Consider the following 229,125-nt stretch of genomic DNA (forward strand, 5'->3'; position numbering starts at 1 on the left):
GTTCCAAGCTTCGCCAGAGCGATAGGCCAGACCAAGGATCTGTGTATCCAACGGACGGTGGTTCCAGTTGGTGGAGCTGAACGGATACTTCGTCCAGTCGTTCCAGAATGTGGAGCCAGGAATGATTGTCCGCTTCACATTAAAGCCAGCGTCACGCAGCTGAGCTGCAACGGCGTCAGTGGTGTTGCGGCGCCAATCGTCGTCAATGGATGTGATCTCAAATTCGAAGTCGGCCATGCCTTCTTCGGTGATCATCTCCAGAGCTTTGGCTGGATCATATGGAAGTGCAGGAACATCTGCCCAAGCAGGGTGCATCGGGCCAACGTGCTGGTTGCGCGCAACCTCACCTTGGTTCGCATATCCAAGCTCCAAGCAAACAGCGTTGTTACAAGCCATCGCGATAGCCTGACGCACTTTCTTGTTTGCATAAGGCTGCATACCGTTAACTTCTGCTACTTGGTTCGGGCGGATAACGATCGTTGCAGCTGAAGCAACTGCGCTTTCTTCCCAGCCGATGCCATTGAAGACTTCGACAAAGTCGCCAACAGTTTCGTAGATCATGTCGATCTCGTCAGCCGCAGCTGCCGCCACCCATGCAGATGGATCTGTGCCATAATCGATGTATTCGATACGATCTAGGAAGCCGCCTTTGCCGGCAGCATAGCCCCACCAATCGTGGCCTTCATTCCGAACCAGAACGGACTTGACGCCAACTTCGTGAGATTCGCTCAGGTAAGGACCTGTACCGACTTGGTCGTTCAGTGGGTTTTCCCCGTCAAAGCCACTATGGTAGATTGCAGCCGGGTAGTCCGCCATGCCGGCAATCAAGGTGATGTCGGATGCTGGCAGGTTGAGCTGTACTGTGTGAGTGTCGACAACTTGAATTGCGCCATCGATCGCTTTTTCAGTGGCTGGGTCGATAAGAACCGCAAAGCGACCGGCCATTGAGTTACCTTCAGCGGATTTATCACACCAGTCGGTGATAACGCGCGCCACATCGTCAGCTGTAAAGTCATCGCCGTTGTTCCACTTCACGCCTTGGCGCAATTTCAGTGTGTAGACAGTCGCGTCGTCGTTCACATCCCAGCTTTCAAGAAGCATCGGGTTGAATGAGCCATCAGAGTTGTATTCGACAAGATATTCGAGCCAACCAGCATAGACAAACGCCATCTGCGTCCAGTCTGTTGCCCGGATGTCTTTCAGCGCCCGAACCTCCATTTGCATCCGCATGGTTCCGCCTTGCTGGGCGTGTCCGCCGGCGTGCGCCGGAGCGTCAAGACCGATCAGCCCGTATGCTGCCGCGGATGTAAGGCCTAACGCTGTTGTACGTGCGAGGAACTCGCGCCGGCTAAGTTTGCCGGTTTTTTCGTCTTCCGCATAGGTAAGTGCTGCCGGATGAATCCGGCTTTGAGTTTCTGGTGTCATGCTTATCTCCCTGTGACATATTCACTATTTTATTCATGCTATTGGACCGGTTCGGAGTGGTGATCTTACCAGTCTCAGCAAATATTGCAGACCATTGCGCAATATTTCTGTTGCTACGTCAACGGTTGGTTCGAGAAATCATGTCACATTTGCGACATGTCAATCTGCCAATTGCGACATTGCCGCTGTCCAGTACTTTGAATGAAAAGAACCTTTTAGGTCAGGTTTTTTGACCCAAACCTGCGAAATTGCGAAGGGGAGCGGCCTGCTCGGCTTTGGAATGCGCGACTAAAATATGCCGCAGAGCTGAATCCGAGATCTTCCGAGATCGACTGAATTGTTTGCTTGGATTCTCTAAGCAAAATGCAGGCTTCGTAGTGCTTGCGATCGTTTAAGAGAGCCAAGGCGGAGCGTCCACAAGTGACCTTGCAGCATCGCGTCAGGTGCGTAGGCGTGACGCCGAGCGCGTGGGCAAAGTCAGCCACGCCGAGATCGCGTCGGTAGTCGCGTTCGATCAGATCAGTATAGGCGGCCACAACACGAGCAGAAGACGTCTCTGCGTTTGCATCTGCTGGTGCGTTTTCAAAGCCGGCCAATTGCCTTTCAAAGAATACTGAAATTAGACCCAAACGGTAGTGCGCTGCGCGCTGATTAGATTCAAGATCCGAACTGAGTTCCCGTTCTAATCCGTCGATAAGCGCCAAGAAGTCCTTTTGCGCTGCCACGTCACGTAAACGAAGATGAACTGGCTCGTCTGGCCATTCGGGGGCCATCGCTGTTGGAATGTTTAACATTTGGCCAAACACAGTTGGGCCAATTTCATAGCCGTACATCGTATGTGCCGGAATGAAGATCAGGTTATTTGCTCCGTATCCACGGGTAAGGCCAGCTATCGTGATCCGACCTTGCCCTTTCGCTATGTACAGAAGCCGCGGCGTTGCATGAGATCTCATTGCTTCTGTGCGCCATTTCCCAACATGTGGGTTTCTGGCGATCGGCGCCAATGCGAGCAACGCGTCTTGGTGTTCAGTAGCGGGGATCATGGCAGCGTCCTCGTGAATGATGCGCGATATTGCAGTGACCCTAGGTCAAATTGCAACCGCTGAATCGGCGCTAAACTACGATGCCTGTGGACAAATCTGTGGATGAAAGATCGATCTGAGCCCAATCCGTCATTCGCTTGCGGAACCAGGTCCGCTGGCGCTTGGCGTATTGACGCGTTCCTATAATGACAGCCTCTCGGGCTTCGTCCAAAGATATGCGGCCGTTGACATGGTCAATCAGTTCTTGTGCGCCGATGGCTTTAGACGAAGGATGCGAAGTATCCCAATTCAATGACATCTCCCGAGCTTCCTCCAAAACGCCCTGTTCAAGCATCATGTCAAAGCGTTGTTCGATGCGGGGTGTGAGCCACTCCTTCGGTGCATTTAGGAGGATTGGTGTGCAGGATTGGAGAGGCAGGAGCGGGGCAGGTGTTTCGCTTTGCCAATCAACCAAGCTGCGTCCAGTTGTTTGAAGAACTTCCCAAGCTCTCTGCACGCGGGCTCGGTTGGCTATATCTACGTGATCTTTTGTTGCTTCATCGATCTCGCTCAATAAAGTTTCGATCACCATCCCATCCGCAGTCGCTCGAATGTGGGTCGGCGTTTCCGGTATATTGGCCAATCCTTCCGTCAACGCGGAAAAATAGAGACCCGTGCCGCCAACAATAATGAGCCTTTCACCCAGCAGGCCTTTAACATCTCGCAGCCAATCGCCAACAGAATAGCTGACGTCGTATGGGAGATGGCCATAAAACTGATGCGCAGCGCGCTGTTCGTCTTCCAGGCTGGGACGCGCAGTCAGGATCCGCCAACCATCATAGACCTGCAAAGCATCGGCATTCACGATCAAACCGCCTTGAGCCTCAGCAATCATAAGAGCCAAACTGGATTTACCCGAGGCCGTTGGACCGGCGATCAGAACGGTTTTGTTTGGGTCAATGCGCAGAGTCACGGCTTTTCACCTAAGCCGGAAAGCAAGAGGCCAATCATTGGAAATAACTCGCCGAAAAGTAGATGACAGCCATTGAACATGACCGCCTTTTCCGACATTTTGCTTATCGAAGAAAGCAAATACCGGGGGAAAGCATGAGTGCAACGTCTGACACGACTTACAACCGGGTGATGCTCAAGATTTCTGGCGAGGCTCTGATGGGCGACGCTGGCTTCGGACTTCATCCTCCCACCGTGGAACGGATCGCAAAAGAAGTAAAATCTGTACACGACATGGGTGTCGAAATTTGCATGGTCATCGGCGGTGGCAATATCTTCCGTGGGCTCCAGGGTAGCGCACAGGGGATGGAGCGAACCACGGCAGATTACATGGGTATGCTTGCGACTGTGATGAATGCTTTGGCGATGCAATCGGCCCTCGAAGGTTTGGGCATTCACACGCGGGTCATTTCGGCGATCCCAATGGACCAAGTGTGCGAGCCCTATATTCGCAGGCGAGCTGTGCGCCACCTCGAAAAGAAGCGGGTCTGCATCTTTGCCGCAGGAACGGGCAACCCATATTTTACGACTGATACGGCGGCGACGCTTCGTGCCAATGAAATGCGGTGCGAGGCGATTTTCAAAGGAACAAAGGTCGATGGTGTCTATGACAAAGACCCAGCCAAACACAGCGATGCGCAGCGCTATGACAAAATCAGCTATGATGAGGTTCTACAAAAACACCTCGGCGTGATGGACGCGTCGGCAATCGCACTGGCCAGAGACAATCATCTGCCGATCGTTGTGTTCAGCTTAGATGAACCCGGTGGGTTTAGAGGGATCTTGGCCGGCGACGGAACGCACACAATCGTGCATGACTAAGAGATTTTGCGCTGCATTTGTGCCATATGCGAAAAAACTGCTGCATAACTCGGCACCTGCTGCGCTATACAACGCCTAACTTTTGTCCTAAAGAACTGCAAATAAGCAAAAAGAAGACCAACGATAGAGCAGACGCATGTCAGACGATTTTGAACTCGACACAGATGATCTTACCCGCCGCATGGAAGGCGCGATCAGCAACCTGAGAACGGAACTGGCATCCTTGCGGACCGGCCGTGCGTCTGGATCGATGTTGGAACCAATCATGGTCGATGCTTACGGTAGCATGACACCGATCAATCAGGTTGGCACCGTCAACGTTCCAGAGCCGCGGATGGTGACAGTAAACGTTTGGGATAAGGGTCTCGTTGGTAAGGTTGAAAAAGCTATTCGTGAGAGTGGTTTAGGGATCAATCCTCAACTAAACGGCACCATCATTATGTTGCCCATTCCGGAGTTGAACGAGGAACGTCGTAGAGAACTCGGCAAGGTAGCCGCTCAATATGCAGAATCTGCCCGCGTATCGATCCGGAACTTACGTAAAGATGGCATGGATCAAATCAAAAAAGCGAAAGCTGACGGGTTGTCAGAAGACGATCAGAAATTCTGGGAAGGCGCGGTGCAAGACATGACGGATGAACACATTAAGGTCGTCGATCAAACACTTGATACTAAACAAGAAGAAATAATGCAGGTCTAACCTGCCCATATTGAAAGGTCACTTATGACCAAGATGGATAAAATCGGGCCAAACCACGTCGCTATTATTATGGACGGGAACGGTCGATGGGCACAACAACGCGGCAAACCGCGCCTATTCGGGCACCATGCAGGTGCGCGCCGGGTGCGCGAGATTGTGCAGGCCTGTCCCGACTACGGGGTGAAGTACCTCACGATTTTTGCCTTTTCGACCGAGAACTGGAAAAGGACTCAGGTTGAGGTCGCTGGTTTGATGCGCCTTTTCCGCCGTTATATCGAAAAAGAAGCCCGCGCGCTTCTCGAAGACGGTGTTCGGGTACGGTTCATTGGGGATCGCATCAAGTTGGACGAAAAGCTGGTGTCTTTGATGGACAATCTTGAGCTTCTCACCGCCAACAATGACAAAGTTCACCTGACAATTGCCTTGAACTATGGTGGCCGCGACGAAGTCACTCGTGCTGCGAAGCGGCTGGCTTATGAAGTTGAGCAGGGGCGTTTGTCTCACAAAGACGTCGACGCAGAGACGCTTTCCAAATTTTTGGACACGCATGTTCTGCCCGACCCTGATCTTGTAATCAGAACAAGCGGCGAAGCACGCATTTCCAACTTCTTACTTTGGCAGTCCGCCTATTCGGAATACGAATTTGTCGAAACCCTCTGGCCAGATTTTACCGCGGAAGAATTTGGTTCTGTAGTATCTGCTTATGGTACACGTGATCGCCGATTTGGTGCGGTGCTCGCCTAACGATGCCGACGGACCAAACGCCTCCGGCTAGTAAATGGGACGACCTTCAGGTCAGGCTCATTTCGGCGGCGGGTATGTTAGTCGTTGGTCTTGTTGCGATCTATCTTGGTGGAGCCGCTTTTCAGCTTCTTGTCGTCTTTGCGCTTGGCTTAATGATCTGGGAACTAACGTCTCTTTGTGATCCGGAGCGGCCAAATGCCGCCATCGTTTTGGCTGTCATGGCCTGCGCGATTGGATCGGTTCTGCACACGCTCGAAGGTATTTACCTAATAGCAGTGATGCTCACTCCCTGCATTCTCGGCGCTGTCTTTATTGGCCAAAGGCGTCAGTTGTTCTTGGTGTTCTCGATAGCCATCTTCCTTGCCACATATTCTATGGTCCATTTTCGTAACATGTTTGGTGCGGATTGGATCATGTGGATTATCTTAGTCATCATAGCGTCCGACACGCTTGGGTATCTCGCTGGACGCGCATTTGGTGGTCCGAAGTTCTGGCCGAAGATCAGCCCCAAGAAGACTTGGAGCGGTACCGTTGCTGGCTGGATCGGCGCAGCGGTCGTTGGTGCGATTTTTGCCAGGTACACGAACTCAGGCGCTGCGTTGATCGTCATATCTGCACTCGTCGCTTTCGCAGGTCAAATGGGCGATATAGCGGAAAGCGCACTTAAGCGTCGGGTGGGGATCAAAGACAGTTCGGATCTCATACCGGGTCATGGCGGATTGCTTGACCGATTTGATGCGATGCTCGGTGCAACTCTGGTTCTGGGCATCCTGATCATTGGGTTTGGCTATACCGGAGTCGCCTTTTGAAGACTGTCTCGATTCTCGGTGCGACAGGGTCCATCGGTCAGAATACCATCGATCTCATAAAACGACGTCCTGATGAGTTTGACGTCGTCGCTGTAACTGGCGGTCATAATCTCGAACAGTTGGCCGCTTCGGCTGTTGAATTGGGCGCTCAGGTTGCGGTGACCTGTTATGACGAGAAATTCGCTGACCTAAGGGAGCTTTTGTCCGGGAAGAATGTTGAGGTCAAAGCAGGCGAAGAAGCCGTTGTCGAAGCGGCATCAATTTCTGTTGATTGGACGATGTCGGCTATCGTCGGGGCGGCGGGTCTGCGGCCTGGAATGGCGTCACTGTCAAATGGCAAGACTTTAGCCCTGGCCAACAAAGAATCTTTGGTGTCTGCTGGGCAGGCCTATATGGGGCACGCGAAAGCGTCTGGCGCGACTGTGTTACCCGTTGATAGTGAACATTCTGCAGTGTTTCAGGCATTGATCGGCGAAGACATGGCAGCCTTGGAACGCGTGATCATAACGGCCAGCGGTGGAGCATTTCGCGATTGGCCGATTGAGAAACTCAAGACAGCAACGTTGGCTGAAGCATCATCTCATCCGAATTGGGACATGGGGCAGCGGATCACAATCGACAGTGCTTCGATGTTTAACAAGGCGATGGAGCTTATTGAGACAAAAGAGTTTTTTGGCGTATCGTCTGAGCAGATCGAAACCGTGATCCATCCAGAATCTCTGATCCATGCGCTTGTCGGTTTCAACGACGGAGCCCTGATGGCTCATGTCGGGCCACCTGATATGCGCCATGCCATTGGTTTTGCATTGAATTGGCCAGATCGGATCGAATTGCCGGTCGAAAGGCTAAATCTAACCGACATTGGTCAACTTACTTTTCGAGCGCCAGACGATGCCCGTTATCCCGCTCTCGCGATTGCGCGCGACGTGATGGAAATCGGTGGATTAGCGGGTGCAGTATTCACCGCTGCAAAAGAACGTGCTTTGGACGCTTTTATCGCCGGCCAAATCGGGTTCATGGACATGGCGCCAGTGGTGTCTAAGACGCTCGACAAAATGTCAGCACAAGGTGGGCTGCAAAATGCCAAAATCACACTAGATAGCATTCTGGACGCAGATAAGACCGCCCGGATCTACGCCGGCGAATTCGCAACCAACTAAGGACGATCAGTTTGGACCTGTCACAGCTCTTAGCCAGCACAGGGGATGGCGTTATGACCATCCTGTTCTTCATCATCGCATTGTCGGTGATTGTCGCCATTCACGAATACGGTCACTACATCGTCGGAAGATGGTGCGGTATCTCGGCGGACGTGTTTTCGGTAGGTTTCGGTCCAACGCTTCTTTCGCGGGTCGATAAACGCGGAACACGTTGGCAAATTGCTGCAATCCCGTTTGGCGGTTACGTAAAATTTGCCGGTGACAAAAATGCAGCGAGTGTTGGCGGAGAAGAGGTTGAAGGCGCAGGGCCAGCGCGAAACACGATGCTTGGTGCGCCTTTGTGGGCGCGAGCTTTGACTGTCGCGGCAGGACCAATTGCCAACTTCATATTGGCCGTTTTCATTTTTGCTGGGTTCTTCTTGATCCAAGGCCAACCAACGGCAAAGTTGATCGTTGCGAGCCAACATGAGCTTCCGGTTGGCTTTGAATCTGAGTTGCTTGCAGGCGATGAAATCTTGTTTGTTGATGGAATCGACCTGATGAGCTCAGAAGGCCCCTATTTGGACTCGCTTCCTGACGCTCAGTACCGAACCTACACAATCATTCGAGATGGCGAACAGATTGAGGTTTCGGGCCCGAATCCATTCGTTCCGCGAATTGCGTCTCTACTGCCTCGCTCTGCGGCGGATGATGCTGATTTGAAGATCGACGACGTCATCACAGCCATTGATGGCACGTCGGTTTATACCTTTGACCAGATCATTGAAGGGGTCGAAGCGGGCGGCGGGGGCGAGATAACGCTCGACGTCTGGCGAGACGGCGATGTGATACAATTGGAACTTACACCGCGTCGGGTTGATAACCCGCTGCCTGATGGTGGATTTGAACAACGGCTCCTTATTGGTGTCACCGGCGAATACTTCTTTATCCCGACAACCGAACCTGTTGGCATTGTCGAAGCCTTTTCTCGCGCTTTTGGCAGACTTTGGTTCGCAATTAGGTTGTCACTCGAAGGAATTTGGCAGGTGATTGTTGGTGGTATTTCTACGTGTAATATCTCCGGTCCAATAGCAATCGCAGAAGCCAGCGGTTCAATGGCCTCTCAAGGCGCTACGAGTTATATCCTTTTCGTCGGCATGATTTCGGTAGCTATCGGGCTGTTCAACCTGTTCCCAATCCCGATTTTGGACGGCGGCCATCTGGTCTTCTACGCCTATGAAGCAATCGCAGGCCAAAAACCAACGGATCGGGCCCTTCGGATATTCATGTCGATTGGCCTCTCCCTTATCGGCGCGCTGATGATTTTTGCTATCCTCAACGATTTGGTGCTTTGCCCCTAAGCGGTAGGGTCGTCACATTTGTGCCCAGATTTAGTGTTACCCCTGATTCAACTTAGGAGATGTGGGTATGCAAACACTTGCTGAAGGATACAAAGGATTATCTGTTTTCGTTCGTCTGAACACAGACAGAATGATCTATACTTTGTGTCTTGTCATAGCTCTTTATGCTGGTGCTTATATCGGGATGATCGCCTAACAATTCCCAAATAGCCGTTTTTTGCGAACGCGCCATTTGGCGCGTTTCTTCGTTTTGACAACCGGTGCCTGAAAAGCTACGTTCCGACCCATCGGGGATGTTAATGCAACAGGCAAAAAAATGTATAATCTGAGCAGCCGAATTGACGCCGTTTCAGCGTCAATCAAACAGCGTGCAGCAATCTTATTTCTTGCAATATTCGCCTCCTTCGTTGCCACGGCGAGTTTCGCGCAATCGTTTACCTTTACAAGTGTGACAATCGACGGGAACCAACGTGTCGAAGATGGTACGATCTTGTCTTTGGCTGGTATCAGTCGAGGCCAAACAATTTCAGCCGCCCAGCTCAATGCAGCATCCCAAAACATCCGGGAAACTGGTCTTTTTGAAACTGTGGACGTTATCCCGCAGGGCAGTAGGCTTGTCATCACCGTTGTTGAACGTCCAACGATTAATATCATTAACGTTGAAGGTAACAGCGAAATTCGGGATGCCGAAGTTCTGGCTGTAGTCCAATCTCAATCGCGTCGTGTGTACACCCCGGCGCAGGCTGAAAGGGACGTCGCCGCGATCAGTGAACTCTATGCAAATCGTGGTCGCATTAATGCCTCGGTCACGGCGCGGATCATTGAACGGTCCGACAATCGCGTGGACCTTGTATTTGTTGTTCAGGAAACGGGTCTGACGGAAGTTGAGCGCATTTCGTTCGTGGGGAACAGAAATTTCTCCGACGGCCGTCTGCGCCGGGTTCTTGATACAAAGCAAGCGGGTCTTCTGCGTGTTTTGATCAGCAGTGATACCTTCGCACGCGATCGGATTGCGTTCGATCAACGTCTCTTGACCGATTTCTACCAATCTCGCGGCTATGCTGATTTCCAAGTTTTGAACGTTGATGTTGCTCTGACTCGTGAACGCGACGCCTTCCTGATTACCTTTAACGTTCAAGAAGGGCAGAAGTTCAACTTCGGTCAGTTGACTGTTGTGTCCGAAATTCCGTCCGCCAGTGCAGCAGAATTCCAAGCGGCAATCGGCACGCGCCCCGGTTCAACTTACTCACCGATGAAGGTTGAAAACGACATTGCTCGTTTGGAACGTTTGGCTATTCAAAAAGGCATCCCTTTTGTTCGGGTTGAGCCGCGCATCACTCGAAATGATCGTGACCTCGTTCTCGACGTGACCTACGCCTTGGTCAGAGGTGAACGTATCTTCGTTGAGCGGATTGATATCGAAGGCAACAGTACAACCCTCGACCGGGTGATCCGCAACCAATTCACAGTTGTCGAGGGCGATCCATTTAATCCTCGTGAAATTCGTCAGGCCGCAGAGCGCATTCGTGCCTTGGGTTTATTTGCCAATGCCGACGTGAATGCACGAGAAGGCAGCGGACCGGATCAGGTTATTGTAGATGTGGATGTTGTCGAAGCGCCGACCGGATCGCTCTCGTTTGGTGGTAACTATAATACCGATACCGGCCTAGGGTTGGTTGCGTCTTATCGCCAATCAAACTTCTTGGGACGCGGACAATCGCTTAGCTTCCAGATTTCAACCAGTGAATCGAACCGTGTGGCGTCACTCGACTTTGTTGAACCACGCTTGCTCGGCAGAGATGTACGTTTTGGGTTCAGCTTTGACTATTCAACCACTGACAACCAGAATGCGCTATACGATACAGAGACTTTCGATTTCCGGCCAAGCCTTGGGTTCCGTGTCTCTGACAACGGTCGTTTGAATGTCTTCTATCGCGCAGAATTCACGGACATCAATGATGTGGACCCAGCTGCGAGTATCGTCATTCAGAACGAAGCGGATCGCGGTCGTATTACGACAAATGGTGTGGGCTACACCTATAGCTATGACACCCGCCGTACCGGTCTGAATCCCAATGCCGGTGTTCTTCTGCGCTTTGGGCAAGAGTTTGGGGTCGGCGATTCCGATTTCATTCGCACCACCGCAACGGCGATAGCCGAAACAAAGGTGTTCAACGAAGAGGTGACACTCCGGGCAACTATCGAAGGCGGTCTTCTTGATTACGCCGATAACGATAGTCGCGTGACGGATCGTTTCTTCCTCGGTAACCGCGTTCTGCGCGGGTTTGAGGCCAGCGGTATTGGTCCTCGGGATAATGATACGGATGATGCGCTCGGCGGAAACAAGTTCGCCGTTGCGCGGCTGGAAGCAGAATTCCCACTTGGTTTGCCGGAGGAATATGGCATCACCGGTGGCGTGTTCCTTGATCACGGATCGGTTTGGGACGTCGGAAACACGTTTGGTGCGGACGTTCTCTATAACGACTACACGGCGCGTACCGTCGCGGGCATTTCGATCTTTTGGACGACCCCGATTGGTCCTCTCCGGTTCAACTTTACCGAAGCCCTAGATGCTCAGGATCGTGACCGTACCAATTCCTTCGATGTGACCATCTCAACCAGTTTCTGATGCGACTGTTATGGGCGGCCTTTTTTCTTGCTCTTTCCCTGAGTGGGGGGCCTTTGGCTGCCCAGACAACAGAGGCGACGCCGGAAGGTATCTTTGTCATCAATGCCGACAGGCTGTTTGCGGAATCTGAGATCGGCCAGAGCATTCGAGAAGACTTCCAAGTTCGGCGGCTTGAACTGCAGGCGGAAAATGAGCGGATCATCGAAGAACTCGTTGCCGAAGAACAAGATCTTGCGGCACGTCGGCCAGATATGGACGTAGAAGAGTTTCGTTTGGAGGCCGAAGCCTTCGACCGTAAAGCGATAGAGATCCGAGCTGCTAGGGACGCAAAAGAACGCAGCATTTCCGAAGCTGCCGAAGAAGCACAGGCCCGCTTCAATGAACAGGTTCGGGAGGTCGCGGGCCAAGTCATGATTGAGCGCGGGGGAAAGGTTATTCTTGATAGTCGTTCCGTCTATTTGGCACTGCGCAGCATCGATATCACTGATGCAGTGATCGATCGACTGGATGGGCTGGCAGAGCAGCAGACTGAAGAACAGGAGCCGATTGAGAATGTGGCGCCATCGAACCAAGAGCCTGATGAAACCGCTCCAGTCGAAGAAACTGTATCGGAATGACCCACTTGCCGGTTGGTCGGCCAGTTGTTAACCATCTAAAAAGGTTGCGAAAAGAAAGACAAATCAATGAGCACACCAACTGAAGCTGACATTCAGCTGATCCAGAAAATTATCCCCCATCGCTATCCCTTCTTGCTTGTCGACAAAGTACACAGCATCGATGGTACTTCGTCGGCGATCGGCATCAAAAACGTAACCATGAATGAGCCACATTTTCAGGGGCACTTTCCGGGTACTCCGATCATGCCGGGCGTTACGATCATTGAAGCAATGGCGCAGACCGCGGCGGTGATGGTTGGCACAACCATGGGTCTGACGGACGGCAATATGCTGATCTATTTTATGTCGATCGATGGCTGCAAATTCCGCCGAAAGGTGATCCCTGGCGATGTGTTGGAGATGAAAATCGAAACCACACGTGGAAAGCCCGGCGCTAAGGTCTGGCGTTTTAAAGGTGTCGCCACCGTCGAAGGTGAGCTTGCCGCTGAAGGTGAGTTTGCGGCCATGATGGACCTTCAATCCTGATGTCTGAAATTCACCCAAGTGCAGTTATCGCCGAAAGCGCGAAGATCGGGCAGGGGTGCTCGATTGGTCCATTCTGTGTCATTGGCGGCGACGTTGTTCTTGGGGATGACGTGACCTTAAAGAGCCACGTGGTGATCGACGGCGATACGCATATTGGCGATGGCACGACTATATTTTCTTTCGCTGTTGTCGGAGAGATACCACAAGATCTGAAATTCGATGGGGAGCGGACGCGGGTGCGTATTGGTGCACGTAACCGCATTCGCGAACATGTAACGATCAATTCTGGCACGTCCGGTGGTGGCGGCGAAACGCGTATCGGCGATGATGGGTTGTTCATGGCAGGCTGTCACATTGCCCATGACGCGCAGATCGGCGATCGAGTGATTGTTGTGAACTCCAGCGCAGTTGCAGGTCACTGTATTTTAGAGGACGACGTTATTGTCGGCGGTCTAAGCGGAGTCCATCAGTTTGTGCGTATCGGTCAAGGCGCGATCATCGGCGCGTTGTCTATGGTGACCAATGACGTGATCCCACATGGTTTGGTCATGGGGCCACGGGCCGAGTTGGAAGGTTTGAACCTTGTCGGGCTCAAGCGCAAAGGCGTGGATCGCAAAGACATCATGGCCCTTCGTGCGGCTTTTCAATCGCTCAAAGACGGCGAAGGGACGTTCCATGATCGCGCGGAACGTCTAAAGGATGAAGCTGACAGCCCTTATGTGAAACATATGGTGGACTTTGTCTTAGGTGAGACCGACCGCAACTTTCTGACGCCTCGATAATGATTGCCTTGATCGCAGGCACTGGCGATCTGCCCAGTGAGGTATTCAAGGCCCTTACGGCCAAAGGAGAAGCACCGTTAGTCTGCGCAATGGAGGGTTTTGTTCCAGACTTGAATCCGGACATTACCTTTCGGATCGAACATCTCGGTAGTCTTCTCGAAACGCTAGCGACGCTCGGCATCAAGCGTGTGTGCATGGCTGGTGCGGTGAAACGTCCCAACATTGACCCAACCCAAATTGACGAACGAACTCTTCCTCTCGTCCCGCGCGTGCAATCCGCTATGGCGCTTGGTGATGATGGCACCTTGCGTGAGATCATCGCAATCCTGGAAGAGTTCGGCATGCAGGTGGTGGGAGCGGCTGAACTGGTTCCCGAGCTTCTACCACCAGAAGGCGTTTTGACCAAAGCTCAACCGAACAACACCATGGATGCGAATGCGATGCTGGGTGTTCAGACTGTCGAGCGTATGGGGGTCGCGGATAGCGGTCAGGCTTGTGTCATTAAGGATCGCCGCATTCTGGCAGAAGAAGGGCCAGATGGTACGGATGCAATGATCCGGCGCTTTGTCCCGACGCACTCGGATGCCCAAGGGTTTGGTCCGTTGGGCATGATTGATGATTTGGTATCCGCCTCGGCCGATTGGCTTACTGGAATTGCGGGGACTGGCAAAGGTGCCATGCTTTATAAGGCCCCCAAGCCGCAACAAGATCGTCGTGCCGATTTGCCCGTGATTGGGCCAGAAACTGCTCTCGTCGCCGCCGAAGCTGGATTCGCGGGCATTATCATTGAACAGGGTGGTGTCATGGTTCTCGACCGCGAAACTGTTGTTCAAACTCTGGATGCCAACGACATGTTTCTTTGGGTGCGCGCATGAGCTTGAAGGTCTTTGTCATCGCGGGCGAAGTTTCTGGCGACAAACTCGGTGGTGCTTTGATGGCTGGCTTGAAATCTCTCACGGCGGTTGACTTCACTGGCGTTGGTGGCCCGTTGATGGAGGAGCAGGGGCTCAATAGCCGCTTTCCGATGTCTGAACTGAGCCTGATGGGCATCGTCGAGATTTTGCCGAAATACCGTGATTTGAAAAAGCGAATCCGGGAAACGGCGGACGCGATCATTGCCGAGAAGCCAGACGTTCTCATTACAATCGACAGCCCCGATTTTTGCCTACGCGTCGCGCGATTGGTTAAAGCAGCTTCTGACACCAGAACCATCCACTACGTCGCTCCAACCGTCTGGGCGTGGCGACCGGGCCGCGCGGAAAAGATGGCAAAACACATTGACCATGTCCTAGCACTCTTCCCGTTTGAGCCACCCTTTATGGAAGAGGCGGGCATGACCTGCGACTTCGTGGGGCATCCTGTAGTCACCGAAACCCAGGCGACGGACGCAGAAGCCGCTGAGTTTAGAGCCGCGCACGGCTTGACCGATGCACCGGTCATTTTGGCTTTGCCCGGCTCTCGGCGTGGTGAGGTTAGCAGGCTGGCCGATCGGTTTGGAGAGGCGCTTGATAAAGTGCTGCAAGTCCGGCCCGATGCCCGTATCGTAATCCCCTGCGCCGCCCCAGTTTACGATTTGGTGCAGCAACAGACCCGCGGCTGGTCTGGTGATCCGATCCTTCTCGCGCCCGACGACCCCGGCAAACTGACGGCATTTAAGGCTGCTGACGTCGCCTTGGCGGCGTCTGGGACGGTTTCACTAGAATTGGCCGCAGCTCAAACGGCAATGGTCATCGCTTATGACATGGCTTGGCTCAGCCGGGCGATCATCAGCCGTATGTTGAAAATCGACACGGTGACTTTGGTCAACCTTGTCTCGGAAACACGAGCGGTGCCGGAGTTCATTGGCAAGGATTGCGAGCCTGGAAAGATCGCTGGGAGCTTGCTAACGACATTGGCTGAACCTGCTGGGCAGATGGAGGCAATGTCGCTTACAATGGAAAGACTGGGAGCGGGGGGTGAGCCGCCCGGTTTGAGAGCGGCAAAGTCTGTTCTTGGCCAGCTCAAATAAAAAAGCCCCGGTCAAACCGGGGCTTTTTCGTTAAGGATTCGATGGGCTTAGAAAGAGTAGCCAACTGAGAGGCCAAGTCCGAGAGCTGTGTTCTCTTCAAACTCTACACCACTGCCATCAGTTGCATCGCCAAGCATGGAGTACTCAATACCACCGCGCAGGCTTACGCCGTCAAGGTTGTACGTACCGCCGATACCGATCGAAGTTGTGCCATCAGTCGGTGAAAGTCTAGAAGCAACACCACCGCTTGCTTCCTCATATGTCACACGCGCAAAAAGCGAAAGGTCGTCATTGATACGGCGACCAACGCCAAGACGATAGGTGATAGTATCATTGTCTAGGGAGGTTACAGCACCGCCGCTAAACGCCTCAAACGCCGGCGGGCGTACATCCCAAACAGACCATTCTGCCCAACGGATCGATCCAAAGACTAATGTGTCTTCGGCAACACCAGTTTGGAAATCAAGTGTGAGTGACTGGGGCAGTTTGATGTCGGTTGTTGCCTCGGTCGTAACGCCTTGGAAGACTTCTAATGTGTCGAAGTCGTGTGTCAGACCGCTTTCATAGGTCAACGACACTCGGAGTGCGATTTCTGGCTTTTCGTAAGCGGCACCGATAACGTAGCCAACTTGACTGTTAGCTGCCGCGGTCGCTGAATATCCGAAAGCACCAGCCGGGGCGCCTTGCACGGCCGCTAACTGACCTTCTAGATCTGAAATCACTGCCGGGGGCGCTCCCGCAGCTATTGCCTGAGCTATGCCATCACCCAAAGCCTGCGCAGCGCTTCCACGATTGAGTGTGTCAGGAATAGAAATATTTGCTTCGGATTTCACCACCCTCAGGCCACCGTAGACAGATACATTTGGATTTACTTGGTACTTACCCACAATCGCAATTTGGTTGCTGTCCCATTCGGCTTCTAGGCCCGTATATGGCCCAGTGCCGTAAGACGCGTCAGCGCCAAAAGGTTGGTTTAAAAAGAGACCAAGATCGATCTGATCATTGATCGCAAATTTCAAAGCAACGCCAAAAGTGTTGAAGTCTTCGGACATTTTGCCGGTGGAACCGCCACCAAGACCGGCAGGGTAGTCGCCGCTCACTTCTGGCTGCGCGATTGAAAATGACAGTTCAGCATAGTTGCCGTTTTCGAAAAGCACGGAGTAAGAGTTTCCGCCGCGATCCAGACCACCGGCAGATGCCGCTGTAGCTGTCAGCAAAAGTGCTGCGCCGGTTGATAGATAGTTTTTCATGTCTCATCCCTACACATGTCAGTGATTGGATATGAACCTAGAGACTCGTCTGCATTTCAGTCAATTAATGACGCGGCGTCATGACGCATCCCGTCAAAAACCGTGGCAGGAATGCCCTTATATGCGAGTTATTTTGGGGAATGACGTCCCGTCACAACGATATTGAGGTAATTCGCACCGAAAATCAGGACGGCACCGGCGATGATCATCAGGCTGAAAGGCTCGTTGTAAAACAGCATTCCGATGACCGCGATCACCGGAAGCCTCACAAAATCGATAGGCATAATGATCGATGCGGGCGCGATGGCCAGGGCGCTCGTTAGGCAGAAATGAGCCACCAAACCGGCTATTCCGATGAGTATGAGCCATGGCACTGTTTCAGCTGTTGGTAGCTTTATTGCACCATCAATCCCTGCCGCCACAAGCCCAAACCCCGCCTGCATTACTGTCAAATAAAACAAGATACACACGATGGGCTGATCAATTGTTAGCTTCCGCGTGAAAATCGCTGTTAAGGCAAAGAAGATCGCGCACCCGGCAGCGGCAAGCATTCCAGCGCTGATTTCCGCGCTTCCGGGTTGGGCGACCATCAGGACACCAAGGAACCCAAGCGCTGCAGTTGCGATGTTCACCATAGTTAGGCGTTCGCCGAGCAAAAGAGGCGAAAACAAGAGCACCCAGATCGGTGTCGTGAATTCGAAGGCAAAGAGTTGCGCGAGCGGGATCAGTGGAACCGCGAAGAACCACAAATTTTGGCCGGCGAAATGGCAAATATTACGAAGGAAATGCAGACCAAGCCGGTTTTTGCGCAGGTCTGACTGTCTTTTCGTGACCAAGATGATGCTCGCCATGATCAAAATGCCAACAAGACTGCGAAAGAACATGATCTCGAACGTGTCATGGGCGAAGTTAATCGCGCGGCCGGCGATTGCCATAGATGTGAAGGCCACGATAGCGCCCGTCATCCAAGCAGCACCTTGGAGGATTTTTGAAAGCGTTATCTCGGTTGACATGATTGGGGTCCTGCGAACATCGTTGCCGCACATTCTGACCAATTCAAAGGCGATGCAATGCGATTAAGCCTCGCATTTCTTATTTCTACATTTTTTCCAATATGCGTAGCTGCGGACTACAAAAGTGTGGACTCGGCGGCGACCTCTGCCTTTGACCGAATGCCACCGGTCGTTGTTGTTGACGTGATCGCTGGTAACTGCGGGGCGAATGCCGGTGTGAACCCAAAGGCGGCATATTGCACGTCACAAAACACGATTTATTTGAGCGAACTAGCGTCAAATCTGCCTGAAACACCGTATCTTATAGCGCACCTCTACGGTCACGCTGCCCAAGTCAGGCACGGGGTTGCAGATGTGGCATTCGCCGCGATCCGCAGTCGACCTAATGAGGAGGCGGCTCTGCGAGGGATGGTCACGCGGCAAGTCGAGTGCCTAGCTGGCATGTATATGGCTTTGGCGGGATTGAATGATCTCAGTTTGATGGACTGGCTTAACGACGAACCCTTTACAGGGAGCCACTGGAGCCGCAATCCACTTAGTCGAGGACCACAGGTGTCAATCGGACTGGCTGCACGTGATGAGTGGTTCCAGATTGGGCAAAAAGCTGTTCATCCGTCGGCCTGCTCAGTTATTGAAATGAATGCAGAACTACTCGTAAACGCTTATAAAAATTAGTTTTATTGTCGTGAGCAGCATCCTGTCAGAAGGATAGGAGACTCTCCGCGCTGTGTGAGTATTTGGAGTTCATACTCTTCGGTGCCGCACTGCCGATTATGCAAAATGATAATGGCACTGTCGCGCGGTCCAACTAATGTGGCGGCTTTCGGCCATTCTACCCCTTCAGCGGTGGATTTTTGCGGGACTTGGAGATCGCTCTCGCGATCCAAAAACGCAAAGCGGGCTGTTTCCTCATCATAACTCAGCGTCCAATCGGGATTGGTGCCGGAACATTCCAAAGCAAGTGTTTCGGAAGAAACGACTGTAGGAATGGCGCATAAGATTATGATAAGGCGGATTATTCCCATTCAATCGTGCCCGGAGGCTTGCTCGTGATGTCATAGGTTACACGGTTAATCCCTTGCACCTCGTTTATGATCCGAGTGGCGGTTTCGCCAAGGAATTCATGGCTAAACGGATAATAATCCGCCGTCATGCCATCAACAGAAGTCACCGCGCGTAGTGCGCAGGCATAATCATAGGTGCGGCCATCGCCCATGACGCCAACGGTACGCACGGGAAGGATCGCAACAAAGGCCTGCCAGATCTCATCATAGAGGCCATGTTTGCGAATCTGATCGATATAGACCGCATCGGCCTTGCGCAAAATTTCGAGCTTTTCTCGCGTGATTTCGCCCGGGCATCTGATCGCAAGGCCAGGTCCAGGGAAGGGATGGCGACCGATGAACGACGCAGGCAGGCCAAGTTCGACGCCCAGCGCGCGGACTTCGTCTTTAAAAAGTTCCCGGAGAGGTTCGACGAGTTTCAGGCCCATTTTTTCTGGCAAACCGCCGACGTTGTGGTGGCTTTTGATCGTGACCGATGGCCCGCCGGAGAAGCTGACACTTTCGATAACATCAGGATAAAGCGTGCCTTGGGCGAGGAATTCCGCGCCTTCAATCTCATTGGCGTATTTCTGGAATACATCAATGAAGAGCTTGCCGATGATTTTCCGCTTGGTTTCAGGATCAGACTGACCTTCCAATTCGCCCAAGAATAGTTCCTGTTCCTCGGCATGGATCACTTGCAGGTTCATGTGATCACGGAACATCGACAAGACTTCTTCTGCTTCGTTCAGGCGCAAAAGGCCGTGATCCACAAAGACGCAAGTGAGCTGACTGCCAATGGCCTCGTGAAGTAAGGCCGCAGCGACGGAACTGTCCACGCCGCCAGACAGTGCACAGATGACTTTCTTATCGCCAACTTGCTGGCGGATCGCTTCAATCGCCTGCTCGCGATAAGCGCCCATCGTCCAGTCGCCAGTAAACCCAGCGAGCTTGATGAAGTTCTCGTAGAGTTTGGAGCCGTTCGGTGTGTGATGCACTTCCGGGTGAAACTGAACAGCATAGAATTGGCGCGAGACATCAGCCGTGATGGCAAATGGTGCGTTGGGAGAAGTCCCAAAAACCTCAAACCCTGGCGCGATCTCTGAAACATGGTCGCCATGGCTCATCCAGACCTGTTCTTTGTCGTCTTCGAACCAGCCTTCCAACAGGTCCAAAGACCCTTCTGGTGTCACATAGGCGCGGCCAAATTCTGCTGTTCCTTCGCCGCTGACAACTTTGCCGCCAAGCTGCGTCATCATAGTTTGCTGACCGTAGCAGATGCCCAAGACTGGCATGCCAAGGTCAAAAAGCGATTGTGGAGCCCGTGGCGACCCTTCACGTGTCACACTGTCGGGGCCACCTGAAAGAATGACAGCCTTTGGTGCAAAGTCCGCAAGGAACGCGTCGTCGACACTCTGATAGGGGTGGATTTCGCAGTAGACTGATAGCTCACGCAAGCGGCGGGCAATCAGCTGAGTAACTTGGCTGCCGAAGTCAATGATCAGCAGGCGTTCATGTGTCTGGTTTTCCATGTGCTCAGTTACGCGCGCTCAGCGAGGGGTGCAAGGATTCGTAAGCAATTTGTTTTGACGTAGCGGATTGGCCCAAAAACGCACCCGATGTCGGTTTCACGCCCCAGATGGCGGATTAGGCGGATAGGTTTTCTGAAGCAGCGCTATCTCAGTTGCATACCAACAAACAGGAAGTCTGATGTCGGAAGCTGCTGTAAGAACGGGTCGTCGTGGTCGGTCAGGTGGGGGTGCTGCGCGGCGCGCAGCCAGAACAGCCGTAAGCGTTGAAACTGCGAAATATATCGAACGCAATGTTCCAAATTACGAAGTTCTGACGGAAGATGCCCTTGCGGTGATCGAGGCGAATGCGGAAACCGTTCTTGCTGAGATCGGTGTTATGTTCGTCGATAATCCCGATGCGCTGGATCGTTGGAGAGACGCGGGTGCCGACGTTGAAGGCGAACGCGTTCGCATTCCTCGTGGTTTGGCCCGCCAACTGTGCAGCACCGCGCCCAGCCAATACACGCAATGCGCCCGCAATCCCGAACGCAATGTTGTCGTTGGTGGCAACAACCTCGTCCTTGCGCCGGTTTATGGACCTCCTTTCGTACGTGATGCTGAGGGCGGGCGTCGCTATGCGACAATGGAAGACTTCGAGAAATTCGTAAAACTCGGCTACATGTCGAAGTGGCTGCACCACTCCGGCGGGACAGTTTGCGAACCGACAGATGTGCCAGTGAACAAGCGCCACTTGGACATGTTGCTGGCGCATATGATCTACAGCGACAAACCGTTCATGGGCTCTGTGACAGAGCCAAGTCGTGCGCAAGACAGCGTTGATATGTGCAACATTCTGTTTGGCGAAGAGTTCGTTCAGCAAAACACTGTTATGACCTCGCTGATCAACATCAATTCGCCGCTGACATTCGATAGCATCATGATGGGCGCGTTGGAGGTCTTTGCAAAAAATAACCAAGCCAGCATCATCAGCCCGTTCATCGTAGGCGGTGCAATGGCTCCAGTCTCGATCGCTGGGACCCTGACCCAAGCCATCGCAGAAGTCATGGCGGGCGTAGCCTATAGCCAAATCATTCGCCCGGGTTCCCCTGTCGTTGCCGGTACATTCGTGACGTCGATTGACATGAACTCTGGCGCGCCAACTTTTGGAACGCCTGAGGCATCACACGTCACCTACGGCATGGGCCAATTGGTGCGCCGCTTGGGACTGCCATATCGTTCTGCTGGTGGCTTTACCGGATCGAAACTCCCCGATGCTCAGGCCGCTTATGAATCAGCTAATAGCTTGAACATGGGTTTGTTGTCGGGCGTGAACTTCATGCTCCACGCATGCGGATGGCTTGAGGGTGGGCTGGTATCCTCTTTCGAAAAGTTCGTTATGGATGCCGATCAGCTTGGCACCTTGCACCAGTTCTCCAAAGGCGTTGAGATGAACGAGAACGGCCAAGCGATGGACGCGATTGAAGAAGTCGGTCCGGGTGGTCATTACCTTGGCTGCGCGCATACCCAAGCCAACTTCAAAGATGCATTCTGGCGCTCGGACCTTCTGGATTACAAGCCATTCGAGACTTGGGAAGACGAAGGTGCGCGCGACACAATGGCGCTTGCGACGGTTCGAGTGAAAACTCTTCTGGATACGTACCAACAACCGGCAATCGATCCTGAGATCGAAGCGAAACTGCGCGCCTACGTGGCTGATAAGAAGGCCTCAATGCCTGATAGCTTTACATAGCCTGACGCTGTTTGCTGCTCTGTCGAAGTAATTCCGCTTCAGCCATTATTGCGGTTAAAATTTCTATGTGCCGTGCATAGGAGTAGAACGCCGCTTGGTCCCGTCTTTGTTGAGCTTGCTGTTTCTCCTCCTCCAGTAGGAGCAAGATCGCTTCTCCTGTCTTAGGAAGTTTCGTCACCCCCAAAACGCGTGAGATATCTCTTTCTCTTTGATAACGTTCTAAGCCAATTCGGGCGGTTTGAACTAGGAACTTTGGACGTTATAAAGTTAAGAGTAGGGAGTTCAAATCAAGCATCTTTGGCCCTCATTTAGAATCGTTGATTGAGCCTCTAGATTGCATGGCTGTTTATGGCGTTGCCTTTCTTCTGCTTTGAACGGGCGGAGCCTCTAACCTTGGTTAAAGGTTTTTCGAAAAGGTGTTCATCAAGCCAACTCGTTAAGCCCCCATTAATGAATACCCGTCAGGGTTGTGTCGTTTTCTAATTGGTCTTTTGGTAAAGTTTTGGGGGCATAGACAAATTCAGGGGACACTGGATGACATGCCAAGTTCATAGACCAGAACTCAATCTACCTGCATGGTTACCAACAGCTGCAGAAAACTACATTCAACATACAGTCATGGGGCAATCGATACGATCTGTCGCCCGACGAACCCGAAGTCATCCATCAACCGTTTTACGGCAAGTCCGAAGGTTGGAAGCAAAAAGAGATGACCCATTGATCGATGCGGCCTTCGATTCTTTTGCGTCTCGTTCACTTTCGTACACAAGTTATTTGGAAAAGGATGCTACCACTATGGCAATGCAGATTGAGGCTGCACCGACCTCGGATGTGACAGTTCTTCCACAACAAAAGATCGACAAAGATGGCCTATTCGCGCTTCGCCGATTAAGCGAACGAGGTGCGGTTCTAGCGGTTGCTCGCGATATGGAAACGGCAGTTGTTGTCAGAGATGATGACGAATGCGGCTCACTGCGAACAGCGGTTGTCGAAACCAGTGTGGCGCAAGCAATGGCGCTCCGAAATTGGATAAGTTGCAAGGATCCAGACGCGCGAATTGCTAAATACTTTATTACGGCAGAGGGTAAGCGAGCCGTGAGAGAGCTGATTGCCGAGGAAGAGAATCGAGCCTGCAATTTCTCCGATAATCAAATGATTGGAGAAACCGCCAACAACACCGATGGGCGCAGTCGATACATCGTTGCAGAAAACCCCGTTATGTCCCTGTCTCGCAGGCGAGATAAGACGGGGATTCCGTTCATAAGTCGTGAACAATTGGAAGCCGGTGAACGCATCCGTCAAGACTATGAGTTGAGCGGAATTGATGCCAGTACACTTCAGGAGCAAGGCGATTTTGACAGCAGCGATACCGATAGCCTTCACCACGGCGTTGCTGCCGCTCGTGCGCGGCTATCGACAGCTCTCAAAGAACTTGGTCCTGGATTGGCGGACGTGGCTATTGAGTGTTGTTGCCTTCAGAATGGTATCGAAGTCACCGAGAAAAAGATGGGATGGTCTGCCCGATCAGGAAAAGTAGTGCTGCGGATCGCGCTTACGCGATTGATCCAGCACTACAAAAGGACCGAAGGCAAGTTCGCTCCCATGATCGGATAAGTTAAGGGTTTGTTTGCGGCGGGATACTGCCCCGCCGCAATGGTACCGCTTATGCGTCTTCAGCGCTCGTAAGACCCATCTTGAAGATGACACCAGCCAAAGCACCACCAACCAAAGGGGCAACAATAAACACCCAAAGATCGGAGAGGGCTTGACCACCCGCAAAGATCGCTGGCCCGATAGAGCGGGCAGGGTTCACCGATACGCCTGTAATGATGATCCCAACCATATGAATGGCGGCAAGGGTCAAGCCAATCGCCAGACCCGCCATCATTGCTGGGGCATTTGCCTGCGTCGCACCTAGGATAACAGTGACGAATAGGAAGGTCGCAATGCCTTCGAACAAGAGCGCCGAGGTTAGGCCATACTCACCGGCGGTACCGGGACCATAGAGGTTCTGACCGAGGCCGGTAACCGCAATATCATAGCTTGGCTGGCCGTTCGCGATCATTAGCAATGCGAAAGCGGCGACAATGGCACCGATAATCTGGGCAATGACGTAAGTGACAAAAGCGGACGATTCCATCTTGCCCGCAAGAAGCACGCCAAGCGACACGGCTGGGTTCAGATGAGCGCCGGAAATGTTCCCGACAGAATAGGCGGCGGCGACAATTGCCAACCCGAAGGCAAAGGAAATGCCAAGCATTCCGATTTCATCCCCCATGAACACGGCGGCCCCGCATCCGAAAAAGACTAAGATAAATGTACCGATAACTTCTGCGAAAAATGGTTTTGACATATTGGTGCTCCCTCCAAAGCGTTGCGCCGAGGACATGGCTACTCTTCCTCGGACGGTGTTGTTGTTATGACGGAAAAGTCATAGGTTACGCAACGACACAACATGGGAAAAAACCGTGAGAGACCTCAAGATCCCGGCGCAGCGCCATCCAGAGAAAGCCAAGCGCCCCGACAATCCCCAGCCCAAAAAGCCTGAGTGGATACGGGTCAAGGCGCCGACGTCCGAAGGTTACAAGGAAACGCGCAACATCATGCGCGAGCATAAGCTGGTCACAGTGTGTGAAGAGGCCGGTTGTCCAAACGTTGGCGAATGCTGGAGCCAAGGCCATGCCACCATGATGATCATGGGGGAGGTGTGTACTCGTGCCTGTACCTTCTGCAACATCGCAACCGGTAAACCGCCAGAGGCTTTGGACGTATTTGAGCCAGGTCGTGTGGCCGATGCGGTGAAGAAGCTGGGTCTGAACCATGTTGTGATTACTTCTGTTGACCGTGATGATGTTGAAGATGGCGGGGCGGAACACTTCGCCCAGACAATCCGCGCGGTCCGCCGTCAATCTCCTAAGACAACCATCGAGATCCTGACACCAGATTTCATTCGCTGCGATGACAGCGCGCTTGAAGTGGTGGTTGCTGCGAAGCCCGATGTGTTCAACCACAACCTAGAAACGGTTCCGGGCTTGTACCCAGAGGTCCGCCCAGGTGCTCGCTATTTCCACTCTTTGCGTTTGCTTCAGCGTGTCAAAGAACTCGATCCGACAATGTTCACAAAGTCTGGCATCATGGTGGGGCTTGGTGAAGACAAGCAAGCCGTCATCCAAGTCATGGAAGACATGCGCGCGGCGGACATCGATTTCCTGACCATCGGTCAATATCTGCAGCCAACGCCAAAGCATCATGCGGTGGACCGGTTTGTCACGCCCGAGGAATTTGCGACCTACGAAAAGGCTGCCTTCGGTAAGGGCTTTTTGATGGTGTCAGCGACACCTCTCACACGCTCCAGTTATCACGCTGGCGATGATTTCGCACGTTTGAAGGCAGCGCGTTTGGCGAAACTGGGAAGCTAGACCCTAGATCCCATTTCTTCGGTGGTTATTTGGTGTCAGCGCCTCTGGCCAACCGAAAACCTGTTCATAGCCCCAAAGGGCTGCGCAGAGCAGGATAATCGCGAAGACCAGTTTGACGCGTCCCCAACTCGGCGGCGATTGGGCAAGCCGTTTGGCGCGAAGAAACCAGCGGGGGTTCATTCGTCTAGGAACCGAACCTTACCGATATGTGGAAGGTTCCGATTGCGTTGCGCATAGTCGATACCATAGCCCACGACGAATTCATCGGGAATTTCAAAACCTGTCCAATCGGCTTTGAAATCAACCTCCCGTCGAGCTGGTTTATCGAGCAGCGCAATGGTTTTGAGGCGCGCTGGTGCCTTTGTGATCAGGTAATCTGTGACGTGGCTCAAAGTATGGCCGGTGTCGATGATATCTTCGACAACCAGCACATCGCGCCCTTCAATGGCGCCGCGTAGGTCTTTGAAAATACGGACTTCACGGCTGCTTTCCATGGCATCCCCGTAACTCGACGCCTCCAGAAAATCGACTTCGACGGGTAAATCAAGCTCGCGAACCAAATCAGCGATAAAGACGAACGAGCCGCGCAAAAGCCCGACAACGACCAGTTTATCGGTCGTCTCAAACTCATCATGGATTTCTTTTGCCAATGCCTCCACCCGGGCTGCGATGGATTTTGCGCTGATCATTTCGTCGATCACATAGGGCTGTTGCGGCATATGGTCTGAATCCTAAGGGTTGATTTCCGCCGATAACTCTACGACATCAGGTGACGAAGTCCACGCGAAAGCATCCGAATGCCTGCCCATCAAGAAACCCGTGTTCTGCCTTACACAGCCCAACAAATGTATGATCTGGTTGCAGATGTGGCCAATTACCCAAAGTTCCTACCATGGACAGCAGCCGCACGCATTCGCTCGGTGGACGAGAAGGGCGATCACGCGGTGATGTTGGCGGATCTTGTGATTTCCTTCAAAGTCTTCCGCGAAAGGTTTGGCAGCCGTGTCGTGCTTTGGCCGGAGCAACAGAAGATCGACACGAGCTATCTGGACGGGCCGTTCAAACACCTCGAGAGCACTTGGCAATTTAAAGACGTGGACGAGGGCTGCGAAGTGTCCTTCTCTGTCGATTTCGAATTCAAGAGCCGTCTTTTGCAGGGGGCGGCCGGCATGTTCTTCAACGAAGCGATGCAACGCGTCGTTCGTGCTTTCGAGGGACGGGCAAAAGAGCTCTATTCATGACGGTTGAGCAGACGCTCGTCCGATTTGCGCTGTCAGACCTCAAAGCGCCGCCGCGTGATCTTGCCCGACTCTGTCTGTTTGATTGGGCAGTTTGTGGGATCGCAGGGATACCTGAACCTGTCTCTAATAACCTGCGAGACAAAGCGATCAGTGAAGGCGGGCGTGCCCATGCAACGCTGATCGGCGGCGGGAAAGTTCCTGCGCCACAAGCTGCATTAGTGAATGGCGCGACGTCTCATGCGTTGGATTACGACGACACGCATTTCGCCCATATTGGGCATACCTCTGTCGTTGTCATTTCGTCAGCACTTGCTGTTGCGGAGATGAAGGATGCTTCTTTTGATGAGCTGCTTGATGCAATTGCTGTCGGGAGCGAAGCAGCGACACGCGTCGGGGAATGGCTCGGTCGGCGGCATTACCAAATCGGTTTTCACCAAACGGCCACGTCTGGCGCATTTGGCGCGACGCTCGCCGCGTGTCGCTTGCTCAAATTGTCCGAAGGGGAAACTATTATCGCCTTAGGCTTATGCGCAAGCCGTGCAAGCGGTCTGAAAGCCCAGTTCGGCACAATGGCGAAGCCTTTGAACGCAGGGATCGCTGCGGAAGCCGGGGTGCAAGCGGCGCTATGGGCACATGCTGGAATAACAGCTTCTTTGGAAGCCCTCTCAGCCTTCGCCGCAACGCACCTTGGTGAGAACAATGATGACGCGATGGACGGGCTAGGAGAAGAATGGCAATTCAGCGGGATTAGCCACAAATTCCATGCTTGCTGTCATGGCCTTCATGCGATGTTGGAAGCTCTCTCGATGATCGAATGCAAAACTGACGAAATCCGGAAGATCGAGGTTTGTGCCAATCCTAGATGGATGAGCGTGTGCAACATCGCCCAACCTGAAACGGGGCTTGAAGCAAAGTTCAGCTACCGTTTCACCGCCGCAATGGCCCTCAGCGGTGTGGATACGGCGTCCATTGAATCTTACGCTTGTGAAACTTTAAAGAATCAAGAGCTTCAACGGCTGTCTGAATGCGTTTCTGTTCTGGAGGACGCCGGGATTTCAGAAACCGCAAGTCGAACAACGATCCATCTAGCAGGTGGGGAAATGATCGAGGCAAGCCATGATTTGCTTTCGCCGCTGACCATAGAAATGCGCGCCGACAAGCTGCAGCGAAAGGCCACCAGTATTCTGGGCGTCAGGCATAAACAAAGGCTTTGGGATTTGGCGCAGGGCGATGATCTAAAAGACTTCGTTTCACTACTCTCTGATCAGGGCGTAGACTAGCCCGCGGCCCTTGCTGCTTTAATCAACAAAGTCAGCGCCTTATCGACCGAAGCTTCGCGAACTTCAGCCCGACCAATTGCGCCAAACTCAACTGTTTCTGTGTCTACGGCATCGGGTGTCGCCACCCCAAAACAGACACGGCCTTCCGGTTTGAATTCTGACCCGCCGGGCCCTGCGATACCGGTGACGGATACTGCTATGTTTGCCTTCGAAGCTTGCAGCGCACCTTGTGCCATTTCGGAGGCAACTTGTTCTGACACCGCGCCGTGTTCATCGATTGTTGGGTCAAGGACGTCCAGTAACTCCTTCTTGGCGTCATTCGTGTAAGTCACAAAACCGCGGTCCAAAATGGCTGAACTGCCGGGAACATCTGTAATTGCCCCAGCAACAAGCCCGCCTGTGCAGCTCTCCGCTGTTGCAACAACGATCCCTTTGGACTTAGCGATCTCCAGAAGATCTTCCGCAAGGGTCATGACAGGACCAGATGGAAGAGTGCTGCTAGGATCAACACGCCAATCGCGGCCATAATGCCCGCAATGACGTCATCAAGCATAACACCAACAGCGTCATCGCGTTTGTCCGCCCAGCCAACAAGGCTTGGTTTGGTGATGTCGAACAGCCGGAACAGGACAAAAGCTGCAATCCAGCCCGGCCAAAGGGCTAGAAGGTTTGATCCAGAAGAGGCCGCCCCGTAAATGACAGGGAGCAGGGCAATCCATTGGCCTACGACTTCATCAATCACGATCTCTGATGGGTCGTGGTTTTCCTTGCCTGCCGTTTCGACCTTCGTTGCCCACAGGCCCGCGAAATAGGCGATGGCAGCGCAAAGAGCCAAGAGCGGCCAACTTCCGATCAAAGTAATCACATAAGCTGCGGGTAACGCGGCCAGCGAGCCCCACGTGCCAGGTGCCGGCTTTAGATGGCCGACATAGAAAAAGGTTGCGATGAGCTTGCTCATGTTTTGACCAGCGTAGCTGTTGCGATGCTGGCGATGCCTTCTTCACGCCCTGTGAATCCAAGTCGTTCGGATGTGGTGGCTTTGACGCTGATACGGTCAGAACTAATTCCCATGATCGCTGCCATTTTCGCTTTCATTTTAAATTGGTGCGGGCCGATCTTTGGGTATTCGCAAACAAGCGTGCAATCCACGTTTGAAATCGAAAACCCATGTTCGGCGGCTAAAGCGACAGCATGTTCCAAAAAGATATGGCTCGCAGCACCTTTCCACTGCGGATCGGACGGTGGGAAATGTTGGCCGATATCGCCTTGGCCAAGCGCGCCATAGACTGCGTCAGTCACGGCATGCATGCTGACATCGGCGTCAGAGTGACCCTGAAGGCCGCGCCCATGCGGAATCTTTACGCCGCAAAGGACCACATGATCCCCATCGCCGAACCGGTGGACGTCGTATCCATTGCCAAGGCGAATATCCATGTTTTCTCCCAAGATCTGCGCTGCACGGTCGAAATCGGCTGCCATCGTTATTTTCAGGTTGTTTTCATCGCCGTCAACGATTTGAACGGACATACCTGCGTCGCGGGCGACTTCTACGTCGTCAGTAGCTGGGGTTTTGCGATCCAAATGGGCTTCCAAGATCTGAGCATAATTGAAGCCCTGTGGGGTTTGCGCGCGATACAGGTGGTCCCTTGAAACCGCCGCTTCAACAGCTTTTCCTTCGCTGCGCCATAGCGCGTCCGTCACCGGTAGAGCAGGGGCGGCACCTGGATGCTCCTCCAGAGCGTCTAAGACGCGCTGAATTGTTTGCTTGGAGACCAAAGGCCGAGCGGCATCGTGGACAAGGACCTTTGACGGTTCATGATCTTTAACGGCCATCAGTCCTGCGCGGACAGATTCGTCACGTGTTGCGCCACCGTTCACGACTGCGTCGGCTTCAAGCCCAAAGGTGTTCCAAATATCATGGTCGTCAGGGTGAAGAACAACACAGATCACGTCAGTTTGCTCTCTGAACGCGTCGATCGTGCGCCCTAAAACGGGTTTGCCGGTAAGCATTTGCCACTGTTTGGGAAGGTCACCTCCAGCGCGTTTGCCGCGCCCTGCCGCGACGATAATGGTTGCCGTTGTCATTTCTTTCCCTGCGCGACGTTCGTGCATTTGTTTACGTTCTGGTGCTGCAACGCGCAATCGGCACGGCTCAAAAAGGTATGTTTGCCTAAAAAATAATCATATGATGTTTTTATCCGCAAATTTCTGAACTATAACATTGTCGAAGGTCAACTCGACTCCTAAGACTACAGCAACAAACCTCTTAAAGCGGACGCTTGTGCAAACTCTGAAATCTGAAATAAAGATCGGTTCTTTGACCGTTTCGCCACCGGTGGCTCTCGCGCCACTCGCTGGCATTACTGATTTGCCCTTTCGGCAATTGGTATCGTCGTTTGGCGCCGGTTGGGTTGTTTCGGAAATGGTGGCGAGTCAGGAAATGGTTCAAGCGAAGCCCGGCGTGCGTGAACGCGCTGAGCTTGGGTTTGATCAATCCGGCACGTCTGTTCAGATCGCTGGTCGTGAAGGCAAATGGATGGCAGAAGCGGCTCGGATGATAGAGGCCAACGGTGCAGCACTCATCGACATCAATATGGGATGCCCTGCAAAAAAAGTCACAAATGGCTATTCTGGCTCTGCACTGCTTAAAACGCCGGACCATGCTCTGAGTTTGATTGAGGCGGTTGTTCAGGCGGTAGACATTCCCGTCACGCTGAAAACGCGCCTTGGGTGGGATCATGACTTCTTGAATGCGGCCGACGTGGCCAAACGTGCCGAAGATGCCGGTATTCAGCTCGTCACGATCCATGGCCGCACAAGATGCCAGTTCTACAAAGGGTCAGCAGATTGGGCGGCGATCAGGGCCATCAAGGAAGCAGTTTCGATTCCAGTCATTGCAAATGGAGACATTGTCGACGCGACAACAGCGAAAGAGGCGTTGATCCAATCGGGCGCCGATGGCGTCATGATCGGACGCGGCGCCCAAGGAAAGCCTTGGATGATCGCGCAAGTGGCGGCAGAGCTTTTTGGGACTCCCGCACCAGAGCTGCCGAAAGGCAAGGAGCTGATTGCCATGGTATGCGATCACTACGAAGCGATGCTGCGTTTCTATGGTGAAGAACTCGGTGGCAAAGTCTCTCGTAAGCACCTTGGTTGGTACATGGACGATGCCAACACTTCGCCGGCGTTGCGGAAAGCTATTCTAACCAGTCGATCTTCCAAAGAAGTACTCAGGATGCTGCCTGATGCCCTGACCTATGAAACCGAGGTTGCGGCATGATCGAGAACGTCAACCTTTGGTCTTCGATCCCAGTTCCAGCGCTGCTGTTGAATGGGGACGACACGATCGCGATGTCCAATTCCGCCGCCGAAAGTTTCCTCAACCTATCTGCAAAGGCCCTATTTGGTTCGGATCTATGGGAAAAGGTCATGGTCGATGCGCCTTTAGAGGATGCCTACGCCCGCGCCAAAGACCGAAGGAGTCCGTTGTTCATCAACGACGTCGACGTAGGCAGCGGCATGGGGGCCCCGATGCTTTGCAACGTGCAAATCGCACCGCTGATTGGGTCGGATGACATGATGCTCATGCTGATCAGCCCGCGCGAGATCGCTAGCCGCGTGAACCAAAACGGCAACTCTAACAAAGCCGCGAAATCGGCGATCGGTATGGCAGAGATGCTGGCCCATGAAATCAAAAACCCCTTAGCCGGCATCACAGGTGCAGCGCAGCTTTTGTCGATGGGTTTGACGCCCGAAGATCAGGAAATGACGGACCTGATCGTGGCAGAGAGTCGCCGTATTGTGGCTTTGCTCGAAAATGTGGAGCAGTTCGGCAATCAGCGACCACCTGAACTTTCGTCGGTCAATATTCACGACATTCTAGATCGTGCGAGACAGTCTGCTTCCGTGGGTTTCGGTGCGCATATGTTCTTTGTCGTCGACTACGACCCTTCGCTGCCCCACGCCTTTGCGGATGCAGATCAACTTCAGCAAGTATTCTTGAACCTTCTCAAAAACGCCTCAGAGGCTGGACATGACGGCGGATCGATCAAGCTCCGCACATTCTACGACCCTTCGCTCCGCATCTTGCAGGCTGACGGAACTCAGGCGCGTTTGCCGCTACAAATCGAAATCATTGATGACGGGCCCGGCCTGCCGCCCGACATCGCCAACGATATTTTTGAACCTTTCATTTCGGGCAAAGAGAACGGCACCGGATTGGGTTTGGCCCTTGTCAGCAAATTGCTGCGAGACGGCGGAGGATGGATTTCCGTCGACTCCGTCCCTGGGCAAACCAAATTTCGGGTCTCGCTCCCACTCGCGCCGAAAACCGATGATGGAGACACCTAATGGACGGAACCATTCTAGTTGCTGATGACGATCGCACGATCCGTACGGTTTTGACCCAAGCGCTGACGCGGGCAGGGTGTAAGGTCCATGCGACTTCGTCTCTTGTGACGCTGATGCGTTGGGTCGAAGAGGGCAAAGGCGATCTGGTCATTTCCGATGTCATGATGCCCGATGGAAATGGTCTTGAGCAAATTCCGCAAATCGCCGAGGCGCGCCCGGGGCTACCCGTCATCGTGATTTCAGCACAGAACACGATCATGACGGCGATCCAGGCTGCAGAAGCTGATGCTTACGACTACCTGCCGAAACCCTTTGATCTACCGGATCTGATGAAACGGGCAGCGCGGGCTTTGGAGGTGAAACGCCGTTCCCAAAACGTGCGAGCCGTTGATCCGGACAAAGACGAAAGCGGTGATCTGCCGTTGGTCGGCCGCACGCCTGCAATGCAGGCGCTCTATCGCCTTGTTGCGAGGGTCATGAACACGCAGTTGTCGGTCTTGATCACTGGTGAATCCGGCACCGGAAAGTCGCTCATAGCCAAGGCAATTCATGATTTCTCTGACCGGCGCAATCTACCATTTGTTATCGTAGGCGCGAGCGATCTCGAGACCATGGACGGGCCACATGCTGTACTGGCTAAGGCAAAGGGTGGGTCGATCCTTTTTGATGAAGTCGGCGACCTAGACGAAACCGCTCAAGCGCGCATTGTGCGAATGCTCGATAGTTTCGGAGATACCGCGCCGCGCGTTATGGCGACGTCACAAGCGGATTTGGCTGTGCTCATGGAAGACGGCAAGTTTCGTGAAGACCTGTTTTATCGCTTAAGCGGCGTCACAATCGCCGTGCCCTCGCTGCGCGAACGTGTGGACGACATACCCCTGCTGGCCGACCATTTCTTGGCAAAGGCGGAGCGGGAAGGCGCGCCGATGAAATCGCTGAGCGAGGACGCGACTGAGATGGTCCGCGCCTACAGCTGGCCCGGCAATGTTCGTCAGCTTGAGAACTCCATTCGCCGATTGGTGTTTACCTCAACCGAGTCGGAAATAACCCAAGCCGAGGTCGAGTCGGTTCTTGGAAATCAGCCCGCAATGGAGACACTGAGAAGCGGTGGCGAAAATGATAAGCTGTCGGCTTCTGTTGCGAAGCACCTCCAACGATATTTCGATCTTCACGGTGGGGTCTTGCCTCCCCCGGGCCTATATAACCGAATCTTAAAGGAAATTGAGGTTCCGCTGATTGAGATCAGCTTGGATGCAACCGGTGGAAATCAGGCCAAATGCGCCGATCTGCTTGGGATAAACCGGAATACCTTGCGCAAGAAGATCACGGACCTCGATATTCGCGTGACACGCCGACGCAAGTTGATGTAAAACCGCAACATAAGCGTGGCCCCGAGGGGACAGCCCTTCGGCAAAGGACCACAAACAAAGCGGTATGCGGGGTGACCCGCCAAAACACAGGGCAATACGCAGTGCAGCGTACCCTCTTGGGCATTGATATGCGGCGGTTCAGCCGTTGGCGCAGGCAGAGATCAGTCCAGAATGGGCTGACCCTTGCTCTTGTTCTGATGGGACCGTTACTGGCTGCGATTACGGCGATAGTGATCAGCGGACCGCTTGAGGGCGGTACGAATTCGCCAATACTGCGGCTCGTCCTCTTTGCGGATTTGATTTACGTCTTGCTGATTGCCGCTTTGGTTATGCAGCGGGTTACGAAACTCATTATTGCACGCCGTAACCGGTCTGCGGGTTCTCAGCTTCATTTGAGGCTCACAGGAGCATTCGTGTTGTTGGCCCTCATTCCCACCGTACTTGTCGCGGCATTTGCCTTGCTGTCCATCAATATAGGTTTTGAAGGCTGGTTCTCGGATCGCGTGTCTACAGTACTAGGAACGTCACTTGACACGGCAGAAGCATATGAGGCTGAAGAACGTTCGGAACTACAACGTGATGGCGAAGCGCTCGCAGCGTATCTGAATAGCGAACGCCAAGCCAATTTCTTTATGAATGACGGGGATGTACGGCAAGCACTTCAAGTCGTTCAGGGACAGATTGACCGCGGTTTGACCGAAGTGTTCTTTGTCGATGGTGCGGGCAACATTCGTACGCGCGGAGCGCGTTCCTACGAATTCAATTATGAGCGCCCGACGCCCGAGCAGTTCGCGCTTGCCGATGAAAGCGGCCTTGTGATCATCGAAGACGGATCTAACGACGAATTCCGTGCCTTGTTTAGAATGGACAGCTTTCAAGATCGTTATCTATTGGTCACGCGACAAGTCGATGGCTCGATCCTTTCACTCTTGGATGAGACGAAAGAGACGGTGGCTTTTTACACTCAACTGGAGCGTGATCGCGGGCGGCTTCTTTTCGGATTTGGATTTATTTACTTAGGCTTCGCGGTCATTCTTATCCTAGCCGCGACATGGTTGGGTTTATGGTTCGCGGAAAGGCTCTCGCGTCCGGTTGGTCGACTTGTGGACGCGTCACAACGTGTTGGTGCTGGTGACTTAGACGTACGCGTGATCGAGGAAGAAGGCGATGACGAGATCGCGCAGCTCGGCACGTACTTCAATCAGATGACCTCTCAACTCAAAGGCCAGCGAGACGAATTGATGGAAACCAACGCACAAACAGAACGTCGCCGACGACTGTTTGACTCAGTACTGAGTTCGGTGACCTCTGGCGTTGTTGGCCTTGATCCAGAAGGGCGTATAACTTTTGTGAACCCCTCCGCAAAAGCACTTTTAGCTGTAGACGAGACGCAGGCGGAGACAGCCATCTTCTTAGCCGTGCCTGAGTTTGCTGAATTGTTTGATCGCCTAAAAGAAGGTGGTCGTTCAGCTGAGCAAGAGCAGATCAACCTCATTCGTAAAGGGCAGCAGGAGAGCCTTCTCGTTAGAATGGCACAGCGGCGCAATGAGGATGGTACCCTTGAAGGCTACGTTGTTGCATTTGACGATGTGACAGACCTCGTTAGCGCGCAACGCATGGCGGCCTGGGGCGACGTGGCGCGCCGGATCGCGCATGAGATTAAGAATCCGCTGACGCCTATCCAGCTCTCAGCAGAGCGGATCAAACGAAAGTTCTCCGAGGAAGTCTCCGAACGGGATAAGCTGGATCAGATGACTGACGTTATTGTGCGTCAAACCAATGACTTACGACGCATCGTTGATGAGTTTTCAAAGTTCGCACGTATGCCAGAGCCGGAGCTAACCAATAGCAATTTGGTCGATGTGGTCCGCGACGCAGTGACATTGCAGGAAGCTGGGCAACCGGAAGTGATTATTCATTCGAACCTGCCTTCTGATACGATCCTTACGGATATCGACGAAACCATGATCTCTCAGGCTTTGATCAACCTAATTAAGAACGCCGGAGAAGCGACAGAAACCTTTCAGGAAAAATACCCGTCGGTGGATTTGAAACCAGAAATCCGCGTGGAATTGTCCACTCAGGATAATGACGCGATCATTACGGTCCAAGACAACGGCATTGGGTTCCCAGAAAACCGGGCAAAGCTCTTTGAACCATATGTCACAACGCGCGAGAAAGGCACTGGATTGGGCCTCTCCATCGTCAAAAAGATCATCGAAGAGCACGGCGGCACGCTGACCTTATCCGACGCCGAAGAATTCAATGGGGCGACCCATAAGGGGGCGAAAGCCACCATCATATTGCCGATTGCACCAGCAAAGCAGACGGCCAAGAAAATTCCAGCATGAGGACTTAACCATGGGCGATATTCTAATCACTGACGACGAAAGAGACATTCGCGAGTTGATCGCAGATATCCTTCAAGATGAGGGGTTCACGACGCGTCTCGCAGGTAACTCCGATGAATGCATGAAGCAGATTGAGACGGAAGTACCAGCTTTGATGATCCTCGATATATGGCTCAAAGATAGCAACATGGATGGGATCGATATCCTAAAGTCTGTCAAACGTGACCACCCCGAAGTACCCATTGTGATCATTTCTGGCCATGGCAATATTGAGATCGCCGTCGCGGCCATCAAGCAAGGTGCCTACGACTTTATTGAGAAGCCCTTCAATATAGATCAACTAATGGTCGTTATCCGTCGTGCCATGGAAACGGCGCGCCTGCGCAAAGAGAACGTCGAATTAAAGCGTGGAGAGGCTGTTAGCGCCGATATGCTAGGAGAAAGCGCGTCTTTCCGTACCCTGAAGTCGCAGCTTGATAAGGTTACGAAGTCCAATGGCCGGGTGATGCTGACCGGTCCCGCGGGATCAGGTAAAGAGATCGCCGCGAGATATATCCATGCGAATTCGGATCGTGCGGATGCGCCCTTTGTAACGGTGAGTTCTGCCTCAATCGAACCTGATCGCATGGAAGAAGTTTTGTTTGGCCGCGAAAGTGCGGGGCGGGGTGTTGAGAAAGGCCTGTTGGAACAAGCGAACGGCGGAGTAATCTACTTCGACGAAGTCGCTGATATGCCAGTTGGTACGCAGTCAAAGATCTTGCGCGTATTGGTAGATCAAAGATTTCAACGTGTTGGTGGCAACGACAACGTTCAAGTAGATTTGCGTGTCGTATCTTCGACAAACAAAGACCTGATGGAAGAGATCGACCTCGGCTCGTTCAGAGAGGAGCTTTACCATCGCCTAAACGTTGTTCCGATTTCGGTGCCAAGCCTCGAAGAGCGAAGGGAAGACATCCCATTGCTTGCTGAGTATTTCATCGAGTCCTTCAATAAATCTCAAGGATTGCCAATGCGCGAACTTGGCGAAGATGCCCGGGCGCTGCTACAGACGATGCTGTGGCCCGGTAATGTCAGGCAGTTGAAGAACGTTATGGAGCGCGTTCTTATCCTTGGAGAAAATACCGAAGAGATTTCTGCGAAAGAACTTCCTGCGTCAGAAGAACCGGCAGCCGAAGAAGGGCGCGTCGTCCTGTCTGGCGGTTTGGCAACGCTTCCCTTGCGCGAGGCGCGTGAACTGTTCGAAAGGGAATATCTGCTCACTCAGATTAACCGGTTTGGTGGCAATATTAGTCGGACAGCCAGCTTTGTCGGGATGGAGCGCTCTGCACTGCATCGCAAGCTCAAATCCCTTGGTGTTGCAACGACAAATAAATCCGGTGCGCGTGTTGCTTATGTTGAAGCGGACGCTTGAATTGACTAGCTGTTAACGCTCTGTCACCACTATGACGTTGTCTGTCGGGAGAACAGGATGAAAGTTATCATTTGCGGTGCCGGTCAGGTCGGCTGGCAGATCGCGCGACATCTTTCCGGCGAAAAGAACGATGTTACAGTCGTCGACAACAATCCCGAATTGGTGCGCAGGGCGACGGACACTTTGGACGTGCAAGGTATTTCAGGCTTTGCAAGCTATCCTGACATATTGGAGCGCGCAGGCGCCGAAGACGCCGACATGATCATCGCTGCGACCCATTCGGATGAGGTCAATATGGTGACCTGTCAGGTGGCTCATTCGGTCTTCGCCATTCAACGCAAAATCGCGCGTCTAAGATCGCAAAGCTATCTCGACGCGATTTATTCGGACCTTTATCGCCGTGACCATCTTCCGATCGATGTGGTGATCAGCCCGGAAAAGGAAGTCGCCGAAGCCGCGCTTCAACGCCTCGCGGCGCCTGCTGCGTTTGACACGGAGAGCTTTCTCGAGGGTAAAGCGCAGCTCTTAGGCATAACCATCGAAGAGGACTGTCCGGTTATCAACACGCCATTGCGGCAGCTGACGGACCTGTTCTCAACGTTGAAAGCAATTGTGGTGGGCATCCGCAGAGAAGGGGCGCTTTTCGTTCCTATGGCGGGCGATCAACTGTTCCCGGAAGACGAGGTTTATCTATTCGTCGATACGAAGGACATGACCCGCACGCTCGAGATATTCGGCAAGACACAGTCCAAACAGGAACGCATTGTGATTATCGGAGGCGGCAATGTTGGCCTTGGCGTTGCGCGGGCCTTGGAAGCACGCACTGAGCGCGTTCGGGTGAAGATGGTTGAGCTTGATCGCGACATCGCCGAACATGCCGCCGATAATCTGGAGCGCACCATTGTTCTGCATGGCGACGGGTTGTCCTCCGGTATCCTTGAAGAGGCTGGAATTGAAAACGCCGACGCTGTTTTGGCGGTGACGGACGACGACAAAACCAACTTGCTCGCCAGCGTGCGGTCGAAGGAGATCGGCAATCCGATGGCGATTTGTTTGATCAACGACCCAACACTTGTGCCGCTTATGGGCCCGCTCTCCATCGACGCTTACATCAACCCGCGCGCAACGACGGTGAGTTCGATCCTTCAACACATCCGCCATGGTCGAGTGCGCGGCGTTTATTCGATTGGAGACGCCGAAGCCGAAGTTATCGAGGCGCAGGTCTTGGGGACGTCGCCAATCTCCGGCCAGCGCATCAAAGATATTGATTTCCCCGAAGGCACAATTGTCGGCGGCATCATGCAGAACGGCGAGATGCAAAAACCCAAAGGGGATACGCGCATCAATGAGGGCGATGTCATTGCGCTTTTCTGTTTGTCAGAAGACGTGTCCGAAGTTGAACGATTGCTCCAAGTGACGATCGACTTTTTCTAATGGCTTCGGCGCTCAAGAAATTGCCGTTCTTCGTTGTATTAATGGGGCTTGGGTCCCTCATTATGATGATCCCTGCGATATACGGCTGGGCAACGAGCGACTTTGTCGGGATGCGGGTCTTTTTCTATGGAACCATTCTGTTCGGAACACTGACCTTGCTCGTCGGGCTCGCCACAGCAGGTTACGAACCTCCAAACTTAGCGCGCAGTCAGTTGCTCACGCTCGTGGCCGCTTTCACCGTCCTCCCTTTGATGTTCGCGGTTCCCTTTGCCGAAGCTACATCCAACACGAGCTACGCGGATGCGTGGTTCGAGATGGTCAGCAGCTTTACCACAACCGGGGCAACGCTTTTTGATACTCCCGGACTGATTTCTTCCACTCTGCACCTGTGGCGCGCGGCAGTCGGTTGGGTTGGTGGTTTTTTAGTTTGGGTGGTCGCGATTGCTTTGTTTGCACCAATGAATCTTGGCGGTTTTGAGGTTCGTTCACTTGGCGGATACGGTCAGCAAAATCAAACATCCATCGCACAAATCGGGAAGGTCGCCGACTCTTCTGAACGTTTGAACCGGTATGCAGTAGATTTTGCGCCGATTTATTTTGGACTGACAGTGGTTCTTTGGGTGATTTTGATTGTTCTTGGCGAAACGCCCAGCGTCGCGGTGATCCATGCCATGTCAACGATTTCCACATCAGGCATCTCCCCAATTGGCGGAACCTATTTCTCTTCGGCTGGGTTCTGGGGCGAAGTCGCCATCGTGGTATTTTTCGTCTTTGCGATCTCAAGGCTGACGTTTTCGCGCGGATTTGTGGGAGAGACAGAAAATCCTCTTTGGAAAGACCCTGAGGTAGTCGTCGCAGGCATCCTCATATTCTTGGCAACAACTCTCTTGTTCGTAAGACACTTTGTGGGGTCGATTGATGAGGCATCATCTGACATCGCCGATGCTGCGCGGGCTTTGTGGGGATCATTTTTTACCGTTGTTTCATTTTTGACGACGACTGGATTTGAGTCGAAATACTGGGATGCCGCGACTGATTGGTCTGGACTACAGACTCCAGGACTTTTGTTGATGGGTCTAGCCTTGATTGGGGGCGGTGTTGCTACCACTGCTGGTGGTGTCAAACTCCTCAGAGTCTATGCGCTCTTTCGCCATTCTGAACGTGAAATGGATAGGCTGCTTCACCCTTCTTCTGTCGGAGGCGGTGGCAAAGATGCCCGAAGGATCAGACGGCAGGGTGCCTATATCTCTTGGATATTCTTTATGCTGTTTGCGATCAGTATCGCGACGGTGATGTTGCTGTTGTCTTTAGCAGGTATCCAATTTGAGCGCGGCATGGTCCTTGCGGTGGCAGCGTTGTCTACGACGGGTCCACTAGCGACGATTGCGGCCGAGTCTCCGATTGACTACGCAGGTCTTCCAGTCGCTGCTCGAGCGATCTTGGGTGCGGCCATGGTGCTTGGGCGGCTCGAAACCCTTGCATTGATTGCCTTGTTCAACCCGGATTTCTGGCGGAAATAGCAGCGTGCTGTTTTGGGGTTTTAACTTCGCGTTTCCCGCGACATACTAAGCCCATTGGGAATTGGCCCGGCGTTGGCCACAAAAAGAAAAAGAAAGGGATCGCAATGGCGTCCGACAAAGCAAACCTTCAAGATGCTTTTCTCAATCACGTTCGCAAAACCAAAGTTCCAGTGACCATCTTTTTGGTCAACGGTGTAAAGCTGCAAGGCGTCATCACTTGGTTTGATAGTTTCTGCGTTCTTTTGCGCCGTGATGGTCAATCGCAATTGGTCTACAAATCTGCGATTTCAACGATCATGCCTGCGCAGCCAATTAGCCTTTATGAAGGTGAAGAATAGGTTTGCTTGAACACGACAAGCCCGTCACGCGGGCTTGGGTGCTGCACCCTGACATCAAAATAGATAGCGCGCGTCGCGATGCTTCTTCCGGATTAGAGGAGGCTGTTTCGCTTGCGGTGGCTCTGCCTGACCTCGAAGTGTTCGGGTCTGATGTGGTGCGCTTGCCAAAAGTGCATCCCGGGATGCTGTTTGGCTCTGGGAAGATTGAGGAATTGGCCGCTGTCTTCAAAGCCCATGAGATCGAGCTGGTCTTGGTTGATGGTCCGGTCACACCCGTTCAGCAGCGAAACCTCGAAAAGGCTTGGAAAGTTAAGCTCTTGGACCGTACGGGGCTGATCCTTGAGATCTTTGGGGATCGTGCGCGGACGGCTGAAGGGGTGCTGCAGGTTGAGATGGCGGCGCTGAGTTATCAGCGAACTCGACTGGTCCGCGCTTGGACACACTTGGAACGTCAGCGTGGTGGTCTGGGCTTCGTGGGCGGCCCGGGAGAGACACAGATCGAAGCGGACAGGCGTGCGATTGATGAACAACTCGGTCGGCTTCGTAAGCAATTGGCCAAGGTTGTTAAAACGCGAGAGTTGCATCGGTCTGCGCGGGCGAAGGTGCCGTTCCCGATTGTTGCCTTGGTTGGCTATACAAACGCCGGGAAATCGACCTTGTTCAATAGGGTCACTGGCTCCGAAGTTTTTGCAAAAGATATGCTCTTTGCGACACTTGATCCGACGATGCGCAGGATCGAACTCCCTGCCGGTGATGAGGTTATTTTGTCTGACACGGTTGGATTCATCTCTGATCTGCCGACTGAACTGGTTGCGGCGTTCCGCGCGACGTTGGAAGAGGTGTTGGATGCCGACTTAATCGTGCATGTCAGAGATATCTCTCACCCACATACAGAAGAACAGGCGCAGGATGTCGAAACCATCCTCCAAGGACTTGGGATCAGTGAAGATGCACCAAAGCTCGAGGTGTGGAACAAATTAGACCAGTTGAACGAGGATGACCGTCAATCTGCGGTAACTCAGGCCCAAAGGCGTCAGGATTTGTTTGCTGTTTCCGCCCTAACTGGTGAAGGGGTTGATGACCTGTTGCAGGTCATCGCGGAGACCGTGAAAGACCCCCGCACAGAAGAAACACTCTCTCTGCCGTTTTCAGAGGGGAAAAGGCGAGCGTGGCTCTTTGATGCCGGGGTGGTTGAAAAAGAAAACCAAACAGAAGACGGTTTTGAACTGTCAGTGCTTTGGACAGAAACGCAAAAAGCTAGATTTCATAAATTGAGCTAACCAGCAGCCTCAATCTTGCGACCTGCAGCGCTTGCCATTCGACCACTTTCGGGACGTTGCGCAACCGCGAGCGCTTGGTGCGCGCGGGCCATTGCATCCAAAACGTGTTCGCCAGATTGAACTTCAGTGTAACCCACAAAGGCAGAAAGACGGGCGCGATCGGCACTGTCCGCCAAAGGAATAAGGGTACTGCCACACATACGTTTTGCAATCAATTCGACTTCGCTTTGCGTTCTGTCGGACAAGAAAACTCCAAAAAGAATTCTGTCCATTCTGCCAATTTTGTCGCCTTCTGTTACAGTCGGCCCTAGGCGTTTCGCTAAGGATGACAGGAAATAGTCCCCGACGTGTTTTCCGTATCTACCATCGATGGAACTGATGTCATTGGCTTGGATAATCATGAGATATCCGTTTCCCTGTCGCCTCAATGGGCGTTCCAGTTGAGCATAGAAAGACTGCTTTTCCAAAGTTAGGTCGTTCCATCCTTCGATATTGATTTCATCTACCGAGATCGAAGAGTTAGCGGACCGAAAACGCGTAGCCCCGAGCCTACATAACCCAATTGAAACCGCTATAAGAACGGCTACGCGCACCACAGGGTTCATGCCCTGAAATGGCCCGAAGACCATATCCAAGAAACCAAACACGACATTTGCCAACACGAATAACAGAAGGAAATCGACGAGCGATTCCCGTTGAAAAAAGGAACGGTTTGAAGGCGATAAGGCTTTGGACATTCGACCTAACTAACGGGTAGGTCTTAAAATGCCCTAAAGAGCTATTCTTCCGGAATAAGCGTCGTCACGCCAAGTGCCGCACCGCGGGCCAATGCTGGATCAAGCGACATAGGTATGTATTCCCCGCGTCGCCATAGTTCACCAAGATTATCGTAATACCTCGACAGCGGATGACCCGACTGCCCCGTGGCGGAAATAAATACCGAGCTATCTGGATCGGCAAAGTCATAGACACCGCGATAACCAGCCGCGTGAACATTGTGAAACGGGTAGGGGTCGAGGCCCGATGTTCGCCCGCGCTGGAGCGTATTATCACCTCCACTCGTCGACTGCCGAATATTCACAAACCAATTCAGAAGAGGCGCAGTTCCCAAAACAGGATGATCATGCGTTGCTTCATGTGCGTCACCCCAGCGAAGCGTTGCAACGGTCGATCCGTAATTCTCGTCCAGCCAGATCAAGGCATCTTCCAACGATTGCCGTGCAATATCCGTGCATGTCTCGACTGGTGCCGATTGTATCACATCGCACCACGCAGATGCGCCATCGGTATCGCGGAAAACCCGCTCGATGAAAACAGGATCTACATGTTTGAATTCCTGCGCGAGCATTCCAAGATCATCGCGGATCAACCTGTCCTGAAGCTCTCGCATCCACGCCGCATAGATGAGCGGTTCGGGAAGGTGTTCATTCATCTCTCCGTTCCAATCGGCCAAAAGCTGCAATGCTTCCTGACGCCGACGCTCGATCGTCCCTTCGGGCGCAGCATCGCTTGTAAACCACAGATCCGCGCCAACAAGCGGAAGCAAGGAGCGGGCTGTAAAGCTCACAGAATCGAGTTGTGCTTCGATAAAGCTGTCACGCGTATGAACTTCACGCGTCTGCATTAGACGTTCCCAACGCTGGACACGCTGCGTGTCGCCCCAGCGGAAGCTGATGTGGTCCGGGAAAGGCTGTTCAATGGTCTTGTTGTTGGTGTTGCCGATGAGGCCGGTATTGGGATTTAGAAATGATGGGTTTTCATCTGTTGGCATGAAGCCGTCCCACCGATTTTCGGCCAGGTAGCCAAATGTTGGGATTCGACCTTGCGATTGGTGTTCGGCGCTTCTGTTTGGGTTGGCGCCTGCAACAACCATGGCGACATTGTTGCGATCCGCCAGAGTGATGTTTTGAGACGGCGCCACGATCCCACGTGTCGCCTCCACCGCATCGGTCACAGAGCTGGCCTGCATCATAGAAATGGCAGCGCTCATCGAAGTGTCTTGGTCGGAAAACGCCGTCCACGCAAGGCTCGTAACATGGCCTGCTGGAGTGACCGCACCGACTTGGAGTTGATCTGGAGATAGGACAGGGCCGTTTGTCGTCCAGCGTAGTTTGAGTGTTTCAGCGATCCCATCTTTGACATTGATGATGCTGTCACGCGCCTCAAAATCTGCCCAGCCATCCGGCGTGCGATATTGATTGGGATTGTCGGGATTTACCTCCTCAATGTAGAGGTCTTGGTCGTCGAGATAGCTCGACGTCAGACCCCAGCCGAGATCGACATTGCGCCCGACAAGGACAATGGGCATCCCAGGGATTGTGCCGCCAATCACGCCACCGCGCTCAAGTTCCAGCCTGGCCAGATACCACAAGGTTGGCGCCGTAAGCTGCATGTGCGGATCGTTGGCAAGCAGGGTCGATCCGGTCGCAGAGCGCGAGATACCCGCAGCCCAAGCATTGGATGCGCCTGCGAGGTTTCTCGGTCTTATTGGAGAAAGCGGGTCTGATACCGGCGCCGCAGCAAATCCAAACCCACTGAGGTCATTCATCAGGCTTGCATATTCGGGCAGTTCGGCAATGGCTTGAGTAGGGTCGTCGGGTAGGATGTCTCGCAACCGGTCTTCATCCGTCACCAAGGAAACCCGTGCCCGCAGCACCTCGTAGGAGGCGTGGCCCGATAATTGAACGGCCATCAGTTTCATGACCGCAAGGCTGTCTGCCGGCTCCCACGGGGCAATGGCATGGTTGAACAGCCACATCTCTGGCGCGCCGCGTCCTCTGGCGCCTTTGTTCACTTCAGCAAACCAGGCGTTCACACCATCTGAATAGGCGCGCAACGCCAAGGTTGTTTCTTCGTCTTGCGCGTCAACAGATCGAATTGCGTGATTGTAGAGGTTCAGTCGGCGCATGAACCGATCTATGGGCAATGTGCGTTCGCCAAAGAGTTCGGACAAACGGCCTTGGATGGTCCGACGCAGCATCGTCATCTGCCACATGCGATCTTGGGCGTGGGCGTATCCTAGGGCGAAGAAGATGTCATTGTTCGATTGCCCAAATATGTGAGGAACATTGGCGTTGTCTCTAACGATCTCAATCGGTGCGTCGATACCTGTTACGGTATAGGTCGCATCATAGTCGGGAAGGGACCGCGCAGCGAAATAGTAGGTCAGAGCGAACGCCCCAACAGCTAAAAAGACCAACAAAGATGCGAGGCGTAGAAGCCACCGAAACAGAAACGCGATCACGGTATGAAAACCCAGAAATGATTACCTCGGGGTTCTATAAAAGCAGGTGAAGCTACGCCACTGTTAAATCGGTGTTTGGCAGCGAAACGCTTGGTAAACGGCTGCCAAAGACGCGAAGGCATCAACGTTCTGGGATCAAACCGCGCGGGCTAAACCTAAGAACAAGAAGCAGGATAACACCCATCGTAAACAACCGCATATGGGCTGCTGAATCGAGCAGGTGCTCTTTCAAGGCGCTACCTTCAGGCATTCCGGCTGTGATGAAATTCATCAGCGCCAGTCCCATCGGTTCCACTTGAACCCACAGCCACCAAATCAGGAAGCCGCCCAAAATGGCCCCGAAGTTATTGCCAGAACCACCGACAATCACCATGACCCAAATCAAGAACGTAAAGCGAAGCGGTTGATAGGTGCCGGGTGTCAATTGCCCATCCAGCGTCGTCATCATAGCACCAGCAACGCCGCAGATCGCAGAGCCTAGGACGAAGATCTGCAGATGGCGCGCGGTGACATCCTTGCCCATGGCTTCGGCCGCGACTTCATTGTCGCGGATCGCACGCATCATGCGGCCCCAAGGGGAATTGAGGGCTTTTTGAGCCAGCCACAGCAGGATCAATAGAACAACTGCGAAGTAGCCGGTATAGAGCAGTTTGGTGAACAGGTTTGAAGCGTAAACCGCATCAAACCCAAGCGCATTCGCGCGTTCTACAAAGGTGGCACTTTCTTGCAATTCAAGCTCGTAGGGCACCGGCCTCGGAAGGCCGTTCACGTTCTTCACACCTCGGGCAAGCCAGTCTTCATGCTTCATGATCGCAATGATGATTTCGGCGATACCCAGCGTTGCGATGGCAAGGTAGTCAGAGCGCAGGCCAAGGGCGACTTTGCCGATCACCCAGGCCGCACCAGCAGCAATCAAACCTCCTACAGGCCACGCAACAAGAGCCATAAAGCCCCATTCTTTGTAGTTCTCCCCACCGAAGTTAAGCCCGCCAAGGTAGCCTGTACCAGCTGGGTTCACGGCCTCGACTGCGGCGACACCGCCGTCAAATACAGCGCGGAACAGGAAGAACCCGATAAGCGCCACAGCGATGGTTCCCCATAGCTTAAGCCGTCCTTGGAACTTTCGTTGCGCAAAGATGGTTGCAACGATTGCGCCAGCGCCGATCAACAGACCGCCGATGGTACGTGCACCACCTTCGGCCCAGGCTTCTGTCACTGGCGGCATGGATATCAGAACGGCTGCAAGGCCACCCAAGGCTACAAACCCCATGACACCCACGTTAAAGAGGCCAGCAAAGCCCCATTGCAGATTCACACCCAGCGCCATGATGGCGCTGATCAAACCGTAATTCAAAAGCAGCAGGGCAACGTTCCAGTCTTGGAAAATACCGGTGCCAATGATCAAGACGGCGACGAGGGCGAAAAGGAGCGGAGTGCGCAGAGACTCGGTCATACGGATTGTCCTTTGAAGATACCGGTGGGTTTGACCAGCAATACGATAAGAAGGATGACGAAGCTGACTGCGAACTTGTAATCCGTCGAGAGAAGTTGCACGAGCCCATCCGGCTCAAGACTCTCTGGTAACAGATAACCCAACACTTTTTTCAGCGGATAGGTGATCGTGACTTCGGCAAAGGCGATGATGAAACCGCCGACGATCGCTCCTAATGGGTTTCCAAGGCCACCGACAATGGCAGCCGCAAAGATCGGCAGGAGGAGTTGTAGGTAGACAAAAGGCTTAAAGGACTTGTCCAAGCCATAAAGAGTACCCGCAACCGTCGCCAGAGCCCCAACGATGATCCACGTGACCATCACAACGCGCTCTGGGTTGATCCCTGAAAGCAAGGCGAGATCTTCGTTATCGGAAAAGGCTCGCATGGATTTGCCGGTGCGGGTTTTGTTCAAGAACCAGAACAGTATCGCGACAACAATGATCGCGGTGACGATCGTGATCCCTTGCGTGGTTTTGATCGCCAAACCCTCTTTCAAACCGGTCGCTGCCTTGAAGTCGCGAGCTGAGATGATGAAGCGTTCACCGTCTGAAAATCGAATGTCGCCCACGCCAATCATAAAGCGAACAATGCCGTTCATAATGAACATCACACCCATCGAGACGATCACCAAAATCACGGGGTCGGACTTTTGTCGTCGATAGAACCGATAAACAACGCGGTCGGTTCCAAGCAGTACTAAGGCCGTGATCATGATAGCGAAGGGCAGGGCGAGTATGGCGGTTGGAAGCGGTCCGAAAGAGATGCCCCAAGCTTGAAAAGTCCAAGTGATGAAGATCGTCGCCATCGCACCAAACGCCATGGTGTCGCCGTGGGCAAAGTTCGAGAAGCGTAAAATGCCGTAGATCAGCGTGACGCCAAGAGCTCCAAGGGCGAGCTGAGCGCCGTAAGCCATACCCGGCACGATCACAAAGTTGGTGAGAGCCACGAGGGCGTTTAAGAAGTCAGTCACTGTTGGTCCTCACACAGTCCGGTCAAGGTTTGCCCAGTCGTAGAATTTGAGAAGGTTGCGCTCCCGTCGGCGTTTACGACAAAGATCGCATTCAAGTTTTCGGCCCAAAACCCGCGCGTGTCTTTGACAAGAAAGGGTTCTGCCTCGAATGTCTCTTGGCCCATCTTCACAGTCGTCACCTTCCGATAGGGCGGTTCGTTTGGATCGACAGCCGAGACGAATTGATTGCGGTCGATGTCAAATGCCAGTTCAACGGTTTCGTCTGAACACTCTGATCCCGTTTGGCATTGAAGAGTGCAAAGCAAGCTATCCCCAAAAGCGGGCCCGGCAAATGTCGTCGCCAGAACCGCCGCCGGAACAGAGGCATATGTCGGTGCGATAGAGATCATCCGCCCAAGAAGCTCCGTCTGACTTCTTCGTCGGCCAGAAGCTCTTTGCCTGTTCCTGTATGCGCATTGCGGCCTTGAACCAAAACGTAGCCTTTGTCAGCGATTTCAAGGGCTTGGCGAGCATTCTGTTCAACCATCAAAATAGGAATGCCTGTGCGCGCCACCTCAATGATGCGGTCGAAAAGCTCGTCCATCACGATGGGAGACACACCTGCTGTCGGTTCATCCAGCATCAGAACCTTTGGCTGCGTCATCAAAGCACGCCCCACTGCGACCTGCTGCCTTTGACCCCCCGACAATTCACCTGCGGCTTGAAGGCGTTTCTCTTTCAGGATCGGAAACAGATCATAAACCTGAGCCATGGTGTCTTTGAAATCGTCTTTCCGAATGAAGGCACCCATCTCTAGGTTTTCTTCGACGGTTAGCGACGTGAAGATATTTCGGACCTGAGGTACAAACCCCATGCCCTTGATCACGCGATCTTGCGGGGAAAGGCTTGTAATGTCTTCGCCGTCCAATCGTACTGAGCCAGTTCGAACTTCTAGCATTCCGAAGACAGCTTTCATCGCTGTGGATTTACCTGCGCCATTTGGCCCGACGATAACGGCGATCTCACCCGGGTTCACCGCAATCGTACAGTCATGCAGAATATCTGGACCTTTGCCGTAGCCGCCCGTCATAGTATCGCCGATTAGGAAGGGTTCGCTCATTATCTTTTCTCTCTAAACCCTGACTTATCAGGCGGTTGCAACCTGATCTTTATTCTTGAGGCCGGTCCCGAGGTAGGCCTCGATTACCTGTTCGTTAGCTTTGATTTCTTCGAGTGTACCCTCAGCGAGAACTTTGCCTTCTGCCATACAGATCACGGGGTCGCAGAGCCGTCCGATGAAATCCATATCGTGTTCGATAACAACGAAAGTGTAGCCACGCTCTTTATTGAGCCTGAGGATCGCATCGCCAATGGTGTTCAAAAGGGTACGGTTCACGCCAGCGCCGACCTCATCCAAAAAAACGATCTTTGCGTCGACCATCATGGTGCGACCTAGTTCTAACAACTTCTTCTGGCCACCTGATAGGTTACCCGCCTTTTCATCTTTCAAATGGTCGATGGTCAGGAACTCGAGCACTTCATCCGCCTTCGCAAGCAGGGCGCGTTCCTCATCCGCGATACGCTTGCGTCCGAACCACGCATTCCAAAGCGCCTCTCCAGATTGGCCGCCGGGAACCATCATTAGATTTTCTCTAACCGTCATTGACGAAAATTCATGCGCGATCTGGAACGTCCGAAGCAGGCCTTTGTCGAACAATGTATGCGGTGGAAGGCCGGTAATATCTTCACCCTGCATGGTCACGCGACCTTCAGTTGGTGAAAGAACGCCCGCGATCACATTGAAAAGAGTGGTTTTTCCGGCACCGTTCGGGCCGATCAACCCTGTGATCGTTCCTTCCTCAATCGATAGGCTTGCACCGTCCACGGCGCGAAAACCACCAAAGGTCTTCACGAGGTTTTCGACAACGATCATAGATATCCCCCGAAGCGCATTCTTCTGCGTCTTATTTGAAAGAAGCGGCGCAAGTCGCCCTGCGCCGCCTCGAATTTATCCAATCTTAGCGGAATTTCACTGTGGAAATTTCACCACCTTCGATCACGATCTGGCGATAGTTGCCGGCAGATTCACCGCCGTTCACCAGCTCAACTGCGGATGCACCGACATAGTCGATGTCGCCACCGTCGGCGAGAATTTGAAGCGCTTTTGCCAATTCGCCAGGGAAGATCTGCTCACCTGGTGCATTCGCAACCATTTCGATTTTGCTGACATAGTCTGCTGGCTCAGCGGAACCTGCAGCTTGCATGGCAAGCATTATCAAAGCCGCTGCGTCATAGCTTTCAGGGGTGAACGGGGATGTCGCATCAAACGCATCGCCAACCAATTCGGCAAAAGCTGCAACACCCGGGCTGTCCGTACCAGGAACTTGGCCTGTTGATCCTTCGATTTCATCGCCGAACTGCTCAGACAAAGAAGCGCCTATCATGCCATCAGGGAAGTGGAAGGTGTCGAATGCGCCTGTGTCGAGTGCGGAGCGCACGATACCAGCACCACCTTGGTCAACGTAGCCAGCAACAACCAAACGCTCACCACCAGCAGCGGCCAATGCGCCAACTTCAGCAGAGTAGTCTGCTTTGCCGTCTTCGTGAGCTGCAGAAATTGTCACCGTGCCACCAGCCGCTTCGAAAGCTGCCTGGAAGCTGTCTGCAAGACCTTTACCATAGTCGTTGTTGGTGTATGTCACGGCAACTTCCATGATGCCTTCTTCCATCAGCACTTCTGTCATCACGACACCCTGACGTGCGTCAGATGGGGCTGTGCGGAAGAACAGGCCGTTGTCATCAGGTGAAGACAGAGCCGGAGATGTCGCGGACGGTGAAATCATCACCATGCCGTTTGCCAAAGCAACGTTGGACAGGATCGCGCCCGTTACACCAGAGCAGTCGGCGCCCATGATGCCTTTGACACCATCAGCAGACACCAAACGCTCAGCAGCTGCTGTTGCTGCACCGGCATCGATACAGGTCGAGTCAGCACGAACGGATGTGACGGATGAACCGCCGAGAAGCAGGCCAGAGTCGGTGACTTCCTTCATCGCCAATTCAGCACCATCTGCCATCGGTGGTGTCAGTGATTCAATTGGCCCTGTGAAGCCAAGAATAACACCCATCTTGATTTCTGAATGGCCATCAGCAAACGCGCCAGATGCCATCAAAGCTGTGGCCGCGGAGGCCATCATCAATTTTTTCATAGTTTTCTCCCTACTGGATACATTCGTTATCCTGACGGGCAGATTAGCAGGGGATACAGAAAAGGAAAGACGAATTGCACTGTTGAAAGGCGCTAACATTCGGAAATTTAGCCCTTTTAACTGCAGCTTTGCAGAATTCTATGAAGTTGACTTGCTAGACAGACAGCCGTGTAGCCATCGTTCCGCGCTCGCGATATGGGGTCGTATTGTAGTGAGACCGATAGCACTTCGAAAAATGCGATGGTGATGCGAACCCGCAGGCCAGAGCCACGTTTATGACTGTCATATCCGTTTGCATGAGCAGATTGCGTGCCTTTTGCAGTCGCAATTCCATGTAATACCGCTTAGGACTGCGTGACAGATAACGCCGGAAGAGCCGCTCCAACTGCCTGGTCGACATGCCAACCTCTTTAGCCAAGATGGAGGGGCTGATCGGCTCTTCGATGTTCTGTTCCATCATCTGGATGACTTGGCTCAACTTTGGATGCCGAACGCCGATACGGGTTGGGATCGAGAGTCTTTGGGTATCTTGGTCAGTTCGGATCGAAGAATAAATCAGCTGATCCGCGACTGCATTGCCGAGTTCTTCACCGTGATCATCCGCAATCAGCTTTAGCATCATGTCAATTGAAGCTGTGCCGCCCGCTGTCGTCATTCGGTTTCCATCGATAACAAACACCGACTTGGTCAGTTCGACCTCGTCAAACTCCTCAGTAAAGCTGTCTTGGTTTTCCCAATGGATGGTTGCTTTTTTTCCGTCCAAAAGTCCGGCTCGAGCCATGGAATATCCAGCCGTGCAAAGCCCAGCAATGGTTGCACCTTTGCGAGCCTCTCGTCTGACCCAATTCAACAGCTTTTTGGTTGTTGCGTCCTGAATATCAATTCCACCGCACAACATTATGGTGTCATCACGCTCGGTTTCGATCAGATCCCCGTCCAACTGAAACTCACAACCGTTAGAACAAGCGATGCTTTCTCCGCCTTCGCCAATCTTTGTCCATACGTAGAGTTCTTTGCCAGAGGTACGGTTTGCGATCCGTAGAGCTTCGATCGCAGACGCAAAACTCAGCATTGTGAAGTTCTTCAACAATACGAAAACGAACCGCCGTGGCTTGCCGATATGTTCGACATCAATGGTTGGAACCGTCGTATTCATTGGCGTCTTCCTGCCGTAGGTGAGTTGGCCGAGCACAACATCTTTTTTTCAACTCGTTCAAGAGGATTCGAGCGTCGTATCAATTTAGTTACCACAAAACTTTGCCAATTGGCATTGGCCCTTATTCATAAGGTCGCTATAGGGGGTGTTGGTAACGCTAACGCGGGCCATTTCTTTTATTATGGAGCAAGACGATGACTGATTGGCAAAAATCTGACTGGCGCAACAAGCCCAGGATCCAGATGCCAGAGTATACGGATGCGGCGGCACTGAGCGCTGTTGAAGCGCGTCTTGCCTCTTATCCACCTTTGGTTTTCGCGGGCGAGGCCCGTCGCTTGAAAGATCACCTTGGCGCGGTGAGCCGTGGTGAAGCTTTCCTTTTGCAAGGCGGCGACTGTGCTGAGAGCTTTGCAGAATTTTCCGCAGACGGCATTCGCGACACGTTCAAAGTGATGCTGCAAATGGCTATGGTGCTGACCTACGGTGCCAAGGTGCCTGTGGTGAAGGTTGGTCGTATGGCGGGCCAAATGGCCAAGCCGCGTTCGGCGCCGACGGAAACGCAAGGTGATGTGGAACTGCCGAGCTACCGCGGTGACATCATCAATGGTTTCGACTTCAACGCTGAAAGCCGTATTCCGGATCCAGACCGTATGCTGCAAGCTTACATGCAGGCTGCAGCGACCCTGAACTTGCTTCGAGCTTTCTCCACGGGCGGTTACGCTGATGTGCGCCAGGTTCATTCTTGGACACTTGGTTTCACCGGTGCACCGGAAGCAGAAAAGTACCGCCACATCGCAGAGCGTATTTCTGACACGCTCGACTTTATGGAAGCAGCTGGTTTGAGCAGCGAAACACTGCATGATCTGAAGACCGTCGAATTCTACACAAGCCACGAAGCGCTGTTGCTTGAGTACGAAGAAGCTTTGGCTCGGATCGACTCGACGACGGGCAAATGGCTTGCGGGGTCCGGTCACATGATCTGGATCGGTGACAGAACACGTCAACCTGACGGCGCACATGTGGAGTTCTGCAAAGGCGTCCAGAACCCGATTGGATTGAAGTGCGGCCCAAGCATGACATCAGGTCATCTGAAATCCCTAATGAGTTCTCTCAATCCGGAGAATGAACCGGGCCGTCTGACTTTGATTGCGCGCTTCGGTGCTGGGTCTGTTGGTGAACACCTGCCGCGTTTGATCAAAGCAGTGGAAGAAGAGGGCGCCAACGTCGTTTGGACTTGCGATGCGATGCATGGCAACACCATCAAGTCGACGACTGGCTACAAAACACGCCCGTTCGACAGCGTGCTGCGTGAAGTGAAAGAGTTCTTCGATGTCCACAATGCCGAAGGAACGATCCCAGGCGGCGTACATTTTGAGATGACAGGCAAAGACGTGACCGAATGCACCGGTGGTGTGCGCGCGGTGACGGATGAGGATTTGTCAGATCGCTATCACACAGCTTGTGATCCACGTCTGAACGCGAGCCAGTCGCTTGAGTTGGCATTCTTGGTGTCGGAAGAACTCTCTGCACGTCGCGCCAAGTTGGACCACGCTAAGGCGAGCTAACTTAGAAAGCAGATGAGGAAGGCCGGCCTTTTCGCGGGCCTTTCTTATGCGGCAGTATTGTCTACGACCAATTGCGGTCCTTTTGATGTTCGGCGGTCGGGCAAGGCGCCTTGTAATGCTTCACACCGAAAACTGACATCTTTTGACAGCTCGAAACGGCTTTTACTTGGCATACCGCGGCCATCGGTTACGAGTGCTGCGATGAGGAACTTTGTACGATTGGGCCCGTCGAAAATCGGTAGAAGCAGTAGCTCTGCTCGCAACGGTTTTCGAAAGGCGCCGCGTTGTGCCGTGAGAGGCAAGTTTACAATCGCGGGCAGCGCAAAGGACGCATCCATTAATTCCAGAGCGGTCTCACGTGTCTGATCTTCGAAAAGGTCGGCAACCATAAGCTTTGGCGCATCAGAGCAAAAATGCTCTTGAAGCCCTTTGTCAGCAAACAAGACTTCACCATCGCCTGGTCCACGGTACTGGATTAAGAAAACCTCGTTACGCGACAAACTCAGCCCCATGGCTTTGTTAAGTTGATCTTCATTCCCCGAACGAATGCTACCGGTCTTGCGCCAGTTGGCTTCGATCTCGTCCAAAATGAAACGTGCCTCTGGCCCGAGGTGCGTTTGCTCGTCCGTTTCTGTGACAAGGTCTTTTAACATCGTGATTGCTCACTCTAACTCATTAACATGCGTTACATATTCCCCGAAAATCATCGGGAAATCACTTAGGAAACTGTTAATAGGTTAATGCCGCTGGCCAAATCCTTGGCCAAATCGAGTTCTCCCCCTTGCCCCCCGCGCGTGTTTTCACGTAGGTCCAAATCAGCCAAACCCACTAAGGACCGACCATGATCCAATCCATGACTGCCTACGCAAGCCGAACCGGAACCTTGGATGGTGCGAGTTGGATTTGGGAAATGCGTGGGGTTAATGCCCGCGGTCTGGACGTGAGACTTCGACTGCCCGACGGTTTGGACGGGCTGGAGCAAGCTGTCCGCGCGTCGATCAAAGAAAACCTAACGCGTGGGAACATAACCGTCTCACTGAGGCTGACCAGAGATGACACGGGAAGCGCTTTGGCTGTCGACGAGGCCCAGCTAGATCGCGTTTTGCAAGCGCTCGAACAAGTTCAGGATCGCGCCTTTAGTTTGGGCGTGACGCTCGGTCAACCAACTGCAGCTGACGTGCTGAGCCAACGCGGTGTGGTTGTTCAGAACAAATCGGAAGAGGACGACTCGACGCTTGTCGACGCGCTGAAGGCCGATCTACCGGAGCTGATGAAGGATTTTGTTGCGATGCGCTCTGCAGAGGGAGACGCGTTGCAGAATGTGCTGCTGTCTCAGGTCGATGAAATAGAAAGCCTGACCACCTCGGCCATCCAAGCTGCCGAAGCACGGAAATCCCATCAGGCAGCGTCTCTCAAAGATGCGTTCAATCGGGTGATGGCAGAGGCCAAAGAGGTCGATCCAACGCGTGTAGAGCAAGAACTGGCGGTCATTGCCGTCAAACAAGATGTGACGGAAGAGCTCGACCGGCTGACGGCTCATATTTCAGCAGCGCGCGATATGATCGCTGACCCAAAGCCGATGGGTCGCAAACTGGATTTTCTTGCCCAAGAATTTAACCGCGAAGCAAACACCTTGTGTTCAAAGGCGCAGTTCAAAGACCTCACATCGGTCGGCCTTGATCTAAAGGCCGTGATCGATCAGATGCGCGAACAAATTCAAAACGTGGAATAACAATGAACCGTCGCGGCCTACTTATTATCCTCAGCTCCCCATCTGGAGCAGGCAAGTCCACTCTAGCTGGTCGCTTGCGCGAATGGGATCCGACGCTCAGCTTTTCGGTCTCGGCTACGACACGTCCACCACGGGCCGGCGAAGTGGATGGTCAGCATTACTATTTCGTCTCTGTCGATGAATTTCAAAGACAGATTGATGCTGGCGAGATGTTGGAACACGCGCAGGTGTTTGAGAACTACTACGGGTCTCCAAAGGCACCCGTCGAAAGAGCCATCAACGAAGGGCGCGACGTACTTTTCGATATTGACTGGCAAGGCGCGCAGCAGATTGCCAAATCGTCCCTTCGGGATCATGTGCTGTCGATCTTTATTCTGCCGCCCTCAATCTCCGAACTTCATCGTCGCCTTGTGAGCCGAGGGCAGGACGCGCCGGACGTGATCCAACGTCGGATGCAGAAAAGTTGGGATGAGATCAGCCATTGGGACGTTTACGACTACGTACTCATCAACGATGATTTGAACGAAACCGAAGAGCGGTTGAAAACGATCATCTCGGCCGAGCGGCTCCGCGCGAAGCAACAGCCAGACTTGATGGGTCGAGTTTTAAAATTGAAAGAAGAATTCGAGGGGCTCGAATGATCTACGAATTGGGAGATATCTCACCACAGATCGATGGATCAGTATGGGTCGCCCCCGGCGCGCATGTGATGGGCAATGTCGTTCTGGAGGAAAAATCCTCTGTTTGGTTCGGTAGCACCTTGCGTGGCGACAACGAAGAAATTCGTGTTGGCGCGGGAAGCAACGTGCAGGAGAACTGCGTGCTGCATACGGACTTGGGCTTCCCGTTGCAGATCGGCGCGGGTTGCACGATTGGACATAAGGCGATGCTGCATGGCTGCACAATTGGCGATAACAGCTTGATCGGTATGGGCGCCACTGTGCTAAACGGCGCGGTTATTGGAAAGAATTGTCTGATCGGGGCAGGGGCGCTTATCCCCGAGGGCAAGACCATTCCTGATGGGTCTTTGGTCATGGGAATGCCCGGCAAAGTCGTGCGCGAGTTGACGGAACAGCAGATCGAAGGCCTCAAGGCCTCTGCAATTGGCTATCAACTGAACGCCAAACGCTTTGCAAAAGACTTAAAGGAACTGGGATGAGCAAATCTGGTAAAAGTATTGTCCGCCGTACCGGTTGGCCTACGTCCGTTTCTCATCCGGTCGTCACTCCGCTGCAACCTTCCGTGGTCTATTCAAGCCCTGATCCCGACACGCTTGATCAGCAGTATGAGCAGAAGTCCGGCTACACCTACGCACGCGAAGGGCATCCGAATGCAGTCGTACTAGCGCAAAAGATCGACATGCTCGAAGGCGTTGAAGGTGGGATCATTACGGGGTCCGGCATGTCGGCCATTGGCGCGGTATTTCTGGCCTGCTTGAAAGCGGGCGACCACGTTCTGGGCGGCAACCAACTCTATGGCCGCTCCCTCCGTTTGATGTCTCAAGACCTGCCGAAATTTGGCGTTGAAACGTCCTTCGCTGATCCGACGGATGTATCCGCGATGAAAGCGGCGGTGCAGCCAAACACCAAAATGATCTTGGTAGAGGTTGTTTCAAACCCCACAATTCGCGTCGCGGACATGGTAGGAATTGCGGCTTTGGCAAAAGAGATTGGTGCGCTGCTGGTCGTCGACAATACGTTCACCACGCCGCGGGGCTATCAACCTTTCGAACATGGTGCTGATATTGTCGTTCACTCCGTCACCAAACTTTTGGCAGGTCACTCTGATGTCACCCTTGGATATGCGGTGGCAAAGGACGCAGAACTTCAAACCGCGATCTATGATGCCAACGCGAGCTGGGGCCTCACAGCGAGCCCGTTTGATTGCTGGCTTGCGGAACGCGGACTTCATTCATTTGAACTGCGCTATGATCGTGCGGAAGAGAACGCGACCAAATTGGCTACGGCTTTGAAGGATTTGGACGGCGTCAAACGTGTCCTGCACCCATCATTGCCAGATCACCCAGACCACAATCGCGTTCAACAGGTGCTCGGAAATCGCCCCGGTAACATGCTCTCGTTCGAACTGACCGGCGGCCGCGAAACAGCGAACGCAATGACAAAAGCCGCTCCAAACATCGCCTTTGCACCGACACTGGGCGACATCGGAACAACACTGTCCCACCCGCCTTCGTCATCCCATCGTGGCCTGACAACAGAAGGGCGGGCAGAGCTTGGGATTAGTGAGGGGTTCTTCCGCGTGTCCGTTGGTGTCGAAGACATCGACCTCTTGATCGAAGAGTTCAGCACAGCCATCAAAGCTGCAACGGCTTAGTATATCGTCATCAAACTGTTACAAAAGCTTCATAAACGCGAAACCTGCTTTTGTTGGTTAGCGCGAGGGCAGATGAACAGGACAGTCACATAATGACGCCGGACACCACAGCAGCACTTTTGGAGACGATACCGACACCGATCATTTTGATCGGTCGCGATCAAACCGTGCATGCGATGAACGAACCAGCGGAGCGATTGATCGGCGGGCACATGAAAGGGCGGCACTATATCACTGCTCTGCGCCAGCCCTACCTGCTCGATAAGGTTGAACAGGTTTTGAGAAACGGCGAGGCGGCCGATGCGCGGTATCTTGGCCGAGACGCTGGGCGCGACACGGTGTTTCAAGTCCATATCGCGAATTCTCCTTTGGGCGTTGTTCTGTCGTTTAAAGACAAAACAGCCGATGAGGACATCGGCCAACTCAGGCGGGATTTCGTAGCCAATGTGAGTCACGAATTGCGTACACCGTTGACCGCACTAACGGGCTTCATCGAAACGCTTCGTGGGGCAGCCAAATCCGACCCAGTCGCACAAGATCGTTTCCTTTCGATCATGGAACGTGAGGCCGGTCGAATGACGCGTTTGGTTGACGATCTATTGTCGCTCAGCAGGGTTGAAGCCGAAGGCAGGGTGCGCCCATCCGATAAGGTGGACCTATCAGCCGTGGTCAGCGCGACAATTGCCAACTTAGAGCCGGTATTGGGCCAGTCCAATGTTCAGATCCACGTCGATGATCAGAGCGACGGTGCTTTGGTTCAGGGTGACCAAAACCAATTGCGACAAGTGGTGAGCAACCTGATCGAAAACGCGGTCAAATACGGTCATGTAGACGGGAATATCTTCATCTTCATTACCACACCATCTCATGAAGTTGCTTTGCGGGCGGAAGGGCTCCGCCTAATCGTCCGGGATGACGGACCAGGCATCGCCCCACACCACCTCGCACGTCTGACCGAACGCTTCTACCGAGTCGATTCTCACCGGTCGCGAGAGATCGGAGGGACGGGTTTGGGCCTTGCCATTGTAAAACACATCGTAAACCGCCACCGCGGGCGCTTACAGATCGATAGTGTAGAGGGCGAAGGCACCATATTTACCATTGTTTTACCGACATTTTTCGAAAAACAGATGCCTGTCACATAGGCTGTCATAAAACTTTTACATAAACGTCACAAAAGCTTTGTCACCGGCCCCGAAAAGGCCGTCAGTGGCCACGTCGCTCGCACGCAGGCCCATTATGACAGACAGGAGTTATTTATATGTCCTTCATGAAACTGACCGCCTCTTCCCTGGCGATCGCAGCTGTTTCAGCAACATCCGCTGCCGCACGTGACAACGTTCAAGTCGCTGGCTCTTCCACGGTCCTCCCATATGCTTCTATCGTGGCAGAAGCCTTCGGCGAAAACTTTGACTTCCCAACACCAGTTGTTGAATCCGGCGGCTCATCCGCTGGCCTCAAGCGTTTCTGTGAAGGTGTGGGCGAAAACACAATCGACATCGCTAACGCTTCCCGCGCGATCCGCGAAAAAGAAATCGTTGCATGTGCCGAAGCTGGTGTCACCGACATCATCGAAGTGCGCATCGGTTATGACGGAATTGTCTTTGCGTCCCAGATCGACGGACCAGAATACACGGCGTTCACACAGTCTGACCTGTTCAACGCATTGGCTCCAAAAGTCATGGTTGATGGTGAGCTTGTCGACAACCCACACACAAAGTGGTCCGACTTCAACGCTGATCTGCCAGACGCAGAAATCCTGGCCTTCATCCCAGGCACAAAGCATGGCACACGCGAAGTTTTCGAAGAAAATGTGATCGCAGTTGGCTGTGAAGAAACTGGTGCACATGATGCAATGATCGCTGGTGGCATGTCCGAAGATGAAGCAGAAGATGCTTGCTTGGCTGTTATCGGCGACGGTCGCTCCGTAGACATTGACGGCGACTACACAGAAACACTTGCGCGTATCGACGCAAACTCAAACGGGATCGGCGTGTTCGGTCTGGCGTTCTACGAGAACAACACAGACAAGTTGAAAGTGGCGACAATGGCTGGCGTTGAGCCATCCACCGAATCCATCTCAACCGGCGAATACCCAGTGTCACGCCCATTGTTCTTCTACATCAAAGCGGCGCACATCGGCGTAATCCCTGGCTTGAAGGAATTTGCTGAATTCTTCGTTGCAGACGAAATCGCTGGTCCAGACGGCCCATTGGCTGAATACGGTCTGGTGTCTGATCCGGCATTGGCTGACACTCAGATGATGATCTCTGACGAACAGACAATGACAAACTAATCTATTTCAGGTGGCCCGTATCCACGGGCCACCTGACTTTTTTGCTGCTCACTTCAAAATAATCACAGCAGTATCCCAAACATCATGCTAAAGCGCGATTGGCGATACTGGCGGGGGCTCTGATGCCAAATACTATTCTGATCCTGATCGTGCTGGCTTTGGGTGTGATCGGATTTGTTTTGGGCAGACAGCGGGCCATGGCGTCCGCAGGCGGCAACAGCCGCAATTTGCATTCTTTACCATCGTATTATGGCTACAACGTCGCATGTGCGACGACTCTACCAGCGATGGGTTTGTTGATCCTATGGCTCTTGGTTCAGCCATTGATAATCAACAGCAGCGTGTCGGGCTTGGTATCGGATCAAGCCAGCGAAGAGGGCGCGTCGCTTGATTTGATCATGTCAGACGTTCGGCGGGTTGCCGATGGCCTTGATACCGCCGTTGAAACCGGTGTTTTGACAGAAGAAGAGGTCGAAGCGCTTGATGCTGAACAAGACGACATTCGTGATTTGCTGGCGGGCGTAGGGTTCGCGCTAGGTTCCGACGTGACACCAAGCACCCTTGAAGCCGCCAAAAGCTACCGCGCTATGAATGAGGTTGGTGATACTTGGAAGTCGGTCTTTGTGATCGCAACCGCACTGACAGGTTTGCTTGTGTCTTGGCGGATGACCAATAAGGATTTCAGAGCCCGTAACGTCGTCGAACAAGGAGTGCTTGCAATCCTGATCTTCGCGGCATCGATCGCTATTTTGACGACGCTGGGAATTGTTCTTTCTCTGATCTTTAACACGATGGAATTCTTCCGCCTTTACCCAGCCTCCGAATTTTTCTTTGGCCTTAGCTGGAACCCGAGTTTCTCAGGCCGCGGCGGTGGTTCAGAACTGGGCATTCTACCACTCCTTTGGGGCACGCTTTATATCTCCCTGATCGCGCTGATCGTTGCGGTGCCGATTGGCCTCTTCGCGGCGATTTACTTGTCCGAATATGCCTCAAAGCCGGTCCGCTCAGTCGCTAAACCATTGCTAGAGGTCCTCGCAGGCATCCCGACCATCGTTTACGGTCTTTTCGCTTTGCTGACCGTGGGTCCGCTTTTGGTAGAAGTATTTGGACAAAAAGGATTTCTTGGCGTCGATTGGATGTCAGGCGGAACAGCCGTGATGACCGCGGGCCTTGTCATGGGGATTATGTTGATCCCGTTTGTCAGCTCATTGTCCGACGACATTATCAACGCAGTTCCACAGTCCATGCGCGACGGATCACTCGGCTTGGGAGCGACCCATTCCGAGACAGTCCGCCAAGTGATCCTGCCAGCCGCTTTGCCGGGGATCGTCGGGGCGATCTTGCTGGCGGCATCCCGCGCCATCGGTGAAACCATGATCGTTGTGCTTGGGGCAGGGGCAGCGGCTCGCCTTTCAATGAACCCCTTTGAAGCCATGACAACCGTGACGGCAAAGATCGTAAGCCAGCTGACCGGCGACAGCGACTTTTCTTCACCGGAGGCCTTGGTCGCCTTTGCCCTCGGGATCACGCTGTTCGTCATCACCTTGGGACTAAATATCTTCGCCCTCTACATCGTGCGTAAGTACCGGGAGCAATACGAATGACCGATACAACTGTGACACCTGTCAGCGCGAAACCAGCGAAATCGATCCTCGAGATTGATGCCCGCACCAAAAAGCGGAACGCGGCAGAGAAGCGTTTCAAAGCTTACGGCATCGCCGCCATTTGCGTTGGTCTGTTCTTCCTAGTGGCACTGCTTTGGGCGATCATTCAGAACGGCACGCCTGCGTTTACGCAGACCTACGTGACACTGGATGTCGAACTGCTCGAAGAAAAGCTCGACAAGACCGGCGAGCGGGACATTGAAGCGATCAAGAAGGTTTCGACCTTCGGATATAAACCGTTGATCCAAAACGCTCTGGTTGATGCAACCGAGGGTATGGAAACAGAAATTGAAGACAAAAACCTCGCGAAGTTACTGTCGGACTCTGCCGCAGCGCAAATCCGTGATTACGTGATCGCGAACCCCGATCAGATTGGCGAAACAGTGGAATTTACCGTCCTCGCTTCGTCGCGTGTCGATGGTTACTTGAAAGGTCGCGTCACGCGTGAAGATTTGGCACGGGACAAAAACCTGTCGCCAGATCACTTGGACCTCATAGACCAAATGGTCGAAGATGGCAGTGTTGAACGTATCTTCAACTGGGCATTCATCACTGGCGCTGACGCGTCAGAGAAACGTCCTGAATCTGCGGGTATTGGCGTCTCTATGATCGGATCATTCTTTATGATGCTGGTGGTGCTGATCCTCGCTTTGCCGATAGGAGTCGCGGCGTCGATATACCTTGAAGAATTTGCACCTCAGAACCGGTTCACTGATCTCATTGAGGTGAATATCTCTAATCTTGCCGCCGTGCCGTCCATCGTGTTTGGTATCCTCGGTCTCGCCGTCTTCATTCAGTTTGCGCATTTGCCGCAGTCTGCTCCAATCGTAGGTGGCCTAACGCTGACGTTGATGACGCTTCCGACGATTGTGATCTCAACCCGTGCTTCCCTTAAAGCCGTGCCGCCGTCCATTCGAGACGCGGCCCTCGGTGTGGGTGCCTCCAAAATGCAGACTGTTTTCCACCACGTGCTGCCATTGGCCATGCCGGGTATCTTGACAGGAACCATCATCGGATTGGCCCAAGCCCTTGGTGAAACTGCGCCACTCCTCTTGATCGGTATGGTCGGCTTTATCGCGTCGAACTACCCAGAGGGCGTCGCATCTGGTTTCCTTGACCCGAACTCCGCCATGCCGGCCCAAATCTACGAATGGGCCAAACGGGCCGACCCCGCCTACTATGAGCGCGCATGGGGCGGCATTATCGTCTTGCTTGTGTTCCTTCTTACAATGAACATCATAGCAATCATTCTCCGTCGCCGTTTCGAACGTCGCTGGTAAAAGGGGACAGAGATGGAAGACCTAGCTTATATGGATCGTCAGATGAGCACAGAACAAGACATCAAGATCAGCGCGAAAAACGTGCAGGTCTATTACGCCGATAACCATGCCATCAAAGACGTGAACGTCGATATTGCGGACAAAACCGTGACGGCTTTCATCGGGCCATCGGGATGCGGCAAATCAACATTTTTGCGCTGCATTAACCGAATGAATGACACCATCGACGTGTGTCGCGTAGAAGGCGCCATCAAAATCGATGGCGAAGACATCTACGACAAGCGCGTCGATCCTGTGCAACTGCGTGCCAAGGTGGGCATGGTGTTCCAAAAGCCGAACCCTTTCCCGAAGTCGATCTACGACAATGTCGCTTACGGCCCTCGTATCCATGGCCTTGCCAAGAACAGGGCGGAACTCGACGACATCGTTGAGAAGGCACTTCGTCGGGGCGCAATCTGGGATGAGGTGAAAGATCGCCTCGATGCGCCAGGTACTGGCTTGTCTGGTGGACAACAGCAGCGCCTTTGCATTGCCCGTGCCGTCGCAACTGAACCACAGGTCTTGCTGATGGACGAACCTTGTTCCGCGCTTGACCCAATCGCAACCGCTCAAGTCGAAGAGCTGATCGACGAGTTGCGCCAAAACTATTCCGTGGTAATCGTCACCCACTCGATGCAGCAAGCCGCCCGCGTGAGCCAGAAAACTGCGTTTTTCCACCTCGGCAATTTGGTCGAGTATGATGACACCGACAAAATCTTTACCAACCCCGAAGACGAACGGACCGAGAGTTACATCTCTGGCCGCATCGGGTAACGGAGCCTCCCTTCCATGAACGAACATATTTCATCCGCCTACGATCGTGACTTAGAAGCGCTGATCACGCTTATCATGAAGATGGGTGGATTGGTCGAAGATGCTATCTTGAACGCGGCGCAATCGCTTGAGAAGCGGGATGTCGAATTGGCTGAAGCTGTGCGGAATGGCGACAAAGCCATCGACGCCTTGGAAGTCGAAATCAACGACGAAGCGGCGCGTGTGATCGCGTTACGTGCGCCAGTTTCAAAGGATCTGCGTTCCATCCTGACCGTTCTTCGCCTCGCTGCGAGCCTTGAGCGCATTGGTGACTATTCCAAAAACATCGCCAAGCGTACCTCCGTTCTTGCCGATATGCAGCCGATCAACGGCGCTGATGCTGCCCTACGCCGGATGGCAAAGGAAGTTCAGGTGATGTTGAAAGACACGCTCGACGCTTACATCCGTGGTGACGCGGAGCTTGCCGAAGACGTGCGCCAGCGCGATCAAGAAGTTGACCAGATGTACAATGCGCTGTTCCGTGAGTTTCTCACATTCATGATGGAAGACCCGCGGCATATCACAGCCTGTATGCATCTTCATTTTATGGCCAAAAACGTGGAGCGGATGGGCGACCTCACGACTAATATGGCCGAACAAGTTATTTATCTCGTAACGGGTGAAATGCCGGATGAGGCGCGCCCGAAGTCAGACAAAACAGCTTTCATCGGTGAAGTTTAGGATAAATTGCGATGTCTCTCCCACAGCCGCATGTCCTCGTCGTAGAAGACGAACCAGCCCAGCGTGAAGTTCTCGCCTACAACATAGAGGCCGAGGGCTTCCGCGTCAGCCGCGCCGAGAATGGTGAAGATGGGCTGATGATGGTCAACGAAGACCCGCCCGATGTGATCGTTCTGGATTGGATGATGCCGATCCTCTCTGGCATCGAAGTCTGTCGTAGGCTGAAGATCAGCCCTGAAACACGCAATATCCCAATCATCATGCTCTCTGCTAAGTCAGAGGAAATCGACAAGGTGCGCGGGCTGGAAACCGGTGCTGACGACTATGTGGTCAAACCCTATTCCGTCAGTGAGTTGATGGCGCGTGTGCGCACTCAGTTGCGTCGTGTCAGACCGTCAACGGTCGGTCAGGTCCTAACTTATGACGACATAGTTTTGGACAGCGAAACCCACAGGGTTACGCGAGGCGATGAACAGCTGAAGCTTGGCCCAACCGAATTCCGCTTGCTCAGTACGTTCATGGAGAAACCCGGTCGCGTCTGGTCACGCGATCAACTTCTTGATCGGGTCTGGGGCCGCGACATCTATGTCGATACACGTACCGTTGACGTCCACGTTGGAAGGTTACGCAAGGTGCTAACCGGGAACGGCGGGGAAGACCCCGTGCGGACGGTGCGTGGTGCGGGGTATGCATTGGGCTAAAGTGTTGCCATAGTCTCCTCAAGGAGACTTTAATGCCGAACCCGAACCCGCCTTTCTCCATCCTAGAATATCAGTCGCGATCAGAAAAAACGCGTCTGGCGATGCAGAAAGCAGAATTAGAAGTTCTGCTCCTCACTGACCCATCTAACATGGCGTGGCTCACGGGATACGACGGTTGGTCTTTCTATGTTCATCAAGGTGTCTTGGTAACTTTGGACAATGATCCGATTTGGTGGGGTCGTGGAATTGACCTCGCCGGAGCAAATCGAACCGTCTGGATGAATGACGCGCAAAATCGTGGATACGAAGACGCCTACGTTCAGAACCCGAAAAGACATCCCATGTCAGATTTGGCCGAGATTTTAAGAGACCTCTCGGTTTTAAATAAGACACTCGGTGTCGAGCTCGACAATTACTATTTCTGTGCCAAGGCCCATCAAACTCTCGAGGCCGAAGGCATAAAGACACAAGACGCGACAGGGTTGGTCAATTGGCTTCGTGCAAAGAAATCAGAAGCTGAAATCGAATACATGCGCCGAGCGGGAAAAATTGTCACTTGCATGCACCAAACGATTTTAGAAGCGGCCAAACCTGGAATGCGGAAAAATGATCTGGTCGCAGAAATTTACCGAACCGGAATACAAGGTGCTGATGGTCATTGGGGTGACTATCCCGCAATTGTTCCGATGGCCCCATCTGGATTGGACGCAACTGCCGCCCATCTGACTTGGGATGATGCACCACTCGAAAAGGACATTGGCACTTTTTTCGAAATTGCCGGCGCATATCGAAGGTATCAATGCCCTCAATCAAGAACCTTATCCTTAGGTTCGGTTCCAGAAAGGTATCAAAAGGCAGAAGAGGCGGTGCAAAATGCCACCGATGCCGTGCTGGCGCTCGCAAAGCCCGGCGTTCTTTGCGAGGACCTAGCAAATGCATTTGACACCACGCTAGGAAAACATGGGTTCGAAAAGGATAACCGCTGCGGTTACTCGATTGGATTGAGTTACCCGCCAGACTGGGGTGAGCGAACTATGTCACTCAGAGCAGGTGATACGACGCCTTTGGAAGCCGGAATGACGTTTCATTTCATGCCGGCACTCTGGCTCGATGACGGAGGAATAGAAACAACCGAACCCATCCTGATTACTGAACAGGGGTGTGAAAAGATTTGCGGAACGCCGAGCGGGCTGATGGTTAAGCCTTAATCCGCCCAAGGCCCGTGTTGGCCTTCGCTGCCGTCAATATGCACGAAACTATGACGACCGAAAAAGTCTCTTTGGCCTTGGATCATATTCGCCGTACCGCGCGCTGTCCGCATCGTATCGAAGTAGGATAGGCCAGACAACAGCGCAGGTGCCGCCAAGCCGTGCAACGCAGCCTGTGCTACGACCTGCCGCAATGCCCCATGGTTCTTTTTCAGATGATCGGAGAAATAGGGCGCGAACATGAGGTTGCGCTCTGGGTCTTCGGTTAATGCTTCCGACATATCGTTCAACATCGCAGACCGAATGATACAGCCTTCGCGCCATACCTCGGCAATTGCGGGTAGGGGCAGGGACCATTGAAATTCTTCAGATGCCGCGGAAAGCATGACAAACCCTTGCGCGTAGCAGAGGATTTTCCCTGCAATAAGAGCTTGTTCCAGGGTATCGATTGATAGCGTTTCGTGCGGTAAATGCTTCGGAGCCGCTCCGAAAAGTTCTTCACCCAATGCGCGTGCATCCCGACGCGACGACAGATTGCGCGCAGCTACCGCGGCCTCTATGGCGGGGACCGGAGCTGCGAGATGCTGTGCCTCAATTGCGGTCCAACGGCCTGTGCCTTTTTGACCGGCCGCATCCACGATTGCATCCAACATCGCGCCGCCGGTTTTTGGGTCAATGGCTTTGGCCACCTCGCCGGAAATTTCGATCAGATAGGATTGCAACGGCCCTTTGTTCCACGCCTCAAACACGCCGCCGATGGCTGCTGCATCCATTCCCATGCCGTCTCGCATGATGCCATAGACCTCGGCAATCATTTGCATGTCGGCGTATTCGATGCCGTTATGAACAGCTTTTACAAAGTGTCCGGCGCCATCTGGCCCCATCCATGTGGCGCAAGGCTGGCCTTCATACTTTGCACTGATCGCTTCGAGAATATGAGCGACGGAGTCCCAAGATTCCTTCGGACCACCGCCCATGATGGAGGGGCCATGGCGCGCGCCATCTTCGCCACCAGACACACCGATACCGATAAACGGCTCGCCCGATGCAGCGCGGGTACGGGTATTGTGAAAGTTCGCATTGCCTGCATCGATAATCATATCTTCAGGGTCGAGCAGGGGGCGCAGTTGCGCGATCTGATCATCGACAGGACCGCCGGCAGGCACCATCAAAATGATCGCTCTTGGGGATTTGAGAGCGGCGATAAGCTCTTCATATGTCTCAGTTGCTATAATTTTGTCGGCCAGCTCTCCGGCTTCGGCCTTAAAGGCGTGGGTCACTTTGGTGCGACGGTTCCAGACCGCGATGTCGAACCCTTTTTCAGCGATGTTGAGCGACAGCGCCGATCCCATCGTTCCCAAACCGATCAAACCAATGTCACACAGCGCCATAGCACCCTCCCTCTGCTCTATGAGAGGATTTTATCTAGCATGATCGGGAATGGAAATGCGGAAACGGTCTCAGAGAGCGTTCTAGAAATCGACCTCAATCGCGATGCCCTTGGCAGCGGCCAAGTCCACAACACTGGCTGCGACTGCAAGGTCTTGTAAACCAACGCCAGTCCCATCGAACAAGGTGATTTGGTCTTCGTCAATCCGCCCTGCATGAGTTCCGTTAATCACGGCGCCGAGCTCGTTGACATCGTTCTGACTGATCAAGCCCTCAGCAATCGCGTGCTGCGCTTCGCCGATAGAGATTGATTGAGCGACTTCGTCGGTAAAGACAGTCGCCGTTTCTAACAGCGCTGCCTCGACTTCTTTCTTTCCCTTGGTGTCCGTTCCCATGCAAGCGATATGTGTGCCGCTACTAACGTGATCGGCCATCAAGCTGGGAGCAAAGGACGAGGTGATCGAAATGATCACATCCGCTTCGGTCATACCGCTCAGGTCCACAGCTTCGAACGGTAGCCCAGCCTCTTCTGCCACTTTCTCGATATTAGGCAACATCTCAGGATGGAGGTTCCATCCAATGACCTTCTCAAAGTCGCGTTGCTCTAATGCAGCGCGCAATTGGAACGTTGCCTGATGTCCCGCGCCAACCATACCGATCACTTTGGCATCTTTCCGCGCCAGATGCTTAATCGACACGGATGAGGCGGCGGCGGTTCTCAATGCGGTCAACAAATTGCCACCAACCATCGCCTTGGCCTTACCGGTATCAGGATCAAACAAAAACACCGTTGATTGGTGATTGATCAGATTGCGTTTTTCCAGATTGTTGGGCCAATAGCCTCCAGCTTTGAGCCCCAAAGTCAGCCCCGCCTGATCAAAACCGCCCTTAAAGCCGTAAAGCGCGTCTTCATGTCCAATTGCCTCTCTGACGACCGGAAAGTTGTAGGCGTCGCCTGCGGACATGGCCGCAAAAACCTTTTCTACAGCATCAAACGCGGCTTTGCGTGTCATTAGCCCAGCAATTTCGCGCTCAGGAACGATGATCATAGGGGTACTCCAGGTAGTGTGGGGCAGGACTTAGCCTGCCCCGATGGGAGGTGGTCAAACATGACCGAGGAAAAGGGATCGAACTTAGTAGGCCTTGCCGCGTGCTGACACTGGCCAAACCGTTTCGACAACGCCGTTGCGTACGCCGACATACCAATCATGCACATTTGCAGTTGGATCGCAGTGGCCGGGGACAAGCCAAAGCTTGTCATTCACTTTCAAAACCGCATCAGGATCGGCCACGACACCATGCTCATCAGAGCATTTGACGTATTCAACATCGGTCCGGCCGTAGATGACAGGCAACCCGCTATCCACGGACTGGGCTTTAAGACCTGCATCCACAATGGCCTTGTCCGCCTTTGCGTGGCTCATTACCGAGGTCAGCAAGAAGAACGCGTTCTCCCATTCAGCTTGGTCGATCCGATTGCCGTCTTTATCGAGGATGCGGCCATAGTCAGCGTCCATAAAGGCGTAGGATCCGCACTGAAGTTCGTTGAAGACTCCAGAGTTCGATTCAAAATAGTAGCTGCCTGTACCACCACCTGAAACCAGTTCTGGTTTCAAACCAACAGGTTCAAGAAGATCAATTGCCTCCTTAACCATCGCAACCGCAGCTTCAATCTTCGCTTTGCGATCGTCGTAGCTATCCATGTGCTGCATCGCGCCTTGGTAGGCTTGAATGCCTGTGAACTTAAGGCCCTCTGCCGCATCAATCGCCTTGGCGATGGTCAGTACGTTTTCGGCACCGATCACGCCGCAACGACCCGCGCCAACATCCATTTCGATGAAGCATTCGATCTGCGTGCCGTGGCGCACGGCGGCTTCTGACAATTCGGCGACGTTGTCGATGTCGTCGACGCAAACAATCGTGCGCGCCCCGAACTTCGGTAACTGAGCCAAACGGTCGATCTTACGAGGATGACGGACTTGGTTCGACACCAGAACATCCTTGATCCCACCACGCGCGAAGACCTCAGCTTCAGATACCTTCTGGCAGCAAACGCCTACGGCACCGCCCAGACGCTCTTGCAGCTTTGCGACATCAACGGACTTGTGCATCTTGCCATGAACGCGATGGCGCATTCCGTGCGCTTTGGCGTAATCGCCCATCTTTTTGATGTTCCGCTCCAACGCATCAAGATCCAAGACCAAAGCGGGTGTTTGAATGTCATCGGCTTTCATGCCTGGCAGGGCAGGTACGTCATATCCTACGTCGAGTTGTTCAAAGTCCATATCTTTCATGGGTCTTATGCTCCTAATGTCCAAGGCAGCTTGTCGAGATCGACATTCCCGCCAGTGATAATGATGCCGACGCGTTTGCCAGCGAAGCGATCTGTGTTTTTGAGAACCGTAGCCAGAGGCACAGCCGATGACGGCTCCATCACGATGCGCAAATGCTTCCACGTCAGCTTCATCGCATCGATGATTTCCTCTTCGGACGCGGTCAGAATATCGGTCACATGGTTTGAAACGAAATGCCAAGTCCGCTCTTTCAAAGGCACCAACAATCCGTCAGCGATGGTTTTTGGCGCATCATCGGCAATGATATAGCCAGCCTTGAAGCTGCGCATCGCATCGTCGGCTTGTTCAGGTTCAGCCGCAATGATCTGCGTCTCTGGTGCCAAGGTCGACAGGGTCAAACAGGTGCCAGAAACCATGCCGCCGCCGCCGATTGGCGCCATAGCGATGTCAAGGCCGCCGGTCTGCTCCATGAACTCCTTGGCGCAAGTGCCTTGTCCCGCAATCACGCGTGGATCGTTGTATGGGTGAACGAAATCCCCGCCCGTTTCGGCCTGCACCTTAGCAAAGGTCGCCTCGCGCGCGGATGTCGAAGGTTCGCATTCCGTGATCTTGCCACCGTAGCGACGGACAGTATCTTTCTTTGCCTGCGGTGCTGTGCTTGGCATGACGACATTGCACGGGATGCCACGCAACATCGCGGCATAGGACAGACAAGATGCATGGTTTCCGGACGAATGCGTGGCAACACCACGCTTGGCTTGGTCGTCATCCAAGCCAAACACCGCATTTGTCGCGCCACGCACCTTAAACGCACCGGGTTCCTGAAAATTCTCACATTTAAAGAACAGCTCAGCACCCGTGAGTTCATTCAGATAGTTTGACGTCCGGATTGGTGTGCGACGAATGTGCGGCTTGATCCGCTCGTGCGCTTCCAACATGTCCTCATAGGTTGGTATGTTCTCGACAATATCTTTCATCACGCAACCTTCCGGTTTTCGATCGCTGGACCTGCGCGGTACACCTCTTGCGCAGCTGCGACGCCTGAGCCGAGCTCGATGTCTAACCCAAGGTCGACCATGCACATTTCAGCTGTGGCGATCCCCGACAAAGCCATAACGTCCGTCAGGCTCCCGAGATGGCCAATGCGGAAAACTTTTCCGGCGACTTCGCCAAGTCCAACCCCAAACGCGACACCATAGGTTTCAGCCGCATGGGTGACAATGTCGGTTGCATTGAAGCCAGCGGGCGTCCGAATGGCGCTTACTGTATCGGAGTAGAATTCTGGGGCGGTGGCGCATAACTCCAGACCCCAAGCCGAAACTGCCGCGCGCACGCCACTGGCAATCCGAGTATGTCGGGCAAAGACGTTGTCCAGGCCCTCATCCAAAAGCATTTTACACGCTTCATTCAACCCGTTCATCAAGCCGACAGCTGGCGTGTAAGGATAGGCGTTGTTCGCATAGCCCGCCTGCATGTCGTGAACGTCAAAGAAAGTGCGATGCAGAGTGCCTGACTTAGTCGCGGCCATTGCCCGTTCGCTGAATCCGAGGATCGCCAGACCCGCTGGCAACATGAAGCCTTTCTGAGACCCCGTGACTGCTACGTCCACGCCCCAGTTATCAAACTGGAAATCCATCGATCCAATTGAAGAAACACCATCGACCATAAACAGGGCAGGGTGGTTCACTGACTTAACCGCGCGCCCGATGGACGCAATGTCTGACTTAACGCCGGTTGCCGTTTCGTTGTGCGTCGCTAGGACCGCTTTGATTTTGAGTGCCTTATCTTTTGAGAGGATTTCAGCATATTTTTCCGCCGAGATCCCGTCGCCCCAATTGGTCTCTACGATTTGCACATTAAGACCGTGGCGTTCACAAAGATCGATCCAACGATGAGAGAACATGCCATTGCGCGCGACCAAAATCGTATCACCCGCTGAAAGAGTGTTCGTGATCGCTGTTTCCCAACCGCCAGTGCCGGATGCCGGAAAGATAAAGACTTCCGCTTTGGTCGTCTTCAAAATCTGCCGCACGCCGTCGAGTGCGGGATGCAGGATAGAACCGAACAATGGCGACCGATGGTCGATTGTTGGCATGTCACATGCTTTGCGCAAATTCTCAGGGATGTTTGTCGGGCCGGGAATAAAGACCGGGTTCTGAAAACTCATAGCCATCTCCTCCAAATGGGATAAAGTGGTTTTAGCGTTCATGCCCTGCGAGTTAAATTTTTTTGAAAACTTTTTTCATAAATGGGAAAGCAGAAATTGAATCACGTTATCAATGACTTGAATTTTTCAAATTACGAAATATATTTTTATAAAATGAAAAAGGTGCGTGATGGAACATCAAAAAGAGGCTGATTCAGGCCTGCGCCGATCTCGTGGGCGTCCTCGCGATTGGCACGATAAGACGGAGCAAAATACGATCAAATCCCTTGATCGAGCCATGCAGGTTTTTGAGTATTTGAGCCAAGAACAAGGGAAACCGCTTTCCCTTCTCGCAGAGGAAACAGGGCAATCGCCAGCCACGTTGTACCGAATTCTGGTCACTCTGGAAGGTCGCGGCTTGGTCGAGTTCGACGCAGAAAACCAGATTTGGCACATCGGTTCGCAGGCCTTTGTCATTGGCGCACGGTTCTTAAGGCGCACGAGCCTTGTCGAACGTGCGCGGCCAATTCTACGACGTTTAATGGAAGCCACAGGTGAAACCGCAAACCTAGGGGTGGAGAAGGGGGGTATGGTCCTCTTTCTCAGTCAGGTTGAAACACACGAAAATATTCGAGCCTTCTTTCCACCCGGAACGCTTTCACCGATGCATTCCTCCGGCATTGGAAAAGCTTTGCTATCTCAAATGAGCGATGATCGCTTCGGGCAATGGCTGAAGGACCAACAGCTTGAGAAATTCACAGACCGAACGCTTGCCAACGCAGACAATCTTAGGAAGGACCTAAAAGGCATTCGGCAAAGCGGCTATTCCTTCGACAACGAGGAAAAGAATGTGGGGATGCAATGCATCGCAGCACCCGTTTTCGACATGAACGGGGAAGTGGTCGCTGGGCTTTCAATCTCTGGCCCAACATCTCGTATGGCGATGCGGGAAATCGATGATCTCGGTCAGGCCGTCATTCGTTCGGCCAATGAGTTGAGCAATGCGATCGGCGGGCAGGTCCGATAGGCCGGTTGGTTTTCAATCGAGTGCGAAGGGATCGTGGACGCGCGGCCAAAAGTTCAGGTCACGCTGTTTGAATTCAATCCTCGCCGTGTTCGGGTTCACCCGCCCAGGCGTGGCACAAAAGATCACGTCAGATGCAATTTCGGCAAAGGACGTGTAAAAATGAAACAGGGATTTCACTACGACCAGGTGCTTCTGCGACAGATCGATGCCCATCTGTTCAAATACTTCTGGGTGATAAACTTGTATCCGCAAATCATTGATAACGAGGTCAATTTCACCCTGGAGCCTTAGCCAAACCATCCTGCCGAGCGGCTCTAAAGCAGGTCCCAAATGCTGCTTCAACCCCGACTTGATCGCCATGATCCGACCACGGATATTCACAGGCCGGCCGGATGCGACTTCGACTTTGCCGCCAACATCCAACTCAATTTCTGCGCCTTCGCCCATTGCAACACAAGCCTGAACCGCATCTGGATCCCAATAGATTGCTGATGCCAAATTACGAAGCCCGCGTTCCAGAATGGCTTCAAGCACATAGGTTGAATCTCCTGGTGCTCCGGCGCCCGAGTTATCAGACATATCCGCCAGAACGATGGGACCGGAGGAGGTGGCTTCGACTTGGTCCAAGGCCTCATCTAACTCGGAATAGGCCATAGCGACCTCGTCGCGCAGCTCAAAGAAGCGCTGGCCCAACGCCTTGGCTGTCTCTTGCGCCAATGGTAGATCGCCATTTGTTGTAACGAGCATTCGAGCACCGGTTTCGGGTAGATCTGCCCAAGGAAACCCATGTCCCAATGTGACTGACAATACCCCGGGAATGTCCTCCGCAGCCTCCATTTCTTTTTTAAACGCGCGCATCGGGTCTGTCTTGGTCAGAAACAGCGACACCATTCGACAGTCAAACATCCCAATTTGCGGTGAGATTTCACCAGACAGCTGTCGTTTGGCCAGTGAAAAGAGTTCTTTAGCACGAGCTGCAGCATCATCATGTGGGTATTCCCGAAAAGCGATCAGTAGGTCCGCATGTTCCAATAAACGCGGTCGAAGGTGGCAGTGAAGGTCAAGAGCGACTCCGATAACTGCATCGGGGCAGAGGGCTCGGATTTCCGATACGATGCGTCCTTCGCAATCGGGCTCATCCTCAGCGACCATGGCGCCGTGGAGCTGCAATAAGATGACATCGGGTTTTGCTGAGTTTCGAAGATCATCGAGTATTTCGTTCTTGAGCGCGTCAAAAGTCGTAGCTGTAGTCAGGCCGGCCGGTTCTGCAATGGCTGTAAGACTTTCGGTGACAGACCAATGCAACGCCTCAGCCCGCTGGCGCCAAACGTGCAATGCTTCAGTCATAAGGTTTGGCGCATCTTGCGTCGCTGTGCCGTGTCGAAGGTAATAGGCTTCGTAATCAGAAAGAATGGTAGGAACGGGCGAAAACGTATTTGTTTCTGTGGACAGCGTTGCCATGAACAAATGCATTGATAGTCTCGTCGTGCTTAATTTATTTGGTACTGTGTTTGCACAGTAGGCGAGTTATTAAGTGTTTGCCAAACATGTAGTAAGCGTTTGGCGTTCTCGTCTAAGAAAATACGTATAATCAGTATTATGTAATATAAATTTTGAAAAACGGAATGAGAAGATAGCCTAAGCTAAGCTTTGTGGCATGATACACCCTGAGTTAATTCCACCTTAACTCCGGTTGCACTTAGAAAGCTCTCAACGCCAATGAAAGGTTACATTAACTAGATACCCTTTCATTTTGATTTAAAACAATTAAACCACAAATTGCATCGCAATCTAATTCGTATTCATTAAACGAATAGAAAAATTCTGGCTTTAGTCTTGTCGTCAAAGCTTCCCTTTGTACGATGAACTCTTAGAATTCGGACAGCGCCTTCTTAACTTCTGGTTACCACTCGAAGTGATCTGTTGTTCTCAGGACTAGAGATCACACACGCAAAAAATCTTTTGCTTTATTGACGCAGGTATTCGCATTTTAGTTGCAAGACGTGATTGGAATGTTAGTCAAACTTCTATGACCCGATCACTGCTCATTTTAAATGGCCCCAATCTTAACATGCTTGGGACGCGCCAACCTGAGGTTTACGGCGGAACTACGCTTGCTCAAATTGAGGACGCATGTGCAAAATTCGCCTCTTCTTTTGGTATTTCTGTATCATTTGAGCAGTCCAATCACGAAGGAACGTTGGTCGACATTATCCAAGCATCGAAAGGTGTGCACGATGGTATCGTATTCAATGCGGGTGCCTACACGCATACTTCCTTAGCCTTGCACGACGCGATCGCCTCTGTGGAAATTCCCACCATTGAGCTTCACTTAAGCAATGTGCATGCGCGGGAACCGTTCAGACATCATTCTTATCTCGCGCCAGTATCCATCGGGCTAATTTGTGGATTTGGTGCCAATGGTTATACGCTCGCGATGACCGCAATGCATCAGCATCTCGAAGGCGGCGTATGAGCGATTTAATCGACTACCTCAACGCTGCAACAAACGCACGATCGGATCAGGAGCTTTGGAATCTCCACACCGAACGCATGAAGCGCTACGGCTTTGATCGTTTGTTATACGGCTACACGCGCTACCGAACGGTTTCTTCGCTTGGCGATTTGGATGATATGGTTTTGCTGTCGAACCATACACGCGAATACATGGATACCTTCATGTCCGGCGGGCATTATCAACAAGGGCCGATGGTACGTTGGGCATTAGAAAATGACGGGGCGTGTAGCTGGCGTTGGATGCAAGATCTCGCACAGGCCGATATGTTGACCGATGGCGAGAAGATGGTGATTGCGTTCAACCAATCAATGGACGTCACAGCAGGCTATACCGTTAGCTTTCGGTCGGTGTCGCATAGGACCAAAGGCGCCATTGCCCTAACTGCCAAGCCCGGCATGACACAAGACGAAGTGGAAGAAATTTGGGCTGAGCACGGCGACGAATTGACCGCTGTCAATAATGTCATGCACCTGAAACTACATACACTGCCCTACTCCGGTGCCAGAGCACTTACAAAGCGACAGCGTGAAGTTTTGCAATGGGTTGGCGATGGCAAAACCACCCAAGATATTGCGGTCCTGTTGAATTTGACAGCAGCGACAGTCGAAAAGCATCTGCGGCTTGCGCGTGAAGCCTTGGACGTCGAAACAACTGCGCAGGCAGTTCTTAAGGCGGCTTTCTACAACCAGATGTTTGTGGCCGAAGCGTAGGTAATTTCGGCTGTCACGCCGGATTGACATTCGATTTTTGACTCGATGCTCAAAAAGGTACGGAATACCTTACTTTCCTGACGCTAGGTAAAATGCAACTTTTTAAGTGTTCCGTGAGTGGTGGCCTAAGGCCTTGGAACAGCGGGTCGGACCCCTAGCGATTTCTAGGCTAGCCGATCCGCATTACCAGTCGCCGAGGGCGAAACCCCATGTCCCTGGTGTCTGTTTTGTGCGTTTGTCCCCATCCCAAATGGATGCGCACGACATCATCGGCATCGTGTTCTCCCGACGCGGTGCCTTTTTCTTTTAGGTCAACAAGTCGATAAACTCCGTCTGAAGAAGACGTGATTAGGTAAATTGCCAGTTAGAGGACAAAATGAAACGGCAATAACGACCGGAATCTAGTCATGTTTCTCACGGCCTCTAAGCGCATCGCCGCAATTGCTGCGGCGGTTTTTATGATTTTGAGTTCAAACTCTACCGCGGCATTCGCCCAAACCGCAAACGAACTTCCAAGCTATGTAATCGAGCAGTTCGGAACGCCCCCTACGGTCCCCGAAGGTGCATTCGATGAAGAATTATTGTCCCACATCCAAGTTGCCCTTGTCGATAGCCTCGAAGGCGCAGGCTGGGGCCAACCTCAAAGCAATGCACTCCGAGCAATCGGAGCCTCAGCAGACCCACGTTTAGCGTGGATTATCAGTGATTTCCTCCGTTTCTCTTCTGGTCGAAATCTAAACGCAGAACTCGCCGCCGCAGCATCCGAACTTTTGGGTAAAGAGATGGGAACCAGTGATGCTTGGGGGAATGTGACGGATCATTTGATGGCGTGGGATATCCCTGCTCCACCTGATTACCTTGACTACAAGCGCCGCGTTTTCACTCGGATTGTACCAGGATGGGAAGGTATCTTTGTAGAGGGCGACATCGATTGGCGCCACGTGTCTTGGGGCGGCGTTCTGATCGATGACCGGCCATATGACACCACGGACGAGGCGTGCAATTGCATTCCCGCAGCCGACAATCCCGAAGTGACTTCCGCTGAGGAGGCAGATTGGCTGTCAGACGATACCGTCATATTTGGCATAGAAATCAATGGTGAAGCCCGCGCCTACCCGCGTCGCATCATGGAAGTTCGGGAGATGATCAATGATACGCTCGGAGGGCGCGACCTTGGCATTCCCTATTGTACTTTGTGTGGCGCGGCTCAAGCCTACTACACCGACGAACTCGATTATGACATCGAGCGGCCGATCTTGCGGACTTCCGGGCTTCTGATCCGTTCAAACAAGGTCATGTATGACATCACCAGCGGATCGGTTTTTGACACCTTTCTTGGGAAAGCTGTGACTGGCCCCCTCGCCGAACTTGGTGTTGTGTTAGAGCAAGCACCCGTGATCACAACTACATGGGGCGAATGGAAAGCGGTACATCCGGACACGACCGTCCTCGCAGAACATCTCGCTTTAGGACGTGATTTCGACTTCCGGAACAATCGCGACGCCGAAGGCCCGATCTTCCCCGTGGGCGATGTTGATCCGCGTTTACCCGTGCATGAGGATATCATCGGCATTGTGACCGCCTCTGGCACCCCAATCGCCTTCCCGCGGGCCAATGCATTAGTCGCTCTAACGGATGGCCAAGCTGTCGGCTTCGAAAACGTCCGCTTGGTCTTAGATGCAGGAGGAATCAAAGCTGTGGACGCAAACGGCGACGACCTCGGCAGCCATCAAGCATTCTGGTTCGCATGGTCCCAATTCCATCCCGAAACCGAACTCTGGCAAGGCTAAACTAAAAGGCCCGCCAAATTGACGGGCCTTCCGTAAGATTTTCAGTCAGCCTTAGCTGTTCATCTTCGCAACTTCTTCTGCGAAGTTCTCTTCTTTCTTTTCAATACCTTCACCCACTTCGAGGCGAACAAAACCCGTGATTTCCACACCAGCTTCGGATGCCGCAGCACCAACCGTTAGGTCTGGGTTCACAACGAAGGCTTGGTTCACAAGTGTGACTTCAGACATGTACTTTTTCATGCGGCCAACAATCATTTTTTCGATGACCTGCTCTGGTTTGCCGGACTCGCGCGCAATGTCCATCTGAACCTGCTTTTCCTTCTCAACCACAGCTGGGTCGAGGTCATCTTCGCTCAAAGAGGCTGGGTTCGTAGCTGCGATGTGCATCGCAACTTGACGTGCAAAGGCTTCGTTTTCGCCTTTGGTCGCAACCAGAACACCGATCTTGCCCATGCCTGTGGCCGCAGCGTTGTGCACGTAGTTCACAACCGCGTCGCCTTCGAGGGCTGCCATACGGCGCACGGACATGTTCTCGCCAATAACAGCAACAGCGTCGGTAACAGTCTGCTCAACGGTTTTACCGTCCATGTCAGCCGCTTTCAGCGCGTCCACGTCGTTCACGCCCAACGCAACCTGAGCGATGCCAGCAACCATTTTCTGGAAGTCAGCATTTTTACCAACAAAGTCAGTTTCAGAGTTCACTTCAACAGCGATGCCTTTGCCGCCTTCAACGGCAACCGCGACCAAGCCTTCCGCAGCCGTACGGCCGGATTTCTTTGCAGCTTTTGCCAAACCTTTGGTGCGCAGCCAGTCAACAGCGGCTTCCATGTCGCCATCTGTCTCTGTCAGCGCTTTTTTCGCGTCCATCATGCCTGCGCCTGTGGATTCGCGCAGCTCTTTCACCAATGCAGCGGTGATTGCCATGTCTTTTCTCCTAAACGGAATTTGAAATGCTCGGGCGGGGGCGTACCCCTGCCCTGTAACAGTTTTACGAAGTCGCGCGCTTATTCAGCGGCTGGTGCTTCTTCGGCAGCAGCTTCTTCAGTCGGCGCTTCCTCAGCAGGCAGCTCTTCAGCAACGTCTTCCATCGCACCCATATCGACGCCAGCGGCACCAAGCTGTGCGGACATACCGTCAAGCGCTGCGCGTGCGGCCAGATCACAGTACAGCGCGATTGCGCGGGCTGCGTCGTCGTTGCCTGGGATCACGTAGTCGACACCTTCTGGTGTGCAATTTGTATCCACAACAGCAACCACAGGAATGCCGAGCTTCTTTGCTTCTGCGATAGCGAGGTCTTCTTTGTTTACGTCGATGACGAAAAGCAGATCTGGCGTGCCGCCCATCTCAGCGATGCCGCCCAAAGACGCTTGCAGTTTGCCCTGCTCGCGCTCCATGCCAAGACGCTCTTTCTTGGTCAGACCAGCAAAGCCGGTCGCCGCAGCTTCTTCAATTGCGCGCAAACGGCTGATCGACTGGGATACAGTCTGCCAGTTTGTCAGCGTGCCGCCCAACCAACGGTGGTTCATATAGTATTGTGCGGATTTCTCAGCGGCTTCAGCGATTGGCTTGGCAGCCTGACGCTTTGTGCCAACGAATAGAATGCGACCGCCCTTAGCAACAGTGTCACGGATGACCTGAAGCGCTTGATCCAACATTGGAACTGTCTGGGTCAGGTCCATGATGTGAATGCCGTTGCGGCTGCCGTAGATGTAGTTTTGCATCTTTGGGTTCCAGCGCGCTGTCTGGTGGCCAAAGTGAACGCCAGCTTCGAGCAGCTGACGCATGGTGAACTCAGGAAGAGCCATGTGTCCGTATCCTTTTCCGGTTTCAAGCCTCAGCGGGGGATCAACCTTTTTGGTCAACCGGTGGATGCTTTGGGATGTCTCCCCATCACACCCGCCCCCGCCTGCGGGATTAAGTAGGCGGCGTATAGAATGGGTTTTGTGCTCTGGCAAGAGCGAAAATCGAAGAAAACCTAGGGTTTCAGCAACAAATGCCAGGATTCATTTGGCGTGTTCCAATTGGTCTTGATCACAGGCGCCTGCGCAATGTCGCGATAGCCCATCTCTTCATAGAACGCGAGGCGTTGAGCATTGCGATTTGTTGTGATGACGGACACACCTCTTTTGCCCGGATGGGCCTCCGCATCTTCCAACATGCAGTGGGCAATGCCATTGCCGCGAAACTGCTCATAAGTTGCGAGAACATAGATGTATCGGGTTTCGAGCGCTTGATTTTCCAGAAGCGTCAGTGGCCGAATGATAGGGTGCATATCTTCGGTCAGAGGTTCGGGTTGGGATGCAGTAACATATGAGATCATCATACCCGCGGTTTCGCCATTTATCTCAGCGACGGTGGCATTCTTCCAAGAGAATTTACCTTCAATACGCGCAGCATATCGAGCGCCAGCGTCTAGTGGTGTTTCTCCTCGGTGAACCATGCCCTTCCAAACGGCTTCGGGTAACCCCTCACCGGCTATACTGGTCAAGGCGGCAATATCTGTGGCGTCATCTAAAGTGGCTGGGCGCAATCGTATTGTCATGCGTAGGGCTCCGTTTGGCTACCCACCGCAAGTATGTTTTACCGTTAGGTTGACACAAGGTCAGGTAATCCTGACCTAGCAATCTCTCGCTCTATAAGAAAAGACGCTCAACGCACCAGTAAACTGCAACCACACCAATCAAGATCGATCCCGGCATAGCGACCATTTCGCGATAGCTATCGTAACGGCCCACAACGCTGGATGCCGCCGACAGGCCCAGCAAGATCGCGGCAGTAACAATCAGGATGATCACATCAGAGCCGTTTGCCCATCCCGAAACTGGGATAATCAACGCCATCAGAACGACCATCACAGCCAAATACCCCGCAGCAGTCATCTTGCTCGCAGTGCCAGTTTTGTCCAAAGAGACCGCTTTCATGACGATGAGATAAGCGACAGCCACAACAGCGATCTGACCAATCTCAACCCCGATGTTGAAGCCGATAAGTGCCGGAATGAAGCTGTTTTGCGGCAAACCAAACTCTGCCAGAACGCTCGCGAAACCCAACCCATGCAAGAGGCCAAATCCGAAGATAATGAATGGTCTCCAAGGAGACAGACCTTCGGTGAACAGGTTCTCGATGGCAACATAAACGATCGAGAGCGCGATTAGCGCCTCGACGACCACGATGGTTTCGATACTGCCTCCAAAAAGCGTACCGGAGAGGTTAACGTACCCGAGCGCGGCTAGAGCCAAAGTAATGGTATGCGCCAATGTGAACGCTGAAATCTGCCACAAGAGTGGCCCCATACGCGTGGACAAGAAGAACAGGCCCAGCACAAAGAGGATATGATCCAAGCCCTTTGGAACAATATGATCGAAGCCTACTGGTATATAGTTGACGAATGTCTGCCATCCGCTGGCCTGATCGCCACCTGCCAAAGACACCTCCGGCGAAGATGATCCGGCCTCGAGGAACCCATCGTAAGGCGCATCTACGCCCATCTGACGCAAAACGAGCGCTCCGAACTCAGGCGCCCAACCTACTGCAACTTTGTCGGCATCATCCGACAGCGGAACAACAAATTGAATTTGGCTATTCCTTGGCAGTTCAAAGTTACCAACTTCTGCGGCGGTGACCTCTGTCAGTTCAGGTTCGCCGCGCGTGCCATCGACGATCACATTGATCTTCGATGCCATGTCAGGCCAGAACTCTTGGAACGCCGCATCAAGCTCGGCAGGCTCCAACGCCCGCAATTCATCATAGAACTCCGCTTCGGCCGCGTCGTTTGTGTCGAGTGTCGAGGCCTGATCAATACCGGCGATGAAGCTTTCGAGGTTTAACTCCACATCAAAAACCAGACCGTCATCCGTGCGGGTCATATCCGCAATCGACGGCAGCACCTCATGCGCTTGCGCCATTGACGCCAATGTGAAGAACAATGCGACACAGCTTGACAACACCTTTGTCACGGTCACTTTAGTCATACCAAAAACGGAGTTTTTCATGCGTTGTCTTGCCCTTGCCTTTGCACTGCTGTCATCCCCCTTGCAAGCGCATGAATTATGGATCGAGCCCATCGCCTACGAAGTTGCGGCGCAAGATATGGCCGTTGCTAACCTTGTCAACGGCGAAAACTTTGAAGGCAACAACATCGCGTATTTCCCGAACCAATTCCGTAGGTTTGTGGCGGTTAATGGTGGGCAGTTCGCAAACATCCAAGGCCGTATCGGGGATCGGCCAGCGATGAAACTTGAGCCGCTTGGCTCGGGTCTCCATGTGATCGCTTACCAATCCAACACGTCGCTCATCGAATATAACGAGTGGGAAAAATTCCAGAAATTCGTCGATCACAAGGATCTCGGAGATGCGGCAGCGTCCCATGCTGAACGCGGTTTGCCGGACAGTGGCTTCTCGGAAGCTTATTCTCGTTATTCCAAGTCTCTCATTTCCGTCGATGGTGGCGAAGGGAACGATCGCAAACTCGGTTTCACGACAGAAATCGTAGCGCTCGACAACCCTTATACTAGTCCTGACCTGACTGAGATGCGGCTCCAACTCTACTATGGCGCAGATGTTAGAGCCGACGAACAAATCGAGATATTCGAAAAGGCCAAAGACGGGGCCGTTAACATCACGCTTGTTCGGACCGACGAGAATGGAATAGCGACGATCCCCGTTCAGCCTGGACACAGCTACATGGCAGATGCCGTTGTTTTGCGTGAGCCGTCCGAACAACTCGCTGCGGATACTGGTGCGGTTTGGGAAACGCTATGGGCGAACCTGACGTGGGCTGTGCCAGAGTAGGCTTGCTCTTCTCTAAGGTCTGCCGCACATAGTGGGCCTATGACGAAAACACCTGACATCATTTGTATCGGTTCGTTCCTTTGGGACGTGATCGGCCGCGCCAACAATCATATGCGCATCGGCTCTGATGTGCCGGGGCGGATCACCCGCCTGCCCGGTGGTGTCGCGTTAAACATTGCAATGACGCTCAAGCAATTTGGCATGACACCGACCGCCTTGTCAGCGATTGGTCAGGATGCCGAGGGCAACGAACTTATCAGTGAAATCCAAAGAATGGGCATTCAGTGCGACCACGTATATCGCTCCGATGACCTTCCCACCGATGTCTATATGGCGATCGAAGGCGCGAATGGTTTGATCGCCGCCATCGCCGACGCCCATTCACTCGAAGCTGCTGGCGATAAGATACTCCGTTCTTTTCGCGACGGCTCTTTACCGATCGATAATCGTCCGATAGCCCTCGACGGGAATCTGACGGTCGAATTGTTGCAATCCATCGCAGAAGATCCTTTCTTCAAGGATGCAGACATTCGGATCGCACCCGCGTCCCCAGGCAAAGCAATGCGCCTTTCAACCTTCATCGGCCACAGCTCGACAACATTCTACGTCAATCTCGAAGAGGCGGGATTGCTCTGCAATACCGAATTCACGGAAAGCGAAACGGCCGCTCTCGCCCTTGTGGAACGCGGCGCACATCGCGTGCTTGTCACAGATGGCGGCAGTTCTGTGTCCGACGCAAACGGATCATCCGTTATCACACAAACGCCACCTTCTGTTCTTGTCACTCGCGTGACCGGCGCAGGAGACACCTTCATGGCCGCGCATATCGCGTCTGAAGTTGGCGGAGCAAACCGAGAAGACGCTCTCACCCGCGCCCTTAAAGCCGCCGCAACATATGTTTCTGGAGAAACGCCCTCATGATCCCGATCGCCTATAGCGCCGAAGTCGCTGCGGCCCGTGAAACCAACGCGCCCATCGTTGCGCTGGAAAGCACGATTATCACCCATGGCATGCCCTATCCACAGAATGTCCAAACCGCCGAACTGGTGGAGTCTGACGTCCGTGCGGCAGGGTCAACGCCAGCTACCATCGCAGTGTTGGACGGAACTCTTCATATCGGGCTTGAACCTGAGCAGCTGCTACAGTTGGGCCAAGCCAATGATGTTGCCAAGCTAAGCCGCGCCGACATGGCGGCCTGCATCGCGCAAGGAGGCAATGGGGCCACAACCGTGGCAGCGACAATGATCGCTGCCCATATGGCTGGCATTAAGGTATTCGCGACTGGAGGGATCGGCGGAGTGCACAAAGGCGCTGAAAACTCCTTTGACATCTCTGCCGACTTGCAAGAACTGGCGCAGACACCGGTCACAGTCGTGGCCGCAGGCGCAAAAGCCATCCTGGACTTGCCAAAAACCTTCGAAGTGCTCGAAACGCTCGGCGTACCAGTCATTGCCTTTGGTCAAGACACCCTGCCCGCCTTTTGGTCCCGCACCTCCGAGATACCGGCACCGCTCCGCATGGATACGGCCGCTGACGTTGCTCAAGCACAGCTTATGCGGGCAGCTATGGGCGTGTCAGGCGGACAACTGATCTGCAACCCAATTCCAGCCAACGACGAAATATCGGTAGAGGTCCTATCACCAATCATCTCCCAAGCTCTGACCGAAGCCGAAGTCCAAGGCATCAGCGCAAAGGACGTCACCCCCTTCCTGTTAGGGCGTATCTTCGAACTCACCAAAGGCCGCTCGCTTGACGCCAACATCGCTCTGGTGCGAAACAACGCCCGATTGGCTGCTGAAATTTCCATCAAAATGCAAAAGTAAGTGAAGACCAGACGCTGTGTTGCTACATTTTCTTGTGATCTGTCCACAGCACGCCTACATGTCAGTCGTTGACGCGGTGAAGGCCCATTCATGGAAGACGAACAGAATATTGATGACCTGCGCCGTCGCAGACCGGGGTTGATCTCTCGGCTGCGCAGCAACTTTCTGGCCGGTATCATTATTATTGCGCCAATTGCTCTCACACTTTGGTTGATTTGGACTGTTGTTGGGTGGATCGACAGCTGGGTTTGGCCATTTATCCCAAGCGCCTATCATCCCGAGGAAATTGTGAACTGGGCCCTCGGTCTTGAGGGCGAAGAACAGATTTCCTTTAACGTTCGCGGCTTTGGCGTCATCGTATTTTTATTCTTCACAGTCGTAGTCGGCTGGATCGGTAAGGGCCTGCTCGGGCGATCCTTTCTGCGCTTTGGCGAAGGTATTGTGGACCGGATGCCTGTCATCCGCTCCGTCTACAACGGTGTCAAACAAATCGCCGAAACCGTCTTTTCGCAGCGCGATACTTCTTTCGACAAGGCCTGCATGATCGAATACCCTCGCAGAGGCATTTGGGCGATTGCCTTTGTCTCAACCGATGCAAAGGGCGAAGTCAAAACCATCGCGTCAGAAGACGAAGACGTTGCGACCGTTTTCCTACCTACGACGCCAAACCCAACATCAGGCTTCTTGTTGTTCCTGCCGCGTAAAGATGTGCGACTGCTTGATATGTCCGTTGAAGACGCGGCGAAGCTTGTTATTTCTGCGGGTCTTGTCTACCCCGATGGAACTGTTCCACCGCAACCGGACCCTTAAATGCTCACCGCCGCTACGACCGGTTTCATCACAGCCTTTTCTTTGATCCTTGCCATTGGCGCACAAAATGCATTTGTGCTGCGCCAAGGCCTGGCGAAACAACATGTGTTCTGGCTTTGCCTTTTGTGTGCGACCTCCGATGCGATATTGATCGCGGCGGGGGTTCTTGGCTTTAGCGCGATTGTCGCTCAATTCCCTAACCTGCCCCTCTATATGGCATGGGGCGGAGCTGCATTCTTGTTCGTCTACGGAGCCATGCGGCTTTGGGCAGCCTATCTTGGCGAATATGCCATGCAACTCAGCGGACAATCTGCGGGTCTTTGGGCGACTTTGGCGACTGGTGCTGCGTTTACATGGCTCAACCCACACGTCTACCTCGACACATTGGGCCTTATCGGTGCAATTTCCACAGATTTCCCAGCAGGTCCTGAACGTACCGCTTTCGGAATCGGAGCGGTCACGTCCTCTTTCGTCTTCTTTTTTGGCCTCGGCTATGGCGCACGACTATTGGCGCCCGTTCTTCAGTCCGCACGCTCGTGGCGCATCCTCGACGTCATTATCGGTGTTGTTATGTGGGCGCTGGCACTTAAGCTGATCAGCTAAACATCGCCTCCAAGTCAACGGTTCCACGCTCGTTCAGATCGTCGCGATGCGCGCTTAGAAACGCTTTGGCTGCCACCTCGCCCGCTAAACGTAACCGATCGAGGATTACAGGCGTCGGAATGGTTTTCGTCGCAACGTTCAATGCGTTCATCAGTTCATCGTCGGAAATCATATGAACCAGAACGTCTTTCATACTACCCCGTCCCATCGTGCCATCGGCCAACAAGCGTTTGACGAAACTGATCGCCCGCAATTCACGCAACAACGAGCTGTTGAAACTGATCTCGTTGATCCGGTTTTGGATGGCCTGACTGTTTGTAGGCAGTTCTTCGCGGTAGAGCGGATTGATGTTCACCACCAAAATATCATCTGGCAAGTCGGGGTGAAACAAGGGGTACAAGGCTGGGTTGCCGGTGTATCCGCCGTCCCAATAGGCCTCTAGTTTTCCGGTCTCTGAGTCTTCAATCTCCACCGCTTGAAACAGGCTCGGCAAACAGGCTGAAGCCATGATCGCCTTCGGTCCGATATCTTTGCCAGAGAACAATTTGATCTTTCCAGACCGCACATTCGTCGCACAGATCCAAAGTTGCGGTCCGTCAGGTGCGCAGACCTCGTCAAAATGAAAATCGCCAACGATCCGACCTAATGGATTTTGCATCAACGGCCCATAAACATAAGGCGACGTCATCCGCGTGGTGAAATCGAACGCCGCATAAGCTGGAGAAAATTCAAGCGCCTTCGCCCAATACGCTGCCGATGAGGACAGCGCCGACATCCAAGGCGCAAACTCCGGCTCTGTCACCGCGCCAATCTGCGACCAAAGCCACCGTAAGTTCTCAACAGCACCATCGCGTCCGCCCGCAACAAGGCCTGACTTCACCGCAGCACCATTCAATGCACCAGCCGACGTTCCTGACAACGCTGCAATTTCGATACCCTCGTCCTGCAACAGAACGTTCAACACACCCCAAGTGAAAGCGCCATGCGCACCGCCGCCTTGAAGAGCGAGGTTGATACGTTTGGTCAAAGCGCTGTCCAGCCGCCATCCACGCTAATAGTGGTGCCGGTAATTTGAGCCGCCGCGTCGGAGCACAGGAAATTGACTGTCCCACCAAGTTGCTCAACGGTTGCAAACTCTTTGGAAGGCTGGCGTTCCAGAATGACTTTCTGCTTCACTTCTTCTTCGGTCATTCCGTATTTCTTGGCCGTATCTGGGATTTGCGCCTCGACAAGCGGTGTCAGAACGTAGCCCGGACAAATGGCATTACAGGTGATCTGTTCCCTTGCAGTCTCCAAAGCCACTGTTTTTGTCATTCCGACAACACCATGTTTTGCGGCAATATAGGCCGACTTAAATGGCGATGCGGTCAATCCGTGCGCAGAAGCGATATTCACAATCCGGCCCCAGCCGCGTTCTCGCATCACCGGCAAGGCCGTAGCCGTTGTGTGAAACGCAGAAGACATATTAATCGCGATGATCGCATCCCATTTTTCTACTGGAAAATCTTCGATCGGCGACACATGCTGAATACCGGCATTATTTACCAAGATGTCGCAGCCGCCCGCGGTCTCGATCAAAGCGCGGCAGGCGTCGCCGTCGGACATATCGGCCTGAATGTAGCGGGCATTAACTCCAGTTTCCTTTGCGATCTCCGTAGCCAAAGCATGGTCTTTTTCATCATCCGTGAAGGAGTTGAGAACAACGTCGACGCCAGCGCGTGCCATTTCCCACGCCACACCCAATCCAATGCCAGAGTTCGATCCCGTGATAACAGCCGTCTTTGCCATGATGCGCCCTTTCAGATTTGCTTGTGCAGAGATTATGCTGCAACTGCGAAATAGCCAACGGGGAAAGCGACGTTAAGAATCACCAATTTCCGCATAGGGTTGTGAGGGATTCCTTGCAAAAAACCTGCGTTTCCTAAAAAAAACGCCCGCACGAAGCGGGCGTAAAGTTATTGAGGCAGGTTTCATACAGGCAAGAAACCTATCGAGCAGTGACTTCCTTATAAGCAATTAGGTGCCTTCGTCCAAGCTAAAAGTTTGAAAACCTTAGAAACCCTGATTACGGTCAAGCTCAAAGAAAACAACGAGCACGGGGATTGTTTCCAAAATGAAACCAGAGTTTTTCCGCCTATTGCGCCGGTTCACCGCAGTTTCAGCTTTCATTTGCGGAACATCCGCCTTTGCCGATCAGCACGGCATAGCCATGTATGGCGACCCAGCGTTGCCTGCTGACTTCACTCACCTGCCCTATGCAAACCCCGATGCACCCTTGGGCGGCAAGATCGTTACGTCGAGTGTTGGTACATTCGACAGTCTCAACCCCTTCATTCAGAAAGGTTCGGTGCATTGGCAACTGCGGTTCCTCATGCAAGAGACTTTGATGGGCCGATCGCTGGACGAGCCTTTCTCGCTCTACGGTGTTTTGGCCGAAAGCATAGAAACCGGCCCAAACCGTGAATGGGTCGAGTTTACTCTCCGACCAGAGGCGAAGTTCTCCGATGGCTCCCCCGTTACTGTGGATGATGTCATTTGGTCCTATGAAACACTCGGCACGCAGGGCCACGGCCGCTACCGAGGGTTTTGGGAAAAGGTTGAAAGCCTGGAACAGGTTGGTGAACGCACCGTCCGTTTCACGTTCAGCACTGAGGATCGTGAACTTGCGTTGCTGGCGGGTTTGCGCCCCATCCTGAAAAAGGACCAATGGGAGGGCCTCGATTTCACAGAAAGCGGGCTTGAGGTCATTCCCATCACCTCGGCTGAATATGTCATCGACGATTTCGAAGCTGGACGGTTTATCTCCTTCAAGCGCAATCCAGATTATTGGGGCAATGACGCGCCATTCCGACGAGGGACAGGAAACCTCGACGAAATCCGACTGGAATTCTACGGCGACGAAACAGCAGCGTTCGAAGCGTTCAAAGTCGGCGAGGTCAACGCCAACCGAGAATTCAATGTCGCGAAATGGGAAAGCCAATACAACTTCCCGCGCGTTCAGAATGGCGAAGTGGTCCTATCTGTCCTTCCCCATGAACGCCCGTCCGGGATGACCGGCTACGTGATGAATACACGTCGTCCTCAATTTGAAGACTGGCACGTCCGCGATGCGATGCTTCATGCCTTCAACTTTGAATTCATAAATGAAGCGATGACAGGATCGGCGCAGCCGCGGATCACATCTTATTGGTCTAATTCCCCGCTCTCGATGGAACACGGACCCGCTGAAGGACGCGTCGCGGAGCTGCTCGAGCCTTACAGCGATCAATTGCCACTCGGCGCATTGTTTGGTTACGACTTGCCGGTTAGTGATGGCTCTGAACGTAACCGCGCTGGTATCGCCACAGCACTAGAGCAGATGGAACGCGCCGGCTACACCGTACAAAACGGCGTCATGGCGGACGCTGAGGGTAACCCCTTTACTTTCGAAATCTTGCTTCAGTCAGGCAGTTCCGAGAACAGCGCAATAATCGACATCTTCTCACAGGCCTTGGCGCGACTGGGTATCGAAGTCACCATTACAGCGGTGGACAATGCGCAATATCGGGAACGCACCGACGCCTATGATTTCGACATGACCTACTACCGTCGCGGTGTTTCGTTATCGCCTGGCAACGAGCAATACGCCTACTACGGTTCGGAACGCGCAGACGAACCTGGTGGACGTAACTTGATGGGCGTCAAGTCAGAAGCCGTCGACGCGATGATCGGTCACCTGTTGAACGCACCAAGCCAAGAGGATTTCGTCGCAGCAGTTAAAGCTCTCGACCGCACTCTGACGGCGGGCCGCTATGTCATCCCAATTTATCAATGGAATATCAGCCGACAGGCCCACGATACCCGCCTCAAGTATCCAGAAGACCTTCCCATCTTTGGCGATTGGCCCGGTTGGCAACCTGATGTCTGGTGGTGGGAAGAATAAGGGGCTACATCTGCGAAAAATACTGTGAGGCAGACATGAAGTATCTCATCCTAAGCGCCGTCATCCTGACATCAGCCTGCACACCGGCTCGCATCGCTGGTCAAGCTGCTGTCACAACGGGCCAAGTGGTTCTCGGCGCTGCCGATCTGGTGCTTTGAGCCGTGTTTCAAAAGCTTCTCGCTGAAGGGCTCGGCACCGCTTTTCTACTGATCGGCGTTGTCGGATCCGGCATCATGGGAGAGATGCTAGCAGGTGGAAACGTGGCCATAGCGCTTCTCGCCAATGCCATCACCACAGGCTGCATACTATATGTGATCATCACAACGCTCGGCCCAATATCCGGCGCACATTTCAATCCAGCCGTCACCGCCTACTTCACCTTACGAGGTGAAATGAAAGCCTCCGAGGCAGCAGCTTATATCCCCATCCAAATCGCTGGCGGCATCGTTGGCGTCTGGCTCACCCATGCGATGTTCGATCTGCAGATTCTTCAAACCAGCACGACAGCGCGAACGGGCGGTCCGCAATGGATCAGTGAGGTCATGGCGACATTTGGCCTGTTGTTCGTCATCGTCGGTGGCCTGCGATCAAGACCAGACGCCGTTCCAACGTTAGTCGCGCTCTACATTACTGGTGCATACTGGTTCACCAGCTCAACCAGCTTCGCAAACCCTGCCGTGACGATCGCCCGTGGGTTCAGCGATACATTCGCAGGGATCAATCCCAGTCACATCGCGATGTTTGTCGTGGCTCAGGCAATCGGCATGACCGTTGCGCTAATCGTACTGCCAAAGCTCTTCGAACCTAGGTCAGAGACGTAACCCAAAGGATCGTCGCATCGTCTTGGCTGACGGACACCACATTGTGGCCCATGGTTGCGTCGTAATAGGCGCTGTCGCCACGACGCAGTTCAATCGCTTCATAGAATTCCGTGTAGAGCTTTACGACACCGGTCAGCACGTACAAAAATTCCTCACCGTCATGCCTGATCCAACCATCGAAGTCTGACATGTCTCGCGCTCTGATGCGCGCACGATAGGGCAGCATTTTCTTGCGTGTCAGGGACTCCGCCAACAACTCATGCTCATAAGTCGTCGTCATCTGCACGGATGTTTCGTCATTTTTTGTCACGCTCAATCGGCCATTGATCTGCCCCTTGCTTGGCGCGGTAAAGAGCTGCGGCACTGAGATATCCAACCCGACAGCGAGTTTCTTGAGCGCTTCATAAGTCGGCGACATCTGACCGTTTTCAATCTTCGATAGAGTCGATCGCGCTAATCCAGCCTGATTGGCCGCTTGCTCTAGCGTCCATTGCTTCGCTTTGCGAAGGTCGCGCACGCGTGCACCCAGATCCAGAGGAGCGGCGACTTCGGCCTCCCCATTTTCTCGGGCTATTCGGATAATGGCTGTTGGATCATCGTTGGTCATGTGGCGATATAGCGACCACGATGGACGTCTTGCAACCTCTACCTGTTCTAGCTAGCCGTGACATATGACCATCCCTACCCCCTTCAACATGGCTGAATATGTCCTGAGGCATGCCACGAGACTTTCAAGCAAGACTGCTTTGGAAGTTGTCGGATCGGCCAATCTATCACTTACTTACGCTGACCTAGAAAATCGCGTTCAATGCCTTGCAGCGCAGATTGAGGCGCAAACCTTCGGCTCAGGTGATCGGGTTATGTTACGACTTGGGAATACCGAACGCTTTCCGATTGCCTATCTCGCAGCCATCGCTGTCGATCGCGTTCCGATCGTGACGTCTTCCAAGCTCACCCAAACTGAAATCGATGCAATGGCCTTGGAAACCAAACCAAACCTCACAATCGCAGACAAAGGGCTACCAACGCCAAAGAATGTTCCGCTCATCGATGACATGGCGGCCGTGGATTTCAATGGCTACCACCACGGCGACCCTAACCGCCCCGCCTATATCATTTACACCTCTGGCACCTCGGGCTCACCTCGCGCTGTCGTCCATGCTCATCGCGCAATTTGGGCGCGCCGAATGATGATCAAAGACTGGTACGATCTCTCTGCCGAAGACTGCATGATGCACGCTGGCGCCTTCAATTGGACCTACACCCTCGGCACTGGCCTGATGGACCCATGGTCCGTAGGCGCAACAGCCCTTATCCCAGAAGAGGGAACCGCAGCAGAAGCCTTGCCGACACTCATCGCTGAACACAAAGCAACCCTCTTTGCAGCCAGCCCCGGCGTTTACCGTAGAATGCTGCGTCAAGAGTTTCCGAAAGTGCCAACACTTCGGCACGCCCTGTCCGCTGGAGAGAAACTCCCCGACATCACGCGTGCGCACTGGGAAACCAAAACGGGCACGGCCATCCACGAAGCATACGGCATGTCAGAATGCTCAACCTTCTTATCGGGCAGCCCTGCTCGTCCCGCGCCGACCGGAACACTTGGCTTCCCACAAACAGGCCGCAAAATTGACCTTATATCTAACGGCGAGCCTTCGGAAACAGGCGTCATCTCCATCCACAAAAGCGATCCCGGCCTTATGCTCGGCTACCTCAACCAACCACAAGAAACGCGCCAACGGTTTAACGGCGACTGGTTTCTGACGGGCGACATCGGCACCCGAAATCCCGATGGCTCGATCACATTCGAAGGCCGCGCAGATGACATGATGAACGCAGGAGGCCACCGCGTCAGCCCAATTGAGGTCGAACAAGCCCTCTCGACCTGTGCAAAAATCTCAGAAGCAGCCTGCGCAGAAGTCAGACTAAAATCCGACCTTTCTTTGATTGCGGCCTTTTACGTCGCGTCTGACGTGATAGAGGAGGATGAGATACAAAACCATTTGCGCGATCTAATCGCGGATTACAAACGCCCTCGCATCTTTGTTCGCGTCGACCAGCTACCGCGTGGAAACAACAACAAACTGCTCCGGCAAAAGCTCAAACAAGATTGGGAGGCCGACCATGGTCAAACTTGATATTATCTCCGACCCGATCTGCCCGTGGTGCTACATCGGCAAAAGCAACCTCGATAAGGCGCTTGCTCAATACCTCGACCATCCGTTTGAGATTGAATGGCACCCGTTCCAACTGAACCCAGATATGCCCGCAGAGGGCATGGACCGTCGCGAATACCTCGAAACCAAGTTTGGCGGGAAAGAAGGCGTCGTTCGCTCTTATGGGCCGGTGGTGACTCATGCCGAAAATTCTGGCGTCGAGATGCACCTCGACAAAATCCAGATAACACCCAACACCATCGACGCGCACCGCTTAATCCACTGGGCCGGTTTGGAACAGCGCCAGCTTTTAATGGTCGACCTTCTGTTCAAAGCCTATTTCGTCGACGGGCGCGATATCAGCGATCACGAAGTTCTGGCCGATCTCGCCGATACAGCAGAAATGGACGCCAGTATGGTGACCCGCCTCCTCGCCTCGGACAGCGACATCGAAGACATCCGCGCACGCGACGTTCACAGCCGCAAAATGGGGGTCCAGTCGGTGCCAACCTTCATCGTTGCCAACCAACATGCTGTGCCCGGTGCGCAACCGCCTGAGATGTGGGCAAAGGTGATTGAAGACATCCAGCAGCAGTTGGATGCGGCGGAGTGACCCACGACGCCAAGCGCCTATCTCAAACCGAATTCATCGCCCTTATGGCGATGGTTGCGGCGACTGTCGCGTTCTCTATCGACGCAATGCTGCCAGCACTTCCAGAGATTGGCGCAGAGCTTAGCCCCGATGCACTTAACAATGCGCAGCTGATCCTGACCAGTTTTGTGTTTGGCATGGGACTTGGCACATTCGTCACCGGTCCTCTTTCCGATACCTTTGGACGAAAACCCGTAATGATCGGCGGTGCGGTGCTCTATTGCGGTGCGGCGATTTGGGCCTTTTATGCGCAAACGTTGGAAGTGATGCTAATCGCACGAACCATTCAAGGATTGGGTGCCGCCGGACCTCGCGTTGTCGCACTCGCAATGATCCGGGACATCTATGGCGGACGCGACATGGCGCGCATCTCGTCTTTCGTCATGCTCGTGTTTTCTTTGGTGCCCGCATTAGCACCGACGCTCGGCTATTTTATTATTGCAGGCTTTGGATGGCGCTCCATCTTCCTTGCCTTTGTTATTTTTTCTCTGGCTACCTCAATCTGGCTCCTGATCCGCCAGCCGGAAACGCTTTTGCCAGAGAATCGTCGACCGCTTAGAATTGGCAAACTGATCGAAGCCACCAAAGAAGTTTTGACCACAGAAACAACGCGCCTCTCAATGATCGTACAAACTTTGGGTTTCGGGATCCTGTTCAGCTCTCTGTCATCGATCCAACAGATCTTTGATCTGGTGTTCGATGAAGGCGAGCACTTTCATTATTGGTTCGGTAGCATCGCCGTGATTTCAGCGAGCGCATCACTCCTCAACGCGCGCATAGTCGGGAAATACGGCATGCGCGCGATTATCAGGCGCATGTTTCAGGTGAACGTAACAGTCGCCTTGATCATGGTCGCTTGCCAATTCACAGGTAGTGAAACAGTGCGCTTCTGGTCATTCTACGTCTTCGTTGTCAGCTGCTTCTTTGGCGCCGGTATGACCATCGGCAACCTAAACGCGCTCGCCATGGAACCGTTGCCTCACATCGCGGGTTTGGCAGCGTCAGCCATTGCTGCCGTGGCAACGGTCGGCGCGGTCTTTATCGCTATTCCTGTCGGTCTTGCCTTCAACGGAACTCCGGTCCCGTTAGGACTCGCCGTCGCCCTCCTCGCCACCGTCGCTTTCTGGTTCACGACAAAGATCAAAAGGCCAAGCGACGAAGACTAGCGATTCGCCCGCTTCTTCTCCTCCGCAAGTTTCTGCGCCAAATCCCGTGCGATGTTGAACGCACCTTGGATCTTGTCCTTTTCCTTGGTCCAATCGCGCCGCACGACGATCTTGTTGTCTTTGACCTTCGCCAATCCGCGCTGGTCATTGATAAACTCGACTAAGCCCTGCGGTGACGCAAACTTGTCATTGTGGAACTGGATCGTCGCGCCCTTGGGCCCGGCATCCAGCTTCGCGATCCCCGCCTTTTTGCACATGGCTTTGATGCGGACGACCAGCATGAGTGAATTGACCTCACGTGGCAGCTTGCCAAATCGGTCAATCAATTCAGCGGCAAAGCCTTCCAGCTCCACCTTGGTGGTCAATTCGGACAAGCGACGATAAAGCCCCAACCGGACATCCAAATCTGGAATGTAGTCCTCTGGTATGAGCACCGGTATGCCGAGGTTGATGTTCGGCGACCATTGACCATCGTCCACAATTCCTTCCGCTGCGCCGGATTTGATCGCAGCGATCTGCTCTTCCAACATCTGCTGATAAAGCTCGTATCCGACCTCTTTCATCTGGCCAGATTGCTCTTCGCCGAGTAAGTTCCCCGCCCCGCGAATATCCAAATCCTGAGAGGCGAGCGTGAACCCTGCCCCGAGCGTGTCCAACGAACTCAACACGCGCAGTCGTTTCTGCGCCGTATCCGTCAACCGCTGACGTGGCTTTGTCGTCAGATAGGCATAAGCGCGTGTCTTTGACCGGCCAACGCGTCCGCGGATCTGATAAAGCTGGGCCAATCCAAACATATCCGCCCGCCAAACAACCATGGTGTTGGCCGTCGGAATATCCAAACCCGATTCCACAATCGTCGTCGCCAGCAGCACATCATACTTACCATCGTAAAAGGCGTTCATCCGGTCATCTAGATCACCCGCCGCCAATTGACCGGTGGCTGTGATGAACGACACCTCCGGCACCTGATCGCGCAAGAACGTTTCCATCTCCGAAATGTCAGAAATACGCGGAACGACCAAGAATGACTGACCCCCACGATAGTGTTCCCGCAACAAAGCTTCACGGATCGTGATCGTATCAAATTCACTTACATAAGTGCGGATCGCCAACCGGTCGATCGGCGGCGTGCCGATGATCGACAAATCGCGCACGCCTGACAGCGACAGTTGTAGCGTTCGAGGGATCGGCGTCGCGGTTAAGGTCAAGACATGCACATCCGTGCGCATCTGCTTCAGACGTTCCTTGTGCTGCACCCCGAAATGCTGTTCCTCATCAATGATGAGCAGCCCGAGGTTCTTGAATCGTATATTTTTTGCCAGCAGCGCATGGGTGCCGACGACGATATCAACGGTGCCCTTCGCCATACCTTCGCGCGTCAGGTTCGCTTCTTTCGCTGACACAAACCGCGACAAGGGCCGGACATTCACTGGGAACCCTCTGAACCGCTCTGCAAAGTTCTTATAATGCTGCCGCGCCAGCAATGTCGTGGGCGCAATGATTGCGACCTGCACGCCGGTCAGAGCCGCCACAAAGGCTGCGCGTATCGCCACTTCTGTCTTGCCAAAACCCACGTCGCCACAAACCAGACGATCCATCGGGCGGCCAGATCCCATGTCATCCAGAACATCTTCAATAGCCTGCAATTGATCGTCGGTCTCTGCATAGGGGAAACGCGCAAGGAACTGATCCCACAGCCCATCCGTCGGCTCCATCACTGGCGCTGACCGCAGCTCGCGCTCCGCTGCTACTCGCATCAATCGCTCGGCAATCTGGCGAATGCGTTCTTTCAGCTTGGCCTTCTTCGCTTGCCACGCGCCACCACCCAACCGGTCCAAAAGCCCCGTGTCGTGACCGTATTTGGAAAGCAGTTCGATGTTCTCGACCGGCAGATAAAGCTTCGCCTGCTCCGCATATTCCAGCAGCAAGCATTCGTGCGCAGCGCCCAAGGCGGTCACAACCTCAAGCCCTTTAAACCGCCCAACACCATGATCGACATGAACCACCAGATCACCCGGCGCCAAAGAAGTCGCCTCAGTAAGGAAGTTCTCAGCCCGACGTTTCCGCTTCGTCTGCCGGATCAGCCGATCGCCCAGAACGTCCTGCTCTGAAATCACCGTCAGCCCGGGAGCCTCGAAGCCCGCATCCAAGGCCCAAACCGCCAGATGCAGCCCACTTTTCCCAACGCGAGAGAAATCTGACACGGGGATCGCTGCCGCTACGCCTTCGTCCTCGATCAAGCCCGTCAGTCTTTCCCGCGCGCCTTCGGAATAGGAGGCAATCACAACCGGCCCATCCGCCAGCTTTTCTATCAGATGCTCCGCCAAACTGCCAAAAAGGCTGATCTGCTCTTGCTGCCGTTCTGGAGCAAAGTTCCGCCCTGCCCGACCGCCGGCATCTGTCACACCCAAACCAGTTGCCTGAGGGAGTGCGGCGAGCTGAATCACGCGGTTGTTTGAAACTGCGGCATCCCAAGCGGCATCATCTAAATACAAAAGCGTCGGCGGCGCTGGCTTATAAACGGTATCCATTCGCGATTTCTGCTCAAGCGCATGCATCCGCGTGCCGTACTGATCCTCTATCGCCTCCCACCGTGCCAAACGGCTCGGCCCGACCTGATCGTCCAACATGATCGACAACCCGTCGACGAAATTAAACAGAGTCTCCAAATCGTCCTGAAAGAACCCCAACCAATGTTCAACACCCGCGTGTTTGCGTCCTGCTGACACCGCCTCATACAGCGGATCATCGGTCCCCGCAGCGCCAAACTCGATACGATAATTCTGACGGAACCGTGTGATCGCGGCGTCATCAAGAATAACCTCGGACACCGGCGCAAGCTCAATCTCGTTAAGCTTTTCCGTCGTGCGCTGCGTCGCTGGATCAAACCGCCGCGCTCCATCCAACACATCGCCGAACAAATCCAAGCGGATGGGGCCTGACTGTCCCGGCGGAAAAATATCAATGATGCCGCCTCGGATCGCATAGTCCCCAGGTTCCATCACCGTTGGGCTTTGCGTAAAGCCCATCCGAACGAGGAACGCCTTCAACCCGTCTTCATCAATCCGCTTGCCCACGGTCGCCGTAAAAGCAGCCTCTTTCAACAAAGATCGGGGCGGCACACGCTGGGTCGCGGCATTCACAGTCGTCAACAAAACGAACTTTGACGGCATCCCATGAACTAAGGCCGCCAAAGTCGCCATCCTTGCGGCGGAGACGTCAGCGTTTGGCGACACACGATCGTACGGCAAACAATCCCACGCCGGAAAAACGATCACCGGCATATCAGGCGCAAAGAATGAAAGCGCCGCCTGCATCGCTGCCAGCCTCTTGTCGTCCCGCGCTACGTAGCAAACAGGCGCGTCTGACTTTGCAATCTCTTGCAAAACCACCTGCGCATCAAACCCTTCAGGTGCGCCACTAATTGTAATGTGTTGAGTTGCCGACATGAGGCGGACATACCCCTCATTTTTGCGAGGTCAAGTTATTGAATTAGATGCCGTGCCACATCAAGGTTTTCATACATGCCAAACATCGCGGTCACGAAAAGCGCGCACATCCCGATGCTTTGAGTGATCAACCTGTGGCGATGCAAAACGCCGAACAAATCCTCACCTTTTGGATCCGAAACCGAGATTTTTCGAGCGGTCGATAAAGTCACCATCCCTACGATCGACAACGGGAACGCGAGCAAGAAGATAGCTTGTGCCAATTCGATCCAATAGAAGAAACCGAGAACCAGCAGTCCTGTCAGCAGGAACGTTGCAAAGGACGCAAGGAAAAGACCGGCTGTTTCACCGATGTGCATAAATCGGTTCACATTCACCCGTACTACATCTTCTAAGTCGATTAGACCTTGGCCCCCGTGGCGCTTTGCGCGTTGGATCAAATCATACGGAATGCCCAAAACAAAATGGCTCACTGACGACCACACCACGGCCACGGCCATCCAATACCAGACGGACGAAAACGACCGCAGGTCGATGACTTGCAATAACGTTGAACTCCAATCCAAGGGGGGATCTCTTTAGTGGCAACCGTGTTTTGGCGGAACCTATAGCCGGAGGTGGCAAATGCCCAGCCTTGTGAAGTCACAAAATCCATGCAACCACATTGGGTGTGACAAGAAAGGCCCGATCATGAAACCAACCGTCGCCCCGTTTCCAACCACACGCCTACGCAGGATGCGTGCGACACCTGCATTGCGTCGTTTGGCCCGGCAGAATGTGCTGACGACAAATGATCTGATTTGGCCGATCTTTGTCATGGATGGCGAGGACACGGAAACGCCTGTTCCATCTATGCCCGGTGTGACCCGAAAAACCGTCGACCGCGCCGTAGTCGCCGCCAAGGAAGCCCACGCCTTAGGCATCCCCGCGATTTGCATCTTTCCATACACAGGCATGGAAGCACGCACCGAAGATTGCGAGATGGCCTGGGATCCGGACAATGTCAGCAATCGCACAATTCGCGCGATTAAAGACGCGGTTCCAGATATCGCGATTATGACCGATATCGCGCTCGACCCTTATAATATCAACGGCCACGACGGCTTTGTCGAAAATGGGGAAATCGTAAATGACCGTACCGTCGAGGCACTGGTCAAAATGGCACTTGCCCAAGCCGAGGCCGGTGCTGACATCCTTGGCCCATCTGACATGATGGACGGCAGAATCGCGGCCATCCGATCTGCATTAGAATCCGATAAATATCAAAACGTTACGATCCTAAGTTACACCGCCAAATATGCATCTAGCTTTTATGGGCCGTTTCGCGATGCGGTCGGCGCATCCTCTGCTCTGACCGGCGACAAAAATACCTACCAAATGGACCCGGCGAACTCTGACGAAGCATTGCGGCTTGTTGAACGCGACCTAAATGAAGGCGCCGATATGATCATGGTGAAGCCGGGAATGCCGTACTTGGATATTTGCCGACGCGTGAAAGATACCTTCGGCGTGCCAACATACGCCTACCAAGTGAGCGGCGAATACGCGATGCTTATGGCTGCAGCCGAAAATGGTTGGTTGGACAGTGATAAGGTCATCTTGGAGAGTCTTTTGTCTTTTAAAAGAGCGGGTTGCGATGGTATCTTAACCTATTTTGCGCCACGGATTGCGAAAGCACTTAGCGGCTAGTCCGATTTCCGCCCCACCCAAAATCTTGCGCGTGACACCTTGCGCAAGACACTTTATAGTGGCCGCTAAGAAGGCAAAAGCCTCAGGTATTGGCAGTATAAGGCAAAACCCATGACACAACTTTCAAGACGCACTTTCGCGTTGAGCGCTGCTGCGCTTCCTCTTGCCGCGTGCGGCAACGGTATTGGCAGTACAGGCGCGGCCATGATCGACGCGCGCGTCGATGAGACGCTCAACTTCATGTATTCGACCTACCCAGACACACAAGAGTTGGCGAACCGTGCCTCTGGTCAGTTGGTCATGCCTCTCGTCTCTGAGATTGGTTTAGGGTTTGGTGGCGCCTATGGTCGTGGCGCGCTACGCGTTGGTGAGAGCACTGTCGACTATTACAGCGCAACATCAGCCTCCGCGGGATTCCAAATTGGGGCTCAGCAATACAGCCACGTACTGTTTTTCATGACACCTGAAGCGCTCCAAGATTTCCGGTCATCTGACGGTTGGACTGCTGGAGCGGACCTTGAATACGCCGTTTCAGATCAAGGCGAAGTCCTTCGGGCAGACACTCTGACGTCGTTGTCGCCGGTGATCGCTGTGGTGTTCGGTCAAGCAGGGCTACGTCTTGGCGCGACCCTTCAGGGCACAAAATATACACGCATCATTCCCTAGGGAATACAGCTAGTTACGATCCAAAGTTGTGACGACACGCAATTCAATCTCGGGGTCCACAAGCCCCGAGTAGCCGCTCGCACCAAAGGCGTGCCGGTCGAATGATCCGGTAATGAGTACAATTAGTTCACTAAGGTCACCGACCTCAGAGCCTCGTTGCCTGAAAATCTCTGCATTCAAGGTTACAGGCTGTGTCGTGCCTCGCAGTGTAAGTTGTCCGTTCAATTGCGCCTTGGTGCCGTTTTGAACAATCGAGCCACTCCTAAAAGTGGCTGTTGGGAATTGGCCGGTGGCAAGAACTGACTCAGATTTGATCGCTTCCGTTAAAGGGCCAAATCCAGTGCTCACACCGGACACATTAAACGTAACCGAGATGTCAGAGTTCGAAAGATCTTGAAAATCCAAAGCTACATCTGCGTTCGAAATAGGTATTTCACCTGCAAATTCAGACCCCTGTAGATCATAAGTGAAGTCGATGCGCGATTCTGACAGGTTCAAGTCATAGCTTTGAGGAGCGGCTGCGACCTGCGTCGCGAAGAGGGTTAAGAAACAAAGCGAAGAAATTTTATTCATGGGAGGGAATCCTTTCTGCTTCCGCTAAGTTAGCGCATCTTCGATCACAGACCGCTCAAACTTATGAAACCTGACAAACACCAAAACCCGACAAGAACTGTCGTTGTTTGACTATGCACCGCATGTTTTTCGGGCCAGTTTGCTTTCAAACTGAAAGAGGATCGATCAATGAAAACTTCCACTCGCGTTGTCGTCATCGGTGGTGGCGTTGTCGGATGCTCTGTCCTCTACCATCTAACAAAACTCGGCTGGTCTGACGTCGTCCTTCTAGAGCGTTCCGAACTCACCTCCGGCTCTACGTGGCACGCGGCGGGTGGCTTTCACACTCTGAACGGCGATACCAATATGGCCGCGCTGCAAGGCTACACCATCAAGCTCTATCGTGAGTTAGAAGAGATCACCGGCATGTCCTGCGGTCTGCACCACGTCGGCGGCGTTACTCTTGCTGACAATCAAGATCGTTTTGACATGCTCGTCGCCGAACGGGCCAAGCACCGTTACATGGGGCTGGAAACCGAAATCGTTGGTCCGGACGAGATCAAAAAAATCGCTCCGATCACCAACACCAAAGGTATCATCGGAGCTCTTTACGATCCTCTCGACGGCCACCTCGATCCATCCGGCACCACCCACGCCTACGCCAAGGCCGCGCGAATGGGCGGCGCAGAGATCGAGCTTCACACCAAGGTCGAAAAAACCAATCAGCGGCCAGACGGCACATGGGACGTCGTGACGAATAAAGGCACAATCCATGCCGAACATGTGGTCAATGCTGGTGGGCTATGGGCGCGCGAAGTTGCCGCCTTGGCTGGAATTTATACGCCTCTCCACCCGATGGAGCACCAATATATTGTTACTGATGATGTGCCTGAAATCTACGAACGTGACACCGAGCACCCGCATGTGATGGACCCAGCCGGCGAAAGTTATTTAAGGCAAGAAGGGCGCGGGCTTTGCATAGGGTTCTATGAACAACCCTGCAAACCATGGGCTGTTGATGGCACGCCTTGGGATTTTGGCCATGAGCTCTTGCCCGACAACCTCGATAAGATCGAAGCCTCGATCGAATTTGCCTACCGACGGTTTCCGATCCTCGAACGCTCTGGCGTGAAATCCGTAATCCACGGGCCCTTCACCTTTGCCCCAGACGGCAACCCGCTCGTTGGCCCTGTCCCAGGCGTGCGCAACTACTGGTCTGCCTGCGGCGTCATGGCTGGCTTCAGCCAAGGCGGCGGGGTTGGCTTGATGCTGGCGCAATGGATGATCGAAGGCGAATGCGAACGCGACGTGACTGCGATGGATGTTGCGCGCTACGGCAAATGGATCACGCCGGGCTACACGCGCCCGAAGGTGACCGAAAACTACCAAAACCGCTTCTCCGTCACCTACCCCAACGAAGAACTCCCCGCCGCACGCCCTCATCGCACCACGCCGATGTATGACATCTTCTCTGATCTCGGAGCCGTGTGGGGCCATCAATTCGGATTGGAAGTCGCCAACTACTTCGCCCAAGGCGACGAACCCACCTACGAAGCACCTTCCTTCCGCCGCTCCGACGCCTTCGACGCAACCGCGAGAGAGGTCAAAGCCGTCCGCGAAAGTGTCGGGATCAACGAGATTCAGAACTTCGGCAAATTCGCAATCACCGGCCCCAATGCCCGTACATGGCTCGACAATATCATGGCAGGTCGCATCCCGAAACCAGGCCGAATGACGCTCACGCCGATGCTCAGCCCCAAAGGCAAGCTGCTGGGAGATTTCACCGTCAGCTGCTTTGCGGAAGGTAACTTCCAACTCACTGCCAGCTATGGCTATCAGGAAATCCATTACCGCTGGTTCATGCAGCACATTGAAGATGGCGTGCGCGTCCGCAACGTCAGCGACCGGCGCACCGGCTTCCAGATAGCCGGACCCAAATCGCGAGACCTGCTGGCCGCCTGCACCCGTGACGCCACTGATCTGAAATTCCTCGACGTTCGTCAAATGACTATCGGCCAAGTCACCTGTACCGTTCAACAGGTCAGCTACACCGGCGATCTGGGTTTTGAAATCTATTGCGATCCAATGGATCAACGGCAACTCTGGTCGGTACTTTGGGCAGCAGGTCAACCCATGGGGCTCACTGCCTTTGGAATGCGGGCCATGATGTCGCTTCGTTTGGATCGCCATTTTGGATCGTGGCTACGTGAGTTCTCGCCAGATTACACTGCCGCAGAAACCGGCATGGATCGCTTCATTCAATGGTCTAAGAATACTGATTTCATTGGTCGTGCAGCGACCGAATCTGAACGTGCGACCCCACCAGACCGCACAGCTGTCGTGTTCGAAGTGGACGCTGATGATGCAGATGTAACCGCTTATGAGCCTGTTTTCATTGATGACGAAGTGATAGGGTTCTGCACTTCTGGCGGATACAGCCACCACCAAGGCAAGTCAATTGCGATGGCGTTGATACCTCGTGAAGTTGCAAAGGAAGGCCTCAAAGTGAAGATTGAGATCCTTGGACAACTCAGAAGCGCGTCACTGATTACGTCACCACTATTTGAACCAAAAGGCGTGGTCTTTGACGGGTAAGCGCACTAGCTTTCCTACATGACGCCAATTTTGATACTTGCAGCCGGCACCTCAAGCCGAATGTCCGGCAAGGACAAACTACTGCAAGACATCGATGGAACTCCATTGCTGTTGCGAACCGCCAGACGAGCGATCGCGGCAGGAAAACCTGTATTCGTCGCCATTCCAGGCCCTTGGCATCCGCGCTACCAGCTCCTCCGAAGTGAACCTGTCGCATGCTATGATATTCCGGACGCGAAAGAAGGAGTTGGTGGAACACTCAGAGGGTCAATCAAGCGCCTTCCGCCCTGCTCCGCCTTCATGATCTTGCTGGCCGACATGCCGGACATTGAAACTGCGGACATGTTGCGTCTGTTCGAGGAAAAACAGCGCCACCCAGCGGCAAAAATTGTTCGTGCAACCACGGAGACTGGGTTGCCTGGCCACCCAATACTGTTCGATAGCAGCCTAAGGCCCGATTTTGAGAAAATTAGCGGAGATCAGGGTGCTGTTGAAATCGTTAAGCGATTCCAAGACCAAACGACGCTCGTTCCGCTGGACGGAGACAGAGCACGTTTAGACCTCGATACACCGGAAGATTGGCGGAAATTTGAGAAAAGACGCACAAAAGAACTATCCAATTGACGTAAGGGTCAATTGGAACGAGGGTATTCAAAATTAAGGACCTCGCGGAAAGTCAAATTTACTTTTTTCCGCAACTATTAACATACACTTTACTTTTTACAGGGACGCTCAGTGTCTTGGCCAAACACCAGAGCAAACCTTTAAGGGACCAATATGATTAAAAACCCGAAATTAATTTCAAAGGCTGAGTTTACGGTAGATATGATCGAAACGCTTCAGCAGTATTTTGAAGCATATGAAGTAGACGGTGTCGTTGAAGTAGAGGTGACATCGGAAGGCTTATGGTTGCCTAACCCAGAGACAGGAGGCCGCCAGTTCTTGGGCCGTGCGAAGCTGGAGCAACAAGTTCAGCACCCGCGACAATAGATTTCGTAAGATTTTGAAGCTCAATCCGAATTCTCCAGAATTTCCCTGTTTGAGCGATTGACCCTCTTCAACTTGCCCGTTAGGACACCCAAACGTGCCGATGTGGCGGAATGGTAGACGCAGGGGATTCAAAATCCCCCGATGGCAACATCGTGAGAGTTCGAGTCTCTCCATCGGCACCAACCTTCCGCAAATAGCCAGACAAACTTGACGCCACCAATATCCCATGGCCTAAGCAGTGCAGAGGCATTTCGAGGACCAAATGATAAGACGGCTCTACGATTGGACGATGGGCTTGGCCGAGTCACCCTACGCGATCTGGGCACTAGCTATCGTCGCCTTTGTCGAATCCTCGTTCTTTCCGATCCCACCAGACGTCTTAATGATCCCAATGATCATCGCCCGCCCCAACCGTGCATTCCTCATCGCCGGCGTCGCGACAGTTGCATCGGTCCTAGGCGGACTTTTTGGCTACTACATCGGCTATTCGCTTTTTGAGCTCATCGGCCAACCGATCTTTGATTTCTATGGTAAAGCCGACAGCGTCGCGGCCTTCTCTGAGAACTACAACGCCTATGGCGCATGGGCGGTGCTGATCGCTGGCGTGACCCCCTTCCCGTTCAAGGTCATCACGATCATGTCGGGAGTAACGCAGCTATCGCTTACAGTATTTATCATTTCTGCAATCATCGCCCGCGCCCTTCGGTTCTTCATCGTTGCGACGCTGTTGTGGAAATTCGGCGAACCGATCCGAGAGTTTATCGAAAAGCGCCTTGGTCTGGTTTTCACAGTGTTTTGCATCCTGCTAGTTGGAGGCTTTGTTGCCTTGAGGTTCCTATGACACGCCAGATGCGCACTACTCTTGCCGCCGCGGGCTCCTTCGCATTGCTCGCAGGTGCGTACATTTTTCAGTACTTAGGCTACCCGCCCTGCACCATGTGCTACTGGCAACGCTGGCCTCACTTCGCAGCAATCGCCATCGGTCTGGTCGCCTTCTTTGTTCCGGCGCGCGTGCTGGCCTACCTTGGCGCTCTAGCGGCGCTGACGACCTCCGCTATAGGGGTCTACCACACCGGCGTCGAACGGGATTGGTGGGAAGGCCCGTCGAGCTGCACAGGATCTGGCCTTGGAGGTCTTTCGGGAGACGATCTTTTGTCCACCGACGGTCCACGCCTCGTCATGTGTGACCAAGTCAGCTGGGAATTTCTGACGCTTTCGATGGCCAGCTGGAATGCCCTGTTCTCATTTGCTCTAGCATTGATCTGGCTGGCGGCGGCGCGAAAATCCTAGCCGCGCGGCACCGAGTACAAAACAAACCCATCCTTCCGCGCGACCTCTACACCACCTGTATCGAGGGCGAATACGTCTAGGTTTTCCATATCCTCGGGACACCCTACAAGATCAGCCATGTCATCAAGGAACTGATTGGTGAAAGCATCTTCACCTACTCGCCGACATTGATCCCCTACCGTGCGATACCCATCGCCAAAGAAAGGCAAATCCGTTTCGGGGATCGTTGGCATGGGATCGCAGGCCATAAGCCCAAAAACCGGCAAGAGAATGAAAGCACGCATAGAAATCTCCTTAAGCTATGCAAAAGAGCCTACCACAGAGCGCTACGAAACACCTGTCCAAATTTGAAACGGCCGGTTTGAGCACCCTTCCGCCCACTCACCTGCGCGTGGACAATAGGATGCTAGTTTCCGTTCGACCAATCGCATCAGTCCGACGAATGGCGGTCAAAGCCGCATCAAAATCTTCCAAGGTTTCCGCACCAATCTCAGCAATGTAATCCCATTTGCCGTTGGTCGAATGCACGGCTTGCACTTCTGGTCGCTTAAATAATGCCGCAGCGGCCCGCTCGCTTTGTCGCCCAGCGATCTCCAACATCATGAACCCCCTCACTGGATGCTCCTGCACGTCCGCCTTGGTTTGGACTGTGAACCCAACGATTTCTCCCGCTTCCGTCAGCTTCGCCAACCGCGCCCGCACCGTGTTTCTTTGCACGCCCAAATCAGCGGCCAATTCCGACAGCGGCGCCCGTGCATTACGGCGCAGTAATCGGATCAGTTGAGCATCCATTTTGTCCATTAATACCATCCATATCGATCAATATTCACTCGTTTCGCACGATTTGAAGGCTGGGTCGAGCATCAGTTTTGTCGGCATACTGCACCTATGACACAAAAGAACTGTATCCTCGTCGGTGTCCCGCTTGACTGTGGCAAAGCCCGCAACGGCTGCCTGATGGGGCCTGACGCCTACCGCACCGCAGGCCTCGCCGAAGCACTCGAAGCTCTTGGCCATTCCACTCAAGACATCGGCAATGTTGCCCCGGACCCTGTCCGAACCGCGAACGCCGGTCACCTGCATAAACTCGCTGAGAACATTGGCTGGACCAGCGCACTTCAACGCACCGCCCTAGATGTCGCACAAACCGGCTTCCCAATTTTTATGGGGGGAGATCATGCCCTAGCTGCCGGAACAGTCAGCGGCATGGCGGCCCATTGGGCGAAACAAGACCGGCCGTTCTTCGTCCTCTGGCTTGACGCCCACACTGACATCCACACGCCAAAAAGCACAGCAAGCGGCAACCTGCACGGCACTCCCGTTGGGTATTATATCGGCCGCGACGGGTTCGACGGTTTCCCAGACCTTCCTGACGCTGTCGATCCCAAGAACATCTGCATGATTGGGATCAGATCTGTCGATCCGGCGGAAAATGCCGTTCTGCAAAACCTCGACATTGACGTAGTAGACATGCGTCGCATCGATGAAACCGGCATCGCTACGCCCCTCGCCGCGTTCCTTGACCGAGTTAAAGCCGCGAATGGCGTCCTGCACGTGTCACTCGACGTTGACTTCATCGATCCGCTGCACGCCCCCGCCGTCGGCACCACGGTCCCCGGTGGTGCCACGGAACGCGAGGCGCATCTCGTGATGGAAATGCTTTCTGACAGTGGCCTCGTCCAGTCGCTCGACCTTGTTGAGCTTAACCCCTTCCTCGACGACCGCGGTAAAACCGCTAGCCTGATGGTCGACCTCACAGCGTCGCTCATGGGCCGCCGCGTCTTTGACCGACCAACACGGGATTACTCCTCATGACTTTAGAGCCATCCAAACTCGCAATGGTGCCCTTCGTCTCTGTCGAGAATATGATGAAGTTCGTCCATCACATTGGAATTGAACGGGTTCTTTGCGATCTCGCGCATGAGATCGAAGCCGATTTCAAGCGATGGGAACTCTTTGACAAGACCCCTCGCGTCGGCTCCCACTCTGATGTCGGCGTGATCGAACTCATGCCGACAAGCGATGGCGAGATGTATGGCTTCAAATACGTCAACGGCCACCCAAAGAACGCAGGCGAAGGCCTACAAACCGTCACCGCCTTTGGCCTGCTCGCTGACGTCTATTCCGGCTATCCCGTTATGTTGTCCGAAATGACGGTGCTAACGGCGCTGCGCACCGCTGCGATGTCGGCAGTTGCCACCAAAGCGCTCGCACCGAAAGGCGCAAAGATCATGGCGATGATTGGAAATGGTGCGCAATCCGAATTCCAATGCCTCGCGATTAAAGCCTACTGCGGGATCGAAACCGTGCGTCTCTATGACATTGACCCCGCCGCAACCGTGAAATGCGCCGCAAACCTTACCACGACTGGTTTGCGGGTCGAACCCTGCTCGTCCATCGAAGAGGTCGTCGAAGGCGCGCAGATCATCACTACCGCGACCGCCGATAAGGACATGCAACAAATCCTCACCGACAACCACGTCGGTGCAGGTGTCCATATCAACGCCATCGGAGGTGATTGCCCCGGCAAAACAGAGCTGCACCGCGATATTGTTTCGCGGTCTACGGTCTTCGTAGAATACCCTCCGCAAACGCGGATCGAGGGTGAAATCCAGCAGATGGACCCAGATCATCCAGTGACCGAGCTTTGGGAAGTCCTTGCGGGCAAAACCAACGGGCGGACGTCACTCAATGAGGTCACGCTTTTTGACGGCGTCGGCTTTGCGATCGAAGACTTCTCGGCACTGCGCTACGTCCACAGCTGGATTAAAGACACACCCTACTTTGACGACCTCGATATGATCGCCGACCCAGACGATCCGCGCGACCTTTTTGGGATGCTCCAACGCGCAAAATAACCGGCAGCGTATGTACGCTGTGTTTACAGGCTGTGTACGCCCTGTGTACTCAGTGCGACAGGTTTTTGACGCCCCGCCATTGCCCCCATATGCGGTGTCTGATATAAATTCCCCAACGAAATATGGCCTAGTGCAAAGGCCATTCACTGGGGACAATTTGCGTGAGCGACACACCAGAAACACCTGAAAACGAAGACGAAATCTCGATGGAGCGTCCTGCATACGACGGTCCAACGGTTTCGATCATGGACGAAATGAAAACGTCCTACCTCGATTACGCGATGAGCGTCATCGTTTCACGGGCGATTCCTGACCTTCGCGACGGGCTGAAACCGGTCCATCGCCGCATCATTTATTCGATGTACGAAAAGGGCATCACGCACGACAAAACCTACCGGAAATCGGCCAAATCCGTCGGCGACGTGATGGGCTCCTACCACCCCCACGGCGACAGCGCTATTTATGAGGCGCTGGTCCGCATGGCACAGGATTTCTCCATGTCGCTGCCTTTGATCGACGGTCAGGGCAACTTCGGCTCCATGGACGGCGATAACGCAGCCGCCATGCGTTACACCGAAAGCCGTTTGGAAAAAGTAACGGTCAATATGACCGATGATCTCGGCAAGGAAACCGTCGATTTTGTTGACAACTACGATGGCAAGGAGCGCGAACCGTCCGTGCTGCCATCCAAGTTCCCCAATATGCTGGTCAACGGCGCTGGCGGTATCGCGGTCGGCATGGCGACAAACATTCCTCCCCACAATTTGGGCGAAGTCATTGACGCGACCCTTGCGCTGACGGACAATCCAGATCTTACCAGCGAAGAACTTATCGAATACGTGCCGGGCCCCGATTTTCCGACCGGAGGCATCATGCTGGGCCGCTCAGGCGCTCGGAAGGCCTATTTGGAGGGCCGTGGCAGTGTGATCATGCGCGCCCGTACGGAGGTCGAAGAGCTTCGTAAGGACCGCTATGCCATCGTCATCACCGAGGTGCCCTACCAGGTGAACAAAGCCTCGATGATCGACCGCATCGCCGAAGCAGCGCGCGACAAACGCATTGAAGGCATTGCTCACGTGCAGGACGAATCCGACCGTAATGGCGTGCGGGTGGTCATCGAATTGAAACGTGACGCGACCGCTGAGGTCGTGCTGAACCAGCTGTTCCGCTTTACCCCGATGCAAACCTCCTTCGGCTGCAACATGTTGGCCCTGAACGGCGGCCGCCCTGAACAACTTACGCTCCGCAAATTCCTGACATCATTCATTGATTTCCGTGAGGATGTCGTCGCTCGCCGGACGGCCTATGAGCTGCGCAAGGCGCGTGAACGCAGCCATATCCTCTGCGGTTTGGCCGTTGCGGTGACGAACATCGATGAGGTCGTGAACACCATCCGTAGTTCTGCCGACGCAACGGAAGCGCGTGAAAAGCTTATGACGCGCCGTTGGCCTGCTGAATCGATCATGGAATATATCCAATTGATCGACGATCCGACCCACACGGCGAATGAGGACGGCACCTACAACCTGTCCGAAACACAGGCACGTGCCATCCTGGAATTGCGTTTGCAGCGCCTTACACAGATTGGTGTCAAAGAAGTCACGGACGAACTTCAAGAACTTGCCGCAAAGATTAGAGAATACTTGGAAATTCTTGGTTCTCGCGACCGGATCATGCAGATCATTCGCGATGAATTGACCAGCATCAAAGATCAATTCGCCGTGCCACGCCGTACCGAAATCGTCGATTGGTCCGGCGATATGGAAGACGAAGATCTGATCGAAAAAGAGGACATGGTCGTCACCGTAACCTCTGGCGGTTACATCAAGCGTACCGCCCTCGCCGACTTCCGTGCGCAACGCCGCGGCGGCAAAGGCCTGTCCTCTATGGCGACTAAGGACGAGGACGTTGTGACAACGCTCTTTGTCGCGAACACCCATACGCAACTGCTCTTCTTCACTACCGATGGGATGGTCTACAAGCTCAAGACCTGGCGTCTGCCGCTTGGGTCACGCACGGCCAAAGGCAAGGCGATTGTAAACATCCTGCCCATCCCGCAAGGGGTGTCCATCGCTGCTATTATGCCTGTCGACCGACCCGAAGAAGAATGGGCGGATCTTCAAGTCGTTTTTTCCACTGACGCTGGAACAGTGCGCCGTAACGCCTTGTCAGACTTCACAAATGTGAAATCAAACGGCAAAATTGCAATGAAGTTTGAAGGCGATAGCGAGGGCTGGTCGCTGATCGATGTACGCATTGCTTCAAACGACGATGACGTGATGTTGACGACTGCATCAGGTCGCGCGATCCGCTTCCCTGCGACGGATGTGCGAGTTTTCACCAGCCGCTCCTCCACAGGTGTACGTGGTGTGAAGTTGACCGGTGATGATAAAGTTGTCTCCATGTCGATCATCCGTCACTTCGTCGCCGACCCAGAAGAACGTGCAGCTTACCTCAAAATGCGCCGCGCCATGGCGGGCTTGGCCGATGACGCTGACAACGATGATGACGAAGATGGTGTCACCGGTGCGATCAGTCAGGAACGTTATGCTGAAATGTCAGCGGCCGAAAACCTGATACTTACCGTTACAGAACAAGGCTCTGGCAAGCTTTCCTCAAGTCATGACTACCCTGTCCGCGGACGCGGTGGCATGGGCGTCGCTGCGATGGATAAGGCAATGCGCGGCGGCGATCTCGTCAGTTCTTTCCCTGTGGAAATGGGAGATCAGATCATGCTCGTCACTTCAACTGGTCAATCCATCCGAGTGCCCGTCGAAGGCATCAGCTTCCGCAGTAGAAGCGCTGGTGGCGTCAAGGTGTTTGACACCGCTAAGGGCGAAACGGTCGTTAGCGTGGCCTGGATTGCCGAGCAAGACGACGATAGCGACGAAACTGATACACCTTCGGAATAGTTTAAAACTCAGAAAATCATGTGTTGTTGCCTCAGAGGTGAACCGTTAGGTTCGCCTTAAGGGGTCTCAGAACCTCACTATAAAATTGAGGCGAGCACATGTTCTATAAAACAGCCGTATGCGCAGCGGCGATTTCTGCGTTTTCTACAGTTTCATACGCACAGCAATTCGGTGGCGAGCTCGGTTTGAGCTATGCTTACCCAAGTGAGGGTGGAGATTTATCTATCACCGAATATTTTGGAGCGGCGGAATATAATTTTTACCAGAGATTTGCGATCGGCGCTGATTTGACGGGTTACAGCATCGAAGATACAGACCTAACCTTCGCCAGTTCCACGCTTCATTTTATTTACCATCTTAACAACTTCAGCTCCGTAGGCGTCTTTACTGGCCGAGATGTTATCGGCGATTCTGATACTGATGAAACACGCTCAAGCAACATAAATGGCATTGAGGCTGGCGCAGCTTACGAACAATTCGAAGTTGAGGGATATGTCGCTATGGTATCCGGTGGTGACGAAGAGCCAATGATGTTTGGCGTTGATGGTTTGTATCACATAAATGATCAGTTCTCGGCCTTTGTTGAATTTGATGTGGCAAATGGGGATGACTTTGACGCAAGTCGTTTGGCGATCGGTGGAACCTATGAAATTCGTAATGGCCCAGAACTTTATGCTCAAGTCGGTCAACGCTCCGCAGAAGCTGCAGGCGCTGAAGACGAAAGCAATTTCATCGAGCTTGGCGCTAAGATCCAATTCGGAACCAATCGCGGTACCACCTTTGACGGTCGCAGCTTCTTTGAGCTGATCCCTAATTTCTAAACCCCTTTGCATTTGCCCGCGGTTGGCCTAAATCGCGGGCATGAGCAATATATTGAACATCATCGGCGGCGGGATGGCCGGATCTGAGGCGGCGTGGCAGGCAGCGAACTCTGGAATTGACGTTGTTATCCACGAAATGCGCCCGAAAGTCGAAACTTTCGCCCATCGTACCGGGAACCTGGGCGAGATGGTCTGTTCAAACTCTTTCCGGTCTGACGATCACGAGCAAAACGCGGTTGGCCTCCTTCATTGGGAAATGATGCAAGCCAACGGGTTGATTATGCACACAGCTCATAAGCACCGTTTACCAGCTGGTGGCGCGCTGGCTGTGGATCGTGATCCATTTGCTGAAAGCGTAACCAAGGCCCTGAAGGATCACCCTAGAATTTCCGTTTCATATGAAGAGATTACAGAGCTGCCTTCTGATGGAAATTGGATCATCGCCACTGGGCCTCTGACATCTGGTTCTCTTGCTGAGGCCATCAAAAATGAAACCGGCGCAGAAGCGCTAGCGTTTTTTGACGCTATCGCACCCATTGTCTACGCAGATAGCATTGATATGGATACGGCTTGGATGCAGTCCCGCTACGACAAGGGCGAGACGGAGGAAGAACGTACCGCCTACCTCAACTGTCCTATGACGAAGGATCAGTATGAGGGATTTATCGACGCTCTGCTCGCCGCCGACAAAACCGAATTCAAAGAAGGCGAAACGGCGAAATATTTCGACGGCTGCCTGCCCATCGAAGTGATGGCCGAACGGGGGCGCGAAACGTTGCGCTTTGGTCCGATGAAGCCTGTTGGCCTGACCAATGCCAATGATCCAAACAACAAACCTTACGCCGTCGTTCAGCTGCGCCGTGACAACGCGCTCGGGACACTTTTCAATATCGTTGGTTTTCAGACAAAGATGAAATATGGCGCGCAGAAGGATGCTTTTAAAACAATTCCTGGCCTCGAGAACGCAGAGTTCGCGCGCCTCGGCGGCATCCACCGAAACACCTTTATCAACTCTCCCACGTTACTTGATGAGCAGATGAGATTGCATTCGCGCCCAAACATTCGTTTTGCAGGGCAGATAACTGGGGTCGAAGGCTACGTTGAAAGCGCTGCTATGGGGCTTTTGGCGGGTCGCATGGCTGTTGCAGAGATGACTGGTCAAGCTTTGGATCCTGTCCCACACACAACTGCCATGGGCGCGCTTGTTACGCATATCACTGGAGGTGCTGACGCAAAGACGTTCCAACCGATGAACGTGAACTTCGGGCTATTTCCTCCGATCGACGGCGTCAAAGGCGGTCGTAAAGGCCGCAAAGACAGGTACAAAGCCTACACAGACCGCGCTAAGGCGGATTGGAACGCTTGGCTCGCACAAAAGTCACTGGACGCGGCTTAATCTTCCGCATTAGCCTCTTGTCATGACTGATAAGAACGTCCTCCGCCCACAACTTTGGAAACCTCGCACGGTTGAGGAAACCATCTCTGTCTATGCAGATTGGGCGGATACCTACGACAAGGAAGTCACCGAACGCGGATATAAAACTCCCGCGCGGCTTGCTGATGTCCTTGCGAAATTCGCTGATAAACAAAGCCTTGTCTTGGATTTTGGATGTGGTACGGGCATTTCCGGCGCTGCGTTGAAAACCCTGGGCTTTGAGCATCTTCATGGAACGGACATCACCGCAGAAATGCTCGACAAGGCAACCGCGTCTGGTTTGTACGAAAAGACATGGCTTTCCACAGCCGGAGATATGGATTTCGAACAAGGCTCTTATGAAGTCATCGTCGCAGTAGGTGTTGTAAGTCTGGGCGCCGCGCCGCCAGAAACGTTATCTGCTTTGATCGATAAACTTGGAATTGGCGGATATTTGGCGTTTTCGTACAATGGCCCAACTCTCGAAGATGGTAGCTATGTCAAAGCGTTAGACGATGAAATTGCCAGCGGTCGTGTAGAATGCCTCTTCCGTAAAAATGGCCCACATCTAGAAGATGTCGGTATGAATTCGGATATCATCGTCCTGCGCCGCAAGTGATAACACGCTTTGCACCGTCACCCACTGGTCCCTTGCACCTTGGGCACGCCTATTCGGCATTATTAGCTCACGATATGGCTCGATCAGCGGGTGGAACGTTTCTTTTGCGGATCGAAGATATCGACCAATCGCGCGCAAGACCCGAATGGGAAGCACAGATCTACGATGATTTGGAGTGGCTTGGCATCACGTGGGATACACCAGTGATGCGCCAATCCGATCGCCTGGGATCTTATCGGGACGTTTTGAAACAGATGTGGTGGGATGGGTTACTTTACGCCTGCTCTTGCAATCGGCGCGACATACAAGAGGCAGCATCGGCACCTCAAGAAGGCGCCGTAAATTACGGCCCTGATGGAATAATTTACCCTGGGACCTGTCGAAATTCTGTGACGGATCGAGATCACTACCCATCTGAACCACCTCCTGACAAAGCGCTTCGATTGGATTGGTCAACCTTCCCGAAGGGCGCACTGGAGGGTCTGTCTTTCCAAGAAACCGGAAGTGGGAACGACGAAAAACACCGTGTCGATCTCGATCACCTCGTCAGAAACGTCGGCGACGTTGTTCTTGCGCGTAGGGAGATGGGCACATCTTATCATCTGTCCGTTGTGCTCGATGACGCGGCGCAGGGCGTCACGCATGTTGTCCGTGGTGAAGACCTATTCGATGCAACTCACATCCACGTCGCGCTCCAAGCGGGCATGGGCTTGCCGACGCCCGTTTATAATCATCACCGACTGATCCGCGATAACGACGGAAAGAGGCTCGCAAAACGAGATGACGCTAGAGCCATCTCAAAATACCGTACAGATGGCGCATCCCCCAATGATATCAGAGCGTTGATCGGTCTCACTAAATCATAGGTTTGAGGATTTCGACCTCTTCACCGCTTTCAATTGCGGTATAGAAACAACTTCTGCGGCCAGTGTGACACGCCGGTCCTTCCTGATTGACCTCAACCAAGATGCAATCCCGGTCGCAGTCGATCTTAAAGTCCACGAGCGCTTGCGTATGGCCACTGGTCGCACCCTTGACCCAAAACTCCTGGCGCGAGCGGGACCAATAGGTCACTTGCCGCGTCTCGAGCGTTTGTTGAATACTTTCTGCATTCATCCACGCCATCATCAAGACTTCCCCTGATTTCGCATCTTGCGCGATGGCTGGAATAAGCCCTGCGTCATTATACGTCAGTGTGGCCGGATCAAATTTCATTGTGATGTCTTTCCCTAAAACGGATTGAGCCCTATCTATTGGGCAGACGAACGAAGGGCAATTCCTATGTCTGACACAGACCTCATGAAGCTGTATTCGCAACGCATTTTAGCGTTGGCGGCGGACATGCCCCATACCGAACGTTTGGACGCGCCTACAGCAACGGCCAAGAAGCGGTCCCCGCTCTGTGGGTCTACCGTTACCGTTGACATCGCACTCTCTGATGGTGTGGTGATTGACTACGGTCAAGACGTGAAGGCCTGCGCACTTGGACAAGCCGCGGCAGCTGTAGTTGGAGCGAATATTATCGGGTTGACCGAAGATCAAATCCAAACCGGCCGTGACCAACTTTTTGCAATGTTGAAAGAAGACGGCAATGCTCCGAGTGCACCGTTCTCTGACTTGGAGGTTTTACAACCTGCTAAGGATTATAAGAACCGGCACGCTTCGATCATGTTGGCGTTTGACGCCACATTAGACGCGCTAGAGAACGCGAAGGCCGCTTCCTAAACCGCTACCTTAAAAGAAAAAACCGCCGCTTACCTAGGGTAAAGGCAGCGGCGGCAGGAATTGGGTCTTTTATCCGGCGGTCCATAAGGGGCAGGCAAACCCCGGGTGATATGGACATGGGACAGGCAGGTCACAGACGTCCAATTTTGCGGGACAAAGACGTCAAGAAGCCGGACAAAAGACCGTGGCAGGTCAGACCATCCCGGGCAAGGACAGACCGACAAACAAAATCACCAACAAAGCCACGGCACCCAAAGCATCACCAATGATTGTATCACTGGACCGGATCACAACTGATTTGATTTCCTTAGCCATTGGGCGGCTCCTGCACTCTGTTCGTTTTGTTGCCTCTTTGTTCTCATATGGTTAAGTGCATGTAAAGAACTTTTTAAGAACATTTGTGAACATAATGTTCCACTTTAAGTTAACCCACTGAAATCAAACGAATAGCTTTGTCCTGTTCCATCAGCCAAAGAAGAACACGCGCCGCCTGCCCGCGTTCTGTTTCGAGGCTGGGGTCATCATGCAGCAGTTTGCGTGCATCTTTCTGAGCCCTAGCCATAAGGGCCGTCTGGCTTTCAAGGTCTGCTATGCGGAAACGTGGCAGACCAGATTGCGCAGTGCCGATCACATCGCCTGCCCCACGTATTGCTAAGTCTTCTTCAGAAATCCTGAAGCCATCTTCCGTCTCGCGCAGAATCTCAAGCCGCCGGCGTCCGGTTTCCGTCAGTGGATTTTGATAAAGCATCAAACAAGTCGATGCTTCCGCACCCCGCCCCACGCGCCCCCTGAGCTGATGAAGTTGTGCTAAACCAAAGCTCTCTGCCCGTTCGATCATCATAATCGATGCATTGGGCACGTTCACGCCAACCTCAATCACTGTCGTTGCAACCAACACCGGCGTTTCACCAGCCACGAATTTCGCCATGGCCTCATCTTTCTCAGCGAGGGGCATCTGCCCATGGACAAGCCCAACCACACCCTCGCCCAAGGCCGCGCGCAAGTGTTTGAACCGCTCCTCCGCCGCGGTCATGTCCATGACTTCGGATTCCTCGACCAAGGGGCAAACCCAATAGGCTTGTTTACCGTCCGCCACAGCTTTGCGAAGTTTTTCAACGACTTCGTCTAGCCTGTCGGTTGAGACCAAAGCCGTTTGCACCGGCGTCCGTCCGGGCGGTTTTTCGTCGAGGATACTGACATCCATGTCGCCGTATTGTGCAAGCGCCAACGAACGAGGGATCGGTGTTGCCGTCATCACAAGAACATCAACCGCCTCGCCCTTGGCCCCCAATTGCATCCGTTGCGCGACACCAAAGCGGTGTTGCTCATCAATGACCGCAAGCCTCAAATCTTTGAACTCCACCCCTTTCTGAAAGACCGCATGAGTGCCGACCAGAATTTGAATGTCTCCTGCATCCAAGGCAACGAGTTTCTTTGCCCGCTCCGCACCCTTGTCCCGCCCCGTGAGGATTTCTAGAACCACACCAGCGCTTTCCGCCAGAGGCCGAAGCCCTTCCAAATGCTGCCGGGCCAGGATCTCGGTCGGCGCCATCAAGACACCCTGCCCGCCCGCCTCTACCACGGCCAAAAGCGCCATTATGGCTACAAGCGTTTTGCCTGAGCCAACGTCGCCTTGAAGAAGTCGGTTCATCCGAACCGGTTCCCTCAAATCACCAACGATTTCGCCAATAGCCCGTGTTTGCGCGCCAGTGGGGTCATAGCGCAGCGCCGCCAAGACCTTCTTTTGCAAAGCGCCCGTCGCTACAGACGCACGACCTTTTGCCCTGCGGGCCGTCGCGCGCGCCAAAGCCAACGTCAGTTGATGCGCCATCAATTCATCGTAGGCCAATCGCTCGCGGGACTTGTCTGTCGGAAGAACATTGGAAGCGGATTGAGGTGCATGCCCAGACGTGATCGCCAGATGCCAATCCGGCCATCTCTGCTGGGCTTTCAAACTCGGATCGATCCATTCTTGAAGCTCGGCCGTGCGCTCCAAAACCGATCGGGTGGCTTTCCACATGACTTTTTGCGTCACACCAGCCGTCAGAGGGTAAACGGGCTCAAAAGCTGGTATCTCATCAGCTTTATCGACCGGCAAAACATGCTCCGGATGCACCATCTGCGCGATGCTATCGAACACCTCCAACTTACCGGAAACGACACGTCTTTGACCTGTCGGGAAAAGCTTTTGAAGGTAGTCCCCACGTGCATGGAAGAACACCAGTTGAAAGCTGTCTTCGTTGTCCGACACCACAACCCGATAAGGGCGGCCTTTTTGTCGGTTCGGTTTATGGCCCTGAACGGTGACCTCAACTGTAATTGTCGCAGGGGGAACGAGGCCGCGGATACTGGAACGAAGCTGTCGATCAATGCCGGCGTAGGGCAAAGTGAACAGAAGGTCGCGCGGCTTTTCCACGCCTAGCCCTTCAAAGTTCTGCGCGGTCTTCGGGCCGATCCCATCCAGCTTCGTCAGGCTTCCAAAGAGCGGAAATAAGATTTCCGGCCGTGTGCTCATGTGTCACCGATGAGCGCTAGCCAGCCGTCCTCGTCGATGGTTTCAACACCAAGGTCCGCGGCTTTCTTGGCCTTTGACCCTGCACCGGGCCCAGCCACCAAAATGTCAGTTTTGCTGCTAACAGATCCAGACACCTTGGCGCCCAAGGCCTCTGCCCGCGCTTTGGCTTCTGCGCGCGTCATTTTTTCAAGCGTGCCTGTGAAGACCACTGTTTTTCCTGCGACTGGGCTATCCGAAGTGTCGGGCGCAGCTACGTCTTCGATGTCGAGTTGCGCAACAAGGGCGTCGATACTGTCCCGCTCCGAAGGGTGTTGCATCGCAGTGAGGACACTCTCTGCCATGACCGCGCCCACCCCGTCGATGCTGATCAAATCGTCCCACGACATGCCAATCCCAATCTTCGCCGCGTCCATCGCATCGGCAAAATTGCTCCAAGAGCCATAATGCTTCGCAAGAATGCTGCCTGCCGTTTCACCGACATGACGTATGCCCAGAGCGAAAATAACCCGATTGAGTGGGATTTTGCGTTTTTCATCGATGGCATCAAAAAGATTATTGGCGCTCCTTTCGCCCCAACCTTCTCGGTTCTTCAGCTGTTGAAGCCCGTCGCCATAGCGTTCCCGTAGGCGAAAAATATCAGCGGGTGTTTGGACCCAACCATCAGAATAAAACTGCTCGACCTGTTTTGAACCCAAACCCTCAATGTCAAAAGCCGCGCGGCCCACAAAATGTTTCAGACGTTCGACCGCTTGAGCAGGACAAATCAGACCGCCAGTGCAGCGATGTACCGCGTCGCCCGCTTCGCGAACGGCGGGTGAGTTACATTCGGGGCATCGATGCGGAAATTCAAAAGGTGTTGCGTCGTCAGGGCGACGCTTGAGGTCGACATCATTTATTTTTGGGATCACGTCGCCGGCGCGATAAACCTGAACCCAGTCACCGACACGAATGTCGCGGCCTTCTCGAATCGGTTCACCGTTTCCATCGCGACCGGCGATGTAATCTTCATTATGAAGCGTGGCATTTGAGACGACGACGCCGCCCACGGTGATCGGTTCCAACCGTGCCACCGGAGAGAGGGCTCCGGTACGGCCGACCTGTATGTCGATAGCCTCGAGCCGCGTCCACGCGAGTTCGGCGGGAAATTTATGCGCGATCGCCCAACGTGGGGTGGTTGAGCGAAAGCCCAGTCGGTTTTGCAAGGCAAGGTCATCGACTTTGTAGACCACGCCGTCGATATCATATCCCAGATCAGCACGGTTTACTTCGATATGGTGGTAATGCGCGAGCAACTCCGCCGTCGTATTGCAGGTCTTTGTAAGAAGGTTGATGCTAAACCCTAGGTCTGCGAGACGTTGAATTGCCGCCGACTGAGTAGATGCCAAAGGCGTAGACAGGTCTCCCCAAGCATAGGCAAAAAACTTCAACGGGCGTGACTTGGTGATGGTGGCATCTAACTGCCGAAGTGATCCAGCAGCCGCATTTCTGGGGTTGGCAAAAACTTTGTCACCCTTTTCGGTCTGCCTCGCGTTCAATGCGGCGAAATCTTCATGCGACATGTAGACTTCGCCACGGACCTCTAGCACTTCAGGCGCTCCCGTCAGGGTGTGAGGTACGTCATCGATGGTTTTCGCATTGGCTGTTACGTTTTCACCAGTTTCGCCATCGCCCCGTGTCGCAGCTTGAACAAGTTGGCCATTCTCGTACCGCAGTGACAGAGAAAGCCCGTCAATCTTCGGCTCCGCCGTGAATGCCAGCGGAACGCTTTCGCCTAAGCCAAGAAACTTGCGAACACCATTGGAGAAATCCTCGACGTCCTCTTCCTCAAAAGCATTCCCGAGAGACAGCATTCGGACGGCATGTTTGACCTTCCCAAAGCCATCTGAAACCGGCGCACCGACCTGATGAGTTGGACTGTCGGCCCGTTGTAGTTGGGGGAACCGTGTTTCTAGCGCAGTGTTCAAGCGCTTGAGTGTATCGTAGTCCGCATCCGAAAGGGTTGGAGCGTCCTCTGTGTGGTATTCAGTATTGGCTAGGTTGAGAATTGAAGACAGGTCCTCAAGCAGACCTGCAACATCTGTCTCCGACACGACAGACGGATCAAGTATAAGCAATCGACCAAGATCAACCGAAGAACGCTCTACTTTGGTCGTCATGGTCCTGCCCCTGATCAGATCTAAAACTTCCACTTTGGAAATTGTAGGTCCGCTTCAAGGACAGGTCCAGACGTCACATGCTTTATCGTGAGTGGGGCGTGTAAGAATGCGTTTAAGCAGTAACCGCCATTGGCTGTTTAACTTGCTTTGGTTCAGGATCGCGCAGCACATATCCGCGCCCCCAAACCGTTTCGATAAAGTTCTGACCACCGGTCGCTTCGCTCAGTTTCTTACGCAACTTACAGATGAATACGTCGATGATCTTAAGTTCTGGTTCATCCATCCCACCGTAAAGGTGGTTGAGGAACATTTCCTTGGTAAGAGATGTCCCTTTGCGTAAGGAAAGTAGCTCCAAAATCTGGTATCCTTTGCACGTTAGGTGGACGGTATTTCCCTGAACATCCACGGTCTTCGCATCAAGGTTAACGTTTACTGCGCCGGTCTTGATGATGGACTGGGCATGCCCCTTAGATCTGCGAATTATTGCATGAATACGAGCAATCAATTCCTCTCGCAAGAAGGGTTTCGTGAGGCAATCATCGGCACCAAACCCAAACCCACAGAGCTTACTTTCTGTGTCATCTTCACCTAATAATATTAGAATTGGTGTGTCGACACGAGCTAATCTCAGCTGACGTAAAACCTCATGCCCCGTCATATCCGGCAGGTTGATATCCAACAAAATCAAATCGTAATCATACAATTTTGCAAGGTCGACCCCCTCCTCACCATATTCGGTCGTGTAAACGTTCAAACTGGCGTGGCTGAGCATTAATTCGATGCTCTTTGCGGTGGTGGGATCATCTTCAACTAAAAGAACACGCATTCTACGCTCTCCAAAAATACGGACTGGTTTCAATAAACCTAAAAGCGGAATGGTTAACCGGGGGTTACCGCTTCGAGAAAAACAGTAACGACACACCCTATGGTTGTCTATAACGTTGAATGGTTGTTGCCTTTAACGCATCAATCACGTGTCTGGAGACCGCTGTTTCCCATTCGGTATATTCTTCTTCTGACAGTGAATACATCTCTAACGCGTCGCTGCGTTTGATCAAACCGCTCGAAACGGCAATGACTACTTTCGCCTTGCGCGACGCAACCCACCTTCGCGTTGATTGCGCTGGGAGATCCGCCCGTGTCATCACCGTACCATTCGGTAGTGTGACGGATCGCGGGCCGTCTATTTTCTTCAAATACATCTTCCTACTCACCCCTTGAGCGTTTTGAAGTGTCATCTTCTCCAAAGGGGTTTAAGGACTGGTAACTTGGCGGGGTTGGATATAGGTCAGATTTTCCTATATTTTCGTTCGAACTTGTTTTGGAAGCGACTTATGCCACTTGATCCGGCTCTCAATTCACTCGGTTTTGCGAAACCGCCCTCGGAAACGCGGGTGGTAGTTGCGATGTCGGGTGGCGTGGATAGCTCTGTCGTCGCTGCAATGCTTGCGGAAGAAGGCTATGATGTCGTTGGCGTGACGCTGCAACTCTATGACCATGGTGCGGCATTGGCCAAGAAAGGTGCCTGTTGCGCGGGTCGTGATATTCATGATGCGCGCCGTGTTGCGGAGGAAATGGGCTTCCCACATTACGTTTTGGATTACGAAAACACCTTCAAAGAAGCCGTTATTGATGAGTTCGCTGATAGTTATCTTGCTGGCGCAACCCCTGTGCCATGTATCCGTTGCAATGAGCGCGTCAAATTCAAGGATCTATTGGAAACCGCAAAGGATCTAGATGCCGATTGTATGGCGACCGGCCATTACATTCAACGCATGATGGGCTCCGATGGTGCTGAGCTGCACTGTGCAGCAGATCCGACCAAGGACCAGAGCTATTTCCTGTTCTCCACAACTCAGGAGCAATTAGACTTCCTGCGCTTTCCGCTTGGGCATCATCCATCGAAAGATGAAACTCGCAAGTTGGCTGCAAAATACGGTCTGAGTGTGGCCGACAAGCCGGACAGCCAAGACATTTGCTTTGTGCCGAACGGAAATTATGCGGCCGTGATTGAGAAATTGCGTCCCGGAGCAGCCGAGCCGGGAGAAATTGTTGATATCGATGGCAATGCACTCGGGACGCACAAGGGGGTGATCCACTACACCATCGGTCAAAGGCGCGGTCTGGGGATCGGCGGATTGTCTGATCCGCTTTATGTGGTGAAACTCGATGTAGACGCTAAGCAGGTGGTCGTTGGGCCGAAAGAACTGCTAGCAACGCGCCGCGTTCCTTTGCGCGAGATCAATTGGATTGGCGACGGCGGTTTTTTGTCCGGCGGTGAGCGTGAGATCGCGGTCAAAGTCCGCTCCACACGCCCGCCCACGGATGCTGTGCTCCGCCCGATTTCAGACACTGAGGCCGAGGTTGAACTTCTCGTTGCCGAAGAAGGCGTGTCCCCTGGGCAAGCCTGCGTCTTTTATGATCCTAAAAGCAGCCGTATCTTAGGCGGCGGCTGGATTTGGCGCGGGCACTAAGCCCGCTTAGCGCGAACCAATTCCTTTAAAGCTGCCGTTGGTCAGAGCATTAAATTTGGCCAAAATAAGGCGTTTGACACAATTTCTTCACAATCTACGCGGTAGTTGGTATGATTAGTTGGGCTTATTTTGCCCATTTTCTTAGTCAAAGGGGGTTTTTACCTTGAATATTAAACACTTATTAATTTCTTCCGCTATCGCCATCCCTCTAGCCGCAACATCTGCCACTGCTTCCACAGTATCGTTTGATGTGGATGGACCTGGATCAGAAGCTTTCATCTCAGGGCAATTATCGGCTGGTGCTGCAATATTTGCGGAGCCGTCGGCCGATCTCGACAATGAAATTTTTGATCTTGGCGTTGGGGACTCTTACAGCTTTGATTTTATTGACTTCTCGATTGTCGACGTTGAGAGTTTCATTGGTGGTGGGCTTTTTGCAGTAGAGGCTACTCTTGCATTTGAAGCTCCGGGCGGATCTGTCAGTGACTCAGGCTTTGGGGGGTTCGGCACCTTCGCTGGCTTCCTTAGCGGAGGTGTCCTCGAGTGGACGACCGGTACGCAACAAGTCTCTCTCGACGATGGCACAGTTTTTACTGTTGAGTTAGAAGAAGGTAGCGTTTTTGGTTTTGGAAATAGTGCTACAGCACAAGCAACCGTAACTCTCGACGTTGCACCGGTTCCGCTACCCGCATCATCGCTGCTCTTACTCGCTGGTCTGAGCGGCCTTGGCATCGCTGCCCGTCGCAAGCGCGCAGCTTAACATAAAACTGCCTCGCATTTGTGCGGGGCAGCACTCTATTTCCTTAAAATCAAAACACCACGTTCATCATCGTTAGTGACACGATGAGGAAGAGAATCGTCATGATCCCACCGCTCTTGAGAAAATCCACAACCTTGTAGCCTGCAGGCCCCATGATCAGCGCGTTCACCTGATGCGTTGGAATGAGGAAGCTGTTCGACGTGGAGATAGCCACCGTAAGCGCAAAGATCGCGGGATCACCTCCAGCGGCCACGGCAATGGAAACAGCGAGAGGAACCAAGAGGACCGTTGCACCAACGTTGGACATCACCAGTGTGAAACCCGTTGCCAAGACCGCAATGCCCGCCTGCAGGCCCCAAATCGGCCAGCCGTCTAGAAGCTCCAAGATTTCCTGAGCGATCCACGTGGCAGTTCCCGTGTTCTGCACCGCTTGCCCCAACGGAATCAAACTGGCGAGGAGGAACACAGTTGGCCAGCTAACCGCTTCATAGGCTTCGTCAATGCGCAGCACATTCGACGCGATCATACCGCAAGCGCCGACCAGCAAAGCCAAAGACAAACGCAGGTCGGTGAAGAGGATGAGGCCGAGCGTAATTGCAAAGAACAGCAAGGCCCATGCCACTTTGTTCGGGCGCAGGTCTTCCATCGGGAAATCACTCGTCACCACCACGAAATCGCGATCTTTCGTCAAACGGGCCAGACGATCCCATGCTGTGAAAGCCACGAGCGTGTCCCCTGCCCTGAGCGGTTCGTTGCTTATGTCTGTGACAGCATGATCCTCAGTCTCAACGAGGCTCAGCGTATCCCCGCCCCGATGAATGGCAAGCAGACCTAGGCCATATGTCTTACGCATCACAACGTCACGTGCGGTTTTATCAATGAGATCGGAGTCAGGTGGGATGACGACCTCTGCCACACCTGCGACGGTCGGCGCGTAGGCTTCCGCAAATATGTCGAGCTCGGGCAGAACTTCCAAGCCATAGTCCTCAGCGATGGCCTGGATCACCTTGCGCCTACCCATGATGGCAAGGCGGCATGGGTCTTGGACTGTGGTCGAGGTTACAGGTGAAAAGAACCTTTGGCCCTTGTGATACGATCCCAGAATGTAGAGGTTGTGAGCGACCATGATGTCTTCGAAAGTTTGACCCCGCAGGATTGAGCCTTCGGGAACGATGACCTCAACAAGATCAGACTTAAGGCCGTAGATCTTCTTAAGGTAATCTCTTACCGATTGACCACTGCTCCCCTCATCCTTGCCTCTATTCGGCAGAACCCAACGCCCGAGAAGCATGAAATAGAGGATACCGGTGAAAACCAAGCAGATGCCCACTGGTGTGACAGAGAACAACGAAAACGGTTCCATCTGACTGTCCTCGGGAAGCATATCGTTGGAACTGATGATCAAGTCGTTAAGCAAGATCAGCGGCGAAGACCCAACCATCGTCATCGTACCGCCAAGGATCGCGCAAAACCCCATTGGCATCAAAAGTCGGCTGAGCGGTATCTCGGTTCGCACAGAAATCCGGCTGACCACTGGGAGGAACAAAGCGGCCGCGCCCACATTCTGCATGAAGCTCGAGATGACACCCACGGTTCCAGAGATGATCGGAATGATCCTCACTTCGGTTGTTCCGCCGAATTTGAGAATGGCAGCCGCTACCTTGCTCATTAGGCCTGTTTTGTCCAACCCCGCCCCAATGATCATTACAGCGATAATCGATATCACCGCGTTACTGGCAAACCCGTCAAAGAGATGCTGAACATCTGCAAGGTTGCTAAGCCCTGGCAACTGGCTGAGAACGCCGAGCAAAACCATCACAAGGATCGCGGCAAAGTCGATCCGGACAATCTCTGACACAAAGAGGAACACCGTAAAGGCCAGCAGCCCAAGCACGACGGTCATTTCAAATGTCAGTGTGATTGGTTCCAATCTCGAATCCCCTCTCGTCTTTGTACCGTTGTGATCGTTTCTTACACAACCGATAGAGCGTCGTAGCGCGCCAGTATTGACTGTTCATAATACCAGCTAGACATGCGGCTGAAACGCTTCATACTCAGGCCGAGTAAATCACTATTTTCTTAGGGGGCCACATGAAAACGACATCATTCATCTCAATTGTCTTCGCACTATCCGCAACATCGGCATTGGCTGGTGGACATTGCGCAGCTGGCAAAACGCTGACCGAAGGCAAACTGACAATTGCAACAGGCAATCCGGCTTACTATCCGTGGGTAATGGACGACAGCCCTGAGAGTGGCGAAGGATTTGAGGCTGCTGTTGCCTATGCTGTGGCCGCCGAAATGGGTTTTGCAGCGGATGACGTGGTCTGGGTTCGGTCGTCATTTGATGAAGCCATCCAACCGGGCGCTAAGAACTTCGATATGAACATGCAGCAATATTCCATCACGCCAGAGCGTGACGAAGTTGTTGATTTCTCGGCCCCCTACTATTCGGCACCGATGGCAGTATTGGTCGTTGGTGAAGGCAAGAATGCGGAAGCAACGCTGGAAGGATTGAAGGGCCTCCTTTGGGGTGCTGTTGGAACAACAACCGCTGTTCCAATGCTGACAGACCTTATTCAGCCGGACAGTGATCCGCTCCTATATGGCGACAACGCGGACGTTACCGCTGCGATGCAGGCCGGTCAGATCGACGCGGCTTTGTTTGATCTACCGACTGCTCTTTTCCTGAGCGCAGTTATGATCGAAGGGTCGTCCATCTTGGGCCAATTCCCAGCAGACCGCTCGGACAATCCAGATCAGTTCGGCATGCTTATGGAAGATGGCAACCCGCTGAAGGCCTGCGTTGACGAAGCACTTGCCGCACTGACAGACAGTGGCGCATTGGCCGAGATCGAAGCGAAGTGGCTGCAGGACACCACTGGCGTGCCATTGATCGACTAAGATGGCGGACCAAAGCGCGGCGGGGCGCACCCGCCGCCAAATCTACGAAGACCGGCTCCGACGCCGATCCCTAATTATTGCGGGTAGCAGCACAACAATCGTTGTGCTGGCTGTCTTATTTTTGGTGCCCATGGCGCCCGGTTGGGAAAAGGTTCAGAAGAGCTTTTTCAATTGGGACGTTTTCGCAAAGACCTTTCCCGGATTGCTTGAGGCCTTCATGCTGGATGTCGCAATCTTTGCGTGGTGTGCGCCTCTGATTGCCATCCTCGGGTTACTCGTGGCCCTTGCCCGAGATGTCCGCAGCCCTGCACTCTTTCCGCTTCGGATATTGGGCGCCGCATACACTGATATTTTTCGCGGCGTTCCAGTCATTCTGACGGTTTACCTGATCGGATTTGGCATTCCGGGTTTGGGTTTGCCGCGGCCATGGAATTCGCCCTACATTTGGGGCTCGCTAGCGTTGATCCTGACGTATTCCGCTTATGTGGCAGAGATTTTCCGGTCCGGCATTGAATCGGTACATCAAAGCCAACGGTCTGCGGCTGAGTCACTAGGGCTCAGCGAGTCTGACACGATACGGTTCGTTATTCTGCCACAAGCGATACGCCGCGTAATCCCTGCCCAGATGAACATGCTGATCGCACTACAAAAGGATGTCGCCCTCCTCAGCTTCATCGGGCCCGTCGAAATTTTCCGGCAGGCTGGTGTCTACAAATCCTTGTTGGCGAACTTTACGCCCTATGTGGGTGCCGCCGTCATCTTCCTCGCCGTCACCATTCCGGCAACGCGCTACGCTGATTATTTGTTGGCCAAACAGAACCGGGAACGCAGTTGATGACGAAACTCTCGCTCCGCGATGTCGTAAAACGGTTTGGCTCGAATACCGTTTGCGATGGCATCAGTTTGGATGTTGCAGAGGGTGAGATGGTTTGCCTGATTGGCGCGTCCGGGGCTGGAAAATCGACGCTACTGCGCTGCATCAATTTGCTCGAGCCGATTGAAGACGGAGAGATCTTCCTTGATGGCGAGGACATCTCCATCCCCGGGCTAGACCCTATGCCTGTTCGGCGGCGGATCGGCATGGTGTTCCAAAGCTACAATCTGTTCCCGCACATGACCGCGATTGAGAATGTCATGCTGGCACCCCGTCGCGTCTACAAGAAGTCCCGACAGGAGTTGCGGCCAGAGGTTGAGGCTTTGTTCGAGAAATTCGGCCTTGCGGACCGTATGGAACATTATCCCGACCAGCTTTCAGGCGGCCAGCAGCAGCGCGTGGCGATCGTTCGTGCTTTGGCGATGAAGCCTGAAGTGATGCTGTTTGATGAGATCACTGCAGCACTTGATCCGCAACTGGTGGGAGAAGTTCTTGAGGTGCTGCGCCTTCTGAAGGACAGCGGCATGACAATGATGCTGGCGACGCACGAGATGGGGTTTGCCCGAGAAGCGGCAGACAAAGTGTGCTTCCTGAAAGATGGACGCATCGTGGAAGAAGGCCCTCCGAGCGTCCTTTTCGAAAATCCAACCGACCCACAAACAAGAGAGTTCTTGGCGCGGGTGCTTTAGGAGCTAATGAGCAGCCTCCCAAAGCACTCCGTCCAAAGCAATCCCTAATGGCTCACGTGAACACGCGTTGAAGTTTACGCTGACGGCATATCCGTTGTCGTAATAGGCGAAATATGACCCCTGATCGGGTGCGCGGGTACCGCATAGCGCGCCGAAGTGCCAAAAGATGTTATGCGGCGAACGAAGACGGAAGTATGTACCAACTCCGTAGTACCATCCCCGCTCTGGGTTGCGGTAGTTTGGCAAGCGCAAGAGGTTCGGAGCGATATCGCCAGCTGGATCGTAGGCGGACATGACGAAGCTCAAATAGTCTTCGGCAGATGCTGACCACCCTCCAAAGGCGGCAAGACCGATCCAATCGTCATCAAACTTTGCGGTTTCACCTGTGCCGTCGGGAAAGACTCTTGATGCGCAGGTGGCGACATTGTCGGTTTCCGTCAGCGCTTCCAGCAAAGCTCCAAGAAGTGCATATGACCCATTATTATAGAAATGGGTGCCGTTCCGACCCTGCAGCCCGCGCGATTGAAGCGCTTGCTTGGATAGTCCGATGTTGCGTGTATCACCGTAGCGATAGCTTCGATTGAAATCGCCTTGCGTCAGGTCTGGCTCCAAACCAGCCGTCATCGTCATCAATTGACCAAGCGTTGCGTCGGAAAGTGTGTTGGGTATCTAAATATTAACTTTAGAGAATTCACCCTGCAGATCTGCTAGCGTAGTCTCGAAACTGTAATTCGTTTCGGCGAGCACATCTGACAAGCAGACAGCGGTGATCGCTTTCGAAAGAGACATGATCGGGTAGCCAACATCGCTTTGCCGATTGATCCCGTCGGTTGCTATGATCTCTCCGGATTTGCCAACTGCGATAGATGTTTCAGTGATCCCGTATTCATCCGCCCATGCGCGCCAACTGTCCAAAATTGCATCTGACGTCTCATCAGCGATTGCAGGCGCTGCGAAAGCGATAGAAATGGCAAGAAGTGCATGCCTCATAACAAAAATCCTTAAATCGAATATCGCTGATCATTATGCGACAAGGCGATTTTGGCAACAACTTAGCCCAAATCGACCAACGGCTTGGCTTTGATGGCTAGCAGCTTTTGAAAAGAAAGCGTAACCAGCCTGCATGATCTATTCGTCTGCTTCTGATTGGCGCAACGCCCCGCAAAAACGCGTCCTTGTGTTCGCGATGTCCGGTCTTGGGAAAACCCATATCTCTAAGATGCTGCGCGACAATGGTGATTGGTTCCACTACTCCATCGATTACCGCATTGGCACGCGCTATATGGGTGAACGGATTGCCGATAATGCCAAACGTGAGGCGATGAAGGTCCCATTTCTCCGCGATCTGCTGAAATCTAACTCGATCTATATCGGCTCAAATATTTCCTTCGACGATCTTAAGCCGATGTCGTCCTACCTTGGAAAGCCGGGCGATCCCGACAAGGGCGGGCTCTTGTGGGATGAATACACGCGCCGTCAGGATCAATTCCAAGCGTCTGAGATTGCAGCCCTTCATGACACCGGCCATTTCATTGATCGCGCAAACGATTTGTATGGCTATCCGCATTTCATCTGCGATACAGGCGGATCGATCTGTGAATGGGTTGACGTGAATAACCCCGATGACCCGATCATGGCGGATCTGTCCGAAAAGACCTTAATGATTTGGATTGAGGGTACTGAGGAACACACAGAAGAGTTGATCCGTCGTTTCGACAAAGAGCCAAAGCCAATGTCATACGACCCAACATTCCTTTTAGAGTGTTGGACACGCTATTTAGACGAGCATGGCGTTGCCCCTGAAAAGGTTGATCCGGATCATTTCATCCGTTGGACCTATGCGTCCGCTTTGGCCCATAGACAGCCGCGTTATAAAGCGATGGCCGATCGGTGGGGCTTAACCATAACAGCGGCGAAGATCACAACAGTGCGATCAGCTGACGATTTCATCGACGTTGTCGCCGAAGTGCTTGAGATGCGTGGCTGAGCCACCTATCTCTTGACCTCCAACCAAACTGGATAAAACCAATGCCTATCAAACTCCCAAGTGCCCTTCCCGCCTTTGACGTGCTGTCGCGCGAAGGTGTGATGGTGATGGGAGAGGATACAGCATCACGTCAAGATATCCGCCCGTTGCGGATTGCCTTGCTGAACCTGATGCCCAAGAAGATCGACACCGAAAACCAGTTTGCTCGTTTGATCGGTGCGACGCCGCTGCAGATCGAACTGACCTTGCTGCGGATGTCAGAGCACAAAACCAAGAACACTGCCGCCGCGCATATGGCTGAGTTTTATCAGCCGTTTCAGGACGTAAAAGATCAGAAGTTCGACGGTTTGATCATCACGGGTGCCCCGATTGAACATTTAGAGTTCACCGATGTGACCTACTGGGACGAACTTCGCGAAGTCATGGAGTGGACCCAGACCAACGTGCATTCAACCTTTGGTGTCTGCTGGGGTGGGATGGCGATGATCAATTACTTCCATGGCGTGAAAAAGCATATGCTGGAGGCAAAAGCGTTTGGTTGCTTTCGTCATGTGAACACTGCACCCAATTCGCCTTATTTGCGCGGTTTTTCCGACGATTGCGTTATTCCGGTGAGCCGCTGGACTGAGATGAAACAGGATGAGATTGATGCCGCTGGTTTGCAAACCTTGCTGACAAGCGACGAGGTGGGCCCCGCGCTCGTCGAAGATAAAGATCATTGTGCGCTCTATATTTTCAACCATTTCGAATATGACAGCGGTACGTTGAAGGGCGAATATGATCGGGATATCGCGAATGGGACACCGATAAATGTTCCCGTGAACTATTACCCTGAAAATGACCCAGCGGAACAACCGATGAACCGGTGGCGGAGCCACGCGCACCTCCTATATGGTAATTGGATTAACGAGATTTATCAGTCGACACATTACAACATCGATGAGATTGGCACGTAGAACATTTACCATAGCCGCTGCAGCCATCGCAGCAGGAGCCGCCTTTACCGCGGTGAGAGGCAATGCACGCGTACAATCCGCTGAAACTCAGTTCCCGCCCATCGGTGAATTTGTGGGAGTTGACGGACGACGTATTCACTACGTTCAGGAAGGTGCTGGGCCTGATTTGGTGCTGTTGCATGGTGCCGGCGGTAACGTGCGTGAATTCACCTTTGATCTTGTCGGCCGGCTGTCCGATCAGTTTCGCGTCACGGTCTTTGATCGTCCGGGTATGGGGTATTCGGACCGTGTTCCGGGCTTAGACAACAAGGCATTTGCGACCGAGGGCGATAGCCCGGTTGCACAGGCTGAAATGTTGCGCAAAGCATCTGAAATTCTGGGTCTCGAGGCCCCCATCGTTGCGGGTCACAGCTTTGGCGGCATCGTATCGATGGCTTGGGCCAACCTAGCGCTGGATAGTGAAAGCCCAGCCAACCCTTCTGCTATTGTCTCGCTTGCGGGTGTGCTCATGCCTTGGCCCGGTGAGTTGGGCCAATATTACCGCGTGAATGGCAGTGCGCTCGGCGGTGTCACCACAATTCCTATCATTTCCGCATTTGCCTCTGATCAGCGTATTTCGGATGCAATCGACGGGATATTCAAGCCTCAGCCCGTGCCGGAGGGGTATGCGGATTACGTAGGCGGTGCCCTTACACTTCGACCGTCGCAGTTCCGTGCAAATGTACGACAAGTGAACACACTTCGCCCGCATGTGGTTGAAATGTCCAAACGGTATCCTGAGTTGGAGTTACCGATTGAGATCGTGCATGGAACGCTTGATGCAACTGTGCCGATCAACGTGCATCCTTATGAGCTTCGCAAAATCGTCGCTTCTGCAAATTTGACTGAATTGCAAGGGGTTGGGCACATGCCGCACCATGCAGACCCAGATGCAACGGTCGCTGCAATTGAACGTGCGGCAATGCGGGCCGGATTGCGCTAGGCCGCGCCAAACCCCATATTAAAGCGAAGTCAGGAGGCGTCATGGACAAACCATTTGATGGCGGAATCAGCCGCTTTTTCAACGAATCCGCACCAGCCGAGTTGCGCGAGGCAATTGAGACTGCGAAGAAAGGCGACATTCTTAACCCTGATTACCCCTATGATGAGCGTTGGGGTCGGAAAGAGTACGAAGTTTCTTTGGCCAACTTGCAGATCGAATTGGTAAAGCTTCAGGCTTCAGTCAGGGAACGCGGAGACCGGATCGTGGTTGTCTTTGAAGGACGGGATGCCGCCGGAAAAGGAGGCGCAATCAAAAGGTTCCGCGAGAATCTTAATCCTCGTCAAGCGCGTGTGGTTGCTTTATCCAAGCCCACTGATCGTCAATCGACCCAATGGTACTTCCAACGCTACATTAAACATCTCCCCTCAGCGGGCGAGATCGTCTTCTTTGACCGCAGTTGGTACAATCGCGGCGTCGTCGAACATGTGTTTGAGTTTTGCACACTGGATCAACGTGCCCATTGGTTCAATCAGGTGTCGGACTTTGAAAACCTGCTAACGGATGACGGCATACAGCTCTTTAAGATCTGGCTCAACGTGGGGCGTGCGACGCAACTTCAACGCTTTTTGGAACGTGAAACAGACCCGCTAAAGCATTGGAAACTTAGTTGGATCGACGTTGAGGGCTTGAATAGATGGGACGCTTACACAGATGCGATCCGTGAAACACTTGATCGCTCTCACAGCACACATGCGCCTTGGACAATCGTTCGCTCCGATGACAAGCGACGCGCCCGCGTGAATGCCATACGAAGTGTTTTGAGCGCTGTTGACTATGACCTCAAAGACAAAAAGGCCATTGGAGACATTGATCCCTTGGTAGCGGGCGGACCGGACATCTGGGATGCCTAAACGCGGCTATCATCACGGAAATCTGCGCGAAGCGCTGGTCGAGGCTTGTCTCAAACTGATCGAGGCAAAAGGTCCTACTGGCTTCACTTTGTCCGAAGCCTCTCGCGAGGCCGGTGTAACACCGGCTGCAGTCTATAGACACTTTGAAGGCCGTGAAGACCTCATCGCTGAGGCCGCGCGTCAAGGTTACGAGATTTTTGCCGATCTAATGGAGTATGCTTATTCAAAGGGTCAACCGTCGGCCTTGGCTGCGTTTGAGGCGACGGGACGCGCTTATCTGGCGTTTGCCCAAAAATACCCAGGCCACTACATCGCCATGTTTGAGTCGGGCATTTCCATTAACCGGACGCCAGAGTTGAATGCAGTCGCGACCAGAGCTTTGGGCGTGTTGGAGAAAGCGGCAATTGACCTGAGCCAGCATATTCCGGAAGAAAAGCGCCCGCCCCCTCAGATGTTCTCTGCCCATATCTGGGCGATGAGCCACGGGGTCGTCGAACTTTTTGCTCGCGGGTCGCCGGGGACAAAAAGCCCCTACCCGCCAGAAGATTTGTTAGAGACCGGCATCGGAGTGTATCTTCGTGGCCTCGGTTTGGTTGCACCCGATAAATAGGCATATTCCGCTTAATGGTTGCTTGCTAAACAGCCCATTAGGTTGATTCTGAAAATTCTTAGGATGGTGCGGTATGGAAGGTTGGTTGGCAGGTGTATTTGCCGTGTTCGGCTTCACCGACATGTATCTCAACGATTGCCAAACAAGCTGCCTTGCCTATTCCGAAGATCAAGCGCGCTGGCATGTGCAATTGGGTGGAACAGAATTCAACAACCGCTGGATCGGCGAAGAAATCCTGATCGGTTATGACTTTGGCCGAAAGTACGGCCCTTTCCAACCTATTGCTTCAGCGTCTGTAACTGATACCGGTGACGCTTGGGTCGGCGCCGGCTTGAAATGGACGAGCGAGCACCTGTTGGACGCGCCGATCTATTTCGAAACCTACGCCATGCCTGGCCTCTATGCCGCTGGTGACGGCCCCGATATTGGCGGCTTCATTCAATTTCGAGGCTCCATCGGGTTTGGTTATGAGTTTCACAACGGCGTCCGCGCTGTCGTGGCCTATGACCACCGTTCCAACGCTCACATTTGGGAAACCAATCCCGGGTTAGAGACCCTCCACCTTCGGCTCTCGGTCCCAATCCGGTAGGCTTACGCGTCAAGACCTTCCAGGGCTGATTGGAAAAGCTTCGCGTTTTCTACGATTAAGTCACTGTCTTTGCCGCCGATTAGCAGCCAACTATGCGACCCCGTATCAAACGATGCGCTCCGCATCTTTGACATGGAGCCGACGCCGATTTCGGATACAGCCGTTCCGCTGTCCCTCGGCAGTCCGCAGAGCGCGACAGGAATGCCGTTATCCGTACGAAAGACGATCTGTGCCAATGGAACCCCGTCGACTTGCAAGACTTGCGTTCGCACATGGGTCAATCCATTTGCCAGCTCTGGAACGGTTTCCAATCCAGCAAGGCCGATTTCTTGCCCTGCCACGGTCGTTTGCTCTGCCAACTCCTCTGACGAAAACTGAGTCGCTGAGACGGTGCTCTCACCATATAGAGCTTGATAATTCGCAACCTGAACACGCCAATCTGCGGCATCAGGTGAAGGCGGCATGAGAGCCGTTGCAACAACTGCGCCTAACACGGCCGCAGCGACCAAAGGTAAGAACCTTGCCAATGAACCTGCACGTGCCTCGGGATCGATAGCGGGCAAATCCACAGCGCTTTCTGCCGGGCCTTTCAAACGTGAAAATGCATCGCTTACCGGCGCGCTCAAAGGATCAAGTCTCATCAAACGATCCTCAAGATCGCTATCTTCCGCTAATTCCGTTTCGATTGACGCTGCAAGCTCTTCCGATGCCGTGCCATCAAGGAATGCGATCAGATCTTCATCGGTATAGGTCATCTCATCTTTTTCCCTGTTGAACAGTCCCATCGGACTGCAACCACTTTAATTTCTGCCGTGCAGCTGACAATCGGCTCATGATCGTCCCGATTGGGACGCTAAGTATCTGAGCTGCCTCCGAATATCGATAGCCTTCGGCATAGACAAGAAAGACCGCCTCGCGTTGAGCTTCGGGGAGCAGCATCACCTGCGTAAACACTTCAGCAGCGAAAATATTCGTTTCGGCATCGGGTGCGAGCGACGCAAGCGCCTCTTCCGAGACTGAGTCTATGTCTTGGGCCTTTCTGACCCGCTCGGCGCGAAGTTGGTTCAGCCAAATGGAACGACAGATCGTGGCGCACCACGCTCTAAAGTTGCCACCACGCTCAAACTGCGTGCGTTTTTCAATCGCTCAAAGACAGGTCGCTTGCGTCAGGTCATCCGCGTCGGGTTGGTTACGCGTCAAGGCGATCGCAAAGCGCCAAATCGATGGAATTGCGTCTTCAAGTGCGCTGTTCAGCTCTGTTGGCGAGAAATATTTGTCAGCCATCGAATAAGTTCACGTCCTTGGGTGTTTCCATCTCATACAGCGCAACGCGTGCGCCCGGTTAAACAACAACAGGAAGGACCTAACAAATGAATTTTAAGTCAACCATTGCTGCAGTCGCCCTAACCACTCTGCCAACATTCGCGGCGGCTTGGGATCTTGACCCCGCTGAGTCTGTCGTCTCATTCGGGTTGATCAAGAACGATTTCATCGGAGAAGCCCATACGTTCTCTGGCCTCAGTGGAACGGTCGATAATGATGGCAACGTCGACGTCGCAATTGATCTAACGACCTTGGACACCAATATAGACATCAGAAACGAGCGCATGGCTGAACATGTGTTCCGCGGCCTTGCGACAGCTGAAATATCCGCTGAGGTCGACTTGGACGAAATCAAAAAGCTCCGCCCAGGCGAGAGTACCCAGATGGAAATCGAAGCAACACTGAACCTGCTTGGAAATGATGTCGATGTTTATCTAGACGCCTACATTCTGCGCGTGGCACCCAATCGCGTGATGGTCAGCACAAATACGGCTGGTTATCTGTCTACTGAAGAGCTGGGCGTCGATGAAGGTGTTGATGTCCTGCAAGGGCTGGAGAACCTTGATAGCATCACGCGGGTGACACCAATCACCTTGCACTTGATGTTTGAAAGGTAGCGCCCGCACAAACGAAAAGGGCGGCCTCAAGGACCGCCCTTCCGTAACTCTTGCAAAGCAGATTAACGCTTGGAGAACTGGAAACTCTTACGTGCTTTTGCTTTACCGTATTTCTTACGCTCAACAACGCGGCTGTCGCGTGTGAGAAAGCCAGCGGCTTTCAAAGATGGGCGCAAGGACGGATCGTAAAGCTGCAGCGCTTTAGAGATACCGTGCTTCACCGCACCAGCCTGACCAGACAAACCGCCGCCTTTGACAGTTGCCATAACGTCGAACTGGTCGACAACGCCGGCAACTTGGAATGGCTGGCGCAGGATCATCTGCAAAACTGGACGAGCAAAATAAACAGGCATGTCTTTGCCGTTCACAGTGACCTTGCCGGAACCTGGCTTGATCCAAACACGAGCAATCGCGTCTTTCCGCTTACCGGTCGCATAAGAACGACCGAGTCCGTCGCGAACTGGTTCGCGGTTGATGACAGTTTCGACCACTGCTTCAGGTGCTTCGACACCCTCAGCGACCTGGCCCAGCTCTTCGAGTGAGTTGACTTGATCGGCCATTATGCAGTCCTCGTATTCTTTTTGTTCATGGAAGCAACGTCCAGAACTTCAGGCTTCTGCGCGTCCATGCCATGTTCGGCACCAGCGAAAACGCGAAGGTGTGTCATTTGCTGGCGGGACAGCTTGCCGCCGGGCAGCATACGCTGAACAGCTTTCATAACTACGCGCTCTGGGTGATCTCCTTCGAGGATCTCAGCCTTAGTGCGGGACTTGATGCCGCCTGGGTGGCCCGTGTGCCAGTAGTAACGCTCATCACGCTTGTTGCCGGTCATCTGGACCTTCTCAGCGTTGATGACGATGATGTTGTCGCCCATATCCATATGTGGTGTGAAGGACGGCTTGTGCTTGCCGCGCAAGCGCATCGCGATGATCGAAGCAAGACGGCCCAGAACGATGCCTTCGGCGTCGATCACGTACCATTTCTTGTCGATATCCGCGGGAGTAGCGGTAAAGGTTTTCATATCGGTCTCGAGTGTTGAGGGGCGCGTACGCCCTGTCATTCAGATTGAGGCGTTATATAGCTGCGGAATTACCAGTCAACAGCGTTCTCCCATGAAATTCTGTGCAAAAACAGAGCATTGTAAATTAGGTATTATTTTACCCCATAAATTTCGGGTAAATTTGGTCGAAGCAACAGCGTTAATAGAACAATTGGTCGCCAAATCGAAGTTAGTGGTAAAAATTACAAACGCTTTGCAATAATCAATTGAGTTCTCGGCCCTTCTTGCACAACTATAAGTCTACATGTCAGATTCATTTTAGCTCTATGCGCATTTCATTTTGCGTATATCTATTTCACTGCTCGCGAAGCGCATCAATAGTTCTGAGCAAAGGGAGAAAATCTATGACCGAAGCAACCGAGGGCACCGGCCGCAATGATGTTGAACGTCAGTTTCAAGTCGTCAGAGATGATATCGTCGAACTGAGCCGACTTTTACGCGAGATTGGCGAAACAAAAGCCGTGGCGCAGCGCGATGCAGCTATTGCCGAAGCGGAAACAGTTCTAAACCGTTCGAAGGAAATCCTCGAAGAGGGCCGAGAACGCGCCCGTCAGTCCACACAATCCATCGAAGACCAGATTAAAGAGAAACCCCTTCAAGCGGCGGCCGTCGCGCTTGGAGTTGGCTTCCTCGTTGGTCTGATAACGCGGCGATGAACGTACAGATGCTCGAAGATCTTATGAAAGCATTCGTCGCGTCGCAATTTGGTGACGTAAAGAAACGGACCGCAGGCGTCGCATTAGAGGTCGTTGCCTTTAGTTTCATCGGTCTCGCCATCGCGTTCTTAGCGTTAAGTTGTTTTCTATGGCTTTCGACATTTATGGAGATGTGGCTTGCCGCTTTGACTGTCTCTGCCTTGGTCTTTGGTATCTCTGGCGTCTTGATACTTGTCGGAAGGTCGATGATGCAGCGCAAAACGATCCAGCAAGAAAGCGACATCACCTCAGCAATCGAAGCGCTAACATCACTCACATCTGGTAAAGTGAAAGCGGACGGCGAAAATCCAACCCCAGAGGAGACAAATGCGACGATCTTCGGTGTCGCTCTTGCAGCTGGTGTGATCCTTGGGCGAGCCTTTAAACGTTAATGGATCGGCAAGGCTAAGTTGACTTCGGTGGGATCGAATAGGTTAACGATGCGCGAGCGACGGGCCGATCATCCCCTTCGCTGTAAACTAACACATCTCCTACAGCCAAGGCGCGACCGAGCTTCAAGATACGCGTTTCGGCTAGAAGGTCCGCCCCGGCCACAGGTTTGCGCATAAAGTCGATGCTACAATTCGTCGTCACGGCCAGGGCGACAGGACCAATGCGCGCCAGTATGGCGAGATATACACCCACATCGACCAAGCCGAACATGGATGGGCCAGAGACCGTTCCACCTGGCCTTAGGTGTCTTTGAGATGTCACCAAACGCACGGTTAAAAGCTCTTCATCCAGGCGCTCTATCTCAAAATCATCGCAGACCTGTGGAAATTCCGCTTTCAGAAACGCTTTCAAAGCGTCGGCGTCCATTTTAAGTGTCATATGAGCCTCTTGGTTTGAGGCAGATGATCACGAAAGGTCCGGCAATGACAATCCTAATCCGCGAAGACATTGGCGCCGTCGCGAAATTGACCTTGAATAGCCCCGAACGCTTGAACGCTTTGTCGGATGAGATGTTGGCGGTGTTGACGTCGATGTTGGATACGCTCTCGTCGGACGCTTCGGTGAAAGCTGTGATCATAGCCGGTTCGGGCAAAGCATTTTGCGCTGGGCATGATCTGAAACAAATGCAAGCGAAACGCGCTGACGACGATGGCGGAGCGGCGGCGTTCAAAGACCTTTTCGACCGCTGTGCGACAATGATGGGCAAGATCCAATCCCTGCCCCAACCCGTGATCGCTCAAGTTCACGGGATCGCAACAGCTGCAGGATGCCAGCTCGTTGCGACCTGCGATTTGGCTGTTGCTGCCGAGGGCACGCGCTTTGGCGTAAACGGTGTCAATATTGGGCTCTTTTGTTCGACGCCGATGGTCGCCCTGACCCGCAACATCGGACGCAAAGCGGCGTTTGAAATGCTGACCACTGGGCGCTTCATCGAAACGGAAGAAGCGCAGCGATTGGGCTTGATCAATCGACATGTGCCGGCGGACGATCTTGCCGAAGCGACTTTGGAACTGGCCCAAGCCATTGCAGGAAAGCTTGGCAGCGCCGTCCGCCATGGTAAAGGCGCCTTTTATGAGCAGGCTGAAATGACCACGCAAGATGCCTATGCGTTCACTGGCGACGTCATGGTCCGCAACATGGCAGATGACGACACCGACGAAGGCATCAATGCCTTCTTAGAGAAACGCCCGCCTAACTGGGAGTAACGTGCTCTTTCATCTTGGCCCATGAACTCCCCCGAAGGGTCGACCGACCAGATACATTAAAGCCCGTAAATCCCGCCGAACTTGGTCTCAAGATAATCCAACAACGGCCCTTCGCTCGGCTCCTGACGGGACGCCTGAGCGATAACCTCAACCGGTTTCATCAACCCGCCGTACTGTTGAACGTTTTCGCGGAGCCATGTTGTCGCCGGTTCAGTGTTCCCTCGTGCCAGATGGTCATCAAGGTCCACAATATCCTCCCGCAAGGCAGCATGCAAACAGCCCGCATAAACGTTGCCTAGAGAATAGGTTGGGAAGTATCCGAACAGGCCTTCCGACCAATGCACGTCCTGCAGAACGCCATTTGATGGCTTTTCAACCGCAAAGCCGAAATCCGAAAGGAAGCGGTCGTTCCAAGCAGCCTCAAGATCGGCCACCGTCAAATCACCTGCGATCAAAGCGCGTTCCAAATCAAAACGTAGCATGACGTGCAGGTTATATTGCACTTCATCAGCTTCAGTCCGAATGAACCCGTCAGAGACACGGTTCACGCAGGCATAGAACGCGTCCTCATCCGAAATTCCAAAGTCACCAAATTGATCACGCATCTGACCGTAAAGCCACCCTGTGAACGCGCGGCTGCGGCCAAGCTGATTTTCATAAATCCGGCTTTGGCTTTCGTGGACACCCATCGACACACCGCCGCCGAGCGGCGTCAATAAGTGATCAGAGTTGATGTTTTGTTCGTAGCACGCGTGACCAACCTCATGGATGGTCGAATAGAAGCAATTGAACGGATCATCAGCACTGGTGCGCGTGGTGATCCGAACGTCCAAACCAGACCCGCTGGAGAAGGGATGCACCGCTTTGTCGATGCGACCATTTTCGGTGTTGTAGCCAAAAGCTTGCGCGAGTTTCTGCGACAGAGCCAACTGTCCGGCCTCATCGAAGGTTTGGTTCAGTTGCGCTGGTGCCGACTTGTCCAATACAGCGGCGCGTAAAGCAACAAGACGTGGTCGCAAGGCATCGAACATTCCGGCAATTTGGGCTCCGGTTGCCTCCGGCTCATAGCTGTCAAGCAGCGCGTCATAAGCGTCACCGCCGTCACCAACAGCTGCAGCCTCTTCTCTGCGCAGCTTGAGAACTTTTTCCAGCATCGGCAAAAACGATGCCACATCTTCGTCGGCACGGGCCTGCGCCCATACGAGATGCGCCAAAGATGTCGTCTTGGCCAATTCTTCGGCTAAATCGGACGGCATCCGCATGGTCCGATCATAGTCTTTCTGGATGTGGTAGAGGTTAGCCTTGGCGACGTCATCGGTAGCCTCAGCCTTCGCCAACCATTCCCCAACCTGCGGGTTCGTGCGCCGCGCATGAAGTACGCTTGCCATGGCGGCGTGTTCTTCCGCCCGTTGCGGCGTCGCGCCTTCCGGCATCATCGTTTCTTGGTCCCAACCCAGTCGCCCAGCAACCTGCGACAAAGCTTGGGTCTGGCGTTCATAAGCCATTAGGTCATCATAGGCACTCATCAGGCGGCTCCTGCTATTTTTTCGGGGATTGGATAGCGGCTCATAAATCGTGCACGTAGGATCAACACCCACAAAACGATGGCTCCGATCTGATGGACGATCGCAATGTTCCATGGCGCATAATACATGACCGTCACGATACCGATGACCATTTGTAGGAACATCATCGCGAGCACGAGATTGAAACTGAACCGGATCGAGGTGTTGGCGCTTTTGCTGGCCATCCGCCAAACAACGACCGCGTAGATGAACAGGAGATACCCCGCCATTCGGTGCATGAATTGAACCAACCCAGCATCTTCAAAAAAGTTTCGCCAGACAGGTGTTAGGCCAAAGGGTTCGGGTGGAAAGAACCCACCTGCCATCAACGGCCAATCTGGATAAGCCCTGCCCGCATCAATCCCCGCGACCAGAGCGCCAAGCAGGATTTGCAGAAAGGCAAAATGCATCAAACCCGTCGACATCGACCACATCTTTGCATCGCCGCTTCGACGCGCTTGCAGTAAATCTGCCTCTCGTCGAGACAGCTGCATGATGTACCAAGCGATAAATCCGAAGATAACAAAGGCCAGTCCAAGGTGGATCGCCAAACGATAGGATGCCACATCAAGCATCCCAGGTTTGAGGCCGGACGATACCATCCACCAACCGATCGCCCCTTGAAGACCTCCAAGGGCACCGATGAACAAGAGTTTCTGGGTCCACCCGGTCGGGATTTGTCGCCGTATTGCAAAATAGGCAAAGCCTATGGCCCACACGAGGCCAATCACACGGCCCAGCTGCCGGTGGCCCCATTCCCACCAATAGATGACTTTGAATTCCTCCATCGTCATCCCGATATTTTGTTCGGTGTATTCGGGGATTTGCTTGTATTTCTCGAACTCTAGATCCCACGCCTCTGCCGACATCGGCGGCAAGGCCCCGGTTACTGGCTTCCATTCCGTGATCGACAAACCGCTATCTGTCAGACGTGTCAGCCCACCGACGACGATCATCACAGCCACCAACCCAAACAGAACAAATAACCAAGCGCGAATAGCGCCACGAGCACCCTGCCCGCCACGATCAATCGCCCCCGGCGTTGCCACCTGTTTTTCGGTGGTGCCGACGTCTTCAAAAATGGAACGCGGTTTGTCTGCCATTGGGGCCTCCTGTCTTGGGCGGCAAACTATGGTGCCAGACCAGACAGGACAAGGTGGTGCGGCAAAACTACCGTTTTAGTCGATAAATTCATCGCTCCGCAGGCCGGCGCGTTCGTAATGAATAGGCAGCACGCGCCCGTAGAGTTGCTTACAGCGCTCTGGGGTTGCCACCATGTCGGGTTGATCCACCCAAGAAAAGATTGCCACATAGCGCGGCGTTGGCCCCGATAGTGGGGTGACACGATGAAGCGAATATCGCCCCCGGAAAATCTGTAAATCACCTGGTTCGAGGTGAAGTGTTTTGACCAGATCAGAAGACCCATCGAGCACACGCGCAACTTCAGCGAAGTTTTCATCGCCCTTGCGAACATTGGGGGCATATTCGAATGCGCCGCCATCATCCGCATTTTGAAGCGCGAGAGTGACCGTAAAGTTATTGGTGTCAAAATGCCAAGGGAAGCCATTGCCCTCTTCCGCCGCATTCACGATCACATCTGCCAAGGGGTCGGCGTATGGAAAAAACGCATCTTCTTGCAGGCAGTTTTTGACGAAACCGGAGAAGACAACGTTTTCATAGAGGCTGCGTAGTGGCCCTTCGGGTGGGAAATTATCGGCAGGCACAAAGCAATTGGAACGATCAAAGAACTGCCGTCGAGGGTGGTCGTGAGGTAAACAGGGATCGTCTTGCGTGAAATATGCGTTTGTACGGCCCGTCGATTTATGACCTTTATGGGCAACGCTATCCGCCTCTTTCAACATCGATGCCAATCCAACTTTGCTCGCGAAACCTTTCAGGACGGCGCACCCATCATCGGCTAAGTCTGCTTGCACCTGTTTTACGAGCGCGGCACGATTTTCGCCTTCCTCAAAAATTGGAAAGCGATCCATATTGATAAGGTGTTGCGCATCCATGATTGATCCTCCCGCTATAGGGATGATCAAACATTGCATAAGAGTTGGTCTTGTCTGAAAACGACAGATGCGCCGGTCGTTAAGTTTCAGGTTGAGGCGGGATCAGCACAAGTTTCCCAACATGCTTCTTTTCCAAAAAGCCCTTTTGCGCCTGAACAATCTCGGACAAAGGATATTTGCCTGCGAGGAACGGCCTAATCTCGCTTCTTTCGATGTAGGAAATGAGGTTCGGAAACACTGGTTCGTCCCAAGCCGTTGACCCGATCAACTGGATGTCTTTGAGGTACATGTCTCTCATATCGAGCGACACAATTGGCCCTGCGATTGCACCCGACGTCACGAACCGCCCGCCTCGTTTCAGCACCTTTAGCATGTTCGGAAAACCTGTGCCACCGACGTTGTCAACGACCACATCAACGGATTGCTCGCCAAGCGCCGCAACCACATCTTCGTTACGGTCGAGGAGATGATAGGCCCCGAGCGATCGCAACTGATTGTGTTTCGAAGCCCCCGAAATCGCTGTGACCTTAGCACCCCGCCTAAGGGCAAGTTGGACGGTGGCACTGCCGACACCGCCGGAGGCACCGGCCACCAACACATGTTCGCCGGCTTTCACGTTGGCGCGGTGTAGCATGTTCTCAGAGGTGCCATAGGCGCAGGGAATAGCGGCAAGCTCAGCGTCTGACCAATCGACATCGACGGCAAAGGCTTCGGACGCAGGAACCACGACGTATTCGGCGAAGGCTCCGTCAAAGTCAGATGCCATCCAGATGTTGTCCATCGTGTCGTAACCATTGGGGCGCATACAGGCTCGTACAATGACACGCTCACCGATCCTGGAGGCATCAACGCCCTCTCCAACGGCTGCAACTCGTCCGCAGCAATCGGTGCCTTGGATGAATGGGAACGGTGTTGCTTCGTTCCAGCCGCCATCAGCCTTTTGTTCGCTTTTTTCGGATTGCTCATCAGAGGTGGCGTCTGTGCTTTCTGTCACGGAGGATGAATACCATCCGAGCCGCGTATTGATTTCTGTGTTGTTTACGCCCGCCGCTAGGACACGCAGCAATACCTCACCGGCTTTGGGTTGAGGAATTGGAACCGCGCGATACTCCAGCTTGTCAAAGCCACCATTGCCTGTGGTGACAACTGCCATCATTGTCTTGTCGTGTCCTGAAGTGTCGAACCGATCCATCATTCATCCCCCCGCTCTTTCCAACGTACCATCTGGCGCAAAACCCCGTGCAGCATTTGCACATCCGCCCGCGTCAATGGCATCCGGCTCCATAGGTTACGTAGGTTGATCTTCATATTTGCTGCTTTGGCTTCAGGGTAAAAGAAACCCGCATCCTGCATCCGTGTTTCATAGTGATCCGCGAGCTTTTCAATCTCGATCTGTTCGGCCCAATCGCCTTCCATGCTGACGGTCTGGGGAACGACCTCTTCAGTCGCTCGTCGCCATTCGTATCCCATGAGGAGGACGCACTGGGCTAGATTTAAGCTGGGAAAATCAGGGTTCACAGGCACCGTCACAATCGCATTCGCGCGGGAAATATCATCGTTCTCCATCCCCGCCCGCTCCGGACCAAACATCACTGCAACCTTCTGGCCTTTCGCGATGCGCTGCGCTGCGTCTTGCATCGCGGCCTCTGGCGAGAAAACCGGTTTGGTCAATTCACGAGGACGAGCCGTGGTCGCATAGACATAAACGCAGTCGCCAATTGCATCAGCGGTGCTGTCAAACAGCTGTGCGTAGTCCAACACTCGACCCGCGCCCGAAGCCATTGCGACCGCCTTTTGGTTAGGCCACCCGTCGCGCGGGCTGGTGATCCGCATCCGGTCGAGGCCGAAATTCAACATGGCACGCGCCGCCGCACCGATGTTTTCGCCCATCTGAGGGCGGATCAAAACGAATGCGGGCTGAGGTGCGGCGCTGGGCATGGGCGTTCCTTTACAAGATCGCGGCGTGATACGCTGAGCTTGTAGGCAAGGCAAGGATTGGAAAATTCACTGCCGTTGCCGAGCCGACTAAGGCACGAGATTGCTAAACCCCATAGCCAAGAGCCGAAAACATCGCTAAAACGCGCGATGTTTGAAGACCTTAGGGGGATTGGCATGACAGACGCCGCCGAACAGCCACAGATCTATCTGATCACCCCGTCGGACTTTGATCTTTCCACCTACCCAACGACGCTCGCCCGTTGTCTTGATGCGACGCCTGTGGCTTGTGTCCGCTTAATTCTTGGTACGAATGAAGAAGACAAGGTGATCCGTGCGGCGGACGCCCTTCGCGAAGTCACACAGGCCCGTGACGTTGCCTTGGTAATCGACACACATGTGCAAATGGTGGAACGTCTGGGGCTTGACGGTGTTCACCTTTCGGATGGGGCTCGATCTGTCTTGAAGGTCCGCAAGGAACTTGGGGACGATGCAATCGTTGGGGCCTACTGCGGCAACTCAAGCCACGACGGTATGACAGCCGGTGAGCTTGGTGCGGATTACATCGCCTTTGGCCCAACTGGTGAGTCAGCTTTGGGTGGCGGAGACCTTGCGCCGCTTGATCTATTTCAGTGGTGGTCGCAGATGATCGAAGTGCCGGTCGTTGCCGAAGGTGCCTTGACCGATCAGCTGATCTCAGAATTTTCCCCGTTCACCGATTTCTTCGGCATTGGCGATGAAATCTGGACCTCGGACAACCCCGAAAGCAGACTCTTGGATTTTGTGGCCGCTATGGCTTAGCCGTCAAGGCATCCCGCACTTGAGTTTCGAGTTCTTTCGCCATTACCTTTCTATCGGCATAACCCGTTCGAACGACTGGCGGATGAAAGACGACTTCGATTGAACCCTGTTTGAGCGTACCGAGCACTGACCAGAGGTGTGGCCCCATGTCCATGTCGCCCCACCATCCGTAGAACCGCTGATCCCGACCTTCCGGTGCCGCATAGTTCAAAGTCACAGCTTGAAGCTTCATGCCATCAAACTCCTTGCCAAAAAACGCTGCGAATAACGTCGGCTTAAATGGAAGAACTTGAAGTCCGTCAGTTGAAGTGCCTTCCGGAAAGAAGAGCAGTTTATGCCCTTCCCTTAGTCGATCTTCAAAAAGTTTGACTTGGTGATGCGCCTCTTTCCTGTCTCGCACGACGAAGACCGTCCCGGTCGCTCGCGCGAGCCATCCGATGCCGGGCCATCCCGCAACCTCTAACTTTGAAACAAAATAAAGCCGCGTGGCGGCGTTGAGCGCGAATATATCCAGCCAACTTGAGTGATTGGCCACCAAGGCCCCAGAGCTAACAATAGGCTGGCCCGTGATGCGGTATCGTATGCCAAGAATGAGGAGCGCGGTTCTACAGACGCCTTGAGTAATCCATGGCGTAACCGGACGTTTGGAACCAAAAACTGGGCGCTCCAAAAGCCGCAAAAAAAGCAGGACCAATAGGCCTGCTACGATCAGAGTGAGAAGCAAAGCTCCGCGCAAGATCGCGACGACCGCTCCCCGCGCGCCGACTGGCGGTCTTGGCGGAATATCATCCGAATACCACGTACTGCTCATCTCGGCGCCTTCGCATAAAGCGATCGTTGGCGATCATCCATTTCGGCAACATCTACAATCATGCACACGTCGGTTGTATTGAACGCCTTGTCTTCAAAGGCCCCATCTCCAATCGTTCCCCCAAGCCGCAAGTAAGCTTTGATCAGCGATGGCATGTTTGCCATGGCCTTGCGGCGGTCAAGGGCATCACGCGACTTTCTATTGAATTCTGCAGGATCTTTTGAGGAAGGTCTCATAGGCATCGGTGCCAGATGATTTTGATGCAAGAGGGTCAGACTTTCGGCGTGTTCATTGGCGTCCGCGCCATGAAAGGATGCGACGCCAAATAGTACCTCAAAGTCATTGCTCCGAATGTGCTCAGCAAGAGCTTGCCACAAATGCATAAGCGCCATACCGCCCCGATAGTCGGGATGGACGCAACTGCGGCCAAGCTCGAGTATGCGACGATCGGAAGAAACCAACGGGCTTAGGTCATATTCATTTGCAGATGAAAAACCTCCAGCACTTTCAGCCTGCCTTTTGTCCATCAAACGATAGACACCCACAACGCGATCGTTTTCGCATCGCGATTCATCCACCAAAATTAAATGATCCGCGTGCTCATCAAACCGATCTATTTCCTTTGAGGCATCTGTTGGGAGCGCTCCTAGCTCTCTGACAAACACATCGTGTCTTAAGCGCTGGGCCGCGGCCAAATGCGCATCATTTGACGCAAAGAATGCACGGAAATTTGGGGTATCGGACACAATTCCGCCTTTGGACCGTCTCAACAAGCTGTTTGTTAGGTAGATGTTAACCAGTCTTCTGACAATCAGTCATATCTCTGTCTTGACCCAATGCGTTACACAACCTTAAGGTGTGCTAAGCTAGGTCTACCAATTCGAGGACGACCCTATGACCGTCGATCACCACTTTTCCAGCGTCTTGGAAGTTGACGGTAATCCGACCCGCAATGTTCGACTGTACCTGCCCCAAGCCCCAATCTGGTTGGGCGGGATGTCGGACCAGCGAACCGGGTGTCAAAATCGAATTCAGTTCATTCATAACGTTCCAACCGAGACCTAATTTATGACCAATACTCTCGCCAAACTGGTGGGCTCTCGCATCTGCCATGACTTAAGTAGCCCAATTGGCGCAATCAACAATGGTGTGGAACTGTTGAGCCTGAGCAATGGTTCGACAACGGATGAAATCGAACTGATTGGACAAAGTGCAGAAGCAGCTAGTGCGCGCATCATGTTTTTTCGAATTGCATATGGTGGTGCACAAGATGGGCAAATCGCTCGCGCTAGCGAAATTACAAACATCTTGGAGCAGATGTCTAAGAGCGGGAAATACACTTATGTCTGGAATAGCCGCGACGCAGTTGTGCGATTGGACACTCAAGCCGCTTTCTTAGCGATCCAATGCCTGGAAACGTGCCTCACGACTGGTGGAGAGATAGTTATTGAAGAGCAGGACGGCTCATGGTCCCTTTCAGCAAAGGGCAAAAATATCCGGCTTAACAAAACGCTCTGGGCGTCCTTGGCTGATCCTTCTCTGAGCGAGGATGTGACGTCTGCAGAAGTGCAGTTTGCGCTCCTGCCCTTAGCGCTTTCCGAGATGGGGCGGAGCTTAAGCTACGATGCGAGCCCCAACCAATTCTCGATCAGTTATTAGGCACGCGTGGTACCGTCGCCAGTCACCAGATACTTAAAACTGGTCAGCTGAACCGCGCCGACAGGCCCGCGTGCGTGTAGTTTGCCGGTTGCGATGCCGATCTCTGCCCCCATGCCAAACTCGCCGCCATCCGCGAACTGGGTGGAGGCGTTGCGCATCAGGATCGCGCTCTCGAGGTTTCGGAAGAATATGTCTGCCACAGTATCGTCTTCGGTCATAATCGCGTCGGTGTGGTTAGAGCCAAATTCACGGATATGAGCGACGGCGGCGGCCACGCCATCGACGATTTTGGCCGCAATGATCATATCGAGGAATTCATGCCCAAAATCATCGGCTTGCGCCTCGACCGTGCCGTCGATTTGAGCGGCGCCAGACGCGCGAACTTCGACACCAGCGGCGATTAGGTCACGGATCAAAATGTCACCGTGATGATCCCAGAAATCTTGATCGATCAACAAGCACTCCGCCGACCCACAAATACCTGTTCGACGTGTTTTGGCGTTCAAAACAACCTGACGGGTCTTTTCGAGATCAGCCGTTGCATCCACATAGATGTGGCAGATGCCTTCAAGGTGCGCGAAGACAGGAACTCTCGCTTCCTTTTGGACTAATCCGACAAGACCCTTGCCCCCGCGAGGAACAATTACGTCAATATAGTCAGTAGCTTGCAGCATGTCTTTAACAGCTTGCCGGTCGCGCGTTGGCACCAGTTGGACCGCAGCTTCGGGCAAACCAGCGGCGCGAAGTCCTTCGACCATGCAATCATGGATCACTGTAGAGGAATGAAAGCTCTCTGATCCACCACGGAGAATAACCGCGTTCCCGGATTTAAGGCATAAAGCACCCGCATCGGCAGTGACATTCGGACGGCTTTCATAGATGACGCCGATCACGCCAATTGGCGTTCGAACGCGCTGGATATGTAACCCAGTCGGTTGCGTCCATTCATCCGTAACCGCGCCAATTGGATCGTCTTGCGCAGCGACGTTGCGCAAACCGTCTACGATGCCCTGAATGCGGGTTTCATCAAGCATCAGACGATCCATCATCGCTTCGCTGAGGCCCTTCCCGCGCCCGAACTCGAGGTCTTTTCCATTAGCCTCGATGATTTCGCCCCGACGCACCCAAACGGCATCTGCAGCAGCATTCAACGCGGCTGTCTTTGCCTCTGCGCTGGCTGTGGCCAATTCCCGCGCCGCGGCCTTCGCTGCAGCGCCAAGCCTATTCATCAGATCAGGTGTCATATCGGTCATTGTACTGTCCTGTCATTCAAAGCCATGTCATCGCGATGGATCAAAGCAGCGCGGCCTTCATAGCCCAAAATCGCTTCGATCTCATTAGATCTATGGCCCTTGATTAGTGCAACCTCTTCGGCGGTATATCGAGAAAGCCCCACACCGAGAATATCCCCGTTAGAAGAGACGATTTCAACCGGATCACCGCGCCCGTAGCCATCCGTGGTGTACGTAACACCGGCAGGAAGAAGGCTCTTGCCTCCTAGAAGGGCTTTGACGGCGCCAGAATCCAATGTGACGGTGCCTTGAGGTTTCATTGCGGAAATCCAGCGCTTTCGGGCCGCTTGCGGAGATAGCGCGGCAGAAAACCAAGTCGCCCTAGCAGCTTCTTCTAGTTTGCTCAAAGGGTTAAGGGGCGACCCTAATGTAATGGCCATCGCACAGCCTGCATCCGTCGCCACGCGTGCGGCTAGAATTTTGGTCTTCATACCACCTTTGGAGAGGCCGGACCCTGCATCTCCAGCCATGGCCATGATCGAGGCATCGATGGCTTCAACGGTCGGAATATGCGTTGCTTCGGCATCCTCGATCGGATTGGCCGTATAGAGCCCATCAACGTCAGACAGCAGAACCAATTGGTCCGCACCGACCGTAACAGCCACCTGTGCGGCCAATCGATCGTTATCGCCATAGCGGATCTCATCAGTGGCGATAGTGTCGTTCTCATTGACGATTGGCGTAACGCCGAGCCCCAAAAGAGTTTCCATGGTCGCGCGAGAGTTGAGATATCGCCGCCTATTGGCGCTGTCTTCGAGCGTTACAAGGATTTGGGCGGTTTTAATGCCAAATGGTTCCAACGCCTCTTCGTAAGCACGGGCCAAACGAATTTGGCCAACTGCAGCGGCGGCTTGGGATTGCTCCAAGGACAATTCGTCTGATGGCAGGCCTAAAACACCACGGCCCAGAGCAATGGAGCCGGACGAAACCACAATGACGTCTGTCCCACGCACCCGAATGGCTGCGATGTCTTCGGCTAATGACTTCAGCCAATCCTCTCGAAGGTTGCCTGTTTCTCGATCCACCAGAAGGGCCGAGCCGATTTTGACAACCAGACGCTTGGCGTCGCTCAAGGTTGCCATGGTTCATCCTCGCTCGGGTCTTCTAAGGCCTTCTTTTCCCGTAGACGGTTGTCATCAATCTCCGAACGTAGGGCTCGCAAAACATCCTGCGTGCCTTCGGTCGATGCGCCCGACATCAGCTTCAAAGACACGCCAGTTTCGTTTTCGATCTCTTCTTTGAGAAAGGCGCGTTCCTCTGCATCAAGCGCGTCGATCTTGTTCAAAACCGTCACGCGGGGTTTGTCGGCCAAACCACCGCCATACGCCTCAAGCTCTTGTATTATGGTGCGGTAGTCGCCCACTGGATCGCCGGATGTCCCGTCGATCAAATGCAAGAGAACCGCGCAGCGTTCGACATGGCCAAGGAACAAAACACCAAGGCCCCGCCCCTCGGATGCGCCATCAATCAATCCCGGAATATCCGCCACGACAAATTCCACGTTATCGACACCAACGACGCCTAAGTTCGGAACCAATGTGGTAAAGGGATAATCTGCGATCTTGGGTCGCGCATTTGAGGTCGCCGCCAAGAACGTCGATTTCCCGGCGTTTGGCAGTCCAAGCAGCCCAACATCCGCAATCAACTTCAAGCGCAACCAAATCGTCCGCTCAATGCCTTCCTGCCCCGGATTGGCCCGACGCGGTGCTTGGTTCGTCGCCGATTTGAAGTGCAGGTTGCCCCAGCCGCCATTGCCGCCCTTGGCGATTACAAACCGCTGGCCCACTTCGGTCATATCGACCAAAACAGTTTCCTCATCTTCGTCGAGGATTTCGGTACCCACAGGCAGCCGCAGAATGATGTCATCACCGCTCTTACCGGTTCGCTGACTTCCCATCCCATGCTGACCGTTTTTGGCAAAGAAATGCTGTTGGTAGCGGAAGTCGATCAAGGTGTTCAGCCCGTCGACAGCTTCAGCAATCACCGACCCACCGTTGCCACCGTCGCCGCCGTCGGGGCCACCGTATTCAATGTACTTTTCACGCCGGAACGAAATACATCCCGCACCCCCGCCGCCGGAGCGGATGTAGACTTTTGCAAGATCGAGGAACTTCATAGCGTGGCTTTCTGGCGTTTGCTTCGCACTAGTCTATTGCGCTTGGCTTCTCAAGGTCTGCCAACGGTCGCGGGTTAGCGTCATTCGCTGGATCACAACTGTTTTCTCGGTGGAAAGCTGGACTGCTTCTTCCTGATGCGTGTCTTCAAAACCGGCTTTCAGCAACACAGCACGGGACGGCTCATTTCCTAAGAAATGGCCTGAAACGAGTTCGCTATAGGGGCCTTCAAAATGATGATCGCAGGCCATAGCTACAGCGCGCGACATGGTCCCTTTGCCGTGATGATCTGGATGCAACCAATATCCAAGATCCGGCTTAACGGAGATGACGCCGATAAGGCCGCTCCCCCAGTCAATGCCCCAAAACGGCTCACCTTTGGCATTTGCGATTTCGTCAATGAAATAAATCGCGTTTTCATAGCCAAAGGGAAATGGTGCGCTGGTTAGCCATCGTGTGACGCGCCATTGAGATAAAGCGGACACAATCGCATCCGCATCACCGCGAACAATCGGACGAAGGGTCAGACCATCTTGATGGAGTTCAGAAACTACACTTCGGTTTTCAGCGTATACGTCCATGTTGGCACCACCGCATTTCGGGCGACCGAGAAAGCCTCGGCATCGCCTAAATAATCAAATCCACAATTCGTCAGAACACGAGCCGAGCCCGGGTTGTCCTGAAAGGCTTCAGCGAAATAGTGATCCGCCTTATGAGGATTGGCTGCGAGCACAGTTTTCACAGCTTCGGTGGCAAACCCTACGTTCCAAAACGCAGGTGCGATCCAATAGAAAACCTCTGATTGGTTGCGGTCCATACGCGTGAGGCTGATAAGCCCAAGCACCTCCGCATGGCCAGAGGCCGTTCCATCCAATGCCCAGATGTCTTCTGGTACATCCGGATCATTCGCGCGGGCGATCTGCGCCTCAACGGTACCCGGCGGCAATGGATGCGGGATGGAGCGTGTTCCGCGCGCCAGTTTCTCATCGGAGGAGTACATGGTGATCAAACCAGTGTCTGACGCCTTGAGCGGGCGCAGCACAAAACGCTCAGCATTAATCGTTGCTTGAGGGTTTGTTACGGTTTCATGCATCATCTGTATTTCCTCCTCGAAATACGCGTGCGGCCAATTCACATATGAGTATGGCCAAAAAAAGAAAAAGGGGCCGGTTTTCACCGACCCCTAAAATTCTCGTTACCTTGGATCGGTTATTCGGCGGCCTCCGCCATCGGCAGGACGGAAATAAATGTTCGGCCTTTGAGTCCTTTGTGGAACTTCACTTGGCCTTCGGCAGTTGCAAAGATTGTGTGATCTTTACCCATGCCAACACCCGCGCCTGGCCACATTTTTGTGCCGCGCTGACGGATGATGATGTTGCCTGGGATGACAACTTCGCCACCAAATTTCTTCACACCAAGACGGCGACCAGCTGAGTCGCGTCCGTTACGGGAGCTACCACCTGCTTTTTTATGTGCCATGTGTCTCTCTCCTTAGCCTTTAGCCAGTTCTTTGGCCTGTTCGATCCAACCTTCACGCTCGATCCGGCCTTTGAATGACAGTTTCTCGTCCATAGCAGCTACATCGTCCGCCGTCCAATCCGCAATCTGAGCGAATGTGGTAACGCCTGCTGCGTGTAGTTTCTTCTCAAGCGCTGGTCCGACACCGGACAGTTGCTTCAGATCGTCACCACCTGCCGCTGCTTTCGCTTCAGCCTTTGGTGCTGCTTCTTTCTTAGGAGGCGCTTTCTTTGCTGCTGCCTTTTTCGGAGCCGCCGCAACCGCAACTCCTGCACCGTTTACAGCCGCCATAACACCGGACTTGTCAGCGCCTTTTTCAAGGATGTCGCCGATGCGAACCAATGTCAGCTGCTGACGGTGGCCTTTCTTCCGTGCGGAAGAGTGCTTCCGGCGACGCTTGACGAAGTTGATCGTCTTTGGGCCTTTGATCTGATCGATGACTTCAGCCTGAACGCCCGCGCCTTCTACGAAGGGGGTGCCGACTGTGCTGCCAACCATCAGAATGTCGTTGAATTGTACCTTGTCACCAGCAGATGCTGCCAGCTTTTCGACACGGAGTACGTCGCCTGAAGCAACTTTGTACTGCTTGCCGCCGGTTTTGAGAACCGCAAACATATCGTCTTCCTTAGTTTCCGCGTCAATCAGGCCCCCGTTTGGGTGTTGAATACCTGCCAACTGCGCGCCTTTCGGCGTAGAATCAAAAAACACCGCACGAACGCGTCGTACGGATGGCGGCTTATCGGTCTATGACGGGTTCAAGTCAAGCCCTTTTCGGAAAGGCTTTCTTGGGCAATCGAATTGAGAACAGCCCCTACCCGACCGCCTTTTCCATAACAATGAAAGTGTCCTTCGCATACCCATCGTGAGCGCCTGTTCGTACCTCCTGAAAACCAACTTTTGCAAAGGCTCGGTGGACTTCTTTCAACTCGATCCGAGACTCTAACTGAATGGTGTTCAATCTAAGCTCTCGAGCGACGTCTTCGGCTCGGTTTACAAGTTCTTCGAGCAGACCCTGCCCCCGATAGGCCGGTTCGATCGCGACTTTACCTAGGTGGAGGTGGTCGGAAACTGGTGTCAGAACCATGCAGGCGCATATCGGGTCGCCAGCGACCCAAACGTCGGTCTGCGTCAAACCCTCAACGGTTAGACGATACATCGACGACGGTGGGTCGATCCGATCATCCATATAGGCAAATTGCCGTTGGATTAGATCAAGTACGGCAGGAAGCTCATCTTGGGCCGCACGCCGAATGTCCTTTGGCACAGTTAAAGCTCTTGCTGGCCCATGTACTTACTCGTCGCCAATCCCAGATCACGAGAGATACGCTCCAACATCCCATCAAATGCTTCGAACAATGCACCGTTCAATTCCTGCCCGGCATCCGTCTTTGAGAATTCGATATATTGCCGCAGATCGCTATCGTTCAATGGCTGGTACGCCAACAAAAGGAATGAAAAAGCCCATTCTGTCGTGTTTTGGCGAATGTCCGGCTCTTGGTTCCAAACATCATTCAGAATTTGTTCTTCGGTCAAATCATCACCGAACGCACCGCCGTCAAGTAGGCCAGTATAGAATGCGAAATTCGAATTTAGAGCGCCGACAACATTCGACTCAATAACGTTGTTCACATCGACGAATTCTTCAACCTGCAAGAACCGATCTGTTTCATCTTGCATGGCAATGGCAGCGTTTTCTTCGGCCAGTTGTTCGACTTGTTCGTCCTTCAGCGCTCGACGGGCGGAGATTTCCAATTGGACAATCTCTTGGCCAAGTTCGGATTGGAAAAACGCAAGCATGCTATCAACATCGTCACCTTCTAACGCAGCACTGAAAGCATCCTTTATCTCCCCCTCCATCTTGTCCGCATTGTAGATTACGTTCACAACGCCATCCCAGTCGGCAATGGTCCGACCTGGAAAGAAATCATCGGCGAGGTCGGAGCCGTAAGTTAGACCCTCTTCCCGCATCAACGTAATCACTTCAGGTAGAAGCAGTGTTTCATACAGCGTCTCGGCTTTGTTGGTCTGCGCGACCGCAGCAATCGGCATGGTTGCCAAAGCCAATGCAAAAGTTCCGGCGCCTGCAATTTTCAACATCATCCTACCTCTCTGTTCTTTGACAAACTTAAGGGTTCATGAGGAAAATTCAAAGAAAGCTTATAGTCAGGCTCTTATACTCTCCGCACTAATTGCCAGACTTTCGGCCACGTCAAAGAAGCGCAAGGTGACATGAGGTGAGTTCAAAAGATCCAAAGTTCTCTCAGATTGTCCGTTTCCTCTAGGAACATTAGAGCGACGCTTGATTAGGTTTCAGGTGATCGCAGCCTGTCAAATGATCAGTATGAGCTAGAAATTTACCATTCCTGGCCGAAACAATTTCAGTCGTAGTTACCTGTTTGACAAAACCTACGCTTAGTGACGGCTGCGCCTTTGGATCGACCGATGCGGCTTTCCTAGACACGCCCCAGGGATTGCTTATGCATAGTTCCATGTCGCTAATCGATGATCTTGAGCTCATAGAACGAACTATTCTGCCGACCGATCCGAGCTTCAACGCGGTAGATAAGGCAGAACTGAACTCTCAAATTCTCGAAGCCCGAATGTTTGCGGTAGCGAACCAAAGGGACGACTTCTTGTTGTCGGTTATGCGCCTGATGGCATTACCAAGGAATGGTCATACGCGCCTCATTCCCAATCAATCCATTTCTGCGCTGCCCCTCAGGTTTGCAACCGTCGGTAACTCCGTCAGACTAATGCAGGCCCCACCTTGCTTTTATCCAGCCATCGGGGGTGAACTGATTTCGATAAATGGTGTGGGCATCGACGATCTCGAGCGCCTCTCCACGCCATTCCTCGCGGGAATGAGCCAACGAAAGCGCGTTATTAGACCAATACTCTTTGTGTGGCCAAGCGCGTTGGTTCGCTTAGGGGTGAATTTGAGAGGTGATACACTTGAATATCAAATGCGCGATGTGAAAGGAATGTGTTTCAGTATCTCGTTGGACTCTTCGAAAGCCGTCTGCTCAACCGATTTTTACCCATCAAACGAACATGGGAAAACCGATGCATCTTGGAGTCCTTGCTCCTTAATGAAGATTAAGTCTTTCGATCCAGTGGGGTTACTTATCGTCCTACCAAGTTTTTTTGATCCCATAGGTACTGACTTAGCGGATGCAATTTCCGAAGCAGCAGGATGTATTGCGTCGTCACCAGAGACACACTTGGTAATCGATATTAGAGGCAATACCGGGGGAAACTTCCTTCAAACCTTACCTCTGATCGATGCAATAGTGGCCGGAGCCAAGTGGCGGCAAGTCAGAGTTCTCGTCGACAAATTCACTTTCTCCGCAGCGATCGTTTTCGTCGCTATCTTGAAACACCGGCTAGGCGCCAGATTGAAACTCATCGGAGAAGAGATGGGTGACGGACTAAAGTTCCATGCCGAAGGAAGCACTCTAAGGCTACCGTTCAGTGGAGCCGCTGTTCGCTATTCAACGGCACTTCATGACTGGGAAGAAGGTCGCGTCGATCACACAACGCCGCCCGAAATCGCCAACGTAATTGTGCCGGTTGGAACGCTAGAAATAGACAGAATCTGGACTGAAAACTCTGACGATGATGAGGCTCGAGATAGTCTCTGTAGAGATATTCTAAGAGATTTGAACTCTTGAGATAAACCTAACAAACCCAGCGCTTGGCTATTATTTTTTGGCTACGACTGATCAACATTGGTAATGAGCGCATCATCAGACCGTTCTCTAGGGACAAGAAGAAACTCTGTTTCAACTTTGATTGTTGGAAATCTTGCGTCGCATCATTGTTTGATAAAATCGCGGTGAGGCGCGCATGAGCAGGGAAGCAATGCGCGCAACTCTTCCGACCGGAATGAACGCCTTTGTTCGCTTAAGCCCGCGCAAGATCACATCGGCGGCACTTTCTGGCGACATATAGTCGATGCCGTCTGCGGCTGAACCAGGACGAACGATCCCGTCTTCGCTTCGGTCGTCGTTGCCGATGTTGGTGGCGATAAAACTCGGTGCAGCGATAAGACAGGAAACGCCAAATGGCGCTTCTTCTGAGCGCAACGAAGCAAAGAAGCCTTGCATGGCATGTTTTGATGCCGCGTAGGCTGTTCGATGGTGAAGCGGAGCAAACCCAGCGACCGATGAAATCGCAAGATGCGTGCCTTTGCTGTCGCGGACGGGCTGAACAAAAGCGCGCGCCATATCAACGGCGGCAAAGTAGTTGATGTCGAACACTCGGCGATGGCTTTCCATAGATGTATCTTCAAACGGTCCAATCTGCGAGACACCTGCATTGTAGATGACTAAATCTATAGAAGAGCGCATCGCGACAATTTCACCGCAAGCCGCCTGTAACGCGGCGCTGTCTGTCAGATCAATCGCAATAGGTGTGCGACTAACCGTCTTTTGAAGCCCCGAAATGTTCACATCCAACAAAACACAATGCCACCCTTCGGCCTCAAGTCGAGCGGCCAAGGCACGACCCAAACCGCCGTTCCCACCTGAAATGACAGCCGTCTTCATAGCCAGGCCTCACGTTTCCAAAGATCAAATACCTCGGCGGAGGTTCGGTTCGGCGTATACCCAAATTCCGTTTTTAGACGCTCATTCGAAAGAACCGGACGGAACTGAAGGAACCGCACTTGCTCCGGCCCGTATTGAGAAAGGCCCAAGGGGGATGCCACCGCCAAGGCAGATTTTAAGAGCCAGGCTGGAAGCCGCAGAACTTTTTTACCAAGCGCTTGCGCAAGATCATCGACCGTAAGCCATCCATCTCCTGCAACATTGAAAATCCCGGCTGGACTTTCGGTGGCGGCGCGTTTGACGATCTCGGCGAGGTCGTTGGTCCAGATAAATACAAAGGGGCTTTCGCTGCCTCTTACCGCTAATAGCCGTTTTTTCTTAAAGAGCGCTGTGATTTGGTTGTCTGTGCCTTCGCCCAGAACCGTTCCAACCCGCAAAATGACCTGTTCCAGTTCAGGGTGATTATCCCGTGCACGGGCGAGTATTTCTTCGACCTGCCGTTTGTGGTCGGCATAGGCGAATTCTGGATTGCCGCGGCATGGGGCATCTTCCGTCAGCGGGATGGGGTTGTCTTCATGATACCCATATGCCGCACCGGAACTTGTGACGACCAATCGCCGAACACCATGTTTGACACAGGCGTCTAGCACGTTTCTTGTTCCCGTCACGTCAACGGCAAACGCCTGATCTCGCGTCATTCCCGGCGGGGGGGTTACTATAGACGCCAAATGGATGACGACTTCAGGCTTTTCTTCCGCAATGACGACTTCCGGATCGGTACCGGTTACATCCAACCGTCGAAATTTGGGACCTAGTGGTGGGTCGGTATCAGCGAGATCCGTAACGATGACGTTCTCCCCGAACAGTTTCTTCGACACCGCGCGACCGACCATACCCGCGCCGCCTGTCATCAGAATACGGGTCATACGGCGGCCTCCGTCCGGGCCATGAACGCTGCGAGCGTCAATCCTGCGATTGCATGCCAGATACCCCAGAAAGCAGCGACGACAGCCATGCCCCCTAGTCCACCAAAAAAACCAAAGATGAGAACAAGGCCCAAGCCAGAGTTTTGGATGCCTGTTTCGATAGTGACAGCCCGACGATCATAGGGGGACAGCCCTGCTAGGGTTGCAATGGTGTATCCCCCGCCAAAACCAAGCGCATTGTGCACGATGACGAGCCCAGCAATGCCTCCTGCGAAGGCCAAAAAATGCGTCCAGTTCGCCGCTAGAGCGAGGATAATGAAGGCCACGAAGATGCCCATGGACAACCACTGCAGGGGCCTGCGAATTCTCTGTGTCACATCTGGGCGCTTTGCGTTCAATGTGACACCCAGGATCAAAGGCAGGACCAACATCAGGCTCACAGTGATAGCTATGCTAATCGGGTCGATCGAAGTCGCTTTCAGGATTTCTGCGGAGGGTCCATAAAGGCCACCCCAAAACGCGATGTTGATTGGGGTTAAGACAATAGCACCCACCGTCGCAAAACCGGTCATCGACACTGAAAGTGCGGCGTTTCCGCCTGCCCGATGAGTGATAAAATTCGAGATATTTCCTCCAGGGCAAGCCGCGACAAGAATCAGGCCGAGAGCGACCGAGGCTTGCGGTTGGGCAACCAGCACCAGAAGATAGGTCAGAAATGGCAGTACTAGAAACTGTGATGCCAAACCGACGAGCACGGGTTTGGGGGCTTTGGCGAGAGATTTGAAATCGCGAGTGGAAAGATCAATCGCGATCGAGAACATCACAATTGCCAAAATTCCATTGAGCAGTGTTAGGGATCCTCGCGAAAAGTTAAGGAGGGTTTCGTCCATCATGCAATCGACCCTTTCAACTTACCGATCCAGTTTGTCACAGCCTTTCGATAAGTTGCTTTGTCGACGTAATACGCCATGCGCGGAAGATCGATATAGTTCATCCCACCAGTTGCACGGTCAAAGTCGCCAGATTTGGTCGCTTGTAGCTCGGCCGCATCTTTGGAGCCATCGTTTAGGCCCTTAATGTATCGGACCACCATCTCAGCCTGTTCATGCCGACCTTGCCAACCTAGGCCCGAAGCTTCGATCATTCCCAGAACAAAGAGATCGTCGCGCTGAGGATGGAAACAGTTCAAGTAAAGGTACGGGGCATCGCCGTTCCAATTCAATAAGGCGCTGTCGATGAAAGGATAGTCAAGTTTATACCCCGTTGCTGCGAGGATCATGTCGTATTCCGCGCTGGTTCCGTCTTTGAAATGAACCATCCTGCCGTCAAACCTTTCGACGTCAGGTTTAACCTCTAAATCACCGTGACCCGCGTGATAAAGGACCAGCGAATTCACAATTGGATGGCTTTCGTAAAGTTTGTAATCCGGTTTCGGAAAGCCATATTTCTGTGGATTACCGACGAACCAACGTAAAATAGTTCCGTCGACGATACGTTTAAGACGCATCGGGAGTTTGATCGCTCCGCCCATTGTATCGGCGGGTTTGCCAAAAACATATTTTGGTACGAAGTAATACCCCCGCCGCATTGAGAGATCACAAGATGTGCCGTGATGAATGGCGTCGACAGCAATGTCACAACCGGAATTGCCAGCGCCAATGACAAGAACGCGTTTCCCGTCAAACTGTGAAGCGTAGCGGTATTCCGACGAGTGAATGAGTTCCCCGTCAAAATCACCTTTGAATTCTGGCAGATTTGGCGTGCTCAATGTTCCGTTGGCGATCAGCACCCCAGAAAACTCTTCGGTATATTCACCATCCGCATCTTTCCACTTGACCGTCCAGCCTTCCCCTGTTCCGCCCAATGGCGTGCACGAGAGAACTGTCGCGCCAAAGTGATAACGGCGCTCTAGGTCGAAATTTTTCGCAAACTCTTGGAAGTATTCTTTGAGGTCGCGGTGTGAAGGGTACTCAGCCACTTCATCACGCATCGGAAAGTCAGCAAATTCGGTCATCCGCTTTGACGAAATCAGATGCGCAGACTCGTACATAGTGGAGCGTGGACCATCGATGTCCCAGAGCCCCCCGACGCCCGAATGCATTTCGAAACCCTGAAACTCTATTCCATGCTCAACGAGCAACTTTGCCGTCGCAAGGCCCATTGGCCCCGCTCCAATCAGAGCAAACCGTTCACGTGTGACGCTCATCCGTGCCTCCCTTTTCACAATTAGATTGAACAAGTGTTCATTCTAAGGCAAGGTATAAGAATGAGCAATTCGCAAGCCACTGGAAAGATAAGGAAAAGAGCACTCTCCGAACGTGCCAAGCAGACCCGAGAGAGGGTGTTTGACGCAGCGGAAACCATCTTTGCCACCCGTGGATTCGATGGAGCAACGATTCGAGACATAGCTGCCGCCGCTGGTGAACCGGTCGGAACAATTCACCATCATGGAGGTGGAAAAGAGGCCTTGTTCAACACCGTTGTCGCGCGCCGTGCAGAAACGTTGTCACAGGCGCGCCTTGCGGCGTTGGAAGCAGCTGGGGCTAGCAAACCTATGGATTTGCGGTCAGTTTTGAGCGCTTTCATTCGACCGCTCTTTGATCTGGTCGAGGAAGATCCACGCTGGCAGAACTATGCAAAATTGGTCGCTTTCGTTTCCGTCGATGATCGATGGACAGAGATTGCCGCCCAACATTTTGACCCGACCGCGCAAAAGTTCATGGAAGAACTTCAGTGTCTCCTACCAAAATTGTCGCGTCAAAGAATCGCTGAAGGGTTTGTCTTCACTGTAAGTGCAATGCTGGCCTTGGTGACGTCAGAACGAAGGATATCAGCGTTGGGGGAAGGTACTAGTCATACCGCGAGCGTCGATCATTTAGTTACGTTCTGCGCGGCAGGATTCGGCGATTAGAACTTCAATTGGTAGGATCAATAAGCGACTTCGCTGAAGCTGCAAATCGAACTTATTCCTTAGCCTCTAGGTTAGAGCCCCACCCCAGCGTACGTTACACCGCTTAGCTCAGCCACTTCGCGTTTCTAGCTTGTGATGTCCCTAACGTCAAAATCTGAAAGGCTGTCATGGCCACAAGCGCGAGCAAGCACCTGCATCAATTCAACAGAAGCGCCAAAGTAGCGCGCAAGTTTCTCGGCACCGATTTGTACGTCGAGCCGTTTACGTAACTCTGGCTTCTGCGTCGCCACGCCAACTGGGCAATTGTTCGAATTGCACATCCGCGCTGCGATGCAGCCAACGGCCTGCATGGCTGAGTTCGACACAGCGACAGCATCCGCGCCCAGTGCCATGGCCTTCGCGAAATCCTCAGCAACGCGCAGCCCGCCGGTGATCACCAGCGTAACTTCTCGGCCGGTTTTGGCGTCGAGATGACGCCGCGCCCGGCCAAGAGCGGGAATGGTGGGAATTGAGATATGGTCGCGGAAGACTAGCGGGGCCGCTCCGGTCCCGCCGCCGCGCCCGTCCAAAATGATGTAATCGGCACTTGCTTCCAGCGCGAAATCGATATCGTCTTCGATGTGGTTTGCAGACAGCTTGAATCCGATTGGAATCCCGCCTGACCGCTCACGTACTTCATCGGCAATGCGTTTGAAATCAGCGGCGGAGTGAAGTTCGGGGAAAGTTGCTGGCGAGATCGCGGATTGACCCGGTTCCAGACCACGTACTTCTGCGATCTTGCCCTGAACTTTGTCACCGGGCAGATGGCGGACCAGAACAGATCGCGCCAAGTGCCATCACCAACATAGATGCCAAGATTGCGGAGCTTTTGGGCGTAGGCGTCCACGCGATTGAGCTGAACGATATGGCGTCACATCCAGTGAGCCATGACCTCTATATCTCGGTCACGCTGATCGGTAACTCTAGCACGCAGCCAGCGCTGATTCGGGTGACGCAGGACCAAGAAGTTAGCTTAGTTGATTTGGCCGCGCTCGACTTCCAAATGCAGGCGCTCACCGAGTTCCCAGAAAGCGAGACGACGTTTGGGGTGCGCGGCATGGGGCCAGTGCCCCATTTGGAACGAGACGTGGCAAAGGGGGACATCCCGCTTAGCTCGCTCGCCATCATGGATATTGAATTCTATGACGGGGAGTTATTCGTCGCCGGCGTAGCTCATGACAACTTCCTCTCTTCACTGCGTCGAATTGCTTACCCTTTTGACGGCACGCAGGGCGTGACCAATGTCGAGATGTATCACATCGCGCATGACCAGTACGAAAGCCGCGCGCCGATCCGGGCCATGTCCGTGCAAGAGATCGACGGCAAACCACAACTAGTAGCGGCGTACACATGTAGCCCGATCGTTCTGGTGCCGCTGGAAGATATCCAAGATGGCGCAAAGATTTCGGCCAACACCATCATGGACTACGGCAATGGCCAACCGCTCGACATGATCCCATTTGAGATGCAGGGACAATCGATGTTGTTTGTCACCAACGACAGCCGGTCCCCTCAGGTCATTCCGGTGGCCGGACTGCAAGATGCAGAGGTCGTGGATCACACCGATTTCGAGCGAGGCGGCAAACTCGACCTGCATCCGGTGATGCCTTTTGGCCCCGTTGGTGAAGCGGTGATGTTTGACGGCATGTCGATGCATATGACGCTTGTCGGTGACGGTATGCTGGCCTCCATCACACGTGATCTTTACACCGGCGATCTGAACCTCGACACCAATCCGACGTTCTTCCCCAATCGCATTCACAACATGCGCGCGGAATTCGACTTCCCACAGTATGCGCCTGATCCAACTCGGCTGCAGTGATGATTGATATGAAGATCAAAACGGGGATCGCCACGCTTGTGGCGGTCCTTATGACCGCGTTAGCTCCTATGACGTTTGCACAAGACCTAACCGTTCCCCAAAGCGCCACAGATCCATTGGTTCTGAAAATCGGAGAAGGCACGCCCGATCCTGATATGCTTGAGGTGTTTGTGGCCGATGCAGACACCGCTATCGCTGGCCGCTATTTTGTGAACGAAACGTCGCTGACTTTCGTTCCTGCCTTTGGCTTTGAAGCTGGGCAAACATACGTTGCAAAAATAGGTAACGACGGCGACGTGCAAGAGGTTCCATTTTCTCTTGCCGCAGCGGTTGCAACTCAGCCCGCTAAGGTGACAGCGGCTTATCCTAGCGGCGATGTGCTCCCCGAAAATACGCTGCGCTTTTACTTACACTTCTCCGTTCCAATGCAGCCTCAGGTCGCTTTTGACTACATCCGTTTGGTTGACGAAGCAGGCGTTGTAGACGCCGCCGCATTCATGCAGTTCAAACAAGAATTGTGGAACGAAGATAGGACACGTTTGACACTCTTGATCGACCCGGGCCGCATCAAACGCGAAGTCTCGACCAATGTTGCGCTTGGCCCGGCCTTGCTCGAAGGGAGGCGATACACACTTGAAGTAAACAGTGGCTGGTATTCTGCCGACGGACTATCCGTGCTGCCCGGCTTTGCTAAAACGTTCAATGTGACCTCGGACCTTCGCACGCGCCCTGACCTTTCCTTATGGAGCGCAAATGCACCTTGCACCGGAACGCGCGATCCCCTGATTGTAACATTGGACCGTCCTTTCGACCGCCACTTGCTGCAGCGAGCCCTGCGCGTTGAAACAAAGACGAACACCGAAATAAAGGGCCACTTTGAAGTCGAAAACATGGAGCAGCAAGTCAGCTTCACGCCGCTCGCTCCTTGGCCGGTTGAAGAGCTAGAACTGTTGGCGGACCCAACGCTAGAGGATGTGGCGGGAAACAACTTTCAGGATTTGCTCGATCACGTTGCCGGATCGCAGGATCACAGTCCTCCGACGATTATCCTCTCTATTAGTCCCGTCGAATGCGCGAACTAGTGTGGTCCGCTCGCCTACGAAATATCAATGTGCAGCATAAGGTCTCAGTCGCGATCTGACCCAGACAAGTGACAATTCGTTCAGGTCTTGAGATCGAAATAAAATTGAATTCACCTAGAACTTCGAATTCCTTACTTGCGTATCGTCGCGAAGGACTCACCTAAGAACTTTGTGTCCCATTTGAGCGCCGTCGCAAACCACGACTAGCATTTGTGAACAACATCAATTCGAAAGTCTATCTTGCGGCGCCGTGAGAAGTTATCTAGTCAAAACAATTGTGGAGAGGTGCCGGAGTGGTCGAACGGGGCGGTCTCGAAAACCGTTGTGCCTTTACGGGTACCCAGGGTTCGAATCCCTGTCTCTCCGCCATAGCAGCGTCTTGGACGTTGGCTTACTCTTGACTGGTAAATTGAACTGAAGCCAATTTATCCAAAAGCCATTGTCGAAATTCTTCGGCCTCCGGCACACCTTCGTTTACGGATAGGTAATACCCTTCTTGACCAAACAACTTTTGCTCATCGACCCTCTCTACCAGACCGGTTGAAACCGCATGAGGCTCCAAAAGTTCGCTGATCAAGGCGACACCATTTCCGTCGGCCGCCATTTGTAAGGCCATGCCATATGTATCGGTATAGATAGTTGGCTTGAGTTTTTGATCGCCGTCCTGCTTCCAGTCTGACCAACTCACAGAAGTACCGACAGTCTCGATAAGCGGTAGATCCGCGAGATTGCCTTGAAGCCTCGGCGATTTTAATGCCACCAATGCATTGGGTTCTAGCAGTTCCGCGTTGGCGCCGACCTGCTTATCTGATCCAAAACGGATTTCGACATCTGCGCGTGCGACTTGAAAATCGTCTGGCCACACAGCGCTGAGAATTCTGATTTTGATATCAGGGTGTTGCTCTCGAAACTCTGACAAGTGAGGAGTTATGAGCCACTGCGCCACACTTACGGAAGTCGCGATGGTAAGCAGGTTTGTTGAGGGGCCAAGTTCAAATGATTTTGCCGCAGCAGAAAGAGTTTCTAGAGCCGCACCCACTTGAGGCAGTAATTTCCGACCCTCATCCGTGAGGGCGAGACCACGAGGTCGCCTTGAAAAAAGCAGCACGCCAAGTCGCATCTCCAGAGATTTGACTTGTTGACTAACCGCCGATTGGGTCAAGCCAATCTCATCTGCAGCGGCTGTAAAACTCAACGTCCGAGCTGCAGCTTCAAACGATCGAAACCAAGTTAGCGGTGGGAGCGATTTCGCCATTGATCAAGTTATCCATTAGCTTTTTTAATGCCTAAGCACATGGAGCCATCATTTGTCAAAGATTCTGGCGCTTTCTAAATTCGCAAGAAGATGTCGGAGGTTCCATGAAACCGCAGATTCGTAAAATCGTTACATATGACGACGAGATTTTGATTGAGGGATTTAGAGCCGCCAAACGACCTTGGCGGATGTTTGCTGTTGCAGCCATTATTCAAAACCCATGGGCGGGTCGTTTCGTAGAAGACTTGAAACCTGAAATTCAAGCCTTTGGCCCAATCCTAGGTAAGATGATGACCGAGAGGATGCTCGCACTTGCAGGTTCTGGTGAGGCGATTGAAGCTTATGGCAAAGCTGCCGTCGTCGGCTTAGACGGCGAGATCGAACACGCCTCTGGCCTTATCCATACTTTGCGATTTGGCAATCATTACCGACAGGCCGTCGACGCGAAATCCTATCTTGCCTTCACGAACACGCGAGGCGGTGCCAATGCACCTATTATGGTGCCCTTGATGGATACGAACGACGTTGGGCGAAGATCGCATTATCTTACGATCCAGTTCGCGATCCCTGATGCGCCGCGAGACGATGAAGTCGTGATCGTGCTAGGCGCTGCAACCTCAGGTCGTCCGCATCATCGCATCGGCGATCGGTACCAGGATCTAAAGGATTTAGGTCATGATGTGGACAACCCAGCCGCGGTCTGAGATCGCTGGATACCCGGCGATCGTAAAAGGCAAAGGGCAGCCCGTGCTGTTTCTGCACGGCGTAGGTTTGCGAGCGGAGGCTTGGGCTGCGCAATTGGACGGGTTAGCGAACCACGCCCAAGTGTTTGCTCCCGACATGCTTGGACACGGGGAAAACAAGCGATCCAGATCATCACAAACAATGTCGGATTATCTGGATGTCACATCAGCCATTCTTGGTTCGTTGCCGTTCCCTGCAATCGTGGTGGGACATTCGATGGGATCGATGCTTGCCTTGGCACTGGCGAAACAACACCCTGACCTCGTCGAGACAGTCGTCGCGCTCAATGCCATCTTCGATCGAAGCAATGCGGCCGCCAAAGCCGTGCAATCTCGTGCCGATGAATTGGATGGGGTAACGCAGGTTGATCCAACGGTGACGCTCGAGCGTTGGTTTGAAGACAAGGAAAGCCCAGAACGTGACGCGTGTCGATCGTGGCTCGAAACAGTTGATCCCTCTGCCTACAAATCGGCCTACACAGCCTTTGCCTACAGCCAAATTCCAAACCGTGAACTGCTGACGAACGTTGCCTGTCCATCCATTTTCATGACCGGCGTACAAGAGCCGAACTCAACGCCAGCAATGTCGACAACGATGGCCGAAATCGTGCCTCGCGGCCGCGCAATTATCGTCGAAGGTGCCGCGCATATGCTTCCCATGACCCACCCCGATCAAGTGAACTCGGTTCTTTTGGAAATTTTGGAAGGCGCCGCACAATGACTCATTTGGATACCCGTGTCCTTCGAAATGCCTTTGGCAGCTTTATGACAGGGGTAACCGTCATCACGACCCGTGATGCCAATGACACGCCCTTGGGGTTTACGGCCAACTCTTTTTCGTCCGTCTCGCTCGACCCGCCGCTCTTGCTGTTTTGCCCCGGCAAATTTTTGTCATCCTATAAGGCGTTCGCAACCTTTGAGCACTTTGCGGTCAATGTTCTCGCCGAAGGGCAAGAGGATGTGTCCAATACATTCGCAAGCTATAATGGGGATCGCTTCGCAAGAGTTCCGCATCAGTTAGATGCCAACGCCATGCCCCTCATTGATGGCGCGACCGCTCAGTTTTCCTGCACGACCCACGACGTGCTCGATGCGGGCGACCACTGCGTTCTGATCGGGAGAGTTGATACTTTCCAGCACCAGGACAAGGCTGGACTGGGCTATGCGGGTGGAAAATACTTCAGCCTTGGCCTCGAACGGCAGGTGGCAGATACCGCGGATAAGCAAGCCGTCTGCGGTGCGCTGATCGAAGTGGACGGCAAAATCCTGTTGGAACAAGTTTCTGAGGGCTTTCAACCACCACATATTAGAACAACAGGGCGCTCAAACCTACGCAAAACATTGCATCAAGCACTGGACGACAAAGGCATTTCAGTGAGCCTTGGCGCTGCCTATTCTGTCTTTGACGACGCAACAACACATTATTCTTACATTCTCGCCACAGCGTCCAAGCTGCCACAGGACAATCCGTTTTTCGCGGTGCCTGCGCAAGAACTCTCAACACTCACATATACCACCCAACCCATCGCCGACATGATGCAGCGTTATGCCGTTGAAGCTGAGACGCGCGATTTTGCTCTGTATCTGGGCGACGATCGACAAGGCGAAACACACGCACTTTCGGAAAGGAGCTGACCCATGGAGTTTTCACTGTTTGCGCATATGGAGCGCCTTACAAATGACCAACCACAGGATGAGCTGCATGATCAGTTTATCGAACTCTGTAAGATGGCTGACGATGCTGGAATGCGTGCTGTTTGGACGGGTGAACATCATGGAATGGACTTTACCATCGCGCCAAACCCTCTGATGTCGCTGGTGAACTTAGCACACCATACCAAAAACGTCCGTCTGGGGACTGGAACAATAATCGCGCCTTTCTGGCATCCTATCAAATTGGCCGGTGAAGCGGCCTCCGCCGACTTAATGACCGGCGGCAGGATCGAACTAGGGATTGCAAGGGGCGCATATTCCTATGAATACGAACGCTTGATGCCCGGATTGGATGCATGGGAAGCCGGCCAGCGGATGCGGGAGATTACTCCGTTGCTGCCACAACTTTGGAAAGGCGACTGTGCGCATGAGGGCGAATTTTTCAATTTCCCTTCCAGCACCTCTGCACCAAAACCTGTTCAAAAGGATGGCCCACCGATATGGATTGCAGCACGCGATCCCAACAGCCACGAATTTGGCGTCCACAACGGGTTCAACATTCAGGTCACACCCCTCTGGCAAGGGATGGAAGAGATTGAAACCCTTATGGGCCGGTTTAACGACGCCTGCGACAGTTATGATGGTCTGCGTCCGAAAATTATGCTTTTGCACCACACCTATGTGGGAGCAGACGCCGAAGATGTGGAGCGTGGATCGCAAGAACTATCGCGCTTCTACAACTACTTTGGCGCATGGTTCCAAAACAAGCGAGACGTCCGTCAAGGCCAGATCGACCCACTGACGGACGAAGATATCGCCAACAACAAGATGATGTCGAAAGACAACTTGGCACGAGACTTAACAATTGGAACCGCTACCGAAGTTACGGATCGGATTAAGAAATACGAAGATTTAGGCTATGATGAATATTCGTTCTGGATCGACAGCGGCATGAGCTTTGAGCGGAAACGCGCGTCTCTTGCGCGGTTTATCGACGACGTCATGCCAAAGTTTCAGTGAGGACCTGAGATGAGCAAGAACCGACACTACCAACTCTACATTGATGGCGCTTGGTGCGAGGGATCAGAGAGGCAAACCATGACCTCCCAGAACCCGGCGACTGGGCGGGATTGGGCCAGTTTCGCTTGTGCATCTCCCGATGATGTTGACCGAGCCATCTCGGCGGCACGGCGTGTTCTGGATGACCCTGAATGGCGGGACATGACGCAAACCAATCGCGGGAAACTACTGTATCGGCTGGCGGAACTGATTGAAGAAAATGCGGCGCATCTGGGTCAAATCGAAACTACCGACAGCGGCAAGTTGTTGGCAGAGACGTCGGCGCAAACCGCTTATGTTGCCGACTACTATCGCTATTTTGCGGGACTGGCCGACAAGATCGAAGGCGCGGTTTTGCCCATCGACAAGCCCGACATGCACGTTTTCACGCGCCGCGAACCTTTGGGCGTCGTGGTCGCGATTGTCCCTTGGAATGCTCAGATGTTCCTTACGGCGACTAAGGTTGGACCGGCACTCGCTGCAGGCTGTTCAGTCGTATTGAAAGCCTCAGAAATTGCCCCTGCCCCAATGCTGGAGTTTGCAAAATTGGTTGAGCAAGCGGGTTTTCCAAAGGGTGTGGTCTCGGTTATCACCGGTGATGCCGAAAACTGCGCCATTCCGCTAACACGTCATCCAGACGTCGATCGCATTGCCTTCACTGGTGGGCCGGAAACCGCGCGCCATGTCGTCCGCAACTCAGCAGAGAACTTTGCTGTCACGTCACTTGAGCTTGGTGGTAAATCCCCGATTCTTGTGTTTGAAGACGCCGACCTCGAAGGTGCAGCCAATGGGTTGATCGCGGGAAACTTTGGCGCATCTGGCCAAAGCTGCGTCGCTGGATCACGCGGTATCGTGCATCGTTCCATCTTAAATGATCTAGCTACCCGCATTCAGGAGAAAATGGCGGATGTCACAATCGGCGATCCTCTCGAAGCCGCAACTCGCATCGGTCCTCTTTGCACAAAGGCGCAGGTCGACAAGATCAAAACCATGCTTTCCAAAGCCACATCTCAAGGCGCCGAAATTCGGTTCGGGGGCTATCAACCTGACCGAGATGGCAATTTTTTTGCACCAACTTTGGTCACATGTCCAAACACAGATATCGAAACACTGAAAGTTGAGATGTTTGGCCCGGTTATGTCTTTGATCCCGTTTGACACGGAAGAAGAAGCCATCACGATCGCCAACGACACCCCCTTTGGGCTTGGCTCCGGCGTTTTCACCCAAAACGTAGCCCGCGCACATCGCGTGTCATCGCGGATCAAGGCCGGGATTTGCTGGGTGAACACCTATCGCGCGATTTCGCCGATCGCGCCCTTCGGTGGATTCAACCAATCAGGATATGGTCGCGAGGCCGGCGTGGACTCAATCCATGACTACACGCGAACAAAAACGGTTTGGCTAAATACGTCTGATCAACCGATGGCAAATCCATTCATAATGAGGTGATTGGATTTATCGTTTGATCTAGCGAAGCGTTTAACCAAGACTAGCACAAACGCAACGACTTGAAGGCCGAACAAATGCAAGATCATGGATACAAAGGCGGTCGCTTAAACCTCCCGTTTGTCGGTATCTCCACATTCGCTAAGTCGCGACACGTGGAGGATTGGGAATCGATCGACGCAGATGTGGCGATCCTTGGTGCGCCTTTCGATTTTGGCACGCAATGGCGCTCTGGCGCGCGGTTTGGGCCGCGTGCTGTCCGTGAGGCATCTACGCTCTTTAGCTTTGGCCATGCTGGCGCTTATGACCACGAAGACGATGCAACCTATCTGGACGCGTCAGTTCGCATTGCTGATCTTGGCGATGCTGACATCATTCATACCAAAACCGACGAAAGCCACGAAAACATCGCGTTTGGTGTGAGGAAAGCTCTCCAAGCTGGCGCCCTGCCCGTTGTCATCGGCGGTGACCACTCGGTCAACATCCCCTGTATCAATGCTTTCGCAGATGATTGCGCCGAAAATGGCCCGATCCATATCGTCCAGATCGACGCACATTTGGATTTCGTCGATGAACGGCACGGCGTCACCGCGGGACACGGCAATCCGATGCGACGCGCGATTGAGAAAGACTACGTCTCCGGCATGACCCAACTGGGCATCCGCAATGTGTCCTCAACCGCCAAGGAAGGTTATGAGGATGCGCGAGCGAGAGGCTCTGACATTCTATCCGTTCGACAGGTACGAGCATTGGGAACGGACGCTGTGCTGGATCGCATTCCGCAAGGCGCGCGGGTTTATGTGACCATCGACATTGACGCGTTTTGTCCTTCAATCGCCTCAGGTACTGGTACGCCGAGCCATGGTGGGTTCCTTTACTACGATGTGCTCGAAATCCTTCAGGGTCTTTCCAAGCGGAACCATATCGTCGGTGTCGATTTGGTAGAAGTCGCGCCCGCCTATGACCCGACCGAGAGTACGCAAATCCTTGCAGCGCAAGTTTTAATGAACTTCATCGGCTTCATCTTTCACGAAAGTAATAAGAGCAGCACGTAAACGTCGCCTTTCTCTTGCCTGACCCTGCCAAAGCACTTACGGATTCTCCGATCGCAGGGGAGAGTTTTATGCAAAAGACAGTCGTAAACAGTTGGAACGAATGGGATCCGCTCAAACACGTCATCGTTGGCCGCGCCGACGATTGCCATATCCCACCAGAGGAACCGGCCCTAGACGCCAAGGTGCCAGAAGATAGCGATATGCGTGGCCAGTGGGGCCGTCGACCACAGGAAACAATCGACCGGGCCAATGAGCTTCTTGACAAGTTCGCCGCTCAGCTCGAAGCTCGAGGAGTGCGTGTGGACCGTCCAAACTCCATCGACCATTCGCGACCCGTTACCACGCCAGATTTCCACACCGATAGCCAGTTCGGTTGTATGCCGCCGCGAGACGTTCTGCTGACGGTCGGATCAGAAATCCTTGAAGCGACCATGTCCTATCGTTGTCGTTGGTTCGAATATCTGAACTACCGGCCTCTGATGAAACAGTATTGGGAAGAAGACCCAAATTTTCGGCATGAGGCCGCGCCAAAACCGCGCCTGACGGATGCGGATTATCACCCCGACTATCTGTCTGAAAAAATCGGTGTGGAAAAACGCCTGCAGTGGGCAGAAGAAAAGTTCTTTGTGACGACTGAGGAAGAACCTCTTTTCGACGCGGCTGACGTGCTTCGCTTCGGCAAAGATTTGGTCGTTCAACATGGTTTCACCACCAATCTTAAAGGCATCGAATGGCTGCGCCGCCACTTCCCCGATCACCGTGTCCACACGGTAAACTTCCCCGGCGACCCCTACCCAATCCACATCGATGCGACGTTTACTCCACTGCATCCCGGTCTGATCCTAAACAACCCGCAGCGCCGTTTGCCTAAAGATCAGCGCGCATTGTTCGAACGCAATGGATGGGAAATAGTAGATGCCGCCCAGCCGGCCCATAACACTCCGCCGCCACTGTGCTATTCAAGCGTTTGGCTGTCGATGAACGTTCTGGTCCTCGACCCGAAAACGGTCTGCGTCGAGAAATCCGAGGTCTATCAAGCCGAGCAGATGGATAAGCTCGGCATGGAAGTCGTGGAAGTCGATCTACGCGATGCCTATGCCTTTGGTGGCGGATTGCATTGCTGTACGGCGGATGTTTATCGCGAAGGCGATTGTGAAGACTATTTCCAGCACCAGTGATCGGGTGAGGCGCACAGCGCCTCTAGCCCGGTGACATCCCGCGCAGGCGCTCTGAGCGTCTGCGCAACAGCTCCAACGTTGTGAGCAACGCAATTGAGATCACAACCAAGATAGTTGCAACCGCTAAGATCGTCGGGCTGATTTGTTCACGCAATCCTGTGAACATCTGCCACGGCAGCGTTTTCTGGCTGGCGGAGCCAACGAAGAGTACGACGACCACTTCGTCGAACGACGTGATGAAAGCAAACAGGCCACCAGCGATGACGCCAGGCAGGATCAATGGCATCTGAATTTTGAAGAAGGTTTTGACCGGATCGGCGCCCATGTTTGCCGCCGCCCGTGTGAGAGATCGGTCAAACCCAACAAGAGTTGCTGTAACTGTGATGATGACGAACGGCACGCCAAGGACCGCATGGGCCAAGATCACTTTCACATAACCCACAAAGGTCTTGTTCATGCCAAGCGTGCCTTCAAGGAAGTTGCCGATGTTCGAATAGAAGAAGAACATACCAGTTGCAGAGATGATCAAGGGAACGATCATTGGCGAAATGAGGATCGCCATAATGGCGCGCTTGCCAGGCACGTGTGCTTGAGACAAGCCAATGGCAGCCAACGTGCCGAGCGTCACTGAAATGATCGTTGCGATCGGCGCAATCAGGAGTGAATTCTTGAAACTGCGTTGCCATTCGTTGTTTGTGAAGAAATCCTCATAGTGTTTGAGGCTGTATCCTTCCGGATCAAAACGCAGCATCTCTGGCGTGAAGGTAAAGAAATCCTGAGCGTTGAAGCTTAGCGGAATGACCACCAAAATCGGTGTTATTAGGAACACAAAAATCGCTCCGCAAATCACTCGAAACGCATAGTGCCAAAGAACCTGTCGAGGTGTCAGATAGGGCAAAAGACGCATTCGGTAGCGACTTTCAAACAGCCAAAACGTGAACCACCCGAAGAACCAGCCGGAAATTAGGCCGATCAATCCGCCAGGAACGCTTCCTAAAACGAAACCCAGAATAGCAAAGGCGATCACTAAGCCCCAGCGCGCGACACGCTCGTTCTTGATCACCACAATCATCGCCCAAGAAACCACGGCCAAAAGAGCAGCGCCGATAAGTATTCCCATCAAGCCAGATCCGTTCGCAGTGCCAACAAACAGGCCGAGAATGGCCCCTGCTAAAGCGACGACTGGAACGACGAAGGACAGCGGAGCGCGTTCGACTGGAGTTAATGCAGCCATAGTCTCAGCCCCCCAACTTCACGTTGTCGATTCCAACGATCCGGTCATAGGCCCAGTAAAGGATCAATACCGCGCCCAAGAGAATTGTTCCCAAGGCAGCGGCCAATCCCCAATTCAAACTTGATGAGATGTGATAGGCGATACGGTTAGAGATAAAGACACCCTGTGTACCGCCAACAATTTCGGGCGTGATGTAGTAGCCAATGGCGAGGATAAACACGAGGATGGATCCGGCCCCGATGCCAGGGATACTCTGTGGGAAGTAGACCCGCCAGAATGCCGTCCAATTGGTTGCACCAAGGGATTTTGCAGCACGTACATACGTTGGCGGAATGGTTTGCATAACCGAGTACATCGGCAAGATCATGAACGGTAACAAGATATGTGTCATGGCGACAATCGTGCCGATTTGGTTGTTGATAATGATTAATCGTGCCGCATCATCAACGAGGCCTAACCATACAAGCGTATCGTTTATGACGCCCTGTTGCTGCAACATGACTTTCCAAGCCGATGTTCGGACCAGAAGCGATGTCCAGAACGGCAAAAGCACGAGGATCATCAACAAATTCGCGGACCGCATTGGTAGGTTCGCGAGTAAGAATGCAATTGGATAACCGAGCAGAATGCAAAAACCCGTAATGACCAGAGACATATAGAGCGTTCGCCCGAAGAGTTTCACAAGGATTTGCTTGCTTTCCGGCTGTGCTTGTGCGCCTTCTGGCGTCCGTTGCATGTCAACAGCATTCAAAAAGTAGCCGTTGGTATAGGGGACGGCATGGGTCTTGATCACGGCCCAAGTATTTACGTCTCCCCATCCATCGTGGATGTCTATTAGCTTGTCTTTGAACGGTGCATCTTCCACCGGGTCCAATCGACTGATCTGACGGCCGGATCGGCGGAACATCGAAGACATACCTGTTTCTTCATAGTTTAGACGTGTGCCCAACCGCGTGTGGGTTTTGGCATCCACCGCCACCAACATATCCCGCACGAACGCGGCATAGACCTCTTCATCGGGCAGTTCGCCGCTTTGGTCATCCCAATTCTCGAGTGCGACCACCGTCTCGGGGAGTGTGTCCTGGAGGATGGAATTCTCGATCGAGCGGAACAGCATCGAGACAATTGGTACGACAAAAGAGAGGAATATAAAAATCAGAAGCGGCGCAATCAGTAGAAGCGCGCGCATTTTTTCGCGGCGTAAACTTCTTGCCAGACTTTGTTTTAACGTTGTGCCATCGGCAGCAAGCATTGGCCCATCTTGAGCTGTATCTGACATGGTCTAGGTCCGCTTAGTCAAAGGAGGAAGGGCCAAACGGCCCTTCCACGATGTTGATTTCTACGCTTACTGAGACAGCCAAGCTTGGAACTTCGCGTCGATGTCGTCGCGATAGTCAGCCCAGAACTCGTAGTTGTAGAGGAAAGTACGCTTGGAGTTCTCTGGATCAGTTGGCATGTGTGGTGCCATCTCGATACCCAGATCAGCATGTGTTCCAACAAGAGGCGCAGAAGATGCGCGTGCGGGACCGTAAGAGATGTACTTCGCTTGGTCAGCCAAACGCTGTGTATCCGTCGCAAAGTAGACGTAGTCCAAGGCGCGCTGTGTGCGCTCTTCACTCAGACCTGTTGGAATGATCCAACCATCAAGGTCAAACACCTGTGCGTCCCAAAGCATCGCAACCGGCTGGTTTTGCTCTTCGATCAGCGAGAACAGGCGACCGTTGTATGTGGAACCCATCACAACTTCACCGTCTGCGAGCAACTGAGGTGTGTCAGCACCAGCGGACCACCAGATCACGCTGTCTTTGATCGTGTCGAGCTTGGCGAGAGCCTGCTCTTGACCTTCTTCTGTTTCTAGAACGTCGTAGACATCCTCGAATGCAACACCGTCACATATCAGAGCCCATTCCATGTTGTTGATTGGGCGCTTCTCAAGCGATCTCATGCCTGGGTATGCTTCAGTGTCGAACACGGCGCAAACGTCTGTTGGCGGTGTGTCACCAACGAGATCTGTCCGGTAGCCAAATGTTGTTGAGTAAACGATCTGCGGAATGAAGCAGTCGCTTACGATCAGATCACCAAAGTCTTCGGATGCAGGTGTACCATCAGGTGCTGGTGCAAGCTGCTCATCTGCATTGATTTCCAGAGCGAGACCTTCGTCGCAAAGGCGGATCGCATCCGCAGCGACTACGTCAACAACATCCCAAGTCACGTTACCAGCTTCATTCATGGCACGCAGCTTGGCCACGGCCTCAGCGGCGCTGTCGTCATTAATGATCGTCACACCCGTATTTGTTGAATAAGGGTCGTGGTAAGCACGCTTCTGGCTTTCAGTATACGCACCACCCCATGACACAATCGTCATTTCCTGGGCAGTCGCCATTCCCGCCACTGAAGCGGCAGCGATTGCTAGAATCGAAGTACTTAGTTTCATACATTTACTCCCGTCGTTCCGCCGTTTGTTTGTGTGGTGCAAGGTGGGCGGACAACTCCCTTGACCACTGTTCTGCCGAGCTCAAAGGCTCTGCATTTCTGTCAGGCGTCAAGCGCCCGGCAATCTTGAGGCAACCAACCGATTTCGATTGTCTCGCCAGGTGTGAGTTTAACTGCATCTGGGGCGTTACGTGTCTTCACGATGAAGTCATCATTTCCAGCCACTGAAAGACGGAATCTGAAGATGTCACCCATGTAGATGAATTCTTTGACCTCAGCTTTGATCGTATGGGCGTTAGGATTCAGGCGGTCTTTGTTGAATTCCACACGCTCAGGACGAATGGAGACTTTTGTTCGATCCCCAACGTTCGAAACGTTTACAGGCAGGGCGTCGATCAACTCTCCGCTGTCCAGTTTGACCACACAACTATCCGTACCTACTTCAACAATCTCGCCTAATAGGGTGTTATTTTCACCGATAAACTGCGCAACGAAACTGTTCGCGGGCTCTTCATAAAGTTCATCAGGTGGTGCGAGCTGTTGGATGCGGCCGTCCTCGAAAACAGCGACACGATCCGACATGGTCAATGCTTCCGTTTGGTCGTGTGTAACGTAGACGGTCGTGATGCCAAGATCATGCGCAAGGCGCGTAATTTCGAACTGCATGTGTTCGCGGAGCTGTTTATCTAGCGCGCCCAGTGGCTCGTCCATCAGAACAAGCTCAGGCTCAAAAACCAGCGCACGCGCCAAGGCAATCCTTTGCTGCTGACCGCCAGAAAGTTGCGCAGGTCGACGACCACCGAAGTCACCCATTTGAACCATATCCAAGGCGCGTTTGACCTTTTGATCGCGCTCACTCTTGCCCATCTTGCGAACTTCAAGCGGAAACGCGAGGTTTTCTGCAACCGTCATATGCGGAAACAATGCGTAGTTCTGAAATACCATACCGATCCCGCGCTTATGTGGTGGTATGTTGTTGATTGGTTGGCCGTCTAAGAGGATCTCACCATGTGTCGCTGTTTCAAACCCAGCGAGCATCATAAGGCAGGTGGTCTTGCCCGAACCTGATGGCCCAAGCATTGTCAGGAATTCTCCTTTGGGCATCGAAAGGTTGAGATCTTTTACAACAAGGATTTCGCCGTCGTAAGATTTCTGAACGCGATCAAATTGTACGAACGCCTCATCAACCGCAGTATCTGTCAAACCCCATCTCCCTTAGGCTTTCCCAAAGCGCCCAAAAACCGAGGACACTATCCAAAGCAGTAGAGATCATTCCAATGTCTTGGCGCAAGTTTTTTGTTGAGTTTTTGGCGAATGTGTCGCGTATGGCTATCAAATTAGCCGGAACTGAGCGCCTTCAGATGCCAAGCTAAGCAAAAATTGCTCGAAAATACCGGTTTTTGGATTCGATTTTGAATCTCGGAAATTGCCTCCAAAGTCCTTAAATTCGTGCAACTTAAGAAGACAGAATCGACGCTTTCATCTTGCCCTAGCTGTGAAGCGGCCTCAACAATTGACTTCGTTGAAATTCGAGCGACATTTGCTTCGCTGGGTTCGGAGAAACTTCCAAAAACATCGGTGGAAATTCCATAGTCTGTAAAGGCGGATCGTAGAGGTAGATTTACTTCTTCAACGTAGGGCGAGAGTAGAGCAAAACGATTTACGCCCAGAAACTTCGCGTTCTCACAGGCGGCTCTAAGTGGATCGGTTACATGTTTGACGTCACAAACAGATCGCACGAGATCACTCACGACATCGGAGCCGATGATTGAGCTTGCGGATGTGCAACCATAGCCAATCGCAGCGTATTTTCGAGCATTTGGCAGCAAAGATGCGGCGGAGGCGATGTCCCCTTTCATAGCGCTTAACGTGTCGTTTGACACTGATTCCGCGCTTGCAATGCGAGTTACATAGACGGGATTTTCGAGGTCAGACAGAGTTGTTTTAAATTCGATCTCGAGCGTTTCATCTGCTTGTAGAACAATGAGTCCGATGGGCAAAACGCGTGGATCATCAGCATCTAATGTGTAGGGGAGTTGGATCATATTTCCTGCAGTTCCCGACCAGCCCTCGGCGACAAAAACCGCGCTGAATTGTCTGTAATGACGATGTTTTCTTCGTGGACGAGTATTTTTCCTTCAACAGCGATCCCGGGTTCCAACGTGAGGACCATACCTGGTTTCAGTTCAGTGTGATCAGTCGGAATAAAAGACGGCCATTCCGTTAATGACATGCCCAATCCGTGGCCGAGGCGCCCTGCCCCAGTGTCAGGACCACCGACCGACAGGATATTGTTCATAGCGTGGAACATGTCCGCGGCAGTCTTGCCAGGTCTCGCCAATTCAAAGGCGGCATCTGACGCGTCGATTAGTTTCTTGAAGGCGTCAGCAACCGAATGCTTGGGCCGCCCAATCGACCAATTGCGGTCGTAGTCACAAAAATAGCCGTCAAAAACCATACCTGTATCGAGCATTAGAACGTCGCCTGACACCAATTCCTTCGGACTGGCAGGAGAAATGACGTCGCTATAGCCACCCTGCTCCGCCCCGCCAGCTAAGTACGGAACCCAATCTGCTCCCTCCTGCAAGCAAAGCATCTGAAACCTACGAAACACCAGATCAAGAGGCTCTCCTTTTTTGGCAATTTCAGGAACCCGATCAAACGCTCGACCAGCAATCTGACAGGCGGTCTCAATCTTAGCAATTTCTGCTTCAGATTTGATCGTTCTAAGGTCACGCAAGATACCGTGATCGCCCACGATTTGGCGCGGTTCTAGTCGTTTTTGGAGCCGCATCAGATCGGCCAATGGCATCCGCACTTGGGTTTCGTGGCCATCTGGCAGCCCGATTTGTCCGTTATTGGGAACAACTTCATCCAAAGCGTCGCAGAGTAGTGAGACGCCATCGTCTTCTAAATCCGGCGATTGCCAGGTCCGAATATCAGAAATCCAAGTCCCCGCCATCAAATCTGCACCAATAGACGGAATGACAGCGATTGGTTCCCCAGTTAACGGAATCACAATGAACCACGGGCGCGTTGGGCTTTCCCAAAAACGCGTTAGAAAACCGGTGAAATACCGTACATCGGTTTCGGTCGTGAGCAACAAGGCAGATAAACCCAATTCCATCATTCTGGATTGAGCATTTGCTATGCGGGTTTCGTATTCGTGGTCCTCAAACCCTCTGGCAGCCACCATTGATGTCCCTTTTCCGGCAAGCTGTGAATACAGAACACCCGTCTGCCATCCCTAGGCAAGAGACTTCTGTCTTTTTGCTATGACGACTTGTTAGGTAATCGCCTTGCTCCGGCCAGCGGCGCGACCAGAGAAGATGCATCCGCCAAGAAACGTGCCCTCCAGAGAATTGTATCCGTGATAGCCACCGCCGCCAAAACCAGCAGCTTCCCCAATAGCGAACAGACCCGGCACAACCTCCCCGCCTGCGCCGACCATTTGACTATCAAGGTTGGTCTGAAGGCCGCCCAAAGTTTTACGAGTGAGCAAATTCAATTTGACGGCGATCAGCGGGCCGTTGTCAGGATCAAGGAACCTATGAGGCTTTGCGGTTCGTATAAGCTTATCCCCACGATAATTTCGTGCAGCACTGATCGCGATGATTTGCGCGTCTTTCGCATAAGGGTTACCAACTTGGCTATCCCGCGCCTCGATTTGTGTGCGGATTTTATCTTCGTCCAGCAGAGCACTACCAGAAACCTCGTTCATCCCAGCGACCAGCTCGGCGAGCGAATTGGCGACGACAAAATCCTCTCCATGCTCCTTGAACGCCTCAACCGGATCGGTCGCCCGCGATCCAGACAGGATGCGCTGTTTGATGACCTCTTTCCACTTTGCGGACGTGAAATCCGGATTCTGTTCAGATCCTGAAAGAGCAAATTCTTTCTTGATTACCTTTTGGGTTAGAATGAACCAGCTGTAGTCATAGCCGCTGTCCAAAATAGCTTTGAACGTTGCCATGGTATCAAAGCCGGGCATGGCAGGCGGTGCAAATCGATTGCCTTCGGCGTCGAACCACATGGACGATGGCCCTGGGAGGATACGGATACCGTGGTGCGGCCAGATCGGATCCCAATTGCGAACACCTTCTGTGTAGAACCAGAGCCGATCTTTGTTGATAACATGACCGCCTGCGTCCTCTGCAATGCCAATCATACGCCCATCTACATGTGCGGGAACACCAGACAGCATCATCTTGGGTGCAGCCCCTAGGCGCTCCGTGGGCCAAACCTTTCGCACCATTTCAAAGTTGCCACCGATCCCGCCGGAAGCCACGATAACCGCATTCGCTTTGATCTCGAATGAACCGACTTTGTCCCGATTGGTTTGCGCGCCCTGCTCTGCCGGATCATCGGCAAGAACTGTTCCGCTGACGCCGGTTGCCGTACCGTTGGTCATATCGATCCGGTCAACTTGGTGCCGGAACTTGTAGCTGATCAAGCCAGCATTTTCGTGTTCTTTGCAGCGACGGATAAAGTGTTCAAGAACCCCTGGCCCCGTTCCCCAAGTGATGTGGAACCGCGGAACAGAGTTTCCGTGGCCTTCCGCCGAACTCCCGCCACGCTCGGCCCATCCAACAACTGGAAACCATCGCAGCCCCAACTTATGAAGCCAAGGGCGCATCTCTCCGGCCGCAAAGTCAACATAGGCCTCCGCCCATTTCCGGGGCCAGTCATCTTCGGCCCGATCAAAAGCCGCCGTCCCCATCCAATCTCGGAGAGCAAGGTCATGGCTGTCCTTGATGCCCAACCGGCGTTGTTCTGGCGTATCGACCATAAACAATCCACCTAGAGACCAAAACGCCTGCCCGCCTAGGTTCTGCGGCCCTTCTTGATCGACGATGATGACCTTCTTGCCGCGGTCGCCCAGTTCTGCGGCGGCTACGAGGCCTGCGAGTCCAGCCCCTACGACTACGACGTCAGCCTGCATCGTGGCGGCTCCGCAGCCAAAGAACGAATGGCAAGGCCGTGGCGTACATCACCACGCTGTAGACAGCAGATGGCAGAGCCAGAGTGGGCAGCGCACCAGCGCTGACGATGATCAAAGGTGCGAGTGTTATACCCAGCGTGCCGTTTTGAATGCCGACTTCGATGGAAATCGTTTTCCGTTCTTTCCATGTAAAGCCCAGCAATGCCGCGATAAGGAGTCCCGCAACCATTGCGACGACATTCAATGTAATCAGCGCGCCGCCTAGTAGCGCAAAGTTGGTTACGAACAGCCCCCAGTTCGCAGCAATTGCAGCAAGAATAATCACCACGAAAAGGATGCCCGTCACGATGAAGAGCTTGGGCTCTATGCGATCGGCAACCGCGGGCCGCAAACCGCGGATCAACATTCCAAGAGACACCGGCAGTGTGGTGATCAAAACCATAGCGATGGCCAATGATGTCACCGAAATCTCTGGCGCTTCCGCCCCCATGAAATGACCCACACTCCACGCGACGAGGAATGGGACGGTGACAATGGACAAGAGCGACACAACAGCAGTCAGTGAAACCGAAAGCGCCACATCGCCATTGGCAAATTTAGAAACCGCATTCGTCGTTACGCCACCGGGGCAAAACGAAAGTAGCATGATGCCTGCCGCAATCTCCCCCGTGATCCCGAAGGCCATGATCACGCCGTACGCGATGACTGGTATCAGCATGACCTGACAAAGCGCGCCCACTAGAAAGACCTTTCCGCGCTCAACGACACGACGAAAATCAGCTACGGTAAGACCGATACCAAGCGTAAACATGATCATTGCGAGTGATAGCGGCAAAAAGACCGAGACGAGACTATCCAATGCGATCCCTCCCAAAAGCGATTGAATGGCTGCAAGCGATCATATTGCGCAGTTCAAAGCAAGTTAAAGCAATGAGCTACGTCACGTTAACGCGGCAGAACAATCTCAGCTTTAAGGCCACCAAGCTTTTCACTGTCGCCGAGGCGCAGCAGACCACCGTGGGTGCGCGCGACGTCGTTCACGATCGTCAAACCGAGGCCGACGCCCGATCCTTTATCCTGATTACGTGAAGGATCAAGGCGCTCAAAAGGCCTCAACGCCGCTTCACGTTGGTCTACGGGTATGCCCGGCCCATTGTCTTCAACAATGAAACGGATCGCCTTGTCTGTGATGACCGCGCTGACCTCCGCTTGGGTCCCATAACGCAATGCATTGTTGCAAAGGTTGTCTAAAGCTCGACTAATGGCCGCTGGCCTGAGTTTTGTGGAATCTGTAGCGCCTTCACTTTCACCCAAGGTCACATTCATATTGGCGCGCTGTGCCTTGCTTACGGCTTCTCGCACTAACTCATGCGGGTCTGCCAGCTCGAGCTCGTCAGCGGAACTCGATCTTGCGAAATCAAGAAAGCCGTCTAGTAGATACTGCATTTCGTCGACGTCAGCGATCATGGGGGCCGCTTCTTCAGAATCCAACATCGACAGCCCCAACCGAAGACGCGTCAAGGGTGTTCGCAAATCATGGCTTACACCGGACAACATCATCGTTCGGTTCTGTGTTTGCCGTTCGATCCGATTGCGCATATCGAGGAAAGCCGCTCCTGCCGCCCGCACCTCGACCGCTCCCGAAGGAGAGTAATCCAGTTTTTGACCTTTGCCGAAAGCTTGAGCTGCGTCCGCCATGCGCTTGATTGGCCGCAATTGGTTTCGAAGAAAGAAATAAGCGATCAACGTCATCAAACCACCGAGGATCACCATGATCACAAGAAGTTGGTGAGGATTAGAGGCGGAAACGCGCTTTCGTAGAAACGAAAGTTGCAGGATGCCAGCAGGTGTCTCCATCCAAACTGTCACGATGCGTGGGTTTGCCAAAGAGATTTCCGAAATTTCAGGGACTTCACTCAGAAGATACGCGCGCACAGAATTTCCCGTGAAATCCGTCCACTGCCTATCGTTGCCAATTTCGGGCACTTCCTCGACCCAAGCGACATCCATTTCCAGCGGCTCAGCAATGGCCAGAATATTACTCATCGCGCTGTCTTGGGTGTTTTCTTGGTTCGCAAGATCGGCAATGAACCTCAATTCGATCCCGACAGCATCCACCATCTGATCCGTTACGCCCTCAAAGTGGCGTTGAATAAAAACAACCGAAACCAATAGCTGGATGGTCAATACGGGCAACAACAGAATGAGTGCGCCTCGCATATAGAGACCGCGCGGCATGTATTGTTTGAGCCAGCCAAAGAACATAGTTTGACAGTAACGAGCAGCGCAAGCGACGGAAAGCGGTTATGGAGCAGGAAAGTTTTGATCCACCAATTGGCGTCGGCGAGGAAATCGCGCCAGGCCTGAGACGTATCGTAGCCCCTAATCCATCACCGATGACGTTTCGGGGTACCAACACCTACATACTGGGAACCGCAAACCTCGCGATCATCGACCCCGGCCCTGACAGTCCAGACCACTTAGATGCCATACTTTCAACGATCGGCGATGCGAAGGTTCAGCTTATCTTCGTCACCCACAGCCACCTTGATCACTCGCCTCTTGCGTCCAAACTCGCCGACCAAACTCATGCGCCCGTTCTGGCATTTGGCGATAGCTCTTCGGGTCGCAGCGAGATCATGACCAGTTTGGCTGCTGCCGGCTTTGTCGGTGGTGGCGAAGGCGTTGATCTATGGTTCGTTCCGGATCGGGAGGTTGTAGACGGCGAAATGTTCTTTAGCGCGGAATGGGTCCTAAAAGTCATTCATTCGCCCGGGCATATGGGAAATCACATCAGCCTTAGATGGAACGACGCGATCTTCACGGGTGATCTGGTGATGGGTTGGGCCAGTTCTCTGGTGTCTCCCCCTGATGGTGATTTGTCAGATTTCATGGACTCTTGCGAACGTCTGCTTTCAGAAAAACCTAAATCGCTCTTCCCCGGCCATGGCGCGCCGGTCAGCGCCGCTATGGAACGGATCGAATGGCTTTTGGAGCATCGACGCGGACGCACAAACGACATCCTTGCCGCACTTGCGGACGGTAACAAAACCGTGGAACAACTTACCGCTGAGATCTATTCGGACACACCAGCTGCTTTGCATCCTGCGGCAGCCCGAAACCTCTTCGCCCATCTCATTGATTTAAGCAAACGTGGCGAAGTTTTCGCCCAACCGACACTTCGACCGGACGCCCTATTTCGTCGTACTATCTGACTGCTGAGCCAACAGGTTTTATTCCCTCAACAAATTTCAAAATCCCTCTGGACGCCCCAGAATCTCATTGCTATACGCGCTCAAGTGTTCCGGCGTAGCTCAGCGGTAGAGCAGTTGACTGTTAATCAATTGGTCGTAGGTTCGATCCCTACCGCCGGAGCCATTTTCCTCAAGCTATCCCATTGAAAGCCTTATAAATAATGGCTTGCAGCCCCCCTGCGGGGAACATTACGGGGAACATTGGGGGTACAATCTAACGATGGCCATCACTATGACACTGCCTTACTTGACGCGAAACAAGGGTAAACTGGTATTCCGAAGGAGGATTCCCAAGGCTCTGACAAATCGCTTTTCGAAGACCTTCTTTGAAACACGGTTGCTCAATCAAGAAACAGGCGCTGCACAAGTGGAAGAACATACAGCCCTGATTGCTGCCTTTGATCGTATCGTATCTGACGCTCTGAGCGGTGAACCGTCAGCCCAAGGCGATGCGGCTATCGAACGATACATCGACGCCACCCGAAACCGGTTGACCGATAGGAGAACCCAGAAGGAAGTCTGGGAGGACTACAAGGTCGAAGCTCGAAACCTAGTGCGCTCGGTACATATTGGCGGTGCGATTGTAGACGATGAACTTGAGGATGAAGCAAGGAGACTTGTGGCCGAAGACCTTGAGCGGAGTGGTGCTGACCCGATGCTCTACAAGGCCGTGGTCTTGCCCGATGCTGAACCCCCAGAGCCAACGGTCGGGGATGCCGTAAAGTTCTATGAGAAGGAAACCGTGGGTGAGAACCCTAAGAAGTCCGCGAACGACACATTCAAGAGGGCCGTGAGAAGGCTTGAGGCCACTTGGGGGCCACTCGATATGATTCCTCTCGTTGACCTTAAGAGGCAACATGCGAGGGACGTGAGAGACAAGCTAGCGGCTGAGCCTAAGTACGGTGGTGGGCCTCGTTCGCCCAACTCAATCCAGCGTGAAGTCAATTCGATGAAGTCGATCATCGAGACAGGCATTGTGGAGTTTGACCTTCAAACAAAGGTTTCTAATCCTTTTAAGAACTTAAAGATCGAAGGTGCCGTGGAAAGTAGAGGTGCGGCCAAGTCTGAATGGGAACTGCGGGAACCACTTCCCTACGACATACTCAAGTCCACAAGGCATCGTATTTTGAACCGCACAAGAATTATAGAACTCAGACACATATGGAGACTTCTTCAAGCGACAGGGTGCCGTGGTGCAGAGATTTCAGGGCTGAGAGTAGATGATGTTGATCTCGAACATGATGTGCCACATGTTTGGGTTCGCTGGAACGACGAACGGTCAATCAAAACCAAGTCTTCAATCCGCCCTATCCCACTCTTGGGTGACGGTTTGTTGGCCGCTAAGGAGGCCGTAGAGATAGCCGGTGAGAACGAATATGTCTTTGCCCGATATGCAAAAGAAGGCGGACCGGATAACGTATCAGGAGCATTGATGCGGCATATGCGGGAAGTGACCAAGGAAGATGTGCATGTGGTCTATTCCCTTAGGCACAACATGAAACAGTGGCTTGGGCTTGCAGAAGTGTCTGAGCGTGAAGAAGACAGACTTCTGGGTCATACCCAAGATGCCGTTGGGAACCGCCACTACGGTGGTCTACTTGAACGGCTAAGAGGGACAGCAAACGCTTTAGAGGCGGCGCTTGGTCAATCTCCTGAAGACATTTGGGAAGTTTAACGCTCACCTTCACTGGCCGATGGGTCATCCCTCAGCGACCGTAGTCGTTCCACCTTGCGGAGGTCGTCTAGGGTAGCCGCTCTGGTGGGCCTCTTGGGTTCTTCTGGTTGTGGTTTACCGAGGGAGAGGACTTCTCGGATTGAGGTGCATCGGTCGAAATCGGAAACGCGTTTCCGTTTTACCTGAGCAATCCGAATGTAGTTTCTTGCGTGTCTGTCAGTGAACGAGCAGTCCCTCCTTACCCACGGTGTGAACTCTCCGTGTGGCAGTTCTTCCTTCACCTTGATCAGAACCTCTCCGATCTCAGCGGCTTCCTCTTTATTGTTCAATTCCCTACGCAGAACGGCGCGGTGCTTCATGTTAACCAATTCGGCCCACATCGCAGACCTCGTGAGGGCCACGTCATGTTGTGTCATAGATTTTCCTTGGGGTGTTGGTGCCGCTGCTCGGACTCGAACCGAGACGCTGTTACCAGCAACAGATTTTGAATCTGTCGTGTCTACCATTCCACCACAGCGGCACAGGCGTGGGTGTTCATGGTTTCGTCAATAAGCTGCTTGAATGGAAATCGTAGGGGTAGCTATAGATAGGTCTGGGCATGGCTTGGTGAACGACTGTTTCCATTTGTGCCCGCGAAAGCAAGAAACAAGCGAGGTGGACAATGACTGACGGAAAAGAAATTGATCGAGTAGAACTAGTACTGGGGTTAGCCCGCTTGATTTGGGAAAGCGAACTTTCGATAGGTGACTACTTCGATACTGTGGGCATCCAACCAGACGATGATCTTTTCACAGAGTTGTATGGTATCTTTACTGGATGGCATAATCCAAATACGTAGCGTTCAGAAAACGGTCGTTACGTTTTCTCATTGATCGAAGCAAAAACCCCTACCACCTGATTAAGGCAGTAGGGGCACTTTTTGTTTAACCTCTTTGGTTACGTCTCTGAGCCTCTAAGGCCCTCTTGTATATTCTCTCGTTGAGTTGCTTTCTCGCCCACTTCTCCATCTGTTCATCTGCGACCTCTGAAGCAGTCGGTCCTTGAACGGTTCCTTCAACGATCTGATTGCAGTCGGGATTGAAGCGGCGACCATATGGCCCTTTCGACCCATGAGTAACCTTTGGTTGGTATGGTTTAGGCACGGTCTGCTCCTTAAGCTTAGCTGAAGCTGATGATTTGCTGTTTGACAGCGACTTCCCAACTCACAGGTGTCCCGTTGACGTTCACGAAGAGGCCACCTTCAGGTCTATCTGAGAAGGAATAACCTGCATCGGTCAGCAACTCCTTCACACGGTCGGCTTCATAGCGGTCCATCTGAGGTAGATAGGTCTGAGCCATCTCCTTAAGACCATCGGAGTTGTGATTAACGAAGAAGTCACGGGCCGCTTGTTGCATGTCAGCGGCATGTTGAGGGTTCTCCGCAAGGAAGGCTTCTAAGGCGTCTTCATTATCCACGCCAGCATCCGCCATGATGTCCATGCCGCTGCCATAGGCCCCTTGCCATAGACCCTCGATCTTGGCGTAAACCGTAAAGGTGGATTCACCGTCTGCCATTCTAGTTTCCCCTTATCAAATTTACGAAAGAATTACGCCACTTCTCGGCATCGTAGTCGAGCAGGCTTCCTTGGTTGAAATACCAAAGACCGGCGACCAAACACCGAAAAATATCCTCGGCATTGTCGTCGTCTTCATTGTGTATAGCTATTGTTAAACGCTGATTGGTTGGAAGTCTTATAGATTGGACGTAACACGTCTCAGAATTAGTGTTTAGTCGCATTATATCCGACGCGGCAGTGCTATCAAAAACATCCAAAGCATTTCTGTTGATACGTTGATCTTGAATATAATTCGCACCAGAAGCGAAATAGAAATCAAGAAGCTCTAAGTCTTTCGAGCTATCAAAGAAAGTGACAAAATCTTCTGTCAGTAATTCATAGGTATTGAGCAAAGAGATTATAGATGAATCCAGGAGTTTGTCATTGACCTTCGTCGCGGCGTAGAAACCGTCATTTTGCAATTGAGAAGCTAGTGATTTCAAAGGGAGAGTGCCTGCACACAGAGCAAACAAGGCAAAAATAAATCGGCCAGTGGACATCAAATTTCTTTCGTTGGTCTATGTGTTGAATAGTTAGAAGAAACGTAAGAGTAAGGCGAGGTATTCCTTGCTTTCAGCGCTCCGAAATAAACATGATAAGGTTACAGTTATTGGCAAGGGAAGATGAAATAAATGCGTTGCAGGTTATTCGGATCGTTCATCTTTGTCCTAACGTTATCATTTTTTTTGCTCCAAAAGGTCATGCCTAGGGAGATCCACTCATCAACTTGGGGCGCTTAGTCGAGGACGCGTTTAGGCTTCAGTTTGACAGCCCCGACTATATTTCCTCACAAAGGAACCGCGAGCTTCAAAACCGGCGTCCTAGCGGAGGCGATATCGGTGGTCATTCCATCAATGGTAATAGTGTCCGTACCTCTAATCGCCTTGTCTCCAATTGGTCCACCCGTTGATGACTTTACGGTGGACATAACGTCACCACTGAGGGGAGTCTCTTGGTTAGCCGTGTGGCTGAGAGGGACGTCACGGCGGATGGGACCAGTGCCGTTGATTTCGATACCCCCTTGCCCGACCTCTGTTTGTGGAGCGTGGGCGATTGATTGAGGGGCATAGTTAGAAGTGTTTGCTTCGGATTGGCCGGATGCGGAGACCCAGCCTTAAGATTTGTTCGTGTCTGTCATGATGATGCTTTCTATAGGAGTTAGTCGGCGTCGCCGCCGAAGTCACGGTGGTTGATGATGGTTTCCAATCCTGCGGCCATGAGTGCCGCCAAGACCTCAGCCTTAGAGATTTCCTTGCCGGTGGCATTAAGGTGCCGCGATTGGAGCATGTTGATGATGGCCATTTGGTCGGTTCTGATGCGCGTCGATACCCAGCTTGGGCGGTCGTTCCAGCGACCTCGTCTATGGTCGGCCATCTGTTTGTGAATTGCGTTAAGGACGACACTTCCTTCAGCGTTCAGGAAGTCGATTGGCTTGAAGAGTTCAAAGACACGGCTCCGAAGACAACGAGACCAGCGGCGGCGGTTCTTGTCTCCAACCGAAGTGGCGTTTGACCCTGTAGGGCGTTGATAGTGAGTGTTCATGCTGAGGTCTCCTTGCGGAATTGCTTTGGCATTGGCCCCTTACAAAAGGCCGTTTTGAGAGGCATTGGATTGAAACAGAGGGTATCCCCCCTGTAGACCTCCAAGAGGCCCTCAAAGTGGGGGTTTTCCTCACGCAGAATGGCAACCAGATTGGTAAGGTTAGGACCGTGACCAACGACCTCATGGCCGAGGGATGATCTTGCGCGACCCTTGAAGTGGTACTCACCGGCGTTGCGGTGAACCTTTACTTCATCAAGGTCGATGCGGATGGTTTCTGTCATATCTTTCAGTCCTTGTTCAAAGGTGGATTGAGGGAAAACGAAAAGACCCCGCCGGTTGGACCGACAGGGTGAACGTTAGGTTGGATTGGGGGTGGTTTAGGTAGCTATGCAGTCGTGCTGCTGGTCTGTGCTTTGGGACAACTTGTGAAAATTATAGAAAGCACCCCTCGACACACGTCTCGGTGCAACCTCTCGGCCCCCTCTCAGGAACCTCTATGGGTTCACCGAGAAGGAGCGCGGAAAGGAACTGAATGCACCATGACGTAGTGCGCCAAAAGTGAAGCCGCCTCGTCTACGCTTGGTTGAATGTTGGTCAGTCCGTGAGCTAGTGGCGACCTTCATCAACCGCTCAGAAGCGAAACTCACTTAAGGCTAGTTTGGGGATTTTTGATACGGCGGTGACTTTAGCCCACTCTGTCGAGCCGTTCTAAGACCCGCTTCACTTGTGACGCTTGCCAGACACCGCCACGCGCTGTTGGAACCTCGGAGGCGTTCAAGGTGTCAGCAATGGCTCTAAGGGATGCGCCCTGTTTCCTTAATGGTTGCACAATACCGGCAACCTTATCGGCTCTCGCTTTGGCATTGACTTGGATAGCCGCATTCCGCCTCATGGTCTTATCACGTAGACCACCTAGCCTCGGCTTGGGGATTGGCATGTTGTTCCTGATCGCCTCCTCCTTCGCTCTACGTTGCTCCTCTTTAATTGGAGCGAGGGCCGCTTTTGTTCGCATGGAAATGAACTTGCGTTCTTGTTCTGCGAGGGCCGCATAGATGTGGAGTTCAAACAGGCCTGCGTTGGGCATGGAAGCAACTCTTAGTTTCACCTTGGGGTCATCCATGAGGTTGGCGATGAAGGAAACCTTTCGGCTCAGCCTGTCTAGTTTAGAGACCAGCAACTCAGCACCGGTCTTCTTTACCAGTTGAAGTGCTTCGGCGAGCATCGGTCGGTCATCATCTTTACCACTCAGGTGTTCTTCAAATTCACCTATGACCTTGAACGGTTCTTCGGAGAAGTTCTCCAAGAAGATAGCGATGTCACGGTTCTGAGCCTCAAGACCCAGACCAGACTTGCCTTGGTCCTTGGTGCTGACCCTGCGGTAAATGACATACTGTTTCAAAGGTGAACCCCTCCAACGATGATGTCAGAGGGGCATAAAACATACCCGTTGCAAATATCAACGAAGGTTGTGCATGTTACAGTTTTATTGCTGGCGTTGCTTTTCTTTCGTTAGTGACGATCACGCTGAATGCAGGAGTGTCGATGACGAACTCACCACGTAGTCGTGTGAAGCCATAGTCCTTGAAGCGGTCCATCCCGCGTGTGGTGAGGATAGAGAAGCGGCCAAAGCGGAGATCAGAGATAATCTTGAAGGTGTTCATTCAGGTTTCATTGAGGGAGTTACCGTGTGGCTCACACTTACATGATTTCCGATCTAGAGCCTGTCACACCATTGAATTCATCACAGAAATGAGACCTTCCCACAGGTGGAACCGTCTTAGGATACCCCCCACCCCCACACGGGGGAATAGCAGAGCTCTCTATATATCTCTGACTGTCAAATTTTTGCGGTGAAAATATACTGGGTTCCATCTCAAGGTGCCTATGATGCTTGGCTAGGTGAACGCTCATAGGGACACACTACTAGGGAGAGACCCATTAGGGTTCAAACACGGCATCATCAACACCCTCCAACAACTTTAGACATACCTGATAGAAATCACTGTCTTAGAGACACCGTCAATCCACCTAACGGTCCAACGTAACGGGTCACCTAGAGTGTACCGTAACGGGTCAACTTAAGGGTCACCTTTAGTGGTCTAACCTATAGGTAACCTTTAGTCCACCTAGGGCTAGTTGTGGGGTTAATCAGAAGGGTCAGTAAAACAAGGGGGCTTAGAGGTGACCCTTCCGGGGTACTCCTGTTGTCGATAGGAATTGATGTAGTGGCTTTCGAAGACGCCACTCTTATTTGTCGGGTCAACAAAAATTCGCATTCAGAGTGATCGCCACAAAGCATTAAACTCTAAACAACCTCTAAATCGTTGAGCAACTGACCGGTGGTTGTATTCAAGATGGTCAGCGTATCATTGTGCCCAAAATCAAAAACAACATCATCGCCAACGTTGCTGGCAAAGTCACTAATCGCTTGTTCCGATGTTGAGAAGATGCCCTCAAAACCTCGAAGCTCAATTGTATCAACGTTGTTCTCAAAGTCGTTTATGACGTCGTTTTCATTATGACGATAGAAGCGGAAAGTGTCTGCACCCGCACCACCATTGAGAATGTCGTCAGAGTTTCCGCCGTTCAGGATATCAGCTCCGTCCTCTCCATAAAGCTTATCAGCTCCGTCTCCACCGCTCAAATAGTCGTCACCTTTGCCACCCTTGAGGATATCAGTGCCCTGTCGGCCATAAAGCTTGTCGTCGCCGCCCGAGCCCCAAATCTCGTTCGAACCAGTATCGCCAAAGAGGCGATCATCATAATCGCCGCTTCCTCGGATGTTCTCAATCGACGAGTACTTGTCGCCATCGGTATTTTCACCCGACACCAAATCTACGAACACAGCTGAATTTCGGTTCGAGTAGTCGACACGATCGATACCATCACCGCCATAAAAATAATCAACATCTGTCGAGTCGTCCCGAAGGTCATCGTTGCCTTCTCCACCAACAAGGTAGTCGCTGCCCTTACTTCCTCGAAGTAGATCATCGCCAGAGCCGCCATAGAGATAGTCGTCGCCGTGGCCACCGGCGAGATTGTCATTGCCAGCCAATCCATAGATCGCGTCATTGACCTCTGTTCCGTCGATCGCGTCAACGCCACTCGTTCCAACTGTTTCGACACCGCCGTCTAAGAAATCAACGTCGTTCTTAAGGGCATTTATGCCGATGCCTTCGATCGTTAGACTGTCGTTACCCCCGAAGTCAAACACGACATTGCCTGAGACCGAGCCGTCATCAACAACAAATTGTTTTAAGCCCTCCCATGAGCCAAAGAGCGCACCGAAGTTGCCGAACTCAATCGTATCAACGTTGTTCTCAAAGTCGTTAATGACGTCGTTTTCATTGTGACGATAGAAGCGGAAAGTATCAGCCCCGGCTCCACCTTTAAGAATGTCGTCAGAGTTTCCGCCGTTCAGGATATCAGCTCCATCCTCACCGTAGAGCATATCAGCCCCGTCTCCACCGTTCAGATAGTCGTCATCTTTGCCACCCTTGAGGATATCAGCGCCCTGTCGGCCATAAAGCTTGTCGTCACCGCCTGAACCCCAAATCTCGTTCGAACCAGTGTCACCAAAAAGTCGATCGTCATAATCTCCGCTTCCTCGGATGTTCTCAATCGAGGAGTACTTGTCGCCATCAGTATTTTCGCCCGACTCCAAATCTACGAACACCGTCGAGTTACGGTAGTAATAGTCGGCACGGTCGGTGCCGGAGCCACCATAATAAAAATCAACATCTGTAGAGTCATCCCGCAGGTTGTCATTGCCGTCGCCACCAACAAGATAGTCGCTACCCTTACTACCTCTAAGCAGATCATCTCCATCACCGCCATAGAGATAGTCGTTGCCATGTCCGCCGCCGAGATTGTCATTACCAGCTAAGCCGTAGATCGCATCATTGACATCTGTTCCGTCGATTGTGTCATCGCTACTCGTGCCAACTGTTTCGACACTCCCTCCAACAACGTCAAAGTCGTTCTTGAGTGCGCCTAAACCAATTCCCTCGATCGTTAGACTGTCGTTGCCACCGAAGTCGAACACGACATTGCCGGAACTTTGCCCGTTATCGACTACGTATTCCTGAAGTCCTTTCCAAGAACCAAAGAGCGCTCCAAAGTTCCCTAGTAAAAGTGTATCACTGTTGTTCTCAAAGTCCTTTATGACGTCGTTCTCGTGATGACGGTCGAAGCGGAAAGTGTCTGCACCTGCGCCGCCATTGAGGATGTCATCTCCGCTCGTACCATTGAGCGTATCTTTACCATCCTCACCATAGAGCTTGTCGGCTCCATCGCCACCGTTCAGATAATCGTCGTCTTTGCCGCCTTTGAGGATATCAGCGCCCTGTCGGCCATAAAGCTTGTCGTCGCCGCCAGAACCTTTGATCTCGTTCGAACCCGCGTCACCGTGGAGTCGGTCGTTACCGTGTTCAGAACCGAGGATATTCTCTATACCAATGAGAATGTCGCCGTCTGAACTGTCGCCGTCTTTGAGGTCTACCTCTATGCCATCATCACGTCCGAAGTATGAAACTTCGTCGACGCCTGAGCCTCCATTGAACACATTTTGATCGGTGCTATCGTCGCGCAGGTAGTCATCGCCTGCGCCACCGATCAACTGGTCCTGTCCAGACCCACCATAGAGCCGATCATCACCTTTGCCACCCAATAAGATGTCGTTTCCACTGTTGCCGTAGAGTGTATCTGCGCCGCTCCTACCATCGATCAGATCACCGCTGCTCCCTCCATTGATTGTTTGTGCGGAACTGCTGCCAGCCAAAACATCTGTCACATTCAGAAATTGCAACTGAAGACCGTCCGCGAAGGACATTTGTTCTAAATGTTGATAGTGATCCCAATGGACATCAAAGTCCCCAGCCGCTCGAATGACCACCCTGTCAGAAATGCCGCCATGGCGAGCAAACGTCACATCTTCAAGTAACAAGTCCCCAAACACAAGTTGGTCAAATCCACCGTTTTCCGTTTCATACCCAATTCCAGCGTACCCTGACGTGCTATCCACATAGTAAGTGTCATTACCCGAGCCGCCTTTTGCGATCTCGTAGGTGCTGCCATTGTTTGTACCTATGGATAGGTAGTCGTCGCCGTTCCCGCCATAGAGTTTGTCAACGCCGTTGCCTCCCAACAGGACATCGTTGCCAGTGCCGCCCCAAAGCGTGTCCTTCCCTCCGGCACCGTCCAAAATCAAATCGATTGTTGCTAAAACTGCACTGATCTCGTTGTTTCGCGAGTCACCATAAACGCCATTATACGCGTTGCCGCTGATCGTTTTGTTCGCTGATCCTGCCTTCGAGATGTCAAAGTACTTAGCGGCCACCGAACCATCTTCTTCAGCAATCCAAGTGATGTCGGCGCCGCTGGTCTGCTTTTTCAAGCCGTTGCGTTCATAGTCGAGTGCGATATCCCCAACGCCGCCTTCGACAACGTATGAGCCGTTCGTCATGGTGCCAAAATTAAGTTCGCTACCATCATGCTTATACGATGCAAGCCCGTGCAGCGTATTCCCAAAGACCTCGATGTCATTGCTCTGGTCGTCAAAGCCAGTGCCATCATCGTATGTAAGAGCGATTTCAGTGATGCCCCAATCATCAAGTGTCCGGACTTCTCCGTCGCCGATCTCGTTTCGGCCATCCTGATTGAGATCTTGCCAAATTTTGAGCTCAGACCAAACGGTATCAGATGAGTTTAGAACGCCATCACCGTTGCCCCAGCCATTTTTGCTCTCAAGGATTGCAAGCGCTTCAAGATCAGTAGCAGTGAGCATTCTGAAAAAGGACGCAAATGAAAACCCAAACAGGCCTGATGCAACGTCGTCACTTCGTTCAAAATCAGAAAGCGAAAGCCAGTCGGTCCAGACAATCTCTTTTCTACTTTTGATTGTACCGTTAGCACCCCCCGCAACGCGTTTGTCGTTCTCGTCCAAGTCAATGACTAAGAAGCCGTCACCACCTGTTGCCCAAGACCCTTGTTCAAGGTAGCCGTCTTCGTCCCAATCAAAAAGCGGGCCATCGCCAAAAGCGACCTCGACACCATCACCATCTAGGTCAAGAACAACTGGCTGTACCCCTCCTTGGTCAAAATCGTAGGTGACTACATAGTCGTCGTTAGGACCAATGCTTGTAGACCCCAAATCAGCCTCGGGCCCTTCCGTATCAAAAATACTATCGTTTGCGTCGTACACGGTGCCATGAATAACGGCGTCGCCATTTCCGAGGGTTAAATTGGTCCCCCCCGAGGTCGTCTGTCCTGTAGATGTGGAGGAAGTAATTCCGTCGTTTGAAATGACAGAGGTTTGGGTGGTGCCCGAAGATGAATCATCATCGCTTGGAGGGGTCGTAGTTGGCGTTCCCTGTTGCTCCGTCGCCAATTGATCAAGGCCATTAAATTCGTCACCACGGAAGATCGTGGAACCTCTACCACCGGTTAATTCTTCAACGACTGACTGGGGCACAATCGCGCTGCCATAATAGACCGATACTTGATTGCTGCCATTTACCCCACCGTCAATATCGATGAGGTCTCCGAAGCTGCCATTGTAGCCGACACGCCCGTTGACTTCTGCATCTACGGTTAAGTTCCCACCGGATGCCCCGGCAGTACCACCAACATGGACATCACCGTCTTCGAAAGTGACTCCTGCTTGAGCCTCTCCGGCTAATCCTACGCCACCAACTGGTGTGTCCACATATACACCATAATACGCACCAACGCCTACATTTCCCCCGGACACGGATACCATATCGAAGACATGTCCTGCATTGGGATCAAATGATAGAGTTAAAGATCCACTTAGTAGCGCCGCACCGCCCACAGTAATGTCAATTTTGCCGCTTGTTGGTTGATAAGATGCGGAAACCTCACCGCCAACAACAAAGCCACCCTTTAGACGAAACAGGTCATCTTTTGTAACACCACCGTTTAATGTATATGTTGATAAATTAGTGTTCCTCCGGCGAATGTTGGGCCACCGCTGAACTCTATACCAACATGGTCATTTCCAAATGTGATTTGGTTAGACGCTTCATTTTCTCCACTTAAGGTCTTTTCGGTAGTCATTATCTATTCTATCTATTCTGTCCAAATTTTTTGCGCATATAGGATACCAAGTGCCATCCGGTTAGCCCTACCCAAAGCAAAAACAGCCACATTGCGGCCATTCCAATTATCTCTCGGTTTTCCGGAAAAGTGCGATGGACAAAAACCAAAACGAAACCGAAAAAGTAGTAGCTAAGAATAGTTAAAATGAATGTTGTTTTGGGCCAACGTTCGAGAAGCTGTCTATAAATCCGCACTTCAAATCTCTTTTCTTCTGTCGACTGACACTTTGATTGATATTCCTCTTTAAAATCAACGTCGAGTTGATTTTGGGCGAACTTTTTGTTTGCGACAGAAACAATCGAACGGTCCAAATCGCATAAAGCCCTAATATGTAATATCCGATTTGCACGTCCAAAAACTCATTTGGGCTAGTAGAACTTTTAATGATACACCATTCTGAACGCGTGAAGTTTGAGCATGTTCGACAAATTGATGATCCTGTTAAATCTGCGGTGAGCGAGGAACACCAATACTTAGTCTCGCTCAGTTTACTTAGCAAACCAGCAACTCGCACAGTCGACAACGTTTGCACACATCAAGGTCAGACAAGTCCACTCTAAGTACCCCAAATTGGAAAGGAATGTACCACTTGCACGACGAAGTCCGGCCCTCATTAAACCAAATTTTCCTTTCCCTAGCCCACCTTTCCGAATGAATTTCACTAAAGCAATTAGACAAATCCATGCCAATTGTCTCTTTGCACGTGAATTCGTGAGGCACTGTCACATGAAGTAGCCTCTAGTTGACCTGTCGTAAACTAGTTACGAAGATTTTTTCCGCTTGCCATTTAGATCTCGCCACGACTACGTTGGGGGAACTTTTCGGGGAACACACTGCAGCTTACAAATATTTTATTGATCGTTTTCAACGAGATATGAATGAGGATTAATCCCAGTCCGTGCCTACCGCCGGAGCCAATTCTTCCAAGATTTGATCAGATGGCGCGCGACTTTGGCCTAGTTGCTAAGGTAGCGGAGAGACTCAGCCAGGCATGAGCACCTAGCATCCATCTCTCAAGCATCAGATGTTCAAATTGCAAGACATGGCATTTGATCAACTGACTTTTACCAAATCATCCGGCTTCCATGTTTGATCGAAGAACTCCACCTCGGCGCCATAGAGGCGAAGCACAGCCATGAAATGTCTGTTAGGTATTGTCTGGATGAAATTGGTGTCGCCAACATTCTCAGGCTGTTGGGGGCCAAACCATATATCTACCGAACCGTCTTCGTTCGTCGCGACATCGTAATAGCTGTTTGTTGATGGCAACAACTGATCGGTCTCAGGCATCGTGCCGTCGGTTATGTTGTAGGCGGTCACAGCCCAAAAGAAAGCCGCGGGCGGATGTGCCGGAAGGCGCATTCTATAGGTATTAGACCCATCGAGGTATCTACCGTTTTCATCACAGAATGCGACCGGATACTTGGAACCTGCTCCGATTGTGCGCTGAACCATGGCAGGCGCTGAAGAATAGGCATATTGGAAGAAAGCGGCCCGCTGATCTATATCGAGGTAGCTTTCTTGCATCCATTCAGCCGTCGCCGCGGCCCAAGCGCGAAGATATTGCCTATCTTCGTAGTAGCGATCGCGGCCATCGGCACGACCTAGTTGGCGGTTCGCAAGGATCATCCGAGGCGCCACTTCAACGGCCTTTGCCAAGAGCTCTCTTTGTCTCTGATCAGGTTCAAACGTGAGACCTTTGACGATCCCGATAGACGCTAGAACGCCTCGAAGTTCCGGTGTGATCGCCGACGTCGGTTCATAATCAACAAAGTCTTTCAACTTATCCCAATACGTCGCATCGACCGGATACATCATATCAACGCGCTTCCCGCTCGCATTCGGGAATTCCATCGCGCGAATTTCTTTCTCTTGAGCCCAAAGAGGATAAATGCGGGTCTTTTCAGCAAGAGCGACAGCGGGAGATGGGTCCGGCCCCTTCTCTCCTTTCGCCATGACGGTTCTGAAGAACAAGAACACGTTGTATGTTGGAGACTCAAAAGAAAAATAACTGTCCGGTACATGCCCATCGTAGTTCGGCGGCAGCAACAAATACAAACCACCGCGCGCGCGGTCAGGACCGATAGCACCTACATCTGTTATCGTCCGTTGAAAGAAATCTGTGAACATACCGATAACATTCGCTGGCGCAGCCACCACCAGCGGACCGCTCACCTTCAAATCCAGATATGACATCGAATAGATGACGTCTGCATTTGGGGTTGGCACCCAAGTCCGACTATCCATCCGATCTTTCCAAATAGGTAAGACATTATAGCCAGTGCCAAACACGGCTTCTGACCCGTCACGCATACCGATAACGTTCAATGCAGGTAACATAGTCTGATAGGCGTAAATGGCGCGTTGATAGAACTGCTCATCTCTGAGGGATTGTGCTTCGTCTGGATCAAGCCAGTTGCCATCGTTGACTTGCTCAACAAGCGGCGGTGAATGCAATCCATCGTTGGTTGGGGGCTTTGAATCAGCAGTCCTTGGCGCGTTCCCTTCAGCACTCGAGCATAGGCGAATTATCACTCGACAACGCAACCTTAGCGCTTACCCAACCAGATTGCCAAGCTTGGCATGGGTTTGTGCCAATTCAATTGAAGACAGTTTGCATCAAAGCTTTGAACCTTTTCAGAATCGGCCTCAATCAACTCAAGTGGGTTTTGCACATCGGCGCCATTCCGACTGACCATTGATTTTTCTTGTCTTAATTTGGCGGAACAAGCTACTAATTGGGAAAGCCATCAGTTTGGCCGCAACTCAAAGCGTTCATGGCCGCTGAAAAATTTCGGGAACAATCCTTTGAGGGACACACTATGATCAAGTTCTTAATCTCCGTCGCATCCTATCTGATCGCGAACGCAGCTGGCCTATTCGCTGCGACACTTCTGCTGACCGGTTTCACCATCGACTTCACCGCGTTTATCTTCGCTGTGTTGATCTTTTCGGTGTTCCAGACCATCGCCGGACCGATCATTACGAAGATGTCGCTTCAACACATTCCGCAGTTGCGAGGCGGTGTTGCGATTGTCGTGATTATGGCTGGTCTTGTTATCACAGACTTACTAATGCCGGGCATGAATGTCGGCGGTATTTCGAACCTGCTTGCTGCGACGCTTCTTGTTTGGTTTGGGTCCCTGATCGCGGCGATCCTGATCCCGATTTACATCTTCAAAGAGGTCAAAGAGAGCCGGGAAGAGCGCCAAGAAAAGATGGAGAGCGACGTACAAAGCGCGGTGGATGCTGCAGAGCGCTCTGCCGCAGCGGCCGAGGCTGCTGCCAAATCTGCGGAAGCTGCTGCCCACCCTACTCCGGACCCTACGCCGGCACCAACCCCGAAGTCGGGCGATTGATCATAGTTACCCGCTAGATGATCCCAAAAGAATGGCCCGCATTTGAACGCAAATGCGGGCCTCTTTTTTGATATTCTTTGCGAAACCCGACTAAGGCGCACTTCCATCAGTCGCAGCATGTGCAGTTATCAGAGCCCCCTCGGACCCATTTAGGATCAATGCACCCGTTTCATCTACTTTGAAACTGGAAACCTTCTCGAAAGCGTCAAACAATTTTCGCTCTTGGTTCATCAAAGCCTCTGGGCACATCATCAAGGTTGCTGCGACCGGTCCAATTTCTAAAGTCGTTGCGCTCAAAGCTGCGGTTCCATTGTAGCGATTGCACGAACCGGACCCCAAGATAGCACCTGAAGAGGCAAAACCGATTGTTGTTCGAGCTATATCAATCACGCCCTGACCGTTGATGTCTTCGACCACCCAAGTGCGTGCGGTCAAATATGCCCACGGATCACCGCCGCACCCAGTGATGGTTTCATCACCCATGGAGAGGCTGACCGTTTCTGGATAGGGAATGGCTTCAGGCGCAAAACTACACTCAATTGACTGTCGCAGCATAACCGCTCGTAAAGCGCGTCCAGTATCCGAAGCGATGATCGTAATATCGCCTCGCTCGTCCATTTTCGCCTCGGAAGATTGAAGCGACAAATCTTCCATTCCCTCCCGTTCGAGCTCCATGGTTTCCGTATCAAGAGAAACCGACCAGAACGGCTCCAATCCAACTGCTTTGTAGTCCGCTTGCAGAGGTAGCGCCAAATTACACTCTGGGAGTTGATAGCCATTCAAGGATACCAATGCGGTGTCGCCTTGGCTCCAGAAGAAGGTGTTTGGATCTTCCTCCAACTCATATTTGGCACCAGACGCTGAGCGAACTTGCTGAAGTGGTTGCCGGTCGCTGCCGCTGTCCATAATGAGCGTTTCGCCAACATAAGTGGTTTGGATCATCTGCTCGCCGCATCGATATGTAAAATCGAACAAAGGCGCTGTGTAAAGCGCTAAGATGATTTCACCAACGTCGTCCTGCGTCACACTGACAGGATCACCAAGCCAAATAACCTGTCCAGCCTCAGCGATCCCAACGCGTAGTTGGTACTCACCATCAGATTCAACTGTCATTTCAAATGGGAGTGGCACCTGTTGACCTTCGGTCGCAATTCGCTCTTCCGAAATCAATCGTCCGTCCGCAGTCTGAGCTTCGAGCATCAGAACAGCATTGGGCGAAAGTGCGATGCGCGGAAGATAGGTCGCTGATCCAGAGACCACGTGCTCGCCTTCAGCCGATGCTTGGGACGCGAACGCGAGAATTGCCGCATTCAGGATAACTCGAAGCATAGAATGTCCTTTCGAAAACGCAAAAAATTCGGACGCGTGACCGCTGCGATTATTTCTTTCGCTGTTCCGCCCACGCCGCTGGAATATCACTTCCGCCCTCCACCGAGAAACGGGTTCCAGTTTTGAAAAGCATCGGATCGGCAGAAATTCGCCCCGCAGCCAACCCCTCGCCAAGGCCAAATGACGAAGCCTGCCGGATCATCGGTTCTGGAACATGAGAGAACACGGAAGCGAGATGATCGATGTCCGCTTTAGAGTTCATCCGCATCAAAAGAATATTTTCGCATTGAGAGAGAACATTCACATGAAGCTTTTGCGGCCGCTGTGTGACCAGCAAAAGATAGAGCCCGAATTTACGGCCCTCACCGGCGATCGCTGCGAGATCCTCGATTGCCATGGCTTGAAAGCGATCGGTTGGAGTTTGCGGACACACGTTATGTGCCTCATCAATTACAAGCAAAGTCGGCCTGCGCCTGTGTCGCGTTTGCCAGAAAAAATGCACCGCACTCGCAGCCATCAAAGATCGTTCATTCGCGGACGGTAAACTCCCGAGGTCCAGGACAATTCCCCTCCAATCCTCGGGAATAAGATCAAGCATTGCAGGTGCATCATTAGGTGCCCAAATGCTCATGTCTTCGACATTGAGGTTATCAATTCGGATTGCCAGGTTTTGTGCCCCGTCATCAAACATAGACGCCGCTTTCTGGCGCACGTCTGAAAGGGAATATTCGGTATTCGGCATCTCTCTGACAATGCGCCCGAGCACGTTGTATTCCCGCGCGTCGCGCAACGGGTCCAAATCCAAAACCAAGGCCTTTTGTTCAATCGGCAATCTGCCAAAACGCGTTTGGAGCGGCTGTTGATTTTCTCGTGTCCCGTGAATGGATACACGACGCGACGCTTCCGCATAGCGTTCAGACAACTTCTCTTGCTCAGCGGCGTCCAATCCCATCTGATCCGCACCGCCAAATTCATTCAAGTTCACATAATCGGAATTAGGGTCAAGGACCGCGATCCTAAGGTCTGTCTCCATAAGCAAACGCTCTAGGACGACACCCAAAGAATACGTTTTCCCGGAACCAGATTGCCCGCAAACCAACGTATGGCGGCCAAAACCTGCTGCCTGAAGTGTCGCTGTTTCATTGTCGCCGACCCGCTTCATGCGCCCGATATCGAGCCCAGCTTTCGAACCACGAAGCCTTGCGAAATAGGCATGTACGACCTTTGGGTCGACGTCAGACAGGGTTGCACTTCCGAATGGTGTTGGCTTGCCATCCAAGATCGCTTCACCGTCGGTAATAGCGCGAATTTCACCTATGCCAGAAACGGACATGGAACCGGTCCCGATCCCCTTGATCTCTGCATCCAGAACTTGTCCGAGGAAGGTACTGCCAGCTTCCGTTTCAAGGCGAACGTAGCTTCCAATTTCGTGGCCGCTTTTTATGTCCGTGGAGAAATGGAACGTGCGGCCATCTGTTGAATACGCGATGGGGGCTGAAGTCATGTTTCTTATTTTCCAAAGCAATTGGGATTTTGATTTTATTGACGTTACCACCGGCACAATGACTTTCAAACAAAAGCTACAGGGCAGTGTTGTAGATTTCCTAGTATGTAATTCTGACTTGGGGGGAGAAAAGCAATGTATTTAACCAAGCTCTTTATTGCCTTTTCTTGTGCCAACTCCAAATCCTTTCAGTTTACGCACAGCCCATCACAGTCTCGCGAGTGGCCATATGTTCGAAACGTGTATGGTGTTAATCCTGAGCGCGAACCAGAAAACCTTTCTCAGGAGCCTACACAATGAAACTCATCGCCTCATCCATCGCCGCACTTGTTGCGTCTGCTTCATTTGCTTTTGCAGGAGATCAATACATCGATGAAACCGGTTTTGCTGCCTCTGGATATGACGTTGTCGCCTACTTTGGTCTAGATCAGTCAGCTGTGGGCACTGCCCAGCCCGAAGGCGTTCCTGGCAACGCAAACATCACGGCCGAATACAACGGCGCGACATGGGCCTTCTCGTCAGAAGCTAACCGCGACACATTCCTCGCCAACCCAGCGCAATACGCGCCTCAGTTCGACGGCCACTGCGCATACGGCGTGTCCAGAGGTGGTAAGGTTCCTGCAAACCCGAACCTGTGGCGCATCGTTGATGGCAAACTCTACCTGAACATCACTGAAAACGTCGTAGGTTTCTGGGAAGAAGACATTCCAGGCAACATCACACTGGCTGATGGCAACTGGACAGGCATCGAACCACAAGCAGCGTCCACGCGCACCATTCCAAGCTTTTCTTCTTCGGCACCTGTGAACTAAGTTTCGTTCATGGAACTGACCCGCCGATTATTACTGACTTCCGCGGCCGTCGCCTTGGCGGGTGGGACAGTTCTCATCGGCACACAATATTTGGCCCGCGCAGACACGGCGCGAGTCATGACACCTCCTGAAGCGATGGAAGCCGCCATCGCCGGAGACATTCTCCTCGTTGATGTCCGCCGACCAGACGAATGGGCGACAACCGGGTTGCCTCAGGGTGCCGTCGGGATCGACATGCGGCGAGATGACTTTCTTGAAGCGGTCCTTGCGGCCCGCGCTTATTCAGAACAACCCGTTGCCGTTATTTGTGCGCGAGGTGTGCGCTCAGCTCGTGTCACCCGCCTATTCGAAGAGGCTGGCATCGCCTCCATCGTTGATGTGCCGGAAGGTATGTTGGGATCTCGCGCGGGCCCCGGCTGGCTCCAACGCGGATTGCCCGTAACCACTCCATGATCCGATTTCTAGCCGCGCTTTCCATTATTCCTTTGCTTGCAACGCAGGTCATGGCCTGTTCGGCTGAGACAGCCTGTTCTGTCGGAGATCGGGACTACTATATTGAACTGCCATCCTCGGACGAGCCAAACGGCGCAGTGATCTATCTGCACGGATGGGGCGGTTCGGGCAAAGGCGCGTTGCGAAATCGACGTATGGTCGACGGTTTTCTCGAGCGCGGGTTCGCAGTGATCGCACCAGATGGCGTTCGGCGAGAAGGCCGCAATGGCCGGACATGGCGCTTTCATCCCGCAACAGGCGAACAACAGAACGAGATGGCCTTTTTGGCTGAGGTCAAAGCCGATGCCGTAACACGTTTTGATCTCAACCCCGATGACTTCATTCTAGGTGGATTTTCGATTGGTGGCTCGATGACAGCCTACGCAGCATGTCTGGGACCCGACAACTTCGCGGCTTTCGTACCGATCGGGGGTAATTTCTGGCGTCCTCACCCAGATAGATGTGAGGGGCCTGTCAAAATGCTGCACACCCACGGATGGACGGATACAACCGTTCCCTTGGAAGGTCGTGTTGTGAACGGGGTTCCAATCACCGATCCGGATGCCTTTGCCCAGGGAGATATTTTCCAAGCGCTCCAAATCTGGCGGGAAACAAACGGATGCGTTCATCTACGTGCGGACCGCTTTGTCACCGACGGGCCGTTCTTGCGTCGCGCCTGGGATCGTTGTGATGCTGATACTGCACTTGAACTCGCCGTCTTCCCGGGCGGCCACACGATACCCAACGGCTGGCCTGATCTGGTCATCAACTGGTACGAAAGTCTATGACCCTCATCTCATTTATATCCGTCCTCACCCTTGTGGTTGGCTTCATCATCCCATTGCGTTGGGGCGTATTTGGTTTTCTGGGCGGGGCTTTGCTGCTGTTCGTTGTGCAAGCGGGCATCAACACCTCAATGGGGTTCGAGGGAACAAGCATCGAAGAAAGCTTGCTCCTCTTTAACGGTTCCTACGCTTCGTACATCGGCTTCAATTTGCAGATCACCTACCGTGCTTTTGCAATACCGCTTTTGCTTTTAGGTGCGGTGATGGTTTACCGCCATTCACTCCGCCGCGATTGAGACGGGCTCTGGCTGTTCGTTCACCCAAGCTCTGAACTTCGCGCGTTCCGCACGCGCGCTTGAAACAATCGCCGGTTCTCTGAGCGATACTGGCGTGTCTAGGCGCAGCATACGGGCAGTCGCGTTCGAAACGCGCATCCCGCTGAGCATAGAAAGCGGTACAGCGCCAGCCAAGCTGATGGCAATGGGCAAGATCAAAAGCGAGACTTGACCGCTAGCAACACCCCCTAAGATCAAGAGACCGGAAAGCGTTTCGACCCAATGGAAGCGGAGCGTTTCCTTCCAGCCATACGACCGGCCATTGCGGTTTTGGGGAGCCCAATCAAACGACCAGCCAACAAACGCACGCAAAGTAGCAATTGTATGTTGGACCATCATCACTGGCGCGTAGAGCACAGACAAAAACAGCTCGACACAAATCGTCCCGATATATGTCAAACCAGAACCATATGCCGCCCGCGTTCTTGCTCGCAAACCATAGAGCGTGGCGCCGATCAGTTTCGGAAGCAAAAGCATTCCATAGATGAACAGCAAGAAAAACCAACCGATGTCATAGGTCATGGCCTCGGGCCAAATCGGGGTTTGCGGATTGGCCGCTGAGAAGTAGGTTGTTGTGCCCTCGTCTGTCATGCCCACGAATGACCACAGCACCAAGGCCGCGAGCCATGCTGGTGACATCAGAAACGCCAGCGCGCCTTGCAATAGATGAAGGCGCGAGATGGGGTGAAACCCGCGCGCCGCTAGAATCCGAAGATGCTGCATGTTTCCAAGGCACCAACGTCTGTCTCGCAGCGCGTAGTCGATGAGCGTGACAGGTGTTTCTTCATATGAGCCGCCCACACGCGGCAAAAGCCTGACACGCCAACCTGCCCTACGCAGCATCGCCGCTTCGATGAAATCATGGCTCAGAAACAGCTGATTATTGCCGCGAATGCTCTTCAGATACGGCAGACGCGCACTGTCAGCGAATGCACGGGTTCGAATGATGGCGTTGTGACCCCAATAATTCCCTTCGCCTTGCGACCAACTCGCGATGCCTTCCGCGACCAACCATCCATAGACAGCGTTCGAAAACTGTTGGACACGGCCAAAGAGCGTTTCAGCGCCGATTAAGACCGGTCGGCTTTGAATCAAACCAGCATCAGGGTCCGATGCCAAAGCATCCGCCAGTTGACGGATGGCGCGGCCGCTCATCAAGCTGTCCGCATCTAGGATCAACATAGCATCGTAGGCGTCGCCACAGTTTTCAATCCAGTCGGATATATTGCCCACTTTCTTGTCGGTGTTCTCAGCGCGGCGGCGATAATAGACGGAGGCTTCGGATTGAAATTCGGCGCTCAAAATCGAGAAGGCGCGATCCTCAAGCTTCGCGATTTCAGGATCATTGGTGTCGCTCAACATGAACAAACTAAATCGATCGCCCGTGGTGCCCTGAAGCTCTCTCAACATAGCGGACGCATTGCCGAAGACGTCATGCGGCGTCTCGTTATAGATTGGCATCAATAATGCGATGTTTTGTGGAGGAGCGTTGCGTTCCGACTTGGTGGCATCGGTTTGAAACGCGTAGCTGACCATGCCAAGGCAGGCCGTAGTCGCCGCAAAGAACAGCCAGACCGTACTCAAACCGACTAATCCGACAGCCATCGCTTCAACTGAAGATACGCCGCCGTGGGCGAGGTAACGAGTTACTGACACGCAGATCACGATCGTCACAATCAGCGTAGGGATGAACGCCGCCGCGCGCCATAGCCATCGGCTTCGCTGCGCCTTTGTGCTGGCGACGCGAGGCGCAGCTGTTTGCCGGAACGTCTGCGGACGCATCTCAAGCGGCGCGCGCTCCGGCATATGGCTGGCGGCGTATTTCGTCATGCAGTCCACCGATATAGCCAGACTTCCGTCAGCGGTGCGCCTGCCTTGTAAAGCTGCGCGCGGAATTCGATCAGTTTCTCTTCGCTCGGATGGAATTTGAAGGCGAGCCGAGGGCCGCCGGTTTCTGGGTTGCGTTGCACGACCCCGCCGCTGGGATTGCCCGCACTGCCGTTGACAACGATGTCGATCTCGGACAGGTCTTCGGGCACCGTTGGACCGTTTTCGAAGTCAATCGCAACGATGATCCCGTCGTTGTCAAAACCCGATCCAATCATTGTGTTGAGCGCGATTAGACCTTCGCCATGCGCAACATCATCGCCCCAAGTAAGACGATATTCGAAGGTATTCTCGGAACCCGCAGGAAGCCCGCCATTCGGTTGCCAATAACAAACGATGTTGTCGAAAATCTCTGAAGGGGTCGGAATTTCAACCAACGTGACCGAGCCTTCGCCCCACTCACCTATGGGTTCAACCCATGCGCAAGGCCGGCGGTGATAGTGCGCCTGTAGGTCAGCAAAGTCGCCATACTCGCGCGCTCGCTGCATCAGACCAAAGCCTTTGGGGTTGTTGTCGACAAAGGCGCTGACTTGGAGGTTCACGGGATTGGCGAGAGGACGCCAAATGGTCTCGCCCGCTCCGTTGTTGATCAGCAACCCATCGCTATCGTGGACCGCAGGACGCCAATCGGTAAAACGAGACCGGTTTGTCTGGTCATATTGGAACATCGAGGTAAGGGGCGCGATCCCCACATTCGTTAAATCGCGACGCGGCAAGATATTTGCAGTGATGTCCATGACCAGAGGTTGCCCATGGGTGATCTCAAATCGATACGCGCCTGCGGCACTTGGGCTATCAAGCAACGCATGAACCACGAATGTTTTGGAACCTTCGGTTGGTTTCTCGATCCAGAAAGAGCGGAAATCAGGAAATTCTTCGCCGTTCGGAGAAGCCGTATCAATCGCAAGCCCACGGGCAGACAGGCCGTAAATATCACCTGTTCCAATGGCTCGGAAATAGCTCGCACCCTGAAAGACAGCGAATTCTTGATAGATGCCTTGCTTTTCAAGCTCAGCCCGGAGCCTTAGACCGGAATACCCAAGCGTCTCATCCACGGGTAAATCTGGAAATTTGTCTGTCTTATCAAAAAGATCAAAATCAAATGCGAGCGGTTGGGCAATGCCCTCCTCTACCACAGAGATATTGATCGGGACTGGGAAATAAAGACCCGGCGCAAAGACATCGAGGCGCAGAGGTGTGTCTGGCTCATCATTCCAAAGTGCATTGCGGACATCAAACCAGATCGAGACGTAGTCTTCATAGTCGATTTCGGTCCATTCTTCGGGAATGCGTGTCGGCGCAACATAAGGTGACTGCGCCAAACGACGGGCCATCTCCAACACATCGTTTGGATCAAAGGCCGCACCATCTGATAATTGCAGGCCTTTCTTTTCCGCCTCCTGGGAGAGCGCCGGAGATGCCGTTAGAGCCGCGACAAACGCCAAAAATTCACGCCTTAACATTTGAACCTCCAGTAACGCGCCAAGGTTGGGATTTCGTCCAGCCAACGAGGTAGGCAGTCGCAACTAACACCGCCATTCCAAACAGGTTGACGAGGGTCACGGCGACCGCATCGCGATCGAAAACATCCAATATGAATCCGTTCAAACGACCAACAATGATCGACACAACAAAAACGGCAAGAGACTGCTGTCCAACCTTCAAAATCATCGCAAGGATTTTGCCCCAAGATCGCCCTAGCGCACTTGTCCCCGCGCGAATGCGAGAGCCTTTGTCGCCCGCAAACACCCAAGCGAGATATGCGAGCGCAAGGAACTGTACATAGCGCAAAATGCCGTGGTCGGTTTTGGAAAACCACTGTCTGTGATCCATCCGCCATTCGCGAGCCCATTCAAAGCCAAACTCTCTGACACCGATGTTTGAAAACGGGATATTCAAGACAACGATGAATGCCGCGACGCAAAGAAGCCAAGCTGTGACTGGCGGCTTCGGTATCCATCCTCGCATAAAAGCAAAACCTGTGAAGAAGAGCAGCTGCCACCCAAACGGGTTGAGAAACCACCGTCTCTGCCAGTCGTCGTTCCCTACCCACGGCTCAGCCGTGAAATTCAAGTATGGCAATCCAAAGTGTTCCATTAAATTGCGCTGCGCGAACACCCACATCGTGACACTCGCCAAAACGACTAAGCCGAAGTGTAACCTTGAGAGAATAATCACCACCGGCATCATCGCCAAAATAACCATATACATCGGCAAGATGTCGAAGAGGTTTGGCACCCAACGGAGTGTCATAAAGCTCAGCAATATATTCGGGTTTTCCCAGTGCTCGCTCTCAACGAAGAGCATCCAAAGGTTTAGCTGTCCCCAGTAGTTCCGAGACGTAATATCGAGCTCGGTCAAATACACGGTCAATGCAGCTGTGGCGAAGAACAGCCCGACATGCGCCCAGTATACCTGCCAAATGCGATACCCGACGCGTGCGGTGCCTAGAAACATGCCCGCTCGATCGAAGGTAGCGCCGAATGCGATCGCACTCGCCATACCAGAGCAGAAGACGAACATTTCGGTCGCATCTGAAAATCCCCAACGCGCCGGAATCCAAGAGGTCCAAGGATTGCCGGGCGTGTGTGCAAACAGAATGATAAACATCGCAATGCCGCGAAAGAAATCCAAACGGATGTCACGCTCACGTCGCGGCTCAGCCACCTGCGGTGACATCGCCGAAGGATCGGCGCGCAATGGAGTATTAGCAGCAGTCATGTGGGCAAAACCCGCCTATTCTGCAGCGGTGAACAGGGTCGGACCCGACCGCAACTCTTGTATCTTTGCCATGCGAGAGGCCGCGAAACTGTCTTCTTGGTTGCCGCGCAACGCGGTACGAGTGCCTAGAAGCTGTTCCGTATCTTCCAAACGGCCAGCGCGAAGCCCTGCTTCGATGGTCAGGCGCTCAAACACGTCGCGTTGGGCGTGGCTGCCACCCATGCTTTGGAATTGAGGTTGCGCGCCTTTGAGGAAGTTGAACGCTGTCGCGTAGTCCGCTTCGCCAAATGCTTCGATGCCTTTTGACAGATCAACACCCGGAGTCCGCATTACGCGCCCTACATCATCGTTGGTTTCAGCGGTCTCTATGACGTGGCGCGTCAGACGTGAAGCGCCTTTCTCTGTTTTGTTGCCCATCAGGGCCAGCATATAGTGCATGTCAGCAAACGTAAGGCAGCCGTCATTCGAGCGTTTTTCAGCAAGCAAGGACAATTCATCCCAGCGATTGCCAACATCAACGCCTTCTAGCTCAAGCCGTAGAAGCAAAGAGCTCGCATTCGAGAAATCACGGTAGTCATCTGTTTTCTCATCGCGAATTTTAGTGTCGTAGAGATCAAGAACGGTTTCAATTTCACCTTGATCGAGGTGCAACAAGGCTTTGTGCCACCAAACGTGAAAGCGGAAGTTGTTACAGTGCGACCAAGCGTCAGGGAAATTGTCGATCAATGCGATGCCCTGACCGGTCAAATGGGTCATGTCGTAGACGTGCGCAACGGCGTGCAAGCCCCAGGCATCGTCACGGGCGAAATCCAGACCACGGCGGCCAATTTGTTCAGCTTCGGCGTAGCGACCAACCTCTTCCAAAGCGAAGGCACGGCAGCCAAGTGCGTAGCCGTAAAGCGGGTGGCTTTCGTCGTGAGCTATGATCGAACGTTCAATCGACCACAACATGCCTTTTTGATCACCGAGCATGAAACGGATGCCATGCGACAACTTCATGCTAATCGTATCAGCAGGATTTAGAACAAGCGCCTGTTCCATCTTGGCAATAGAGTTCGAAGGTTTCCACGCCAGCCACTCGGCTAGAGCTTCACACCAGAGACGTTCGCGCTTTGTAGCACCACCTAGATCGAGCTTTTTGAACGCGTCGTCACAGGCTCCTTGCGCGACTTCTACAAGTTCGCGTCGACCCAGCATCAGACATGCTAGGCCTTTCATGGCGTGGCCCATGGCAAAGTCAGGGGATCTGTCCAACAAGGCATTCAAGTGGTCACCGGTCGCTTGCCCGTGACATAGGACACCGTGAATGACGCCGTTCCAATGTTGAAGCGCTGTGTCGTCATCCAAGCTGACTTGGCAGGTGCTAATGTCTGTTCGCATGAATGCGCCTCGTTTTAACTCTTAATTTACAGCACGGAAATAAATTAGGTTGCGCCTTGATACCTCTCACCACCGCGTTACCACTCGAAAATGTGATTGGACTTGGATTTATCGTGAACTCTTTGACACATTTCGATCGGTAAGCAACTGGTCAAGCTTATCTGTATCCTCGCCAAACCTCGGCGGAGCTTTGCCATAACTCACGGGTGTTTTGGAGAATTTCAGCGGATTGCCCAGAAGTTCAACGTATCCCGTCGATGTTGCTGCCTCAATTTGCACAACACCACCGCGAGCTTCTGCCTGATCAGAGCTGAGCGCTTCATCAATTTTGTGAATCGGACCAGCTGGCACGCCAACGTCATGTAATGATTTGAGAATGTTGTCTGACGTTTTACCAGAAAATGTTACAGAGATTTCCGCTGTGAGGCGATCACGGTGCGAAATCCTAAGCGGATTAGTTGTAAAATCAGGGTCTTCAGCCAAGTCAGTGCGCCCTAAAGCGCCACAGAGAGATTCGAATTGCCGGTCATTTCCTACGGCTAGAATGATGTGGCCGTCTAACGTCGCGAAGACATCGTATGGCACAATGTTGGGATGCCCGTTGCCGCGGCGTTTCGGAGCTTTACCCGAGGCGAGCGTGTTCGTCCCTTCATTGATCAGCCATGCCATCTGGCTATCGACCAAAGCGAGATCAATCTGCTGGCCTTCGCCCGTAGCCTCGGCGTGTCGCAAAGCTGCGAGAATACCGATGGAGGCATACATGCCGCACATCACATCCGCGATGCCAACGCCGACCTTCATCGGTGCACCCTCAGGCTCACCCGTGATAGACATGATGCCACCGTAGCCCTGGGCCATCAGGTCATAGCCAGGCAAGTGTTTGTTTGGCCCGGTCTGGCCAAAGCCCGAGATCGAGCAATAGACCAACGCAGGGTTTAAGGCGCTGAGGCTGTCGTAATCCAACCCGTATTTCGCCAAGCCGCCGGTTTTGTAGTTTTCGACCAGAATATCGGCTTGGCTCGCGATCTCTTTCACCAGTGCCTGACCTTCCGGAGTGGACAAGTCCGCCGCCACTGAGAACTTGTTCCTGTTGGCGGATAAGAAATAGGCGCTGAGGTCTGATTGTCCGTCTGGTGTGTCAACATAGGGCGGCCCCCAGCGGCGGGTGTCATCCCCACCCGTCTTGGGATTTTCGATCTTGATCACGGTGGCGCCGAGATCACCGAGCATTTGCGTAGCAGTTGGCCCTGCGAGGATGCGTGATAGATCTAGAACGAGAATACCATCGAGGGCTTTTGGCGAGTTAGAATGTGCCATCATAGGCTCGCTTATCTATCTCGACGGCGATCACGGTGAAGGTATCGGCCTCTACGGCCTGTGCTAAAGCGCCCCGCAATGCGTCTGCGTCTGAAACAGACACACCATTACCACCAAAGGCGCGGCCAACGGCGGCGACATCTGTGCGATCAAAGTCCACACCGACGTTTTTCATCTGACGTCCGCGCTGTTTCAATTCGATAAGAGCAAGAGACGCATCAACAAACACGACAAAGATCGGCGCGATCTTTTGTTCCGCGGCGGTGGCCAATTCGCCAACCACCATCAAAAAGCCTGCGTCGCCGGAGAAGGACACAACTGTCCGATCTGGGTCAACGAGCTTTGCCCCCATAGCCAGCGGCACGGCGCATCCCATGGTACAAAAGCCAGACGATTGAGTCAGCGCCCGTGGGAAACCGCAGTTCCACATTTGGCTGAGCAGGATGCGATGCGCGCCACTGTCGGCGGTGATTAGCGTATCATCGGGCAGAACCTCTTGGCAGATGGCGATCGCCTGTCCCGGACCCCAGTGTTCCGACGGGGCAAAGGCAGCGGTGATGGCGCGCTTGGCTTCTACTACTGCGTTGGTATCCCAGCCGGATAGGCGGTTGTCCGGCAGCAACGCATTGACCGTTTCTACGGGGTCGCCGACGATATTATGCGTTGCTTGGTGCATGTAGTGCGTGTTCGACACGGCTGTCACATCGATGATGGTTTGCGTCTTGGGATCCCAAGGATCCGTCCACCCTGGCCGCATTTCGATCGGGTCATAGCCGATACACAGGATCACATCGGCCTGTTCAATCAGAGGCAAAAGTATCGTATCGGCCTTTGGCGATAGACCCGCGCCGCCAAGAGCTAGGCCATGGCTTTCAGGGATTAGGCCTTTGGCCTTATAGCTGGTGATCACCGGTGCTTGCAGCGCTTCCGCCGCCCGCGTCACAGCCGCAGCGCCTGCATCTGACGAGACGTCCAATCCTGCGATAATCAAAGGGCGTTTTGCCGCTGCCAATCGGGCTTTCACATCATCCATCAGAGGGCCGGTAGCCACCACGGGCAAGGCATCAGGGCGCAAGATACCTTCGCCCGTCGCCTCGGCATCCGCGACAGAAATGGGCACATCGATATGCACCGGACCGGGGCGGCCCTCTGTTGCGATGCCGATGGCTTTGTCGATCATCACATGCGCCGCGCGGGCATTTAGGGTGAAGCTTTCTTTCGTGATCGGACGGAACACCTGAGGCTGATCCAGCACCTGATGGGTGTAGATCTGCGCCGTATGCGCATCAACGCAGCCAGTCAAAACGATCATCGGCACGCGATCTTGCCGCGCGTTTTCGACCACATTGATACCGTTCAGCGCCCCCGGCCCAACCGTAGCAAGCAAAATACCGGGTGCGCCGGTGCGATGATAGGTGGCTTCTGCCATAAAGCCGGCCGCGTTTTCATGGCGGCACATCACAAAGGTGATCCCAGCTTTGTCGAGTGCATCCAGAAGGGTCAGAACTTCCCCCCCTGGCATACCAAAGGCCCACCTGCATCCCTGTTCATAAAGCCGTTTGGCAATAACATCAGCTGCGCGCATGATCGATCCAATCCATTGTTTGGAGCTTCCTGCACCAAGCAAGGTGCGCGTTCAAGTCACCCCACGAAATCGTCAGGTGCAATACGAGCCAGCCAAAGAATTTAACTAAGGTAGGACTTGAGCGGTCATCGCCTCCATCGGCATGACGCCTTCGAGTTGATCGAAAACAGCGGAACAAATGGCGTCTCGCTCTAAGTCAAAAAAGACCGAGGCCGCATTTTCATTTGGATGATAAGGGTCTTTGACCGACCCATTGGACCGACGCCGGAAGAAAGAGGCATTACCTTGATGCGAGGCAATCGTCGCCTCCGTCGCACCAGAGACAAAACTGCACTGGCTGCCTGTCACTTCAAACGCCAACTCTAGGTTTTCCTGAGCCTTACGCCGCATTTCGACAATGCTTTCCCTATACGCAGGCTGGGTCGTCATAAAGATGCACCCCATGCCTTCAGGCAATTGGCCGTTCAGCTTTTCAATGTCTTCGATAGCGCGGTCTAGACTATTGGCCCAACGACGAGACGAATTGCCAAGGAACGTCATCAAAGTGATCTTCGGCGTATAATAATCGTCGCGAAACATGGTCTCGAAGGCAGTTTGGTTAGGTGCGCAAAATTGATAAGCTTCGCCCCGACCGATCTGAACATATTTGTTTTCGGTTGTGTTGATCACGCCGAAGGACCCAGCATTCACCCGCCAATTCGGATCAACATCGCAAAGCGCAGATTTTCCGCGTCGACTACGTGTCATCCAGGTTGGCAAGGACGTTGACCGGACACCGATCGCTGCTACGCGACTTTCGCCCAGTTTTTCCAGCTCGTGCAATTGCTCTGGCGTCGCATTGCAGGACGTTGCCAAATCAGAAAAGAATTCGACAAAGGCCGGTCCAGACCCAAACGGCAATTGGCTGTCACCTAGGATTAGGATTTCTGGCGATTCAAAGCCTTCTGCGTAAGCGCTTAGGGAAAGCAAGACACTGGCAACAATCGCCCTTAAGGGAGCGGCAAAAACTGTCATTCACGCCTTCCAAAGTCATTTGGCGCTAATCGCGCGGTCGAGGGACAGTATGACCTTCAGCAATGAAACAACAATTAACCTTTTTGTGGGGTTAAGTTACAAAGGTGATTGAGTGAAGATCCTGGTCAAATCCTCAGCAACACAGACCCTTCCCTTGCTCCGTCCGCAACAAGGTCATGGGCCTTGGCGCAGTCCTCCAGTGGTAGAGTTTCGGCAATTCGAAATTTAAGTGCTTTTTGTTCAAGCAGGTTAGTCAGATTGTTGATCGCAGCCAGACGCTCAGCACTGTTGAGCAGGTAGACAAGAACCAAATCTAGCGTCACAGCTTTGAACATCAAAGGATAGAAAGGCAGTACGGGTTCCGTTTCCTTGGCGGACCCAAAGGCAGCTATGGTTCCACCTTCAGCGATGACTGATGCATTGGTCTGAGCGTTTTTCCCGAATTCAACTTCGACAATTCGATCTACTAAGTCGCCGTTCGTCGCATCCAGTATTTTTGTCGCTAAATCGGGATCAGAATAGTCGAACACAAAGTCGGCCCCGGCCCCTTTGGCCGCATCCAAACCTTTTGATCCTCTGGCTGTTGCGATCACCTGAGCGCCGGACGCCTTCGCGGCCTGAACAGCGAGATACCCTACCGTCCCAGCGCCACCACTCACCAAAAGCGTTTTGCCGTCAACCGAACCGCCGCCAAGAACCGCATGCGTCGCAGTTAGCGCTGGAATGCCTAGAATTGCCCCTTCTTCAAAGGAGGTCTCTTGAGGCAGTGGCACAGCCTGTTCCGATGGAAGCGCTATATAGTCCGCTGCAGTTCCAAAGGCACGTTTCCACTGACCGTTCCAAATCCAAACACGTTCGCCGATGCGACTTTTGTCAACGCCCTCGCCAACAGCTTCGATGACACCTGCACCGTCGCTGTGTGGAATGATCGTAGGGAATGGCGGCTTTAATACGCCCGGACGACCGCCCGCGCGAGCTTTAACATCCGACGGATTTACAGCAGAAATTGAAAGACGAACCAGTACTTCCCCCTCTGCCGGTGAAGGCTTCGACAGCGCAGAGAGGTTGAGTACTTCCGCCGCTGAGCCGAATTGTGAGTAGGTTACCGCGCGCATGTCTAACTCCAACTGTTCGGAAAAGTCGTAGCGAAGTTTGACACCAGACGAAACCAATTTGGTTTTGATCGAGCTGCCATTCTCCGAAGATGAAGAAACAATCCGCAACGACCAAATGTCATGGCTATTGTGGAAGTGGCGGACAGACAGGGATTCGAACCCTGGAGACGGTTTCCCGCCTACACACTTTCCAGGCGTGCGCCTTCGACCACTCGGCCACCTGTCCGCGTAGCGCTGTCTTTAGCGGCGCTTTTGATGTGTTGCAAGGGCTTCTGATGCACGTTTGAATCGGTTTCTCAAGTTTCGCCGATGCCGAGCACTGAAGCTCACTCCTGATCTGCGAAATGCGTCACGTCTTCAACATAGTACTGATAACTGTCAGCATTTTCGAGGGCTCGCGCAGGTGATCTTTCTGCCATGTCCTGACAAAGTGACCTTGAATAACAGTGATCCTCGGTGCTTGCCACAACAGCGAAATGACTGATCTCATGGACGATTGTCCCAGCCTTTGATCCATTATCGCTGCGTTCTGTACCGGGCCGAAGGAACGACATCAGGGGCTGCCTGAAGAACGCTGGGCAGATGTTGATATGGTAAGCCTCATCGCCATAAACGTAGGCGTAGGTGCCTACCTCGCAGTCCTGTGGGCTCACTCGTGCACAGCGCGCTGTAACGGCGCCAGTCCGCAATCCCGAGGCAATGCTTTTGAGATTGGCTCGAACAATCTCGCCAGAAGCCGGAGAGTATTTGCCGAACCATCTCTCGAAAATTTCGTTTTCGCCTACATTCGCAGCCGCTGTTGTAACAAGTCGTTTAGCGTCAGCGACCGCTGCTTTGATCGTCGCCTCTTGATCCTTCGTACAGCCTTCCATTCGAGCACTGGCAGACGTTGCCATAACGACGAAAGCAAAAAATGCGAGACAGGCGACCCTTGCGATCATTCGAGGAACAAATGGACGCGTCGGTTTTGACGCCCCTTCTTCTCGATTTTCCCGATGCGGACCGTGCCTATCTCATCGGTGTTAAAGACATGGGTTCCGCCACAAGGTTGAAGATCGGCTGTATTTTCACCTTCGCCAATCCGAACCAACCGAATGCGCCCGGCACCCCGAGGCGGTTGGACAGACATTGTTTTGACGAGGGTCGGTTGGGCATCCAATTCCTCTTCTGTGATCCATTCTTCGGTCACGGGGAATTTGCAGGCGATGAGACGATTTAAGGTATCGTTCAAAACATCTTTGTTTTCTGGCGCGGTCGGCATATCAAAATCCAGACGCCCCTTTTCGGTCGAGATTGATCCGCCTGTCACTGGCAATGGGATCACGACTGACAAAAGATGCAACGCGGTGTGAACACGCATGTGGCGATACCTTCGGTCCCAATCGATGGATTGGTTTACTTGAGTATCAACTGGAGGCAGGTTCACGGGCTCCGAAGGAACCAAGATAATCTCTTCCCCCTCTCCCTTTATCGCCGTGGCAATTTCAATCTCGCCGCCGTCCCACGTCAGTCGCCCGCTATCGCCCGGTTGGCCGCCCGATGTTGGATAAAAGACCGATTGATCCAAAATGATCCCGCCTTCTTCTGTGCGCGACAATACTGTGCCTGGTGCATCACGAAGATACGCGTCATCTCGAAAAAGAGGCGTCGTCATTTTACTTCTCCTTTTCGACTCCGGTCAGATCTTGTACGTTACGGACCCATAGATCGCGCTGTGGGAATGGGATTTCGATCCCTTCTTCTTCGAAGCGCTTGGATATCTCCATGTTCATCTCTGACTGCACAGAAAGAATGAAATTGACGTCTCTGAGGATCGCTCGAACCTCAAAGTCCAAAGAACTATCGCCGAAGCTCATGAAGAGAACGGATGGCTCAGGATAATGCAGCACCATTGGATGCTTCATCGCCACGTCTTTGAGGATCTCCATCACCTTCTCAGGATCACTTCCGTAGGCCACGCCGACAGGAATGATCACGCGGCCAACGGAGTTGCCGCGTGTCCAGTTCGTGACTGCGCCACTGGCAAGATCCGCGTTTGGTATGATGACATCTGTCCGATCAAAGGTTTCGATCTGCGTGCTTCTGACAGAAATCCGTCGAACATAACCTGTGTGACCATTTACTTCGATCCAGTCGCCCTCGCTTACGGGGCGTTCGATCAAAAGGATGATGCCGGAGACAAAGTTGGAGACGATATTTTGCAAACCAAAACCGATACCGACCGATAAGGCACCCGCAACGAGTGCAATGCTGGTCAAATCAATTCCGGCGCTATTGATCGCGAAAATGGCCGAGAGCATCACACCTACATATCCAACGCCAGCGAGGATAGCGTTCCGACCACCAATGTCGATGCTGGTCCGCGGTAAGATGGTCGATTTCAGGAATGACTGAACAAAGCCGGTGATCACATAACCGATGATGAAGACCAGAACGAAAGATACGAACTCTGAAGGAGAGATTGTTGTATCACCGACCGTGATACCGCTCTGGAATCTGCCCCACCATTCCGCCAAATCAGATGAGCTCGCGCCCCAGACAAGCGCAAGGAGCGGTAGGGTGACCAACGTCAGGACAAAGCCGATGAGGACTGGTGCCAGCGCATCGGACTGATCTTCGGTGCGTCCTCTATACAATGACCAACTTCTGCTGATCTGAACATGCAAAAGCATCATAAACCCAACCAGCGCCAAGGACAGTACGAACGGTCGGAACAACGCGTTTGACGCCAACGAAAAACCCGCGGCGATCAGTAGCGGCACCGCGATCGCGACCAACATACACAAGAACCCAACATAGCGTCGAATGCCGCCCGTGATTTCTTCTTTTTCTGTGATCTGCTTTGTGTCCCGCAATTTCCGGCCAAATCGAAACAGCGCAATGGCTGCCAAGAAATTGATAGGGAATAGGATGACACCAATTGAGATGTTTTCGGCATCCGCCGTTGACATCAGGACTTCGAAAACTGTGAGGCCCGCGATCCCCAGGCCAAGTAGAAATGTCAGCCTTCGGAAGATAGCACGGTCTTCCTCCGCATAATTAAGAGGCCCCGTTTCTTCACCCGTCGGAAAAAACTCAGAACCAAGCCAGCGCGCGAATATCGTGATTGTCGCCGCTGAGGCGAGAGCAATGAGTATGGGATTGCCCACGACGCCAAAAATACCAAGGCGGCGAATGCCATACACAAACAAGGTCAAAGCTAGCAATGGCAACGCCAGTTTGAAAAATTCGAGGAAAAAATCCTGAATAGGCTTCCAACGAGATTGGGTTGCTACAACGGAGTCGCGCCATGATGCCAGCCAACCTCTCGATTTGAATGCAATCCATAGGGCGACGCCAATCAGTAAGATCGCGCCCGGTAGAACACGTTCTAAAGAGCCATTGCGCAGACGCGCGAAAAATCCAGCGCTGCCCTCCTTACCCCAATTCGTCACGCTTTCTGTCAAGGACGCGACCGCCGGGCCCCAATAGATCGGGTTAAGCGGAGTTGGCCCTCGCGTTGTCAGTTCCTCGCGTTCGATCTGAGAAATGCGATGATCCAATTCCAAGATAAGGCCATTCGCTTGTGCCAGCCCTTCGGCTGCCAATTGAGCTGGGGCTGCAAGTTCGGCTCGTTGTTCCTGCAGCGCCGCACGACGTTCAGTGATCTCCGGCGCTTCAGCGGGCAGGGTTTCGTCGCTTGCCGGATCAGGGCCTAGTGCTGCGATCTGCGCATCAAGCGTCGCAATGCGTTCAGCGTTGATGCCCTGCCGGCTTAGAAACGCATCCCGCCACTCTAGCAATTGAATGCGGAATCTGTTCAGCGCAAATGGCGAAGCATCTTCTCTCTTCACGATCTCTTCGGCTGCGTTTGCCACAATCGACCAAGCCACAGCGGCCTTCTCACCGTCTGTCAGGTCGGAGTCTTCAATCGCAGTTGCGATTGCGGCCCCGTCATCGACAGGCGTTTCAGGCACGGAAGTTGTTTCTTCCTGCGCAAAGCTAGGAAGCGCAAAACTGAGGACCGCGATGGTCAGGAAAATCCTGAACATGGCCCCCATATCAGTTGTCCTCAAACATCACCGGAAGATCGGCAGGTGCGCGGTCGAGGAACTTTGGCACAGGTAAGTCTTTACTGCGCAAGAAATCAGCATTGAAGAGCTTTGATTGATAGCGGGTGCCGTAGTCGCACAAGATGGTCACGATCGTATGTCCGGGTCCCATGTCCTTTGCCATCCGAATGGCTCCGGCGATGTTGATCCCCGTTGATCCGCCCATCACCAGACCTTCGTTTTCGAGAAGGTCAAAAACGATCTCAACCGCTTCTCGATCCGGAACGTTGTAGCAATAGTCAGGAGTGAACCCTTCCAAATTGGCCGTGATCCGCCCCTGCCCAATGCCTTCAGTGATGGACCCACCGGACGAGCTCAACTCCCCAGTCGTGTAGTAGCTATGAAGCGCCGCGCCATCGGGGTCGGCCAAGCCAACCTTAACACCTTTGGGCTGAAGTGCCGCCGCCATACCAGCAACAGTTCCGCCGGACCCTGCCGCACAGATAAACCCATCAATTTTGCCACCGGTTTGTTCCCAAATTTCAGGGCCTGTCGTTTCAATATGAGCCTGCCTATTTGCTGTATTGTCGAACTGGTTCGCCCAAATCGCACCGTTCGGCGCGGTCTTGTTCAACTCTTCCGCCAACCGCATCGAATAGCGGATGTAGTTGTTCGGATCGCGATAGGGTTTCGCCGGCACTTGAACCAATTCAGCACCGGCAAGACGGATCATATCCTTTTTCTCTTCGGACTGAGTTTCCGGGATCACGATTACTGTTTTGAACCCCATCGACGCGCCAACCAGGGCCAAACCAATGCCGGTGTTTCCAGCTGTTCCCTCAACGATTGTACCGCCCGGTTTCAACTTACCCTTCGCGATTGCGTCACGAATGATAAAAAGGGCGGCGCGATCCTTGACGGATTGCCCGGGGTTCAAAAACTCTGCTTTGCCGAGAATTTCACACCCGGTTTGCTCAGAAGCGGCGCGCAATTTGATGAGCGGTGTATTTCCAACCGCATCTGCCAAATCTGATCTGATTGCCATGACTTTCCTGCCCCTGCTCTTTTCCCGACTTCTCTATGCGCCGACGTCTTTAAACTCAAGCCATCGGGCACCTTAGAAAATCAATTCGAATGCCGAGTTCATGCACCAAAAATGATGTCCTAAGCGAAACGACGCCCAAAAAATTCTGTTACGATCCCCGCCAACACGCCACCAACAAGAGCAGTTACGATAACGTCCATCTGCCCCAATCGAACAGCGTGCTCAATTCCCAGCTGAAAGACGTCTACAAGAGCCTCTAGAGGATCATCATACGACCGCCGAAACGACTTTTCGATCATGTCCACGAAAGACATGATGAACAAAATCCAAAAAATGAGTGTTGCGGTTCCCGTCAGGCCATTGCCAATCGCAGGCGAATAACCCCGTCCAGCGCGTTTTCCAACGACAACCCATCCCGACCAAGCGCCAGCCAATCCGCAGAGCGGCCACCAGTACGTAGGGATGCGGCCTTCTTCAAAGAAAGTTTGAGCAAGATAGCCCAGATAGAGACCCAAAGCAGCAAAACAAATGGCACCGACCAAACGTCCTGTGGTTGGCATGATCTGTCCTCCTGCTCGCCTATCGCCGCCCTTATGCTGGTCGACTAATGGTAATCTGCGTTACATCGCAGTTTCCGCTATGAAACGTTCCCGCGCAAGAGGTCAGGTAAAAGTTCCACATCCGTTTGAAACGATCGTCAAACCCCATCGCAGCGACCTGATCCCATTTTTCGTTAAACGTCTCGTGCCAGCGCCGCAAAGTCTGGCTATAGCTTTCCCCAAATTCGATTGATTTCTCGACCTTTAGCCCCGCATTTTGAACTGCCTCACGCAATTTAGATGGGCTAGGCAACATGCCTCCGGGGAAGATGTATTTTTGGATGAAGTCCGGCCGCGAAATGTAGGCGTCCCAGCGGTGTTCACCAACAGTAATGATCTGCAACGTTGCCTGTTTGCCCGGCTTCAGGCGATCCCTGACGGTGTTGAAATAGGCGGGCCAATACTTTTGCCCAACTGCTTCGAACATTTCGATGCTGGCGATCCCGTCGTAGACACCCGTTTCATCGCGGTAGTCCTGCATTTTGAAAGTAACTTGATCAGAAAGTCCCGCTTTTTCAATGCGCTTCACTGCGTAGTTAAATTGCTCTTGGCTGATAGTAAGGCATGTCACCTTAAGCCCGCGCTCTTTCGCGGCATATTCGGCGAAGCCTCCCCAACCGCAACCGATCTCCAAAATATGATCGCCAGGTTGAGCACCCATCTGATCAACCATACTCGCATATTTCTGAGTTTGCGCTTTCTCTAAGCTTTCTTGTCCCGTTTCGAATTTTGCCGACGAGTAGGTCATCGTCTCATCAAGCCAAAGTGCGTAAAAGTCGTTCCCTAAGTCATAGTGATAACTAATATTTTTCTTTGCTTGTCTCTTAGAGTTGCTCTGTAACCAGAACCGGATTTTCTCGTAGGCTTGCACCAAAGCCTGCCCCGGAAATCCGTCGTACATGTCTTCGGCACCATCATGGACCATGTCCATGAAGGCCATCAAATCGGGTGTTGACCATTGACCTTCCAGATAGGCGTCGCAAAACCCCATGTCGCCTTCACGAATGGTCCGCGCGAAAACGTCTGGGTGGTGGATGTGCACCTCTGCGACGTGACCAGCTTCGGGACCTTCAATCCGAAACCGACGGCCATCTTCAAGAACGATGTCCAAACGGCCCTTTTCAACATTTTTGATCTTTTCAAACACAGATTTGAAATAACGCGGCAGATTACTTTGCCCCTCTGTCGACGTTAAAATCATGGTCTTCCCCCAATGGTCTTCTCCCCGATGGTGAGTAGCACCAGCGGATTTATTTAGATTAACTCGTGATTTCAAAGAGTCACGTCTTTCCGTTGCGTTGCGGTCATTTACGCTTTGACCTTCTCACGCGTTGCATATGCTTCAAGCGCTCTGGCGCGTCCTGCCTCTGGCGTCACAAGAGGACTTGGATAAGTGTTTGCGGGTGAAAGTCGCCAATGCTTGGGAACAGCGTCAAAGTATGACAATGCCGTATCGCTTGGTTGGCCGTATCCTTCGGCAATCCAGCTTTTCTGGTAAACTCCATCACGATCAAACTTGTCGAGCTGTGTCACCGGATTGAACACACGAAAATATGGAGCCGCATCTGGTCCCGAACCAGCAGCCCATTGCCACCCCATCGCATTGCTCGCCGGATCCCAGTCGATCAGGCAGTCTGCAAACCACCTTTCGCCAATTTTCCAATGGCTCATCAGGTTTTTGGTCAAATACGACGCGACAATCATTCTTGACCGATTGTGCATGACGCCGGTGACATACATTTCCCGCATCGCGGCATCGACAAAAGGAATACCTGTTCGTCCTTGTTTCCAAGCAACGACATGAGGATGAGCCTCATCCGTGTTCCACGGAAACCTATCCCATTCCTCTCGCCAATTCCGAGACACAATATGCGGCGTGTGAAAGACCAAGTGATACGCGAACTCGCGCCAAACCAGTTCTTTCAGGAAAACCTCGGCCTGATCATGCCCCTGCCGAAACGCCTCCCAACCCGCGTGCCAGCACTGGCGCGGACTTATTTCCCCATAGGTGAGGTTTTCAGAAAGGCCCGACGTCGCTTTGACACCGGGGAAATCGCGATCGTCGCTATAACGCGCAATCCTTGTTTCGATGAATTCCGACAAGCGATCTGCTGCCGCCGTCTGACCGACAACGCAGTGTTGGTGTACGATCTCAGCGCCGCGCCTCATATCCTTTGACATGTTCAACAACGTCAGATCGTCGCTGTCAGGCCAGGCATTTGGAGCGGGGATCAGATCAGGCTCAGGCAAGCACGCCGAAACCTCCGTATTCCGCACCGACTTCCACATTGGCGTAAAGACCCGGTAAAAACCGCCGGTTTTTGTCTCAACGGTCCAAGGTTCAAATAGAACGTGGCCCGGGTGACTGACCGCCGATATGCCCGCCTCTTTCAAAGCCGCCTTTATGGTTGTGTCGCGGTCTTTGGCGTCGGGATCGTAAGCCCGCGACCAATGAACCTCCGTTGCCCCTGTCTCTCGAATGAGATCGGTTAGAACGTCAATCGCCCGCCCCTTACGAAGAACAAGTCGGCTCCCCCGTGAAGACAGTTCACGCGCCAAATCGCCAACCGATAGTCCGAATCGAAATTTCGGCGCGGCGCCCAATCCGTCAACCAGCTCGTCAAAAATGAAAACAGGGATGACTGGCCGCCCATTCTCACACGCCGCCGTAAGCGCTGGGTGATCGCCTAATCGAAGATCACGCCGGAACCACATAATGATTGGAGATGTCATGAGAAGGCCTGCTGTCGTCTTTCCCAATGACCTAGATTGAGCCTCGGAAAATCAAGTGCCTACAAGAAAAAAGAAAGCCCCCCAAGTCGTACTTCAGGGGGCTTTCCAAATTGTTCGAGCCTTATTCAGCCGGAGAAACCGAACCCGACGTCGTGACGGATTGAACCCCCGCCGCCGCTCGCCGACCGTCGTTAAAGATGGCTTTGATCAATGCGATACACATCAAGGCCATAACGATCGAGAATGGCAGCGCACCAATCACCATCGCTGTTTGAATGGCTCCGGTACCGCCTGAGATCAAGAGCCCGCCAACAACAAGCGCCAGGGCTGAACCCCAAAACAAGATGTGAGGACGAGCCTTTGGTCCCTCGTCGCCCGCTGCGTTGATCGTGTTCACAATCAGAACCGCGGAGTCAGCAGATGTCACCAAGAACGTCATCAAGAGAACAACGATCAAGACAGCCATCAACCATGCAAGGAACTGTGAAATAGGTGCGAGCATATACTCTGTCATCGCAAAGATCTTGTCGCCGTTGGCAGCGTTCAGGACAACCCCGTTTGCGTCGCCGTTTAGCTCCAGATCGATCGCAGTACCGCCGGCCCAAGCTAACCAGACAAAGCACATCAGCGCAGGTACAATCATTGCGCCGAGAACAAATTCCCGGATCGTCCGACCACGAGAAATACGTGCCAAGAAAAGCCCGACGAATGGTGCAAACGCGATCCACCATGCCCAGTAGAATACTGGCCACCAGCCTTGCCATTGTGCAAGCAAGAAAGCCTCAGATCCCTCGACCCCGTGAGAACGGAAGACGTTGAAGCTTAGATACGGCAATTGCAAGATGTAGTCCCAGATACCCACGAAAAACGCGGAAAAGCCGAACCAAGTTGCACCAAAGAGGATAAAGAAGCCGAGCAGGACAATGGACAGAACCATGTTGATGTTCGACAACCATTTGATGCCTTTGCCGACGCCTGACATGGCTGACAAGGTTGACGCGCCCATGATGAATAGAAGCGCGACGACGATACCGAGCGTCGTTGCAGACCCATCTTCTAAGGCAAGGCCACCGATGCCAATTCGAGTGAGACCAGCAACAAACTGTTCCACACCGAACCCTAGCGTTTGCGCGACTCCCAGAATGGTCGCGACCACGGCGACGATATCAATGATATGACCAATGGGGCCTGACAAAGACTTGCCAAATATCGGCGTCAATGAAGACCGAATGGTGAGCGGCAATCCACGGCGGTAGCTAAAAAATGCAAGTGCTAGCCCTGCAATTGCGTAGCACGCCCATGCACTAAATCCCCAATGTAGGTAAGACCAAACGTAGGCTGTTCGCACATTGTTTTGGTCTAGCGGGTCTGTGATACCTTGAATAACAGAAAGGTTATTCTGAAAATGTGCTACAGGCTCTGCGACTGCCCAGGTGAGCATTCCCACGCCGATGCCTGCACCAAACATCATCGAAAACCAAGAAAAATTGGAAAATTCGGGCCTTTCACCATCGGCGCCAAGGTTTAAACGGCCCGCCGAAGGCCAAATTGCCAAACCAATACAAACAAGAACGAAAGCCGCAACGACCCAGATATACCATGCTGCAAATTGACCTAAGATCGCGGTGTTCCACTCGCCAAGAATGGTTCCCGCTTCGGTCGGCCGACGATACACCAAACCACAAGTAGGCTGATTATGATCCTACTGACGACCGCGACACTGACGCTGAAGCCGCGGTAGAACCCGCTCTCCGCTGTCTTAATCGGAAGGTCCGATAATGGTGGTTGAATTGACATGTAGCTCCCCTGTTGGCTGTTTTTATTGCCAATCAGCCTAAGGGAGTTTGCACATTCCAAAAATGATAATTGCCACAGTTTGCCGCACCCAAGCGCCGTTCTGCCAACGGTTGCAAACGACAATAGAGGACATTTCGGACATGATTTTGCGCCGACACCGGAGCCCTTGGTGTTTTCTGAGGACAACGTTCTGCCCCCAGAATCAATCTGTTAGGCGTTCACGTCTACCACGACACGGCCACGCACCTGGCCTTTCAAGATATCTTTGCCGAGCTTTGGCAGATCAGACAAAACAGCCGGTTCAATCATCGCGTCCAGCTTATCCATTGGCAGGTCTGAAGCGATCCTCTGCCATGCGCGTTGACGGTTTTCGAAGGGTTGCATGACAGAATCAATGCCAAGCAAGTTGACCCCACGTAGCAGAAACGGAATGACCGTGGCTGGTAGACCAGCGCCACCAGCAAGACCTACGGCAGACACGGACGCACCGTATTTCATCTGGCCCAAGACACGCGCCAGCATGTCGCCACCGACAGCATCAACACAACCGCCCCATGTTTCGGCTTCAAGCGGGCGCTTGGTTGTTTCGTTCAACTCTTCCCGTGCAACGATTTGCGTCGCGCCAAGGCCAGTCAGGTAGTCAGAAGTCTCAGGACGCCCCGTCACCGCAGCAACCTCATGACCCAGCTTGGCGAGGATCGCTGTCGCGACCGAACCAACGCCACCTGCGGCACCCGTCACTAGGACTGGGCCATCTTTGATGCCGTGATCCTCCAGCGCCATGACTGCAAGCATTGCGGTAAAGCCCGCAGTTCCGACCGCCATCGCTTGTCGCGTGTCCAAACCATCGGGTAGCGGGACTAACCAATCCGCTTTGACCCGCGCTTTTTGCGCATATCCGCCCCAATGCACTTCACCAACGCGCCAACCAGTCAGGACAACTTTGTCACCAGCCTTGTAGCGATCATCAGAAGAGCTTTCGACCGTGCCTGCCAAGTCGATTCCCGGCACATGCGGGTAGTTCCGAACCAAGCCACCACCCGGTCCAATGCAAAGACCGTCTTTATAGTTCACAGTCGAATAATCGACGGCGACAACCACGTCACCTTCTGGCAGTTGGTCTTCGCTGATCTGCTGTACCGCAGCAGATGTTTTGCCTTCGTCGTCTTTTTCTACCACCAATGCGTTAAACATCATCTTCTCCTTCGAGTGATCGCTCATCGGCCTCAAGACCAGAGCGCTATCCTAAATCCAAAACGTCTCATTCACGATAGCGGGGAAAATCCCCGCCGGTGTAATCACATCCAAATCTGTCGCTGGGTCCCAATGGGTCATGCGTACCATGCCGATGGCGACATTGGTTTCGAAATCCGGCGAATAGGCAGCGGACGTCACCTGCCCGACCTGATTGTCTCCGTCCATCAGAGGCCAGACTCGATCACAAGACGGTAGCTCGCCCTCGATCCGGATGGCCCGAATTTCTTTCACCGGTCCCTCTTTTGAAACCCGCAAGAGCGCATCGCGCCCCACGCAGCCAATTGCGGTTTGCGTGGAACAAAACCGGCCTAACCCACATTCATGCGGTGTGTTC

The 229,125-nt window shown here is 53.1% G+C and carries 222 protein-coding genes, 5 tRNA genes and 3 pseudogenes (2 of these 230 only partly in view); 109 read left to right on the forward strand and 121 right to left on the reverse strand.

Going from position 1 to position 229,125, the window contains the following annotated elements; all coding sequences use genetic code 11:
* The 3 genes from BUA85_RS02840 to miaA form a co-directional block, all read right to left on the reverse strand.
* On the reverse strand, positions 1-1,425 hold the 5' portion of the coding sequence (locus BUA85_RS02840) for an ABC transporter substrate-binding protein (RefSeq protein WP_072899128.1). It extends 237 nt beyond the left edge of the window; only the first 1,425 of its 1,662 coding nucleotides appear in the window; its start codon is at positions 1,423-1,425; its stop codon lies beyond the left edge, outside the window.
* A 215-nt stretch (positions 1,426-1,640) separates the two neighbouring features.
* Positions 1,641-2,468 (reverse strand): helix-turn-helix transcriptional regulator, encoded by an 828-nt coding sequence (locus tag BUA85_RS02845; RefSeq protein ID WP_072899129.1) that lies wholly within the window; start codon positions 2,466-2,468, stop codon positions 1,641-1,643.
* Positions 2,469-2,538: 70 nt separating this feature from the next.
* A complete protein-coding gene (gene miaA, locus BUA85_RS02850) occupies positions 2,539-3,420 on the reverse strand; it encodes a tRNA (adenosine(37)-N6)-dimethylallyltransferase MiaA (RefSeq protein ID WP_072899130.1) in 882 nt (293 codons plus the stop codon).
* A 134-nt stretch (positions 3,421-3,554) separates the two neighbouring features.
* Between miaA and pyrH the strand changes: the two genes are divergently transcribed.
* The 12 genes from pyrH to lpxB all read left to right on the forward strand — a co-directional run bounded on the left by pyrH (position 3,555) and on the right by lpxB (position 15,594).
* Positions 3,555-4,280 (forward strand): UMP kinase, encoded by a 726-nt coding sequence (gene pyrH / locus BUA85_RS02855; RefSeq protein WP_072899131.1) that lies wholly within the window; start codon positions 3,555-3,557, stop codon positions 4,278-4,280.
* 136 nt (positions 4,281-4,416) lie between these two features.
* Complete coding sequence (gene frr / locus BUA85_RS02860; protein ID WP_072899132.1) at positions 4,417-4,980, forward strand: ribosome recycling factor; 564 nt, start codon at positions 4,417-4,419, stop codon at positions 4,978-4,980.
* Between the two features lie 24 nt (positions 4,981-5,004).
* The gene (gene uppS / locus BUA85_RS02865) at positions 5,005-5,724 is read left to right on the forward strand and encodes a polyprenyl diphosphate synthase (protein ID WP_072899133.1); all 720 of its coding nucleotides are present in this window, start codon (positions 5,005-5,007) and stop codon (positions 5,722-5,724) included.
* A gap of 2 nt (positions 5,725-5,726) precedes the next feature.
* On the forward strand, positions 5,727-6,533 hold the full coding sequence (locus tag BUA85_RS02870) for a phosphatidate cytidylyltransferase (protein WP_072899135.1): 807 nt from the start codon (positions 5,727-5,729) through the stop codon (positions 6,531-6,533).
* Positions 6,530-7,693, forward strand: a complete 1,164-nt coding sequence (gene dxr, locus BUA85_RS02875) for a 1-deoxy-D-xylulose-5-phosphate reductoisomerase (protein WP_072899137.1) — start codon at positions 6,530-6,532, stop codon at positions 7,691-7,693. Before BUA85_RS02870 ends, dxr begins: the two co-directional genes overlap by 4 nt.
* 53 nt (positions 7,694-7,746) lie before the next feature.
* The gene (rseP, locus tag BUA85_RS02880) at positions 7,747-9,033 is read left to right on the forward strand and encodes an RIP metalloprotease RseP (protein WP_072900383.1); all 1,287 of its coding nucleotides are present in this window, start codon (positions 7,747-7,749) and stop codon (positions 9,031-9,033) included.
* Between the two features lie 316 nt (positions 9,034-9,349).
* Positions 9,350-11,662, forward strand: coding sequence for an outer membrane protein assembly factor BamA (bamA, locus tag BUA85_RS02885; protein ID WP_072899139.1), 2,313 nt, complete (start codon positions 9,350-9,352; stop codon positions 11,660-11,662).
* Between the two features lie 53 nt (positions 11,663-11,715).
* Entirely contained in the window at positions 11,716-12,279 is a 564-nt protein-coding gene (locus BUA85_RS02890) for an OmpH/Skp family outer membrane protein (protein WP_165611575.1), read from the forward strand.
* A 66-nt stretch (positions 12,280-12,345) separates the two neighbouring features.
* The gene (gene fabZ / locus BUA85_RS02895; protein WP_072899143.1) at positions 12,346-12,804 is read left to right on the forward strand and encodes a 3-hydroxyacyl-ACP dehydratase FabZ; all 459 of its coding nucleotides are present in this window, start codon (positions 12,346-12,348) and stop codon (positions 12,802-12,804) included.
* Positions 12,804-13,586 (forward strand): acyl-ACP--UDP-N-acetylglucosamine O-acyltransferase, encoded by a 783-nt coding sequence (gene lpxA, locus BUA85_RS02900; protein WP_072899146.1) that lies wholly within the window; start codon positions 12,804-12,806, stop codon positions 13,584-13,586. Before fabZ ends, lpxA begins: the two co-directional genes overlap by 1 nt.
* Positions 13,586-14,461 carry an LpxI family protein gene (locus BUA85_RS02905; protein WP_072899147.1) on the forward strand — a complete coding sequence of 292 codons (876 nt, stop codon included), beginning with the start codon at positions 13,586-13,588 and terminating at the stop codon, positions 14,459-14,461. The genes lpxA and BUA85_RS02905 overlap by 1 nt, the downstream gene beginning before the upstream one ends.
* A gap of 2 nt (positions 14,462-14,463) precedes the next feature.
* On the forward strand, positions 14,464-15,594 hold the full coding sequence (lpxB, locus tag BUA85_RS02910; RefSeq protein WP_072900384.1) for a lipid-A-disaccharide synthase: 1,131 nt from the start codon (positions 14,464-14,466) through the stop codon (positions 15,592-15,594).
* Positions 15,595-15,641: 47 nt separating this feature from the next.
* Here lpxB and BUA85_RS02915 read toward each other — a convergent pair whose 3' ends face one another.
* On the reverse strand, positions 15,642-16,844 hold the full coding sequence (locus BUA85_RS02915) for an OmpP1/FadL family transporter (RefSeq protein ID WP_072899148.1): 1,203 nt from the start codon (positions 16,842-16,844) through the stop codon (positions 15,642-15,644).
* A 128-nt stretch (positions 16,845-16,972) separates the two neighbouring features.
* Entirely contained in the window at positions 16,973-17,857 is an 885-nt protein-coding gene (locus tag BUA85_RS02920) for a DMT family transporter (RefSeq protein ID WP_072900385.1), read from the reverse strand.
* 57 nt (positions 17,858-17,914) lie between these two features.
* Here BUA85_RS02920 and BUA85_RS02925 point away from each other — a divergent pair, with 57 nt between their 5' ends.
* Positions 17,915-18,532, forward strand: coding sequence for a neutral zinc metallopeptidase (locus BUA85_RS02925; RefSeq protein ID WP_072899149.1), 618 nt, complete (start codon positions 17,915-17,917; stop codon positions 18,530-18,532).
* A gap of 2 nt (positions 18,533-18,534) precedes the next feature.
* On the opposite strand, the gene BUA85_RS02930 is transcribed toward BUA85_RS02925, so the two are convergent.
* Both BUA85_RS02930 and guaA read right to left on the reverse strand, forming a co-directional pair.
* Positions 18,535-18,882, reverse strand: a complete 348-nt coding sequence (locus BUA85_RS02930) for a hypothetical protein (RefSeq protein WP_072899150.1) — start codon at positions 18,880-18,882, stop codon at positions 18,535-18,537.
* Entirely contained in the window at positions 18,873-20,432 is a 1,560-nt protein-coding gene (gene guaA, locus BUA85_RS02935) for a glutamine-hydrolyzing GMP synthase (RefSeq protein WP_072899151.1), read from the reverse strand. Before guaA ends, BUA85_RS02930 begins: the two co-directional genes overlap by 10 nt.
* 178 nt (positions 20,433-20,610) lie before the next feature.
* Here guaA and BUA85_RS02940 point away from each other — a divergent pair, with 178 nt between their 5' ends.
* The gene (locus BUA85_RS02940) at positions 20,611-22,161 is read left to right on the forward strand and encodes a trimethylamine methyltransferase family protein (RefSeq protein WP_072899152.1); all 1,551 of its coding nucleotides are present in this window, start codon (positions 20,611-20,613) and stop codon (positions 22,159-22,161) included.
* Here BUA85_RS02940 and BUA85_RS17080 read toward each other — a convergent pair.
* Positions 22,154-22,408, reverse strand: a pseudogene (locus BUA85_RS17080) (DUF6477 family protein); the annotation flags it as partial. The gene BUA85_RS02940 and the pseudogene BUA85_RS17080 overlap by 8 nt on opposite strands.
* 548 nt (positions 22,409-22,956) lie before the next feature.
* Here BUA85_RS17080 and BUA85_RS02950 point away from each other — a divergent pair.
* On the forward strand, positions 22,957-23,775 hold the full coding sequence (locus BUA85_RS02950) for a DUF6456 domain-containing protein (RefSeq protein WP_242648978.1): 819 nt from the start codon (positions 22,957-22,959) through the stop codon (positions 23,773-23,775).
* A 49-nt stretch (positions 23,776-23,824) separates the two neighbouring features.
* Here BUA85_RS02950 and BUA85_RS02955 read toward each other — a convergent pair whose 3' ends face one another.
* Positions 23,825-24,514, reverse strand: coding sequence for an aquaporin (locus BUA85_RS02955; protein WP_072899154.1), 690 nt, complete (start codon positions 24,512-24,514; stop codon positions 23,825-23,827).
* A gap of 115 nt (positions 24,515-24,629) precedes the next feature.
* On the opposite strand from BUA85_RS02955, the gene lipA reads away from it, so the two are divergent.
* Positions 24,630-25,580: a lipoyl synthase gene (gene lipA / locus BUA85_RS02960; protein WP_072899155.1), complete on the forward strand. Its 951-nt coding sequence runs from the start codon at positions 24,630-24,632 to the stop codon at positions 25,578-25,580.
* A 3-nt stretch (positions 25,581-25,583) separates the two neighbouring features.
* On the opposite strand, the gene BUA85_RS16735 is transcribed toward lipA, so the two are convergent.
* Together BUA85_RS16735 and hpt are read right to left on the reverse strand one after the other, a co-directional pair.
* On the reverse strand, positions 25,584-25,760 hold the full coding sequence (locus tag BUA85_RS16735) for a hypothetical protein (RefSeq protein ID WP_165611576.1): 177 nt from the start codon (positions 25,758-25,760) through the stop codon (positions 25,584-25,586).
* Complete coding sequence (hpt, locus tag BUA85_RS02965) at positions 25,757-26,299, reverse strand: hypoxanthine phosphoribosyltransferase (protein WP_072899156.1); 543 nt, start codon at positions 26,297-26,299, stop codon at positions 25,757-25,759. The genes BUA85_RS16735 and hpt overlap by 4 nt, the downstream gene beginning before the upstream one ends.
* Positions 26,300-26,377: 78 nt before the next feature.
* Here hpt and BUA85_RS02970 point away from each other — a divergent pair, with 78 nt between their 5' ends.
* Together BUA85_RS02970 and BUA85_RS02975 are read left to right on the forward strand one after the other, a co-directional pair.
* On the forward strand, positions 26,378-26,821 hold the full coding sequence (locus tag BUA85_RS02970) for a type II toxin-antitoxin system RatA family toxin (protein WP_072899157.1): 444 nt from the start codon (positions 26,378-26,380) through the stop codon (positions 26,819-26,821).
* A complete protein-coding gene (locus BUA85_RS02975) occupies positions 26,818-28,101 on the forward strand; it encodes an MmgE/PrpD family protein (RefSeq protein WP_072899159.1) in 1,284 nt (427 codons plus the stop codon). The genes BUA85_RS02970 and BUA85_RS02975 overlap by 4 nt, the downstream gene beginning before the upstream one ends.
* Here BUA85_RS02975 and BUA85_RS02980 read toward each other — a convergent pair.
* Genes BUA85_RS02980 through BUA85_RS02990 form a run of 3 tightly spaced genes read right to left on the reverse strand, consistent with a single transcriptional unit; the run spans position 28,098 to position 30,186 of the window.
* A complete protein-coding gene (locus BUA85_RS02980) occupies positions 28,098-28,574 on the reverse strand; it encodes a CinA family protein (RefSeq protein WP_072899160.1) in 477 nt (158 codons plus the stop codon). The two genes, BUA85_RS02975 and BUA85_RS02980, sit on opposite strands and share 4 nt — an antisense overlap.
* The gene (locus BUA85_RS02985; protein ID WP_072899161.1) at positions 28,571-29,059 is read right to left on the reverse strand and encodes a phosphatidylglycerophosphatase A family protein; all 489 of its coding nucleotides are present in this window, start codon (positions 29,057-29,059) and stop codon (positions 28,571-28,573) included. The genes BUA85_RS02980 and BUA85_RS02985 overlap by 4 nt, the downstream gene beginning before the upstream one ends.
* On the reverse strand, positions 29,056-30,186 hold the full coding sequence (locus tag BUA85_RS02990) for a bifunctional 2-C-methyl-D-erythritol 4-phosphate cytidylyltransferase/2-C-methyl-D-erythritol 2,4-cyclodiphosphate synthase (RefSeq protein WP_072900386.1): 1,131 nt from the start codon (positions 30,184-30,186) through the stop codon (positions 29,056-29,058). The genes BUA85_RS02985 and BUA85_RS02990 overlap by 4 nt, the downstream gene beginning before the upstream one ends.
* A gap of 223 nt (positions 30,187-30,409) precedes the next feature.
* Here BUA85_RS02990 and dusB point away from each other — a divergent pair, with 223 nt between their 5' ends.
* From dusB to hflX, 9 genes are all read left to right on the forward strand, one after another.
* Positions 30,410-31,381, forward strand: coding sequence for a tRNA dihydrouridine synthase DusB (gene dusB / locus BUA85_RS02995; protein WP_341350623.1), 972 nt, complete (start codon positions 30,410-30,412; stop codon positions 31,379-31,381).
* A complete protein-coding gene (locus BUA85_RS03000; protein ID WP_072899162.1) occupies positions 31,378-32,451 on the forward strand; it encodes a two-component system sensor histidine kinase NtrB in 1,074 nt (357 codons plus the stop codon). The genes dusB and BUA85_RS03000 overlap by 4 nt, the downstream gene beginning before the upstream one ends.
* Positions 32,451-33,821, forward strand: coding sequence for a response regulator (locus BUA85_RS03005; RefSeq protein ID WP_072899163.1), 1,371 nt, complete (start codon positions 32,451-32,453; stop codon positions 33,819-33,821). Before BUA85_RS03000 ends, BUA85_RS03005 begins: the two co-directional genes overlap by 1 nt.
* A gap of 128 nt (positions 33,822-33,949) precedes the next feature.
* Positions 33,950-36,172, forward strand: coding sequence for a sensor histidine kinase NtrY-like (locus BUA85_RS03010; protein WP_072899164.1), 2,223 nt, complete (start codon positions 33,950-33,952; stop codon positions 36,170-36,172).
* 10 nt (positions 36,173-36,182) lie between these two features.
* Positions 36,183-37,583 carry a nitrogen assimilation response regulator NtrX gene (gene ntrX, locus BUA85_RS03015; RefSeq protein WP_072899165.1) on the forward strand — a complete coding sequence of 467 codons (1,401 nt, stop codon included), beginning with the start codon at positions 36,183-36,185 and terminating at the stop codon, positions 37,581-37,583.
* A 57-nt stretch (positions 37,584-37,640) separates the two neighbouring features.
* A complete protein-coding gene (trkA, locus tag BUA85_RS03020) occupies positions 37,641-39,017 on the forward strand; it encodes a Trk system potassium transporter TrkA (protein WP_072899166.1) in 1,377 nt (458 codons plus the stop codon).
* On the forward strand, positions 39,017-40,537 hold the full coding sequence (locus tag BUA85_RS03025) for a TrkH family potassium uptake protein (RefSeq protein WP_072899167.1): 1,521 nt from the start codon (positions 39,017-39,019) through the stop codon (positions 40,535-40,537). The genes trkA and BUA85_RS03025 overlap by 1 nt, the downstream gene beginning before the upstream one ends.
* 104 nt (positions 40,538-40,641) lie before the next feature.
* Complete coding sequence (gene hfq, locus BUA85_RS03030) at positions 40,642-40,875, forward strand: RNA chaperone Hfq (RefSeq protein ID WP_072899168.1); 234 nt, start codon at positions 40,642-40,644, stop codon at positions 40,873-40,875.
* A 2-nt stretch (positions 40,876-40,877) separates the two neighbouring features.
* Positions 40,878-42,155: a GTPase HflX gene (hflX, locus tag BUA85_RS03035; RefSeq protein ID WP_072899170.1), complete on the forward strand. Its 1,278-nt coding sequence runs from the start codon at positions 40,878-40,880 to the stop codon at positions 42,153-42,155.
* On the opposite strand, the gene BUA85_RS03040 is transcribed toward hflX, so the two are convergent.
* From BUA85_RS03040 to BUA85_RS03080, 9 genes are all read right to left on the reverse strand, one after another.
* Positions 42,152-42,802: a diguanylate cyclase domain-containing protein gene (locus BUA85_RS03040; RefSeq protein ID WP_165611577.1), complete on the reverse strand. Its 651-nt coding sequence runs from the start codon at positions 42,800-42,802 to the stop codon at positions 42,152-42,154. The two genes, hflX and BUA85_RS03040, sit on opposite strands and share 4 nt — an antisense overlap.
* Before the next feature lie 131 nt (positions 42,803-42,933).
* The gene (locus BUA85_RS03045) at positions 42,934-45,396 is read right to left on the reverse strand and encodes a penicillin acylase family protein (RefSeq protein WP_072900388.1); all 2,463 of its coding nucleotides are present in this window, start codon (positions 45,394-45,396) and stop codon (positions 42,934-42,936) included.
* A 124-nt stretch (positions 45,397-45,520) separates the two neighbouring features.
* Positions 45,521-46,852, reverse strand: a complete 1,332-nt coding sequence (locus tag BUA85_RS03050; RefSeq protein ID WP_072899174.1) for a branched-chain amino acid ABC transporter permease — start codon at positions 46,850-46,852, stop codon at positions 45,521-45,523.
* Complete coding sequence (locus BUA85_RS03055; RefSeq protein WP_072900389.1) at positions 46,849-47,805, reverse strand: branched-chain amino acid ABC transporter permease; 957 nt, start codon at positions 47,803-47,805, stop codon at positions 46,849-46,851. The genes BUA85_RS03050 and BUA85_RS03055 overlap by 4 nt, the downstream gene beginning before the upstream one ends.
* Positions 47,806-47,858: 53 nt before the next feature.
* Entirely contained in the window at positions 47,859-48,251 is a 393-nt protein-coding gene (locus BUA85_RS03060; RefSeq protein ID WP_072899176.1) for a hypothetical protein, read from the reverse strand.
* Positions 48,248-48,961 carry an ABC transporter ATP-binding protein gene (locus BUA85_RS03065; protein ID WP_072899178.1) on the reverse strand — a complete coding sequence of 238 codons (714 nt, stop codon included), beginning with the start codon at positions 48,959-48,961 and terminating at the stop codon, positions 48,248-48,250. The genes BUA85_RS03060 and BUA85_RS03065 overlap by 4 nt, the downstream gene beginning before the upstream one ends.
* 27 nt (positions 48,962-48,988) lie before the next feature.
* On the reverse strand, positions 48,989-49,774 hold the full coding sequence (locus tag BUA85_RS03070; protein WP_072899181.1) for an ABC transporter ATP-binding protein: 786 nt from the start codon (positions 49,772-49,774) through the stop codon (positions 48,989-48,991).
* An 85-nt stretch (positions 49,775-49,859) separates the two neighbouring features.
* Positions 49,860-51,050: an ABC transporter substrate-binding protein gene (locus BUA85_RS03075; RefSeq protein WP_072899183.1), complete on the reverse strand. Its 1,191-nt coding sequence runs from the start codon at positions 51,048-51,050 to the stop codon at positions 49,860-49,862.
* Positions 51,051-51,204: 154 nt separating this feature from the next.
* On the reverse strand, positions 51,205-52,206 hold the full coding sequence (locus tag BUA85_RS03080; RefSeq protein WP_072899185.1) for a GlxA family transcriptional regulator: 1,002 nt from the start codon (positions 52,204-52,206) through the stop codon (positions 51,205-51,207).
* A gap of 194 nt (positions 52,207-52,400) precedes the next feature.
* On the opposite strand from BUA85_RS03080, the gene BUA85_RS03085 reads away from it, so the two are divergent.
* Complete coding sequence (locus BUA85_RS03085) at positions 52,401-53,771, forward strand: class II 3-deoxy-7-phosphoheptulonate synthase (protein ID WP_072899187.1); 1,371 nt, start codon at positions 52,401-52,403, stop codon at positions 53,769-53,771.
* 44 nt (positions 53,772-53,815) lie between these two features.
* On the opposite strand, the gene BUA85_RS03090 is transcribed toward BUA85_RS03085, so the two are convergent.
* Positions 53,816-54,424, reverse strand: a complete 609-nt coding sequence (locus BUA85_RS03090; RefSeq protein WP_072899189.1) for a hypothetical protein — start codon at positions 54,422-54,424, stop codon at positions 53,816-53,818.
* Positions 54,425-54,612: 188 nt separating this feature from the next.
* Between BUA85_RS03090 and BUA85_RS03095 the strand changes: the two genes are divergently transcribed.
* The 12 genes from BUA85_RS03095 (at position 54,613) to BUA85_RS03150 (ending at position 66,519) form a co-directional block, all read left to right on the forward strand.
* Positions 54,613-55,503, forward strand: coding sequence for a YicC/YloC family endoribonuclease (locus BUA85_RS03095; RefSeq protein ID WP_072899191.1), 891 nt, complete (start codon positions 54,613-54,615; stop codon positions 55,501-55,503).
* A 2-nt stretch (positions 55,504-55,505) separates the two neighbouring features.
* Complete coding sequence (gmk, locus tag BUA85_RS03100) at positions 55,506-56,144, forward strand: guanylate kinase (RefSeq protein WP_072899193.1); 639 nt, start codon at positions 55,506-55,508, stop codon at positions 56,142-56,144.
* On the forward strand, positions 56,141-56,662 hold the full coding sequence (locus BUA85_RS03105) for a gamma carbonic anhydrase family protein (protein WP_072899195.1): 522 nt from the start codon (positions 56,141-56,143) through the stop codon (positions 56,660-56,662). The genes gmk and BUA85_RS03105 overlap by 4 nt, the downstream gene beginning before the upstream one ends.
* Positions 56,659-57,837: a trans-sulfuration enzyme family protein gene (locus BUA85_RS03110; protein WP_072899197.1), complete on the forward strand. Its 1,179-nt coding sequence runs from the start codon at positions 56,659-56,661 to the stop codon at positions 57,835-57,837. Before BUA85_RS03105 ends, BUA85_RS03110 begins: the two co-directional genes overlap by 4 nt.
* 92 nt (positions 57,838-57,929) lie before the next feature.
* The gene (locus BUA85_RS03115) at positions 57,930-58,982 is read left to right on the forward strand and encodes an ATP-binding protein (protein ID WP_072899199.1); all 1,053 of its coding nucleotides are present in this window, start codon (positions 57,930-57,932) and stop codon (positions 58,980-58,982) included.
* 116 nt (positions 58,983-59,098) lie between these two features.
* Complete coding sequence (locus tag BUA85_RS03120; RefSeq protein ID WP_072899201.1) at positions 59,099-60,133, forward strand: substrate-binding domain-containing protein; 1,035 nt, start codon at positions 59,099-59,101, stop codon at positions 60,131-60,133.
* Positions 60,134-60,255: 122 nt separating this feature from the next.
* Complete coding sequence (gene pstC, locus BUA85_RS03125) at positions 60,256-61,737, forward strand: phosphate ABC transporter permease subunit PstC (protein ID WP_072899203.1); 1,482 nt, start codon at positions 60,256-60,258, stop codon at positions 61,735-61,737.
* Positions 61,734-63,077, forward strand: a complete 1,344-nt coding sequence (gene pstA, locus BUA85_RS03130) for a phosphate ABC transporter permease PstA (RefSeq protein ID WP_072899205.1) — start codon at positions 61,734-61,736, stop codon at positions 63,075-63,077. Before pstC ends, pstA begins: the two co-directional genes overlap by 4 nt.
* A gap of 12 nt (positions 63,078-63,089) precedes the next feature.
* A complete protein-coding gene (gene pstB / locus BUA85_RS03135) occupies positions 63,090-63,890 on the forward strand; it encodes a phosphate ABC transporter ATP-binding protein PstB (protein ID WP_072899207.1) in 801 nt (266 codons plus the stop codon).
* Positions 63,891-63,905: 15 nt separating this feature from the next.
* Positions 63,906-64,610, forward strand: coding sequence for a phosphate signaling complex protein PhoU (gene phoU, locus BUA85_RS03140; RefSeq protein ID WP_072899209.1), 705 nt, complete (start codon positions 63,906-63,908; stop codon positions 64,608-64,610).
* A gap of 11 nt (positions 64,611-64,621) precedes the next feature.
* Positions 64,622-65,311, forward strand: coding sequence for a phosphate regulon transcriptional regulator PhoB (gene phoB, locus BUA85_RS03145; protein WP_072899211.1), 690 nt, complete (start codon positions 64,622-64,624; stop codon positions 65,309-65,311).
* 32 nt (positions 65,312-65,343) lie between these two features.
* The gene (locus BUA85_RS03150) at positions 65,344-66,519 is read left to right on the forward strand and encodes a M24 family metallopeptidase (RefSeq protein ID WP_072899213.1); all 1,176 of its coding nucleotides are present in this window, start codon (positions 65,344-65,346) and stop codon (positions 66,517-66,519) included.
* Here BUA85_RS03150 and gndA read toward each other — a convergent pair.
* The 5 genes from gndA to bhcA all read right to left on the reverse strand — a co-directional run bounded on the left by gndA (position 66,516) and on the right by bhcA (position 72,369).
* The gene (gene gndA, locus BUA85_RS03155; protein ID WP_072899215.1) at positions 66,516-67,910 is read right to left on the reverse strand and encodes an NADP-dependent phosphogluconate dehydrogenase; all 1,395 of its coding nucleotides are present in this window, start codon (positions 67,908-67,910) and stop codon (positions 66,516-66,518) included. The genes BUA85_RS03150 and gndA overlap by 4 nt on opposite strands.
* 81 nt (positions 67,911-67,991) lie before the next feature.
* Positions 67,992-68,957, reverse strand: coding sequence for an iminosuccinate reductase BhcD (gene bhcD, locus BUA85_RS03160; protein ID WP_072899217.1), 966 nt, complete (start codon positions 68,955-68,957; stop codon positions 67,992-67,994).
* Between the two features lie 84 nt (positions 68,958-69,041).
* On the reverse strand, positions 69,042-70,202 hold the full coding sequence (gene bhcC, locus BUA85_RS03165) for a 3-hydroxy-D-aspartate aldolase BhcC (RefSeq protein ID WP_072899219.1): 1,161 nt from the start codon (positions 70,200-70,202) through the stop codon (positions 69,042-69,044).
* Between the two features lie 5 nt (positions 70,203-70,207).
* The gene (bhcB, locus tag BUA85_RS03170; protein WP_072899221.1) at positions 70,208-71,179 is read right to left on the reverse strand and encodes a beta-hydroxyaspartate dehydratase BhcB; all 972 of its coding nucleotides are present in this window, start codon (positions 71,177-71,179) and stop codon (positions 70,208-70,210) included.
* The gene (gene bhcA, locus BUA85_RS03175) at positions 71,179-72,369 is read right to left on the reverse strand and encodes an L-aspartate--glyoxylate aminotransferase BhcA (RefSeq protein ID WP_072899222.1); all 1,191 of its coding nucleotides are present in this window, start codon (positions 72,367-72,369) and stop codon (positions 71,179-71,181) included. The genes bhcB and bhcA overlap by 1 nt, the downstream gene beginning before the upstream one ends.
* A gap of 169 nt (positions 72,370-72,538) precedes the next feature.
* Between bhcA and bhcR the strand changes: the two genes are divergently transcribed.
* Positions 72,539-73,375, forward strand: coding sequence for an HTH-type transcriptional regulator BhcR (bhcR, locus tag BUA85_RS03180; protein WP_072899224.1), 837 nt, complete (start codon positions 72,539-72,541; stop codon positions 73,373-73,375).
* A gap of 12 nt (positions 73,376-73,387) precedes the next feature.
* On the opposite strand, the gene BUA85_RS03185 is transcribed toward bhcR, so the two are convergent.
* Positions 73,388-74,836 carry a M81 family metallopeptidase gene (locus tag BUA85_RS03185; protein WP_165611578.1) on the reverse strand — a complete coding sequence of 483 codons (1,449 nt, stop codon included), beginning with the start codon at positions 74,834-74,836 and terminating at the stop codon, positions 73,388-73,390.
* Positions 74,837-75,404: 568 nt separating this feature from the next.
* Between BUA85_RS03185 and aroQ the strand changes: the two genes are divergently transcribed.
* The 3 genes from aroQ (at position 75,405) to BUA85_RS03200 (ending at position 78,393) form a co-directional block, all read left to right on the forward strand.
* Positions 75,405-75,851 carry a type II 3-dehydroquinate dehydratase gene (gene aroQ / locus BUA85_RS03190; protein WP_072899228.1) on the forward strand — a complete coding sequence of 149 codons (447 nt, stop codon included), beginning with the start codon at positions 75,405-75,407 and terminating at the stop codon, positions 75,849-75,851.
* Positions 75,848-76,603: a LuxR family transcriptional regulator gene (locus BUA85_RS03195; protein ID WP_072899229.1), complete on the forward strand. Its 756-nt coding sequence runs from the start codon at positions 75,848-75,850 to the stop codon at positions 76,601-76,603. The genes aroQ and BUA85_RS03195 overlap by 4 nt, the downstream gene beginning before the upstream one ends.
* 407 nt (positions 76,604-77,010) lie before the next feature.
* Entirely contained in the window at positions 77,011-78,393 is a 1,383-nt protein-coding gene (locus BUA85_RS03200; RefSeq protein WP_072899230.1) for a DUF3179 domain-containing (seleno)protein, read from the forward strand.
* Between the two features lie 51 nt (positions 78,394-78,444).
* On the opposite strand, the gene tsf is transcribed toward BUA85_RS03200, so the two are convergent.
* The 4 genes from tsf to BUA85_RS03220 all read right to left on the reverse strand — a co-directional run bounded on the left by tsf (position 78,445) and on the right by BUA85_RS03220 (position 82,385).
* Positions 78,445-79,317 (reverse strand): translation elongation factor Ts, encoded by an 873-nt coding sequence (tsf, locus tag BUA85_RS03205; RefSeq protein WP_072899231.1) that lies wholly within the window; start codon positions 79,315-79,317, stop codon positions 78,445-78,447.
* An 80-nt stretch (positions 79,318-79,397) separates the two neighbouring features.
* Positions 79,398-80,198 (reverse strand): 30S ribosomal protein S2, encoded by an 801-nt coding sequence (gene rpsB, locus BUA85_RS03210; RefSeq protein WP_072899233.1) that lies wholly within the window; start codon positions 80,196-80,198, stop codon positions 79,398-79,400.
* A gap of 170 nt (positions 80,199-80,368) precedes the next feature.
* Positions 80,369-80,935 carry a GNAT family N-acetyltransferase gene (locus BUA85_RS03215; protein WP_072899235.1) on the reverse strand — a complete coding sequence of 189 codons (567 nt, stop codon included), beginning with the start codon at positions 80,933-80,935 and terminating at the stop codon, positions 80,369-80,371.
* Positions 80,936-81,026: 91 nt separating this feature from the next.
* Positions 81,027-82,385, reverse strand: a complete 1,359-nt coding sequence (locus BUA85_RS03220; RefSeq protein WP_242648979.1) for a HupE/UreJ family protein — start codon at positions 82,383-82,385, stop codon at positions 81,027-81,029.
* On the opposite strand from BUA85_RS03220, the gene BUA85_RS03225 reads away from it, so the two are divergent.
* The 5 genes from BUA85_RS03225 (at position 82,384) to BUA85_RS03245 (ending at position 86,420) form a co-directional block, all read left to right on the forward strand.
* Complete coding sequence (locus BUA85_RS03225) at positions 82,384-83,184, forward strand: DUF4198 domain-containing protein (protein ID WP_072899239.1); 801 nt, start codon at positions 82,384-82,386, stop codon at positions 83,182-83,184. The two genes, BUA85_RS03220 and BUA85_RS03225, sit on opposite strands and share 2 nt — an antisense overlap.
* Positions 83,185-83,223: 39 nt before the next feature.
* Positions 83,224-84,105: a PfkB family carbohydrate kinase gene (locus tag BUA85_RS03230; RefSeq protein WP_072899241.1), complete on the forward strand. Its 882-nt coding sequence runs from the start codon at positions 83,224-83,226 to the stop codon at positions 84,103-84,105.
* Complete coding sequence (locus BUA85_RS03235; RefSeq protein WP_072899243.1) at positions 84,102-85,007, forward strand: pseudouridine-5'-phosphate glycosidase; 906 nt, start codon at positions 84,102-84,104, stop codon at positions 85,005-85,007. The genes BUA85_RS03230 and BUA85_RS03235 overlap by 4 nt, the downstream gene beginning before the upstream one ends.
* A 90-nt stretch (positions 85,008-85,097) precedes the next feature.
* Positions 85,098-85,817 (forward strand): DUF502 domain-containing protein, encoded by a 720-nt coding sequence (locus tag BUA85_RS03240; RefSeq protein WP_072899245.1) that lies wholly within the window; start codon positions 85,098-85,100, stop codon positions 85,815-85,817.
* Positions 85,818-86,420, forward strand: a complete 603-nt coding sequence (locus BUA85_RS03245) for a LysE/ArgO family amino acid transporter (protein WP_072899248.1) — start codon at positions 85,818-85,820, stop codon at positions 86,418-86,420.
* Here BUA85_RS03245 and BUA85_RS03250 read toward each other — a convergent pair.
* Complete coding sequence (locus BUA85_RS03250; protein WP_072899250.1) at positions 86,413-87,447, reverse strand: patatin-like phospholipase family protein; 1,035 nt, start codon at positions 87,445-87,447, stop codon at positions 86,413-86,415. The genes BUA85_RS03245 and BUA85_RS03250 overlap by 8 nt on opposite strands.
* Positions 87,444-88,208: a 3-hydroxybutyrate dehydrogenase gene (locus BUA85_RS03255; RefSeq protein ID WP_072899252.1), complete on the reverse strand. Its 765-nt coding sequence runs from the start codon at positions 88,206-88,208 to the stop codon at positions 87,444-87,446. Before BUA85_RS03255 ends, BUA85_RS03250 begins: the two co-directional genes overlap by 4 nt.
* 325 nt (positions 88,209-88,533) lie before the next feature.
* On the opposite strand from BUA85_RS03255, the gene BUA85_RS03260 reads away from it, so the two are divergent.
* From BUA85_RS03260 to BUA85_RS03265, 3 genes are read left to right on the forward strand one after another with little or no spacing between them, the layout of a single operon-like run.
* A complete protein-coding gene (locus BUA85_RS03260) occupies positions 88,534-90,342 on the forward strand; it encodes an extracellular solute-binding protein (RefSeq protein ID WP_072899254.1) in 1,809 nt (602 codons plus the stop codon).
* 35 nt (positions 90,343-90,377) lie between these two features.
* Positions 90,378-90,500 carry a hypothetical protein gene (locus tag BUA85_RS17000; RefSeq protein WP_278246374.1) on the forward strand — a complete coding sequence of 41 codons (123 nt, stop codon included), beginning with the start codon at positions 90,378-90,380 and terminating at the stop codon, positions 90,498-90,500.
* Positions 90,501-90,503: 3 nt separating this feature from the next.
* A complete protein-coding gene (locus BUA85_RS03265; RefSeq protein ID WP_072899256.1) occupies positions 90,504-91,163 on the forward strand; it encodes an aquaporin in 660 nt (219 codons plus the stop codon).
* Here the strand turns inward: BUA85_RS03265 and BUA85_RS03270 are convergent.
* Positions 91,147-91,770 (reverse strand): helix-turn-helix domain-containing protein, encoded by a 624-nt coding sequence (locus BUA85_RS03270; RefSeq protein WP_072899259.1) that lies wholly within the window; start codon positions 91,768-91,770, stop codon positions 91,147-91,149. The two genes, BUA85_RS03265 and BUA85_RS03270, sit on opposite strands and share 17 nt — an antisense overlap.
* 64 nt (positions 91,771-91,834) lie before the next feature.
* Here BUA85_RS03270 and BUA85_RS03275 point away from each other — a divergent pair, with 64 nt between their 5' ends.
* From BUA85_RS03275 to BUA85_RS03285, 3 genes are read left to right on the forward strand one after another with little or no spacing between them, the layout of a single operon-like run.
* The gene (locus BUA85_RS03275; RefSeq protein ID WP_072899261.1) at positions 91,835-93,298 is read left to right on the forward strand and encodes a class I adenylate-forming enzyme family protein; all 1,464 of its coding nucleotides are present in this window, start codon (positions 91,835-91,837) and stop codon (positions 93,296-93,298) included.
* Positions 93,285-93,929, forward strand: coding sequence for a DsbA family oxidoreductase (locus BUA85_RS03280; RefSeq protein ID WP_072899263.1), 645 nt, complete (start codon positions 93,285-93,287; stop codon positions 93,927-93,929). The genes BUA85_RS03275 and BUA85_RS03280 overlap by 14 nt, the downstream gene beginning before the upstream one ends.
* Positions 93,926-95,134, forward strand: a complete 1,209-nt coding sequence (locus tag BUA85_RS03285) for a multidrug effflux MFS transporter (RefSeq protein ID WP_072899265.1) — start codon at positions 93,926-93,928, stop codon at positions 95,132-95,134. The genes BUA85_RS03280 and BUA85_RS03285 overlap by 4 nt, the downstream gene beginning before the upstream one ends.
* On the opposite strand, the gene mfd is transcribed toward BUA85_RS03285, so the two are convergent.
* Both mfd and BUA85_RS03295 read right to left on the reverse strand, forming a co-directional pair.
* Positions 95,131-98,583, reverse strand: coding sequence for a transcription-repair coupling factor (gene mfd, locus BUA85_RS03290; RefSeq protein WP_072899267.1), 3,453 nt, complete (start codon positions 98,581-98,583; stop codon positions 95,131-95,133). The genes BUA85_RS03285 and mfd overlap by 4 nt on opposite strands.
* Before the next feature lie 35 nt (positions 98,584-98,618).
* Positions 98,619-99,149, reverse strand: coding sequence for a component of SufBCD complex (locus BUA85_RS03295; protein ID WP_072899269.1), 531 nt, complete (start codon positions 99,147-99,149; stop codon positions 98,619-98,621).
* Between the two features lie 124 nt (positions 99,150-99,273).
* Here BUA85_RS03295 and hemB point away from each other — a divergent pair, with 124 nt between their 5' ends.
* Complete coding sequence (gene hemB / locus BUA85_RS03300; RefSeq protein WP_072900390.1) at positions 99,274-100,272, forward strand: porphobilinogen synthase; 999 nt, start codon at positions 99,274-99,276, stop codon at positions 100,270-100,272.
* A 111-nt stretch (positions 100,273-100,383) separates the two neighbouring features.
* Positions 100,384-100,938, forward strand: coding sequence for a lipid-binding SYLF domain-containing protein (locus BUA85_RS03305; RefSeq protein ID WP_072899271.1), 555 nt, complete (start codon positions 100,384-100,386; stop codon positions 100,936-100,938).
* A gap of 9 nt (positions 100,939-100,947) precedes the next feature.
* Here BUA85_RS03305 and BUA85_RS03310 read toward each other — a convergent pair whose 3' ends face one another.
* Complete coding sequence (locus BUA85_RS03310; protein WP_072899273.1) at positions 100,948-101,511, reverse strand: YceI family protein; 564 nt, start codon at positions 101,509-101,511, stop codon at positions 100,948-100,950.
* A gap of 168 nt (positions 101,512-101,679) precedes the next feature.
* On the opposite strand from BUA85_RS03310, the gene BUA85_RS03315 reads away from it, so the two are divergent.
* The 6 genes from BUA85_RS03315 to BUA85_RS03335 all read left to right on the forward strand — a co-directional run bounded on the left by BUA85_RS03315 (position 101,680) and on the right by BUA85_RS03335 (position 106,365).
* Positions 101,680-104,085, forward strand: a complete 2,406-nt coding sequence (locus BUA85_RS03315; RefSeq protein ID WP_072899275.1) for a GcvT family protein — start codon at positions 101,680-101,682, stop codon at positions 104,083-104,085.
* A gap of 18 nt (positions 104,086-104,103) precedes the next feature.
* On the forward strand, positions 104,104-104,709 hold the full coding sequence (locus BUA85_RS03320) for a nucleotidyltransferase family protein (protein WP_072899277.1): 606 nt from the start codon (positions 104,104-104,106) through the stop codon (positions 104,707-104,709).
* 153 nt (positions 104,710-104,862) lie between these two features.
* On the forward strand, positions 104,863-105,075 hold the full coding sequence (locus tag BUA85_RS16665; RefSeq protein WP_131802757.1) for a hypothetical protein: 213 nt from the start codon (positions 104,863-104,865) through the stop codon (positions 105,073-105,075).
* A gap of 96 nt (positions 105,076-105,171) precedes the next feature.
* Positions 105,172-105,257: transfer RNA gene (locus BUA85_RS03325), tRNA-Leu, on the forward strand.
* A gap of 80 nt (positions 105,258-105,337) precedes the next feature.
* On the forward strand, positions 105,338-105,916 hold the full coding sequence (locus tag BUA85_RS03330) for a YqaA family protein (RefSeq protein WP_072899279.1): 579 nt from the start codon (positions 105,338-105,340) through the stop codon (positions 105,914-105,916).
* Positions 105,913-106,365, forward strand: a complete 453-nt coding sequence (locus BUA85_RS03335) for a disulfide bond formation protein B (protein WP_072899281.1) — start codon at positions 105,913-105,915, stop codon at positions 106,363-106,365. The genes BUA85_RS03330 and BUA85_RS03335 overlap by 4 nt, the downstream gene beginning before the upstream one ends.
* Here BUA85_RS03335 and BUA85_RS03340 read toward each other — a convergent pair.
* Together BUA85_RS03340 and BUA85_RS03345 are read right to left on the reverse strand one after the other, a co-directional pair.
* Positions 106,362-106,649, reverse strand: coding sequence for a hypothetical protein (locus BUA85_RS03340; RefSeq protein WP_072899283.1), 288 nt, complete (start codon positions 106,647-106,649; stop codon positions 106,362-106,364). The genes BUA85_RS03335 and BUA85_RS03340 overlap by 4 nt on opposite strands.
* Before the next feature lie 97 nt (positions 106,650-106,746).
* A complete protein-coding gene (locus BUA85_RS03345; RefSeq protein WP_072899285.1) occupies positions 106,747-107,166 on the reverse strand; it encodes an Lrp/AsnC family transcriptional regulator in 420 nt (139 codons plus the stop codon).
* Positions 107,167-107,253: 87 nt separating this feature from the next.
* Here BUA85_RS03345 and rocF point away from each other — a divergent pair, with 87 nt between their 5' ends.
* The 7 genes from rocF to gluQRS all read left to right on the forward strand — a co-directional run bounded on the left by rocF (position 107,254) and on the right by gluQRS (position 115,855).
* Positions 107,254-108,180 (forward strand): arginase, encoded by a 927-nt coding sequence (gene rocF, locus BUA85_RS03350; protein WP_072899287.1) that lies wholly within the window; start codon positions 107,254-107,256, stop codon positions 108,178-108,180.
* The gene (locus BUA85_RS03355) at positions 108,177-109,223 is read left to right on the forward strand and encodes an ornithine cyclodeaminase (RefSeq protein ID WP_072899289.1); all 1,047 of its coding nucleotides are present in this window, start codon (positions 108,177-108,179) and stop codon (positions 109,221-109,223) included. The genes rocF and BUA85_RS03355 overlap by 4 nt, the downstream gene beginning before the upstream one ends.
* A gap of 161 nt (positions 109,224-109,384) precedes the next feature.
* On the forward strand, positions 109,385-112,135 hold the full coding sequence (gyrA, locus tag BUA85_RS03360; protein WP_072899291.1) for a DNA gyrase subunit A: 2,751 nt from the start codon (positions 109,385-109,387) through the stop codon (positions 112,133-112,135).
* A gap of 98 nt (positions 112,136-112,233) precedes the next feature.
* Entirely contained in the window at positions 112,234-112,956 is a 723-nt protein-coding gene (locus BUA85_RS03365) for a hypothetical protein (RefSeq protein ID WP_072899293.1), read from the forward strand.
* 40 nt (positions 112,957-112,996) lie between these two features.
* A complete protein-coding gene (trmFO, locus tag BUA85_RS03370; protein ID WP_072899295.1) occupies positions 112,997-114,352 on the forward strand; it encodes a methylenetetrahydrofolate--tRNA-(uracil(54)-C(5))-methyltransferase (FADH(2)-oxidizing) TrmFO in 1,356 nt (451 codons plus the stop codon).
* Between the two features lie 22 nt (positions 114,353-114,374).
* The gene (locus tag BUA85_RS03375; protein WP_072899297.1) at positions 114,375-114,989 is read left to right on the forward strand and encodes a class I SAM-dependent DNA methyltransferase; all 615 of its coding nucleotides are present in this window, start codon (positions 114,375-114,377) and stop codon (positions 114,987-114,989) included.
* The gene (gene gluQRS / locus BUA85_RS03380; protein ID WP_072899299.1) at positions 114,986-115,855 is read left to right on the forward strand and encodes a tRNA glutamyl-Q(34) synthetase GluQRS; all 870 of its coding nucleotides are present in this window, start codon (positions 114,986-114,988) and stop codon (positions 115,853-115,855) included. The genes BUA85_RS03375 and gluQRS overlap by 4 nt, the downstream gene beginning before the upstream one ends.
* On the opposite strand, the gene hisI is transcribed toward gluQRS, so the two are convergent.
* Complete coding sequence (gene hisI, locus BUA85_RS03385) at positions 115,845-116,204, reverse strand: phosphoribosyl-AMP cyclohydrolase (protein WP_072899301.1); 360 nt, start codon at positions 116,202-116,204, stop codon at positions 115,845-115,847. The two genes, gluQRS and hisI, sit on opposite strands and share 11 nt — an antisense overlap.
* A gap of 66 nt (positions 116,205-116,270) precedes the next feature.
* On the opposite strand from hisI, the gene BUA85_RS03390 reads away from it, so the two are divergent.
* Positions 116,271-116,714, forward strand: a complete 444-nt coding sequence (locus BUA85_RS03390) for an iron-sulfur cluster assembly scaffold protein (RefSeq protein ID WP_072899303.1) — start codon at positions 116,271-116,273, stop codon at positions 116,712-116,714.
* A 192-nt stretch (positions 116,715-116,906) separates the two neighbouring features.
* Here the strand turns inward: BUA85_RS03390 and BUA85_RS17005 are convergent, their stop codons facing one another.
* From BUA85_RS17005 to sciP, 5 genes are all read right to left on the reverse strand, one after another.
* Positions 116,907-117,029: a hypothetical protein gene (locus BUA85_RS17005; protein ID WP_278246375.1), complete on the reverse strand. Its 123-nt coding sequence runs from the start codon at positions 117,027-117,029 to the stop codon at positions 116,907-116,909.
* 109 nt (positions 117,030-117,138) lie between these two features.
* The gene (gene recG, locus BUA85_RS03395) at positions 117,139-119,229 is read right to left on the reverse strand and encodes an ATP-dependent DNA helicase RecG (RefSeq protein WP_072899305.1); all 2,091 of its coding nucleotides are present in this window, start codon (positions 119,227-119,229) and stop codon (positions 117,139-117,141) included.
* The gene (gene ligA / locus BUA85_RS03400; protein WP_083526167.1) at positions 119,226-121,385 is read right to left on the reverse strand and encodes an NAD-dependent DNA ligase LigA; all 2,160 of its coding nucleotides are present in this window, start codon (positions 121,383-121,385) and stop codon (positions 119,226-119,228) included. The genes recG and ligA overlap by 4 nt, the downstream gene beginning before the upstream one ends.
* 112 nt (positions 121,386-121,497) lie before the next feature.
* Entirely contained in the window at positions 121,498-122,211 is a 714-nt protein-coding gene (gene ctrA, locus BUA85_RS03405) for a response regulator transcription factor CtrA (RefSeq protein WP_072899307.1), read from the reverse strand.
* A 97-nt stretch (positions 122,212-122,308) separates the two neighbouring features.
* Complete coding sequence (gene sciP / locus BUA85_RS03410; protein WP_072899309.1) at positions 122,309-122,587, reverse strand: CtrA inhibitor SciP; 279 nt, start codon at positions 122,585-122,587, stop codon at positions 122,309-122,311.
* 132 nt (positions 122,588-122,719) lie between these two features.
* Between sciP and mnmA the strand changes: the two genes are divergently transcribed.
* Both mnmA and BUA85_RS03420 read left to right on the forward strand, forming a co-directional pair.
* The gene (gene mnmA / locus BUA85_RS03415; RefSeq protein WP_072899311.1) at positions 122,720-123,859 is read left to right on the forward strand and encodes a tRNA 2-thiouridine(34) synthase MnmA; all 1,140 of its coding nucleotides are present in this window, start codon (positions 122,720-122,722) and stop codon (positions 123,857-123,859) included.
* A gap of 163 nt (positions 123,860-124,022) precedes the next feature.
* Positions 124,023-124,619, forward strand: a complete 597-nt coding sequence (locus BUA85_RS03420; RefSeq protein ID WP_083526168.1) for a VPLPA-CTERM sorting domain-containing protein — start codon at positions 124,023-124,025, stop codon at positions 124,617-124,619.
* Positions 124,620-124,668: 49 nt separating this feature from the next.
* On the opposite strand, the gene BUA85_RS03425 is transcribed toward BUA85_RS03420, so the two are convergent.
* Complete coding sequence (locus BUA85_RS03425; protein WP_423219899.1) at positions 124,669-126,522, reverse strand: SLC13 family permease; 1,854 nt, start codon at positions 126,520-126,522, stop codon at positions 124,669-124,671.
* A gap of 188 nt (positions 126,523-126,710) precedes the next feature.
* Here BUA85_RS03425 and BUA85_RS03430 point away from each other — a divergent pair, with 188 nt between their 5' ends.
* The 3 genes from BUA85_RS03430 to BUA85_RS03440 are packed head-to-tail and all read left to right on the forward strand — an operon-like array spanning position 126,711 to position 129,086.
* Positions 126,711-127,523 (forward strand): ABC transporter substrate-binding protein, encoded by an 813-nt coding sequence (locus BUA85_RS03430; RefSeq protein WP_072899316.1) that lies wholly within the window; start codon positions 126,711-126,713, stop codon positions 127,521-127,523.
* Position 127,524: 1 nt separating this feature from the next.
* On the forward strand, positions 127,525-128,358 hold the full coding sequence (locus tag BUA85_RS03435; protein WP_072899318.1) for an amino acid ABC transporter permease: 834 nt from the start codon (positions 127,525-127,527) through the stop codon (positions 128,356-128,358).
* A complete protein-coding gene (locus BUA85_RS03440) occupies positions 128,358-129,086 on the forward strand; it encodes an amino acid ABC transporter ATP-binding protein (RefSeq protein ID WP_072899320.1) in 729 nt (242 codons plus the stop codon). Before BUA85_RS03435 ends, BUA85_RS03440 begins: the two co-directional genes overlap by 1 nt.
* 3 nt (positions 129,087-129,089) lie before the next feature.
* Here BUA85_RS03440 and BUA85_RS03445 read toward each other — a convergent pair whose 3' ends face one another.
* Together BUA85_RS03445 and BUA85_RS03450 are read right to left on the reverse strand one after the other, a co-directional pair.
* Complete coding sequence (locus BUA85_RS03445) at positions 129,090-129,755, reverse strand: serine hydrolase (protein ID WP_278246401.1); 666 nt, start codon at positions 129,753-129,755, stop codon at positions 129,090-129,092.
* Positions 129,756-130,076: a hypothetical protein gene (locus BUA85_RS03450; RefSeq protein WP_072899324.1), complete on the reverse strand. Its 321-nt coding sequence runs from the start codon at positions 130,074-130,076 to the stop codon at positions 129,756-129,758.
* A gap of 133 nt (positions 130,077-130,209) precedes the next feature.
* Between BUA85_RS03450 and BUA85_RS03455 the strand changes: the two genes are divergently transcribed.
* The 6 genes from BUA85_RS03455 (at position 130,210) to BUA85_RS03480 (ending at position 135,121) form a co-directional block, all read left to right on the forward strand.
* Positions 130,210-131,073 carry an ATPase gene (locus BUA85_RS03455; RefSeq protein ID WP_072899326.1) on the forward strand — a complete coding sequence of 288 codons (864 nt, stop codon included), beginning with the start codon at positions 130,210-130,212 and terminating at the stop codon, positions 131,071-131,073.
* Between the two features lie 41 nt (positions 131,074-131,114).
* Positions 131,115-132,029, forward strand: a complete 915-nt coding sequence (metA, locus tag BUA85_RS03460) for a homoserine O-acetyltransferase MetA (RefSeq protein WP_072899328.1) — start codon at positions 131,115-131,117, stop codon at positions 132,027-132,029.
* Positions 132,013-133,011 (forward strand): alpha/beta fold hydrolase, encoded by a 999-nt coding sequence (locus BUA85_RS03465; RefSeq protein ID WP_072899330.1) that lies wholly within the window; start codon positions 132,013-132,015, stop codon positions 133,009-133,011. The genes metA and BUA85_RS03465 overlap by 17 nt, the downstream gene beginning before the upstream one ends.
* Before the next feature lie 41 nt (positions 133,012-133,052).
* A complete protein-coding gene (gene ppk2 / locus BUA85_RS03470; protein ID WP_072899332.1) occupies positions 133,053-133,922 on the forward strand; it encodes a polyphosphate kinase 2 in 870 nt (289 codons plus the stop codon).
* Entirely contained in the window at positions 133,915-134,532 is a 618-nt protein-coding gene (locus BUA85_RS03475; protein WP_072899335.1) for a TetR/AcrR family transcriptional regulator, read from the forward strand. Before ppk2 ends, BUA85_RS03475 begins: the two co-directional genes overlap by 8 nt.
* Positions 134,533-134,605: 73 nt before the next feature.
* Entirely contained in the window at positions 134,606-135,121 is a 516-nt protein-coding gene (locus BUA85_RS03480; RefSeq protein ID WP_072899337.1) for an acyloxyacyl hydrolase, read from the forward strand.
* A 2-nt stretch (positions 135,122-135,123) separates the two neighbouring features.
* On the opposite strand, the gene BUA85_RS03485 is transcribed toward BUA85_RS03480, so the two are convergent.
* Genes BUA85_RS03485 through BUA85_RS16890 form a run of 3 tightly spaced genes read right to left on the reverse strand, consistent with a single transcriptional unit; the run spans position 135,124 to position 136,405 of the window.
* Positions 135,124-135,876, reverse strand: coding sequence for an anti-sigma factor (locus tag BUA85_RS03485; protein WP_072899339.1), 753 nt, complete (start codon positions 135,874-135,876; stop codon positions 135,124-135,126).
* 1 nt (position 135,877) lies between these two features.
* A complete protein-coding gene (locus tag BUA85_RS17085; RefSeq protein WP_423219900.1) occupies positions 135,878-136,264 on the reverse strand; it encodes an RNA polymerase sigma factor in 387 nt (128 codons plus the stop codon).
* A gap of 3 nt (positions 136,265-136,267) precedes the next feature.
* Positions 136,268-136,405, reverse strand: a complete 138-nt coding sequence (locus tag BUA85_RS16890) for a hypothetical protein (protein ID WP_242648980.1) — start codon at positions 136,403-136,405, stop codon at positions 136,268-136,270.
* Between the two features lie 86 nt (positions 136,406-136,491).
* Between BUA85_RS16890 and BUA85_RS03495 the strand changes: the two genes are divergently transcribed.
* Positions 136,492-137,061, forward strand: a complete 570-nt coding sequence (locus tag BUA85_RS03495; RefSeq protein WP_072899341.1) for a YceI family protein — start codon at positions 136,492-136,494, stop codon at positions 137,059-137,061.
* A 62-nt stretch (positions 137,062-137,123) separates the two neighbouring features.
* On the opposite strand, the gene rpsI is transcribed toward BUA85_RS03495, so the two are convergent.
* On the reverse strand, positions 137,124-137,621 hold the full coding sequence (gene rpsI, locus BUA85_RS03500) for a 30S ribosomal protein S9 (RefSeq protein ID WP_072899343.1): 498 nt from the start codon (positions 137,619-137,621) through the stop codon (positions 137,124-137,126).
* The gene (gene rplM / locus BUA85_RS03505; protein ID WP_072900392.1) at positions 137,621-138,082 is read right to left on the reverse strand and encodes a 50S ribosomal protein L13; all 462 of its coding nucleotides are present in this window, start codon (positions 138,080-138,082) and stop codon (positions 137,621-137,623) included. Before rplM ends, rpsI begins: the two co-directional genes overlap by 1 nt.
* Before the next feature lie 383 nt (positions 138,083-138,465).
* Here rplM and BUA85_RS03510 point away from each other — a divergent pair, with 383 nt between their 5' ends.
* The gene (locus BUA85_RS03510) at positions 138,466-138,777 is read left to right on the forward strand and encodes an ElaB/YgaM/YqjD family protein (protein ID WP_072899345.1); all 312 of its coding nucleotides are present in this window, start codon (positions 138,466-138,468) and stop codon (positions 138,775-138,777) included.
* An 8-nt stretch (positions 138,778-138,785) separates the two neighbouring features.
* The gene (locus BUA85_RS03515; protein ID WP_165611579.1) at positions 138,786-139,208 is read left to right on the forward strand and encodes a phage holin family protein; all 423 of its coding nucleotides are present in this window, start codon (positions 138,786-138,788) and stop codon (positions 139,206-139,208) included.
* A gap of 13 nt (positions 139,209-139,221) precedes the next feature.
* On the opposite strand, the gene BUA85_RS03520 is transcribed toward BUA85_RS03515, so the two are convergent.
* Positions 139,222-139,647, reverse strand: coding sequence for a PaaI family thioesterase (locus BUA85_RS03520; protein ID WP_072899349.1), 426 nt, complete (start codon positions 139,645-139,647; stop codon positions 139,222-139,224).
* A 44-nt stretch (positions 139,648-139,691) separates the two neighbouring features.
* Between BUA85_RS03520 and BUA85_RS03525 the strand changes: the two genes are divergently transcribed.
* Positions 139,692-140,474: an enoyl-CoA hydratase gene (locus BUA85_RS03525; RefSeq protein ID WP_072900393.1), complete on the forward strand. Its 783-nt coding sequence runs from the start codon at positions 139,692-139,694 to the stop codon at positions 140,472-140,474.
* 56 nt (positions 140,475-140,530) lie between these two features.
* Here BUA85_RS03525 and BUA85_RS03530 read toward each other — a convergent pair whose 3' ends face one another.
* The 5 genes from BUA85_RS03530 to BUA85_RS03550 all read right to left on the reverse strand — a co-directional run bounded on the left by BUA85_RS03530 (position 140,531) and on the right by BUA85_RS03550 (position 145,992).
* Positions 140,531-142,000 (reverse strand): carboxypeptidase M32, encoded by a 1,470-nt coding sequence (locus tag BUA85_RS03530; protein WP_072899351.1) that lies wholly within the window; start codon positions 141,998-142,000, stop codon positions 140,531-140,533.
* Complete coding sequence (gene ctaA, locus BUA85_RS03535) at positions 142,000-143,142, reverse strand: heme A synthase (protein ID WP_072899357.1); 1,143 nt, start codon at positions 143,140-143,142, stop codon at positions 142,000-142,002. Before ctaA ends, BUA85_RS03530 begins: the two co-directional genes overlap by 1 nt.
* Before the next feature lie 75 nt (positions 143,143-143,217).
* Complete coding sequence (locus BUA85_RS03540; RefSeq protein WP_072899361.1) at positions 143,218-144,054, reverse strand: HalD/BesD family halogenase; 837 nt, start codon at positions 144,052-144,054, stop codon at positions 143,218-143,220.
* Positions 144,055-144,133: 79 nt separating this feature from the next.
* Positions 144,134-145,249: an alcohol dehydrogenase family protein gene (locus BUA85_RS03545; RefSeq protein ID WP_242648982.1), complete on the reverse strand. Its 1,116-nt coding sequence runs from the start codon at positions 145,247-145,249 to the stop codon at positions 144,134-144,136.
* The gene (locus BUA85_RS03550) at positions 145,246-145,992 is read right to left on the reverse strand and encodes an RNA methyltransferase (protein WP_072899365.1); all 747 of its coding nucleotides are present in this window, start codon (positions 145,990-145,992) and stop codon (positions 145,246-145,248) included. The genes BUA85_RS03545 and BUA85_RS03550 overlap by 4 nt, the downstream gene beginning before the upstream one ends.
* Before the next feature lie 174 nt (positions 145,993-146,166).
* Between BUA85_RS03550 and BUA85_RS03555 the strand changes: the two genes are divergently transcribed.
* Complete coding sequence (locus BUA85_RS03555) at positions 146,167-146,790, forward strand: thiamine phosphate synthase (protein WP_072899367.1); 624 nt, start codon at positions 146,167-146,169, stop codon at positions 146,788-146,790.
* Here BUA85_RS03555 and olsA read toward each other — a convergent pair.
* The 3 genes from olsA to BUA85_RS03570 all read right to left on the reverse strand — a co-directional run bounded on the left by olsA (position 146,780) and on the right by BUA85_RS03570 (position 148,645).
* Positions 146,780-147,601: a lyso-ornithine lipid O-acyltransferase gene (olsA, locus tag BUA85_RS03560; protein ID WP_072899369.1), complete on the reverse strand. Its 822-nt coding sequence runs from the start codon at positions 147,599-147,601 to the stop codon at positions 146,780-146,782. The genes BUA85_RS03555 and olsA overlap by 11 nt on opposite strands.
* Positions 147,598-148,347, reverse strand: a complete 750-nt coding sequence (locus BUA85_RS03565) for a GNAT family N-acetyltransferase (RefSeq protein ID WP_072900395.1) — start codon at positions 148,345-148,347, stop codon at positions 147,598-147,600. The genes olsA and BUA85_RS03565 overlap by 4 nt, the downstream gene beginning before the upstream one ends.
* Positions 148,348-148,462: 115 nt before the next feature.
* The gene (locus BUA85_RS03570; RefSeq protein ID WP_072899371.1) at positions 148,463-148,645 is read right to left on the reverse strand and encodes a DUF3553 domain-containing protein; all 183 of its coding nucleotides are present in this window, start codon (positions 148,643-148,645) and stop codon (positions 148,463-148,465) included.
* Positions 148,646-148,669: 24 nt separating this feature from the next.
* Between BUA85_RS03570 and BUA85_RS03575 the strand changes: the two genes are divergently transcribed.
* Positions 148,670-149,260: a histidine phosphotransferase family protein gene (locus tag BUA85_RS03575; RefSeq protein ID WP_072899373.1), complete on the forward strand. Its 591-nt coding sequence runs from the start codon at positions 148,670-148,672 to the stop codon at positions 149,258-149,260.
* Here BUA85_RS03575 and BUA85_RS03580 read toward each other — a convergent pair.
* The 9 genes from BUA85_RS03580 to BUA85_RS03620 form a co-directional block, all read right to left on the reverse strand.
* Entirely contained in the window at positions 149,257-150,513 is a 1,257-nt protein-coding gene (locus BUA85_RS03580) for a glutamate-5-semialdehyde dehydrogenase (protein WP_072899375.1), read from the reverse strand. The two genes, BUA85_RS03575 and BUA85_RS03580, sit on opposite strands and share 4 nt — an antisense overlap.
* Positions 150,510-151,634: a glutamate 5-kinase gene (proB, locus tag BUA85_RS03585; RefSeq protein WP_072899377.1), complete on the reverse strand. Its 1,125-nt coding sequence runs from the start codon at positions 151,632-151,634 to the stop codon at positions 150,510-150,512. Before proB ends, BUA85_RS03580 begins: the two co-directional genes overlap by 4 nt.
* The gene (gene obgE / locus BUA85_RS03590) at positions 151,622-152,668 is read right to left on the reverse strand and encodes a GTPase ObgE (RefSeq protein WP_072899378.1); all 1,047 of its coding nucleotides are present in this window, start codon (positions 152,666-152,668) and stop codon (positions 151,622-151,624) included. Before obgE ends, proB begins: the two co-directional genes overlap by 13 nt.
* Positions 152,669-152,701: 33 nt before the next feature.
* On the reverse strand, positions 152,702-153,247 hold the full coding sequence (locus tag BUA85_RS03595; RefSeq protein WP_072899380.1) for a GNAT family N-acetyltransferase: 546 nt from the start codon (positions 153,245-153,247) through the stop codon (positions 152,702-152,704).
* Positions 153,217-153,762 (reverse strand): GNAT family N-acetyltransferase, encoded by a 546-nt coding sequence (locus BUA85_RS03600; RefSeq protein ID WP_110559047.1) that lies wholly within the window; start codon positions 153,760-153,762, stop codon positions 153,217-153,219. The genes BUA85_RS03595 and BUA85_RS03600 overlap by 31 nt, the downstream gene beginning before the upstream one ends.
* 113 nt (positions 153,763-153,875) lie before the next feature.
* On the reverse strand, positions 153,876-154,145 hold the full coding sequence (gene rpmA / locus BUA85_RS03605) for a 50S ribosomal protein L27 (protein WP_072899382.1): 270 nt from the start codon (positions 154,143-154,145) through the stop codon (positions 153,876-153,878).
* Positions 154,146-154,157: 12 nt separating this feature from the next.
* A complete protein-coding gene (locus BUA85_RS03610; RefSeq protein WP_072900397.1) occupies positions 154,158-154,799 on the reverse strand; it encodes a 50S ribosomal protein L21 in 642 nt (213 codons plus the stop codon).
* Between the two features lie 196 nt (positions 154,800-154,995).
* Entirely contained in the window at positions 154,996-155,448 is a 453-nt protein-coding gene (locus BUA85_RS03615) for a GNAT family N-acetyltransferase (RefSeq protein ID WP_072899384.1), read from the reverse strand.
* A 2-nt stretch (positions 155,449-155,450) separates the two neighbouring features.
* The gene (locus BUA85_RS03620; protein ID WP_072899386.1) at positions 155,451-156,284 is read right to left on the reverse strand and encodes a DUF2059 domain-containing protein; all 834 of its coding nucleotides are present in this window, start codon (positions 156,282-156,284) and stop codon (positions 155,451-155,453) included.
* Positions 156,285-156,673: 389 nt separating this feature from the next.
* Between BUA85_RS03620 and BUA85_RS03625 the strand changes: the two genes are divergently transcribed.
* On the forward strand, positions 156,674-157,855 hold the full coding sequence (locus BUA85_RS03625; protein ID WP_072900398.1) for a S41 family peptidase: 1,182 nt from the start codon (positions 156,674-156,676) through the stop codon (positions 157,853-157,855).
* 111 nt (positions 157,856-157,966) lie between these two features.
* On the opposite strand, the gene BUA85_RS03630 is transcribed toward BUA85_RS03625, so the two are convergent.
* The 4 genes from BUA85_RS03630 to BUA85_RS03645 are packed head-to-tail and all read right to left on the reverse strand — an operon-like array spanning position 157,967 to position 161,863.
* Positions 157,967-158,731 carry an SDR family NAD(P)-dependent oxidoreductase gene (locus BUA85_RS03630; RefSeq protein ID WP_072899389.1) on the reverse strand — a complete coding sequence of 255 codons (765 nt, stop codon included), beginning with the start codon at positions 158,729-158,731 and terminating at the stop codon, positions 157,967-157,969.
* Positions 158,728-159,657 (reverse strand): SDR family oxidoreductase, encoded by a 930-nt coding sequence (locus BUA85_RS03635; protein WP_072899391.1) that lies wholly within the window; start codon positions 159,655-159,657, stop codon positions 158,728-158,730. Before BUA85_RS03635 ends, BUA85_RS03630 begins: the two co-directional genes overlap by 4 nt.
* A complete protein-coding gene (locus tag BUA85_RS03640) occupies positions 159,654-160,550 on the reverse strand; it encodes a bile acid:sodium symporter family protein (RefSeq protein WP_072899393.1) in 897 nt (298 codons plus the stop codon). Before BUA85_RS03640 ends, BUA85_RS03635 begins: the two co-directional genes overlap by 4 nt.
* Complete coding sequence (locus BUA85_RS03645) at positions 160,547-161,863, reverse strand: flavin-containing monooxygenase (RefSeq protein ID WP_072899395.1); 1,317 nt, start codon at positions 161,861-161,863, stop codon at positions 160,547-160,549. The genes BUA85_RS03640 and BUA85_RS03645 overlap by 4 nt, the downstream gene beginning before the upstream one ends.
* A gap of 60 nt (positions 161,864-161,923) precedes the next feature.
* Between BUA85_RS03645 and BUA85_RS03650 the strand changes: the two genes are divergently transcribed.
* A complete protein-coding gene (locus BUA85_RS03650; RefSeq protein ID WP_072899397.1) occupies positions 161,924-162,568 on the forward strand; it encodes a TetR/AcrR family transcriptional regulator in 645 nt (214 codons plus the stop codon).
* Between the two features lie 125 nt (positions 162,569-162,693).
* Here BUA85_RS03650 and BUA85_RS03655 read toward each other — a convergent pair.
* Positions 162,694-163,374: pseudogene (locus BUA85_RS03655) on the reverse strand (FMN-binding glutamate synthase family protein); the annotation flags it as partial.
* Positions 163,375-163,472: 98 nt separating this feature from the next.
* Here BUA85_RS03655 and BUA85_RS03660 point away from each other — a divergent pair.
* The 3 genes from BUA85_RS03660 (at position 163,473) to BUA85_RS03670 (ending at position 165,880) form a co-directional block, all read left to right on the forward strand.
* Complete coding sequence (locus BUA85_RS03660; RefSeq protein WP_072899399.1) at positions 163,473-164,429, forward strand: hypothetical protein; 957 nt, start codon at positions 163,473-163,475, stop codon at positions 164,427-164,429.
* An 8-nt stretch (positions 164,430-164,437) separates the two neighbouring features.
* Positions 164,438-165,511 (forward strand): hypothetical protein, encoded by a 1,074-nt coding sequence (locus BUA85_RS03665; RefSeq protein ID WP_131802758.1) that lies wholly within the window; start codon positions 164,438-164,440, stop codon positions 165,509-165,511.
* Positions 165,512-165,790: 279 nt separating this feature from the next.
* Positions 165,791-165,880, forward strand: a tRNA-Ser gene (locus tag BUA85_RS03670).
* Positions 165,881-165,902: 22 nt separating this feature from the next.
* On the opposite strand, the gene BUA85_RS03675 is transcribed toward BUA85_RS03670, so the two are convergent.
* On the reverse strand, positions 165,903-166,766 hold the full coding sequence (locus tag BUA85_RS03675) for a LysR family transcriptional regulator (protein ID WP_072899403.1): 864 nt from the start codon (positions 166,764-166,766) through the stop codon (positions 165,903-165,905).
* A gap of 104 nt (positions 166,767-166,870) precedes the next feature.
* Here BUA85_RS03675 and BUA85_RS03680 point away from each other — a divergent pair, with 104 nt between their 5' ends.
* The 7 genes from BUA85_RS03680 (at position 166,871) to BUA85_RS03710 (ending at position 173,900) form a co-directional block, all read left to right on the forward strand.
* On the forward strand, positions 166,871-167,470 hold the full coding sequence (locus tag BUA85_RS03680; protein ID WP_072899405.1) for an amino acid synthesis family protein: 600 nt from the start codon (positions 166,871-166,873) through the stop codon (positions 167,468-167,470).
* Positions 167,442-168,230 carry an alpha/beta fold hydrolase gene (locus tag BUA85_RS03685; RefSeq protein WP_072899407.1) on the forward strand — a complete coding sequence of 263 codons (789 nt, stop codon included), beginning with the start codon at positions 167,442-167,444 and terminating at the stop codon, positions 168,228-168,230. The genes BUA85_RS03680 and BUA85_RS03685 overlap by 29 nt, the downstream gene beginning before the upstream one ends.
* Positions 168,227-169,144 carry a flavin reductase family protein gene (locus BUA85_RS03690; protein ID WP_072899409.1) on the forward strand — a complete coding sequence of 306 codons (918 nt, stop codon included), beginning with the start codon at positions 168,227-168,229 and terminating at the stop codon, positions 169,142-169,144. The genes BUA85_RS03685 and BUA85_RS03690 overlap by 4 nt, the downstream gene beginning before the upstream one ends.
* 3 nt (positions 169,145-169,147) lie before the next feature.
* Positions 169,148-170,182 (forward strand): LLM class flavin-dependent oxidoreductase, encoded by a 1,035-nt coding sequence (locus tag BUA85_RS03695; RefSeq protein WP_072899410.1) that lies wholly within the window; start codon positions 169,148-169,150, stop codon positions 170,180-170,182.
* A gap of 9 nt (positions 170,183-170,191) precedes the next feature.
* Positions 170,192-171,670, forward strand: coding sequence for an aldehyde dehydrogenase (locus tag BUA85_RS03700; protein WP_072899411.1), 1,479 nt, complete (start codon positions 170,192-170,194; stop codon positions 171,668-171,670).
* A 74-nt stretch (positions 171,671-171,744) separates the two neighbouring features.
* A complete protein-coding gene (gene speB, locus BUA85_RS03705) occupies positions 171,745-172,722 on the forward strand; it encodes an agmatinase (protein ID WP_072899412.1) in 978 nt (325 codons plus the stop codon).
* A 68-nt stretch (positions 172,723-172,790) separates the two neighbouring features.
* Entirely contained in the window at positions 172,791-173,900 is a 1,110-nt protein-coding gene (locus BUA85_RS03710; RefSeq protein WP_072899413.1) for a serine/threonine protein kinase, read from the forward strand.
* Between the two features lie 22 nt (positions 173,901-173,922).
* Here the strand turns inward: BUA85_RS03710 and BUA85_RS03715 are convergent, their stop codons facing one another.
* The 9 genes from BUA85_RS03715 to BUA85_RS03755 all read right to left on the reverse strand — a co-directional run bounded on the left by BUA85_RS03715 (position 173,923) and on the right by BUA85_RS03755 (position 184,774).
* The gene (locus BUA85_RS03715; RefSeq protein ID WP_072899414.1) at positions 173,923-175,134 is read right to left on the reverse strand and encodes an ABC transporter permease; all 1,212 of its coding nucleotides are present in this window, start codon (positions 175,132-175,134) and stop codon (positions 173,923-173,925) included.
* A gap of 4 nt (positions 175,135-175,138) precedes the next feature.
* The gene (locus BUA85_RS03720; protein ID WP_072899415.1) at positions 175,139-176,413 is read right to left on the reverse strand and encodes an ABC transporter permease; all 1,275 of its coding nucleotides are present in this window, start codon (positions 176,411-176,413) and stop codon (positions 175,139-175,141) included.
* A 66-nt stretch (positions 176,414-176,479) separates the two neighbouring features.
* Positions 176,480-177,568: an extracellular solute-binding protein gene (locus tag BUA85_RS03725; protein ID WP_072899416.1), complete on the reverse strand. Its 1,089-nt coding sequence runs from the start codon at positions 177,566-177,568 to the stop codon at positions 176,480-176,482.
* 101 nt (positions 177,569-177,669) lie between these two features.
* Positions 177,670-178,770, reverse strand: a complete 1,101-nt coding sequence (locus BUA85_RS03730; RefSeq protein WP_072899417.1) for an ABC transporter ATP-binding protein — start codon at positions 178,768-178,770, stop codon at positions 177,670-177,672.
* 134 nt (positions 178,771-178,904) lie between these two features.
* The gene (locus tag BUA85_RS03735) at positions 178,905-179,612 is read right to left on the reverse strand and encodes a maleate cis-trans isomerase family protein (protein WP_072899418.1); all 708 of its coding nucleotides are present in this window, start codon (positions 179,610-179,612) and stop codon (positions 178,905-178,907) included.
* The gene (locus BUA85_RS03740; RefSeq protein ID WP_072899419.1) at positions 179,609-180,763 is read right to left on the reverse strand and encodes a M24 family metallopeptidase; all 1,155 of its coding nucleotides are present in this window, start codon (positions 180,761-180,763) and stop codon (positions 179,609-179,611) included. Before BUA85_RS03740 ends, BUA85_RS03735 begins: the two co-directional genes overlap by 4 nt.
* Before the next feature lie 90 nt (positions 180,764-180,853).
* Positions 180,854-182,509 carry an FAD-binding dehydrogenase gene (locus BUA85_RS03745; protein ID WP_072899420.1) on the reverse strand — a complete coding sequence of 552 codons (1,656 nt, stop codon included), beginning with the start codon at positions 182,507-182,509 and terminating at the stop codon, positions 180,854-180,856.
* Positions 182,499-183,368, reverse strand: coding sequence for a bile acid:sodium symporter family protein (locus BUA85_RS03750; RefSeq protein ID WP_072899421.1), 870 nt, complete (start codon positions 183,366-183,368; stop codon positions 182,499-182,501). The genes BUA85_RS03745 and BUA85_RS03750 overlap by 11 nt, the downstream gene beginning before the upstream one ends.
* Positions 183,369-183,454: 86 nt before the next feature.
* Positions 183,455-184,774: an ATP-binding protein gene (locus tag BUA85_RS03755; RefSeq protein WP_072899423.1), complete on the reverse strand. Its 1,320-nt coding sequence runs from the start codon at positions 184,772-184,774 to the stop codon at positions 183,455-183,457.
* A 41-nt stretch (positions 184,775-184,815) separates the two neighbouring features.
* Here BUA85_RS03755 and BUA85_RS03760 point away from each other — a divergent pair, with 41 nt between their 5' ends.
* From BUA85_RS03760 to BUA85_RS03770, 3 genes are all read left to right on the forward strand, one after another.
* Positions 184,816-185,724, forward strand: a complete 909-nt coding sequence (locus tag BUA85_RS03760) for an MBL fold metallo-hydrolase (protein ID WP_072899424.1) — start codon at positions 184,816-184,818, stop codon at positions 185,722-185,724.
* 88 nt (positions 185,725-185,812) lie between these two features.
* Positions 185,813-185,887: transfer RNA gene (locus tag BUA85_RS03765), tRNA-Asn, on the forward strand.
* Between the two features lie 243 nt (positions 185,888-186,130).
* Entirely contained in the window at positions 186,131-187,438 is a 1,308-nt protein-coding gene (locus tag BUA85_RS03770) for a tyrosine-type recombinase/integrase (protein ID WP_165611580.1), read from the forward strand.
* On the opposite strand, the gene BUA85_RS03775 is transcribed toward BUA85_RS03770, so the two are convergent.
* Both BUA85_RS03775 and BUA85_RS03780 read right to left on the reverse strand, forming a co-directional pair.
* Positions 187,435-187,854: a DUF3102 domain-containing protein gene (locus BUA85_RS03775; RefSeq protein WP_083526170.1), complete on the reverse strand. Its 420-nt coding sequence runs from the start codon at positions 187,852-187,854 to the stop codon at positions 187,435-187,437. The two genes, BUA85_RS03770 and BUA85_RS03775, sit on opposite strands and share 4 nt — an antisense overlap.
* Positions 187,855-187,872: 18 nt before the next feature.
* Positions 187,873-187,958, reverse strand: a tRNA-Leu gene (locus BUA85_RS03780).
* Between the two features lie 141 nt (positions 187,959-188,099).
* Here BUA85_RS03780 and BUA85_RS16740 point away from each other — a divergent pair.
* Entirely contained in the window at positions 188,100-188,276 is a 177-nt protein-coding gene (locus BUA85_RS16740; protein WP_165611581.1) for a hypothetical protein, read from the forward strand.
* A 320-nt stretch (positions 188,277-188,596) separates the two neighbouring features.
* On the opposite strand, the gene BUA85_RS03785 is transcribed toward BUA85_RS16740, so the two are convergent.
* From BUA85_RS03785 to BUA85_RS03825, 9 genes are all read right to left on the reverse strand, one after another.
* Entirely contained in the window at positions 188,597-188,992 is a 396-nt protein-coding gene (locus BUA85_RS03785) for a hypothetical protein (RefSeq protein WP_072899430.1), read from the reverse strand.
* A gap of 1 nt (position 188,993) precedes the next feature.
* Positions 188,994-189,533 carry a hypothetical protein gene (locus BUA85_RS03790; RefSeq protein WP_072899432.1) on the reverse strand — a complete coding sequence of 180 codons (540 nt, stop codon included), beginning with the start codon at positions 189,531-189,533 and terminating at the stop codon, positions 188,994-188,996.
* 658 nt (positions 189,534-190,191) lie between these two features.
* Entirely contained in the window at positions 190,192-190,575 is a 384-nt protein-coding gene (locus BUA85_RS03795) for a hypothetical protein (protein ID WP_072899433.1), read from the reverse strand.
* Complete coding sequence (locus BUA85_RS03800) at positions 190,572-190,856, reverse strand: hypothetical protein (protein WP_072899435.1); 285 nt, start codon at positions 190,854-190,856, stop codon at positions 190,572-190,574. The genes BUA85_RS03795 and BUA85_RS03800 overlap by 4 nt, the downstream gene beginning before the upstream one ends.
* Before the next feature lie 404 nt (positions 190,857-191,260).
* A complete protein-coding gene (locus tag BUA85_RS03805) occupies positions 191,261-191,974 on the reverse strand; it encodes a recombinase family protein (RefSeq protein WP_072899437.1) in 714 nt (237 codons plus the stop codon).
* A gap of 76 nt (positions 191,975-192,050) precedes the next feature.
* Entirely contained in the window at positions 192,051-192,236 is a 186-nt protein-coding gene (locus BUA85_RS03810) for a hypothetical protein (RefSeq protein ID WP_072899439.1), read from the reverse strand.
* 644 nt (positions 192,237-192,880) lie between these two features.
* Positions 192,881-197,335, reverse strand: coding sequence for a calcium-binding protein (locus BUA85_RS03815; RefSeq protein ID WP_072899441.1), 4,455 nt, complete (start codon positions 197,333-197,335; stop codon positions 192,881-192,883).
* Between the two features lie 325 nt (positions 197,336-197,660).
* Entirely contained in the window at positions 197,661-198,005 is a 345-nt protein-coding gene (locus BUA85_RS03820) for a hypothetical protein (RefSeq protein WP_072899443.1), read from the reverse strand.
* 742 nt (positions 198,006-198,747) lie between these two features.
* Entirely contained in the window at positions 198,748-200,151 is a 1,404-nt protein-coding gene (locus BUA85_RS03825) for a DUF1254 domain-containing protein (protein WP_207548127.1), read from the reverse strand.
* Between the two features lie 365 nt (positions 200,152-200,516).
* Between BUA85_RS03825 and BUA85_RS16495 the strand changes: the two genes are divergently transcribed.
* Positions 200,517-201,053: a phage holin family protein gene (locus tag BUA85_RS16495; protein WP_110559067.1), complete on the forward strand. Its 537-nt coding sequence runs from the start codon at positions 200,517-200,519 to the stop codon at positions 201,051-201,053.
* A 90-nt stretch (positions 201,054-201,143) separates the two neighbouring features.
* On the opposite strand, the gene BUA85_RS03835 is transcribed toward BUA85_RS16495, so the two are convergent.
* Positions 201,144-202,382, reverse strand: a complete 1,239-nt coding sequence (locus tag BUA85_RS03835) for an META domain-containing protein (RefSeq protein WP_072899448.1) — start codon at positions 202,380-202,382, stop codon at positions 201,144-201,146.
* 49 nt (positions 202,383-202,431) lie between these two features.
* Complete coding sequence (locus tag BUA85_RS03840; protein ID WP_083526171.1) at positions 202,432-203,886, reverse strand: ATP-binding protein; 1,455 nt, start codon at positions 203,884-203,886, stop codon at positions 202,432-202,434.
* 296 nt (positions 203,887-204,182) lie between these two features.
* Here BUA85_RS03840 and BUA85_RS03845 point away from each other — a divergent pair, with 296 nt between their 5' ends.
* The 4 genes from BUA85_RS03845 to BUA85_RS03860 are packed head-to-tail and all read left to right on the forward strand — an operon-like array spanning position 204,183 to position 206,271.
* Positions 204,183-204,698, forward strand: a complete 516-nt coding sequence (locus BUA85_RS03845) for a YHS domain-containing (seleno)protein (RefSeq protein WP_072899450.1) — start codon at positions 204,183-204,185, stop codon at positions 204,696-204,698.
* A gap of 9 nt (positions 204,699-204,707) precedes the next feature.
* On the forward strand, positions 204,708-205,151 hold the full coding sequence (locus tag BUA85_RS03850; protein WP_072899452.1) for a rhodanese-like domain-containing protein: 444 nt from the start codon (positions 204,708-204,710) through the stop codon (positions 205,149-205,151).
* The gene (locus BUA85_RS03855) at positions 205,148-205,978 is read left to right on the forward strand and encodes a CE1 family esterase (protein ID WP_072899454.1); all 831 of its coding nucleotides are present in this window, start codon (positions 205,148-205,150) and stop codon (positions 205,976-205,978) included. Before BUA85_RS03850 ends, BUA85_RS03855 begins: the two co-directional genes overlap by 4 nt.
* Positions 205,975-206,271 carry a hypothetical protein gene (locus BUA85_RS03860; RefSeq protein ID WP_072899456.1) on the forward strand — a complete coding sequence of 99 codons (297 nt, stop codon included), beginning with the start codon at positions 205,975-205,977 and terminating at the stop codon, positions 206,269-206,271. Before BUA85_RS03855 ends, BUA85_RS03860 begins: the two co-directional genes overlap by 4 nt.
* Here BUA85_RS03860 and mdoH read toward each other — a convergent pair.
* The 19 genes and pseudogenes from mdoH to BUA85_RS03955 all read right to left on the reverse strand — a co-directional run.
* A complete protein-coding gene (gene mdoH / locus BUA85_RS03865) occupies positions 206,254-208,140 on the reverse strand; it encodes a glucans biosynthesis glucosyltransferase MdoH (RefSeq protein ID WP_072899458.1) in 1,887 nt (628 codons plus the stop codon). The genes BUA85_RS03860 and mdoH overlap by 18 nt on opposite strands.
* On the reverse strand, positions 208,137-209,660 hold the full coding sequence (locus BUA85_RS03870; RefSeq protein WP_072899460.1) for an OpgD/OpgG family glucan biosynthesis protein: 1,524 nt from the start codon (positions 209,658-209,660) through the stop codon (positions 208,137-208,139). Before BUA85_RS03870 ends, mdoH begins: the two co-directional genes overlap by 4 nt.
* Positions 209,647-210,918, reverse strand: coding sequence for an OpgC family protein (locus tag BUA85_RS03875; protein WP_072899462.1), 1,272 nt, complete (start codon positions 210,916-210,918; stop codon positions 209,647-209,649). The genes BUA85_RS03870 and BUA85_RS03875 overlap by 14 nt, the downstream gene beginning before the upstream one ends.
* Before the next feature lie 15 nt (positions 210,919-210,933).
* A complete protein-coding gene (locus BUA85_RS03880) occupies positions 210,934-212,298 on the reverse strand; it encodes a tetratricopeptide repeat protein (RefSeq protein ID WP_072899464.1) in 1,365 nt (454 codons plus the stop codon).
* Positions 212,299-212,406: 108 nt separating this feature from the next.
* Complete coding sequence (locus BUA85_RS03885) at positions 212,407-213,615, reverse strand: CaiB/BaiF CoA transferase family protein (RefSeq protein ID WP_083526210.1); 1,209 nt, start codon at positions 213,613-213,615, stop codon at positions 212,407-212,409.
* Positions 213,602-215,200, reverse strand: a complete 1,599-nt coding sequence (locus BUA85_RS03890; protein ID WP_072899467.1) for a thiamine pyrophosphate-binding protein — start codon at positions 215,198-215,200, stop codon at positions 213,602-213,604. Before BUA85_RS03890 ends, BUA85_RS03885 begins: the two co-directional genes overlap by 14 nt.
* Before the next feature lie 105 nt (positions 215,201-215,305).
* Complete coding sequence (locus tag BUA85_RS03895) at positions 215,306-216,214, reverse strand: hypothetical protein (protein ID WP_072899468.1); 909 nt, start codon at positions 216,212-216,214, stop codon at positions 215,306-215,308.
* A 125-nt stretch (positions 216,215-216,339) separates the two neighbouring features.
* Positions 216,340-217,329: an NADPH:quinone reductase gene (locus BUA85_RS03900; protein WP_072900400.1), complete on the reverse strand. Its 990-nt coding sequence runs from the start codon at positions 217,327-217,329 to the stop codon at positions 216,340-216,342.
* A gap of 136 nt (positions 217,330-217,465) precedes the next feature.
* Positions 217,466-217,555, reverse strand: a tRNA-Ser gene (locus BUA85_RS03905).
* Between the two features lie 100 nt (positions 217,556-217,655).
* On the reverse strand, positions 217,656-218,270 hold the full coding sequence (locus tag BUA85_RS03910) for a M35 family metallo-endopeptidase (RefSeq protein ID WP_072899469.1): 615 nt from the start codon (positions 218,268-218,270) through the stop codon (positions 217,656-217,658).
* A complete protein-coding gene (locus BUA85_RS03915; protein WP_072899470.1) occupies positions 218,267-218,983 on the reverse strand; it encodes an alanyl-tRNA editing protein in 717 nt (238 codons plus the stop codon). The genes BUA85_RS03910 and BUA85_RS03915 overlap by 4 nt, the downstream gene beginning before the upstream one ends.
* 1 nt (position 218,984) lies before the next feature.
* Positions 218,985-221,369, reverse strand: a complete 2,385-nt coding sequence (locus tag BUA85_RS03920) for a DUF3772 domain-containing protein (protein WP_072899471.1) — start codon at positions 221,367-221,369, stop codon at positions 218,985-218,987.
* A gap of 1 nt (position 221,370) precedes the next feature.
* Positions 221,371-222,405 carry a cysteine synthase A gene (locus BUA85_RS03925; protein WP_072899472.1) on the reverse strand — a complete coding sequence of 345 codons (1,035 nt, stop codon included), beginning with the start codon at positions 222,403-222,405 and terminating at the stop codon, positions 221,371-221,373.
* A 119-nt stretch (positions 222,406-222,524) separates the two neighbouring features.
* Positions 222,525-222,965: a TrgA family protein gene (locus tag BUA85_RS03930; protein WP_072899473.1), complete on the reverse strand. Its 441-nt coding sequence runs from the start codon at positions 222,963-222,965 to the stop codon at positions 222,525-222,527.
* Positions 222,966-222,996: 31 nt separating this feature from the next.
* A complete protein-coding gene (locus BUA85_RS03935) occupies positions 222,997-224,205 on the reverse strand; it encodes an SAM-dependent methyltransferase (RefSeq protein WP_072899474.1) in 1,209 nt (402 codons plus the stop codon).
* A 107-nt stretch (positions 224,206-224,312) separates the two neighbouring features.
* Complete coding sequence (locus BUA85_RS03940) at positions 224,313-225,737, reverse strand: cryptochrome/photolyase family protein (RefSeq protein ID WP_072899475.1); 1,425 nt, start codon at positions 225,735-225,737, stop codon at positions 224,313-224,315.
* Between the two features lie 121 nt (positions 225,738-225,858).
* A pseudogene (locus tag BUA85_RS03945) lies at positions 225,859-227,534 on the reverse strand (BCCT family transporter).
* A 210-nt stretch (positions 227,535-227,744) separates the two neighbouring features.
* Positions 227,745-228,728 (reverse strand): acryloyl-CoA reductase, encoded by a 984-nt coding sequence (acuI, locus tag BUA85_RS03950; protein ID WP_072900402.1) that lies wholly within the window; start codon positions 228,726-228,728, stop codon positions 227,745-227,747.
* A gap of 51 nt (positions 228,729-228,779) precedes the next feature.
* On the reverse strand, positions 228,780-229,125 hold the end of the coding sequence (locus BUA85_RS03955; RefSeq protein WP_072899476.1) for a dimethylsulfoniopropionate demethylase. Its footprint extends 755 nt past the window's final position; only the last 346 of its 1,101 coding nucleotides appear in the window; the start codon falls outside the window, past its right edge; it ends in the stop codon at positions 228,780-228,782.

It is taken from the genome of Cognatiyoonia sediminum, assembly GCF_900129845.1.
GTDB classification, from domain to species: Bacteria; Pseudomonadota; Alphaproteobacteria; order Rhodobacterales; family Rhodobacteraceae; genus Cognatiyoonia; species Cognatiyoonia sediminum.

Excerpts from the sequence above, each read along its gene's own strand:
- BUA85_RS03465 (WP_072899330.1), top strand. The coding sequence starts at position 132,013 with ATGAGATTGGCACGTAGAACATTTACCATAGCCGCTGCAGCCATCGCA.
- BUA85_RS03275 (WP_072899261.1), top strand. The coding sequence starts at position 91,835 with ATGACCATCCCTACCCCCTTCAACATGGCTGAATATGTCCTGAGGCAT.
- BUA85_RS03050 (WP_072899174.1), bottom strand. The coding sequence starts at position 46,852 with ATGACCGAGTCTCTGCGCACTCCGCTCCTTTTCGCCCTCGTCGCCGTC.
- fabZ (WP_072899143.1), top strand. The coding sequence starts at position 12,346 with ATGAGCACACCAACTGAAGCTGACATTCAGCTGATCCAGAAAATTATC.
- BUA85_RS03115 (WP_072899199.1), top strand. The coding sequence starts at position 57,930 with ATGACGCCGGACACCACAGCAGCACTTTTGGAGACGATACCGACACCG.
- BUA85_RS02915 (WP_072899148.1), bottom strand. The coding sequence starts at position 16,844 with ATGAAAAACTATCTATCAACCGGCGCAGCACTTTTGCTGACAGCTACA.
- BUA85_RS02920 (WP_072900385.1), bottom strand. The coding sequence starts at position 17,857 with ATGTCAACCGAGATAACGCTTTCAAAAATCCTCCAAGGTGCTGCTTGG.
- BUA85_RS03375 (WP_072899297.1), top strand. The coding sequence starts at position 114,375 with ATGACTGATAAGAACGTCCTCCGCCCACAACTTTGGAAACCTCGCACG.
- BUA85_RS03630 (WP_072899389.1), bottom strand. The coding sequence starts at position 158,731 with ATGAAGACGGCTGTCATTTCAGGTGGGAACGGCGGTTTGGGTCGTGCC.
- ppk2 (WP_072899332.1), top strand. The coding sequence starts at position 133,053 with ATGGACAAACCATTTGATGGCGGAATCAGCCGCTTTTTCAACGAATCC.
- bhcA (WP_072899222.1), bottom strand. The coding sequence starts at position 72,369 with ATGAGTTTTCAGAACCCGGTCTTTATTCCCGGCCCGACAAACATCCCT.
- BUA85_RS03390 (WP_072899303.1), top strand. The coding sequence starts at position 116,271 with ATGTCTGACACAGACCTCATGAAGCTGTATTCGCAACGCATTTTAGCG.
- BUA85_RS03850 (WP_072899452.1), top strand. The coding sequence starts at position 204,708 with ATGGAACTGACCCGCCGATTATTACTGACTTCCGCGGCCGTCGCCTTG.
- BUA85_RS03060 (WP_072899176.1), bottom strand. The coding sequence starts at position 48,251 with ATGATCTCTATCGCACCGACATATGCCTCTGTTCCGGCGGCGGTTCTG.
- BUA85_RS03760 (WP_072899424.1), top strand. The coding sequence starts at position 184,816 with ATGGAGCAGGAAAGTTTTGATCCACCAATTGGCGTCGGCGAGGAAATC.
- bamA (WP_072899139.1), top strand. The coding sequence starts at position 9,350 with ATGTATAATCTGAGCAGCCGAATTGACGCCGTTTCAGCGTCAATCAAA.
- sciP (WP_072899309.1), bottom strand. The coding sequence starts at position 122,587 with ATGTATTTGAAGAAAATAGACGGCCCGCGATCCGTCACACTACCGAAT.
- ctrA (WP_072899307.1), bottom strand. The coding sequence starts at position 122,211 with ATGCGTGTTCTTTTAGTTGAAGATGATCCCACCACCGCAAAGAGCATC.
- BUA85_RS03255 (WP_072899252.1), bottom strand. The coding sequence starts at position 88,208 with ATGGCAAAGACGGCTGTTATCACGGGATCGAACTCTGGCATTGGATTG.
- BUA85_RS02980 (WP_072899160.1), bottom strand. The coding sequence starts at position 28,574 with ATGACCCTTGCGGAAGATCTTCTGGAGATCGCTAAGTCCAAAGGGATC.
- phoB (WP_072899211.1), top strand. The coding sequence starts at position 64,622 with ATGTCTCTCCCACAGCCGCATGTCCTCGTCGTAGAAGACGAACCAGCC.
- BUA85_RS03695 (WP_072899410.1), top strand. The coding sequence starts at position 169,148 with ATGGAGTTTTCACTGTTTGCGCATATGGAGCGCCTTACAAATGACCAA.
- BUA85_RS03330 (WP_072899279.1), top strand. The coding sequence starts at position 105,338 with ATGATAAGACGGCTCTACGATTGGACGATGGGCTTGGCCGAGTCACCC.
- pstA (WP_072899205.1), top strand. The coding sequence starts at position 61,734 with ATGACCGATACAACTGTGACACCTGTCAGCGCGAAACCAGCGAAATCG.
- rplM (WP_072900392.1), bottom strand. The coding sequence starts at position 138,082 with ATGAAAACCTTTACCGCTACTCCCGCGGATATCGACAAGAAATGGTAC.
- BUA85_RS03775 (WP_083526170.1), bottom strand. The coding sequence starts at position 187,854 with ATGACACAACATGACGTGGCCCTCACGAGGTCTGCGATGTGGGCCGAA.
- BUA85_RS16740 (WP_165611581.1), top strand. The coding sequence starts at position 188,100 with ATGACTGACGGAAAAGAAATTGATCGAGTAGAACTAGTACTGGGGTTA.
- ligA (WP_083526167.1), bottom strand. The coding sequence starts at position 121,385 with ATGACGACCAAAGTAGAGCGTTCTTCGGTTGATCTTGGTCGATTGCTT.
- BUA85_RS17000 (WP_278246374.1), top strand. The coding sequence starts at position 90,378 with ATGAAGTATCTCATCCTAAGCGCCGTCATCCTGACATCAGCCTGCACA.
- BUA85_RS03900 (WP_072900400.1), bottom strand. The coding sequence starts at position 217,329 with ATGCGCGCGGTAACCTACTCACAATTCGGCTCAGCGGCGGAAGTACTC.
- BUA85_RS03120 (WP_072899201.1), top strand. The coding sequence starts at position 59,099 with ATGTCCTTCATGAAACTGACCGCCTCTTCCCTGGCGATCGCAGCTGTT.
- BUA85_RS03700 (WP_072899411.1), top strand. The coding sequence starts at position 170,192 with ATGAGCAAGAACCGACACTACCAACTCTACATTGATGGCGCTTGGTGC.
- BUA85_RS03725 (WP_072899416.1), bottom strand. The coding sequence starts at position 177,568 with ATGAAACTAAGTACTTCGATTCTAGCAATCGCTGCCGCTTCAGTGGCG.
- BUA85_RS03550 (WP_072899365.1), bottom strand. The coding sequence starts at position 145,992 with ATGCCCAGCGCCGCACCTCAGCCCGCATTCGTTTTGATCCGCCCTCAG.
- trkA (WP_072899166.1), top strand. The coding sequence starts at position 37,641 with ATGAAAGTTATCATTTGCGGTGCCGGTCAGGTCGGCTGGCAGATCGCG.
- BUA85_RS03310 (WP_072899273.1), bottom strand. The coding sequence starts at position 101,511 with ATGAATAAAATTTCTTCGCTTTGTTTCTTAACCCTCTTCGCGACGCAG.
- BUA85_RS03235 (WP_072899243.1), top strand. The coding sequence starts at position 84,102 with ATGATCCCGATCGCCTATAGCGCCGAAGTCGCTGCGGCCCGTGAAACC.
- BUA85_RS03740 (WP_072899419.1), bottom strand. The coding sequence starts at position 180,763 with ATGGTGGCTGCCAGAGGGTTTGAGGACCACGAATACGAAACCCGCATA.
- BUA85_RS03785 (WP_072899430.1), bottom strand. The coding sequence starts at position 188,992 with ATGGCAGACGGTGAATCCACCTTTACGGTTTACGCCAAGATCGAGGGT.
- BUA85_RS03710 (WP_072899413.1), top strand. The coding sequence starts at position 172,791 with ATGCAAAAGACAGTCGTAAACAGTTGGAACGAATGGGATCCGCTCAAA.
- gndA (WP_072899215.1), bottom strand. The coding sequence starts at position 67,910 with ATGGCGCTGTGTGACATTGGTTTGATCGGTTTGGGAACGATGGGATCG.
- BUA85_RS16735 (WP_165611576.1), bottom strand. The coding sequence starts at position 25,760 with ATGAACCCCCGCTGGTTTCTTCGCGCCAAACGGCTTGCCCAATCGCCG.
- BUA85_RS03660 (WP_072899399.1), top strand. The coding sequence starts at position 163,473 with ATGGCGTCACATCCAGTGAGCCATGACCTCTATATCTCGGTCACGCTG.
- BUA85_RS03680 (WP_072899405.1), top strand. The coding sequence starts at position 166,871 with ATGAAACCGCAGATTCGTAAAATCGTTACATATGACGACGAGATTTTG.
- BUA85_RS03555 (WP_072899367.1), top strand. The coding sequence starts at position 146,167 with ATGACAGACGCCGCCGAACAGCCACAGATCTATCTGATCACCCCGTCG.
- BUA85_RS03455 (WP_072899326.1), top strand. The coding sequence starts at position 130,210 with ATGATCTATTCGTCTGCTTCTGATTGGCGCAACGCCCCGCAAAAACGC.
- BUA85_RS02985 (WP_072899161.1), bottom strand. The coding sequence starts at position 29,059 with ATGAGCAAGCTCATCGCAACCTTTTTCTATGTCGGCCATCTAAAGCCG.
- BUA85_RS03635 (WP_072899391.1), bottom strand. The coding sequence starts at position 159,657 with ATGACCCGTATTCTGATGACAGGCGGCGCGGGTATGGTCGGTCGCGCG.
- BUA85_RS03580 (WP_072899375.1), bottom strand. The coding sequence starts at position 150,513 with ATGACCGATATGACACCTGATCTGATGAATAGGCTTGGCGCTGCAGCG.
- BUA85_RS03005 (WP_072899163.1), top strand. The coding sequence starts at position 32,451 with ATGGACGGAACCATTCTAGTTGCTGATGACGATCGCACGATCCGTACG.
- BUA85_RS03575 (WP_072899373.1), top strand. The coding sequence starts at position 148,670 with ATGACCAATACTCTCGCCAAACTGGTGGGCTCTCGCATCTGCCATGAC.
- BUA85_RS02955 (WP_072899154.1), bottom strand. The coding sequence starts at position 24,514 with ATGTCAAAACCATTTTTCGCAGAAGTTATCGGTACATTTATCTTAGTC.
- BUA85_RS03745 (WP_072899420.1), bottom strand. The coding sequence starts at position 182,509 with ATGCAGGCTGACGTCGTAGTCGTAGGGGCTGGACTCGCAGGCCTCGTA.
- BUA85_RS03200 (WP_072899230.1), top strand. The coding sequence starts at position 77,011 with ATGTTTCTCACGGCCTCTAAGCGCATCGCCGCAATTGCTGCGGCGGTT.
- BUA85_RS03645 (WP_072899395.1), bottom strand. The coding sequence starts at position 161,863 with ATGAGCGTCACACGTGAACGGTTTGCTCTGATTGGAGCGGGGCCAATG.
- BUA85_RS03260 (WP_072899254.1), top strand. The coding sequence starts at position 88,534 with ATGAAACCAGAGTTTTTCCGCCTATTGCGCCGGTTCACCGCAGTTTCA.
- pstB (WP_072899207.1), top strand. The coding sequence starts at position 63,090 with ATGGAAGACCTAGCTTATATGGATCGTCAGATGAGCACAGAACAAGAC.
- BUA85_RS03105 (WP_072899195.1), top strand. The coding sequence starts at position 56,141 with ATGATCTACGAATTGGGAGATATCTCACCACAGATCGATGGATCAGTA.
- BUA85_RS03545 (WP_242648982.1), bottom strand. The coding sequence starts at position 145,249 with ATGATGGATCGGTTCGACACTTCAGGACACGACAAGACAATGATGGCA.
- BUA85_RS16495 (WP_110559067.1), top strand. The coding sequence starts at position 200,517 with ATGATCAAGTTCTTAATCTCCGTCGCATCCTATCTGATCGCGAACGCA.
- BUA85_RS03320 (WP_072899277.1), top strand. The coding sequence starts at position 104,104 with ATGACGCCAATTTTGATACTTGCAGCCGGCACCTCAAGCCGAATGTCC.
- BUA85_RS02970 (WP_072899157.1), top strand. The coding sequence starts at position 26,378 with ATGCCTGCCCATCAAGAAACCCGTGTTCTGCCTTACACAGCCCAACAA.
- BUA85_RS03860 (WP_072899456.1), top strand. The coding sequence starts at position 205,975 with ATGACCCTCATCTCATTTATATCCGTCCTCACCCTTGTGGTTGGCTTC.
- bhcR (WP_072899224.1), top strand. The coding sequence starts at position 72,539 with ATGGAACATCAAAAAGAGGCTGATTCAGGCCTGCGCCGATCTCGTGGG.
- BUA85_RS03305 (WP_072899271.1), top strand. The coding sequence starts at position 100,384 with ATGACACAACTTTCAAGACGCACTTTCGCGTTGAGCGCTGCTGCGCTT.
- BUA85_RS03840 (WP_083526171.1), bottom strand. The coding sequence starts at position 203,886 with ATGACTTCAGCCCCCATCGCGTATTCAACAGATGGCCGCACGTTCCAT.
- recG (WP_072899305.1), bottom strand. The coding sequence starts at position 119,229 with ATGAGCACACGGCCGGAAATCTTATTTCCGCTCTTTGGAAGCCTGACG.
- BUA85_RS03595 (WP_072899380.1), bottom strand. The coding sequence starts at position 153,247 with ATGGACGTATACGCTGAAAACCGAAGTGTAGTTTCTGAACTCCATCAA.
- pyrH (WP_072899131.1), top strand. The coding sequence starts at position 3,555 with ATGAGTGCAACGTCTGACACGACTTACAACCGGGTGATGCTCAAGATT.
- BUA85_RS03735 (WP_072899418.1), bottom strand. The coding sequence starts at position 179,612 with ATGATCCAACTCCCCTACACATTAGATGCTGATGATCCACGCGTTTTG.
- rpmA (WP_072899382.1), bottom strand. The coding sequence starts at position 154,145 with ATGGCACATAAAAAAGCAGGTGGTAGCTCCCGTAACGGACGCGACTCA.
- BUA85_RS03345 (WP_072899285.1), bottom strand. The coding sequence starts at position 107,166 with ATGGACAAAATGGATGCTCAACTGATCCGATTACTGCGCCGTAATGCA.
- rseP (WP_072900383.1), top strand. The coding sequence starts at position 7,747 with ATGACCATCCTGTTCTTCATCATCGCATTGTCGGTGATTGTCGCCATT.
- bhcC (WP_072899219.1), bottom strand. The coding sequence starts at position 70,202 with ATGAAAGATATGGACTTTGAACAACTCGACGTAGGATATGACGTACCT.
- BUA85_RS03480 (WP_072899337.1), top strand. The coding sequence starts at position 134,606 with ATGGAAGGTTGGTTGGCAGGTGTATTTGCCGTGTTCGGCTTCACCGAC.
- BUA85_RS03610 (WP_072900397.1), bottom strand. The coding sequence starts at position 154,799 with ATGTTTGCGGTTCTCAAAACCGGCGGCAAGCAGTACAAAGTTGCTTCA.
- BUA85_RS03940 (WP_072899475.1), bottom strand. The coding sequence starts at position 225,737 with ATGACATCTCCAATCATTATGTGGTTCCGGCGTGATCTTCGATTAGGC.
- BUA85_RS03790 (WP_072899432.1), bottom strand. The coding sequence starts at position 189,533 with ATGTCCACTGGCCGATTTATTTTTGCCTTGTTTGCTCTGTGTGCAGGC.
- BUA85_RS03425 (WP_423219899.1), bottom strand. The coding sequence starts at position 126,522 with ATGACCGTCGTGCTTGGGCTGCTGGCCTTTACGGTGTTCCTCTTTGTG.
- BUA85_RS02940 (WP_072899152.1), top strand. The coding sequence starts at position 20,611 with ATGTCGGAAGCTGCTGTAAGAACGGGTCGTCGTGGTCGGTCAGGTGGG.
- ntrX (WP_072899165.1), top strand. The coding sequence starts at position 36,183 with ATGGGCGATATTCTAATCACTGACGACGAAAGAGACATTCGCGAGTTG.
- BUA85_RS03010 (WP_072899164.1), top strand. The coding sequence starts at position 33,950 with ATGCGGCGGTTCAGCCGTTGGCGCAGGCAGAGATCAGTCCAGAATGGG.
- BUA85_RS03600 (WP_110559047.1), bottom strand. The coding sequence starts at position 153,762 with ATGATGCATGAAACCGTAACAAACCCTCAAGCAACGATTAATGCTGAG.
- BUA85_RS16665 (WP_131802757.1), top strand. The coding sequence starts at position 104,863 with ATGATTAAAAACCCGAAATTAATTTCAAAGGCTGAGTTTACGGTAGAT.
- BUA85_RS03110 (WP_072899197.1), top strand. The coding sequence starts at position 56,659 with ATGAGCAAATCTGGTAAAAGTATTGTCCGCCGTACCGGTTGGCCTACG.
- BUA85_RS03495 (WP_072899341.1), top strand. The coding sequence starts at position 136,492 with ATGAATTTTAAGTCAACCATTGCTGCAGTCGCCCTAACCACTCTGCCA.
- BUA85_RS03690 (WP_072899409.1), top strand. The coding sequence starts at position 168,227 with ATGACTCATTTGGATACCCGTGTCCTTCGAAATGCCTTTGGCAGCTTT.
- BUA85_RS03450 (WP_072899324.1), bottom strand. The coding sequence starts at position 130,076 with ATGAGGCATGCACTTCTTGCCATTTCTATCGCTTTCGCAGCGCCTGCA.
- BUA85_RS03070 (WP_072899181.1), bottom strand. The coding sequence starts at position 49,774 with ATGATCGTTGTCGAAAACCTCGTGAAGACCTTTGGTGGTTTTCGCGCC.
- BUA85_RS03150 (WP_072899213.1), top strand. The coding sequence starts at position 65,344 with ATGCCGAACCCGAACCCGCCTTTCTCCATCCTAGAATATCAGTCGCGA.
- BUA85_RS03845 (WP_072899450.1), top strand. The coding sequence starts at position 204,183 with ATGAAACTCATCGCCTCATCCATCGCCGCACTTGTTGCGTCTGCTTCA.
- BUA85_RS03650 (WP_072899397.1), top strand. The coding sequence starts at position 161,924 with ATGAGCAATTCGCAAGCCACTGGAAAGATAAGGAAAAGAGCACTCTCC.
- BUA85_RS03855 (WP_072899454.1), top strand. The coding sequence starts at position 205,148 with ATGATCCGATTTCTAGCCGCGCTTTCCATTATTCCTTTGCTTGCAACG.
- hisI (WP_072899301.1), bottom strand. The coding sequence starts at position 116,204 with ATGAAATTTGATCCGGCCACACTGACGTATAATGACGCAGGGCTTATT.
- BUA85_RS03675 (WP_072899403.1), bottom strand. The coding sequence starts at position 166,766 with ATGGCGAAATCGCTCCCACCGCTAACTTGGTTTCGATCGTTTGAAGCT.
- BUA85_RS03220 (WP_242648979.1), bottom strand. The coding sequence starts at position 82,385 with ATGAAAAACTCCGTTTTTGGTATGACTAAAGTGACCGTGACAAAGGTG.
- BUA85_RS03355 (WP_072899289.1), top strand. The coding sequence starts at position 108,177 with ATGACTTTAGAGCCATCCAAACTCGCAATGGTGCCCTTCGTCTCTGTC.
- BUA85_RS02975 (WP_072899159.1), top strand. The coding sequence starts at position 26,818 with ATGACGGTTGAGCAGACGCTCGTCCGATTTGCGCTGTCAGACCTCAAA.
- BUA85_RS03075 (WP_072899183.1), bottom strand. The coding sequence starts at position 51,050 with ATGAAAAAATTGATGATGGCCTCCGCGGCCACAGCTTTGATGGCATCT.
- BUA85_RS03930 (WP_072899473.1), bottom strand. The coding sequence starts at position 222,965 with ATGCCAACCACAGGACGTTTGGTCGGTGCCATTTGTTTTGCTGCTTTG.
- BUA85_RS03890 (WP_072899467.1), bottom strand. The coding sequence starts at position 215,200 with ATGCGCGCAGCTGATGTTATTGCCAAACGGCTTTATGAACAGGGATGC.
- BUA85_RS03080 (WP_072899185.1), bottom strand. The coding sequence starts at position 52,206 with ATGAATACGACGGTTCCAACCATTGATGTCGAACATATCGGCAAGCCA.
- BUA85_RS03915 (WP_072899470.1), bottom strand. The coding sequence starts at position 218,983 with ATGACGACGCCTCTTTTTCGAGATGACGCGTATCTTCGTGATGCACCA.
- BUA85_RS03280 (WP_072899263.1), top strand. The coding sequence starts at position 93,285 with ATGGTCAAACTTGATATTATCTCCGACCCGATCTGCCCGTGGTGCTAC.
- mnmA (WP_072899311.1), top strand. The coding sequence starts at position 122,720 with ATGCCACTTGATCCGGCTCTCAATTCACTCGGTTTTGCGAAACCGCCC.
- BUA85_RS03685 (WP_072899407.1), top strand. The coding sequence starts at position 167,442 with ATGATGTGGACAACCCAGCCGCGGTCTGAGATCGCTGGATACCCGGCG.
- BUA85_RS03625 (WP_072900398.1), top strand. The coding sequence starts at position 156,674 with ATGTCGCTAATCGATGATCTTGAGCTCATAGAACGAACTATTCTGCCG.
- BUA85_RS03570 (WP_072899371.1), bottom strand. The coding sequence starts at position 148,645 with ATGAATGAACTGAATTCGATTTTGACACCCGGTTCGCTGGTCCGACAT.
- bhcB (WP_072899221.1), bottom strand. The coding sequence starts at position 71,179 with ATGAAAGATATTGTCGAGAACATACCAACCTATGAGGACATGTTGGAA.
- rpsI (WP_072899343.1), bottom strand. The coding sequence starts at position 137,621 with ATGGCCGATCAAGTCAACTCACTCGAAGAGCTGGGCCAGGTCGCTGAG.
- BUA85_RS03440 (WP_072899320.1), top strand. The coding sequence starts at position 128,358 with ATGACGAAACTCTCGCTCCGCGATGTCGTAAAACGGTTTGGCTCGAAT.
- rocF (WP_072899287.1), top strand. The coding sequence starts at position 107,254 with ATGACACAAAAGAACTGTATCCTCGTCGGTGTCCCGCTTGACTGTGGC.
- tsf (WP_072899231.1), bottom strand. The coding sequence starts at position 79,317 with ATGGCAATCACCGCTGCATTGGTGAAAGAGCTGCGCGAATCCACAGGC.
- BUA85_RS03025 (WP_072899167.1), top strand. The coding sequence starts at position 39,017 with ATGGCTTCGGCGCTCAAGAAATTGCCGTTCTTCGTTGTATTAATGGGG.
- acuI (WP_072900402.1), bottom strand. The coding sequence starts at position 228,728 with ATGTTTAACGCATTGGTGGTAGAAAAAGACGACGAAGGCAAAACATCT.
- aroQ (WP_072899228.1), top strand. The coding sequence starts at position 75,405 with ATGACCCGATCACTGCTCATTTTAAATGGCCCCAATCTTAACATGCTT.
- BUA85_RS03055 (WP_072900389.1), bottom strand. The coding sequence starts at position 47,805 with ATGGCTTACGGCGCTCAGCTCGCCCTTGGAGCTCTTGGCGTCACGCTG.
- BUA85_RS03475 (WP_072899335.1), top strand. The coding sequence starts at position 133,915 with ATGCCTAAACGCGGCTATCATCACGGAAATCTGCGCGAAGCGCTGGTC.
- BUA85_RS03435 (WP_072899318.1), top strand. The coding sequence starts at position 127,525 with ATGGCGGACCAAAGCGCGGCGGGGCGCACCCGCCGCCAAATCTACGAA.
- gmk (WP_072899193.1), top strand. The coding sequence starts at position 55,506 with ATGAACCGTCGCGGCCTACTTATTATCCTCAGCTCCCCATCTGGAGCA.
- ctaA (WP_072899357.1), bottom strand. The coding sequence starts at position 143,142 with ATGGCAGACAAACCGCGTTCCATTTTTGAAGACGTCGGCACCACCGAA.
- BUA85_RS03880 (WP_072899464.1), bottom strand. The coding sequence starts at position 212,298 with ATGCGAACAGACATTAGCACCTGCCAAGTCAGCTTGGATGACGACACA.
- BUA85_RS03525 (WP_072900393.1), top strand. The coding sequence starts at position 139,692 with ATGACAATCCTAATCCGCGAAGACATTGGCGCCGTCGCGAAATTGACC.
- BUA85_RS03230 (WP_072899241.1), top strand. The coding sequence starts at position 83,224 with ATGACGAAAACACCTGACATCATTTGTATCGGTTCGTTCCTTTGGGAC.
- BUA85_RS03895 (WP_072899468.1), bottom strand. The coding sequence starts at position 216,214 with ATGACAGTTTTTGCCGCTCCCTTAAGGGCGATTGTTGCCAGTGTCTTG.
- BUA85_RS03510 (WP_072899345.1), top strand. The coding sequence starts at position 138,466 with ATGACCGAAGCAACCGAGGGCACCGGCCGCAATGATGTTGAACGTCAG.
- BUA85_RS03195 (WP_072899229.1), top strand. The coding sequence starts at position 75,848 with ATGAGCGATTTAATCGACTACCTCAACGCTGCAACAAACGCACGATCG.
- BUA85_RS03240 (WP_072899245.1), top strand. The coding sequence starts at position 85,098 with ATGGAAGACGAACAGAATATTGATGACCTGCGCCGTCGCAGACCGGGG.
- BUA85_RS03335 (WP_072899281.1), top strand. The coding sequence starts at position 105,913 with ATGACACGCCAGATGCGCACTACTCTTGCCGCCGCGGGCTCCTTCGCA.
- uppS (WP_072899133.1), top strand. The coding sequence starts at position 5,005 with ATGACCAAGATGGATAAAATCGGGCCAAACCACGTCGCTATTATTATG.
- BUA85_RS02950 (WP_242648978.1), top strand. The coding sequence starts at position 22,957 with ATGGCAATGCAGATTGAGGCTGCACCGACCTCGGATGTGACAGTTCTT.
- BUA85_RS03085 (WP_072899187.1), top strand. The coding sequence starts at position 52,401 with ATGACTGATTGGCAAAAATCTGACTGGCGCAACAAGCCCAGGATCCAG.
- BUA85_RS03095 (WP_072899191.1), top strand. The coding sequence starts at position 54,613 with ATGATCCAATCCATGACTGCCTACGCAAGCCGAACCGGAACCTTGGAT.
- BUA85_RS02925 (WP_072899149.1), top strand. The coding sequence starts at position 17,915 with ATGCGATTAAGCCTCGCATTTCTTATTTCTACATTTTTTCCAATATGC.
- BUA85_RS03755 (WP_072899423.1), bottom strand. The coding sequence starts at position 184,774 with ATGTTCTTTGGCTGGCTCAAACAATACATGCCGCGCGGTCTCTATATG.
- BUA85_RS03800 (WP_072899435.1), bottom strand. The coding sequence starts at position 190,856 with ATGACAGAAACCATCCGCATCGACCTTGATGAAGTAAAGGTTCACCGC.
- metA (WP_072899328.1), top strand. The coding sequence starts at position 131,115 with ATGCCTATCAAACTCCCAAGTGCCCTTCCCGCCTTTGACGTGCTGTCG.
- BUA85_RS03810 (WP_072899439.1), bottom strand. The coding sequence starts at position 192,236 with ATGAACACCTTCAAGATTATCTCTGATCTCCGCTTTGGCCGCTTCTCT.
- BUA85_RS03270 (WP_072899259.1), bottom strand. The coding sequence starts at position 91,770 with ATGACCAACGATGATCCAACAGCCATTATCCGAATAGCCCGAGAAAAT.
- BUA85_RS03215 (WP_072899235.1), bottom strand. The coding sequence starts at position 80,935 with ATGACAATACGATTGCGCCCAGCCACTTTAGATGACGCCACAGATATT.
- BUA85_RS03185 (WP_165611578.1), bottom strand. The coding sequence starts at position 74,836 with ATGGCAACGCTGTCCACAGAAACAAATACGTTTTCGCCCGTTCCTACC.
- BUA85_RS03000 (WP_072899162.1), top strand. The coding sequence starts at position 31,378 with ATGATCGAGAACGTCAACCTTTGGTCTTCGATCCCAGTTCCAGCGCTG.
- bhcD (WP_072899217.1), bottom strand. The coding sequence starts at position 68,957 with ATGATCATCGTTCCTGAGCGCGAAATTGCTGGGCTAATGACACGCAAA.
- BUA85_RS03835 (WP_072899448.1), bottom strand. The coding sequence starts at position 202,382 with ATGCTTCGAGTTATCCTGAATGCGGCAATTCTCGCGTTCGCGTCCCAA.
- BUA85_RS03925 (WP_072899472.1), bottom strand. The coding sequence starts at position 222,405 with ATGGCAATCAGATCAGATTTGGCAGATGCGGTTGGAAATACACCGCTC.
- phoU (WP_072899209.1), top strand. The coding sequence starts at position 63,906 with ATGAACGAACATATTTCATCCGCCTACGATCGTGACTTAGAAGCGCTG.
- BUA85_RS03715 (WP_072899414.1), bottom strand. The coding sequence starts at position 175,134 with ATGGCTGCATTAACTCCAGTCGAACGCGCTCCGCTGTCCTTCGTCGTT.
- BUA85_RS17005 (WP_278246375.1), bottom strand. The coding sequence starts at position 117,029 with ATGGCTAAGGAAATCAAATCAGTTGTGATCCGGTCCAGTGATACAATC.
- BUA85_RS03885 (WP_083526210.1), bottom strand. The coding sequence starts at position 213,615 with ATGGCACATTCTAACTCGCCAAAAGCCCTCGATGGTATTCTCGTTCTA.
- hfq (WP_072899168.1), top strand. The coding sequence starts at position 40,642 with ATGGCGTCCGACAAAGCAAACCTTCAAGATGCTTTTCTCAATCACGTT.
- BUA85_RS16890 (WP_242648980.1), bottom strand. The coding sequence starts at position 136,405 with ATGGCTGACAAATATTTCTCGCCAACAGAGCTGAACAGCGCACTTGAA.
- hemB (WP_072900390.1), top strand. The coding sequence starts at position 99,274 with ATGAAACCAACCGTCGCCCCGTTTCCAACCACACGCCTACGCAGGATG.
- BUA85_RS03815 (WP_072899441.1), bottom strand. The coding sequence starts at position 197,335 with ATGGTATCCGTGTCCGGGGGAAATGTAGGCGTTGGTGCGTATTATGGT.
- BUA85_RS02990 (WP_072900386.1), bottom strand. The coding sequence starts at position 30,186 with ATGACAACGGCAACCATTATCGTCGCGGCAGGGCGCGGCAAACGCGCT.
- BUA85_RS03530 (WP_072899351.1), bottom strand. The coding sequence starts at position 142,000 with ATGAGTGCCTATGATGACCTAATGGCTTATGAACGCCAGACCCAAGCT.
- BUA85_RS03340 (WP_072899283.1), bottom strand. The coding sequence starts at position 106,649 with ATGCGTGCTTTCATTCTCTTGCCGGTTTTTGGGCTTATGGCCTGCGAT.
- BUA85_RS03910 (WP_072899469.1), bottom strand. The coding sequence starts at position 218,270 with ATGATCGCAAGGGTCGCCTGTCTCGCATTTTTTGCTTTCGTCGTTATG.
- BUA85_RS03315 (WP_072899275.1), top strand. The coding sequence starts at position 101,680 with ATGAAAACTTCCACTCGCGTTGTCGTCATCGGTGGTGGCGTTGTCGGA.
- lpxA (WP_072899146.1), top strand. The coding sequence starts at position 12,804 with ATGTCTGAAATTCACCCAAGTGCAGTTATCGCCGAAAGCGCGAAGATC.
- guaA (WP_072899151.1), bottom strand. The coding sequence starts at position 20,432 with ATGGAAAACCAGACACATGAACGCCTGCTGATCATTGACTTCGGCAGC.
- BUA85_RS03365 (WP_072899293.1), top strand. The coding sequence starts at position 112,234 with ATGTTCTATAAAACAGCCGTATGCGCAGCGGCGATTTCTGCGTTTTCT.
- frr (WP_072899132.1), top strand. The coding sequence starts at position 4,417 with ATGTCAGACGATTTTGAACTCGACACAGATGATCTTACCCGCCGCATG.
- BUA85_RS03640 (WP_072899393.1), bottom strand. The coding sequence starts at position 160,550 with ATGATGGACGAAACCCTCCTTAACTTTTCGCGAGGATCCCTAACACTG.
- mdoH (WP_072899458.1), bottom strand. The coding sequence starts at position 208,140 with ATGACGAAATACGCCGCCAGCCATATGCCGGAGCGCGCGCCGCTTGAG.
- hpt (WP_072899156.1), bottom strand. The coding sequence starts at position 26,299 with ATGCCGCAACAGCCCTATGTGATCGACGAAATGATCAGCGCAAAATCC.
- BUA85_RS03245 (WP_072899248.1), top strand. The coding sequence starts at position 85,818 with ATGCTCACCGCCGCTACGACCGGTTTCATCACAGCCTTTTCTTTGATC.
- BUA85_RS03620 (WP_072899386.1), bottom strand. The coding sequence starts at position 156,284 with ATGATGTTGAAAATTGCAGGCGCCGGAACTTTTGCATTGGCTTTGGCA.
- pstC (WP_072899203.1), top strand. The coding sequence starts at position 60,256 with ATGCCAAATACTATTCTGATCCTGATCGTGCTGGCTTTGGGTGTGATC.
- BUA85_RS03485 (WP_072899339.1), bottom strand. The coding sequence starts at position 135,876 with ATGACCTATACCGATGAAGATCTGATCGCATTCCTTGATGGCACGGCA.
- BUA85_RS03430 (WP_072899316.1), top strand. The coding sequence starts at position 126,711 with ATGAAAACGACATCATTCATCTCAATTGTCTTCGCACTATCCGCAACA.
- BUA85_RS02930 (WP_072899150.1), bottom strand. The coding sequence starts at position 18,882 with ATGGGAATAATCCGCCTTATCATAATCTTATGCGCCATTCCTACAGTC.
- BUA85_RS02845 (WP_072899129.1), bottom strand. The coding sequence starts at position 2,468 with ATGATCCCCGCTACTGAACACCAAGACGCGTTGCTCGCATTGGCGCCG.
- BUA85_RS03875 (WP_072899462.1), bottom strand. The coding sequence starts at position 210,918 with ATGACTGCTGCTAATACTCCATTGCGCGCCGATCCTTCGGCGATGTCA.
- BUA85_RS03065 (WP_072899178.1), bottom strand. The coding sequence starts at position 48,961 with ATGAGCGAACCCTTCCTAATCGGCGATACTATGACGGGCGGCTACGGC.
- obgE (WP_072899378.1), bottom strand. The coding sequence starts at position 152,668 with ATGAAGTTCCTCGATCTTGCAAAAGTCTACATCCGCTCCGGCGGCGGG.
- BUA85_RS03935 (WP_072899474.1), bottom strand. The coding sequence starts at position 224,205 with ATGATTTTAACGTCGACAGAGGGGCAAAGTAATCTGCCGCGTTATTTC.
- BUA85_RS03920 (WP_072899471.1), bottom strand. The coding sequence starts at position 221,369 with ATGGGGGCCATGTTCAGGATTTTCCTGACCATCGCGGTCCTCAGTTTT.
- speB (WP_072899412.1), top strand. The coding sequence starts at position 171,745 with ATGCAAGATCATGGATACAAAGGCGGTCGCTTAAACCTCCCGTTTGTC.
- BUA85_RS02870 (WP_072899135.1), top strand. The coding sequence starts at position 5,727 with ATGCCGACGGACCAAACGCCTCCGGCTAGTAAATGGGACGACCTTCAG.
- mfd (WP_072899267.1), bottom strand. The coding sequence starts at position 98,583 with ATGTCGGCAACTCAACACATTACAATTAGTGGCGCACCTGAAGGGTTT.
- BUA85_RS03795 (WP_072899433.1), bottom strand. The coding sequence starts at position 190,575 with ATGAACACTCACTATCAACGCCCTACAGGGTCAAACGCCACTTCGGTT.
- proB (WP_072899377.1), bottom strand. The coding sequence starts at position 151,634 with ATGGCAACCTTGAGCGACGCCAAGCGTCTGGTTGTCAAAATCGGCTCG.
- BUA85_RS03720 (WP_072899415.1), bottom strand. The coding sequence starts at position 176,413 with ATGTCAGATACAGCTCAAGATGGGCCAATGCTTGCTGCCGATGGCACA.
- trmFO (WP_072899295.1), top strand. The coding sequence starts at position 112,997 with ATGAGCAATATATTGAACATCATCGGCGGCGGGATGGCCGGATCTGAG.
- BUA85_RS03520 (WP_072899349.1), bottom strand. The coding sequence starts at position 139,647 with ATGACACTTAAAATGGACGCCGACGCTTTGAAAGCGTTTCTGAAAGCG.
- BUA85_RS03225 (WP_072899239.1), top strand. The coding sequence starts at position 82,384 with ATGCGTTGTCTTGCCCTTGCCTTTGCACTGCTGTCATCCCCCTTGCAA.
- BUA85_RS03090 (WP_072899189.1), bottom strand. The coding sequence starts at position 54,424 with ATGTTAAAAGACCTTGTCACAGAAACGGACGAGCAAACGCACCTCGGG.
- olsA (WP_072899369.1), bottom strand. The coding sequence starts at position 147,601 with ATGAGCAGTACGTGGTATTCGGATGATATTCCGCCAAGACCGCCAGTC.
- BUA85_RS03870 (WP_072899460.1), bottom strand. The coding sequence starts at position 209,660 with ATGTTAAGGCGTGAATTTTTGGCGTTTGTCGCGGCTCTAACGGCATCT.
- rpsB (WP_072899233.1), bottom strand. The coding sequence starts at position 80,198 with ATGGCTCTTCCTGAGTTCACCATGCGTCAGCTGCTCGAAGCTGGCGTT.
- BUA85_RS03515 (WP_165611579.1), top strand. The coding sequence starts at position 138,786 with ATGCTCGAAGATCTTATGAAAGCATTCGTCGCGTCGCAATTTGGTGAC.
- BUA85_RS03665 (WP_131802758.1), top strand. The coding sequence starts at position 164,438 with ATGAAGATCAAAACGGGGATCGCCACGCTTGTGGCGGTCCTTATGACC.
- BUA85_RS02905 (WP_072899147.1), top strand. The coding sequence starts at position 13,586 with ATGATTGCCTTGATCGCAGGCACTGGCGATCTGCCCAGTGAGGTATTC.
- BUA85_RS03540 (WP_072899361.1), bottom strand. The coding sequence starts at position 144,054 with ATGGATGCGCAACACCTTATCAATATGGATCGCTTTCCAATTTTTGAG.